The 230,686-nt window shown below is 74.3% G+C and carries 197 protein-coding genes, 4 tRNA genes and 6 pseudogenes (2 of these 207 only partly in view); 112 read left to right on the forward strand and 95 right to left on the reverse strand.

Going from position 1 to position 230,686, the window contains the following annotated elements; genetic code table 11:
• The 4 genes in view from H6H00_RS14450 to H6H00_RS14465 are tightly spaced (at most 2 nt apart) and all read left to right on the forward strand, a layout consistent with a single transcriptional unit that may run on beyond the window.
• On the forward strand, nucleotides 1-464 hold the end of the coding sequence (locus H6H00_RS14450; protein ID WP_185721762.1) for an alpha-ketoacid dehydrogenase subunit beta. The gene continues 517 nt to the left of window position 1, outside the view; only the last 464 of its 981 coding nucleotides appear in the window; its start codon lies beyond the left edge, outside the window; its stop codon occupies nucleotides 462-464.
• Nucleotides 461-1,765 carry a dihydrolipoamide acetyltransferase family protein gene (locus H6H00_RS14455; RefSeq protein ID WP_185721763.1) on the forward strand — a complete coding sequence of 435 codons (1,305 nt, stop codon included), beginning with the start codon at nucleotides 461-463 and terminating at the stop codon, nucleotides 1,763-1,765. Before H6H00_RS14450 ends, H6H00_RS14455 begins: the two co-directional genes overlap by 4 nt.
• Nucleotides 1,765-3,210: a dihydrolipoyl dehydrogenase gene (lpdA, locus tag H6H00_RS14460; RefSeq protein WP_185721764.1), complete on the forward strand. Its 1,446-nt coding sequence runs from the start codon at nucleotides 1,765-1,767 to the stop codon at nucleotides 3,208-3,210. Before H6H00_RS14455 ends, lpdA begins: the two co-directional genes overlap by 1 nt.
• A gap of 2 nt (nucleotides 3,211-3,212) precedes the next feature.
• Nucleotides 3,213-4,559 (forward strand): metal-dependent hydrolase family protein, encoded by a 1,347-nt coding sequence (locus H6H00_RS14465; protein ID WP_185721765.1) that lies wholly within the window; start codon nucleotides 3,213-3,215, stop codon nucleotides 4,557-4,559.
• A 283-nt stretch (nucleotides 4,560-4,842) separates the two neighbouring features.
• Here H6H00_RS14465 and H6H00_RS14470 read toward each other — a convergent pair whose 3' ends face one another.
• The 3 genes from H6H00_RS14470 to H6H00_RS14480 form a co-directional block, all read right to left on the reverse strand.
• Entirely contained in the window at nucleotides 4,843-5,034 is a 192-nt protein-coding gene (locus tag H6H00_RS14470) for a hypothetical protein (protein ID WP_185721766.1), read from the reverse strand.
• Between the two features lie 405 nt (nucleotides 5,035-5,439).
• A complete protein-coding gene (locus H6H00_RS14475; protein ID WP_185717264.1) occupies nucleotides 5,440-6,705 on the reverse strand; it encodes an IS256 family transposase in 1,266 nt (421 codons plus the stop codon).
• A gap of 145 nt (nucleotides 6,706-6,850) precedes the next feature.
• Nucleotides 6,851-8,569, reverse strand: coding sequence for an IS1634 family transposase (locus H6H00_RS14480; RefSeq protein ID WP_185721767.1), 1,719 nt, complete (start codon nucleotides 8,567-8,569; stop codon nucleotides 6,851-6,853).
• Nucleotides 8,570-8,839: 270 nt separating this feature from the next.
• Here H6H00_RS14480 and H6H00_RS14485 point away from each other — a divergent pair, with 270 nt between their 5' ends.
• Complete coding sequence (locus H6H00_RS14485; RefSeq protein ID WP_185721768.1) at nucleotides 8,840-9,670, forward strand: LLM class F420-dependent oxidoreductase; 831 nt, start codon at nucleotides 8,840-8,842, stop codon at nucleotides 9,668-9,670.
• Nucleotides 9,671-9,688: 18 nt separating this feature from the next.
• Here the strand turns inward: H6H00_RS14485 and H6H00_RS14490 are convergent, their stop codons facing one another.
• The 3 genes from H6H00_RS14490 to H6H00_RS14500 form a co-directional block, all read right to left on the reverse strand.
• Nucleotides 9,689-9,949, reverse strand: coding sequence for a hypothetical protein (locus tag H6H00_RS14490; RefSeq protein ID WP_185721769.1), 261 nt, complete (start codon nucleotides 9,947-9,949; stop codon nucleotides 9,689-9,691).
• A 222-nt stretch (nucleotides 9,950-10,171) separates the two neighbouring features.
• Nucleotides 10,172-10,411, reverse strand: coding sequence for a hypothetical protein (locus tag H6H00_RS14495; RefSeq protein ID WP_185721770.1), 240 nt, complete (start codon nucleotides 10,409-10,411; stop codon nucleotides 10,172-10,174).
• Between the two features lie 56 nt (nucleotides 10,412-10,467).
• Nucleotides 10,468-11,130 (reverse strand): FadR/GntR family transcriptional regulator, encoded by a 663-nt coding sequence (locus H6H00_RS14500; protein ID WP_185721771.1) that lies wholly within the window; start codon nucleotides 11,128-11,130, stop codon nucleotides 10,468-10,470.
• Between the two features lie 148 nt (nucleotides 11,131-11,278).
• Between H6H00_RS14500 and H6H00_RS14505 the strand changes: the two genes are divergently transcribed.
• Both H6H00_RS14505 and H6H00_RS14510 read left to right on the forward strand, forming a co-directional pair.
• Nucleotides 11,279-12,163, forward strand: coding sequence for a fumarylacetoacetate hydrolase family protein (locus H6H00_RS14505; RefSeq protein ID WP_185721772.1), 885 nt, complete (start codon nucleotides 11,279-11,281; stop codon nucleotides 12,161-12,163).
• Nucleotides 12,164-12,175: 12 nt separating this feature from the next.
• Complete coding sequence (locus H6H00_RS14510) at nucleotides 12,176-12,937, forward strand: alpha/beta fold hydrolase (RefSeq protein WP_185721773.1); 762 nt, start codon at nucleotides 12,176-12,178, stop codon at nucleotides 12,935-12,937.
• On the opposite strand, the gene H6H00_RS14515 is transcribed toward H6H00_RS14510, so the two are convergent.
• A protein-coding gene (locus H6H00_RS14515; protein WP_221775876.1) for an IS5 family transposase occupies nucleotides 12,934-13,823 on the reverse strand; the annotation gives its coding sequence in 2 pieces (ribosomal slippage) (nucleotides 12,934-13,451 and nucleotides 13,451-13,823; 891 coding nt in all). The two genes, H6H00_RS14510 and H6H00_RS14515, sit on opposite strands and share 4 nt — an antisense overlap.
• Nucleotides 13,824-13,873: 50 nt before the next feature.
• On the reverse strand, nucleotides 13,874-15,022 hold the full coding sequence (locus H6H00_RS14520) for a PQQ-dependent sugar dehydrogenase (protein ID WP_185721774.1): 1,149 nt from the start codon (nucleotides 15,020-15,022) through the stop codon (nucleotides 13,874-13,876).
• A gap of 53 nt (nucleotides 15,023-15,075) precedes the next feature.
• On the opposite strand from H6H00_RS14520, the gene H6H00_RS14525 reads away from it, so the two are divergent.
• A complete protein-coding gene (locus H6H00_RS14525; RefSeq protein WP_185721775.1) occupies nucleotides 15,076-15,987 on the forward strand; it encodes a 2-hydroxyacid dehydrogenase in 912 nt (303 codons plus the stop codon).
• Here the strand turns inward: H6H00_RS14525 and H6H00_RS14530 are convergent.
• A complete protein-coding gene (locus tag H6H00_RS14530; RefSeq protein ID WP_185721776.1) occupies nucleotides 15,984-16,265 on the reverse strand; it encodes a DUF4287 domain-containing protein in 282 nt (93 codons plus the stop codon). The genes H6H00_RS14525 and H6H00_RS14530 overlap by 4 nt on opposite strands.
• Before the next feature lie 91 nt (nucleotides 16,266-16,356).
• On the opposite strand from H6H00_RS14530, the gene H6H00_RS14535 reads away from it, so the two are divergent.
• Nucleotides 16,357-16,965 carry a DoxX family protein gene (locus tag H6H00_RS14535; protein ID WP_185721777.1) on the forward strand — a complete coding sequence of 203 codons (609 nt, stop codon included), beginning with the start codon at nucleotides 16,357-16,359 and terminating at the stop codon, nucleotides 16,963-16,965.
• A complete protein-coding gene (locus H6H00_RS14540; RefSeq protein ID WP_185721778.1) occupies nucleotides 16,962-17,825 on the forward strand; it encodes an aminoglycoside phosphotransferase family protein in 864 nt (287 codons plus the stop codon). The genes H6H00_RS14535 and H6H00_RS14540 overlap by 4 nt, the downstream gene beginning before the upstream one ends.
• Before the next feature lie 20 nt (nucleotides 17,826-17,845).
• Here the strand turns inward: H6H00_RS14540 and ilvD are convergent, their stop codons facing one another.
• Nucleotides 17,846-19,687, reverse strand: coding sequence for a dihydroxy-acid dehydratase (ilvD, locus tag H6H00_RS14545; RefSeq protein WP_185721779.1), 1,842 nt, complete (start codon nucleotides 19,685-19,687; stop codon nucleotides 17,846-17,848).
• The gene (locus tag H6H00_RS14550; RefSeq protein ID WP_185721780.1) at nucleotides 19,687-20,061 is read right to left on the reverse strand and encodes a PH domain-containing protein; all 375 of its coding nucleotides are present in this window, start codon (nucleotides 20,059-20,061) and stop codon (nucleotides 19,687-19,689) included. Before H6H00_RS14550 ends, ilvD begins: the two co-directional genes overlap by 1 nt.
• Nucleotides 20,062-20,312: 251 nt before the next feature.
• Between H6H00_RS14550 and H6H00_RS14555 the strand changes: the two genes are divergently transcribed.
• From H6H00_RS14555 to H6H00_RS14575, 5 genes and pseudogenes are all read left to right on the forward strand, one after another.
• Nucleotides 20,313-22,232 (forward strand): acetolactate synthase large subunit, encoded by a 1,920-nt coding sequence (locus H6H00_RS14555; protein ID WP_185722448.1) that lies wholly within the window; start codon nucleotides 20,313-20,315, stop codon nucleotides 22,230-22,232.
• Nucleotides 22,232-22,738 carry an acetolactate synthase small subunit gene (ilvN, locus tag H6H00_RS14560; RefSeq protein ID WP_185722449.1) on the forward strand — a complete coding sequence of 169 codons (507 nt, stop codon included), beginning with the start codon at nucleotides 22,232-22,234 and terminating at the stop codon, nucleotides 22,736-22,738. The genes H6H00_RS14555 and ilvN overlap by 1 nt, the downstream gene beginning before the upstream one ends.
• 23 nt (nucleotides 22,739-22,761) lie before the next feature.
• Nucleotides 22,762-23,766, forward strand: coding sequence for a ketol-acid reductoisomerase (gene ilvC, locus H6H00_RS14565; RefSeq protein WP_185721781.1), 1,005 nt, complete (start codon nucleotides 22,762-22,764; stop codon nucleotides 23,764-23,766).
• Nucleotides 23,767-23,915: 149 nt separating this feature from the next.
• Nucleotides 23,916-24,116 (forward strand): annotated as a pseudogene (locus H6H00_RS14570) (hypothetical protein); the annotation flags it as partial.
• Between the two features lie 79 nt (nucleotides 24,117-24,195).
• Entirely contained in the window at nucleotides 24,196-24,474 is a 279-nt protein-coding gene (locus H6H00_RS14575) for a hypothetical protein (RefSeq protein WP_185722935.1), read from the forward strand.
• On the opposite strand, the gene H6H00_RS32835 is transcribed toward H6H00_RS14575, so the two are convergent.
• Nucleotides 24,443-24,574, reverse strand: coding sequence for a DUF1707 SHOCT-like domain-containing protein (locus tag H6H00_RS32835; RefSeq protein ID WP_185722450.1), 132 nt, complete (start codon nucleotides 24,572-24,574; stop codon nucleotides 24,443-24,445). The two genes, H6H00_RS14575 and H6H00_RS32835, sit on opposite strands and share 32 nt — an antisense overlap.
• 39 nt (nucleotides 24,575-24,613) lie before the next feature.
• Here H6H00_RS32835 and H6H00_RS14585 point away from each other — a divergent pair, with 39 nt between their 5' ends.
• The 3 genes from H6H00_RS14585 (at nucleotide 24,614) to H6H00_RS14595 (ending at nucleotide 28,193) form a co-directional block, all read left to right on the forward strand.
• Nucleotides 24,614-25,240 carry a TMEM175 family protein gene (locus H6H00_RS14585; RefSeq protein WP_185721782.1) on the forward strand — a complete coding sequence of 209 codons (627 nt, stop codon included), beginning with the start codon at nucleotides 24,614-24,616 and terminating at the stop codon, nucleotides 25,238-25,240.
• 121 nt (nucleotides 25,241-25,361) lie between these two features.
• Nucleotides 25,362-26,966 (forward strand): phosphoglycerate dehydrogenase, encoded by a 1,605-nt coding sequence (gene serA / locus H6H00_RS14590; RefSeq protein ID WP_185721783.1) that lies wholly within the window; start codon nucleotides 25,362-25,364, stop codon nucleotides 26,964-26,966.
• A 189-nt stretch (nucleotides 26,967-27,155) separates the two neighbouring features.
• Nucleotides 27,156-28,193 carry a 3-isopropylmalate dehydrogenase gene (locus tag H6H00_RS14595; protein WP_185721784.1) on the forward strand — a complete coding sequence of 346 codons (1,038 nt, stop codon included), beginning with the start codon at nucleotides 27,156-27,158 and terminating at the stop codon, nucleotides 28,191-28,193.
• Between the two features lie 115 nt (nucleotides 28,194-28,308).
• Here the strand turns inward: H6H00_RS14595 and H6H00_RS14600 are convergent, their stop codons facing one another.
• Both H6H00_RS14600 and H6H00_RS14605 read right to left on the reverse strand, forming a co-directional pair.
• Entirely contained in the window at nucleotides 28,309-28,548 is a 240-nt protein-coding gene (locus H6H00_RS14600; RefSeq protein WP_185721785.1) for a hypothetical protein, read from the reverse strand.
• Nucleotides 28,549-29,447: 899 nt separating this feature from the next.
• On the reverse strand, nucleotides 29,448-29,756 hold the full coding sequence (locus H6H00_RS14605; RefSeq protein WP_185721786.1) for an EthD family reductase: 309 nt from the start codon (nucleotides 29,754-29,756) through the stop codon (nucleotides 29,448-29,450).
• Between the two features lie 265 nt (nucleotides 29,757-30,021).
• Between H6H00_RS14605 and cimA the strand changes: the two genes are divergently transcribed.
• Entirely contained in the window at nucleotides 30,022-31,647 is a 1,626-nt protein-coding gene (cimA, locus tag H6H00_RS14610; RefSeq protein ID WP_185721787.1) for a citramalate synthase, read from the forward strand.
• On the opposite strand, the gene H6H00_RS14615 is transcribed toward cimA, so the two are convergent.
• Nucleotides 31,634-32,074 carry an Lrp/AsnC family transcriptional regulator gene (locus H6H00_RS14615; RefSeq protein ID WP_185721788.1) on the reverse strand — a complete coding sequence of 147 codons (441 nt, stop codon included), beginning with the start codon at nucleotides 32,072-32,074 and terminating at the stop codon, nucleotides 31,634-31,636. The two genes, cimA and H6H00_RS14615, sit on opposite strands and share 14 nt — an antisense overlap.
• Nucleotides 32,075-32,164: 90 nt before the next feature.
• On the opposite strand from H6H00_RS14615, the gene H6H00_RS14620 reads away from it, so the two are divergent.
• Nucleotides 32,165-33,295, forward strand: coding sequence for an MFS transporter (locus H6H00_RS14620; protein WP_185721789.1), 1,131 nt, complete (start codon nucleotides 32,165-32,167; stop codon nucleotides 33,293-33,295).
• Between the two features lie 23 nt (nucleotides 33,296-33,318).
• On the opposite strand, the gene H6H00_RS14625 is transcribed toward H6H00_RS14620, so the two are convergent.
• Complete coding sequence (locus H6H00_RS14625; protein WP_185721790.1) at nucleotides 33,319-34,626, reverse strand: FAD-dependent oxidoreductase; 1,308 nt, start codon at nucleotides 34,624-34,626, stop codon at nucleotides 33,319-33,321.
• 39 nt (nucleotides 34,627-34,665) lie between these two features.
• Between H6H00_RS14625 and gltX the strand changes: the two genes are divergently transcribed.
• The 3 genes from gltX to H6H00_RS14640 all read left to right on the forward strand — a co-directional run bounded on the left by gltX (nucleotide 34,666) and on the right by H6H00_RS14640 (nucleotide 36,397).
• A complete protein-coding gene (gene gltX, locus H6H00_RS14630) occupies nucleotides 34,666-36,141 on the forward strand; it encodes a glutamate--tRNA ligase (RefSeq protein WP_185721791.1) in 1,476 nt (491 codons plus the stop codon).
• A gap of 65 nt (nucleotides 36,142-36,206) precedes the next feature.
• Nucleotides 36,207-36,278 (forward strand) — tRNA-Gln (locus H6H00_RS14635).
• A gap of 46 nt (nucleotides 36,279-36,324) precedes the next feature.
• Nucleotides 36,325-36,397: transfer RNA gene (locus tag H6H00_RS14640), tRNA-Glu, on the forward strand.
• Between the two features lie 221 nt (nucleotides 36,398-36,618).
• On the opposite strand, the gene H6H00_RS14645 is transcribed toward H6H00_RS14640, so the two are convergent.
• Together H6H00_RS14645 and H6H00_RS14650 are read right to left on the reverse strand one after the other, a co-directional pair.
• Complete coding sequence (locus H6H00_RS14645) at nucleotides 36,619-38,496, reverse strand: Hsp70 family protein (RefSeq protein ID WP_185721792.1); 1,878 nt, start codon at nucleotides 38,494-38,496, stop codon at nucleotides 36,619-36,621.
• An 88-nt stretch (nucleotides 38,497-38,584) separates the two neighbouring features.
• Complete coding sequence (locus tag H6H00_RS14650) at nucleotides 38,585-39,286, reverse strand: IclR family transcriptional regulator (RefSeq protein ID WP_185721793.1); 702 nt, start codon at nucleotides 39,284-39,286, stop codon at nucleotides 38,585-38,587.
• Nucleotides 39,287-39,341: 55 nt separating this feature from the next.
• On the opposite strand from H6H00_RS14650, the gene leuC reads away from it, so the two are divergent.
• From leuC to H6H00_RS14665, 3 genes are all read left to right on the forward strand, one after another.
• Entirely contained in the window at nucleotides 39,342-40,754 is a 1,413-nt protein-coding gene (gene leuC, locus H6H00_RS14655; RefSeq protein WP_185721794.1) for a 3-isopropylmalate dehydratase large subunit, read from the forward strand.
• Nucleotides 40,754-41,341 (forward strand): 3-isopropylmalate dehydratase small subunit, encoded by a 588-nt coding sequence (gene leuD / locus H6H00_RS14660; protein WP_185721795.1) that lies wholly within the window; start codon nucleotides 40,754-40,756, stop codon nucleotides 41,339-41,341. The genes leuC and leuD overlap by 1 nt, the downstream gene beginning before the upstream one ends.
• Nucleotides 41,342-41,730: 389 nt before the next feature.
• Nucleotides 41,731-42,294, forward strand: coding sequence for an HU family DNA-binding protein (locus H6H00_RS14665; protein WP_185721796.1), 564 nt, complete (start codon nucleotides 41,731-41,733; stop codon nucleotides 42,292-42,294).
• A 37-nt stretch (nucleotides 42,295-42,331) separates the two neighbouring features.
• On the opposite strand, the gene H6H00_RS14670 is transcribed toward H6H00_RS14665, so the two are convergent.
• The 3 genes from H6H00_RS14670 to H6H00_RS14680 are packed head-to-tail and all read right to left on the reverse strand — an operon-like array spanning nucleotide 42,332 to nucleotide 45,860.
• The gene (locus H6H00_RS14670; protein WP_185721797.1) at nucleotides 42,332-43,555 is read right to left on the reverse strand and encodes an FAD-dependent monooxygenase; all 1,224 of its coding nucleotides are present in this window, start codon (nucleotides 43,553-43,555) and stop codon (nucleotides 42,332-42,334) included.
• Nucleotides 43,552-44,706, reverse strand: coding sequence for a lipid II:glycine glycyltransferase FemX (locus H6H00_RS14675; RefSeq protein WP_185721798.1), 1,155 nt, complete (start codon nucleotides 44,704-44,706; stop codon nucleotides 43,552-43,554). Before H6H00_RS14675 ends, H6H00_RS14670 begins: the two co-directional genes overlap by 4 nt.
• Complete coding sequence (locus tag H6H00_RS14680) at nucleotides 44,703-45,860, reverse strand: lipid II:glycine glycyltransferase FemX (protein ID WP_185721799.1); 1,158 nt, start codon at nucleotides 45,858-45,860, stop codon at nucleotides 44,703-44,705. Before H6H00_RS14680 ends, H6H00_RS14675 begins: the two co-directional genes overlap by 4 nt.
• A 130-nt stretch (nucleotides 45,861-45,990) precedes the next feature.
• On the opposite strand from H6H00_RS14680, the gene H6H00_RS14685 reads away from it, so the two are divergent.
• The gene (locus H6H00_RS14685) at nucleotides 45,991-46,683 is read left to right on the forward strand and encodes a class I SAM-dependent methyltransferase (protein WP_185721800.1); all 693 of its coding nucleotides are present in this window, start codon (nucleotides 45,991-45,993) and stop codon (nucleotides 46,681-46,683) included.
• Nucleotides 46,684-46,696: 13 nt separating this feature from the next.
• Here H6H00_RS14685 and H6H00_RS14690 read toward each other — a convergent pair whose 3' ends face one another.
• Nucleotides 46,697-47,971, reverse strand: a complete 1,275-nt coding sequence (locus tag H6H00_RS14690) for a nucleotide sugar dehydrogenase (RefSeq protein ID WP_185721801.1) — start codon at nucleotides 47,969-47,971, stop codon at nucleotides 46,697-46,699.
• Nucleotides 47,972-48,030: 59 nt separating this feature from the next.
• On the opposite strand from H6H00_RS14690, the gene H6H00_RS14695 reads away from it, so the two are divergent.
• The gene (locus H6H00_RS14695) at nucleotides 48,031-49,056 is read left to right on the forward strand and encodes a right-handed parallel beta-helix repeat-containing protein (RefSeq protein ID WP_185721802.1); all 1,026 of its coding nucleotides are present in this window, start codon (nucleotides 48,031-48,033) and stop codon (nucleotides 49,054-49,056) included.
• A 17-nt stretch (nucleotides 49,057-49,073) separates the two neighbouring features.
• Here H6H00_RS14695 and H6H00_RS14700 read toward each other — a convergent pair whose 3' ends face one another.
• From H6H00_RS14700 to H6H00_RS14735, 8 genes are all read right to left on the reverse strand, one after another.
• Nucleotides 49,074-50,120 (reverse strand): GNAT family N-acetyltransferase, encoded by a 1,047-nt coding sequence (locus H6H00_RS14700; RefSeq protein ID WP_185721803.1) that lies wholly within the window; start codon nucleotides 50,118-50,120, stop codon nucleotides 49,074-49,076.
• Complete coding sequence (locus H6H00_RS14705; RefSeq protein WP_255425753.1) at nucleotides 50,117-51,088, reverse strand: glycosyltransferase; 972 nt, start codon at nucleotides 51,086-51,088, stop codon at nucleotides 50,117-50,119. Before H6H00_RS14705 ends, H6H00_RS14700 begins: the two co-directional genes overlap by 4 nt.
• Nucleotides 51,085-51,717 carry a sugar transferase gene (locus tag H6H00_RS14710; protein WP_255425754.1) on the reverse strand — a complete coding sequence of 211 codons (633 nt, stop codon included), beginning with the start codon at nucleotides 51,715-51,717 and terminating at the stop codon, nucleotides 51,085-51,087. The genes H6H00_RS14705 and H6H00_RS14710 overlap by 4 nt, the downstream gene beginning before the upstream one ends.
• Before the next feature lies 1 nt (nucleotide 51,718).
• A complete protein-coding gene (locus H6H00_RS14715; protein ID WP_185721805.1) occupies nucleotides 51,719-53,134 on the reverse strand; it encodes a hypothetical protein in 1,416 nt (471 codons plus the stop codon).
• Nucleotides 53,131-54,609, reverse strand: coding sequence for a lipid II flippase MurJ (locus H6H00_RS14720; RefSeq protein WP_185721806.1), 1,479 nt, complete (start codon nucleotides 54,607-54,609; stop codon nucleotides 53,131-53,133). The genes H6H00_RS14715 and H6H00_RS14720 overlap by 4 nt, the downstream gene beginning before the upstream one ends.
• Nucleotides 54,610-54,819: 210 nt before the next feature.
• Nucleotides 54,820-55,584, reverse strand: coding sequence for a GumC domain-containing protein (locus H6H00_RS14725; protein WP_185721807.1), 765 nt, complete (start codon nucleotides 55,582-55,584; stop codon nucleotides 54,820-54,822).
• A 100-nt stretch (nucleotides 55,585-55,684) separates the two neighbouring features.
• Entirely contained in the window at nucleotides 55,685-56,803 is a 1,119-nt protein-coding gene (locus H6H00_RS14730; RefSeq protein WP_255425755.1) for a DegT/DnrJ/EryC1/StrS family aminotransferase, read from the reverse strand.
• A complete protein-coding gene (locus H6H00_RS14735) occupies nucleotides 56,800-57,834 on the reverse strand; it encodes a Gfo/Idh/MocA family protein (protein WP_185721808.1) in 1,035 nt (344 codons plus the stop codon). The genes H6H00_RS14730 and H6H00_RS14735 overlap by 4 nt, the downstream gene beginning before the upstream one ends.
• 238 nt (nucleotides 57,835-58,072) lie before the next feature.
• Between H6H00_RS14735 and H6H00_RS14740 the strand changes: the two genes are divergently transcribed.
• Nucleotides 58,073-58,774, forward strand: a complete 702-nt coding sequence (locus H6H00_RS14740) for a hypothetical protein (protein ID WP_185721809.1) — start codon at nucleotides 58,073-58,075, stop codon at nucleotides 58,772-58,774.
• Here H6H00_RS14740 and H6H00_RS14745 read toward each other — a convergent pair.
• From H6H00_RS14745 to H6H00_RS14760, 4 genes and pseudogenes are all read right to left on the reverse strand, one after another.
• Nucleotides 58,771-59,616, reverse strand: coding sequence for an NUDIX hydrolase (locus tag H6H00_RS14745; protein ID WP_185721810.1), 846 nt, complete (start codon nucleotides 59,614-59,616; stop codon nucleotides 58,771-58,773). The genes H6H00_RS14740 and H6H00_RS14745 overlap by 4 nt on opposite strands.
• The gene (locus H6H00_RS14750; RefSeq protein ID WP_255425756.1) at nucleotides 59,613-61,946 is read right to left on the reverse strand and encodes an RNA degradosome polyphosphate kinase; all 2,334 of its coding nucleotides are present in this window, start codon (nucleotides 61,944-61,946) and stop codon (nucleotides 59,613-59,615) included. Before H6H00_RS14750 ends, H6H00_RS14745 begins: the two co-directional genes overlap by 4 nt.
• A gap of 87 nt (nucleotides 61,947-62,033) precedes the next feature.
• Nucleotides 62,034-62,663 (reverse strand): 2-phospho-L-lactate guanylyltransferase, encoded by a 630-nt coding sequence (gene cofC, locus H6H00_RS14755; protein ID WP_185721811.1) that lies wholly within the window; start codon nucleotides 62,661-62,663, stop codon nucleotides 62,034-62,036.
• Between the two features lie 34 nt (nucleotides 62,664-62,697).
• A pseudogene (locus tag H6H00_RS14760) lies at nucleotides 62,698-63,285 on the reverse strand (sugar transferase); the annotation flags it as partial.
• A 351-nt stretch (nucleotides 63,286-63,636) separates the two neighbouring features.
• Between H6H00_RS14760 and H6H00_RS14765 the strand changes: the two are divergent.
• Genes H6H00_RS14765 through H6H00_RS14775 form a run of 3 tightly spaced genes read left to right on the forward strand, consistent with a single transcriptional unit; the run spans nucleotide 63,637 to nucleotide 66,466 of the window.
• Complete coding sequence (locus H6H00_RS14765; RefSeq protein WP_185721813.1) at nucleotides 63,637-64,338, forward strand: lysophospholipid acyltransferase family protein; 702 nt, start codon at nucleotides 63,637-63,639, stop codon at nucleotides 64,336-64,338.
• Entirely contained in the window at nucleotides 64,335-65,345 is a 1,011-nt protein-coding gene (locus H6H00_RS14770) for an NAD(P)H-dependent glycerol-3-phosphate dehydrogenase (protein WP_255425757.1), read from the forward strand. Before H6H00_RS14765 ends, H6H00_RS14770 begins: the two co-directional genes overlap by 4 nt.
• Nucleotides 65,346-65,365: 20 nt before the next feature.
• Complete coding sequence (locus H6H00_RS14775) at nucleotides 65,366-66,466, forward strand: cystathionine gamma-lyase (protein ID WP_185721814.1); 1,101 nt, start codon at nucleotides 65,366-65,368, stop codon at nucleotides 66,464-66,466.
• Nucleotides 66,467-66,598: 132 nt separating this feature from the next.
• On the opposite strand, the gene H6H00_RS14780 is transcribed toward H6H00_RS14775, so the two are convergent.
• A complete protein-coding gene (locus tag H6H00_RS14780) occupies nucleotides 66,599-67,918 on the reverse strand; it encodes an HNH endonuclease signature motif containing protein (protein WP_185721815.1) in 1,320 nt (439 codons plus the stop codon).
• 927 nt (nucleotides 67,919-68,845) lie between these two features.
• Between H6H00_RS14780 and wecB the strand changes: the two genes are divergently transcribed.
• From wecB to H6H00_RS14820, 8 genes are all read left to right on the forward strand, one after another.
• The gene (gene wecB / locus H6H00_RS14785; RefSeq protein WP_185721816.1) at nucleotides 68,846-70,024 is read left to right on the forward strand and encodes a non-hydrolyzing UDP-N-acetylglucosamine 2-epimerase; all 1,179 of its coding nucleotides are present in this window, start codon (nucleotides 68,846-68,848) and stop codon (nucleotides 70,022-70,024) included.
• Nucleotides 70,025-70,158: 134 nt separating this feature from the next.
• The gene (locus H6H00_RS14790) at nucleotides 70,159-71,127 is read left to right on the forward strand and encodes a DUF4397 domain-containing protein (RefSeq protein ID WP_185721817.1); all 969 of its coding nucleotides are present in this window, start codon (nucleotides 70,159-70,161) and stop codon (nucleotides 71,125-71,127) included.
• Nucleotides 71,128-71,130: 3 nt separating this feature from the next.
• Nucleotides 71,131-71,796 (forward strand): class F sortase, encoded by a 666-nt coding sequence (locus tag H6H00_RS14795; RefSeq protein ID WP_255425758.1) that lies wholly within the window; start codon nucleotides 71,131-71,133, stop codon nucleotides 71,794-71,796.
• Nucleotides 71,797-71,920: 124 nt separating this feature from the next.
• Entirely contained in the window at nucleotides 71,921-72,790 is an 870-nt protein-coding gene (locus H6H00_RS14800; RefSeq protein WP_255425759.1) for a hypothetical protein, read from the forward strand.
• On the forward strand, nucleotides 72,787-73,740 hold the full coding sequence (locus tag H6H00_RS14805) for a polysaccharide deacetylase family protein (protein WP_185721818.1): 954 nt from the start codon (nucleotides 72,787-72,789) through the stop codon (nucleotides 73,738-73,740). The genes H6H00_RS14800 and H6H00_RS14805 overlap by 4 nt, the downstream gene beginning before the upstream one ends.
• Nucleotides 73,737-75,011: a glycosyltransferase 87 family protein gene (locus tag H6H00_RS14810; RefSeq protein WP_185721819.1), complete on the forward strand. Its 1,275-nt coding sequence runs from the start codon at nucleotides 73,737-73,739 to the stop codon at nucleotides 75,009-75,011. Before H6H00_RS14805 ends, H6H00_RS14810 begins: the two co-directional genes overlap by 4 nt.
• Nucleotides 75,008-76,099 (forward strand): cellulase family glycosylhydrolase, encoded by a 1,092-nt coding sequence (locus tag H6H00_RS14815; RefSeq protein WP_185721820.1) that lies wholly within the window; start codon nucleotides 75,008-75,010, stop codon nucleotides 76,097-76,099. Before H6H00_RS14810 ends, H6H00_RS14815 begins: the two co-directional genes overlap by 4 nt.
• Complete coding sequence (locus H6H00_RS14820) at nucleotides 76,096-77,226, forward strand: glycosyltransferase family 4 protein (protein WP_185721821.1); 1,131 nt, start codon at nucleotides 76,096-76,098, stop codon at nucleotides 77,224-77,226. The genes H6H00_RS14815 and H6H00_RS14820 overlap by 4 nt, the downstream gene beginning before the upstream one ends.
• Before the next feature lie 18 nt (nucleotides 77,227-77,244).
• On the opposite strand, the gene H6H00_RS14825 is transcribed toward H6H00_RS14820, so the two are convergent.
• The 8 genes from H6H00_RS14825 to H6H00_RS14860 are packed head-to-tail and all read right to left on the reverse strand — an operon-like array spanning nucleotide 77,245 to nucleotide 88,678.
• Entirely contained in the window at nucleotides 77,245-78,480 is a 1,236-nt protein-coding gene (locus H6H00_RS14825; RefSeq protein ID WP_185721822.1) for a lipopolysaccharide biosynthesis protein, read from the reverse strand.
• Nucleotides 78,477-79,955, reverse strand: a complete 1,479-nt coding sequence (locus H6H00_RS14830) for a hypothetical protein (protein ID WP_185721823.1) — start codon at nucleotides 79,953-79,955, stop codon at nucleotides 78,477-78,479. The genes H6H00_RS14825 and H6H00_RS14830 overlap by 4 nt, the downstream gene beginning before the upstream one ends.
• 10 nt (nucleotides 79,956-79,965) lie before the next feature.
• Nucleotides 79,966-81,015 carry a YveK family protein gene (locus H6H00_RS14835; RefSeq protein WP_185721824.1) on the reverse strand — a complete coding sequence of 350 codons (1,050 nt, stop codon included), beginning with the start codon at nucleotides 81,013-81,015 and terminating at the stop codon, nucleotides 79,966-79,968.
• The gene (locus tag H6H00_RS14840) at nucleotides 81,012-82,127 is read right to left on the reverse strand and encodes a glycosyltransferase family 4 protein (protein WP_185721825.1); all 1,116 of its coding nucleotides are present in this window, start codon (nucleotides 82,125-82,127) and stop codon (nucleotides 81,012-81,014) included. The genes H6H00_RS14835 and H6H00_RS14840 overlap by 4 nt, the downstream gene beginning before the upstream one ends.
• Entirely contained in the window at nucleotides 82,124-84,370 is a 2,247-nt protein-coding gene (locus H6H00_RS14845; protein WP_185721826.1) for a glycosyltransferase, read from the reverse strand. Before H6H00_RS14845 ends, H6H00_RS14840 begins: the two co-directional genes overlap by 4 nt.
• Before the next feature lie 2 nt (nucleotides 84,371-84,372).
• The gene (locus H6H00_RS14850; RefSeq protein WP_185721827.1) at nucleotides 84,373-85,845 is read right to left on the reverse strand and encodes a glycosyltransferase 87 family protein; all 1,473 of its coding nucleotides are present in this window, start codon (nucleotides 85,843-85,845) and stop codon (nucleotides 84,373-84,375) included.
• Nucleotides 85,845-87,035 carry an acyltransferase family protein gene (locus H6H00_RS14855; RefSeq protein WP_185721828.1) on the reverse strand — a complete coding sequence of 397 codons (1,191 nt, stop codon included), beginning with the start codon at nucleotides 87,033-87,035 and terminating at the stop codon, nucleotides 85,845-85,847. The genes H6H00_RS14850 and H6H00_RS14855 overlap by 1 nt, the downstream gene beginning before the upstream one ends.
• Complete coding sequence (locus H6H00_RS14860; RefSeq protein WP_185721829.1) at nucleotides 87,035-88,678, reverse strand: sugar transferase; 1,644 nt, start codon at nucleotides 88,676-88,678, stop codon at nucleotides 87,035-87,037. The genes H6H00_RS14855 and H6H00_RS14860 overlap by 1 nt, the downstream gene beginning before the upstream one ends.
• A gap of 408 nt (nucleotides 88,679-89,086) precedes the next feature.
• On the opposite strand from H6H00_RS14860, the gene H6H00_RS14865 reads away from it, so the two are divergent.
• The 8 genes from H6H00_RS14865 (at nucleotide 89,087) to H6H00_RS14900 (ending at nucleotide 99,358) form a co-directional block, all read left to right on the forward strand.
• Nucleotides 89,087-89,923 (forward strand): glycosyltransferase, encoded by an 837-nt coding sequence (locus tag H6H00_RS14865; protein ID WP_255425760.1) that lies wholly within the window; start codon nucleotides 89,087-89,089, stop codon nucleotides 89,921-89,923.
• Nucleotides 89,924-89,927: 4 nt separating this feature from the next.
• Nucleotides 89,928-91,229, forward strand: a complete 1,302-nt coding sequence (locus H6H00_RS14870) for an FAD-dependent oxidoreductase (protein WP_185721830.1) — start codon at nucleotides 89,928-89,930, stop codon at nucleotides 91,227-91,229.
• A gap of 70 nt (nucleotides 91,230-91,299) precedes the next feature.
• Nucleotides 91,300-91,893 carry an HNH endonuclease gene (locus tag H6H00_RS14875; protein ID WP_255425761.1) on the forward strand — a complete coding sequence of 198 codons (594 nt, stop codon included), beginning with the start codon at nucleotides 91,300-91,302 and terminating at the stop codon, nucleotides 91,891-91,893.
• A 148-nt stretch (nucleotides 91,894-92,041) separates the two neighbouring features.
• Nucleotides 92,042-93,811 carry a glycosyltransferase family 2 protein gene (locus H6H00_RS14880; protein WP_185721831.1) on the forward strand — a complete coding sequence of 590 codons (1,770 nt, stop codon included), beginning with the start codon at nucleotides 92,042-92,044 and terminating at the stop codon, nucleotides 93,809-93,811.
• On the forward strand, nucleotides 93,811-95,766 hold the full coding sequence (glxA, locus tag H6H00_RS14885) for a radical copper oxidase GlxA (RefSeq protein ID WP_185721832.1): 1,956 nt from the start codon (nucleotides 93,811-93,813) through the stop codon (nucleotides 95,764-95,766). Before H6H00_RS14880 ends, glxA begins: the two co-directional genes overlap by 1 nt.
• Before the next feature lie 59 nt (nucleotides 95,767-95,825).
• Entirely contained in the window at nucleotides 95,826-96,821 is a 996-nt protein-coding gene (locus H6H00_RS14890) for a glycoside hydrolase family 6 protein (protein WP_185721833.1), read from the forward strand.
• Between the two features lie 144 nt (nucleotides 96,822-96,965).
• A complete protein-coding gene (locus H6H00_RS14895; RefSeq protein WP_185721834.1) occupies nucleotides 96,966-98,264 on the forward strand; it encodes an MATE family efflux transporter in 1,299 nt (432 codons plus the stop codon).
• Nucleotides 98,261-99,358: a class I SAM-dependent methyltransferase gene (locus H6H00_RS14900; RefSeq protein ID WP_185721835.1), complete on the forward strand. Its 1,098-nt coding sequence runs from the start codon at nucleotides 98,261-98,263 to the stop codon at nucleotides 99,356-99,358. Before H6H00_RS14895 ends, H6H00_RS14900 begins: the two co-directional genes overlap by 4 nt.
• Nucleotides 99,359-99,365: 7 nt before the next feature.
• On the opposite strand, the gene H6H00_RS14905 is transcribed toward H6H00_RS14900, so the two are convergent.
• Complete coding sequence (locus H6H00_RS14905) at nucleotides 99,366-100,844, reverse strand: sugar transferase (RefSeq protein ID WP_255425762.1); 1,479 nt, start codon at nucleotides 100,842-100,844, stop codon at nucleotides 99,366-99,368.
• A gap of 284 nt (nucleotides 100,845-101,128) precedes the next feature.
• Here H6H00_RS14905 and H6H00_RS14910 point away from each other — a divergent pair, with 284 nt between their 5' ends.
• From H6H00_RS14910 to H6H00_RS14955, 10 genes are read left to right on the forward strand one after another with little or no spacing between them, the layout of a single operon-like run.
• Nucleotides 101,129-102,544: a GumC domain-containing protein gene (locus H6H00_RS14910; RefSeq protein ID WP_185721837.1), complete on the forward strand. Its 1,416-nt coding sequence runs from the start codon at nucleotides 101,129-101,131 to the stop codon at nucleotides 102,542-102,544.
• Nucleotides 102,541-104,328: a GumC domain-containing protein gene (locus H6H00_RS14915; RefSeq protein ID WP_185721838.1), complete on the forward strand. Its 1,788-nt coding sequence runs from the start codon at nucleotides 102,541-102,543 to the stop codon at nucleotides 104,326-104,328. The genes H6H00_RS14910 and H6H00_RS14915 overlap by 4 nt, the downstream gene beginning before the upstream one ends.
• Nucleotides 104,325-105,653, forward strand: coding sequence for a UDP-glucose dehydrogenase family protein (locus tag H6H00_RS14920; RefSeq protein WP_185721839.1), 1,329 nt, complete (start codon nucleotides 104,325-104,327; stop codon nucleotides 105,651-105,653). Before H6H00_RS14915 ends, H6H00_RS14920 begins: the two co-directional genes overlap by 4 nt.
• Entirely contained in the window at nucleotides 105,650-106,843 is a 1,194-nt protein-coding gene (locus H6H00_RS14925; protein WP_185721840.1) for a glycosyltransferase family 4 protein, read from the forward strand. The genes H6H00_RS14920 and H6H00_RS14925 overlap by 4 nt, the downstream gene beginning before the upstream one ends.
• Before the next feature lie 10 nt (nucleotides 106,844-106,853).
• Nucleotides 106,854-108,809, forward strand: a complete 1,956-nt coding sequence (gene asnB, locus H6H00_RS14930) for an asparagine synthase (glutamine-hydrolyzing) (protein WP_185721841.1) — start codon at nucleotides 106,854-106,856, stop codon at nucleotides 108,807-108,809.
• Between the two features lie 13 nt (nucleotides 108,810-108,822).
• Entirely contained in the window at nucleotides 108,823-111,039 is a 2,217-nt protein-coding gene (locus H6H00_RS14935) for a bi-domain-containing oxidoreductase (protein WP_185721842.1), read from the forward strand.
• A gap of 41 nt (nucleotides 111,040-111,080) precedes the next feature.
• Nucleotides 111,081-113,045 carry a heparinase II/III family protein gene (locus H6H00_RS14940; protein WP_185722459.1) on the forward strand — a complete coding sequence of 655 codons (1,965 nt, stop codon included), beginning with the start codon at nucleotides 111,081-111,083 and terminating at the stop codon, nucleotides 113,043-113,045.
• Nucleotides 113,042-113,938, forward strand: coding sequence for a class I SAM-dependent methyltransferase (locus tag H6H00_RS14945; RefSeq protein ID WP_185721843.1), 897 nt, complete (start codon nucleotides 113,042-113,044; stop codon nucleotides 113,936-113,938). The genes H6H00_RS14940 and H6H00_RS14945 overlap by 4 nt, the downstream gene beginning before the upstream one ends.
• On the forward strand, nucleotides 113,935-115,143 hold the full coding sequence (locus H6H00_RS14950; protein WP_185721844.1) for an O-antigen ligase family protein: 1,209 nt from the start codon (nucleotides 113,935-113,937) through the stop codon (nucleotides 115,141-115,143). The genes H6H00_RS14945 and H6H00_RS14950 overlap by 4 nt, the downstream gene beginning before the upstream one ends.
• A gap of 8 nt (nucleotides 115,144-115,151) precedes the next feature.
• Entirely contained in the window at nucleotides 115,152-116,351 is a 1,200-nt protein-coding gene (locus H6H00_RS14955; protein WP_185722460.1) for a glycosyltransferase, read from the forward strand.
• Nucleotides 116,352-116,355: 4 nt separating this feature from the next.
• On the opposite strand, the gene H6H00_RS14960 is transcribed toward H6H00_RS14955, so the two are convergent.
• From H6H00_RS14960 to H6H00_RS14980, 5 genes are all read right to left on the reverse strand, one after another.
• Entirely contained in the window at nucleotides 116,356-117,315 is a 960-nt protein-coding gene (locus H6H00_RS14960; RefSeq protein WP_185721845.1) for a glycosyltransferase family 2 protein, read from the reverse strand.
• A complete protein-coding gene (locus tag H6H00_RS14965; protein WP_255425763.1) occupies nucleotides 117,312-118,145 on the reverse strand; it encodes a class I SAM-dependent methyltransferase in 834 nt (277 codons plus the stop codon). Before H6H00_RS14965 ends, H6H00_RS14960 begins: the two co-directional genes overlap by 4 nt.
• A 25-nt stretch (nucleotides 118,146-118,170) precedes the next feature.
• The gene (locus tag H6H00_RS14970; protein WP_185721846.1) at nucleotides 118,171-119,415 is read right to left on the reverse strand and encodes a polysaccharide pyruvyl transferase family protein; all 1,245 of its coding nucleotides are present in this window, start codon (nucleotides 119,413-119,415) and stop codon (nucleotides 118,171-118,173) included.
• Entirely contained in the window at nucleotides 119,412-120,698 is a 1,287-nt protein-coding gene (locus H6H00_RS14975; protein ID WP_255425764.1) for an MATE family efflux transporter, read from the reverse strand. Before H6H00_RS14975 ends, H6H00_RS14970 begins: the two co-directional genes overlap by 4 nt.
• Nucleotides 120,699-120,807: 109 nt before the next feature.
• Nucleotides 120,808-122,379, reverse strand: a complete 1,572-nt coding sequence (locus tag H6H00_RS14980) for a right-handed parallel beta-helix repeat-containing protein (protein ID WP_185721848.1) — start codon at nucleotides 122,377-122,379, stop codon at nucleotides 120,808-120,810.
• Between the two features lie 129 nt (nucleotides 122,380-122,508).
• On the opposite strand from H6H00_RS14980, the gene H6H00_RS14985 reads away from it, so the two are divergent.
• A complete protein-coding gene (locus H6H00_RS14985) occupies nucleotides 122,509-123,696 on the forward strand; it encodes a nucleotidyltransferase family protein (protein ID WP_185721849.1) in 1,188 nt (395 codons plus the stop codon).
• 102 nt (nucleotides 123,697-123,798) lie between these two features.
• On the forward strand, nucleotides 123,799-125,562 hold the full coding sequence (locus H6H00_RS14990; RefSeq protein ID WP_255425765.1) for an ABC transporter ATP-binding protein: 1,764 nt from the start codon (nucleotides 123,799-123,801) through the stop codon (nucleotides 125,560-125,562).
• Nucleotides 125,563-125,567: 5 nt separating this feature from the next.
• Here the strand turns inward: H6H00_RS14990 and H6H00_RS14995 are convergent, their stop codons facing one another.
• The 4 genes from H6H00_RS14995 to H6H00_RS15010 all read right to left on the reverse strand — a co-directional run bounded on the left by H6H00_RS14995 (nucleotide 125,568) and on the right by H6H00_RS15010 (nucleotide 128,761).
• On the reverse strand, nucleotides 125,568-125,819 hold the full coding sequence (locus tag H6H00_RS14995; RefSeq protein WP_185721851.1) for a PqqD family protein: 252 nt from the start codon (nucleotides 125,817-125,819) through the stop codon (nucleotides 125,568-125,570).
• A gap of 77 nt (nucleotides 125,820-125,896) precedes the next feature.
• Nucleotides 125,897-127,240, reverse strand: coding sequence for a glutamate-1-semialdehyde 2,1-aminomutase (locus H6H00_RS15000; RefSeq protein WP_255425766.1), 1,344 nt, complete (start codon nucleotides 127,238-127,240; stop codon nucleotides 125,897-125,899).
• Nucleotides 127,237-127,932: a phosphatase PAP2 family protein gene (locus H6H00_RS15005; RefSeq protein WP_185721852.1), complete on the reverse strand. Its 696-nt coding sequence runs from the start codon at nucleotides 127,930-127,932 to the stop codon at nucleotides 127,237-127,239. Before H6H00_RS15005 ends, H6H00_RS15000 begins: the two co-directional genes overlap by 4 nt.
• 1 nt (nucleotide 127,933) lies before the next feature.
• Nucleotides 127,934-128,761: a sugar phosphate nucleotidyltransferase gene (locus H6H00_RS15010; RefSeq protein ID WP_185721853.1), complete on the reverse strand. Its 828-nt coding sequence runs from the start codon at nucleotides 128,759-128,761 to the stop codon at nucleotides 127,934-127,936.
• 168 nt (nucleotides 128,762-128,929) lie between these two features.
• Here H6H00_RS15010 and H6H00_RS15015 point away from each other — a divergent pair, with 168 nt between their 5' ends.
• Nucleotides 128,930-130,213, forward strand: a complete 1,284-nt coding sequence (locus H6H00_RS15015) for a class I SAM-dependent methyltransferase (RefSeq protein ID WP_185721854.1) — start codon at nucleotides 128,930-128,932, stop codon at nucleotides 130,211-130,213.
• Here the strand turns inward: H6H00_RS15015 and H6H00_RS15020 are convergent.
• The 4 genes from H6H00_RS15020 to H6H00_RS15035 form a co-directional block, all read right to left on the reverse strand.
• The gene (locus H6H00_RS15020) at nucleotides 130,153-131,334 is read right to left on the reverse strand and encodes an asparagine synthase C-terminal domain-containing protein (protein WP_255425767.1); all 1,182 of its coding nucleotides are present in this window, start codon (nucleotides 131,332-131,334) and stop codon (nucleotides 130,153-130,155) included. The genes H6H00_RS15015 and H6H00_RS15020 overlap by 61 nt on opposite strands.
• Before the next feature lie 62 nt (nucleotides 131,335-131,396).
• Nucleotides 131,397-131,537 (reverse strand): lasso RiPP family leader peptide-containing protein, encoded by a 141-nt coding sequence (locus tag H6H00_RS15025; protein ID WP_185721855.1) that lies wholly within the window; start codon nucleotides 131,535-131,537, stop codon nucleotides 131,397-131,399.
• A gap of 3 nt (nucleotides 131,538-131,540) precedes the next feature.
• Entirely contained in the window at nucleotides 131,541-132,611 is a 1,071-nt protein-coding gene (locus tag H6H00_RS15030) for a hypothetical protein (RefSeq protein WP_185721856.1), read from the reverse strand.
• A gap of 1 nt (nucleotide 132,612) precedes the next feature.
• Nucleotides 132,613-133,032: a lasso peptide biosynthesis B2 protein gene (locus tag H6H00_RS15035; RefSeq protein ID WP_185721857.1), complete on the reverse strand. Its 420-nt coding sequence runs from the start codon at nucleotides 133,030-133,032 to the stop codon at nucleotides 132,613-132,615.
• Nucleotides 133,033-133,901: 869 nt separating this feature from the next.
• Here H6H00_RS15035 and H6H00_RS15040 point away from each other — a divergent pair.
• A complete protein-coding gene (locus tag H6H00_RS15040) occupies nucleotides 133,902-135,413 on the forward strand; it encodes a sugar transferase (RefSeq protein WP_185721858.1) in 1,512 nt (503 codons plus the stop codon).
• 4 nt (nucleotides 135,414-135,417) lie between these two features.
• Here H6H00_RS15040 and H6H00_RS15045 read toward each other — a convergent pair whose 3' ends face one another.
• Nucleotides 135,418-136,743: a UDP-glucose dehydrogenase family protein gene (locus H6H00_RS15045; protein WP_185721859.1), complete on the reverse strand. Its 1,326-nt coding sequence runs from the start codon at nucleotides 136,741-136,743 to the stop codon at nucleotides 135,418-135,420.
• Nucleotides 136,744-136,930: 187 nt separating this feature from the next.
• Between H6H00_RS15045 and H6H00_RS15050 the strand changes: the two genes are divergently transcribed.
• Nucleotides 136,931-138,145, forward strand: coding sequence for a glycosyl hydrolase (locus tag H6H00_RS15050; protein ID WP_185721860.1), 1,215 nt, complete (start codon nucleotides 136,931-136,933; stop codon nucleotides 138,143-138,145).
• Nucleotides 138,146-138,157: 12 nt separating this feature from the next.
• On the opposite strand, the gene H6H00_RS15055 is transcribed toward H6H00_RS15050, so the two are convergent.
• The 6 genes from H6H00_RS15055 to H6H00_RS15080 all read right to left on the reverse strand — a co-directional run bounded on the left by H6H00_RS15055 (nucleotide 138,158) and on the right by H6H00_RS15080 (nucleotide 145,557).
• Complete coding sequence (locus H6H00_RS15055) at nucleotides 138,158-139,303, reverse strand: DegT/DnrJ/EryC1/StrS family aminotransferase (protein ID WP_185721861.1); 1,146 nt, start codon at nucleotides 139,301-139,303, stop codon at nucleotides 138,158-138,160.
• Nucleotides 139,300-140,274, reverse strand: coding sequence for a hypothetical protein (locus H6H00_RS15060; RefSeq protein WP_185721862.1), 975 nt, complete (start codon nucleotides 140,272-140,274; stop codon nucleotides 139,300-139,302). The genes H6H00_RS15055 and H6H00_RS15060 overlap by 4 nt, the downstream gene beginning before the upstream one ends.
• Entirely contained in the window at nucleotides 140,271-141,176 is a 906-nt protein-coding gene (gene rfbA / locus H6H00_RS15065) for a glucose-1-phosphate thymidylyltransferase RfbA (RefSeq protein ID WP_185721863.1), read from the reverse strand. The genes H6H00_RS15060 and rfbA overlap by 4 nt, the downstream gene beginning before the upstream one ends.
• Nucleotides 141,173-142,240: an NAD-dependent epimerase/dehydratase family protein gene (locus tag H6H00_RS15070; protein WP_185721864.1), complete on the reverse strand. Its 1,068-nt coding sequence runs from the start codon at nucleotides 142,238-142,240 to the stop codon at nucleotides 141,173-141,175. The genes rfbA and H6H00_RS15070 overlap by 4 nt, the downstream gene beginning before the upstream one ends.
• Before the next feature lie 97 nt (nucleotides 142,241-142,337).
• Nucleotides 142,338-144,044: a hypothetical protein gene (locus H6H00_RS15075; RefSeq protein ID WP_185721865.1), complete on the reverse strand. Its 1,707-nt coding sequence runs from the start codon at nucleotides 144,042-144,044 to the stop codon at nucleotides 142,338-142,340.
• Nucleotides 144,037-145,557, reverse strand: a complete 1,521-nt coding sequence (locus H6H00_RS15080; RefSeq protein WP_185721866.1) for a P-loop NTPase family protein — start codon at nucleotides 145,555-145,557, stop codon at nucleotides 144,037-144,039. Before H6H00_RS15080 ends, H6H00_RS15075 begins: the two co-directional genes overlap by 8 nt.
• 186 nt (nucleotides 145,558-145,743) lie before the next feature.
• Here H6H00_RS15080 and H6H00_RS15085 point away from each other — a divergent pair, with 186 nt between their 5' ends.
• Nucleotides 145,744-146,940: a glycosyltransferase family 4 protein gene (locus H6H00_RS15085; protein ID WP_185721867.1), complete on the forward strand. Its 1,197-nt coding sequence runs from the start codon at nucleotides 145,744-145,746 to the stop codon at nucleotides 146,938-146,940.
• Here the strand turns inward: H6H00_RS15085 and H6H00_RS15090 are convergent.
• Nucleotides 146,897-148,204, reverse strand: coding sequence for a glycosyltransferase (locus H6H00_RS15090; RefSeq protein ID WP_185721868.1), 1,308 nt, complete (start codon nucleotides 148,202-148,204; stop codon nucleotides 146,897-146,899). The genes H6H00_RS15085 and H6H00_RS15090 overlap by 44 nt on opposite strands.
• A 274-nt stretch (nucleotides 148,205-148,478) precedes the next feature.
• Here H6H00_RS15090 and H6H00_RS15095 point away from each other — a divergent pair, with 274 nt between their 5' ends.
• The 3 genes from H6H00_RS15095 (at nucleotide 148,479) to H6H00_RS15105 (ending at nucleotide 152,197) form a co-directional block, all read left to right on the forward strand.
• On the forward strand, nucleotides 148,479-149,369 hold the full coding sequence (locus H6H00_RS15095) for a hypothetical protein (protein ID WP_185721869.1): 891 nt from the start codon (nucleotides 148,479-148,481) through the stop codon (nucleotides 149,367-149,369).
• On the forward strand, nucleotides 149,366-151,012 hold the full coding sequence (locus H6H00_RS15100; protein ID WP_185721870.1) for a choline dehydrogenase: 1,647 nt from the start codon (nucleotides 149,366-149,368) through the stop codon (nucleotides 151,010-151,012). Before H6H00_RS15095 ends, H6H00_RS15100 begins: the two co-directional genes overlap by 4 nt.
• Nucleotides 151,013-151,078: 66 nt before the next feature.
• Complete coding sequence (locus H6H00_RS15105) at nucleotides 151,079-152,197, forward strand: cellulase family glycosylhydrolase (protein ID WP_185721871.1); 1,119 nt, start codon at nucleotides 151,079-151,081, stop codon at nucleotides 152,195-152,197.
• A 9-nt stretch (nucleotides 152,198-152,206) separates the two neighbouring features.
• On the opposite strand, the gene H6H00_RS15110 is transcribed toward H6H00_RS15105, so the two are convergent.
• From H6H00_RS15110 to H6H00_RS15165, 12 genes are all read right to left on the reverse strand, one after another.
• Nucleotides 152,207-153,223 (reverse strand): acyltransferase family protein, encoded by a 1,017-nt coding sequence (locus tag H6H00_RS15110; protein WP_185721872.1) that lies wholly within the window; start codon nucleotides 153,221-153,223, stop codon nucleotides 152,207-152,209.
• Nucleotides 153,224-153,686: 463 nt separating this feature from the next.
• Nucleotides 153,687-156,332 (reverse strand): MATE family efflux transporter, encoded by a 2,646-nt coding sequence (locus H6H00_RS15115; protein WP_185721873.1) that lies wholly within the window; start codon nucleotides 156,330-156,332, stop codon nucleotides 153,687-153,689.
• Nucleotides 156,333-156,523: 191 nt separating this feature from the next.
• Nucleotides 156,524-157,708 carry a carboxylate--amine ligase gene (locus H6H00_RS15120; protein ID WP_185721874.1) on the reverse strand — a complete coding sequence of 395 codons (1,185 nt, stop codon included), beginning with the start codon at nucleotides 157,706-157,708 and terminating at the stop codon, nucleotides 156,524-156,526.
• Nucleotides 157,709-157,859: 151 nt separating this feature from the next.
• Nucleotides 157,860-158,984, reverse strand: a complete 1,125-nt coding sequence (locus H6H00_RS15125) for an amidohydrolase family protein (RefSeq protein ID WP_221775877.1) — start codon at nucleotides 158,982-158,984, stop codon at nucleotides 157,860-157,862.
• A complete protein-coding gene (locus H6H00_RS15130; RefSeq protein WP_185721875.1) occupies nucleotides 158,981-160,003 on the reverse strand; it encodes an NAD-dependent epimerase/dehydratase family protein in 1,023 nt (340 codons plus the stop codon). The genes H6H00_RS15125 and H6H00_RS15130 overlap by 4 nt, the downstream gene beginning before the upstream one ends.
• Nucleotides 160,004-160,016: 13 nt before the next feature.
• Nucleotides 160,017-161,162: a DegT/DnrJ/EryC1/StrS family aminotransferase gene (locus H6H00_RS15135; protein ID WP_221775878.1), complete on the reverse strand. Its 1,146-nt coding sequence runs from the start codon at nucleotides 161,160-161,162 to the stop codon at nucleotides 160,017-160,019.
• Complete coding sequence (locus H6H00_RS15140; RefSeq protein ID WP_185721876.1) at nucleotides 161,143-161,862, reverse strand: nucleotidyltransferase family protein; 720 nt, start codon at nucleotides 161,860-161,862, stop codon at nucleotides 161,143-161,145. Before H6H00_RS15140 ends, H6H00_RS15135 begins: the two co-directional genes overlap by 20 nt.
• 79 nt (nucleotides 161,863-161,941) lie before the next feature.
• Nucleotides 161,942-163,147, reverse strand: coding sequence for a glycosyltransferase (locus H6H00_RS15145; protein ID WP_185721877.1), 1,206 nt, complete (start codon nucleotides 163,145-163,147; stop codon nucleotides 161,942-161,944).
• 109 nt (nucleotides 163,148-163,256) lie between these two features.
• The gene (locus tag H6H00_RS15150) at nucleotides 163,257-164,204 is read right to left on the reverse strand and encodes a glycosyltransferase family 2 protein (protein WP_185721878.1); all 948 of its coding nucleotides are present in this window, start codon (nucleotides 164,202-164,204) and stop codon (nucleotides 163,257-163,259) included.
• A 24-nt stretch (nucleotides 164,205-164,228) separates the two neighbouring features.
• Entirely contained in the window at nucleotides 164,229-165,374 is a 1,146-nt protein-coding gene (locus H6H00_RS15155; RefSeq protein WP_185721879.1) for a cellulase family glycosylhydrolase, read from the reverse strand.
• 78 nt (nucleotides 165,375-165,452) lie between these two features.
• On the reverse strand, nucleotides 165,453-167,045 hold the full coding sequence (locus H6H00_RS15160) for a cellulase family glycosylhydrolase (RefSeq protein WP_185721880.1): 1,593 nt from the start codon (nucleotides 167,043-167,045) through the stop codon (nucleotides 165,453-165,455).
• A gap of 236 nt (nucleotides 167,046-167,281) precedes the next feature.
• Complete coding sequence (locus H6H00_RS15165; protein ID WP_185721881.1) at nucleotides 167,282-167,908, reverse strand: phosphatase PAP2 family protein; 627 nt, start codon at nucleotides 167,906-167,908, stop codon at nucleotides 167,282-167,284.
• Nucleotides 167,909-167,957: 49 nt separating this feature from the next.
• Between H6H00_RS15165 and H6H00_RS15170 the strand changes: the two genes are divergently transcribed.
• From H6H00_RS15170 to H6H00_RS15205, 8 genes are all read left to right on the forward strand, one after another.
• Nucleotides 167,958-169,412 carry an amidase gene (locus H6H00_RS15170; protein ID WP_185721882.1) on the forward strand — a complete coding sequence of 485 codons (1,455 nt, stop codon included), beginning with the start codon at nucleotides 167,958-167,960 and terminating at the stop codon, nucleotides 169,410-169,412.
• A 54-nt stretch (nucleotides 169,413-169,466) separates the two neighbouring features.
• Complete coding sequence (locus tag H6H00_RS15175) at nucleotides 169,467-169,985, forward strand: MerR family transcriptional regulator (RefSeq protein WP_185721883.1); 519 nt, start codon at nucleotides 169,467-169,469, stop codon at nucleotides 169,983-169,985.
• A gap of 55 nt (nucleotides 169,986-170,040) precedes the next feature.
• Complete coding sequence (ctaJ, locus tag H6H00_RS15180; protein ID WP_185721884.1) at nucleotides 170,041-170,277, forward strand: aa3-type cytochrome oxidase subunit CtaJ; 237 nt, start codon at nucleotides 170,041-170,043, stop codon at nucleotides 170,275-170,277.
• Complete coding sequence (locus H6H00_RS15185; protein ID WP_185721885.1) at nucleotides 170,264-170,761, forward strand: DUF5130 family protein; 498 nt, start codon at nucleotides 170,264-170,266, stop codon at nucleotides 170,759-170,761. The genes ctaJ and H6H00_RS15185 overlap by 14 nt, the downstream gene beginning before the upstream one ends.
• A gap of 2 nt (nucleotides 170,762-170,763) precedes the next feature.
• A complete protein-coding gene (locus H6H00_RS15190; protein WP_255425768.1) occupies nucleotides 170,764-171,357 on the forward strand; it encodes a RibD family protein in 594 nt (197 codons plus the stop codon).
• A complete protein-coding gene (locus tag H6H00_RS15195; protein WP_185721886.1) occupies nucleotides 171,350-171,793 on the forward strand; it encodes a deaminase in 444 nt (147 codons plus the stop codon). The genes H6H00_RS15190 and H6H00_RS15195 overlap by 8 nt, the downstream gene beginning before the upstream one ends.
• 88 nt (nucleotides 171,794-171,881) lie before the next feature.
• Nucleotides 171,882-172,544, forward strand: coding sequence for a helix-turn-helix transcriptional regulator (locus H6H00_RS15200; protein ID WP_255425769.1), 663 nt, complete (start codon nucleotides 171,882-171,884; stop codon nucleotides 172,542-172,544).
• Between the two features lie 42 nt (nucleotides 172,545-172,586).
• Nucleotides 172,587-174,011: a sensor histidine kinase gene (locus H6H00_RS15205; RefSeq protein WP_185721887.1), complete on the forward strand. Its 1,425-nt coding sequence runs from the start codon at nucleotides 172,587-172,589 to the stop codon at nucleotides 174,009-174,011.
• Nucleotides 174,012-174,031: 20 nt separating this feature from the next.
• Here H6H00_RS15205 and pepN read toward each other — a convergent pair whose 3' ends face one another.
• Nucleotides 174,032-176,599: an aminopeptidase N gene (pepN, locus tag H6H00_RS15210; protein WP_185721888.1), complete on the reverse strand. Its 2,568-nt coding sequence runs from the start codon at nucleotides 176,597-176,599 to the stop codon at nucleotides 174,032-174,034.
• A 104-nt stretch (nucleotides 176,600-176,703) separates the two neighbouring features.
• Between pepN and H6H00_RS15215 the strand changes: the two genes are divergently transcribed.
• Nucleotides 176,704-177,312: a mycothiol-dependent nitroreductase Rv2466c family protein gene (locus H6H00_RS15215; protein WP_185721889.1), complete on the forward strand. Its 609-nt coding sequence runs from the start codon at nucleotides 176,704-176,706 to the stop codon at nucleotides 177,310-177,312.
• A 52-nt stretch (nucleotides 177,313-177,364) separates the two neighbouring features.
• Here H6H00_RS15215 and H6H00_RS15220 read toward each other — a convergent pair whose 3' ends face one another.
• On the reverse strand, nucleotides 177,365-177,799 hold the full coding sequence (locus H6H00_RS15220; protein ID WP_185721890.1) for a CBS domain-containing protein: 435 nt from the start codon (nucleotides 177,797-177,799) through the stop codon (nucleotides 177,365-177,367).
• A 152-nt stretch (nucleotides 177,800-177,951) separates the two neighbouring features.
• Here H6H00_RS15220 and H6H00_RS15225 point away from each other — a divergent pair, with 152 nt between their 5' ends.
• From H6H00_RS15225 to H6H00_RS15235, 4 genes and pseudogenes are all read left to right on the forward strand, one after another.
• Nucleotides 177,952-179,367: an aldehyde dehydrogenase family protein gene (locus H6H00_RS15225; RefSeq protein ID WP_185721891.1), complete on the forward strand. Its 1,416-nt coding sequence runs from the start codon at nucleotides 177,952-177,954 to the stop codon at nucleotides 179,365-179,367.
• Nucleotides 179,368-179,481: 114 nt separating this feature from the next.
• Nucleotides 179,482-180,762 (forward strand): annotated as a pseudogene (locus tag H6H00_RS32290) (apiosidase-like domain-containing protein); the annotation flags it as partial.
• 693 nt (nucleotides 180,763-181,455) lie between these two features.
• Nucleotides 181,456-181,710, forward strand: a pseudogene (locus H6H00_RS32295) (transglycosylase family protein); the annotation flags it as partial.
• 160 nt (nucleotides 181,711-181,870) lie between these two features.
• Nucleotides 181,871-183,379, forward strand: coding sequence for a serine/threonine-protein kinase (locus H6H00_RS15235; protein WP_185721893.1), 1,509 nt, complete (start codon nucleotides 181,871-181,873; stop codon nucleotides 183,377-183,379).
• A gap of 4 nt (nucleotides 183,380-183,383) precedes the next feature.
• Here H6H00_RS15235 and H6H00_RS15240 read toward each other — a convergent pair whose 3' ends face one another.
• The 8 genes from H6H00_RS15240 to H6H00_RS15275 form a co-directional block, all read right to left on the reverse strand.
• Nucleotides 183,384-185,171: a S9 family peptidase gene (locus tag H6H00_RS15240; RefSeq protein WP_185721894.1), complete on the reverse strand. Its 1,788-nt coding sequence runs from the start codon at nucleotides 185,169-185,171 to the stop codon at nucleotides 183,384-183,386.
• Nucleotides 185,147-186,925: an N-acetylglutaminylglutamine amidotransferase gene (locus H6H00_RS15245; RefSeq protein ID WP_185721895.1), complete on the reverse strand. Its 1,779-nt coding sequence runs from the start codon at nucleotides 186,923-186,925 to the stop codon at nucleotides 185,147-185,149. The genes H6H00_RS15240 and H6H00_RS15245 overlap by 25 nt, the downstream gene beginning before the upstream one ends.
• A 52-nt stretch (nucleotides 186,926-186,977) precedes the next feature.
• Entirely contained in the window at nucleotides 186,978-189,530 is a 2,553-nt protein-coding gene (locus tag H6H00_RS15250; protein ID WP_185721896.1) for a carboxylate--amine ligase/circularly permuted type 2 ATP-grasp protein, read from the reverse strand.
• 66 nt (nucleotides 189,531-189,596) lie between these two features.
• Nucleotides 189,597-191,084 carry a LuxR family transcriptional regulator gene (locus H6H00_RS15255; RefSeq protein WP_185721897.1) on the reverse strand — a complete coding sequence of 496 codons (1,488 nt, stop codon included), beginning with the start codon at nucleotides 191,082-191,084 and terminating at the stop codon, nucleotides 189,597-189,599.
• A gap of 97 nt (nucleotides 191,085-191,181) precedes the next feature.
• Complete coding sequence (locus tag H6H00_RS15260) at nucleotides 191,182-192,672, reverse strand: dynamin family protein (RefSeq protein WP_185721898.1); 1,491 nt, start codon at nucleotides 192,670-192,672, stop codon at nucleotides 191,182-191,184.
• Nucleotides 192,669-194,507: a dynamin family protein gene (locus H6H00_RS15265; RefSeq protein WP_185721899.1), complete on the reverse strand. Its 1,839-nt coding sequence runs from the start codon at nucleotides 194,505-194,507 to the stop codon at nucleotides 192,669-192,671. The genes H6H00_RS15260 and H6H00_RS15265 overlap by 4 nt, the downstream gene beginning before the upstream one ends.
• Nucleotides 194,508-194,516: 9 nt before the next feature.
• The gene (locus tag H6H00_RS15270; protein ID WP_185721900.1) at nucleotides 194,517-195,353 is read right to left on the reverse strand and encodes an IniB N-terminal domain-containing protein; all 837 of its coding nucleotides are present in this window, start codon (nucleotides 195,351-195,353) and stop codon (nucleotides 194,517-194,519) included.
• A gap of 66 nt (nucleotides 195,354-195,419) precedes the next feature.
• Nucleotides 195,420-195,965, reverse strand: a complete 546-nt coding sequence (locus tag H6H00_RS15275) for a hypothetical protein (RefSeq protein ID WP_185721901.1) — start codon at nucleotides 195,963-195,965, stop codon at nucleotides 195,420-195,422.
• Between the two features lie 243 nt (nucleotides 195,966-196,208).
• On the opposite strand from H6H00_RS15275, the gene H6H00_RS15280 reads away from it, so the two are divergent.
• The 6 genes from H6H00_RS15280 to H6H00_RS15305 all read left to right on the forward strand — a co-directional run bounded on the left by H6H00_RS15280 (nucleotide 196,209) and on the right by H6H00_RS15305 (nucleotide 202,801).
• Complete coding sequence (locus H6H00_RS15280) at nucleotides 196,209-198,188, forward strand: Hsp70 family protein (protein WP_185721902.1); 1,980 nt, start codon at nucleotides 196,209-196,211, stop codon at nucleotides 198,186-198,188.
• A 76-nt stretch (nucleotides 198,189-198,264) separates the two neighbouring features.
• Complete coding sequence (locus H6H00_RS15285; protein ID WP_221775879.1) at nucleotides 198,265-198,933, forward strand: Crp/Fnr family transcriptional regulator; 669 nt, start codon at nucleotides 198,265-198,267, stop codon at nucleotides 198,931-198,933.
• Nucleotides 198,926-200,977, forward strand: a complete 2,052-nt coding sequence (locus H6H00_RS15290; RefSeq protein ID WP_221775880.1) for an adenylate/guanylate cyclase domain-containing protein — start codon at nucleotides 198,926-198,928, stop codon at nucleotides 200,975-200,977. Before H6H00_RS15285 ends, H6H00_RS15290 begins: the two co-directional genes overlap by 8 nt.
• 130 nt (nucleotides 200,978-201,107) lie before the next feature.
• Nucleotides 201,108-201,776 carry a hypothetical protein gene (locus H6H00_RS15295; RefSeq protein WP_185721903.1) on the forward strand — a complete coding sequence of 223 codons (669 nt, stop codon included), beginning with the start codon at nucleotides 201,108-201,110 and terminating at the stop codon, nucleotides 201,774-201,776.
• Nucleotides 201,773-202,393, forward strand: coding sequence for a DUF6529 family protein (locus H6H00_RS15300; protein WP_221775881.1), 621 nt, complete (start codon nucleotides 201,773-201,775; stop codon nucleotides 202,391-202,393). The genes H6H00_RS15295 and H6H00_RS15300 overlap by 4 nt, the downstream gene beginning before the upstream one ends.
• 9 nt (nucleotides 202,394-202,402) lie before the next feature.
• On the forward strand, nucleotides 202,403-202,801 hold the full coding sequence (locus H6H00_RS15305) for a QcrA and Rieske domain-containing protein (RefSeq protein ID WP_185721904.1): 399 nt from the start codon (nucleotides 202,403-202,405) through the stop codon (nucleotides 202,799-202,801).
• Nucleotides 202,802-202,809: 8 nt separating this feature from the next.
• Here H6H00_RS15305 and H6H00_RS15310 read toward each other — a convergent pair whose 3' ends face one another.
• Entirely contained in the window at nucleotides 202,810-203,484 is a 675-nt protein-coding gene (locus H6H00_RS15310) for an MBL fold metallo-hydrolase (protein ID WP_185722471.1), read from the reverse strand.
• An 8-nt stretch (nucleotides 203,485-203,492) separates the two neighbouring features.
• The gene (locus H6H00_RS15315; RefSeq protein WP_255425838.1) at nucleotides 203,493-205,340 is read right to left on the reverse strand and encodes an ABC transporter ATP-binding protein; all 1,848 of its coding nucleotides are present in this window, start codon (nucleotides 205,338-205,340) and stop codon (nucleotides 203,493-203,495) included.
• A 111-nt stretch (nucleotides 205,341-205,451) separates the two neighbouring features.
• Between H6H00_RS15315 and H6H00_RS15320 the strand changes: the two genes are divergently transcribed.
• The gene (locus tag H6H00_RS15320; RefSeq protein ID WP_185721906.1) at nucleotides 205,452-206,723 is read left to right on the forward strand and encodes an AI-2E family transporter; all 1,272 of its coding nucleotides are present in this window, start codon (nucleotides 205,452-205,454) and stop codon (nucleotides 206,721-206,723) included.
• A 61-nt stretch (nucleotides 206,724-206,784) separates the two neighbouring features.
• Nucleotides 206,785-207,366 (forward strand): DUF937 domain-containing protein, encoded by a 582-nt coding sequence (locus tag H6H00_RS15325; RefSeq protein WP_185721907.1) that lies wholly within the window; start codon nucleotides 206,785-206,787, stop codon nucleotides 207,364-207,366.
• A gap of 76 nt (nucleotides 207,367-207,442) precedes the next feature.
• Here the strand turns inward: H6H00_RS15325 and H6H00_RS15330 are convergent, their stop codons facing one another.
• Entirely contained in the window at nucleotides 207,443-208,111 is a 669-nt protein-coding gene (locus H6H00_RS15330; RefSeq protein WP_185721908.1) for a DUF429 domain-containing protein, read from the reverse strand.
• A 17-nt stretch (nucleotides 208,112-208,128) separates the two neighbouring features.
• Here H6H00_RS15330 and H6H00_RS15335 point away from each other — a divergent pair, with 17 nt between their 5' ends.
• Together H6H00_RS15335 and H6H00_RS15340 are read left to right on the forward strand one after the other, a co-directional pair.
• Complete coding sequence (locus H6H00_RS15335; protein ID WP_185721909.1) at nucleotides 208,129-208,602, forward strand: ribose-5-phosphate isomerase; 474 nt, start codon at nucleotides 208,129-208,131, stop codon at nucleotides 208,600-208,602.
• Nucleotides 208,595-209,407, forward strand: coding sequence for an Fpg/Nei family DNA glycosylase (locus tag H6H00_RS15340; protein WP_185721910.1), 813 nt, complete (start codon nucleotides 208,595-208,597; stop codon nucleotides 209,405-209,407). Before H6H00_RS15335 ends, H6H00_RS15340 begins: the two co-directional genes overlap by 8 nt.
• A gap of 141 nt (nucleotides 209,408-209,548) precedes the next feature.
• Here the strand turns inward: H6H00_RS15340 and H6H00_RS15345 are convergent, their stop codons facing one another.
• Together H6H00_RS15345 and H6H00_RS15350 are read right to left on the reverse strand one after the other, a co-directional pair.
• Nucleotides 209,549-209,785, reverse strand: a complete 237-nt coding sequence (locus H6H00_RS15345; RefSeq protein ID WP_185721911.1) for a hypothetical protein — start codon at nucleotides 209,783-209,785, stop codon at nucleotides 209,549-209,551.
• Between the two features lie 137 nt (nucleotides 209,786-209,922).
• On the reverse strand, nucleotides 209,923-210,909 hold the full coding sequence (locus H6H00_RS15350) for a sigma-70 family RNA polymerase sigma factor (protein WP_255425770.1): 987 nt from the start codon (nucleotides 210,907-210,909) through the stop codon (nucleotides 209,923-209,925).
• A gap of 98 nt (nucleotides 210,910-211,007) precedes the next feature.
• On the opposite strand from H6H00_RS15350, the gene H6H00_RS15355 reads away from it, so the two are divergent.
• Nucleotides 211,008-211,721, forward strand: coding sequence for a DUF899 domain-containing protein (locus H6H00_RS15355; RefSeq protein ID WP_185721913.1), 714 nt, complete (start codon nucleotides 211,008-211,010; stop codon nucleotides 211,719-211,721).
• 12 nt (nucleotides 211,722-211,733) lie between these two features.
• Here H6H00_RS15355 and H6H00_RS15360 read toward each other — a convergent pair.
• Nucleotides 211,734-213,015: pseudogene (locus tag H6H00_RS15360) on the reverse strand (UvrD-helicase domain-containing protein).
• 66 nt (nucleotides 213,016-213,081) lie between these two features.
• Nucleotides 213,082-213,158 (reverse strand) — tRNA-Pro (locus H6H00_RS15365).
• A gap of 126 nt (nucleotides 213,159-213,284) precedes the next feature.
• Between H6H00_RS15365 and H6H00_RS15370 the strand changes: the two genes are divergently transcribed.
• From H6H00_RS15370 to H6H00_RS15415, 11 genes and pseudogenes are all read left to right on the forward strand, one after another.
• The gene (locus tag H6H00_RS15370; protein WP_185721914.1) at nucleotides 213,285-213,983 is read left to right on the forward strand and encodes a CHRD domain-containing protein; all 699 of its coding nucleotides are present in this window, start codon (nucleotides 213,285-213,287) and stop codon (nucleotides 213,981-213,983) included.
• Nucleotides 213,970-214,557: a class F sortase gene (locus H6H00_RS15375; protein ID WP_185721915.1), complete on the forward strand. Its 588-nt coding sequence runs from the start codon at nucleotides 213,970-213,972 to the stop codon at nucleotides 214,555-214,557. Before H6H00_RS15370 ends, H6H00_RS15375 begins: the two co-directional genes overlap by 14 nt.
• 101 nt (nucleotides 214,558-214,658) lie before the next feature.
• A complete protein-coding gene (locus tag H6H00_RS15380) occupies nucleotides 214,659-214,970 on the forward strand; it encodes a hypothetical protein (RefSeq protein ID WP_185721916.1) in 312 nt (103 codons plus the stop codon).
• Between the two features lie 65 nt (nucleotides 214,971-215,035).
• Nucleotides 215,036-215,109: transfer RNA gene (locus tag H6H00_RS15385), tRNA-Gly, on the forward strand.
• A gap of 163 nt (nucleotides 215,110-215,272) precedes the next feature.
• Entirely contained in the window at nucleotides 215,273-216,988 is a 1,716-nt protein-coding gene (locus H6H00_RS15390) for a tyrosine-type recombinase/integrase (protein ID WP_255425771.1), read from the forward strand.
• A gap of 127 nt (nucleotides 216,989-217,115) precedes the next feature.
• Nucleotides 217,116-218,171, forward strand: a complete 1,056-nt coding sequence (locus tag H6H00_RS15395; RefSeq protein ID WP_185721918.1) for a DUF262 domain-containing protein — start codon at nucleotides 217,116-217,118, stop codon at nucleotides 218,169-218,171.
• Nucleotides 218,168-218,878, forward strand: coding sequence for a hypothetical protein (locus tag H6H00_RS15400; protein WP_185721919.1), 711 nt, complete (start codon nucleotides 218,168-218,170; stop codon nucleotides 218,876-218,878). Before H6H00_RS15395 ends, H6H00_RS15400 begins: the two co-directional genes overlap by 4 nt.
• A gap of 213 nt (nucleotides 218,879-219,091) precedes the next feature.
• A pseudogene (locus tag H6H00_RS32300) lies at nucleotides 219,092-219,214 on the forward strand (DNA methyltransferase); the annotation flags it as partial.
• A gap of 462 nt (nucleotides 219,215-219,676) precedes the next feature.
• Nucleotides 219,677-220,204: a hypothetical protein gene (locus tag H6H00_RS32305; RefSeq protein ID WP_255425904.1), complete on the forward strand. Its 528-nt coding sequence runs from the start codon at nucleotides 219,677-219,679 to the stop codon at nucleotides 220,202-220,204.
• Nucleotides 220,205-220,316: 112 nt separating this feature from the next.
• Nucleotides 220,317-220,835 (forward strand): GntR family transcriptional regulator, encoded by a 519-nt coding sequence (locus tag H6H00_RS15410; protein ID WP_185721921.1) that lies wholly within the window; start codon nucleotides 220,317-220,319, stop codon nucleotides 220,833-220,835.
• Between the two features lie 114 nt (nucleotides 220,836-220,949).
• Nucleotides 220,950-221,426, forward strand: a complete 477-nt coding sequence (locus H6H00_RS15415) for an NUDIX hydrolase (protein ID WP_255425772.1) — start codon at nucleotides 220,950-220,952, stop codon at nucleotides 221,424-221,426.
• 8 nt (nucleotides 221,427-221,434) lie between these two features.
• On the opposite strand, the gene H6H00_RS15420 is transcribed toward H6H00_RS15415, so the two are convergent.
• Complete coding sequence (locus H6H00_RS15420) at nucleotides 221,435-222,553, reverse strand: NsdA family TPR-like regulatory protein (protein ID WP_221775882.1); 1,119 nt, start codon at nucleotides 222,551-222,553, stop codon at nucleotides 221,435-221,437.
• Nucleotides 222,554-222,807: 254 nt separating this feature from the next.
• Here H6H00_RS15420 and H6H00_RS15425 point away from each other — a divergent pair, with 254 nt between their 5' ends.
• The 10 genes from H6H00_RS15425 to mobF form a co-directional block, all read left to right on the forward strand.
• Entirely contained in the window at nucleotides 222,808-223,020 is a 213-nt protein-coding gene (locus H6H00_RS15425; protein ID WP_255425773.1) for a helix-turn-helix domain-containing protein, read from the forward strand.
• 2 nt (nucleotides 223,021-223,022) lie between these two features.
• Complete coding sequence (locus tag H6H00_RS15430) at nucleotides 223,023-223,244, forward strand: hypothetical protein (protein WP_185721924.1); 222 nt, start codon at nucleotides 223,023-223,025, stop codon at nucleotides 223,242-223,244.
• Nucleotides 223,241-223,834, forward strand: a complete 594-nt coding sequence (locus tag H6H00_RS33000) for a WhiB family transcriptional regulator (protein ID WP_221775883.1) — start codon at nucleotides 223,241-223,243, stop codon at nucleotides 223,832-223,834. The genes H6H00_RS15430 and H6H00_RS33000 overlap by 4 nt, the downstream gene beginning before the upstream one ends.
• The gene (locus H6H00_RS15440) at nucleotides 223,835-224,245 is read left to right on the forward strand and encodes a hypothetical protein (protein WP_185721925.1); all 411 of its coding nucleotides are present in this window, start codon (nucleotides 223,835-223,837) and stop codon (nucleotides 224,243-224,245) included. It begins immediately after the preceding gene.
• On the forward strand, nucleotides 224,242-224,625 hold the full coding sequence (locus H6H00_RS15445; RefSeq protein ID WP_255425774.1) for a hypothetical protein: 384 nt from the start codon (nucleotides 224,242-224,244) through the stop codon (nucleotides 224,623-224,625). The genes H6H00_RS15440 and H6H00_RS15445 overlap by 4 nt, the downstream gene beginning before the upstream one ends.
• Entirely contained in the window at nucleotides 224,622-226,559 is a 1,938-nt protein-coding gene (locus tag H6H00_RS15450; RefSeq protein ID WP_185721926.1) for a type IV secretory system conjugative DNA transfer family protein, read from the forward strand. Before H6H00_RS15445 ends, H6H00_RS15450 begins: the two co-directional genes overlap by 4 nt.
• Complete coding sequence (locus H6H00_RS15455) at nucleotides 226,556-227,248, forward strand: hypothetical protein (protein ID WP_185721927.1); 693 nt, start codon at nucleotides 226,556-226,558, stop codon at nucleotides 227,246-227,248. Before H6H00_RS15450 ends, H6H00_RS15455 begins: the two co-directional genes overlap by 4 nt.
• On the forward strand, nucleotides 227,245-227,949 hold the full coding sequence (locus H6H00_RS15460; protein ID WP_255425775.1) for a hypothetical protein: 705 nt from the start codon (nucleotides 227,245-227,247) through the stop codon (nucleotides 227,947-227,949). Before H6H00_RS15455 ends, H6H00_RS15460 begins: the two co-directional genes overlap by 4 nt.
• Nucleotides 227,946-228,782, forward strand: coding sequence for a hypothetical protein (locus tag H6H00_RS15465; protein ID WP_185721928.1), 837 nt, complete (start codon nucleotides 227,946-227,948; stop codon nucleotides 228,780-228,782). The genes H6H00_RS15460 and H6H00_RS15465 overlap by 4 nt, the downstream gene beginning before the upstream one ends.
• Before the next feature lie 241 nt (nucleotides 228,783-229,023).
• On the forward strand, nucleotides 229,024-230,686 hold the 5' portion of the coding sequence (gene mobF / locus H6H00_RS15470; protein WP_255425776.1) for a MobF family relaxase. Its footprint extends 2,723 nt past the window's final position; 1,663 of the gene's 4,386 nt are visible here — the first part of the coding sequence; it begins with the start codon at nucleotides 229,024-229,026; its stop codon lies beyond the right edge, outside the window.

The raw sequence follows: 230,686 nt of genomic DNA on the forward strand, positions 1-230,686 counted from the left end.
CACTACGCGGCTACCGCCTGGTCACCGGGGAGGTCGCGGACGGCGACGCTCCGGTGCCGTTCGGGAAGCTGCGAGTCGCCCGCGACGGCACCGACGTCACCCTCGTCGCGTGGAGCGCGGCGGTCCAGGTCGCCGAGAAGGCCGCCGAGGCGCTGGCCGAGGAGGGCATCTCCGCCGCCGTCGTGGACCTGCGCACCCTGGTGCCGCTCGACGAGGCCGGTCTGGCCGACGCCGTCGCGGCGACCGGCCGCTGCGTGGTCGTGCACGAGGCCCCGCTCAGCGCGGGCTTCGGCGCCGAGGTCGTGGCCACGGTCAACGACGCGGCGTTCTACTCGCTCGAGGCCCCGGTCGCGCGGGTCGCCGCGCCGGACACCCCCTACCCGCCCGGCCGGATCGAGGACCACTTCGTGCCCGGCGTGGACCGGGTCGTCGCGGCGGCGAGGGCGACGGTGAAGGCGGCATGAGCACGATCGTGTTCCGGCTCCCCGACATCGGGGAGGGCCTCGCCGAGGCCGAGATCGTCGAGTGGCTGGTGGCGGCGGGGGCCGAGGTCCGCGCCGACCAGCCCGTCGTGACGGTCGAGACGGCGAAGGCACAGGTCGAGCTGCCCGCGCCGGCCGACGGCGTGATCACCGAGCTCGCGCACGGGCCGGGGGACGTCGTCCCGGTCGGGTCGGCCCTGTTCACGTTCGAGGCGACGGGTTCGGGAGCCGGCGCCGTGGAGCCGGAGCCCGCGGGCGAACCCGCGCTCGCCACCGCTCCGGCCGTCGACGGTCGGCCCGTGCCCGTGCCCGTGCCCGTGCCCGCGTCCGCGGCCCCCGCCGGCGCCGGCCGCCGCCGGGTGCTGGCCGCCCCGAGCACCCGCCGGCTGGCGGTCGAGCACGGCATCGAGCTGGCCGAGCTCACCGGCAGTGGACCGAACGGCCGGATCGTCCTCGACGACGTCCGCGCCGCGATGGCCGGCGGCGCCCGGTCCGCCGACGGTGCCGCAGCGCGGAGCCCGGAGCCGGTCACCGCGCAGGCAGCCGTCACCCCCGCCGCCACCCCGGCGGAGCCCGTCGCGGGGGAGACCCGGGTCCGGCCGCTGCGCGGGCTGCGCCGTCAGGTCGCCCGGGCCATGACCGCGGCCTGGTCGGTCCCGCACATCACCGAGTTCCGCGAGGTCGACGCGACCGAGCTCGAACGCGCCCACCGCACCCTGCGGGCGGACGCCGAGGAGCAGGGGCTGCGGCTGACGCTGTTGCCGCTGCTCGTCCGTGCGGTGACGACGGCCCTGCGCCGGCACCCGGACTTCAACGCGACTCTCGACATGGAGCGCGAGGAGGTCACGTTGCACCGGCGTCTCGACGTCGGGATCGCGGCCGCCACCCCGGACGGCCTCATCGTGCCGGTGCTGCGCGACGCCGGCCGGCGCAGCGTGCCCGGCCTGGCCAGGGAGATCGCCCGGCTCGGCGCGGGCGCCCGTGAACGCTCGCTCCCGCTGCAGGACACGACCGGCGGCACGTTCACGATCAGCAACTTCGGCAGCTACGGCACCTGGCTCGGGACCCCGCTGATCAATGCCCCGCAGGTGGCGATCGCCGGGTTCGGCCGGGTCCGCGACGCGGTGGTCCCGGTGGACGGCGTCCCGGCGGTGCGCCGGGTGCTGCCGCTCGCGGTCGCCGCGGACCACCGTCTGATCGACGGCGAGCACCTCGGCGCCTTCGTGAACACCCTCGAGCGCCTGATCCGCACCCCGGTGCTGCTCCTGGGCGAGGAGGACTGATGGTCGTCGGAGAGATCGCCGAGGCCGTCGACCTGCTCGTCGTCGGCGGGGGCCCCGCCGGGTACGCCGCGGCACTGCGCGGCGCCCAGCGCGGCCGCGACGTCCTGGTCGTCGACCGGGACGGCGAGGAGGGCGTCGGCGGGGTCTGCCTGCGTGCGGGGTGCATCCCCTCGAAGGCGCTGATCGAGATGGCTGGCGTGGCGGAACGGGCCGCCGGCTACTCCTCGGCGGGCCTGTCGGTCGGCGAGCGTTCGGTGGATCTCGGCGCCTTCCAGGCGCACAAGGCCCGCATCGTCGGCGAGCTGACCGGGGGAGTCCGGTCGCTGCTGGCCGGCGCCGGGGTCCGGGTCCTCGCCGGCGACCTCCGGTTCACCCGCCCGGACCAGGCCGTGGTCCGCACACCCGCCGGCCGCGCGGCGTTCGTCGAGTTCCGCGACGTCGTCATCGCCACCGGGTCGCGTCCGGCCGTGCTGCCCCACCTGGTGCCCGACGGCGTGCACGTGCTGGACAGCACGGGAGCGCTCGACCTCGCCGAGCTGCCTGCCACGGTGGCGGTCGTCGGCGCCGGCTACATCGGGGTCGAGCTCGGGACGGCATTGGCAAAGCTCGGTTCGTCGGTGACCCTGGTGGAGATGGCCGACCGGATCCTGCCCGAGATCGACGTCGCGTTGACCCGTCCGGTCGCGCGGCGGCTCGACGAGTTGGGCGTCACCGTGCTCACGGCCGCCCGCGCCGGCGAGCACCGGGGCACGATCCTGCACGTGCGTTGCGGCGACCGGGACGTCGAGGTGAAGGCCGACGTCGTCATCGTCGCGGTCGGCCGCCGCCCGAACACCGACGAGCTGGGCCTCGACCGGCTCGGCGTGACGCCGGGCGACGACGGCCTCCTGCACGTCGCCCCCGACCGGACGCTGCGCCCGCATGTGGCCGCGATCGGCGACGTCACGCCGGGACCGGCGCTGGCGCACAAGGGCTACGCCGAGGCACCGGTCGCGGTGGACGCGTTGTGCGGGGACCGGGTGGCCTTCCAGCCGGCCGCGATCCCCGCGGTGGTGTTCGCCGACCCCGAGATCGCGACGGTGGGCCTGTCCGCCGCCGCGGCCCGCGCCGAGGGACTGGACCCGGTCGTCACCACGGTCCCGATGGCCGGCAACGGCCGGGCACTCACGCTGCGCGCCCCGCGCGGGACGGTGCAGCTGGTGTCGGAGACCGGTACCGGCCTCGTCCTCGGGCTGCACGTGGTCGGCCCGCACGCCTCCGAGCTGGTCGCCGAGGGCACGGTGGCCATCGAGATGGGCGCGACGGTGGAGGACCTCGCCGACACCGTGCACGTCCACCCCACCGTCGGGGAGCAGGTCCAGGAGGCGGCCCGTGCGGCCGCCGGCCGGGGCCTGCACTCCGCGAGCCCGGCACGACGCCCGCACCACCACCTCAACAAGGAGTGACCATGCTCAACGCCGAGTCCATGCTCCTCGTCCACGGCCGCATCTTCGACGGCACTGACGAGGAGGTGATCCCCGACGGTGCCATCTGGGTCGAGGGCGAGGAGATCCGCCGCGTCGGCTCGATGGACCAGTTCGACGACGTCGACGAGAGCGTCCCCCGCATCGACCTGGGCGGGCGTTTCGTGATGCCGGGTATGACGGAGGCGCACAGCCACCTGTCCTACTTCAACGCGTCCAGCCTGCAGGACCTGGACATGAACTGCACCGCCGAGGCCACCACGATCTACGCGGTGGAGAACGCGCGGACGATGCTGCGCTGCGGCTACACCTCGGCGAACAGCTTCGGCTCCCTGCACGCGGTCGACGTGGCCGTCCGCAACGCGATCAACTCCGGGGTCGCCCCCGGCCCGCGCTACGTGGCCTGCGGCCGGGACGTCCTCGGCACCGGCGGGATGGTCGACTGGAACCCGGACCACCTGCAGCTCGGCATGGACGGGCTGGCCCTGCTGGCGGACAACCCGTGGGAGGTCCGCAAGGTCATCCGCTCGGTCCGCAAGTCCGGGGCCGACACCGTCAAGGTCTACCTCGACGGCGAGGGCATGATCGAGTCCGACCTGCCCGGCGAGCTCTCCTACACCCAGGAGGAGGCCGACGCCGCGGTCGACGAGGGACACCGCCGCAGCCTGCGGATGCTCTGCCACGCCCGGTCGGCGGACGCGGTGATCCAGGCCATGAAGGCCGGGTTCGACGTGATCGGGCACGCCAACTACCTCAACGACGAGGCGCTCGAGCGCATGCGCGAGCAGCGGCACCGCATCTTCGTCAGCCCGGCCATCCACTGGCAGGTCGGGCTCTACGAGAACGGCGCCCAGTTCGGCTTCAGCCACGACGTGCTCGACTCCATGGGCTACAAGGAGGAGATGGTCGAGACCATCGCCAGCGTCGGCAAGATGAAGGCGGCGGGCATCCGGGTGCTGCCCGGCGGCGACTTCGGCCTGGCCTGGACCCCGCACGGCACCTACGCCCGGGACCTGCAGAACTTCGTCGAGATGTTCGGCTACACCCCGCGCGAGACGCTCGTGGCGGCCACCCGCGACGCGGGCGCCCTGGTCGACTTCGGGGGCAAGGTGGGCACCCTCGAGGCCGGCAAGTTCGCCGACATCGTGGTGGTCGACGGCGACCCGCTCGCCGACATCACGGTGATGCAGGACCTCGACAAGATCACCACGGTCATCAAGGGCGGCAAGATCTTCCACAACACGCTGCCGTCCGGTCCGCGGTTCGACCTCGGGGCGAAGCCCGGGATGAGCGCCGGCGAGAAGGAGAACGTGCTGGCATCGGCGCAGTGACCGGGCTCGACGTCGCTGCGCTGCGAAGGGCGGCGGCGGCGAAGCAGGACACGATCGGCCCGTGCAACCGGCGGTGCAGGGAACGGGGCGAGTGCGCGTTCGGCCGCTCCGACCCGCCGGGGAGCTACTGCCGGGAGCGGCGGCCGCCGCGACGCGGCGAGGCGGAGGCCGGGACGGCGGAAGCCACGGGGTAGCTCTCGTCCACCCCGGGACGGTCGAACAGATCCGGCCCCGGCCCGCGTCGCGCGCGGGCCGGGGCCGGGCCCGTGGTCGGCGCCGCCGGTCAGGCCGGGTGCTCCGTCCGGTTCCTCCCGAGCAGCAGGGTGACGCCGAGGATCGGGAGCAGGACGAGGACGGCGACCGCGGTGCCGATGCCGAGCGGCGCGGCGAGGCCGCCGACGACCGCGGCGCCGACCCCGGCGCCGGTGAGGAACGCGGGGTGGCGACGCCGAGCACTCCTCCCCGGCGCTCGCACCGCTCACGGCGGCGGTCATCGAGGGCCGGCCGATCCCGAAGGCGACGGTGTTGAGCACCACGGCGACGAGGAGGAGCGCGGTCACGTCGTACCAGGCCCCGACCGCGGCCAGGGTCAGCCCGATCGCCAACGGGGTCCGGCCGCGGGCGGCGAGGGCGATCGGGATGCCCAGCAGGAGGGCGAACCAGCTCGCGGGAACCGCGGCCGCGGCGAGTGCCGAGCGGACGACCACCGGGTTGGTCACCACGGACCGGGGCAGGAAGCCGTCCGGCCGGGAGCGGACGCGCAGCACCACCGCCGGCACCCCGACGACGATCAGCGCGACACCCGCGAGCGCCGCCCCGAGCCCGGCGGACGGGCTCGATGGGGGGAGTGTCAGATGAACGGTGTAACCGGTCGTGATGGCTAGCTTCCGTTGCTGGGAACGATACGTCCGGCGAAGGTGATCGCGAAGGCGTTCAGCGCCGGCTTCCAGCGCATCGCCCACCGGGCCCGGCCCTTCCCGGTCGGGTCGAGCGCTCGGGTGACCAGGTAGAGGCACTTGAGCGCGGCCTGCTCGGTCGGGAAGTGGCCGCGGGCCTTGACCGCGCGCCGGTAGCGGGCGTTGATCGACTCGATCGCGTTCGTGCTGCAGATGACCTTCCGGATCTCGACGTCGTAGTCGAGGAACGGCACGAACTCCGACCAGGCCGAGCGCCACAACGCGATGATCGCCGGGTACTGCCCGCCCCAGGTCGCGGCGAACTCGGCGAACCGGTCCTCGGCGGCCGCCTCGGTGGGCGCGGTGTAGACCGGGCGCAGATCCCGCGCCATCTGTTCCCAGTAGCGGCGGGAGGCGTAGCGGAAGGTGTTGCGGATCAGGTGCAGCACACAGGCCTGGACCAGCGCGTGGGGCCACACGGTGGTGATCGACTCCGGGAGGCCTTTCAGGCCGTCGCAGACCACGATGCAGGCGTCGACCACGCCGCGGTTCTTGATCTCGGTCAGGACGTGGAGCCAGTACTTCGCGCCCTCGCCGCCGTCGCCGGCCCAGATCCCGAGGATGTCGCGGTGCCCGTCCACGGTGACGCCGATGACGACGTAGAAGGGCCGGTTGGTGACCTGGCCGTCGCGGACCTTGATGTGGATGGCGTCGATGAACAGCACCGGGTAGACCGCGTCGAGCGGACGCTGGGCCCATTCGCCCAACTCGTCGAGGACCTTGTCGGTGATCCGCGAGATCGTGTCCTTGGAGACCTTCGCGCCGTAGACCTCGTCGAAATGCGCCGCCACCTCCCCGGTGGTCAGGCCGCGGGCGGTCAGCGACAACACGATCTCGTCGATGCCGTCCAGACGCCGTTGGCGCTTGCGCACGATGACCGGGTCGAAGCTGGCGTCCCGGTCACGGGGCACCTCGATCTGCACCGGCCCGATCTCGGTCAGCACCGTCTTGACGCGAGTCCCGTTGCGGGAGTTGGGGTTCTCCTGCCCGGCCCGGTCGTGGCGGTCATAGCCCAGGTGCTCGGTCATCTCCGCCTCCAGTGCGGTCTCGAGCACCGTCTTCGTCAACCCGGTAAGCAGACCGCCCGGGCCGACAAGCTCCACCCCCTCGGCCCGGGCTGCTTCCACCAACTGCTGGGCGAGCTGCTGCTGATCAATCCGATCCGGCACAGGCTCGATCGTCTCGGTCATTGCTGATCCCTCCCCCGAGCTGCGCTCGGCGTGTCGGACCAGTTACACCGTTCGTCGGACAGTCCTGCGATGGGGGGCTTGACCTGGAGGAATACGTTGAGACGCCCCGGACGGGCGTGTCTCTAGACGGCGGTGTCGCTGCTGGTCAGCGGCTTGCGGTGGCGAGTTCGATGATCTGCTTCGGGGCGGGGATGTCGAGGCGGGCGAGTAGGTCGCGTTGGGGCTTGGACAGCTCGGTGCGCTGGCGGAACACTCCGGTGGGGCCGGTGAAGGTGCCGGCGTGGAGCCGGTCGAGGTGGCGGCGCACGTGATGCCAGGTGTCGCCGGTGGTGGTCTCGACGACGCGGATGAGCAGCAGCGCGAGCCAGCAGAGCACGACGTGGGCGCGGATGCGTTCTTCGAGCCGGTGATAGACCGGGCGCAGGTCGATGATCTGCTTCATGTCGCGCCAGCCGCGCTCGACTTCCAGGAGTTGCTTGTAGCCGCGCGCGATGTCGGCGGCGGGCAGGTGCGGGTCCGAGCAGCGCAGCAGGTACTTCCCGTCGAGGTTGGCCTCGGTCTTGATCTTGGCCTTGTCGACGCGCAGCAGCCCGCCGGGAGTGACCCGCAGGTACCGGTTCAGGCCCGGCTTGGTCGAGATTCGTCCGCGCAGCTCGCCGCGCTTCATGACGGGCAGGCGGTCCGAGTCGGCGATCAGCTCCTCGAGCTGGGCGATCAGCTGGGCGCGGATGTGCGCGTCGCGCCCGGCGGCGTCGGGGTTGTGGCAGATGACGAACCGCTCGGACTCGGAGACCTTCACCTCCTTGATCCGCATGTTCTCCGCGATCTCGGTGTAGCGGCCCTGCCGGGACAGCGCGGCCTTGATCTCCACCGAGTCCGAGCGCAGCTTCTCCCCGATGATGTAGGCGTGCTCGCCCTGGCGCAGGTAGCGGCGGTTGGCCTCGGAGGAGAATCCGCGGTCGGCCACCCACACGATCTTCGACAGGGTCCAGTCCCGCATGTCGTCCTTGACCTGGCGGATGAGCTTGGAGTCCGCGGTGTTCCCGGGCCAGCACCACACCCGCACTGGGATCCCCTCGCGGGTGACCGCCATCCCGATCACGATCTGGGGCAGGTCGTCGCGGGAGTCCTTGGACTTGCCGTAGGTCCGGAACCCGACGTTGCCCTTCTTGCCCTCCTTGCCGTCCTGGTCGGGGACCGGGTGGCCGTGTTCGTCGCGGGTGACCGGCTCGTCGGGGTCGTCGAGTTCGAAGTAGGTGGAGGTGGTGTCGAAGAACAGCAGGTCGACCTCGAGGTTGAGCAGGTTCGCGACCTGGCGGAACACCCCGATCTCCAGCTGCTCGCGGACGTCGTGGAGCCAGTCCATCGCCCGGTAGCAGGCGTCGTCGCTGGTCTGGGGCAGCCCGTCGATGTGCACGTCGTGGTTGATCCAGTCCGCTGCCGCCAGCTTCGACGACGCCGCAAGCGCCCGGTTCGCGACCAGCCCGAACAGCACCCGCTCGGTCGCCGCGGTGTCGCGGGGCCGACCGCGACGCGGCTTGGCGTCCAGGCCGCGCAGGACGGTGTCGATGCCCAGCCGCCGCCACAGCGCGTCGAGGACGAACGTGCCGCCCAACGGGCGGGACTCGCAGAACACCAGCTCCGAGCCCGCGGTCGCAGCCAACGCGTCGGCCGGGTCCAGCAGCCGGGCCAGCGACCCCACCAGCCGCTTGACCGCGACGCGGTCGAGCTGGTCGGCCCGCCCGAACCCGTAGAGGATCTTCGGGACCGACCGGCCGGCGACCGGGTCCCACTCGTTGTGCGCCAGATGCAGGTAGCGGACAGTCCCGCTCTTGGTCTTCCGCGCCGTCGTCTTCACGTACATCGCTCTAGAACATAGACCATCACAGCACGCTCAGCAGCAACTACCCAGACAGGCGTTTCTCTAGGCGAATCTGCCCTCGGTGGCCATCCGCACTGCCCTGACCTGCATCCTCACCCGCCCAGGACCTCCAGACCGGCCGAATTACGCGGAACGCGGGTCCCGGGTGGACGTTCTCCCGCCGAGATCGTGATCATGAAGGTTCGTCGTCTGAACCGACCGAGCGCTCGACGGTCCCACGCCGCGGCTCCCGATCTGGTAGGTGTCGACGTCATGAAATTCGGGATCGCCACGTTCATCACCGACGAGGGAATCGGCCCCGAGGCGCTGGGGCGCGCACTCGAGGAACGCGACTTCACTTCGTTGTTCATCGCCGAGCACTCCCACATCCCCGTGAGCAGGGAGACCCCGTATCCGGGCGGGGGTGAGCTCCCGCAGATGTACTACCGCACGCTCGATCCGTTCGTCGCCCTGACCGCGGCCGGCGTCGTGACGTCGCGGCTCGTGCTGGGCACCGGGATCGCGCTGCTGCCCCAGCGGGACGTCATCCACACCGCGAAGCAGGTCGCGAGCCTCGACCTCGTCTCGGGCGGCCGGGTCGCCTTCGGGGTCGGGGTCGGGTGGAACCGCGAGGAGATGCGCAACCACGGCACCGAGCCTGGCACCCGCGGCGCGCAGATGGACGAGCAGCTCGCGGCGCTGAAGGAGATCTGGACGAAGGACGAGGCGGAGTTCCACGGGCAGCACGTCGACTTCGACCCCATCTACGCCTGGCCGAAACCAGTGCAGAAGCCCCATCCGCCCATCTACCTCGGCGGGGAGAGCAAGGCGGCGCTGCGCCGGCTGGCGACCTACGGCGACGCGTGGCTGCCCCGCGCGCACACCCCTCCCGAGGAGATCCGCCGCGTCCGGGAATGGCTTGCCGAGCAGGGCCGGCACGACGTGCCGTTCACGGTGTACGCCGCAGATCCGGATCCGGAGAGGGTGGACGGCTACGCCGCTGCCGGGGTCGACGAGGTCACGCTGAACCTCGAGACCCTCCCCGAGTCCGAAGCCCTCCGAGCCCTCGACGAGCTCGCCGGATTCGCGGCCGCGCGCCGCTGACGCGCCTGGGCCGGGACGCTAGCGTCGGCCGATGACCGCGAGAAGGCGCACGTCCGCTGGTACGATGCCCGGCCCGGGGTGGGTGAAGCCGTGGCTCCTGGTCGCGGAGATCGCCTGGTCGGCGCCGGTGGTGATCGCCCATCGGACGTTCCGGATGGCGTCGGGCGGTTGGCCGCCGAGCGCCCGGGACCGCCGGGAGTACACCCGCATGGTGCAGGAGAAGGTCGAGGCGTTGTTCCAGGCCGCGACGGCCGCGGTGACGACTCCGCCGAAGGACACCGCCAAGGCCGTCGGCAACGTGCTCGGCCCGGTCCACCGGCGGTCGTGGCCAACCGCCGTCGACTCTCGAGAGGCTGACGCCTGGGGCGGGACCTGTCCGTCGTGTGCCGCGAGTCCCGCCAGGCGGGCGGTGGAGACGACATGCCCGCCTGGGTCGCCGAGAAGCTCGCCTACGTCAAGGGCTGAACCCGTCTCACGCCCTCCCGGGTCGGGGCGGGCGGGTCAGGCGCCGAGGGTGTCGACGGTGGTCTCGAGGGCGACGGCGAGCTCCTCGAGCGCCTGTCCGGACGGCGCCGAGCCGCCGTGTCGTTCGAGCAGTTCGCTGCGGGACGCGACGACGAGGCCCTGGTCCTCGTCCGCTGTTCCGGGCACCACGCGGGCCTGCCCCTCGACGACGGCGAGCTGCGGGTCCGGCAGGTCGGAGTCGAACAACTCCCGGAGCCGGTCGGCTGTGATGATCACGGGTGCGGATACCCGCCGCGGGCGGGACCCACTCCTCTCGACCCCGGGCGGGCGGGTCAGTGCCGGCCGAGGAGGTTGTCCGACACGTTCTCCAGGTGGATCCGCATGGCCTCGCCGGATCCGGCGGAGTCGCGGTCGCGCAGCGCGTCGACGATCGCGGTGTGCTCGCCGTGGTAGCAGCGGCGCAGTTCCGGGGTGGACGTCCGACGCTTCAACGTGCCCCAGACGGGAAGGGCCCGGGCGGTGTTGAGGACGTCGAACATGTTCATGAGCAGCCCGTTGTGGACGGCCTGCGCGATGGCCCGGTGCAGCCGCGCGTCCCAGGACTCGAAGCCATCGAAGTCCTCGCTGCTGCCCCCGGCGTCGAGACACTCGGTGATGCGGTCGAGATCGGCCTGCGTCGCGACCCGGGCTGCGAGGGTGGCGACCTGCGGCTCGAGGAGCAGCCGCACCTGCATGATCTCCGCCGGGCTCGTGTTCGCGGGTGCACCCTCGACGGGCTGCAGTACCGCCTCGGTGAGGAACGTGCCTCGGCCGACGTGGCGGATGACCAGTCCGTCGCGTTCGAGCACCTCCAGCGCGCGCCGGATCGCGCTGCGGGGCGCGGAGAGCTGCTCGACCAGGGCCCGTTCGGTGGGCAGCTTCGAGCCGGGGCCGAAGGTCCCGGCCTGGGCGCCTTCGGTGAGGAGGCTGCGCAGCGACTGTTCCACCGCCATCATGCGCCTACAGTAGCCGCAGCAGTGTGACCAATCCAGACCAATGTAAATCGGCCGAAGTCGATGCTCACCCTCCCCTCGACAGGTCGAGATGAGGGGCGTACGTTCACGCCTGGCCACATTGGTTCTATTGGTTCAGATTGGTGCAGCGATGAAGCTGGTGACCTTCTCCACCGGGTCGGCGCAGCACGTCGGCGTGGTGGACCCCGACGCGGGCGTCGTCCACGACGTCAGTGCGCTCCTTCCGGCCGGCGCCAGCGTCCTCGACGTCATCGAGGGCTGGGCCGAGCTCGGTCCGGCCCTGGAGCGCGACGCCGCCGCGCAGCCGCGGCACGCCCTCGACTCCGTCCGCCTGCACGCGCCGATCCCGGTGCCGCGGCGCGACATCTTCTGCGTCGGCAAGAACTACCGCGACCACGTCGTGGAGTTCGGCCGCAGCGGCTACGACCAGCCCGACCGCTCGGAGGCCCTGCCGGAGTACCCGGTCGTGTTCTCCAAGGCCACGACCTCGGTCAACGGCCCCTTCGACGACATCGAGCCGCACACCGACGTCACCTCGGAGCTGGACTACGAGGCCGAGCTCGGCGTGATCATCGGGCGTGGGGGGCGCGGGATCAGCCGCGCGGACGCCTACGACCACGTGTGGGGCTACACGATCATAAACGACTTCACCGCCCGGGACCTGCAGCGCAAGCACAAGCAGTGGCTGATCGGGAAGTCCCTCGACACCCACGCGCCGATGGGTCCCTACGCGGTGTCGGCCGACGAGATCGACGACGTGACGTCGCTGCAGGTGCAGAGCGTCGTCAACGGCGAGCCGCGCCAGTCCGCCCCGGTGAAGGACCTGATCTTCGACATCCCCGAGCTGATCGCGACGCTGTCGGCCGGGATCACCCTGCGGCCCGGAGACCTGATCGCCACCGGCACCCCGGCGGGCGTCGGGATCGGGTTCGACCCGCCGCGGTTCATGGTCAGCGGCGACGTCGTCGAGGTCTCGATCACCGGCCTCGGCTCGCAGCGCAACCGCATCGCCTGAGAAAGGACGCACATGTACGTCAACGGTAAGGAACTCGCCGTCGAGATCGACGGCCAGGGTCCGGCGGTCGTGCTCGTGCACGGCCTCGGCGGCACGTCGAACTTCTACCAGGTCCAGGCCGACGCCCTCGCCGGTGGTCACACGGTGATCCGGGTCGACTCCGCCGGCGCCGGCCGCTCGGCGAACGCCGAGGGGATCAGCATCGAGTCCCACGCCGACGACCTGGCCGCGGTTCTCGACGAGCTGGGGATCGCCTCGGCCGGTGTGGTGGGCCACTCCATGGGCACCCTCGTCGTGCGCAGGTTCGCCGCGAAGTACCCGGACCGGGTGAGCGCGCTCGCCCTCCTCGGCGCGGTCCGCGAGCCCGCCGAGGCCGGCCGGCAGGCCCAGCGCGACCGGGCTGCGACGTTGCGGGACAAGGGAACCGCCGCCGTCGCGCCCGGCGTGGTCGCGAACGCGCTGTCCGAGAGCACCCGGCGGGACAAGCCGGAGGTGGCCGCGTTCGTCCGCGAGCTGGTCATGCGCCAGGACGCCGAGGGCTACGCCCGCAACTGCGAGGCGCTCGCCGCCGCCGGAGACCCGGGCCCGGTGACCCCGAGCCTGCCGCTGCTGCTGATCACCGGCGACGAGGACAAGGTGGGCCCGCCCGACGCCAGCACCGAGCTCGCCGAGGCCCACGGCTCCGCGACGGTCGAGATCGTCCCCGGGATCGGACACTGGACGGCCGTCGAGGCCGCCGGCCCGGTCACCGACCACCTGCTCAAGTTCTTCTAGGGCGTGTCCCGTAAGTCGGTGCGCAGCCACAACACGGTCGCGGCGATGATGATCTCCGATCGGTAGTAGGCCACGCGCTTCGCGTAGCGGGTGGCGAGGGCGCGGAACTGTTTGAGCCGGTTGAAGCAGCGTTCGACCACGTTGCGACTGGCGTAGAGGGCCGGGTCGAACGCCGGTGGGCGACCGCCGCGGGGGCCCTTCGCGCGTCGGCGCTGGATCTGGTCGCTGCGTTCGGGGCTGGTGAACGCGATGCGGCGCCGGCGTAGCGCCGCGCGGGTCGAGGGGTGGGAGTAGGCCTTGTCGGCCAGCACCCGGTCGGGCCGGGTGCGTGGTCGGCCGGGTCCGTCTCGGCCGACCACGATCTGATCGAGCAGCGGGAGCAGTTGTGGGTTGTCCCCGGCCTGGCCCGGGGTGAGGATCACCGACATCGGCAGTCCGCGCCCATCGACCGCGAGATGAATCTTGCTGGTCAGCCCGCCACGGGACCGTCCGAGGGCTTCTCCATCGACGGCGAGGGCTTCGACCCACCCAGTGGTGCAGCCCCCTTTTTCCGGGCACCGGCGGAGTGCTGGTGAGCCCGGACGCTGCTGGAATCGATGCTGAAGGTCCACTCCACGTTCCCGACGGCGTCATCCTTGACGATCACGTCGTCGAGGATGCGTTCCCAGGTGCCGTCCGCGGTCCAGATCCGCAGGCGTTCATGCGCGGTCTTCCAGGGTCCGTAGCGCTCGGGCAGGTCGCGCCACGGGGCGCCGGTGCGCAGCTTCCACAGGATCGCGTTGATCACCTGACGGTGATCGCGCCACCGCCGGCCTCGCCCTGCGACCGGGGGCAGCAACGGCTCGATTCGCGCCCAGGCCTTGTCCGTCAGCTCACCCCGACCCACCACCCGAGCATGATCACCGACAGCAGGTCAGAACCCTTACAGGACACGCCCTAGGCCCGGGACTGCCCGCCCGAGGCGACCGGGGGCAGCACCAGCACCCGGTCGTCGGAGGGCACCGGCACCCCGCCGTCCTTGTTGACGGTGCCGAGCCAGATCAGGCCGTCGGGGCCGGGGGCGGCGGCGGAGAGGCGGCCGTAGGTGCCCGCCAGCTGGGTCTCGGTGGCGGTGAAGGCGTTGGTCAGGGGATCGGTGCGCAGGATGAACAGCGCCGCCGCACCGGTCTGGGCGATCGCCACGACGTCGAGCTGGGCCACGCACCCCGCGACGCCGGGACGGTCCGGCCAGCTCCACGCGGGCGCGGCCAGGGGGCCGGGGACCACGAGGTGCAGCACGTCCTGCGTGGCCGCCCGGTCGGTGACCCAGGCCGCCGTCGTCGCGGTGTTGACGCACACGCCCCCGGGGGCGGTGAGGCCGGAGCTGAGCACGGGCGACGCCGGGTCGGGGTTGCCGGTGGCGGGCCGGCCGAACGCGTCGATCCGCAGCAGCTTGCCGGCCAGTGACGCGGGATCGGCGCCGCCCGCGTCGCCGGTGGCCACCAGCAGGGACCCGTCGACGTCGACGCCCAGCGCACCCCCGTTGTGGACGGCCCCGCGCGGGATCCCGGTGAGCACCGGCTCCGGCGGCTCGCCGTCGGCGATGCGCACGACGCGGTTGTCCTCGCCGGTCGTGGCGTAGGCGTAGACCAGCCGGTCCTCGGCGTAGGACGGCGAGAGCACCAGGCCGGTGAGGCCGCCGCCCCCGGTCGCGTCGACCGGCACCGTCGCCACCAGCACCGGGTCGGTGCCGCGCTCCACGCGCAGCACCCGCCCGGTGATCCGCTCGGCCACCAGCGCGCTGACCCCGTCGGGGAGCACCGCGACGGCGCCCACCGGATCGAGGCAGGTCTCGACGACGGCCGGGTCCGGGTCGTCGCAGGGCTGCGGCGCCGGGGGCGCCCCGCCCTGCGGGGACTGCTCGGCCCGGGGCGGGGGGGTGCGCGCGTCCTCGGACTCCGGGACGCGCGGGATCCCGCCCAGCTCGCCCGCGCCCTCGATCTGCTCCTGCCACTCCCGCGGCCCGTTGTCGGGGAAGGTGGCGCACCCGGCCAGCCCGACGGCCAGCAGCCCCGCGGCCAGCGCACGCCGCACCCGTCCCCTCACGCGCGACAGGTTAGGCCGGGCCGGGTGTGCGCGCCGTGAGTACCGTCCGGGGCATGGCCGACCCGATCACCGTCCTGGTCCCGCACGCCGAGGGGGCGGAGCTCCTCGAGGGCGTCACCGCCGTCGTCTACGACCCCGAGGGCGACCTGCCCGCCGAGGCGGAGCACGCGCAGGTGCTCGTGCCGCCGTTCCTCGCGACCAGCGAGGCCGTGGCGATCACGGAGAAGCTGCCCGCGCTGCAGCTCGTGCAGCTGCTCACGGCGGGCGCGGAGGCGTGGATCGGGAACCTGCCCGACGGCGTCGCGCTGTCGGACTGCCGCGGGGCGCACGGCGGGGCCACCGCGGAGTGGGTCGTCGCCGCGCTGCTCGCGGTCTACCGGCACCTGCCGCGGTTCGTGCACGCGCAGGCCGAGGCCCGCTGGGACTACCACCAGACCGAGGAGCTCGACGGCAAGCGCGTGCTGATCGTCGGGGCCGGGGACGTCGCGGAGAACACCGTGCGCCGCCTGACGCCGTTCGGGGTGCGGACCACGCTGGTCGGGCGCCGGGCCCGCGACGGCGTGCACGGCATCGACGAGGTGCTCGACCTCCTCCCCGACCACGACGCGTGCGTGGTGATCGTCCCGCTCACCGACGACACCAGGGGCCTGATCGACGCCGAGTTCCTCGCCGCCATGCCGGACGGGTCCGTGCTGGTGAACGCCGCGCGCGGCCCCGTCGCCGACACCGACGCGCTCACCGCGGAGCTGGCGTCGGGCCGGATCCGGGCCGCCGTCGACGTGACCGAGCCCGAGCCGCTGCCGTCGGACCACCCGCTCTGGTCCGCGCCCGGCCTGCTGCTCACCCCGCACGTGGGCGGCAGCGTGCCGGGCGGGATGCGCCGGGCCTACACGGTGGCCGCGGAGCAGATCGCGGCGTTCGCGCGCGGCGAGCAGCCGCCGAACCTGGTCGAGGGCGCCTACTAGCGGTTCGCGATCCCGTCGAGCCGCAGGACCGCGGACTCGTCGCGGTGCGTCCCGGTCGTCCCGACGTGCTTCTCGTCGATCCCCGGCCCGTTCCTGATGACGTGGACGAGGGCCATGGCGTGGCCGCGCCCGAGGCCGAAGTCCTCCTTCAACCACTCGATCATGACGCCGGCCTTCGTGTCGGCGCCGTAGCCGCGCTCGTGCGCGAGCGCCACGAGGTCGGCGGGGATGCGGCCGGTCCTCTGCTCGATGGTGTCGAGGTAGGCCTGGAAGGACATCGGGTGCTCCGCTCGCCGTGGGTGGGTCGTCGGGGGGAGGACGGTGCCCGAGTCCCGGACTCATCGGTGCCCGCCCACTAGGCTCGCGCCCATGAGCGAGCAGCCGACCTCGGTGTTCACGCCCGGCAGCCTCGGCGAGCCGGCGCCGCCGACGACCCGTCCGACGCGCCGGCCGCTGCAGTGGAACCCCGCCACCGACCTCGGCCTGCTGATCCTGCGCTTCGCGATCGGCGGCACGTTCGTCGCGCACGGCATGCAGAAGGTCTTCGGGCTGTGGAACGGTCCGGGCATCGGCGGGTTCGCCCAGGTCCTGGCCGGTTTCGGCTTCCGCGAGACGATCGCGCTGTCGTGGGTCACCGGCATCACCGAACTGGTCGCGGGCGGCTTCGTGGTGCTCGGCGTGGGCACGCCGCTCGCGGCGGCGGGCCTGGTGTCGATCATGCTCAACGTGGTGCTGCTCAAGCTCGGGGCGGGCGGCGGGTTCTTCGCGACGAGCCCGACCGGGGTGGAGCTGGAGGCGGTGCTCGGGCTCGGCGCCGCCGCGCTCGTGTTCACCGGGGCCGGGCACGTCGCGCTGGAGCGCGGGCGCACCTGGAACCGCCGCCCGGCGCCGTGGGGCGTGCTCGCGATGATCATCGGTGTGACGGCCGGGCTGCTCGTGTTCTTCCTGCTGCGCGGCCCGGTGCCGGTCGCCCCGTGACGGCGCCGCCCGACGCCGCCTGGCTCCCGGCGGCGGGGCGGGCGCTCGGCGGGGCACCCGTCGTCCGGTCGCGGACGCCGTTGGCCGGGGGCTACGTCGCCGCGAGCGTCGAGCGCGTCGACCTCGAGGTGGCCGGGCGGACCGTGCCCGTCGTGCTCAAGACGGCGTCGCCGGTGGAGGTGGCGGCCATGCGGGCGGTCACCGTGGTGCGGACCGACGCGGCCGTCCTCGCCGCGGGCGACGGCTGGCTGCTCGTGCCCTTCGTCGACGGCGCGCCCCCGGCCGACGGCGAGCCCGTGCCGGACGCGGTGTGGCGGACCCTCGCGCAGGTGCACGCGCACTGGTGGCGCAAGCGGCCCCGCGGGATCCCCGTGGTCGACGCCGCGCACTGGCGCGGGCTCTGCGACCGCACCCTCGTCGCGGTGCGGGGGGCCGCCGCGCGCACCGGTGACCCGGCGTTCGGCGAGGTGGCCGACGCGCTGGCCGCCTGGCGCGACGATCCCCGGATGGCCGCGGCGCTGGCCCTGCTGCCGCGCACCCTCGTGCACGGCGACGCGCACCGCGGCAACGTGCTGGGCGACTCGCTGATCGACTGGGGCAGCGCGCGCGTCGCCCCGGCCGCCGTCGACGTGCTGACGCTGGCCGGGGAGCCCGGGGCCACCGCGCCGGCGGCGTACACCGCGGTGTTCGGGCCCCCGCCCGCGCTCGCCGACGTCGAGCGCGCGTGGGCCGACGTGCACGTCCACGTCCACTACCTCGGCTTCGCCGCCGACCACCTGGGCGCGGCCCGGGTGACGGAGATGGCGGGCATCGCCGCCCGCGGGCTCGGCGCACTCGGCCCGGCCCTCGCCGCGCTCTGACGCGCGGCGAGGGGTCGGGGTCAGACGATCCGGCGGACCGCTCCGGTGTGCGCGCTGGTGGCCAGCGCCGCGTAGGCGCGCAGGGCCTTGGACACCGTCCGCTCGCGGTCACGGGGCTGCCACGGGCGCTCGGAGGCGTCCATCTTCTGCCGCCGCTCCGCGAGCACCTCGTCGGGCACGTCGACCGACAGCGTGCGGCTGCGGACGTCGATGAGGACGGTGTCGCCGTCCTCGATCAGGCCGATGACGCCGCCGTCGGCCGCCTCGGGGGAGATGTGCCCGACCGAGATGCCCGACGAGCCGCCGGAGAAGCGGCCGTCGGTGATCAGGGCGCACTTCGCGCCGAGCCCGGAGCCCTTGAGGAACGCGGTGGGGTGCAGCATCTCCTGCATCCCCGGGCCGCCTGCCGGGCCCTCGTAGCGGACCACGAGGACGTCGCCGGGCTGGATCTGCTTGGTGAGGATGACCGACACGGCCTCCTCCTGGCTCTCGACGACCCGCGCCGGGCCGGAGAAGTGCCACAGCTCCTCGGGGATGCCCGCGGTCTTGATGATCGCGCCGTGCGGGGAGATGTTGCCGCGCAGGACCGCGAGCCCGCCCTCGGTGGTGTAGGCGTGCTCGGCGTCGTGGATGCAGCCGGACACGGCGTCGGTGTCGAGCGAGGACCAGCGGTTCGACGTGGAGAACGCCTGCGTCGTGCGCACCCCGCCGGGGGCGGCGTGGAACAGCTCGACGGCCGTCTCCGACGGCGACTCCGCCCGGATGTCCCACTCCGAGAGCCAGGACTCCAGCGACGGCGAGTGCACCGTGTGCACGTCGGTGTTGAGCAGGCCCGCCCGCCACAGCTCGCCCAGGATGGCCGGGATGCCACCGGCGCGGTGGACGTCCTCCATGTGGTAGTCGGAGCTGGGGGAGACCTTCGACAGCGTCGGCACGCGCTTCGACACCGCGTCGATCGCGGCCAGGTCGAAGTCGACCTCGCCCTCCTGGGCCGCCGCCAGGATGTGCAGCACCGTGTTGGTGGAGCCGCCCATCGCGACGTCGAGGGCCATCGCGTTCTCGAAGGCCGCGCGGGTGGCGATGTTGCGGGGCAGCGCTGAGGCGTCGTCGTCGCGGTACCAGCGGGTGGCCAGCTCCATCACCGTGCGCCCGGCCTGCAGGAACAGCTCCCGGCGGGCGGTGTGCGTGGCGAGGGTCGAGCCGTTGCCGGGCAGCGCGAGCCCGAGCGCCTCGGTGAGGCAGTTCATCGAGTTGGCCGTGAACATGCCCGAGCACGAGCCGCAGGTGGGGCACGCCGAGCGCTCCACCTCGGTGAGGCCGTCGTCGTCGACCTCCGACGACGCCGACGCCGAGATCGCCGTGATCAGGTCGGTCGGCGCCTGCGCCACGCCCCCGACGACGACGGCCTTGCCCGCCTCCATCGGCCCGCCGGAGACGAACACGGTGGGGATGTTGAGGCGCATCGCGGCGTTGAGCATGCCGGGGGTGATCTTGTCGCAGTTGGAGATGCACACGAGCGCGTCGGCGGCGTGGCCGTTGACCATGTACTCGACCGCGTCGGAGATGACCTCGCGGCTGGGCAGGGAGTAGAGCATCCCGCCGTGGCCCATCGCGATGCCGTCGTCGACGGCGATGGTGTGGAACTCCCGCGGCACGCCGCCCGCCTCCGTGATCGCCCCCGCGACCAGGTCGCCCATGTCCTTGAGGTGCACGTGACCGGGCACGAACTGGGTGTAGGAGTTGGCGATGGCGACGATCGGCTTGCCGAAGTCGCCGTCGGTCATGCCGGTGGCGCGCCAGAGCGAACGTGCTCCGGCGGCGTTGCGGCCGTGGGTGGTGACGCGGGAACGCAGAGCCGGCATTACTGGTCTCCAGCCGGGTCGGCCAGCCGGCCGCCGGACGCGGCGGCGAGCTGGGGCAGGTCGCGGACGCCGACGGCGGGGAGCGGTAGCTCGGCACCGTCGCTCAGCACCGCGTGGACCCGGCCCTTGTCGGCCAGGCGCAGCGAGCTGATCTCCGACCACGGTACGCGCCTGCCCGCCAGCAGCGTGCGGACGGTGACGGCCTCCGCGTCGACGACGGTGCGCGTGCGCAGCGTCCACACGACGACGGCGACCGGGAGGAGGTAGACCAGCCACAGGAACGGGGCCCCGAAGGCCACCGGGGTCGCGCACACGGCGAAGACCAGCGCGAACAGGATCTGCAGCCGGGACGGCTGGAACGCGACGACGGACACGCCGCCATGCTGCCACCCGACGCCCGCGCGCGTGTCCCACGATGCGGTCCACGATTCCCACGGGATTGACGCTGCCGGCCCGTACCGTGCTAGCGTCGCCCCCATGTCCGTCACCGGGATCCTCGTACTCCGCAGGCGCGTCCACGCCTGAGCGGGTTCTCGGACGTCGACGCGCCACCCTCGCATCGCCCCACCCGGCGGTCGGGGGTTTTTTCATGCCCATTCCCACCATCAGCGAGGCAGAGCAGCCGATGACCACCGCCACGCCCCGATCCGGACCGAAACCGGCGCCGCCGCCCGGCCGACCGTCCCCGGCCCCGCAGGCCGTCCCCGGTCCCCGGGCCGAGACCCCGCGCTTCGACGCGGTGCCGATGACCGGCGCGCAGTCCCTCGTGCGCTCGCTCGAGGAGATCGGCTGCGAGGTGGTGTTCGGCATCCCGGGCGGCACGATCCTCCCGGCGTACGACCCGCTGCTCGACTCCACCAGGGTCCGCCACGTCCTCGTCCGCCACGAGCAGGGCGGGGGCCACGCGGCCACCGGGTACGCGCAGGCCACGGGCAAGGTCGGCGTCTGCATGGCCACCTCCGGCCCGGGCGCGACGAACCTCGTCACCCCGATCGCCGACGCCCACATGGACTCGATCCCGCTCGTCGCGATCACCGGGCAGCAGAGCCGGGCGCTGATCGGCACCGACGCGTTCCAGGAGGCCGACATCACCGGCATCACGATGCCGGTGACCAAGCACAACATGCTCGTCCACGACGCCAAGGACATCCCCCGGGCGATCACCGAGGCGTTCCACCTGGCCAGCACCGGCCGGCCGGGACCCGTCCTCGTCGACATCCCCAAGGACGTCCTGCAGGAGCAGACGACGTTCACCTGGCCCGCCGAGATGGAGCTGCCCGGCTACCGGCCGACGACCCGGCCGCACGGCAAGCAGATCCGCGAGGCCGCGAAGCTGATCTGCGCCGCGAAGCAGCCCGTGTTCTACGTCGGCGGCGGAGTCCTCAAGGCCCGGGCCTGGGACGAGCTCAAGGAGCTGGCCGAGCTCACCGGCATCCCGGTCGTCACCACGCTGATGGCCCGCGGGGCGTTCCCGGACAGCCACCCGCAGCACGTTGGCATGCCGGGCATGCACGGCACCGTCGCCGCCGTCGCCGCGATGCAGAAGTCCGACCTGCTGATCGCGCTCGGCTCGCGCTTCGACGACCGGGTCACCGGGGTGCTGTCGAGCTTCGCGCCGCACGCGCAGGTCGTGCACGCCGACATCGACCCGGCGGAGATCTCCAAGAACCGCCGCGCCGACGTCCCGATCGTGGGCGACTGCAAGGAGGTCATCACCGACCTCATCGAGGCCGTCACGGCCGAGCGCGCGGGCGGCACCGCCGACCTGACGGAGTGGTGGGCGCAGCTCGACGAGCTGCGCGGGCGCTTCCCGCTCGGCTACACCTGGCCCGCCGACGGCTCGCTCTCGCCCGAGTACGTCATCGAGCGGATCGGCCAGATCGCCGGCCCCGACGCGGTGTACGCCGCGGGCGTCGGCCAGCACCAGATGTGGGCCGCGCAGTTCATCAAGTACGAGAAGCCGCGGACCTGGCTCAACTCCGGCGGCCTCGGCACGATGGGCTTCGCCGTGCCCGCCGCGATGGGCGCGAAGATGGCCCGGCCCGAGGCCGTGGTGTGGTGCATCGACGGCGACGGCTGCTTCCAGATGACCAACCAGGAGCTCGCCACCTGCGCGATCGAGGGCATCCCGATCAAGGTCGCGATCATCAACAACGGCAACCTCGGCATGGTCCGGCAGTGGCAGAACCTGTTCTACAAGGAGCGCTACTCCAACACCGACCTCGGCACGCACAAGCACCGCATCCCCGACTTCAAGCTGCTCGCCGAGGCGATGGGCTGCGTCGGGCTGCGCGCGGAGCACAAGGACGACGTCGACCGCGTGATCAACGAGGCCATGGCGATCAACGACCGGCCGGTCGTCATCGACTTCGTGGTCGGCGCCGACGCCCAGGTCTGGCCGATGGTCGCCGCGGGCACCGGCAACGACGAGATCATGGCCGCCCGCAACATCCGCCCCCTGTTCGACGGCGACGAGCTCGTCGCCGACACCGGGACGATCGCGGCGGTCACCGCCGACGCGCTGACCGACCAGGACGAGTCATGATCGAGCGCCACACCCTGTCCGTCCTCGTCGAGGACAAGCCCGGCGTGCTCGCGCGCGTCTCCGGGCTGTTCTCGCGGCGCGGCTTCAACATCGTGTCCCTGGCCGTCGGCCCCACCGAGCAGGCCGGGGTGTCCCGGATGACGATCGTCGTGGCCGTCGACGACCTGCCGCTCGAGCAGGTCACCAAGCAGCTCAACAAGCTGGTCCACGTCATCAAGATCGTGGAGCTGGAGCCGGCCGCGTCCGTGCAGCGCGAGCTGCTGCTGGTCAAGGTCCGCGCCGATCCCGCCGTGCGGAGCCAGGTCCTGGAGATCGTCGACCTGTTCCGCGCCCACGCCGTCGACGTCACGCCGGAGGCCCTGACCGTCGAGGCCACCGGCACGGCCGAGAAGATCTCGGCGCTGCTCAAGAACCTGGAGCCGTTCGGCATCCGCGAGATGGTGCAGTCCGGGACGATCGCCGTCGGCCGCGGGCCGCGCTCGATCACCGCCACCGCTGTTCGTTAACCGAGAGGAACCCCTTCACCGTCATGAGCGTGAACATCTACTACGACGCCGACGCCGACCTGTCGATCATCCAGGGCCGCAAGGTCGCCGTGATCGGCTACGGCTCGCAGGGCCACGCCCACTCGCTGTCGCTGCGCGACTCCGGCGTCGACGTGCGCATCGGCCTGCCCGAGGGCTCCAAGAGCCGCGCGAAGGCCGCCGACGAGGGCCTGACGGTGGGCACGCCCGCCGAGGTCTCCGCCTGGGCCGACGTGATCATGATCCTGGCGCCGGACACGAAGCAGCGCTTCATCTACACCGACGACATCGCCCCGAACCTCAAGGCGGGCGACGCGATCTTCTTCGGCCACGGCTTCAACATCCGCTACGAGCTGATCAAGCCCCCGGCCGACGTCGACGTCGCGATGGTCGCCCCGAAGGGCCCCGGCCACCTCGTGCGCCGCCAGTTCGTCGACGGCAAGGGCGTGCCCGCGCTCATCGCCGTGGAGCAGGACGCCACCGGCGGAGCGAAGGCGCTGGCGCTGTCCTACGCCGCGGCCATCGGCGGCGCCCGCGCGGGCGTCATCGAGACCACGTTCACCGAGGAGACCGAGACCGACCTGTTCGGCGAGCAGGCCGTGCTCTGCGGCGGGGCCGCGGCGCTGGTCCAGACCGGGTTCGAGGTGCTCACCGAGGCCGGCTACGCCCCGGAGATCGCCTACTTCGAGTGCCTGCACGAGCTCAAGCTGATCGTCGACCTCATGTACGAGGGCGGCATCGCCAACGAGCGCTTCTCCATCTCCGACACCGCCGAGTACGGCGACCTCACCCGCGGCCCGCGCGTCGTCAACGCGCAGACCAAGGAGGAGATGAAGAAGATCCTCGGCGAGATCCAGGACGGCACCTTCGCCCGCGAGTGGGTGGCCGAGGACGAGGCCGGGCGGCCGAACTTCACCAAGCTGCAGGCCGAGGGTGCGGCGCACCCGATCGAGGAGGTCGGCGAGAAGCTGCGCGGCCTGATGAGCTGGGTGGGCAGCAAGGCGACCTGATCCGTCGTCCCCCTCGTCCCCGTCGTTGCAGCAAGGCCACCTTCCCGCCATCTCGTGGCGGGAAGGTGGCCTTGCTGCCGTTCGAGGCGGCGCCGGGATCGCCCGTTTCGTCCGGTGCTCCCGTCGGATCCGGGATACGGTCCCTCCTGGTGTGCCGGGAAGTCTGGTCGGCGTCCCTGTCGCCGACCCCGAGGACGTCCACCGCATGCCGCCACCCGCCCGACGCCGCCCGCCCGTCCCTCTTCGCCCGCGGGTCGTGGCCCGAGGCCCGTCGCATCGCCGAGATCCGGCGTGCCGAGGCCGTCGGCGGCATCCTGCTCGTCGTCGCCGCGGTCCTGGCGCTGATCTGGGCCAACTCGCCCTGGCGCGAGGCCTGCACCGCGCTGTCGGAGACCACGGTCGGCCCGGCTCGCCGACGCCGCCCGCGAGTTGGGGGAGATCCCGGGAGCGCTGCGGCTGCGGCTGCTGCAGACCGTCAGCGACGTGGCCTCGGACAAGAACAGCACGCTGGTCATGCCGTTCCGGATCGAGATGCTGCGGTTCTTCGAGAACGCCTCCGGCGGGGCGAAGCCGGCCGGCGCCGGCGCGACGCCCGCTGCCGACGAGCCCGCCACGGCGGCGGTGGACCCGGCCCCGGCCCGGACCGAGGTCAACGGCTCGACCCCGGCCGCGGCCATCACCACAGGTCCGGAGGCAGATCGGTCGTGACGTCGTCGAGGTCGCCGCGGGTGCGTGACGCGAGCGTCGCCGACGTGCGCTCCTCGAACTCCGACAGGGTCAGCCGCCCCTCGGCGACCGCCCGCTCCAGGCGCCGCCGGGCCGGGGGCGGCGGTCTAGCCTGCCCCCCGTGCCCGAGATCGAGAGCCCCGAGACCGACCGCGGGGCCGCGGAGCGGTTGACGTTCTTCTCCGACGCCGTGGTGGCCATCGCCATCACGCTGCTCGCCATCGAGCTGCCGGTGCCGGAGGGGGAGACGTCGGCCGAGTTCCTCGCCTCCGTGCAGGCGAGCGGGTTCGAGTACCTGGCCTTCGCGATCAGCTTCGTCGTCATCGCCAACCACTGGGCGGCCCACCACCGGGTCTTCCGCTGGGTCCGGCGGGCCGACAGCCCGGTGATCGGGCTGAACCTGCTCTGGCTGTTCCTCGTCGTGATCAACCCGTTCCTGACGCGGGTGCTCACCGAGGGCGACGTCGACCTCGTGCGCTTCGGGGCCTACGCGCTGGCGCAGGGGGTGCAGATGATCACCTTCGCCGTGATGGTGGCCGTGACGGCCCGGCGCGGCTGGTTCGACGCCGCCGCGCCCCGCTCGCTGACGCACCGCGGCTGGGTCCGCTCGCTGATCAACGCGAGCGGGTTCCTCCTCTCGCTGCCCGTGTTCCTGCTCGTGGGCACCTGGGCCTTCGCGGTGTGGGCGGTCGTCCCGGTGGCCGGGGGGATGGTCCGCCGGCGGCTGGACCGCCGAGCCGGCGGCTGACCGCTCGGTCCGCCCGGTCGCGTTCCCCCGGTCGGGATGCTCACGTCACCGGAGCCGGTGTCGGGCCGCGCACCTAGGATCAGGGGGTACCAGCCGCCGATCCGGGAGCCCTGCAACCGCCGTGAGCAACGCCGCCACCCGCCCTGTCGTCCTGCTCGCCGAGAAGCTCGCGCCGTCCGCGGTCTCGTTGCTGGGTGACGACGTCGAGATCCGCCACGTCGACGGCACCGACCGGCCGGCGCTGCTGGCCGCCCTCGCCGACGCCGACGCGCTGCTCGTCCGCTCGGCCACGCAGGTCGACGCCGAGGCGCTCGCCGCGGCCCCGCGGCTCAAGGTCGTCGCGCGGGCGGGGGTCGGCCTCGACAACGTCGACGTCCCCGCCGCCACCGCGCGCGGCGTGATGGTCGTGAACGCGCCGACCTCCAACATCGTCTCCGCCGCCGAGCACGCCGTCGCGCTCATGCTCGCCGCCGCCCGTCACATCCCCGCGGCCGACGCGTCCCTGCGCGCGGGCAAGTGGGCCCGCAGCGCGCTGACCGGCACCGAGATCAACGGCAAGGTCGCCGGCATCGTCGGCCTCGGCAAGATCGGGCAGCTGGTCGCGCAGCGGCTCGCGGCGTTCGGCGTCGAGCTCATCGCCTACGACCCGTACGTCGCCCCGGCCCGCGCCGCGCAGCTGGGCATCGAGCTCGTCTCACTCGACGAGCTCCTGCAGCGCGCCGAGCTGATCTCCATCCACCTGCCCAAGACCCCGGAGACGCTCGGGCTCATCGGCAAGGACCAGCTCGCGATCACCAGGCCGGGCGTGATCATCGTCAACGCCGCGCGCGGCGGCCTGGTCGACGAGGACGCGCTCGCCGAGGCCGTGCGCAGCGGGCACGTCGGCGGGGCGGGGATCGACGTCTACGTCGAGGAGCCCACCACGTCGAGCCCGCTGTTCGAGATCCCGCAGATCGTGGTCACCCCGCACCTGGGCGCGTCCACGGACGAGGCGCAGGACCGCGCGGGCACCGACGTCGCGCGGTCGGTGCAGCTCGCACTGGCCGGGGAGTTCGTGCCGGACGCGGTCAACGTGCAGATCGGGGGCGTCGTCGGCGAGGAGGTGCGCCCGTGGCTGCCGCTGACGCAGAAGCTGGGCACCGTGCTCTACGCCGTCGCCGGTCGCGTGCCGAGCACCATCACCGTCGACGTCTCGGGCGAGCTGGCCTCCGAGGACGTCTCGGTGCTGCAGCTCGCCGCGTTGCGCGGGGTGTTCACGCACGTCGTCGAGGACCAGGTCACGTTCGTCAACACCCCGGCGCTGGCGGCCGAGCGGGGCGTCGACGTGGAGCTGACGACGGCCCCGGAGAGCGAGAACTTCCGCTCGGTCGTGCAGCTGCGCGCCGCGATGCCCGACGGCGAGTCGATCACCGTCTCCGGCACGCTGACCGGCCGCTCCCAGGTGCAGAAGCTCGTCGAGGTCAACGGGCGCCACTTCGACCTGCGCGCCGAGGGCGAGGTGCTGCTGCTCGAGTACGGCGACCGGCCCGGCGTCATGGGGCGCGTCGGCTCGCTGCTGGGCGAGGCCGCGGTCAACATCGAGGCCGCACAGATCAGCCAGACCACCGACGGCTCCGACGCGATCATGCTGCTGCGCGTCGACCGGCCCGTCGACCCGGGCGTGCTGGAGCCGATCGGCGCCTCGGTCGGCGCGCGCATCACGCGGCTGATCTCCTTCGACGACTGAGGCCGCATTGGCCCGCTCGGGGGCGTGTCGCGGGCCGACCGGGTCCGCTGGGGCGCGGTTTCACCCGGCGGGGTGACCCCGTTGGGGTGAGGCGCGCCGTGGAGGCCCGATCGCGGCCGGTAACGTGCGGTCCGGCCCGTCGGCAGTGCGAGGAACGCGCGGGTCCAGTCACGAGAGGAAACCCCAGTCATGCGCCTTGCGGTCATTCCCGGCGACGGCATCGGGCCGGAGGTCATCGAGGAGGCGCTGAAGGTTCTCGAGGAGGTCGCGCCGGGCGCGGAGACGACCACCTACGACCTCGGCGCGGCGCGCTGGCACTCCACCGGCGAACTGCTGCCCGAGTCGGTGCTCACCGAGCTCCAGCAGCACGACGCGATCCTGCTCGGCGCGGTCGGCGACCCGTCGGTCCCCAGCGGGATCCTCGAGCGCGGGCTGCTGCTGCGCCTGCGTTTCGAGCTCGACCACCACGTCAACCTGCGCCCCGCCCGGCTCTACCCCGGTGTGCGCGGGCCGCTGTCCGGCAACGCCGAGATCGACATGGTCGTCGTCCGCGAGGGCACCGAGGGCCCCTACGTCGGCACCGGCGGGCTGCTCCGCAAGGACACGCCCCACGAGATCGCCACCGAGGTCAGCGTCAACACCGCGTTCGGCGTCGAGCGGGTCGTCCGCGACGCCTTCGCCCGGGCCGAGCGCCGCCCGCGCAAGCACCTCACGCTGGTGCACAAGACCAACGTGCTGACCTACTCCGGGCGCCTGTGGTCGCGGCTGGTGGAGGAGGTGTCGCTGGAGCACCCCGACGTGTCGGTGTCCTACCTGCACATCGACGCCGCCACGATCCACATGGTCACCGACCCCGGCCGCTTCGACGTGATCGTCACCGACAACCTGTTCGGCGACATCCTCACCGACCTCGCGGCCGCCGTCACCGGCGGCATCGGCCTCGCCGCCAGCGGCAACCTCGACGGCAGCCGCAACAACCCCAGCATGTTCGAGCCGGTGCACGGCAGCGCGCCCGACATCGCCGGGCAGGGCATCGCCGACCCCACCGCCGCGGTGCTCTCCGTCGCCCTGCTGCTCGACCACCTGGGCAACGTCGAGGAGGCCCGACGCATCGAGGCCGCGGTGGCCTTCGACCTCGCCACCCGCGACCACGCCGCCACGGGCCACACCCGCAGCATCGGTGACCGCCTCGCCGCGCTGGTCAGCAGCCACGCCGGTGTGAGCTGACGCCTCCCGCCCCGCCCCGCCCCGCCCCGCCGTTGCAGCATGGCCACCTTCACGCAGCCGCACTGCAGGAAGGTGGCCATGCTGCACAACGGGCGGGCGTTCAGCGGGCGGGCGTTCAGGACGGGCGTTCGGCACGGAGCGGAGGGCGTGGACGGGCCGCCGCCCGGGCGTGGACCGCGCGCAGGATCGCCACCACCTCCTGCGGATCGCTCAGGATCATCTTCGGCTTCGACGCCACGTACACGGCGCCGGCGGCGGTGAACAGGGCGGCGCGCTGCACGGTGTAGTCGTGCGCGGCCGGATCCAGGTGCCACTCGGTGGACTCGATCTCCCAGACCATCGCCACGTCGTCCACCCAGCAGTCGGCGGTGCCGATCGCCCGTCCGTCGAGGGTGCGGACGGGGGGCGTTCCACCAGGCTTCGGGCAGACCGGCCCGCCGCCAGAGCCGCATCGCGGCGGCCTCGGCCGCCGACCGCACGCCGTCCGCGACGTCGCGCAGGACGCGGTTGGGGAGCGCGGTACCCCGGCGTGAGCTCGTCGAGACCTCCCGGGCGAGGTGGGAGACGGTGCAGAGGCGGCGCTGGACGGCGTCGGACATCAGCTCGGTGATCTCCCCGTGGCGGGACAGCCGGCGGGTGGCGTCGGCGCACGCCCGGGCCACGGGCGCGAGGGGCAGACCCGCGCGCAGGACCGGCGTCGGGAGGTGGGTCGTCCGCTCGACGTGGACGAAGCCCACCGACCGGACCTGCCGCGAGTGCGGGACGAGGACGTGCACCTCCTGGCTCGTCGCGTCGCTGCGGCGGGCCGGGCCGCGCTGCAGCCCGTGCATCCGGCAGGCCTCGATCCCGGTCACCACGGCCGAGGGGCCGCCGAGCAGCAGGGCGGCCACGAGGTGCTGGCGCCTGGTCGGGGTGCCGCTGAACAGGTGGACGATCCCCGGCAGCATCCGCTGCCACGGCCCGCCCTCGAGGCACCGGTGGTAGACGGTGCGCTCGGGTACGCCCGCGGCGACGAGTTGCCGGGCGGAGGCGACGCCCTCGGGGAAGGCGACGCGCAGATCGACGAGCGAGGGGGCGGTCCTGGGCATCGCGTCATGCTGGCGGCAGGAGCACGGCTGCGTGGCGGGTTCGGCAGAACCGGTTGCAGGATGGCCACCTTCACGCAACGAGATGGCGTGAAGGTGGCCATGCTGCAAGGGCGGAGCGGGGTGGAACAGGAGCAGGAGCAGGAGCAGGGTGGAGCAGGAGCGGAGGTCAGGCCTCGTTCGCCGGGCCCGTCAGCAGCGACACGCCCGCACCGGCGAAGTTGGGGAGGTCGGCCACCGCCGCCTGCCCGTGCTCCCCGCCCATGCCGGCCCCGAAGGAGGCCTCGTCGGCGAAGTCGAGCACCGCGACCAGGTAGTACGGGGGCTTGTTGCCCTCGGGGTCGGGCCCGGGGTGGCTGATCGTGTAGCGGAGCAGGCCGGGGATCTTCTTGGCGATCTCCGCGTGCACCTCGGTGTAGTGCTTGTCGAACGCGGCCGGGTCCTCGGGGTGGTTGTAGAGGGCGGTGAGCTGGTACAAGGCGGCGCCTTTCGCTGACGAGACCACGTGCGGCGGTGCACGCAGGTCGGTGTCAACACCCTGGTGGATCGTCGGCGGGGGTGCCTACCGTCGTCCCGCGATGTGGGACAGCGGTGTGACAGGTCGGGCGCGCCCGTGCCATGCTCGCCGACGTGTTCCACACCGCGATCATTATCGGCAGGCGCGACGGCTAGCTCCACCAGGCCGCCGCGCAGACCTCTCGCATCCGCGAGGGGTCTTTTTTGTTGCCGATGAGGAGATCGAGATGTCCCGCACCGCCCCCGCCGCCACCCCGCTCGGCGACGCCTTCCACGTCTACGACACGACGCTGCGCGACGGTGCGCAGCGCGAGGGCGTCTCGTACTCGGTGGCCGACAAGCTCGCGGTGGCCCGCCACCTCGACGCGCTCGGCGTCGGCTTCGTGGAGGGCGGCTGGCCGGGGGCGATGCCGAAGGACACCGAGTTCTTCGCCCGGGCCGCGGCGGGGGAGCTCGACCTGCGCCACGCCGCGCTGGTCGCCTTCGGGGCCACCCGCCGGCCCGGCACGACGGCGGCGCAGGACCCGCAGGTCCGCGCGCTGCTCGACAGCGCGGCACCGGTCGTCACGCTGGTCGCGAAGTCCGACCGCCGCCACGTCGAGCGCGCCCTGCGCACCGACGCGGCGGAGAACTGCGCGATGGTCGCCGACACCGTGGCGTTCCTCGTCGGCGAGGGCCGGCGCGTGTTCGTCGACGCCGAGCACTTCTTCGACGGCTACGCGTTCGACCCCGACTCCGCGCTCCGCGTGCTCGACGCGGCCGCCGGAGCGGGCGCCGACGTCGCGGTCCTGTGCGACACGAACGGCGGCATGCTCCCCCTGGGCATCGCCGAGGTGGTGACCGAGGTGGCGGCCCGCACGGGCTTCCGCCTCGGGATCCACTGCCAGGACGACACCGGCTGCGCGGTCGCCAACTCGGTGGCCGCGGTGCAGGCCGGCGCCACGCACGTCCAGTGCACGGCGAACGGCTACGGGGAACGGGCCGGCAACGCCGACCTGTTCGCCGTCGTCGGGAACCTGGTGACCAAGCTGGGGATGCCCGTCCTACCGGACGGGGCCCTGGCGGAGATGACCCGCACCTCGCACGCGTTGGCGGAGATCGCCAACATCGCTCCCGACACCCACCAGGCCTACGTCGGGACGTCAGCGTTCGCCCACAAGGCGGGCCTGCACGCGAGTGCGATCAAGGTGGACCCGGAGCTGTACAACCACATGAACCCCGTGGACGTCGGCAACGGGCAGCGGATCCTCGTCACCGAGATGGCCGGCCGGGCCAGCGTCGAGCTCAAGAGCACCGAGCTCGGCGTCGACCTGGCCGGCCACCCCGACGCCGTGTCGTCGGTCGTGGCGACGGTGAAGGCGCGCGAGGCGCAGGGCTGGTCGTTCGAGGCCGCCGACGCCTCGCTCGAACTGCTCATGCGCACCGCCCGCGGCGACTCGGACCCCACACCGTTCGCGTGCGAGTCCTACCGCGTCATCACCGAGCAGCGCGCCGACGGCGAGGTCGTGGCCGAGGCGACGGTCAAGATCGTCGTCGACGGGGAGCGGATCATCGCGACCCGCGAGGGCAACGGCCCCGTCAACGCCCTCGACGCCGCCCTGCGCGGCGCGCTCGCCCCGTCCTGCCCGTGGCTCGCCGACGTCGAGCTCACCGACTACAAGGTCCGCATCCTCGGGCGCGACGGGCCTGGTCACGGCACCGGGGCGGTGACGCGGGTGCTGATCGAGTCGTCGGACAAGGCGGGGGAGTGGACGACGGTCGGCGTGCACGGCAACGTCGTCGAGGCGTCCTGGCTCGCGCTGGTCGACTCCCTGGCCTACGCCGCGCTGCGCAGCCCGCTCACGACAGGCTGACGCCGCGCTCGAAACCGCGGCGCAGCACGGTGATCGTGCGCGTCCGGACCACGCCCTGCACCTGGTAGAGCATCCGCAGCACGTCCTCCAGCCCCTCGGGGCCCGACGCGCGCACCTTGAGCAGGAAGTTGCTGTTGCCCGCGACGGAGTGCGCCTCCTCGACGCGCGGGTCGTCCCGCGCGGCGGCGAAGACGTGGTCGCGGGCCCAGCCCTCCGTGTCGAGCAGGACGAAGGCGAGGACGTCGACGCCGAGCGCGTCGGGATCGACCTCCACCGTCGTCCGGCGGATCACCCCGGACGCCCGGAGCCGGCGCACCCGCTCGTGCACCGCGGCGGGGGAGAGCGACACCTCCCTGCCGAGCTGCGCGTAGGTGCGGTCGGCGTCGTCGAGGAGGAGGCCGACGATCCTCCGGTCCATCGGGTCCATGCCCCCATCCTGACAGGGGTTCGGCCGAAGAGTCTTCACGATGAACGCCGAACGCTGGATCGGCCGCTCCGACCGAAGCATCTTCGGTGCATGACCCGCCACTTCACCGTCCTCACCGCGGGGGTCGTCGCGGTCGGGGCGCAGTCGTTCCTGCTCGCCCCGCTGCTGCCCGACCTCGCGACCGCGCTGCACGCCACCCCGGCGGAGATCGGGCGGGCGCTCGCCGCGTACGGGGTCGGCGTCGTGCTGGCGGCCCTGCTGCTCGGCCCGCGGCTGGACCGCGTGCCGCGGGCGGGCGCGCTGACGGCCGGGGCCGCCGCGCTCGCGGTGAGCGCGGCGGTCTCCGCGCTCGCCCCGAACTGGGAGGTGCTCGCCGCCGCACAGGTGCTGGCCGGGGCGGGTGCGGGGGTCGTCCTGCCCGCGACCTACGCGTTCGCGGCGGAGCTCGCCGCCCCCGGCACCGAGGCGCGCGCGACCGGACGGGTGCTGACGGGCTGGTCGGTCGCGCTCGTCGCGGGGGTCCCGGTGTCGACGCTGCTGGCCGACCTCGTCGGCTGGCGCGGGGTGCTCGGGGCGCTCGCGGTGCTGGCCGGGGCGCAGGTGGTGCTCTACCGGACCCTGCCCTCCCCGGCCGTCCCCTCGGCCCCGCGACCCCGGCTCGCCACGGCCCTGCGGCTCCCCGGTGTCGCGCGGCTGCTGCTCGGCACGCTGGCGTTCATGAGCGCGTTCTACGCCGTGTTCGGGTTCGCGGGGGCGGAGATCCGGCTGCTGCACGGCGGTGGCGCGGCCGGGGCGGGGCTGCTCGCGCTCTGCTACGGCGTCGGGTTCGGGCTCGGCGCGGCGACCGACCGGTACGCAGGCCGCGTCGGGCTCGCCCCCGTCCTCGCGGCGCTGGCCGGGGTCTACCTCCTGCTCGCGGCGACCGTCGGCCTGCTCCCGGCCCTGCTCGCCGCGGCCGTGGCGTGGGGCCTGGTCAACCACGTCGCGCTGACGCTGCTGGTCAGCCGGCTCTCCGCGGCCGCCCCCGACGCCCGCGGCGCGGTGCTGGCGCTCAACTCCGCGGCCACCTACGGCGGGGCCGCGGTGGCCGGGCTGCTCGCCGGACCCCTGTACGAGGCCGCGGGTCTGGGGTGGGTGGCCGTCGCAGGGGCGGTGGTGGTCGCGGCGGCGATCCCGGTGACGCGGAGCCGCACGGCGCGACCGGTGGCGGTCGGGAGCTGACCCCCGGCCGTGGGGCGAGCCGCCTACCGGGCCGGCTCCGGCGCCCGGCGGGCCCAGTCGGGGGCGTGCTCGGGCAGCGGGCCGATCGCCACCGCCCGCGCCGGGATCCCCTGCAGCACGGGGAACCGCTGCAGCATCCGCAGGGGGAACGGCAGGCTCGCGAGCGGGGCGGGGGCGAGGCCGCCGTCGTCGGTGATCCCGGTGGGGGCGCCCGTGGCAGCGGCGGCCGTCGCGCCGACGACCGGACCCAGGACCACCCGGTGCGCGATCCGCTGCGCCCCCTGCACCAGAGCGGTCGCCCACCAGCGCCGCCGCTGCACCTTCCGCAGCACCGACGGCGGCACGAGACCCCCGCTGCGCAGGGCCGGGGCGAGGATGCGGGCGGCGGCGACGGCGTCGGCGACGGCGAGGTTGATGCCGACCCCGCCCACCGGCGACATCGCGTGCGCCGCGTCGCCGATCAGCAGCAGCCCGTCGAGGTCCCAGCGCCGCAGCCGCTCCAGCCGGACGTCGAGCAGCTTGACGTCGTCCCACGACTCCAGCGCGCCCGTGCGGTCGGCCATCCACGGCAGCAGCCCGCCGAACCGGCGCCGCAGCTCCCCGATGCCGGCGGCGCGCAGCGCGGTGTCGCCGCCCTTGCGGATGAGGTAGCCGCACTGCCAGTACTCGCCGCGGTCGATCATCACGCACAGGTGACCGGTGGAGAACCGGCCGACGCCGCCGACCGGGTCGCCCTCGCGGCGCGGCAGCCGGAACCACCAGACGTCCATCGGCACGCCGAACGAGCGCGGCTCGAGCGCGGCGGCCGCGCGCACGGCGGACCCGCGGCCGTCGCAGGCGACGGTGAGGTCGGCGCGCACGTCGTGCTCGGTGCCGTCGGAGCGGTCGACGTACCGGACGCCCGTGACGCGGCTCCCGTCGCGCAGCAGCCCGACGACCTCGGCCTCCCGGCGCAGCGTGAACGTCGGCTCCTCGGCGGCGGCGTCGGCGAGAAGGTCGAGGAAGTCCCACTGCGGGACGAGCGCGATGTGCGGGTGGGCACCCGGGAGGCGCCGCATGTCGGCGACGTGCGCCGTGCCCTCGTCGAGCTGGACGGTGATCCGCTCCAGGCGGCGCTGCGGGACGGCGGCGAAGCGCTCGCCGAGGCCCAGCTCGTCGAGCAGGTTCAGGGTGGAGGCGTGGACGGTGTCGCCGCGGAAGTCGCGCAGGAAGTCGGCGTGCTTCTCCAGCACCGTGACCTCGACGCCGGCGCGGGCCATGAGCAGGCCGAGGACCATCCCGGCCGGGCCCCCGCCGACGACGAGGCAGGTGGTGCGCTCCGAATTCACCATGCGTTGAATAATACGCCGATCCGATAGCCTGGCAAGACCATGACTGTTCGCGTCCGCTTCTGCCCCTCCCCGACCGGTACGCCGCACGTCGGGCTCATCCGCACCGCGCTGTTCAACTGGGCGCACGCCCGGCACAGCGGCGGCAGCTTCGTGTTCCGGATCGAGGACACCGACGCCAGTCGCGACTCGGTCGAGTCCTACGAGGCCCTGCTCGACGCCCTGCGCTGGCTCGGTCTCGACTGGGACGAGGGCCCCGAGATCGGCGGCGACCACGGCCCGTACCGGCAGAGCGAGCGCGGCGAGCTCTACGCCGACGCGCTGGCGAAGCTGATCGACGCGGGCGAGGTCTACGAGTCGTTCTCGAAGGCCGAGGAGATCGAAGCGCGCCACCGTGCGGCCGGCCGCGACCCCAAGCTCGGCTACGACAACGCCGACCGCGAGCTCACCGACGAGCAGCGGGCCGCCTACCGCGCGGAGGGCCGCGCGCCCGTCTACCGGCTGCGCATGCCCGACCGCGACATCACCTTCACCGACCTCGTCCGCGGCGACGTCACGTTCCGGGCCGGCACCGTGCCCGACTTCGTGCTCGCCCGCGGCGACGGCTCGCCGCTCTACCCGCTGACCAACCCGCTCGACGACGCCCTCATGGGCATCACCGACGTCCTGCGCGGCGAGGACCTGCTCTCCTCCACGCCCCGGCAGATCGCGCTGCTCGAGGCGCTGCAGCGCGTCGGCATCGGCGACGGCCCCTTCCGCTACGGGCACCTGCCGCTCGTCACGGGGGAGGGGAACCGCAAGCTGTCCAAGCGCGACCCGGAGTCGAACCTGTTCCTCTACCGGGAACGCGGATTCGTCCCCGAGGGCCTGCTCAACTACCTCGCCCTGCTGGGCTGGTCGATCGGGGAGAACCGCGACGTCTTCACGATGGACGAGATGGTCGCCGCATTCGACGTGAGCCGCGTCTCCGGCAATTCCGCGCGGTTCGACCTGAAGAAGGCCGAGGCCATCAACGCCTCCCACCTGCGCGCGCTGCCGGTCGAGGACTTCGCCCGCCGCGTCCAGCCGTACCTCGCGGTGGAGGGTGTGGCGATCGACACCGACGCCGACCGTGCACTGCTCGCGGCCGCAGCCCCGCTGGTGCAGGAGCGCAGCGTCGTCCTGTCCGACGCGGCCCGGATGCTGCGCTTCCTCTTCGTCGACGGCGCGGACTTCGTGCTCGACGAGGACGCCGCCTCCAAGAACCTCGGCCCCGACGCCGCACCGGTGCTCGAGGCGGCCCTGACCGGCCTCGATGCGCTCCAGGACTGGTCCACCTCGGCCATCGAGGAGTCCCTCAAGGCCTCCCTGATCGACGGCCTGGGACTCAAGCCGCGCAAGGCGTTCGCGCCCGTGCGGGTGGCCGTCAGCGGCCGGACGGTGTCGCCGCCGCTCTACGAATCGATGGAGCTGCTGGGTCGCGAGCGGTCCCTCGCGCGACTGAGGGGTGGTGTGGAGCGGGCGGGAGGGCTCGGCTAGAGTACTCAGCGCAGGGCACGGACACCGGGTTCGCACCGACTGGAACTCCGGATGATCGTGAGCCTTGGGGTATGGTGTAATTGGCAACACAGCTGTTTCTGGTACAGCCATTCTAGGTTCGAGTCCTGGTACCCCAGCGGAAACACCAGAGCGGTACGTAGTACAGTTTCATGAGTTTCTTAGGGCCCCGTCGTCTAGCGGCCTAGGACGCCGCCCTCTCAAGGCGGTAGCGCGGGTTCAAATCCCGTCGGGGCTACACAGGCACACGATCCCCCACTCCGATCCGGAGTGGGGGATCGTTGCGTTCCGGGACGGTTCGCGCCCTCTCGGGGCCCCGGCGGCGCGCGAGAGCCGGGACATCGCGCGGGCAGGGCGGCGTGAGGGGCCGTGCGCGGCCCTCGGCCACGCCGGCGGACGGCGACGAGCCGCGCGCGGGGAGAGCGAGCCGACGGCCGCACCCGCCGGACGACCGGTGGGTCAGGAGGCCGGGAGCGAGCCGCTCCGCGCCGCGGCGGCGGGAAGCGCCGTTGTGGGAGGTGGAGGATCCGTGGTGGGGGGTGGCGGCGGGTCCGTCGTCGGCGGCGGGGGCTCCTCCGAGGAGGGAGGCGGAGGCGCCGCTGTCGTGGGCGCGGGTGGCACTGGGGACTGCGGGGCTCGGGTGCGGGTGGGGGCGACCGCGGGAGGCGGCTCGTCGGCTGCGGGGGCCTCCGTCGACTCCACCGGCGTCGGGGTGCCGAGCACCTCCGACGACACCGGCGGCAGGATCGGCACCGTCGAGGTGCGGTCGGTGTTGGCCGTCGGCTCCGGGGTGGGGGCGGGCATCAGCACCACCGTCGCGACGACGCCGATCGCGGCGGCCAGGCCGCCTGCCGACACCAGGAACGCCCCGCCGCGGCGCCGCCGGGGCTCCGGGCGGTCGTAGTCCTCCTCGCGGTACTCGGTGACCTCGAGGTCCATCGGCGGGCGCACCGGGTACGGCGACGCCATCTGCCGCGGCGGCGGCACGACCTGCGTCGCCATCTCGCCGCCCTGCACCGGGATGCGGCCCTGCTGGGCCCCGGCCGGGAGGAACCCGGCCGATCCCGACGCCGCAGCGGTCGCCATCCCGCCGCCGATCCCGGCACCGAGTGCTCCGGTCCCCGACGGTCCCGGGCCCATCCCGATCGCCCCGACCCCGACCCCGGCCGGCGCACCGGGCGCTCGCTGGTGGCCGGTGGCGCGCACCCCGCCGGGCACCGGCGAGCCGCCCCGCGGCTGCGGGACGTGCGGACCGGTGCCGGCGAGCGCGACCGGGTCGAGGGAGAGCGCGGCGCCCATCGCGATGGCGTTCTTCGGGTCGGCGTCGACGGCGACGGGCCGCCCCAGCTGCTCCGACACCAGCTGCGCCACCAGCGGGATCCGCGACGACCCGCCGACCAGCAGCACCGCGGTGAGCTGGTCGGGCGTGAGCCCCGCGGAGGAGACCGCACGCCGCAGCGCGGCGACCGTGTCCTCGATCTGCGGCCGGATCATCGCCTCGAACTCGCTGCGGTGCAGGCGGACCGAGCCCTGAGACCCGGGCAGCAGCACCGGGATCGAGACCTCGGTGTCGCTGCTCAGCGCCTCCTTGGCCTCCGAGCACTCGCGGCGGACGGCGGCGACGGCGGCGAGCACGGCGGGGTCGGCGTCGTCGAGGCCGTCGAAGGCCTCCGGCATCCCGGCGCGGACGTGGTCGAACACGACCTGGTCGAAGTCGATGCCGCCGAGCCGCTCGATGCCCTCCGGACGGCCGATCGTGCCGAACCCCTGCGGGCCCTTGTGCACGATCGCGGCGTCGAACGTGCCGCCGCCCAGGTCGTAGACGGCGATGGTGGACCCGGACTCCAGCCGTTCCGCCGACGCGTAGTGCAGCGCGGCGGCCTGCGGCTCGGCCAGGAACGAGACCTGCATGCCCTGCCCGGCCAGTGCGCCGCCGAGGAGCTCCTTCTTCAGCGGACCCCACGACGCGGGGTGGGTGACGGCGATCCGGGCGGCGGGACCGCCCTCGCGCTCACCCACCCGGTCGACGACCCAGCGCACGACCCGCGCGGAGAGCTCCTGCGGCGACCACGCCACCCCGGCGAGGACGAGCGGGGTCGGGTCGCCGATGCGGCGCTTGAACTCGCGCACGACCCGGGCGGGGTCGGTGAGGGCACGGCGCTCCGCGGCCTCCCCGACGAGCACGGAGCCGTCGGTCCCGGCGTAGAGGACCGACGGGACGGAGCTGGACCGGTCGCCGAGGTTGACGATCTCGATCTCGCCCGGTCGCGTGCCCGGGTGACCGACGGCGGCCGACGTCCTCGTCGTACCCAGATCGATCCCGAGCAAGTAGGTCATCGTGCCCCGTCTCCGTCGCCGGTCCTCACCCTGCGTGCAACTGCGACACGGTATCGGGTCCCCGATGACCCTTTCGGTCGGGTGTCGGCTACAGCCGGTGTTGCAGGGCCTCGGCGGCGGCGAGCAGGTCGGCCGCCCAGCGCACGCCCGGGCGTCGCCCGATCCGGTCGACGGGCCCCGACACCGACACCGCGGCGACGACGTGCCCGCTCCCGTCGCGGACGGGGGCCGACACGCTCGCGACGCCCGACTCGCGCTCGGCGACGCTCTGGGCCCAGCCGCGCCGCCGGACGTCGAGCAGGACGCGCTCGGTGAAGGTGGCCTCGCCCAGCACCGCGCGCTGCACGGCGGGCTCGGCCCACGCGGCGAGCACCTTGGCCCCGGACCCCGCGGTCATCGGCAGCCGGGAGCCGACCGGCACCGTGTCGCGCAGGCCGCTCGCGGGCTCGGCCGTGGCCACGCAGACGCGCTGCGTGCCGTCGCGGCGGTAGAGCTGCACGCTCTCGCCGGTGATGTCGCGCAGCCGCGGCAGGACGGCCGCGGCCGCCTCCAGCAGCGGGTCCGCGCCGCCCGCGGCCAGCTCGGCCAGCGCGGGGCCGGGGCGCCAGCGCCCGTCGGCCCCGCGGCTGAGCAGCCCGTGGACCTCGAGCCCGACGGCGAGGCGGTGGGCGGTGGCGCGGGGCAGCCCGGTGCGCTGGCACAGCTCGGCCAGACCGCACGGCTCGGTGGCCACGGCGCGGAGCACGCCCACGGCCTTGTCGAGCACGCCGATGCCGCTATGCTGTCTCACACCGCGATACTAGCGTCCCAACAGCTGGACGGTAACACTAGACAGGGGCTCAATCATGGCGCGCACTCTGGCCGAGAAGGTGTGGGACCTGCACCTCGTCCGCGAGGGGGAGGGAAACGAACCGGACCTCCTCTACATCGACCTGCACCTCGTGCACGAGGTCACCAGCCCGCAGGCGTTCGACGGTCTCCGCCTCGCCGGCCGCCCGGTGCGCCGCCCGGACCTCACGCTGGCCACCGAGGACCACAACGTCCCCACCAAGGACGTCGACCTCCCGATCGCCGACCCCGTCTCCCGCACCCAGGTGGAGACGCTGCGCAAGAACTGCGCGGAGTTCGGCGTGCCGCTGTACCCGATGAACCACGCCGAGCAGGGGATCGTGCACGTCGTCGGCCCGCAGCTCGGGCTGACGCAGCCGGGCACCACGGTCGTCTGCGGCGACAGCCACACCTCCACGCACGGCGCGTTCGGCGCGATGGCCTTCGGGATCGGCACCTCCGAGGTCGAGCACGTGCTGGCCACGCAGACGTTGCCGCTCAAGCGGTTCAAGACGATGTCGATCACGGTGAACAGCGCCGACGGCACGCTGCGGCCGGGCGTCACGAGCAAGGACGTCGTGCTGGCGATCATCGCGCAGATCGGCACCGGGGGCGGGCAGGGCTACGTGCTCGAGTACCGCGGCAACGTCATCGAGAACCTGTCGATGGAGTCCCGGATGACCATCTGCAACATGTCGATCGAGGCCGGCGCCCGCGCGGGGATGATCGCCCCCGACGAGACGACGTTCGCCTACCTGAAGGGCCGCGACCGCGCGCCCGCCGGCGAGGCGTGGGACGAGGCCGTCGCCGCGTGGCGCGAGCTGCGCACCGACGACGACGCGGTGTTCGACGCCGAGGTCACCATCGACGGCGACGCGCTCACCCCGTTCGTCACCTGGGGCACCAACCCGGGGCAGGGCCTGCCGCTGGGCGAGTCCGTGCCCGACCCGGCGCAGATCGTCGACGAGAACGAGCGCGTCTCCGCGGAGAAGGCGCTGACCTACATGGGGCTCACGGCCGGGCAGCCGCTGCGCGAGGTCGCCGTCGACACGGTGTTCGTGGGCTCCTGCACCAACGGCCGGATCGAGGACCTGCGCGCCGCGGCCGACGTCATCAAGGGCCGCACGGTGGCCGACGGCGTCCGGATGCTGGTGGTGCCCGGGTCGATGCGGGTGCGGTTCCAGGCCGAGGAGGAGGGCCTCGACGAGGTGTTCACCGCGGCGGGGGCCGAGTGGCGCTCCGCGGGCTGCTCGATGTGCCTGGGCATGAACCCCGACCAGCTCGCCCCCGGCGAGCGCAGCGCGTCCACGTCCAACCGCAACTTCGAGGGCCGCCAGGGCAAGGGCGGCCGCACCCACCTCGTGTCGCCGCTGGTCGCCGCCGCGACCGCCGTCCGCGGCACCCTGTCGAGCCCGGAGGACCTGGTCTGATGGACGCCTTCTCCACCCACACCGGAATCGGTGTGCCCCTGCGCCGCGCCAACGTCGACACCGACCAGATCATCCCGGCGGTCTACCTCAAGCGCGTCACGCGCACCGGGTTCGAGGACGGGCTGTTCTCGGCCTGGCGCAACGACCCGTCGTTCATCCTCAACCAGGAGCCGTTCGACCGCGGCTCGGTGCTGGTGGCCGGGGCCGACTTCGGCACCGGTTCCTCGCGCGAGCACGCCGTGTGGGCGCTGATGAACTACGGCTTCCGCGTCGTCATCTCCTCGCGGTTCGCCGACATCTTCCGCGGCAACTCCGCCAAGGCCGGCCTGCTCGCGGCGCAGGTCGCCCAGCCCGACGTCGAGCTGCTGTGGAAGCTGCTGGAGAACCAGCCCGGCACCGAGATCACGGTCGACCTCACGGAGAAGACCGTGCAGGCCGCCGACCTCACCGTGCCGTTCGAGATCGACGACTACACCCGCTGGCGGCTGCTCGAGGGCCTCGACGACATCGGTCTCACCCTGCGCCACGAGGGCGACATCACCGCGTTCGAGGAGGCCCGCCCGGCCCGGATGCCGGTCACGAGCTGACCGGTCGGCGGCTCGCACGGGCCCGGTGCGCCGGTGTCCGTCGCCGGCAGCGCCGGGGAAGGTCCGCGAGGTCCGGGACCGGCTGGGTCGTGCCGTCGACACCCCGGTCCCGGCAAGTCCGGCCGTCGGTCCGGCGGCGCCCGGCGTCGTGGGAGGGGGCTGGGTCGGCCGGTCCGCTGGCCGCAGGGCGGCGGCGCGCGGTCTTCCCGGCCAGGGCCGCGGGCCGACACCGTCCGCGAGCAGGCCGGTGGTCGTGCAGGGCACGCGCGACGTCGCCCGACGTCCGGGCGCTGTGCGGCAACGGGTTCCGGGTGAATCTGTTGCCGCACAACGGATTCCCCCGCGTGTCCCTGGCGCGAGGCCCTGACCTGCGGCTAGCGTCTCGATTCATGAACAAGACGCAGCTCGTGGACGCGCTCGCATCCCGCATCGGCGACCGGCGGACGGCGGCGACCGCGGTCGACGGCCTGCTGGCGACCATCGTCGACACCGTCAGGGGCGGCGGCTCGGTGTCGATCACCGGTTTCGGGGTGTTCGAGCCCCGCGCCCGCGCCGCGCGCGTGGCCCGCAACCCGCGCACCGGCGAGACGGTCCAGGTCGCCGCCACCACCGTGCCCGCCTTCCGGCCCGGCGCCGGGTTCCGCACGGCCGTCGGCGGGACCGCCGCGCCCGCCCCGCGCGCCACCCCCGCCCGTCGCCGCTCGGCCGCCGCCGATCCTGCCGTCGCCGCACCGGCCGCCCCGGCCCGCAAGGCGGCCAGGGCCAAGGCATCCTTCGCGGCAGCCCCGGCCGCGTCTCCCCAGTCCGCGGCCCCCAAGGCGGCTCCCAAGACCGCGGCCGGGAAGTCCAAGGCCGCGTCCAAGGCGAAGCCGGTGAAGGCAGTACCGGAGAAGCCGGCCAAGGCGGCCAAGGCCGTTGCCGAGAAGCCGAAGAAGGCCAAGGCGAAGAAGTAGGCCGACGACGCTCCGGAGCGCCTGCGGGTCGCGCCGACTACCGCCGCCGGGCCTGTCGCGCGTAGCGGCGCTTCGCGGCGCTGATCGCACTCCGGGCCGCCCGGCCCACCCGGTGTTGGGTGGCCAGGTGCAACCGATAGCCGAGCCCGGACCGCTGCAGCTCCGGGGAGCTGCCGTCGAGCGACACGGCCCGCCTGCGGCGCAGCGAGTAGCCGACGTCGACCGGCTCCAGACGGAGGTGCTGGTCGGCGTTCTCGAACCACGCCGCACTGCGCGCCGCTTCCTCCTGCAGTCGGGCGACCGAGGGTCTGCGGAACTCCTCGTAGGATCCCAGTGCCGCCTCCAGGCCGCCGGGGGCCGAGTCCAGGGCGCGCGCCAGGACCATCGCGTCCTGCAGCGCCAGCTTCGTACCGGACCCGACGGAGAAGTGCGCGGTGTGCGCGGCGTCCCCGATCAGCACGACGTTGCCGGCGTACCACCGGGAGTTGGCAACGGTGGTGAAGCTCCGCCAAGCCGCGGGGGCGCCCCCGCCCGGCGGCCTGCCCCGCAACGCGTGCCCGCCCAGGTGCCGGGTGAAGATCTCCGACAACCGTTCGACCGCGGCATCGGCGGGGGCGGTGTCGAAGCCGAGCCTGCTCCAGGTCGAACGGGAGCACTCGACGATGGCCGTGCTCGCGCCAGGCCCGTACTGGTAGCCGTGGAACCACAGCCACCCGGCCTCGGTCGGCTCGAAGGCGAACGTGAAGCTCGGGAAGGGCGCCGCCGTCCCGAGCCAGGCGTGCATGTTTGTGCCCGACACCTCGGTCGTGCCGAAGGCGGCGGCCCGATCGCGGCGGAGCCGGCTGCCGTGCCCGTCGGACAGCACCACCAGGTCCGCGTCGCCGAGTCCGTCCAGGGAAACGACCTCCCGCTGATACTCGATCACGACGCCCAGCTCGCGCGCCCGGCGCGTGAGGATGCCGAGCAGCGCGTGCCTGCTCATCCCATAGCCGTACCCGCCGAGGTGGACGGGGGGCCGGTCTCGGATGCGCACCTGCTGGCCGGCCCAGCGCACTGACGCGGCCCGGATCTCCCGCGCCGTGGGCGGGTCGTGGTCGTCGAGCCCGGCGAGGAGGTCGTCCCAGTAGCCGAAGCCCCAGCCGTAGGTCACGTCGGGCAGGTTCCGCTCGACCACGGTGACCTGGTGGCCCGGTTCGCGCAGCGTGGCCAGCACCGCGAAGTACAGCCCGGCAGGGCCCCCGCCGACACAGGTGATCCTCACGGGCGCGCCTCCGAGCGGGTCGAACCGTTGCTGCGCAGCGCGATCCGGGCGCGGGTGAGCAGCGACCGGCCGAGTGGGCTGCGGCGGGCTGCGTCGTACGCCAACCGCAGGGGCGCCGGGCGGATGAGCTCGACCGGCGGAGGGTACCGGAACGCGGCCCCGCCGAAGGCCATCTTGGCCCGGTCCGCGCTCGGCCACGACTCGTCGTCCCGGACCCCGCCGCCGATCGCGTCCCGGAGCGTCGCCTCGGCGAGGCCGCCGAAGTCGATCCACCGGAAGCCCGAGCGGCGGGCCCACCTGATGATCTCCCAGCGGGCGGCGGCCGGCACGCTGAGTCGCCGTCCGTCGCCGTCCCGGTCGAAGCCGCACAGCTTGCCCCGGACGGTATCGCCACACATCGTGACCAGGTCGGCGCTGACGGGAACCCCGTTGACCTCACCGATGAAGAGCGCGGCGTGGTCGGTCCGGGTGAGCTCGGCGAACAGGGTCGTCAGATACCCGAGGTGCGGAGGTCGCGCGTACCCGCGGGCCGTGGCCGCCCGGTACATCAGCTCGGCGAGCAGCGGGACGTCGCGTTCGTCGCCCTGCCGCACCGTCACCCCGCGGTCGGCCCATCGACCGGTCCAGTACCGCAGGCGGCGGGACAGCATCCGGCGGAGCTCCGCCTCGTCGACGGCCAGGTCGATGCGCATGGACCCCGCCGGGGCGATCCCGGCGGCGGACGGCCGGAAACCACGGGCGACGAGTGCGCGGCTGACGTCGTCGGCGCCCTCGGGTGGCTGCACGAAGAGCATGCGCATGCGGCGGAGGTCGGCGAGTGCCCGGGACAGTGCCCCGATGACCTCGGCGCGCGCCTCGGACTCGAGCGCCGTGACGGGACCGTAGGACACGTACCCCACACAACCGATCCCTCGCAGTCGACGGGTCAGGACCAGCGCCCCGCCCACGAGAACGCCCTGGTGACGGGCGAGCACGTAGAGCGGTCGGAACCGTTGTGTGCCGCGCACGCGTGACCACACCGACAGCTGGGTGACGTCCGTGCCGTGCGTGGTGGCCACCAGTGCGTCCCACTCGGCGATCGTGTCGTCGTCCGGGGCGTCGACACACTCCACCACCACGGCGGAGGTGCGCGCTCGAAGGGGCTCGATCATGCGGGGTCCCGGCTGCTCGGAGTGCGGGGGGCGGTCGCGGTGCCGCCGCGGATCCTGCGCTTCGTCCGATCCAGCATCCGTCGGCCGCGAGACGACCGACGGACCACGTCGTAGAGGCCGCGGACAGCGATCGAGGGCACCAATTCGACCGCGGGCGGGTAGCGGAACGGTGCGCCGCCGAACTTCACCTTGTACCGGTCCGGCCCGGCGAGTGCCTCGATGTCGACACCGCCCTCGGCGAACAGCACGTCGATCGAGGACGCCTGGAGCCCCCCGAAGTCGAACCAGCGGTGGCCGTTGGCCTTGGCCCATCTCATCGACTCCCACCGGATCGCCCCGGGCACGTTGAGGTGTGATGCGGTGCTCGAACGGTCCAGACCCACGAAGCGGACCTTCGCCGAATCACCGCACACCGTCACGACATCGGCGGCCACGGGTTCCCCGTCGACCTCGCCCACGAAGACGATCGCCCGACCCGTCTCGACGAGTTCGCGGTGCAGGATCTGCAGGTAGCCGGGGGAGAAGGGGGTGAAGCCCTGGTGCCGGGCGGTGTCGGCGAGCAGCTCGGCCAGCATCGGGAGATCCGCGACATCCCCCTGGCGAACGCTCACCCCGCGGGCGGACCACTGGTTGGTCCACGTCCGCAGACGCCTGCTGAGGCCCTTGCGCAGCTCGTCCTCGGTGGCCGTGAGGTCGACCCGCAAGGACGCGGCCGGCGCCACGCCGGCGTCCGACCTGCGGAAGCCGCGCCGCATCAAGGTGCGGGACACCTCGTCCCCGTCCTCCGGTGGCTGCACGAACATCATCCGCGTGCGCCGTCGCGCGACCTGCTCCAGCGCGGCACACACCGTCTCGAGCACCGCCGCGCGATCCTCGCCGTCGAGATGGCTCCCGATCAGCGGGCCGTAGGACACGTAGCCGACCCGCCCTCCCAGCGGCAGGCGCTTGCAGAGCACGAGCGCGCCGCCGACGAGCTCGCCCCGCAGGCGGCCCAGCACGTAGATCGGCTCGAAACCCGCCTCACCCCGCAGGACCGACCAGCCCGAGAGCTGCGCCACGTCGCCCGCGCGTTCGCGGACGACCAGCGCGTCCCACGAGGCGAGGACCTCGGGCCCGGGGTCGACCGACGCCGTCACGGTCGGGTCGTCATGCACGGCCGCACCCCGCAGGGTTCGTCGACGGGTCAGGGTAACGACCGGGGCTCGCCGGCGAAGCACACTGGAGAGGAGGATGGCTCCTCCACCGCCGGGCCCACCCGCCCCGTCGCCCACCGCAGGAGATCGCATGCTGGGTCAGTTCCTCGTCTCCCTGGCCAAACCGCCGTACGTCGCGGTCAGACGGGCCGTCACCGGCGTGCTGTTCGAGCGCCGCTACGGCGTCACCACGGCGGGGGCGCGCAGCCGGGAGGAGCTCGGATTCTCCGACGAGGAGTACAACCGCTACCTCCCCGCCGGGCTGACCAGCCTGCGCCGGATCCTGCGTCGCAGTGAGGTGGGGTCGGACGACGTCTTCGTCGACTTCGGTTCCGGCATGGGTCGGGTCGTACTGCAGGCCGCGCTCGCGTACCCGTTCCGGCGCGTGGTCGGCGTGGAGCTGTCGACCGAACTGCACGAGATCGCCAGCGGGAACCTCGAACGCAACCGCGACCGCCTGCGCACGCGCGACGTCACGCTCGTCCATTCCGACGTCCGCGACTTCGCGATCCCCGACGATCTGACGGTCGCGTTCCTCTACAACCCCTTCGGCGGGGAGGTGTTCGCGAACGTCGTGCACCGCCTGATCGAGTCGGCGGACCGGGCCCCCCGAACGTTGCGGGTGATCTACGGCAACCCGGTGGAGGAGGAGGCGCTGCTGGCCACCGGCCGGTTCGAGCAGGTGCGTCGGTTGTCCGGCATGCGACCGACCCGGGAGTGGGCGCGCTCCAACGCCTTCGTGATGTACCGACTCGTGCCGGCGCCCGTCCACCGGGACCACTGATCTCCCCATTCCGCTACAGCCGATCCGTGCCCGGCTCGTCGAGCCGATGCCGGGTGTCGAGCACACGACGGGCGTGCCGGCCCACCAGAGCCCAGTCGACCGCGTCGTGGTCGGTGAGGACGACGATCAGATCGGCCGCGGCCAACCGCTCGTCCGTGCACTCCACCAGCACCACACCGGTCGGGACCTGGTCGGCGTCGATCAGCGGGTCGACGGCGAGCACGGTCGCGCCGAGGTCCACCATGCGGTGCGCCACCGTGATGGCGGGGGAGTTGCGCGCGTCGCCGGAGTTGCGCTTGTAGGCCAGCCCCACGAGCAGGACGGTGCTGCCGTTGACGGCCTTGCGGTCCCGGTTGAGGTGCGCGGTCGCCCGCGTGACGACGTAGTCGGGCATGTGCTCGTTGACGTCGTTGGCGATCTCGACGAACCGGAAGTTCTGGCCGAGCGTCCGCCGCACCTGCCACGAGAGGTAGGACGGGTCGATCGGCAGGCAGTGTCCGCCGACCCCGGGTCCCGGGACGAACGGCATGAACCCGAACGGCTTGGTCCCCGCGGCGTCGATGACCGACCAGACGTCGATCCCCATACCGTGGCAGAAGATGGCCAGCTCGTTGACCAGCGCGATGTTGACGTGCCGGAACGTGTTCTCCAGCAGCTTCGCGAGCTCCGCCTCCCGGGTACCCGCGGTCGGCACGACCCGGTCCACCAGCCGCTCGTAGAAGGCAGCCACGGTCTGCGCGGACGCCGGGTCGACCCCAGAGACGATCTTGGGGGTGTTCCGGAAGTTCCAGGTGGGGTTGGACGGGTCGATGCGCTCGGGGCTGTAGCCGACGTGGAAGTCGCGGCCGGCCCGCAGCGGGCCCTCGGCCTCCAGCAGCGGGACGAACACCTCCTCCGTCGTGCCGGGGTAGGTGGTCGACTCGAGCACGACGCAGCACCCCGGCCGCACGTGCGGAGCCAGTGTCGTGGCGGCGGCGCGGATGTAGGAGAGGTCGGGTGCGCCGTCGCGCAGCGGGGTCGGCACGGTCACGACCGCGACGTCGAACCCGGTCAGGTCCCGATCCGCGGCGGTCGGATGGAACCGCTCCGTGGCGAGCGCCGCGGCGACCTCGGCGTCGCTGACGTCGTCGATGTAGGTCAGGCCGTGCCGTAGACGGTCGATGCGCGCCTTGTCGATGTCGTACGCGACCACGTCGAACCCGGCCTCGACGGCGCGGACCGTCAGCGGCAGGCCCACGTAGCCCTGCCCGATCACCGCCACCCGACGGGGCTGCTGGGGGGCTGTCATGGGTGTCTCCTGTCGGTCGTGGTGCCGGCGGCCGCGGGGGCTGCCTCTACGATCGCGGCATGCGGCGTGCACGGGTCGGGCTGGCGGTCGCCGCCGTGATCCTCTCGGCCTGCGGCGTCCCGCCCGCCCCGCCTGCCCGTCCGGACGGGTGCACCGTCGAGGCGCTGCAGCCGGAAGCGGCGCGCACGGCGCTGGACGTCGCCGCCCCCGGCACGACGGTCTGCCTCGTCGGCGACGGGTTCCGGGGCATCGAACTGGTGGTGACGCGGTCCGGTACCCCCGATCTGCCGATCGTGCTGCGAGGGGACGCGACGGTCGTGCGGTCGGTCGTCGTGGACGCCGATCACGTCGTCGTCGAGGGGCTGACGACCGTGGGAGGCGACGGTGTCGTCCTTGCGGGCTCCGGCATCGTGGTGCGGGACAACGAGGTCCGCGACTCGGCCCTCGACGGCATCTCCTGCGAACGCCGCTGCGGCGATCTCGTGGTCGAGGGCAACACGGTGACCGGCACCGACGGCAGCGGGATCATCGTCGAGGGTGACCGGATCGCGGTCCGGGACAATACGGTGAGCGGCTCGGTCCGACGGGACGCCGGGGACGCGGACGGCATCCGGTTCTTCGGCACCGGCATCGTGATCAGCGGCAACACGGTCCGGGACATCAAGGACGACGGTTACGACGACCCCCCGCACACCGACTGCTTCCAGACCTACGACAACAGCCGCCCACCCACCGTCGACGTGGTGATCAGCGGCAACGTGTGCCGCAACGTCGACCACCAGTGCCTCATCGCCACCGCCGAGGAGGCGGGGCTGGACGGCTCGGTCGGCCGGTCGCACGGCATCGTGTTCACCGACAACGTGTGCGACGTCGAGGGCTCGCAGGCGGTGCTGGTCCAGTGGTTCCCCGGTGTTGTGGTGCGCGGCAGCACCTTCTCCGGACCGGGCCTGGACCGGGCCGCGATCTTCCTGGACGGGTCGACGGGGGCCGGGTTCTACGGCAACGTGGTACCGCCCACGGTGGCCGCCTTCGAGCTGGACGAGTCGTCCCGCGTCGGGTTCGGCACGGACCGGCCGACGGAGTAGTCGAGTCGTCATCGTCGTCAGCAGAACAGGCCGTAGAGGGCGGCCCCGGCCCGCGCGGTGACCGCGTCGGGGACCGATTCGTCGGTGAACAGCGCGGTGAGCGTCCCCAACAGGCGCTCGGTGTCGGCGCGCCGCCCCAGCGGCGGACCGCCTGCGTTCAGCGTGAGGATCCGCCGCTCCTCGGTGGCCCACTTGCGCTTGTACCCGACCAGGCCGGGCTGGTCCAGATCGGACAGGCCCCAGTCGAGGTGCGCGAGCCCGCGGGCGTGGGCCCACCGGATGAGGGCCCAGTGCAGAGCGTCGTTCGGGCGCAGCGGCAGCGTCGCCGCCTCCGACGCCCCGAACTTGTAGTACACGGTGTCCTGCCACACGAGGTACATCGCGCCGGCCACGGGACGCCCGTCGACCGTCGCGAGGGCCGTGCGGATGCCGTCGAGGGGGGCGAACGCCTTCCAGATCTGCTCGAGGAACCCGCGGGGCTGGGCCAGCAACCGGTACTTGTGCTTGCGCAGCGCGACGTGCAGACCGTGGTAGACGTGCACCGCGTCTATATCGGCACCGAGGTGCACCTGCACCCCCGCCCGCTCGGCCGTGGCGATGTTGCGGCGGGTCTGCGGCCGGAACCGCCGGTGCAGGTCCTCGAGCGACCCGGCGAGCGGGGTCCGGTGCCACGCCGCCGCACCGGTCGTGGTCAGCCGCCCGTCGCCGGCCGCGGGTGACCCGTCGAGGCAACGGAGCGTGAACGGGAGGTCCCCGGCCAGTGCGTCGGCGGAGACGGCGGCCCAGGCGGCGGCGTCCGCGACGATCGGGTCGGCCCGGTCGCAGAAGGGCAGGGCGAGCCGGCGCCGTCCGCGCAGGTCGTCGACGTCGACCCAGCCGAGGCCCGCCGTCGGAACCCCCGCGCCGTCGACGGCGACCGCGGCGGTCGGCTCGAACCCGTAGGTCTCGCAGACCGCCCCGATCCACGGCGGCGAGGTGAACAGCCCGCCCCCGGGTCCCGCGGCCAGCGTCGCCCATCGGGGGTCGATGCGCGGGTCCACCCGCGCCGCCGCCGGGGGGTTCACGACGCCAGCTCGAAGGCGGGCGGGTGGGCGCTGCGCACGACGGTGTCCATGGACGCCACGAGGTCCGCGGCGGTGAGGGTCTCCGGTTCGCAGCGCGCCGCCAGACCGCGGCGGACCAGCTCGTCGGCCAGCTCGCCCTGGTGGTCGTCACCGGCCTCGCCGAGTGCGGCGCGGCGGGTGGCGAGTACCGGGAAGCGGCCCGCGGCCAGGGCGGCCAGCGCCGAACCGGTGCCGGCATGGCTCACGACGATGTCGGCGGCAGCCAGCGCGGCGCCGAGCTCGACGGCCGGGAGGAACGGCACGGCGTCGATCGGCAGGCCGTCGGTCGGGGTGCAGCCGGTCTGCCAGAGCACCTCCACGGGGAGGCCGGTCGCGGCGGTGACCGCACCGCCCGGGCCGAGCAGCGGCACGAGACGGCTGATCAGGCGGCGGAACGGGAACTCGGCCGCGGTGCCCACGGTGACCACCGCCCGGAGCACGTCGGCGCGGGCCCGCGGCGTCGCCTCGGCCCGGTAGCTGTCGAACACGCTGCCCGTGAAGCTCCACCGGGATCCCGCCCAGTGCGGGTACTGGGTGTAGCGCCGGACGCGCGGGACGCGCTGCAGGAGCCTTCCGGTGACCGACGGCGCGGCCACTCGGGCCGCGCTCTCGATGTAGTGGCACTCGACCCCGCGTGCTGCGAGGTAGGGCAGATACCCCAGTGCGATTCCCGAGCCCGTCGAGACGACCCGGGTGATGTCGTACCGCCGCCACAGGCGGTGTGCGCTGGGGAGGCAACGGACGACGTCCGGCAGGTTGCGGACCCGGACGTACGGGACGAACTCCACGTCCCGCCCGCTCAGCAGGGAACGGCTCTGCGCGTTGGCGTGGGTGACCCAGAGCTCGCCTGCCGAGGCCGGGATCCGGGCCGCCAGGTTGGCGAGCTGTTCGAGGTGGCCGCCCGTGGTGGCCACGAACATCGTCGTCATCGGGCACCGTCTCCGCGGATCATCGAGGGGATGGTCGCTGCCAGGATCCGCAGGTCGAGCGACAGCCGTCTGCGGCGCACGTAGTCGACGTCCATCCGGAGCATGTCGAGCGTCCCGACCGTGCTCCGGCCGTTCACCTGCCACAGGCCGGTGAGGCCCGGCCGCACGCTGAACCGGTCGGCGAACTCGGGAGGGAACATCTCGGCCTCCCAGTCCAGGCACGGACGGGGGCCGACCAGGGTCATGTCGCCGCGCAACACGTTCAGCATCTGCGGGAGCTCGTCGAGGCTGGTCCGGCGGAGCAGCCGCCCGACCCGGGTGATCCGCGGATCGGCGTCGATCTTCCAGCTGCCGCCCGCCGAGGTGTCCTCACCGCGGATCTCGGCCGCAATGAGCTCGCGCAGCCTCGCGTCGTCGCCACCGACGCGCATCGACCGGAACTTGTAGAAGGTGAACGGCCTGCGCCCGGCGCCGACCCGCGGCTGGCGGAACAGCGCGGGGCCGGGAGTGTCGATCCGGATCGACACGGCCAGCATCAGCAGCAGCGGGGCGAGGACCACCAGGGCCAGCCCCGAGACGGCGATGTCGACGGTTCTGCGGACCGCGCGGTCCCAATCCGCGCGCCGCACGTCACGACGGTGTTCGGGCATCGACCCTCCCGCTGATGATGGCCATGAAGAGGAAGAGCAGTTCACCCGTGCCGCGGAGTACCAGGTGGATGTCGATCACGGAGAGCAGCAGGACCATCCACCAGGCCGCCACCAGCGTCGACGCATAGGCGCCCGTGACGTCCGGCCGGCAGGACTGCTCGCCTGACTCGCGCAGGACCACGACCGAGAGCCAGCCGAACGCCGCGAGCAGTGGGAGACCACCGACCCACAGCAACTGCAGGTAGCCGTACTCGAGGTAGATCACCTCACGCCACGTCTCGGGCGCCGGCAGGACCGAGTCGGGGGAGATGCCGAGCAGCACGTTGCCGTCGAGCAGCCGGGGGAGATAGAAGCTCACGAGGTTGTCCCAGCGGCCGAGCCAGCTGCGCGGCACGCCGAACCCGTCGCCGAACTGGGACAGCCGCAACACGAACGCCGGCAGTCCGACGACGAGGGCGACGGCGGCGAGGGGGAGCAGCCGCACCACGGTCCGGCGCAGCGCCGGGTTCTCCCGTAGCAGCACGACCGCCACCACCACCGCGGACGCCCAGGTGGAGAACTGGCCCGCGGCGAGCACCCCGGCGGCGAGCAGCAGGCCCAGGACGGTCCGTTCGACACTCCCGATCAAGTCCCGGACGACCAGCGACGTCAGCAGCGCCAGGGCCAGCACGACGTAGTCTCCGGTCGCGATGGACGAGGCAAAGGTCGTGGTGCCCCGTTCGGTGAGGTACGCCGGGTCGCCGCCGCCGGTCCACAGCGTGGACAGCAGGTCGATGACCGGGGGGAAACCCGCCGTCTGCAGCACGGCGATCAGCGCGACGACCGCAGCCGGCCATGTGACCACCCGTGCCAGCCGGAGCAGGTCGCGGTCCGTCCGCACCGCGAGCCGCACGAGCAGGAACAGCCCCGCCAGCTTGCAGATCGGCAGCAGCGCGGTCAGTTCCGTCCCGGTCGGGACCAGCCCGCGCAGCAGCAAGGAGACCACGGGCCAGAGCGTCGACAGCAGCACGAAGACAAACAGCGGAACGTCCAGCGCGCTCTGCCGCACTCCGGACGACCCGCCCCGGACCAGCCGCCCGTAGCCGCCGGCCAGCGCGCCGGCCAGCACCAGCACCAGGAGGGCCTCGTTGGGCCGGACGAACGGGATGAGCTGGTCGCGCTCGATGCCGGACAGGAACGGCAGAGCCGCCATGTAGACGTACACCGCGGCGGCCGGACGGAATGCGGTGACGGCCAGGAGCACGACCGCCCCCACGGCCCCGACGGCGACGACGCCGCCGAACGCTCCGACGAGCCCGGCCAGCAGGGCCGCGAGCAGCACGGCGGCCGGAGCCCACACCGATCGGCGGCCGAGCACCGTGGACGGGCCGCGCGGGACGAGCGGCGGCGTGCTCACGACGCACCCCGCAACCGGCTGCCCACGGCCGTCGACGCCAACACGAACAGCGCCCCGGCCAGCGCGGTCAACGGCACCGCGACGGCAAGATCCAGCAGGCGTCCGCCCTCGCCGGTCCCGGTCAGCACCACGCCCGCGCAGATCACCGGAAGGATCACGACGGCGCCGGCCCCGGTCGCGGCCGCACCTGCGAGATCCACCAGGGCTGCCGGCCGGATGGCCCGGCCGATCAGCACGGTCGCGGTCGCGGCCGCGGCGGCGTCGGCCAGCAGGACAGCTCCGCACAGTGCGACCAACCTCGGCGGGCCGGCCGGGAGGAGGAGGCAGGCCGATCCGGCCAGCACCGTCGAGACGAAGCCGACGACCCCGGCCAGCCGCGGGCCGGTGACGTCCAACCGGGCGAAGAGGGCCTGCCGGCCGATCTCGTGGACCCCGGCGGCCAGCTGGGCGACCCCGAGCACCGCGATGCAGGCGGCGAGCGTCGGGATCAGCTCCGGCGTGCGGAGCTCACCGTTGGCCAGCACGTCCGCGACGAGTCCGGCGAATCCCACGAGGACGCACAGCGCGGGCACCCCGACCGTGAGGCCGTAGGACAGTGCCTGGCGCCACGCCGCGGCGTAGCCGACGTCGTCACCCGCCTTGGCCGCCCCGGACAGCCCCGGCAGGGCCGCGGTCGTGACGGCCCTGGCGCCGAGTGCGGAGGGCACGCTGTAGACGGCGTAGGCCATCTGGAGCACGAGCACACCGCCACGCACCGTCGCCGACAGGGCGAGCAGGACGTAGAAGGCGCCGGACGGGAGGGCCGCCACCGCGATCGACCGCCGCAGGCGCTGCGCCGCCTGCCCGGCCGCGGGGTCGGAACGCCATCCGCGGGCGGGGCGTATCGAGAGGCCGACGCGGGCGGTCCCGATGACCTGCGCGGCCGCGTGCGCCGCGACCGAGAGCGTGGCGCCGGTACCGAGCAGGACGACCAGCCCGGTGGGGGCCTCCCCGACGTCGAGACCGGCCCCGTGGACGGCCGCGGCGACGGCCATGGTGATCATCAGCCCGATGTTCTCCAGTGCCGGGGCCGCGGCGGCGAGCGCGAACCGCTTCCGGGCCTGCTGGGCCGCCGCGCCGAGCGCCGCGACCGTGTAGAGCACCACCTGCGGTGCGACGAACACCAGCATGATCTGCGTGAGTCGCAGCGACTCGGCGCGTTCCGGCTCCGCCGAGACCCCCAGCGTGAGGGACCAGGCCAGTACCGGCGAGGCCAGCACGAGGAGCAGGGCCAGCGCGGCGGACGTGGTGACCAGCAGCCCGCTGAGTCTGCGCAGGAGCAGCGCGCTCGCACCCACTCCCCGCTCGGCCAGCGAGCCGACGACGGCGGGCACGACCACCAGCGCCAGCACCGGCCCCGCGACGATCGAGTAGATCAGGGCCGGGACCGTGTTGGTGGCCAGGAACGTGTTGGCGAGGAAGGTGGGTCCGAGCACGGCGCCGACCACGACCACCCGCAGCAGCCCGGTGATCCGACTGATCAGGGTCCAGATCGCGACGGTCGCCGAACTTCGGGCAGTGGACGGGCCCGGTCCGACAACGGCGGTGCCGGTCCGGGCGACCCGGCGGACTGCGCGGTGGCGACCCGCCCGACCGGGGTGCGCCCGGCCGGGAGGGCGAAGCGAGGTGCTGATGACCCGGCCCCCTCAGCGGCGGATCTGTCGCCGAACCATGACGGCGAGGGCGAGCGCCGCGACCAGGAGTGCGGTGAGCCCGCCGGTGGCCGCGGTGACGAGCGGGCCGGTGCTCACCGGGTCGACCTCGGCGTACGGCGGGACCAGCACCCGTGCCCCGGGACCGGCGAGGTCGCTGAGCGCGATCTCGTCGAGCTGCGTGCGCAGCTGCTGTTCCCGGGCGACGAGCGGTGCCAGCTCGTCCTGGCGGTCGGCGTCGGTCCGGGCCTGGGCGATGCGGTCGAGCACCTCCGTGAGCTGCCCCTCGATGTACCCGCGGACGTCCGCCCGCGCGTCGTTGTTCGACACGGCGAGGTACTGCGTGACGATGGCGTCGAGTATCCGGGTGGCGACCTCCGGGTCGGTGTCCCGGAACTCGATCTGGATGACCTCGCTCTCCTCGACGACCGTGGTCGTCAACGCCTCGGCGAGGTCCTCGACGGGGACCCCGGTCTGGGACGCCACCGGACCGAGGACGGTGCGGCTGGTCAGCAGCACCAGCTGGGTGCTCAGGTTGCGGTCCTCGCGCAGGAAGCCGGTCGGCTGCTCACGGGTCAGTGCGTAGAGGACGTCCGCGTGTGCCGCGTAGCGGGTCGGGAGCAACGCACCGATGCCGTACCCGGCGCTGGTCGCCGCGACGACGAGCACCACGGTGAACAGGGCGAACGTCGTCCACACACGCCGGGTCGGCCGCGTGCGGTCCGGGGGCGTCGGTGCCCTGTCGTCGTCCGTCGACACGCGCTGACCTCCGTTGGTGGCGCGGACGGATCGCGGGTCGGGTGCGCCCGTGGGGATGTCGATGGCCGCCGTGTCCTCGACACGGCCGAACGTCGGACGGTCACCGGCAGGCATGTTCACGCTCCCCCAGTACGGCGCAGACGCGGTCGACCCGGTCGATCTCGAGCGTGGGGTACATCGGGAGCGAGAGGATGGTCCCGGCCGCATCCTCGGCCACCGGGCAGGCCGAGGTGGCGAAGTCGGCGAACGCGGGCTGCAGGTGGCACGGGACCGGGTAGTGGATGCCCCAACCGACGCCGTGGGCGTCGAGTGCGGTGGTGGCCGCCGCCCGATCGGGCACCCGCACGACCCCGAGATGGTGCACGGACTCCGCGAGCGGGTGCTGGGCGACCGGCACGCAATCGGCGGGGAGGTGCTCCCGGTAGCGCTCCATCGCCCGCCGCCTGCGGACGTTGTCGTCGTCGAGGCCGGGAAGCTTGATCCCCAGCACCGCGGCCTGGAGGGAGTCCAGCCTGCTGTTGCGCCCCGAGGCCTCGTGGACGTGTCGGTCGGTGACGCTGCGCCCGTGATTGGCGAGCAGTCGGACGCGGGCGGCCAGCGCGGCGTCATCGGAGACGACGGCTCCGCCGTCACCGAACGCGCCCAGGTTCTTGCCGGGATAGAAGCTGAACGCCGCAGCCACACCGACGCTGCCGGCCCGGCGGCCGGCGAACCGGGCCCCGTGTGCCTGCGCGGCGTCCTCGATCAACGCGACGCCGTGACGCCCGGTCACCTCGGCCAGCCGGTCGATGTCGACCATCTGCCCGTACAGGTGCACGGCGACGACCGCGGCGGTGCGGGGTCCGATCGCGTCGGCGACCGCGTCGGCGTCGACGAGCAGCGTGTCGGGCCGCACGTCGACGAACCGGGGACGGGCACCGACCGTGCACACCGCCTCCGCCGTGGCGACGAACGTGTTGGCCGGGACGATCACCTCGTCCCCCGCCCCGATCCCGAGGGCGGTGAGGATCAGCTCGAGCGCGTCGGTGCCGTTCGCGACTCCGACGCAGTGCCCGCTGCCGCAGTAGCGGGCGAAGTCGGCCTCGAACGCGGCGACCTCGGGGCCGCCGACGAAGTGGCCGTGGCCCAGCACGGACTTCCACGCGACATCGAGATCGCCGCGGAGGGGGGTGTTGACGCCGTCGAGGTCCAGGAAGGGGATCGGTCCGCGGCCGGTCACGACGCCACCCGCTCGCCGATGCGGACGGTTCCGCCGCTGTCCCGCGCCACGTCGGTGGCGCTGAGCACCCGCACGATGTCGAGGCCGCGTCGTCCCGGCGTGTTCGGCGTCGATCCGTTCCGCACGCAGTCGACGAAGTGCTGGTCCTGCACCCTCAGTGGTTCGTCGAACGGGATGTAGGGCGAGGTGATGTCGCCGAAGCGGTAGGTCATCGGCATCGCATGGGCCGAGGCGGGGTCGTCGATCTCGGCCGGGTCGACACCGATGTCGTAGATCCGGATGCGTTCGTTGTCCGACATGTCGTCGTAGACGGCCATCTTCCGTTCCCCGACGATGGTGACGCGACGGACCTTGTTCGGGTTGAGCCAGCTCACGTGGACGACCGCGTGGGTGTTCGCGCGCTCGAACTGGAGGCGCACGTGGGCGACGTCGGCGTGGCGGGAGCCGATGTTGCACTGCGCCCACACGCTGGTCGCGCTCGGCATCTCGTCGAACAGGTACGACACGATCGAGATGTCGTGCGGCGCGAGATCCCAGATCACGTTGACGTCGCTCTGGTAGCGCCCCAGGCTCAGTCGCGCCGTGTCGATGTGCAGGATCCGGCCCAGGGTGCCGGACCGCACGATGCCCTTCAGCGTGCGGACGGCGGCGTTGTACTCGAAGGTGTGCCCGACCATGAGGGTCGCCTGCCGCGACGCGGACGTCTCCACGAGGAGTTCGGCATCGGCGACGGAGGTGGCGAGCGGCTTCTCGACGAGGGTGTGCCGGCCGGCCTCGAGTGCCGCCACCGCGACGTGCGTGTGCGCGGAAGGGGGCGTGGCGACGACCACCGCGTCGACGTCGTCCAGCACCGCGTCGAGGGAGGTGGCGAGCCGGGCGGCGGGGTAGTGGCCGGCCGCCTCGGCGAGGCGGTGGTCGTTCTCGTCGACCACGGTGACGGCGACGTCGGGGAGGCTGCTCAGCACGCGAACGTGCTTGGACCCCCAGTACCCGTAACCGACGACGGCGACGTAGGTCGTACCGGCTGCCATCGGGCTCCCATCGTGGAGATCGTCGTACGTGAGGTCCAGGTGAGTCCTGCGTTCATCGGACGTTCGGCAGAGGTCGTTACGTTCTGCGCCCGTCACCACGAACGGGTCAACCCGCACCACGGACGGACGAGATCACCCGGCATCCGGAGCCGCGCTGGCACGATTCCGGGCACAGGGAGGCATCACCCCGCCGGACGGCGGGCGAATGCCGTGCCGGGATCCGACGTGGAGGTCATCCGTGCTGGCCCGTTGTGCGCTCGGACTGGTGATCGGCCTGATGCTGGCGTGCCAGCCGGGCGGGGTGGTGCGTGAGCCGGTTCCCGCCGTCGCTGCCGTGGCGCGGGCGGTCGACGAGCCACCGGGCGCCGCGCTGCCGGCGGGGGACGACTGTGCGCGCGCGATCGGCCGAGATCCCTGGGAGCCCCGGCCGGACAACCGGGTCCCGAACCACCACGTCCCGCCCGGGCCCGTCGATTCCCGGAGCTGGGCCGAGCCACGTGCGGAGGTCCTGCGCAGCCGGGTCACCGGCCGGTTCACCGGGACGACCGACGAGATCATCCGGTGGGCGTCGTGCAAGTGGGGCTTCGATCCCGACGTCACCCGGGCCCAGGCGGTCCAGGAGAGCGCGTGGCACCAGTCGGCACGGGGGGACGGCGGGGCGAGCCACGGGCTGCTGCAGATCAAGTCGACGGTCTGGACCGGCACCTTTCCCTGGTCCGCGGCCAGCACCGCGTTCAACGTGGACTGGTCCCTCGGCCTGCGCCGTGCCTGCTTCGAGGGGTATCTCTTCGGTGAGCACGGCAGCCGCGGAGACCTGTGGGGCTGTGTGGGCGCGCACTACTCGGGACAATGGCGCGACCCGTCCGCACTGGCCTACATCGCCGAGGTGCGTGGGCACCTCGCGCGCCGCGAGTGGCGAGAGTGGCCCGGTGGGGTCTAGCCGGTGGGGCGGGCGTAGTGGTCCGACGACGTCAGCTCGCCCTTCGTGAAGCCCAGCACCCAGGTGCTGGCCTTGCGGGACGGCACGTCGTCGGCGCCGGTCAGGGTGCCGACGACGTCGGGGATCACGCCGCCCTGGCTGCAGATCACCGTGACGCCGGGCCGGGCGGCGAGCTCGTGGAAGCGGGCGAGGCCGGCGGCGGGGTCGGCCCAGTAGCCCTCCTCGCCGAGCAGCGGCTCGTCGTCGACCGGCATCCCCAGCGGCGCCACCGTCGCGCGGCAGCGGACGGGCGGGGCGGAGGCGACGCGGTCGGGGCCGTAGAGGGGGAGCAGGTCGGCGAGGTGGCGGGCCTGCTCGTGGCCGGTGCCCGACAGCGGGCGGTCGTCGTCGTGGCCGTCCCACTGGGCGCGGTTGCCGGCCTTGGCGTGGCGGACGAGGAGCACCAGCGAGTCGGGGACGCCGATGTCGACGAAGCGGGCCAGTACGTCGAGGTCGCGGCGGTAGGACAGCAGGCGCGCGGCCTGCTCCGGGGAGCACCAGCGCAGCTCGTCGGTCTCCTCGTTCGCCTCGAACGCCCCCGCGCACGCCTCGGCCGCCCAGAACCGCACGGTCTTGGGGCCCTCCGGCACCTCGTAGTGGATGTCGCACAGCCGGGGGCCGAGCCGGGCGCGGAAGCCGGTCTCCTCGGCCACCTCGCGGACGGCGGCGGCGGGCATCGACTCGCCGCGGTCGAGCTTGCCCTTGGGCAGCGACCAGTCGTCGTAGCGGGGACGGTGGACCACCGCCAGCTCCACGCCGGAGGCGGTCCGCCGCCAGAGCACGGCACCTGCGGCGAGGATCATTCCGCTTCGGCGATCACGGCGTGGCGCAGCATCATCTCCGCCTGGTGGTCGCGCACCGGCGAGACCCCGGAGTCGAGCGGCGGCGAGGGCTCCCAGCGCCCGTCGTCCTGCAGCGTCCAGCAGCGGGTGGCCGGGTCCATGCAGCCGTCGAGCATGTCGCCGAGCTGCGCGGCCAGCTTCGGGTCGGCCACACGGAGCAGCACCTCGACGCGGCGGTCGAGGTTGCGGTGCATCATGTCGGCGCTGCCGATCCAGTACTCCTGCGCCGAGCCGAAGTGGAAGACCCGGCTGTGCTCCAGGAACCGCCCCAGGATCGAGCGGACGGAGATGTTCTCGCTCAGGCCCGCGCGGCCGGGGCGCAGCGCGCAGATGCCGCGCACGACCACGTCGACGGGCACGCCCGCCTGCGACGCCCGGTACAGCGCGTCGATGACCTGCTCGTCGACCAGCGAGTTGACCTTGATCCGGACCCGCGCCGTCGTGTCGCCGGAGCGGTGCGCGTCGATCTCGTCCTCGATGCGCCGCACGATGCCGCGCCGCACGCCGTAGGGCGCGACGAGCAGCGACCGGTAGGAGGTCTGGCGCGAGTAGCCGGTGAGGGAGTTGAACAGGTCGGTGAGGTCGGCGCCGATCGTCGGGTCGGCGGTGAGCACGCCGACGTCCTCGTACAGGCGCGCCGTCTTGGGGTGGTAGTTGCCGGTGCCGATGTGGCAGTAGCGGCGGATCGACTCGCCCTCCTGCCGCACCACCAGCGAGGTCTTGCAGTGCGTCTTGAGCCCGACGAGCCCGTAGACGACGTGCACGCCCGCCTTCTCCAGCTCGCGTGCCCAGCGGATGTTGGCCTGCTCGTCGAACCGCGCCTTGATCTCCACCAGCGCGACGACCTGCTTGCCGGCCGCGGCGGCGTCGACCAGCGCGTCGACGATCGGGGAGTCGCCGGAGGTCCGGTAGAGCGTCTGCTTGATCGCCAGCACGTGCGGGTCGGCCGCGGCCTGCTCGATGAACCGCTGCACCGACGTGGAGAACGAGTCGTAGGGGTGGTGCACCAGCACGTCGCCCTCGCGCAGGGTGGCGAAGATGCTGCGCGGCGTCTCGCGCTCGGCGAACGCGGGGTGCGTCGCGGGGACGAACGGGTCGTCCTTGAGGTCGGGCCGGTCGACGGCGTGCACGGCCCACAGCGCGGTGAGGTCGAGCAGGCCCGGCACCGTGACGACGTCGCCGGGGTGCACGTCGAGCTCGCGCAGCAGCAGCTCCAGGACGTGCTCGCTCATGGTGTCGGTGACCTCGAGGCGCACCGGCGGCCCGAAGCGGCGCCGCGCGAGCTCGCGCTCGAGGCTCTGCAGCAGGTCCTCGTCGCGGTCCTCCTCGACCTCGACGTCGGCGTTGCGGGTGACGCGGAACGGGTGGACCTCGGCGACCTCCATCCCCATGAACAGGTCGCCCAGGTGCGCGGAGATGAGGTCCTCGATGGGCAGGAACGTGATCGTGTCGTCCTCGGTGGCCACCTGCACCAGCCGCGGCACGTTGTTGGGCACCTTGACGCGCGCGAACCGCTCGGTGCGGCCCTCCGGGTCGCGGACGGTGACCGCGAGGTTGAGCGAGAGCCCGGAGATGTAGGGGAACGGGTGCGCCGGGTCGACGGCCAGCGGCGTCAGCACCGGGAAGACCTGCGCGGAGAAGTACGCGCTGAGCCGGACGCGCTGGTCGTCGGACAGGTCGCTCCAGCGCAGGATGTTGACGCCCTCCGCGGCCAGCTCGGGGCGGACGTGGTCGAGGAACACCCGCGCGTGCGCCTCGGAGATCGCCTGGCTGCGGGTGGCGATGCGGGACAGCTGCGTGGTGGGGGACAGGCCGTCGGCGCTGCGGACGGCGAGGCCGGTGTCGTCGCGGCGCTTCAGCCCGGCGACGCGGACCATGTAGAACTCGTCGAGGTTGCTCGCGAAGATCGCCAGGAACTTGGCGCGCTCGAGCAGCGGCTGGCTGGTGTCCTCGGCGAGCGCGAGCACGCGGGCGTTGAAGTCGAGCCAGGACAGCTCGCGGTTGAGGTACCGGTCGTCGGGCAGGCCCGAGTGCGGGGCCGGGGTGCGGGCCGGCGGGCTGACGGGCACGGCCGCGGCGCCCGCGGAGTCGGTGCGGGCCCCGGTGGCGGCGGCCGTCGGGCCGGGCTGGGTCGGGATCTCGGGCCGGGCGTCGGCGGTGGTCGTGGTGCCGTTCACCGGCCGGGCGGCGGCGTGCACCCGCCGCGTCGACGGCCGTGGGGATCGGCGCGCACCCTTCCCGGCCTTGCGGCGGCCGCCCGACGCCGGTTCCGGGACCGCTGAGCCGTTCACGTCTTCACCCACACCGGCATTGTTCCCCACCGGGACGGGTGTGACGCCAGTGCTGCACCGTCATCCGGGTGAACTCGACCACCGGGGTCAGTGGGGCGAGCACGGCACCAGGACGGCGCGGGTGTGCGCGCCGAGCCCGACGTCGGCGGCCGCGCCGAGGTCCTCGGGGGTGTCGACGTCGCGCCGCAGGCCGGGCCAGTCGCCGTCGAGCGCGACCGCGCCCGACAGCGCGTGCCCGGCCGCGGAGCCCACGCCGAAGCGGGGATCGAGGTCGGTGCCGGGGGCGGCGAGCAGCAGCGTGGTGCCGGTGCCGTCGGCGTCGGCGCAGAACGCCCGCGCGTGCCCGGCCGCGGCGGTGATCGCGGCGTCGAGCTCGGCGGGGCGCAGGGCGGGCAGATCGGCCTGCAGGGCGCCCACCGCGCCGTCGGGCCGCCGGGCGCGCAGCAGCGCGGCGCCGTGGGCGTAGGCGGCGTTGAGGCCGGGGACGGGGCCGTCGGGGACGACCTCGATCCCGAGCGCGGCCAGCGCGGCGGCCACCACCGGGTCGGAGCTGACGACGAGCAGCCGGTCGACGAGCCGGGCGTCGCGGGCGGCGGCCACGGTGTCGTGGGCCAGCGCGAGGGTCAGCCGGGCGTGGGCGGCGGGATCGTCACCGGCGGCACCCCGGAGCCGGGTCTTCGCCTCGGTCAGCCGCTTGACCGGCACCACCAGATCCACGGGCCCATCGTCGCACCGCGGCGGGCGGGGTGGGTCAGTAGGCGCCGCGGCCACCGAGGACGGCGCGGGCGGTGCCGGCGACGATCTGCAGCTCCAGGCGGAGGTTCCACTCGTCGACGTAGCGCAGGTCGAGGGCGATCGACTCGTCCCACGACAGGTCGCTGCGGCCGCTGACCTGCCACAGGCCGGTCATGCCCGGGCGCACCGACAGGCGGCGGCGCTCCTCGGCGGTGTAGGTCTCGGCCTCCTGCGGGAGCGGGGGGCGCGGGCCGATGAGCGACATCGAGCCGTTGAGGACGTTGAACAGCTGGGGGAGCTCGTCGATCGAGTAGCGGCGCAGCAGGCCGCCGACGCGGGTGATCCGCGGGTCGCGGCGCATCTTGAACAGCGGGCCGGCGCCCTCGTCGTCGGCGGCGAGCAGGGCGCGGTGCGTCTCCGCGTCGACGATCATCGAGCGGAACTTGACCATGCGGAACGCGCGGCCGTCGCGGCCGATGCGGGTCTGGAGGAAGAACACGGGGCCGCCGTCGAGCTTCACGGCGAGGGCCACGACGAGCAGCACGGGCGCGACGAGGAGCAGCAGCAGCGCGGTGGCGGTGACGTCCACCACGATCTTCGCGATCCCGACGAACCCGCGGGCGGCACGGCCGGGGACCAGCGGGGCGTCGACGGGGGCGGGCGCGGGGTTCTCCACGAGCCGCAGCGTCGGGACCATCGGCACGGATCCGTGCAGGTCGGAATGCCCGTTCAGGTGGTGCACCGTGGCGGTCTGCATAGCGGCCGTCATCACTGTCCTTCGTCCTAGCCGGGTACTGCCGTACAACGTCCTCACCTCTCATGACGCCTCGTCCCGGGGGAGGTTGCGTGGCCCCGCGAAAAAGATCGCCACGATCGGGGCCAGGTGGACCGCCGGGCCGGTCAACGGGGACACTTCGGCCAGGATCGACCGAGTGCGTCGTGAGGAGGACCCCGGGTGAGGCGTGAGAAGCGCGGCTTCTGGATCGCGTTCTGCGCGGTCTTCTTCTACCCGATCGGCTGGCTGACCGGCCGGGGCCGGTACGAGGGCCGGGAGCACATCCCCGCCACCGGCGGCGCCCTGATCGTGGCCAACCACATCTCGCACCTCGACCCGATCTTCTCCGGGTTGATCGTCGAGCGCTCCGGGCGGGTGCCGCGGTTCCTGGCCAAGCACAGCCTGTGGAGCACGCCGGTGCTCGGCCGGGCGCTGGCCGGCAGCGGCCAGATCCCGGTCTACCGCGAGTCGGCCGACGCCCAGCAGAGCCTGCGCGACGGCACCGCAGCACTGCGCGAGGGCAAGATCGTGATCATCTACCCGGAGGGCACCATCACCAGGGACCCGGACACCTGGCCGATGCACGCCCGCACCGGCGTGGCCCGCCTCGCGCTGACGTCGGACGTGCCGGTGGTGCCGATGGTCCACTGGGGCACCCATCGCGTGCTCGACGGTTACAACAAGAAGTTCCGGCCGCTGCCCCGCGGGCCGATCACGGTGCGCTGCGGCGAGCCCGTGGACCTCACCGCGTACCGCGGGCGGCCGGTCGACGCCGCCCTGCTCCGCGAGGTCACCGACCTGCTGATGGTGCGGGTCCGCGACCTGCTCGCCGAGGTGCGCGGGGAGCCCGCACCGACCACCTTCTTCAAGCGGGCCTCGTGAGCCCCGAGGTGCGCCGGGTCGCCGTGCTCGGGGCCGGGTCGTGGGGCACCGCGTTCGCGAAGGTCCTGGCCGACGCCGGGCGCGAGGTGTCGCTGTGGGCCCGCCGCCCGGAGGTGGCCGCCGCCGTCAACGAGCGGCACGTCAACCCCGACTACCTGCCCGGCGTCGAGCTGCCGGGGCTGCTCACGGCCACCACGAACGCCGCCACCGCCCTGGACGGCGTCGACGCGGTGGTGCTCGCGGTGCCGTCGCAGACGCTGCGCGCCAACCTCGGCGGCTGGCGGGAGCTGCTCCCGAGGGGGGTCACGCTCGTCAGCCTGGCGAAGGGCGTCGAGCTGGGCACGCTCAAGCGCATGAGCGAGGTGGTGGTGGAGGTCGCGGGCGTCACGCCCGACCAGGTCGCCGTGGTGTCCGGGCCGAACCTGGCCCGCGAGATCGCCGCGGAGGAGCCCACCGCCACGGTGATCGCCTGCTCCGACCACGACCGCGCCGTCGCCCTGCAGCACGCCTGCACCACCGGGTACTTCCGCTCCTACACCAACACCGACGTCGTGGGGTGTGAGCTGGGCGGGGCGGGCAAGAACGTGATCGCGCTGGCCACCGGCATGGCCGCGGGCATGGGGTTCGGCGACAACACGCGCGCGTCGCTGATCACCCGCGGGCTGGCCGAGATCGCCCGGCTCGGCGGCGCCCTCGGGGCCGACCCGATGACGTTCGCGGGGCTCGCCGGGCTGGGTGACCTGGTCGCGACCTGCTCCTCCCCGCTCTCGCGCAACCGCACGTTCGGGGAAAGGCTGGGGCGCGGGGAGTCGCTCGCGCAGGCCGAGGAAGCCAACCACGGGCAGGTCGCGGAGGGCGTGAAGTCGTGCTCCTCGATCTGCGAGCTGGGGGCGCGGCACGGGGTGGAGCTGCCGATCGCCGACGCCGTGCGCCGCGTGTGCCACGAGGGCCTGTCGGCCGCGGAGATGGGCAAGGAGCTGATCAGCCGGGCGCCGCGGCCGGAGTAGCCGCGCCGTAGGGTGCGGTGGTGAACGGGGACGGGACGCGGTGCGTGCACGGCGGCCACCCGCCCGTCGGGGAGGGGGAGCCGCTGCACCCCGGGCCGGTCCTGTCGTCGACGTTCGACCTCGGCACCGGCGACGTCCTGCCCCCCGACTTCTACGGCCGCGCGGGCAACCCGACGTGGCGGGCGCTGGAGTCGGCGATCGGCGACCTCGACGGCGGCGAGTGCGTGCTCTTCGCGTCCGGGATGGCGGCGGTCGGGGCGGTGCTGCGGCTGCGCGCCGCCGACGGCGCGCTCGTCCTGCCGTCGGACGGCTACTACCTCGCCCGCTCGCTCGCCCGCGCCGAGCTGGCCCCGCTCGGCGTCGAGGTTCGGGAGGTGCCCACCGCCGGTCCGTGGCCGACCCTCGACGGGGCGGCGCTGGTCCTCGTCGAGACGCCGTCGAACCCGGGGCTCGACGTCGCCGACGTCGTCGCCGCGGCGGAGGTCGCCCACGCCGCGGGCGCGCTGCTCGCCGTCGACAACACGACGGCGACGCCGCTCGGGCAGCGCCCGCTCGACCTCGGTGCCGACCTGGTGGTCGCCAGCGACACGAAGGCGCTCGCCGGGCACGGCGACGTCGTGCTCGGCCACGTCAGCACCCGCGACCCCGCCCTCGCCGCCGCCCTGCGCGAGGCGCGCTCGCGCGGCGGCGCCGTCCCGGGACCGATGGAGACCTGGCTGGCCCACCGCGGGCTCGGCACCCTCGACCTGCGGCTGGAGCGCCAGGCCGGCAACGCGCGGGCCGTCGTCGACGCCCTGCTCGCCCACCCCGCCGTCACCGACGTCCGGTGGCCGGGGCACCCGGGCGACCCCGCGCACGCCGTCGCGGCCCGGCAGATGCGCCGGTGGAACGGGGTGCTGCGGTTCACCCTGGCCTCCGAGCGTGCGGTGGCGGAGTTCCTCGGGGCGTCGCGGCTGGTCGGCTCGGCCACCAGCTTCGGCGGACTGCGCAGCACCGCCGACCGTCGCGCCCGCTGGGGCGACGCGGTGGCACCGGGCCTGCTGCGCTTCTCCGCAGGGTGCGAGGACTCGGACGACCTCGTGGCGGACGTGCGCGCGGCGCTGGGCGCGATCACCCTCTGACCCGGGGTCGTGCGCGTCGCGGTCGGGCGTTCGTCCGTGCCGGTCCGCCGGGACGCAGACTCGCCGGTCGGTGGCTCGTCCACAGGTCCGGGCGCGGACCGCGGTGCCCCGACGTTCCGCCGGCGATGCGGCTCACCTCCGTGGGAGCGTGTCGCGTGCCGATCCGCTCGGCTGTCGAGGTGCCGGCCAGCTGATCTTCCGTCTGGGGGTCTGGGTGGGGTCGATCCATCGGGGTGGGACGAACTCCGGTAGCCCGTCGCGGATCCGGACGGTCCAGTCCGAGTGGTGGATCTGGCGGTGGTGCGCTTTGCACAGCATGACCAGGTTGTTGAGCTCCGTGGGTCCTTCGTGCCCCCAGTGGTCGACGTGGTGGACGTCGCACCAGGAGGGTGGTCGGTCGCATCCGGGGTGGGCGCATCCGCGGTCGCGGGCGGTGATGGCTTTGCGGAGTCCGTCGGGGAGGGTGCGCTTCTCGCGGCCGACGTCGAGGGGTTGGCTGTCGCCGTTCATGACGATGGGGATGACGCCGGCGTCGCAGGCCAGGGTGCGGAGGGTGGCGGGGGTGATGGTGCCGCCGAACTCGAGCATCGCCCTGCGTGCTCGGTCCTCGAGGTCTTCGAGTCGGATGGTCACGGTGAGGTGGGGTCGTCGGCCGCCGGTCTCGGGGAGGTCGTCGCTGTGGTCGAGGACGTACCCGCAGACGTCGGCGAGTGCTTCGGCCTGTCGCTGGGCCGCGGTTCGGTCGTCGTCGGCGGTGAGCGGTTTGGCCTTGGCGTCGATGACCGCGGCGATGGCGTCGTAGAGCATGGGGTCTTCGTACCGGCCCTTGATCGACCCACCGGCGCCGCGGCGGTGCCGGGTCAGTCGGAGCTCGTTGACCGGGGGCGGGGTGTCGTCGGGTTCGGGCCCGTCCTGGTCCAGTCGGTCGATCAGCAGGGTGCCGAAGCTGAGCAGTTGTCCGGGCTTGGCCTGCTGGGCGTACTCGGCGAGCTGCGCCTCTGCGCCGGTCCACTCCGCAGTGCTGAGCCGTTCCGCAGCCCGGGTGCCCAGCACACGGTGGATGACCTCCACATGCCGCCACCCGATCACTCCCTCGTCGAGGGCGGCGGCGGTGGCGGGCATCCGGGCCGGGAGCTGTTCCCCGCTGAGGGTGGTGCGGGCGTGGACGTCGGTGGCGGCGGCGGTGAAGGACCGGGCGTGGCGGTGGTCCCAGGACAGCAGGTCTGACACCGCGGCGGCGGTGGAGGGGTAGCCGCGGGACAGGAACGTGCCCCGGTCGTCGAGGACGGCGACGGCTGCGCTGGAGATCGCCTCGACCCGCCGGTGCACGCCTTTGCAGAGGGTCAGTAGGGAGATGAGGTCGTTCTCGGAGGCGTGGGTGGTGGCGGCGGCGAGGTCGTCGAGTGCGGCAGCGAGGTGCTGGTGCGCGTCGCGGAGGGTGTCGCCGGCCATGACCTGATTGTACTAGAACATGCGTTCGATCGTGGGTGGATTGTCGCAGCTCAGGGACCGTTCGGCGCATGGCTGGCCGCTTCGAACGGCGGTCTGTCCGCCATTCTTCAGCGTGGTGCACTGCTGCCGGTCAGATGTGGGTCGTCTGGGGTGAAGTACCGGATGACGTGGTGGGGTGGGCGGCCGTCCCCGACCGACGTGCCCGACCCGGGCTCGGGGGCTCGGCCGGGTCGGGCGAGACGTCCGGTGGTCCCGAACCGCGACCCCCACCGCCCGGATCGACCCCGTGCCCGACCGGTTGGCGTCCTGGCCTGCAGTAGACCGCACCACCTCCAGGACCGGCTGCCGGCCGACTCAGCCTGCCCGGCGCACCTCATCCGCCCGTACTCCGCAGGCGGCACCCGTCGAGGCCTGAGCGGGAACGCCTCGAACCGGGGCAGTGCGTTCCACCCGCCCTTCCCGGCCGAGCAGCGCCACTCGCCGGGCGCCCCCGGCCAACTCGCCGGGCGCCCCCGCAAACTCGCCGGGTAGAGCGGCAGACTCGGCGGGCTGTCGCAGTCGACTCACGGAGCTCCTGCGGCAAACACTGAACTCCTGGAGCCGATCCGCAAGGTGTTCGCGAAGGTCAACGGCGTGAAGCCCGTGCTGTTCAGCTCGCTGCGCGCCTACAGCCAACTTACCGGGCGCCTACAGCCAACTCGCTGGGCTTGCGGCCAACTCGCCGGGCGCCCCCGGCAAACTCGCCGGGCGCCCCCGGCAAACTCGCCGGGCAGAGCGGCAAACTCGCCGGGTGGTTGCGGCAAACTCGCCGGGGGGCGGCGGGGGGTGCGGCTGGACGGGGTAGTGGTCGTCACCCCGGTCGGCGGAAACGTTCGGGGCGGTCGCGGCGACCTGACCAGTGATCGTCCCCGCCACCGGAGGTCCGCCATGCCCGACGCTCCCCGCGTCCACCTCGTGATCGGTACGCGTCCGGAGGCGGTGAAGATGGCGCCGCTGGCCCTCGCCCTGCGGCGGGCCGGGGTGCTGGAGCCGGTGCTCGTCGCCACCGGGCAGCACCCGACGATGGTGGCGCAGGCCCTCGCCGCGTTCGGGCTCGAGCCCGACGTCGTCTGCGCGCTGCACCGGACCACGGGGGAGCAGGCCGAGCTGGTGGCCCAGCTGACCCCCGCACTCGACGCCGTGCTCGCCGCGGGGTCGGCGGCCGTCGTCGTGCAGGGCGACACGACGTCCGCGCTGGTCGGCGGGCTGGTGGCGATGTGGCGACGGGTGCCGGTCGTCCACCTGGAGGCCGGGCTGCGCTCCGGGGACCTGGCGGCGCCGTTCCCCGAGGAGGCCAACCGGCGGCTGCTCGGCGTGTTCGCCGACCTGCACCTCGCCCCGACCGCCCGGGCCGCCGACGCGCTGCGCGCCGAGGCCGCGGCCGTCGGGGCGGGCACCGAGCGGGTGCTGCTGGTGGGCAACACCGTCGTCGACGCCGTGCTGGCGGTGGCCGCGGCCGTGGACGGCACGCCCGTGCCCGCCGAGCTCGCGGCGGTGCACGAGGCCGTCGCCTCGGGGCGGTCGCGCCTGCTGCTGGTCACCGCGCACCGCCGCGAGTCCTGGGGTGCGCCGCTGGACCGCGTGCTCGCCGCCACCCGCCAGGTCGTCGATGACCATCCCGACCTCGTCTGCGTGCTCCCGGCCCACGCCAACCCGGCGGTCCGCGCGCAGGTCGACGCGGCACTCGGCGACCACCCGCGGGTCGTCGTCACCGACCCGCTGCCCTACCCGGAGCTGTGCCGCCTGCTCGCCCGGTCCGCGCTGGTGCTCAGCGACTCCGGCGGCATCCAGGAGGAGGCGCCGTCGTTCGGGGTGCCGGTCGTGGTGCTGCGGGAGGTCACCGAGCGGATGGAGGCCGTCGACGCGGGCTGGGCCCAGCTCGTCGGCACCGACACCGCCCGGATCGTCGCCGCGGCCAAGGGCGTCCTCGCCGGAGACCACGTCCGGCCGGTCACCGGCAACCCCTTCGGCGACGGGCTCGCAGCGCAGCGCAGCGCCGCGGCGATCGCGTGGCTGCTCGGCCTCGGCGACCGGCCGGCCGACTTCGCCGTCCACATCGCACAGTGAGCAATCGGCCCACTACGCTGCGCCGAAAGTCGTAACAGGCCACCGATCCGTGACGATGTCGTGATCGACAAGGGCAAACCGTCACGGTGGGTACGTGCGAACGTCCCGGCAAACCTCGAACGATGGAGAACCACATGGGTCAGCACAGGAGCGCCCTCCGCCGTGCGCGCCGGGCCAGTGGGCTCGCCGGGCTGGTGCTGCTCGGGCTCGCCGCACTCCTCCTCGGCTCGCCCGCCTGGGCGCAGGCCCCGGAGACCGGGCAGGTCCGCCTCGGACACCTCTCGCCGACGACCCCGGCCGTCGACGTCTACCTCACGCCCCCCGGTGAGGCGCCCTCCCGCACGCCGCTGGTGAAGGGTGCGGGCTACGGCGCCGTCACCGGCTACCAGCAGCTCGCGGCCGGGCGCTGGACCGTCGAGATGCGCCCCGCGGGCGCGTCGGCCGACACCGCGGCACCGCTGAGCGCCGCCCTCGAGGTCACGCCGGGCTCGGCGCAGTCGCTGCTGTTCTTCGACACCGGCGCCGGCGGCACCGTGCAGGGCCAGCTGCTCACCGACGACCTCGCCGTCGCCCCGAGCGGCTCCGGCAAGGTGCGGATCATCCAGGGCGCGGAGGGCTCGGCCCCGGTCGAGATGCAGGCCGCGGGCGGTCCCCGGCTGGCCACCGACCTCGCCTACGGCTCGGTCACCGACTACGCCACCGTCGGCGCGCGCGCGTGGGACGTCGCCATCGCCTCCGGTGCGGAGACCCTCCAGGCCACCCTGGACGTCACCGACGGCTCGGTGAGCACCGTCGTCCTCACCCGGGACGAGGCGGGCGCGCTGACCGTCACCCCGCTCGTCGACGTCGCGGGCGGGCTCGCCCCGGCGCTGCCCGGCCTGCCCGAGCTCAGCGGCCCCCCGGTCGCCGCGCCCGGCGAGGAGCAGGCCCCGGCCGAGGCCGAGCCGCAGACCGGCCCGGCGCTGCCGCAGGGCGGCGTGCCCGCGGGCGGCGGGGCCACGGCGGGCGGGCCCGACCCGGCCCCGGTGCTGCTCGGCCTGGCCGGCGCGCTGCTGCTGGTCTTCGGCGTCTCCGGTTCCCCCCTGCGCCTGCGCCGGAACTGACCCGTGAGCGCGCCGACGACCGAGCGGCCCGTCCCGGCGCACCGGGACCCGGGCGAGCAGCAGCCGTCCCGGGCCCCGCTGCGGGCCACGGCGGCTGCCGTGCTGATCTGCGTGCCGCTGCTCGGGCCGTTCGACCTCTTCGGCGCGGCCGAGGAGGAGGCGACGGCGCCCGCGGTGCCGCTGGCGTCGGCGGCCCGGGTCGTGCGGGTCGACCAGCCCGCCCCGGCCGCGCGCCCGACGGGGCTGACGGTCCCGGCCATCGGGCTCGCGGTGCCGGCGCTCGACGACCTCGGCATCGCCGGCGACGGGCGGCTGCAGGCCCCGGAGGACTTTGCGAACGTCGGCTGGTACACCGGCGGCGCCGCTCCCGGTGACCCCGGGCCCGCCGTGCTCGTCGGCCACGTCGACTCCTGGCGCGGCCCCGCGGTGTTCTTCCGCATCCGCGAGCTGACGCCCGGAGCGGAGATCCTCGTCCCGCGGGCCGACGGCAGCACCGTGCGGTTCGTCGTCGACGCCGTCGAGCAGTACCCCAAGGACGGGTTCCCGACCGAGCGCGTCTACGGCCCGACCGCCGACCCCCAGCTCCGGCTCATCACCTGCGGGGGCAGCTTCGACCGGGCCGCGAAGTCCTACCGCGACAACATCGTCGTGTACGCCTCGATGCGCTGAGTAACCGCAGGTCGTAGGGGTGTATGGCCTGCGTCACGCGCGTTAACGGCCGACGCGCGGAACGCGACTGAACGGACGAACGGGTCTGCTCCGACCCGCCCCGCACTGCAGGAGGGACCAGCCCGTGCCGGACGTCTTCGGGGAGGCCGGGGGCTACGTGCTCCTCGTGCTCTCGGCGCTCGCGGCGGCGGTGGGGATCGTCGCCCAGACCGTCGCCGCGCGGCGCACCGAGCAGCGGGACGCGGTCGATCCCGGCATCCTCGTGCGGCTGGCGACCGACCGCGTCTACCTGTTCGGGTTCGGCTCGCAGGTGCTCGCGTTCGGCTGCGCCTTCCTGGCCCGCGCCACGCTGCCGCTCTACATCGTGCAGGCCGGGTCGTCCTCGGCCGTCGGGCTGGCGGCGGTGATCGGGCTGGTGGTGCTCGGCTGGAGGGTCAGCGGGCGCGAGATCGCGGCGCTCGGGGTGCTCGCCGTCGGCCTGCTGCTGCTCGTCGGCGCCGCGGAGTCGTCCGTGGCCGCGCCGATGCCGCCCGAGCTCGGGTTCGGGCTGCTCGGTGCGCTGCTCGCCGTCGTCGCGCTGGCCTTCCCCGCCGCCCGGATCGCCGGAGCACCCGGGGCCGTGGCGATGGGGGCGCTGGCCGGCGTCGCGTTCGCGGTGCTCGCGCTGTGCGGGCGCCCGCTGGCCGCCGGGCCGCTGCTGGAGCTGCCGCTGCAGCCGCTGGCCTGGCTGATGGTCGCGTCCGCGCTGGTCGGGCAGGCGCTGCTCGCCGCCGCGCTGCAGCGCGCGTCCACCACCGTCGCGGCCGCGTCGATGGACGCCACCACCGTCGTCCTCGCCTCGGTGCTGGGCGTCACCGTGCTCGGTGACCAGATCGCCGCGGGCGGCGGCTGGTGGGTCGCCGCGGGGCTGACGCTCGTCGTCGCCGCGGTGGTCGCGATGGCCGTGGTGGGCCGGTCGACCCGGGAGCCGGTCGCGGTGGGGGTGCCGGCATGAGCCGCCCCACGGCCAGCGTCTCCCTGGACCTGGACAACCTCTGGGCCTACCTCAAGACCCACGGCGACCCCGCCTGGGAGGCCCGCCCCAGCTTCCTGCCGACGGCCGTGCCGCGGCTGCTGGAGCTGCTCGGCGAGCACCGGCTGACCACCACGGTCTTCGTCGTCGGTGCCGACGCCGAGCGCGAGGACGGGGCCAAGGCCGTCGCGGAGATCGCCGCGGCCGGACACGAGGTCGCCAACCACAGCTTCGGCCACGAGCCGTGGCTGCACCGCTACACCGCCGAGGCGCTGGAGGCCGAGCTCGCCCGCACCGAGGACGCGATCGTCGCCGCGGGCGCCCCGCGGCCCGTCGGTTTCCGCGGCCCCGGCTACAGCATCACCCCGGAACTGCTCGCCCTGCTGCACCGCCGGGGCTACGTCTACGACGCCACGACGCTGCCCACCTGGATCGGCCCGCTGGCCCGCGCCTACCACTACCGCGGCACGCCGAAGGAGGACCGCGGCGAGCTCTTCGGCCCGTTCTCCGACGTCCGGGCGCCGGTGCACCCCTACCGCTGGGCCGACGCCGGCGACCTCGTCGAGCTGCCGGTCACCACGATGCCGCTGACCCGGCTCCCGATCCACGGCTCCTACCTGCTGCAGCTGCACCAAGCCTCGCCGCGGCTCGCCCGCACCTACCTCGCCACGGCGCTGCGGCTGTGCCGGGTGCGCGGCGTGCAGCCGTCGCTGCTGCTGCACCCCACCGACGTCCTCGACGCCGCGGAGGCCCCCGGCATGGAGTTCTTCCCCGGCATGGCGGTGCCCGGCCGGGAGAAGGCCGAGCTGCTCGGGCACGTGCTCGCGTCGCTGCGGGCCCGGTTCGACGTCGTCGGCACGGGGGAGCACGTGGCCCGGCTGCGGGCGGCCGGGATCGGGCGCACGCGGGCGACCGCGGCGGTGGCCCGGTGACCCGGTCCCGGGTCCTCGCCACCGTCCTGGTGGTCGCCGCCGCCCTGCTCACCGCCCGCTACGTCGCCGTCACCTGGCTGGGCCGGATGGACGTCGACGCGGTCCTGCCGTACCCGACCCTGCTGCTCAGCGACTTCCGCGACGCGGTGTGGCTGCCCACCGGCGACCTGCTCGCCGGTCACGACCCCTACATCGACGCCGACTTCCTCGCCCGGCACCCCGGGACGCAGGGCTACAGCCCCTACACCCCGTCGCACCTGCTGCTCGCGCTCGGCTTCGGGGCCCTGAGCTGGGAGACCGGCACGCTCGCCTGGTCGGTCCTCGGCGGGCTCGCGCTCGCCGCGATGGGCGCCTGGACCGGGTTCGCCGTGCTGCGCCACGCGCGTCCCTCCGCCTCGCGGACGGCCGGGGTCGCCGCTGCGGCCGCGGGCGTGCTCGCGGTGTGGGTCTGGCGGCCCACCTCGATCGCGCTGGGGCTCGGCCAGCCGAGCGCCGTCTGGGGCCCGGCCGCCGCCGTCGCCGCGGCCGCCACCGTCACCGCCGTCGGGATCTCACCGGCCGGTCGGGCGGTGCTGTCGGCGCTCGCGTTCGCGAAGCCGCAGACCGGGATCCAGCTGGCCGTCGCGGCGATCGCCGCGCGGCAGTACCGAGCGCTGCTGTGGGGCGTCGGGATCACCGCCGTCCTCAGCCTCGGCGTCGCCACCTGGATCGCCGGGGGCTCCGTCGTCGCGTGGGTGCTGGCGCTGCCCGCCGCCGTCGCGGGCCGGCACTCGCGCTACGACCAGCGCTACACCACCGGGAACCCGTGGATCGACGTCATGTCCACCGCGCACCGGCTCGGCCTGCCCGACGTCGCCGGGCCGCTGCTGGCGGTGCTCGTGCTCGGCGCCGGGCTGGCCGCGGCGCTGGCGCTGCGGGCCCGCGGCCGCGCCGGGCTGGGGGCCACCACCGCGATGGTCACCGGCCTGCTGGTCGTGCCGCACTGCGGCTACGACGTGCTGCTCCTGTTCCCCGTGCTGATGCTCACCGTCGTCGAGGTGCTCCGGGAGCGGCGCGGCCCGGTCCGCACCGCCGCGCTGGCCGCGCTCGTCCCGCTGGTGCTGAGCGGCCTGCTGCCCGGGTTCCGGCTGCCGCTGGTCCCCGGTGGGCTCGAGCCCGCGCTCGGGCAGGCCGTCCTGCTGCTGGTCGCGCTGGCCGTGCTGCTCGGGACGGCGGTGCTGGCCCGCCGTCCCGCCCCCGCCGAGCCGGTGCTGGTCGGCTCCGCCACGTGAGCACGCGGACCCGGTGGGGCGTCGGGGCGACGGCTCTCGTGGCGGTCGTCGCCCTGTTCGCGATCACCGCCGCCCGGGTGCAGGACCCCAACCCGGAGCCGGCGGTCATGGCGCTCGAACGCGGTGAGCGGCAGGAGTCGCTGCAGCTCGGCGTCACCGTGTTCAGCATGTGGCGGGACTGGGAGTTCCTCGACGAGCTGCTCGACCGCGCCCGCGACTCCGGCTCGCCGTGGCTGCGCGTCGACATGGGGTGGTGCACGCTCGAGGAGCGCGGACGCGGGGTGGTCTCCGAGTGGTACCAGAGCCGCCTCGACGCGACCGTCGCCGGCGCCGCGGCGCGCGGGCTGCAGCTGCTGGTCGCCGTCGGCTGCACCCCGACGTGGGCGGGCGGCACCAGCTACGACAGCCTCCCCCCGGACCCGTCGGAGTACGAGCGCGTCACCCGCTACCTGGCCGAGCGCTACCGCGGGCAGGTCGCCGCCTGGGAGATCTGGAACGAGCCGGACTGCATCGGCGGCTGCCCGGACGGGTCGCCGGAGGAGTTCGTGCCGACGCTGCAGGCCGGGTACCGCGGGATCAAGGCGGGCGACCCGGACGCCACGGTGGTCAGCGGCGGGATCAGCGGCACCAACGCCGACTGGATCGCCCGCATGTACGCGGCCGGGGCCCGGGGCTACTTCGACGCCCTCGCCGTGCACCCGTACCAGAACCCGGCCGACGCGCCTCCCGACGCGCCCCCGACCGAGCGGATCTACCGGCTGACCTCGCTGCCGTCGGTGCGGCACGTCATGGTCGAGAACGGCGACGCCGACGTGCCGATCTGGTTCACCGAGTTCGGCTGGACCACCGCCGACTCCGGCGACCGCCCCGGGGTCGACGAGCCCACGCAGGCCGCCTACCTGCGCCAGGCCGTGGAGCAGGTGCAGCGCGACAACCCCTACGTCACCCACGCGTTCTGGTTCACGATGCGCGACCGCGACGACTGGACGCCGTACGAGAACGAGTTCGGGCTGCTGCACGTCGACGGCAGCGAGAAGCCCGCCTACGGCGCCCTGGGCGAGGCCAACGCCTGGCTGGAGGAGCAGTGAGGCCGGTCCGCGCCCTGCTGGTCAACGAGAACATCGGCGGGCACGCCACCGTGCACCACCACCTGCGGGAGGTCGCCGCGCAGCGCGCGGACGTCGCGGTGCAGGTGGTCGACGTGCCGCCGCCCGGCTTCTGGCGCAAGGTCGCGGCGGCCCCGGTGCCCGGCCTGTCCCGCGTCGACGCCGACCTGCGCGCCCCGCGCTACCAGCTCGCGCAGTCGGCCTGGGTGGCCCGCCGGATGCCGGCCTGGCTCGACGCCGGGTTCGACGTCGTGCACTTCTACACCCACAACACCGCCCTGGTCGGGTCGGCCCGCGCGCACCTGCCCTACGTCGTCACGATCGACTCGACGAACGCGCAGAGCAACCTCATGCACCCGGCCCGCGAGCCCACGCGCTTCTCCCCGCTCTCGACGCGCGCGGTGCGGCCCTTCGAGCGCGCCGTCTACGCCGGCGCGCACCGGGTGGTGGCCAACAGCGACTGGTGCGCGCGGTCGGTCGTCGACGACTACGGGATCGACCCGGCGCGGGTCGAGACGCTGCCGATGGGCGTCCCGGTGCCCCCGGCGGTCACCGCGACCCGCCGTGGCGGCCTGCCGCGCCTGCTGTTCGTCGGGCGGTCCCTGGAGCGCAAGGGCGGCAACGACCTCCTCGACGTGCACCGCCGGTGGCTGGCCGACCGCTGCGAGCTCGTCCTCGTCACCACCGACGCGGTGGCCCCCGCCCGCAACGTCACCGTCGTCGACGACATCCGTCCCGGCGACGGGCGGATCGGCCCGCTGATCGCGGGCTGCGACCTGTTCGCCCTGCCCAGCCGGCTCGACCAGTGGCCCAACGCGGTGATGGAGGCCATGTCCTACGGGGTGCCGCCGGTGGTCAGCCGGGTCGGCGGGATGCCGGAGATGGTGCAGCACGGCCGCGCCGGGGTGGTGCTGCCCGACGGGTCGCCCGAGGCGCTGCGCGACGCGCTGCTCGCCCTGCTCGACGACCCGGTGCGCCGCCGCGCGATGGGGGCCCGCGCGCGCCGGCACGTCGAGACCGAGCTGGACGTGCGGCGCACCGCCAACCGCCTGCTCGACATCGTCCGCGACGCCGCCCGCCCGCGCCCCGCGCTGCGCCGGGTGGCCTGACCCGGCGCTGCCGACCCGTCAGGGGCGGGCGGGGCCGAGGACGTCGCGCACGCCGGTCAGCAGGACCACGGCCAGCACCACCGCGCCGGCCGCCGTGCCGAGCACGGCGGACAGGGCGTCGGGCCGCCAGGCCACGAGCGCCGCGCTCACCGCGGTGCCGGTGACGGCGGCGGAGCCGGACGCCACGGCGAGCCGCCGCACCCGGCGGCGGGCCAGCAGCAGCGTCCAGCACACGTAGGAGACGAGGATGGGCACGGCGCACGCCGCGATCACCTGGACCGCGGGCACCACGCCCGCCCAGCGCTCGCCGAAGGGCACGACGGTGATCGGCCGCGCCGCCAGCACCCCGGCGACGGCGACGACGAGCCCGACCGCGGCCGCGAGGCCGAGGTAGCGGCGCCCCTCGCGGCGGAACGCGTCCGGGTCGCCCGCCAGCGCCGACATGCCGGGCACCAGCCCGAACCCGACCGTGTGCGCGATGGTGATGCCCGCGTCGAGGAACCGGGAGGCGACGACGTACGCGGCGAGCGCGCCGATCGTGCCGACCGCACCGACGACGATCGTGCCCTGCCGCCACAGCAGCACCAGCCCGATCCCGCCCAGTGCGAGCCACAGGCTCTGCCCGAGCAGCGCGCGGCTGCGCACCGCGCCGCGGCTCGGGCGCAGCAGCGCCACCATGACCAGCAGCAGCGCCAGCTCCTTGAGGGCGACGACCACCAGCAGCAGGGTCGCGTCGCCCCCGGTGGTGACGACGAGGACGCCGCCGCCGACCAGCAGGAACGCCGACCCCACCTGCAGCGCGCCCTCGAGCAGCACCCGGCCCGTGGCCCGCAGCATCTCCGCCCACAGGTTGACGTAGCCGCCCGCGACGACGAACGCGACGGTCAGGGCCAGCGCCGACGGCGGTACGGCGTCGGGGCCGAGGAAGACCGTGAGCCCGACCGTGACCAGGCACGCGGCCGCGACGGACACCGTCTGTGGCCCCAGCGCCGCCCACAGCGCGGGCGCGGCGGGCAGCCGGCCCGCGGCCACCTCCCGTCCGGCGACGGCGGCGACGCCGAGGTCGGTGAGCGTGGCGACGAGGGTGGCGGTGCCGAGCAGGTAGCCGTAGACGGCGACGGTGTCGGGCGCCGCCTGCCGGGCCAGCAGCACGACGAGCACGATCCCGACCAGCCGGCCGATGATCCGCGAGCCGATGGCGGCGGCCAGCCCGAGGCGGGCGAGGCGGCCCCCGTCGTGGGCGACGGCGGTCACGACGCGTCCGCCGCGGTCCGCGGGGTGGACGCGGCGAGCAGCAGCCCGAGCAGGTAGAGCGTCAGGAAGCCGGTGGTGTAGCTGGCCACCGACGACCGGCCGATCCAGTCGACCATCGACACCGCGAGCACGCCGAGCCCGGCCCAGGCCGCGCCGGACGAGCCGTCGCGGCAGCGCCGGACGAGCACCGCGCCGAGCCCGAGGAACGCGCCGACGAACGCGACGCTCCCGGTGATCCCGACGTCGGACTGGACCTGCGCGTACGCCGAGTCCAGGAACGCGGAGTCGCCCGCGAACGAGGCGGGGGGCGCGGACGTCGGGTCGTAGGCGGGGGCGGCGGAGACCAGCTCCGCCTCCCGGGTGGACCCGATGCCGCGGGCCCCCACCCCGTTGCCGACCAGGAACGACTCCGGCCCCTGCACGGCCTGCGCCCAGGCCGTCGACCGGCCGTTGAGGGTGAGCAGCAGCGGCTCCTCCGGGGCACCCGGCCGCACCGCGGTGCTGGTGCCCGACAGCAGGACGATGCCCGCGACGGCGGCGAGCACGCCGAGCACGGTGGCCTGCTTCCACCACCCCCGGCGCACGGCCCAGATCACCAGCAGCACCCCGACCTGGATCATCGCGGTGCGCACCGAGGTGGCCCCGAGCACCGCCACCGACGCGACGACCAGCACGACGGCCTGCCGCCGCGAGGCCACGAACAGAGCCAGCGCCAGGCCGAGCACCGCCAGAGCGGCGAGCTGGAACGGGTCCTCGAACGTGCCGGAGGTGCGCAGGCCGCCGTCGGTGGTCATCCGGACCTGCGCGCCGTAGCGGTAGCCCCAGCCGAACACGAGCGCGTCGGCACCCGCCCACTGCTGCACCCAGGCGAACGCGGCCTGCAGGGGCAGCAGCACCGTCATGGCCGTCACCAGGTGGGCCGTCGTGCGCTCGGGTGCCGCGCAGAGCAGCCCGATCGCCAGCAGCGCCAGCACCTCCAGGAGCAGGCGGGTCCCGAACAGCCAGCCGGTGCCGTGCCCGCCCGCGGGGTTGAGCAGGTAGAGGCCGACGACGATCCCGAGCGCGGCGAGGGGTCCGGCCAGCGGCCGCAGGCGCGCCAGCACCGGCCGGTGCGCCACGACGTGGGCGACCACCAGCGCCAGCAGCAGCGCGACGTAGGCGTCCTTGGCGACGCCGAGGGTGTCGGACAGGCGCAGCCGCAGCTCGGCCGAGGTCGCGAACAGGAACAGCGCGCCCCACGGGGCCAGCCACGGCCTGCGCAGCAGCAGCACCGCCGACCCGGCCGCCAGGGCCAGCACGACGGCGAACAGCGCCGCCAGCAGCGGGCCGTCGGCGGGCACCGCGACGATCAGCAGCCCGGCCACGGCCGCGACCGGCAGCCCGATCGCGGCCGTCAGGACCGCGGGGGTGGCCCAGCGCGCGGAGCCCGACGGCCGGCGCACCGGGGCCCCGCCGCGCGGGGCCGTCGTGGTCATCCCCGGCCGTTCATGCCGTGACGACGACGGCGTCGACGGCCCGCCACGGCGACAGCAGCGCCACGGCGTCGGAGACGTCCTGGCGCAGGGTCCCCTCCGGCACGACGAGGACGAGCGCGGCGACGTCGGCCCGGCGCGGTTTCGCGGCGAGCACGGCGCCGGTGGGCTCGGCGACGAGCTGGACCCGGTCGGTGTCGTCGCTGCGCTGCCGGATCCACTCCACGAGCTGCAGCCCGGCCTTCTCGGCGTCGGCGGTGACCGGGGCGACCATCAGCGCGCCCTTGGGGTTGACCTCCAGCAGCCGGGCGATCAGCCGCGCGGTCTCCGGCTCCCCGCCGGGGCCGAAGCCGACCGCGGGGAGGGCGAGCAGGCGCTGCGCGTCGCGGGCCCCGGTGACGCTCGGGCGCAGCAGCGTCATCGCGAGGATGACCAGCGCGCCGATCGCGAGGCCGACGACGCCGAGCGCCACCGGCGTCTGGGTGCTGGGCACGAGCTGCTCGGGCTGGCTGGTCCGGTACACCTGGATCGGCTGCAGCGTCCACGTCAGCAGCTGGGTGCGGAGCCGGATGTCCGGGTCGCCCTCGCCGGTCTGGGTGGAGACGAGCCCGTCCGCCGCCGCCGTGAGGTTCTCGCGCATGACCTGGGCGAACGCCGTCGCGACCGCCTCGGAGGTGCGCACCGCGGTCTGCTCGTCGCGGCCGGTCGCGGTGATCGTGACGAAGTGCGAGGTGGGCACCGGCACCGCGGTGACGCGCTCCGCCAGCTCGGTCCAGCCGCCCGGCTCGTCGAGCGCCTCGGCGGCGCGGGACAGCACTGTCTGCGACACCGCGACGACCGCGGCGTCGGCCTGGTCCTCGGTCTCCACCGGCGTCGGCTGGCCGGTGAGCAGCAGCGACTCCACCGACCACGTCCGGATCAGGGCGTCGGTGCTCGCCTGCCACTGCGGGGTGCGCACCAGCTCGACGACGATGCCGGCGCCGACCCCCAGCACGAGGAGCACCGCCAGCAGGATCGCGGCGGTGCGGGACGTGGCGCCGTGCAGGCGCCGCAGAACGGTCACGACGACGAGCTCCTCAGATCGGTCGGGGCGGGGACGGGCAGCGGCCCGGCGACCTCGTCGAGCAGGTCGGCGACCCGCTCGGCCCACGCGTCGAGCGGGAAGACCCGCCGGACGCGCTCGAAGCCCGCGGCACCCCACGGCGCGGGCTCGTCGAGGCCGTCGGCCAGCGCGGCGGCCAGTGCGCGCGGGTCGTGCGGCGGGACCAGGCGTCCGGTGACGCCGTCGTCCACCAGCTCGGGGAGGCCGCCGACGTCGGTGGAGACCACGCCCCGACCTGCCGCCATCGCCTCGAGCACGGCGTAAGGAAAGCACTCGACCGCGTAGGAGGCGAGCACCAGGAGGTGCGAGCGGCGCAGCAGGGCGTCGACGTCGGAGCGCACGCCCAGGAACTCGACGCCCGGGAGCCCCGACGCCCGGGCCTGCAGCGCCGCGCGGCACGGCCCGTCACCGGCCAGCAGCAGCCGGGCGCCGGGGTGCCGGGCGAGCACGGCGGGCCAGGCGTCGAGGACGAGGGCGTGGTCCTTGTCGGCGCGCATCGCGGCGGCCATCAGCACCGTCGGCGGCCCGCCGGGCAGCGGTGCGGGCCCGGTCGGCACCGGGACGGCGTTGGGCACGACGGAGATGCGGTCGGCCGGCAGGTGCAGCTCGTCGGTGAGGTAGCGGACCTGGGTGTGGCAGACCGCGCCGTAGCGGGTGACCGCGCCGCCGGTGGCGCGCTCGAACAGGCGCTCCCGCAGGCCGCGGTGGCCGATGTGGCCGTAGGTGTGCTTCCAGGCGAGGTAGGGCAGCGGCCGGCCGCGCAGCGCGAGCCGGACCGCCACCTCGACGAGGATCTGGTGCCCGGTGACCAGCGCGGGACGGACCCGGCCGACCGTCGCGCGGACGGCGGCCGCCGCGGCGGGCAGCTTCGCGCGCCCGCCGGGCAGGGCCACGACCTCGACGGCGATGCCCGCCGCGTCGAGCTCGGCGCGCAGCGGGCCGTCGCCGAACGCGAGCACGTGCGGCGTCCACCGGGCCGGGTCCACGGCCGAGGCGATCCAGACCCCGTGCCGCTCGGCGCCGCCGCTGGACAGCGACGGCATGACGATGAGCACGGTGCGCGGCGCGCTCACCGGCGCCACCGCCGCGCGAGGCCCTGCAGCGCCCCCGCGACCTTGCCGAGGTCCTTGGTGGCCAGCGCGACCGGCAGCAGCGCGACCGCGGCGGGCCCGGCCCCGGCGCGCACGGCGCGCACCACGGGCAGCGACAGGTACGCGGCGCCGCCTGCGGCCACCAGCCTGCGCCCCGCGGGGGAGGCCAGCAGCGCGGGGGCGACGAGGTAGGCGAGCCCGCGTGCGCCGTCGCGGACCAGCAGGCGGCGGTCACCGCCGTCGGTGCTGGCCCGGCCGTAGCCGCGGTACATCCGCCAGGTCGCGGCCAGCCCGTCGCGCTGGGTCCAGCCGACGACCGCGTCGGTCGTGGTCAGGCACTCGCCGTCGCGCGCCACCGCCAGCCCGAAGCCGACGTCCTCGCCGGTCGCGAGGTGCTCGGGGAACCCGCCCGCCCGTTCCCAGGCGGCCCGGGTGAAGGCGACGCAGCGGCCCACGGCGAAGCGGGGGTCGAAACCGGTGCCGAAGACGCGGGTGTAGAGCCGCACCAGCAGGTCGGGCCGGCGGACCTCGCCCGGCTGCGGGTAGCAGGCCAGCGACTGCGCCCGCTCCAGCGGGGTGCGGGCGAGCACCTCGTAGACCCCGGACACCAGCGCGGGCGGGCGCGGGCCGGCGAACGCGCGGCGGAAGCCGTCGACGAAGCCGGGTGCGGGCGTGCAGCCTGCGTCGGTGCAGACCAGCACGTCGTGCCGGGCGGAGCGGATGCCGTGGTTGCGCCCGGCCGAGATGCCCGCGCCGGGCACCGTCTCCACCCGCAGCGCGGGGTGGCGGGGCAGCGCGTCGAGGCTCCCGTCGGTGGACCCGCCGTCGACGACCACGATCTCGTCGCCGTCGGAGAGCTGCCCGAGCAGGGTGTCGACCAGGACGGCGAGCGCGGGCCCCTCGTCCAGGATGGTCATGACGACGCTGACCGGCGGGCCGCCGGTGGTGCCCGCGCCGGGGCGGCGGGCGAGGACGTCGGGGGAGACGCCGGGGCGCTGCACGGGGACCCCGAGGACGGACAGCGCCGCGGCCCGCGGGCCGTCGGCCTGCGCCAGGTCGGTGTCGCGCAGCGCGCCTGCGGCGAGCAGGCGCAGCAGGCCACGCTCGACCGGTCGGACGCGCAACGGCGGGGCCGGGCGGCGGTCGGGGCCTGCCGCGCCCGTGATGATCCCGTCCCAGGTCTTGAGGGTGGTGCGCAGGTCGCCCACGGCGACGATCTGCTCGCGCGCGGCCCGGCCGGACGCCGCGGCACCCTCCGGGTCCCGCAGCAGGCCGACGAGCGCGTCGGCCATGCCGGTGACGTCGCCGACGGGCAGGACCGTGCCGGTCGCGCCGAAGGTCGCGCGCACGCCGTCGACGTCGAACGCGACGACGGGACGGCCCGCGGCCATCGCCTCGAGCGACGCGAGCGGGGTGGAGTCCCAGCGCGAGGGCATCGCGACGGCGTCGGCGGCGGCGAGCCAGGTGTCGACGTCGGACCGGTCCCCGGCGAACTGCACGCCCGGCGTGGCCGCCGCCTCCAGGGCGGGGCGCTCCGGGCCGTCGCCGACGAGGACGAGCCGCGCGGCCGGCACCGCGGCGCGCACGGCCGGCCAGGCGGCGAGCAGCAGGTCCTGGCCCTTCTGCTCGGCGAGGCGGCCCACGCACACCACGGTCGGGGCGTCGGGCAGCCCGAGCTCGGCCCGCGCGGGCCCGCTGGGCCGGGGGACCCGCTTCTCGGTGTCGACCCCGTTCGGCACGACCTCCATCGCGCAGCCGACGCCGACGGCGGCACCGCGGTCGGCCTCGTCGCGGCTCACGCACACCGCGACGTCGGTCCAGCGCCCGGCCAGCACCTCCCAGGCCGTCGACAGGGTCCGCACCGCGCCGCGCACGGCCTCGAACGACCAGGCGTGCGGCACGTAGACGGTCGGGCGCGCACCGCGCAGCGCCAGCCGCCCGGCCAGCCCGGCCTTGGCCGAGTGGAGCACGACCACGTCGGGGTCGACGTCGGCGATGATCCGGGCGATCCGGCGGGTCTCGTCGGCCACCGCGGGGCCCGGCGAGCGCACCGCGGCCCAGGCGTGGTGCACGGCCCCGGCCGCCCGGACCCGCTCCGCGAGGCCGGCGCCCCCCGGGCACGCCACGTGGACGTCGTGGCCGCGTTCGTGCTGGTCGGCGGCCAGCGCCGCCACCACGTTCGCGACTCCGGCCACCACCGGCTGGCTCACATGCAGAACCCGCACGTTCAGTCCCCTTCGTTCTGGTCGGTGAGGCGGTACCAGACGCCGGCGTCCGAGGTGCGTACCTGTTCGTACTGGGAATCGAGCATCCGGAGCAGCGTGTTACCCCGGGTGGTGGCCATCTCGGCGTAGATGTTCTCCAGGAACACGTACGTCGGGCGCGCGGTCGCGAGGTCGACGCCGAGCTCGTCCCACTGGGCGTCGGTGAAGAGCTCGGGGGTCCAGCCGTTGAGCCGGACCGGCACGGGCGCGTCCGCCACGAGCTGGTAGGTCGGGTCCCCCAGCACGTAGAGGCCGTCCCCGGGGGCGAACCCGGCCGCGGCCAGCTCGGAGCGGGCGGTGGGCGCGCTCCCCAGCCGGTCGGCGATCGCCGCCCGGCTCTCCGCGGTCCAGCCGTTGCCCAGGGCCATCGGCCGTTCCGGAGACGCGACGCCGACGGCGAGCAGCGGCACGGCCGCGAGCGCGAGCGCGGTGAGAGCCGGCCGCCGGGGGCGGTGCTCGGACAGCTGCCGTGCGGCCAGCGCGAGCAGGGCGGGCGTCAGCAGCACCCAGTGGTAGGACCACCACAGCTGCCCGCCGACCACGAGCAGGCCGGTGCCGGCCCAGGCGAGCAGCGCCAGGTCGAGCGGGTCCCGGTCGCGGCGCACGGCGGGCAGCCGCAGCGCGACCAGCACCAGGACGGGGGCGGTGACCAGCACGTACCGCCCCAGCCCGCTGACCAGCCGTCCGACCGGGCGGGCGCCCTCCTGGGCCAGCGCCTGGCCGGGGCCGACGAACCACGTGTGCAGCGCCTCGCCGAGCGCCCCGTCCACGGCGAGCCAGCCGGTGACGGCCAGCACCGGCACCGCCGCCCCGGCCGCGACGGCGGGGAGGGCGGCCGCCCGGCGGGTGGCCAGCAGCCAGACGACGACGGCGACCAGCGGGACGGCGGCCACCCACAGCTTCAGCACCGCCACGACCCCGATGCAGAGCCCGGCCGCGACCGCCCGGGCCGTCGACGGCCCGCGCACGACGAGCACCACGGCGGCCAGCGCGGGCGCGACGGCGAGCTGCTCGACCTGGCCGAGGTCCAGCGCCCGCACCGGGAGCAGCAGCACGGCGGCGCCCGCGACCGGGATGCACCGGCCCACCGCGGGCCGGACCCGCCCGCGCAGCAGGCGGCCGACCAGCACGGCGGTGAGGACGGCGACACCGACGTCGAGGACCCGGGTCACGACGGTCGACGGCCCGAACGCCGCGTCGACGGCGCCGTACCAGAGGAAGATGCCGGGCTGCTTGATGTCCCAGATGCCGGTGTAGGGCACCCGCCCGGCGACGACGTCGCGCCCGATCACCGCGTAGAGGGCCTGGTCGCCGTAGTAGGGCAGCAGGACCAGCCCGGACGCGACGACGGCGAGCGCGGTCCAGGCCAGCGCGACCGGGGCGAGGCGGACCGGCGCCGCCGGCGCGACCGGGTCGTTCCGCAGGCGGATCGCCATCAGGCGGCCGCCGTACGGGTACGGCCCTTCATCCGCAGGAACGGCAGCTCGATCCAGCGGAACGTGACCACCGACAGGGCGACGGCGAGCGTGCCGCACCCGAGGAAGATCCCGAGCTGGGCCGGGACCGAGGGGTCGTAGCCGGCGAGGCGGTGCCCGATCAGGAAGATCGGCATGTGCAGCAGGTAGATGCTGTAGGAGCGCTCGCCCAGCCAGATCAGCACCCGGTTCTCCAGCAGCCGCGGCAGCGGGCCGGCGCCGCGGGTGACCACCACGAGCATCAGCACGGACAGCAGGCCGAGCAGCGAGTAGCCCCAGAGCCAGCCGTGGTCGATCGGGAACGCGATCGCCCAGGAGCGCCACAGCGGGAACGGGGCACCGGTGACCGCGGCGACGACGACCTGCACCGCGCTGATCGACCCGACCAGCACCACCGCCCCGACGACGAGCGTGCGGGTCGACGGCAGCCGCCGGAAGATCTCCGGGTAGGCGAGCAGGCCGCCCATGGCGAACGCGTCGACGTAGCCGAACGGCAGGCCCTGCATGACCTCGATCATGTAGTCGAAGTCGAGCCCGCCCGCGTGGACGAGCAGCATCCCGACGCCCAGCCGCAGCAGCGGGCCGCCCAGCACCAGCACGACCAGGAAGGTGCGGAGCCCGCGGCGGGTCAGCACCAGCGCGGCGACCGCGGCGAGCGCGCAGAGCTGGATCTCCACGGCCACCGACCACACGTGCTTGTACATGTCGGCGTTCCAGCCCGCGCTGATCAGCCGGAAGTCGTAGGTGGCGGTCCACAGCCACGGCAGGTCGCCGCGGATGGACTCCGGCCGGTCGAACACCAGGCCCAGGAAGGTCAGGAACAGGCACAGGGCCACGTAGAGCGGCAGCAGCCGCAGCGCCCGGTTGCGCACGAACGCGCGGATCCCGGCGACCTTCCCCTCCGGCGGGCGCCCGAGCAGGATCTTGACGATGAAGAAGCCGCTCATCACGAAGAACACGGGGATGGCGAGCCACAGCACGTTGCCCGGGAAGCCCGCGTGCACCCACATCACGGTCACCGCGAGCACGCCGCGCAGGCCGTCGAAGGCGGGGACGTACCAGCGGGAGGACCGGCGCGCCGCCCCGGTGGCCGGGGGAGCCTGACCGACCACGACGTCCGGGGTGTCGGAGGGTCGTTCCTGCGTCGTCATTAGTGCTGCCCCGACCGGAAGACCTCGCGCACGGTCAGCAGCAGGATCTTCAGGTCCAGCCACAGGGACCAGTTGGCGATGTAGTAGTTGTCATAACGACTCCGGTCCGCGATCGAGGTGTCACCGCGCAGCCCGTTCACCTGGGCCAGCCCGGTGAGGCCGGCCGGCACCCGGTGCCGCGCCCAGTACCGGTCGTGGACCTGGGAGAACTCGGCGACGAAGCCGGGCCGCTCCGGGCGCGGACCGACCAGGCTCATGTCGCCGCGCAGGATGTTCCACAGCTGGGGGAGCTCGTCGATCGAGGTGCGCCGCAGCACCCGGCCCACCGGGCCGATCCGCGGGTCGCCCGCGATGTTCCACCGGGTCTGCGACTCGGTCTCGTCGGCCGGGCGCATGCTGCGCAGCTTGAGCAGCGGGAACGTGCGGCCGTCGAGTCCGACGCGCTCCTGCCGGAACAGGATCGGGCGCCCGCTCTCGACGACGACCGCGATCGCGGCCGCGGCCAGCAGCGGCGAGCACAGCACGAGCGCGACGGCGGCGAGCAGCGAGTCGAGGCCGCGCTTGACCCACCAGCTCGGCCGCTCGGTGGGGGCGGAGGCCACGCGGACCAGTGGGTACCCGCGCAGCCGCTCGATGTCGGCCGAGTCGGAGTAGAGCTCCCACATCCGCGGGACCATGAGGATCGTCGCGCCCTGGCTGTGGGCGGTGATCGCGGCGTCGACGATCTGGGCGTCGGTGGCGTTGGTGTAGGCCAGCACGATCACGCCGACGCGCTCCGCGACGATCGCGTCGTGCAGGCTGCCGGACAGCAGCGGCACCGGCAGGCTCGCGGAGTCGGCGGGCGGGGACGGGTCGATGAACCCGACGGGCAGCAGGCCGAACTCCGGCTGGTCGAGCATCGACCGGACGAGGTCGACGCCGAGGGTGCCCGTGCCGAGCACGATCGCGCGCTCGCCACGACCGAACCGGCGACGGGCCCAGCGGGCCACCTGCAGCACCCCGGCCCGCGGCACCGCGCCGATGACGAAGAACAGCAGCACGGTCACGCCGACCGTGCGGATGGTGCTGTCGTGCTCGCCGAGCACGACGGCCAGGGCCGCGACCAGGCCGAAGGACGCGGCGTCTGCGGCGATGCAGCGGGGGAGGTCGTGGTAGTAGGACAGCCACAGGCGGCGGCGGTAGAGGCGGGCGCCGGTCCGGACCGCGAAGAGCGTGCCGCCCACGGCCAGCGCCCAGCCCCGGCCGGGACCGGCGAGCAGCAGCGCGGCCGCGATCGCGGCGAGGTCGGTGACCACGAGGAGGACGGCGACGCCGCTGACGCGCTCGTCGAGCGGGCGGCCGGGGCGGGCGGGCGCGGCGGGTGCGAGCGGTGTCGTGCGGACGGCCGGTGTCGCCGGGACGGCCGGCACCGCGGGGGCGGCCGGCACCGCGGGGGTGGCCGGTACCGCGGGCCGGACGTCGGCGGTCGGGAGGTCCGCGGGCGGGAGGTCCGCGGGCGGGGCGTCGGCGGGCGGGGCGTCGGCGGGTGGGGCGTCGGCGGGTGGGGCGGCGGCCGCGGGAGCGGCGGGTGCGGGCGCGGCGGTGGCGGGCGCGGACGCGGCGCGCGCGGGGGTGGCGGGTGCGGACGCGGCGCGCGCGGACACGTGGAGGGAGGCGCGCCCGGGAGCGACCGGGACACCACGGGGCCCGATCGTCCGCTCGGTGGTCGTCAACTCGTCGCTCTCCCTCGTCGCGGGCCACGTGCTGATCACGTGCAGTCATGTCGTGCATGACTTGCGTGTTCATTCGGGTGAACACTCGCCGCCGATGGCGAGCGATCTGTCGTGGGAATGCTCGTCCGCGCGCAGGTAGGTGTTAGCCCGGTGTGACTCTGGTCTCGGGAGCATAAAGGTTCCTTTGCCAATGTCTGCGACTGACCTGCGGAAAGTCGCCCAGTTGACGTCAGCTCTACTGATGATCAGCACCGGTGTGTAACGCGGGCAGACGGGGGGACGAGGCCTCCCATGACATCACTGATGGTGACCATCCTCGTCCCGAACGGGTGACACGCTTTGACCGAACAGCTGTTCGTGCCCGCGCCGATCGTTCCCGCGCAGGCCCCCGCGCCCGAGGCGCCCGCGCCCACCCCGCCGGCGGGCGGGGTGGCCCACGTCGTGCTCCCCGCTTACAACGAGGAGGGCTCGCTCCCCGCGCTGCTCACCCGGCTGGCGCAGACCGCCCGCACCGAACGGCTCGTCGCGTGGGTCATCGACGACGGCTCGGCCGACCGCACCGCCGAGATCGCCACCGCCGGGGAGCCCGGGCTCGACGTGCGGCTGGTCTCGCACCCGCAGAACCTCGGGCTGGGCCAGGCCGTGCAGTCCGGGATCCGCGCGGTGCTCGCCGCGGCCGACCCCGACGACTTCGTGGTCGTCATGGACGCCGACGACACCCACGACCCCGGGATGATCCGCGTCCTGCACGACGGCCTCGACGCCGGCGCCGACGTCGTCATCTGCTCGCGGTTCGTCGAGGGCGGCGACGACTCCACCGCCCCGCCGTTCCGGCGCCTGCTCTCCCGCGGTGCCGCGGTCACCTTCCGCAGCGCGCTGCGCGTGGAGGGCGTCAACGACTTCACCAGCGGCTTCCGGGCCTACCGCGTGAGCGTCCTGGCCCGCGCGGCCAAGCACTGGGGCGAGCGCCTCGTCGAGGAGCAGGGGTTCGCCTGCATGGTCGAGCTGCTGCTCAAGCTGCGACACTGCAACCCCGTCATCGCGGAGGTGCCGCTCGTGCTCCAGTACGACCGCAAGCAGGGCGCGAGCAAGCTGCGCCTCAAGCGGACCATCGGCCAGTACGTGAAGCTGCTGGTGCGCGACCGCCTCGCGCCCGCGCCGTACCGGGCGCTCTGACGTCGTGGCGCACGTCGTCGTCGTGGGCGGCGGGATCTCGGGTCTCGCCGCCGCGCACCGTCTCACCCGCGCCGGCGTCGGCGTCACGCTGCTGGAGGCGTCCGACCAGCTCGGCGGGCTCGGCACGTTCTTCGAGCGCGAGGGCCGCACGATCGAGCGGTTCTACCACTGCGTCATGCCCAGTGACGAGCACCTGCTCCCGCTGCTCGACGAGCTCGGCCTGGCCGACTCGCTGACGTGGGCGCCCACCTACATGGGTATGGTCGTGGAGGGGGAGCGCCACCCGTTCAACACCGCCCTGGACCTGCTGCGCTTCACCCCGCTCACGTTCCTGCAGCGCATCCGGTTCGGGCTGGTGTCGGTCCTGCTGCGGTTCCTCGGCAGGGGCCGGGACCTCGACAACCTGCGCATCGAGGACTGGCTGCGCCGCCTCTACGGCGAGGTCATCTGGGAGCGGATCTTCTCGCCGATGATGGGGTCGAAGTTCGGCGCGAAGTTCGGCGACGTCCCCGCGCTCTACATCTGGCAGCGGCTGGGCCGGGAGAAGAACGTGGCCGTCCGCGGCTACCCGTCCGGCGGCTACGAGTCGATCATCGACGCCCTGCGCGCCGCGATCGAGGCCGGCGGCGGCACCGTGCGCACGGGTGCCCCGGTCGCGGCCCTGGCCGCGGGTGCCGACGGCGTCACCGTCGATCTGGCGTCGGGGGAGCGGATCACGGCCGACTGGGCGATCTCCACGCTGCCCCTGCCCACGCTGCGCGCCGTCGCCGACGCGGCGCTGGCCCCGGCGCTGCCGACGGTGCAGCTCGCCTACCAGGGCGTCGTCAACGTGCTGTTCTTCCTGCGGCGCGGGCTCGACGGGCACTACTGGGCCCCCGTCCTGCACTCCGGCACCGACTTCGACGGCGTGATCGAGATGTCGGCGCTCACCGGCACGGTCGACGGCCTGCACCTGGCGTACGCGATGCACTACTGCGACCGCACCGGCGAGCTGTACCGCACCGACCCCGAGGAGATCGCCCGCCGCTGGACCGCGCAGCTGCTCGCGACCTACCCCGACGTGCTCACCGCCGACGACGTCGTCGACGTGCGGGTGTTCACCGCGCCCTTCGTGGAGCCGGTGTACCCGCTGGGCTACGCGGCCACCAAGCCCGCGGCCGAGGTGCCCGGCACCCGCCTGCTGCTGGCCACCACCGCGCAGATCTACCCGGAGGTCACGAGCTGGAACTCCAGCACCGGCCTGTCCCACCGGGTGGTCGACGGCCTGCTCACCCGCCTGGCCGCCGACACCCCGGCGCGCGTCTGAGGCGCCGCGCCGATATCACACTTACGTAACCCACCCCCGCTATGGTCTGATTCGCCAGGGAGGTGGTCGCGTGAAGCATCGACAACCGGACCCCACCGGTACCGACCCCGAGCCAGGGGAGGTGCCGGGGATCGCGCCGATGCCGGGCGTGATCCCGACGGGGTCCCGGGTACTGCTCCTCAACGCCACCTTCGAACCGCTGGCGGTCGTCACCGCCAAGCGCGCCGTCGTGCTGATGCTCACCGGCAAGGCCGAGTGCGTGGAAGCCGCCGTCGGCAGCGCGTTCCACTCCGAGAACCTCACGCTCCCCGCCCCGTCGGTGATGCGCCTGTCCCGGTACGTGCGCGTCCCCTACCGCCGGGCCGTCCCGATGACCCGCGCCGGCGTCCTGCGCCGCGACGGCCGCCGCTGCGCCTACTGCGACCGGCGCGCCGACACCATCGACCACGTGGTCCCGCGCAGCCGCGGCGGGGTCCACTCGTGGGACAACTGCGTCGCCGCCTGCAAGGCGTGCAACTCCAAGAAGGCCGACCGCATGCTCGACGAGCTGGGCTGGACGCTGCCGTTCGTGCCGCGCCCGCCGAACCGGGCGGCGGGCGGGATCCTGGTGCTCGCGGTCGAGCCCCTGCCGTCCTGGGAGCCGTGGCTGACGACCGCCGCGTGACCCCCCCGGACGGACGCAGGGTGAACGGTTTCACGTGTACGGGTGTCGCCCATGTGGGTAACGAACGCCGCTGAGCGGCCGATGGGCCGGATGTCGGATACGCCGTGCAGCCGCACGGACGCCGCGTCCACCACACGAGTGATGCCTGATGACAGAGATCGCCGACGCCGTCGGCTCGCGCGCCCGCGACTTCTCCGCCCTCACGGGACCGCTGACGCGGCTGAAGCCCGGCCACCCGTACCGGGTGACCTACCGCAGCCTCGACCGCGAGGCCGGACTGCGGCGCCGCAGCGGGACGGTACTCCTCGGTGTCCTCGTCGTCGCGTTCGACATGCTGTTCGTGGCGTGGCTGCTGACCCCGGCCCACTTCCCGTGGGTCGCGGACCTGGAGACGCCGTCCCCCGTCGACGTGGTGCTGATCGCCTCGATCGCCGTCGTCGAGGTCTTCCGGCTGCTCAACCTGATCTCGCTGGCGCTCGCGTCGGTGATCGTGCGCGACCCGGTGCCGATCGAGCCGGCCGGTGACCTGCGCGTCGCGTTCCTGACCACGATCGTCCCGGGCAAGGAGCCCGTCGACATGGTGCGGACCACGCTGGAGGCGGCGCTGCGGATCCGCTACACCGGCACCCTCGACGTCTGGCTGCTCGACGAGGGCGACGACCCGTTCGTCGCGCAGATGTGCCGCGAGATCGGCGTGCGCCACTTCAGCCGCAACGGCGTGGCGGCGTACAACACCGAGGCGGGCGAGTTCCGGGCGCGGACCAAGCACGGCAACTACAACGCCTGGATCGACCGCCACGGCCACGACTACGACGTGTTCCTCTCCGTCGACCCCGACCACGTGCCGCTCCCGAGCTACGCCGAGCGGATGCTGGGCTACTTCCGCGACCCCGACGTCGCGTTCGTCGCCGGGCCGCAGGCCTACGCCAACAGCGAGAGCTTCATCGCGCGCTCCGCGGAGTCGCAGCAGTTCCCCTTCCACAGCCTGATCCAGCGGGCGGCGAACACCCACCGCGCCGCGATGCTGGTCGGCACGAACAACGCGGTGCGCATCGACGCCCTGCGCAGCATCGGCGGCATCCAGGACTCGATCACCGAGGACATGGCCACCGGCCTCGCGCTGCACGCCCGGCGCAACCCGGCCACCGGACGCCGGTGGGACTCGGTCTACACGCCCGACGTCGTCGCGCTCGGGGAGGGCCCGACGAGCTGGGGCGACTACTTCGGCCAGCAGCTGCGCTGGTCGCGCGGCACGCTGGAGATCTTCGGCGGCGTGTTCTGGCGCCGGGCGCGGCGGCTGCCCCCGCGGCGCGGGCTGCACTACCTGCTGCTGATGACCTTCTACCCGTCGATGGCGTTGTCCTGGGTGCTCGGCTCGATCAACGCGATCATGTGCCTGGTGGTCGGGGCGACCGGGCTGGTCGTCTCGCCGACGATCTGGCTCGCGCTCTACGTCGACGTCCTGCTCGCCCAGTTGTGGATCTTCGTCCGGAACCGGCGCTACAACGTCAGCCCGGTGGAGACCGAGGGCTCGCCCGGCCTGGTCGGGATCTTCATGTCCCTGCTGTCCGCCCCGCTGTTCGCGGCGTCGCTGGTGCAGACCGTGCTGGGCAGGCGGACCCGCTTCGTCGTGACGCCCAAGGGCGCCGCCGCGGGCGTCGACGGCCTGTGGACCTTTCGCCTGCACCTGTGCTGGGCCGCGCTGATGGGCGGGGCGCTGTGCGTCGCGGCCCTGCGCGGCAGCCTGCGGATCGAGGTCCTGCTCTGGCCGATGATGGTCCTGCTGATCTGCCTGGCCCCCGTCGTGCACTGGCTCGGCCGCCGCCGGATCCGCCCCGACCTCGAGGAGGTCGTCCCCGTCCCGATCGTCGTGCCGGCGCAGACCCGCCGCACCGTCTCCGAGGAGGCCGCGTCGTGATGCGCGCCCTGCGCCGCACCGTGGCGCTGCTCCTGCGCTTCCGCAGGCCGATCCTGGTCCTCACCGTGCCGACGCTGCTCGTCGCGGTCAACTTCGCCCCCGCCGTCGCGCTGGTGGCCGACTACCGGCACTACGCCTTGGTCAACAGCCCGGAGTACCAGCGCCAGTACGGCCGCTGGGACGTCGTCGAGCTGCCGTCGGACATGCGCGTCAACGCGATCCACGCGGCGCTGCTGCCCAGCGGCAAGCTGCTGGTCATCGCCGGTTCCGGCAACGACCAGGAGCACTTCGACGCGGGCACGTTCAGCACGCTGCTCTACGACCCGGCGACCGGGGCCACCAGCCTGGTCCCCACCCCGTCGGACCTGTTCTGCGGCGGCCACGCGTTCCTCGCGAACGGCAACCTGCTCGTCGCGGGCGGCACCCAGCGCTACGAGGTGCTCGCCGAGGACGTCACGAAGGCGGCGGGCGGGATGCTCGTCAAGAACGAGAACCCCGACTACCCCCGCGAGCTGCCGCGCGGCACGGTGTTCGTGTCCGAGGCGGGGCTGCGCTACGTCAGCACCGCCGACCTGACGCTGCCGCCCGCCGACAAGGTCACCACCGGCCAGGGCCGCCGCACGACCACCACGGTCACCGCGAGCGAGGGACGGGTGTGGGTCGAGGCCGAGCAGGAGGGCCCGGAGTACGCCACGGACGCGCAGGTCCACTACACCGTCGACGGCGTCGTCGGGCAGGAGGCGACCGAGGTCTACGGGCTGACGCAGTCGACGACGTTCGACAAGCAGGAGTTCCAGGGCATTGTCGACACCTACGAGTTCGACCCGGTCGCGGAGGAGTACGTCCGCGTCGGCGACCTGGTCCACCCGCGCTGGTACCCGACGCTCGCCGGGCTGCCCGGCGGCGGCGTCATCGCGGTGTCGGGGCTGGACGGCACCGGGGAGGTGCTCGACGGGCAGAACGAGACCTACGACCCGGCGACGCGGACCTGGACCGAGCGCCCGGACCTGCGGCAGTACTTCCCGACCTATCCCGCGCTGTTCGGGACCTCGGGCGGCGACCTGTTCTACTCCGGCTCCAACGCCGGGTACGGCCCCGACGACCGCGGCCGCGACCCCGCCTTCTGGGACCTCGACGAGAACGTGCTCACCCCCGTGCCCGGCCTGCGCGACACCGACCAGCTCGAGACCAGCGCCTCGTCGTGGCTCGGGCCGGTGCAGGACCAGCGGATCATGGTCGTCGGCGGTGGGGGCGTCGGGGACTCCGAGCGCTCCACCGGGCGCATCGACGTCATCGACCTCGACGCGCCGGAGCCGGCGTTCGCCCCGGCCACCGACCTGCCGCAGGGCACCCGCTACCCGAACCTGGTGCAGCTGCCCGACGACACCACCCTGATCACCGGCGGCTCGGTGGGCTACCGCGGCAACGGGCAGAGCGACATCCTGGAGGCCTACACCCTCGACACCGACGGTGCGCTGACCGACGTCGCCGACCCGACGGTCGGGCGCGACTACCACTCCGAGGCGCTCCTGCTGCCCGACGGCCGCGTCATGACGCTCGGCTCGAACCCGCTGTTCCGGGACGCGGAGAACACCACGCCCGGCCGGTTCGAGCGGCGACTGGAGATCTTCACCCCGCCGTACCTGTTCCGCGGCGACGGGCGGCCGGAGATCACCGACGCCCCCGCCGGGGTCGGCCGCGGCACCACGATGACGGTGTCCTCGCCCCAGGCCGCGGCCGTCACCGGGGCCCGGCTGATCCGGCCGAGCGCGGTCACCCACGGCACCGACACCGAGCAGCGCTCCGTGGCGCTCGACATCACCGCCCGCACCGACGGCGGGCTCGACCTGGCCGTCCCCGCGGCCGAGACGCTGGTGCCGTCGGGCTACTACATGCTGTTCCTGCTCGACGCCGACGGCACGCCGTCGACGGCGCGGTGGGTGCAGGTGTCGTGACGGGCCCACGAACGGTGGACCGTGCGGTGGGGGCCGGGTAGCCGGTGCCAGAATCACCCGTGCCCCGCCGACGACGCGCCGCGCCCGCACTGCTGCTCGCCTCCGCCGCCCTGTTCTTCGGGGCCTGCGCGAGCTCCGTGCCCGCGCCGGTCGCGCTGCCCTCGCCCACCGGCTTCTACGTCGACCCGGAGTCCGCGGCCGCCGTGCAGGCGCGGGAGCTCGCGGCGCAGGGCCGCACGGACGACGCCGCCCTGCTCGACCGGATCGCCGCCCAGCCGGTCCCGCAGTGGCTGACCGCCCCCACCGGGCAGGTCGCGGCGCAGGTCGCCGGGTACGTGGCGCGGGTCAGGGAGGTGGGGCAGACCCCCCTGCTGGTGCCCTACCACGTGCCCGACCGCGACTGCGGCAGCTTCTCCGGCGGCGGGGCGGCCGACGCGGAGGACTACCGGGCGTGGATCCGGGAGGTCGCCGCGGAGCTGCGCGACGGCCCGGCCACGGTGGTCCTCGAGCCCGACGCCGTGCCGCACGAGCTCGCCGGCTGCGCCGGGTCGGGGGCCGGGCGCGCGGAGCTGCTCGCCGACGCGGTCACCGTCCTCAAGGCCGCGGGCGAGGTCACCGTCTACCTCGACGCCGGCAACCCCGGCTTCATCAGCGACGTCGACGCCCTGGCGGGCGCCCTGCGCGCCAGCGGGGTCGGCGCGGCCGACGGGTTCGCCCTCAACGTCGCCAACTTCTGGCCCGACGCCGACGTCGTCGCGTTCGGCAAGGAGATCTCCGCCCGGCTCGACGGCGCCCACTTCGTCGTCGACTCGGGCCGCAACGGCAACGGCCGGGTCCCCGAGGAGTTCGTCGACGGCGGCCCGAGCTTCTGCAACCCGCCCGGCCGCGCGCTGGGCCGCGCCCCGACCCTGGAGACGGGCGACCCGGTCGTCGACGGGTACCTGTGGATCAAGCGGGTGGGGGAGTCGGACGGGGCGTGCCGGCCGGGGGAGCCGGTGGCGGGGCAGTGGTGGCCGGAGTACGCCCTGGGTCTCGCGGAGCGCGCGCCGGGCTGACGCCGCGTCCCCGTTCCGGGTAACGCCGGGTGCCCCGGGGACGACCCCACCCCTGATCGCGAGGGTGGGAGGCCGCCGGGCCCGGGCTCAGGGAGTGGCGCATGAGGCACTGCCGGGCCGGGTGCCGCGCCGCTGGTCGCGGGCATGGCTAGGCACGTGGCACCGGCCGACCGCCGGGACCTCGTCGGCCGGTTCCGGCACCGCGCGGCGGAGCGCGCGGTGGTGACCCTGGTGGACCAGGTCGTCTCCTCCGCGTCCAACTTCCTGCTCGGCATGCTCATCGCCCGGGCCAGCGGGGCGGACGGGCTCGGCACCTTCGGCATCGCGTTCCTGGTGTGGCTGGCGGTCGTCGGCCTCAACCGCGCGCTGGTCACCGAGCCGATGACGGTCGGCGACGCCACCGGCCGCGCCGGGGCGAACCTGCCGGAGGGACTGCTCTCCGCGCTCGTGGTCGGGCTGGTCGCCGCGACGGGGATCGCGGCCGTCGGGGTGGTCATGCACCTGGCCGGGGTGGGCACCGCGGCCCTGCTGGCCGTGGCGGTGTGGATCCCGAGCCTGCTGGCCCAGGACTACTGCCGGTCGATGGCGTTCCGGCTGCGCCGGCCCGACCAGGCACTGCTCAGCGACGCCGCGTTCGCCGTCGTCCAGGTCGCCTCGTCGCTGGCGCTCTACCTGGGCGGGGTGCGCAGCACGACGGCGTTCATCTCCGCGTGGGGGCTGGGGGCCACCGTCGGGGCGATCGTCGGGGTCCGGCTGCTGAGGATCCGGCCGACGGTGCGCGGGGCCGTCCCCCACCTGCGGGCGCTCTGGCCGCGCAGCCGGTGGTTCGTCGCCGAGTTCGGCACGTCCTTCCCGGCCGACCAGGGCTACCTCCTGCTGCTCCCGGTGCTGCTGGGCACCGCGCAGTTCGGGTACTTCCGCGCCGGGATGGGCCTGATCGGGCCCGTGGTGGTCGTCTTCATCGCGGGGGGCAACATCGGGCTGCCCGAGTCGGTCCGCCGGTTGCGCGAGGGCGGCGCCGCGGGCCTGCGGTCCTACGCCCGCTCGCTGACGGCGGTCGTCCTGGCGGTCACGGTCGTCTACTGCGGGCTCGTCGCCGCGCTGGCCGAGCCGGTGCTGCGGGTGGTCTACGGGGCCGAGTTCGCCCCGGCGGCCACCGTCACCCGCCTGATCGCGCTGCAGTACGTCCTGATGGCGGTGAGCTTCGGCTTCGGCCAGGCGGTCAAGGCGGCGGGGCGGATGCGGCAGCTGTGGCTGGGCCGGGCCGTGAGCGCCGCGCTCTCGATCCTGGCGGTGGTGGTGCTGACGGCGGAGTTCGGGCTGGTGGGGGCCGGTGTGGCGAGCGTGACGGCCGGGCTCGCGTACAGCACGGGGGTCCTGGTGGTGCACCACCGGATGCACCGGTCGGGCGCCCTCGCGCCCCGGGAGCAGGTGTGCCGGTGAGCCCCTGCCGCTCGTGCGCCGCGACCTCCGGCGACCTCGTCCTGGACCTCGGCGACCAGCCCGCCTGCGAGTACTTCCCCCGGCTCGACGACCCGGGGCCGGAGCCGGTCTTCCCGCTGCGCCTGTGGCTGTGCCGCGCGTGCGGTCTCGCCCAGCTGGCCGACGACGCCGTGCTGCCCGACGAGCCGGTCGGCACCGAGCCCGCGGCACTGGCCCGCCAGCGCGCCGACGCGATCGCCGCCGTGCGGGCGATGGGGCTGCTGCCCGCGGGTGCCACCGTCGTGGAGGGGGCCACCCCGCACGGCGGGTCCTGGCTGCCCGAGCTCACGGAGCTGGGACTGCGTCCCGCCCCCGGGGGCGCGGCGGCCGACGTCGTCGTCGACGCGACGTTCGGGCTGATGCACGAACCCCGCCAGCGGGAGGCGCTCGACCGGCTCGTCGCCGCCGTCGCCCCGGACGGGGTGCTGCTGTTCGGCTTCCACTCGCTCGCGGCGATCGTCGGGGACGGGCAGTGGAACGCCGTCCGGCTGGGTCACTACGCCTACTACTCGACGCCCGCGGTCGTCGGGATGCTCGCCCGCGCGGGCCTGGTGGTCACCGACGCGCTGTGGTTCCCGCTCTACGGGGGCACCGTCCTGGTCGTGGCGCGCCGCGGCGGGGTGCCGGCGGCGTCCGTCGCCGACCTGGTGGCGGCGGAGACCGCGGCGGGGGTGCTGGACCCCGGGGTCGTGGGCGCGCTGCAGACGGCCGTGCTGCGGTCGACCGCGGGGCTGCGCGACCTCGTCCACGGCTGCCGCGCCACCGGCGCGCCCGCGTTCGGCTACAGCGCGGCCTCCCGCGCGGTGGCGCTGGTGCACCTGGCCGGGCTGGACGCGGGCGACCTGCCCGCGGTGGCCGACGCCTCCCCGGCCAAGCACGGCTGCCGGATGCCCGGCACCGACATCCCGATCGTCCCGCCCGCCGAGCTGCTCGCCGCCGGACCGCGGACGGTGCTGCTGTTCGTCTCCGACCTGCTGCCGGAGGTCCGGCGCTCGCTCCCGGAGGTCGAGGGGGCCGGGGGCCGGTGGGTCGACTGCGGCGCCGGGCCCCGGTAGCGCCTGCTCAGTACGCGCCGTCGGAGCGCAGCACCGCGCCCACCGTCTTCCACAGGATCAGGGCGTCGAGCGCGAGGGACCAGTTCTCGACGTAGCGCAGGTCGAGGCGCACCGACTCCTCCCACGAGAGGTCGCTGCGGCCGCTGACCTGCCACAACCCGGTCAGGCCGGGGCGGACGCGGAGCTTGCGCTTGGCGGTCCGGTCGTAGGTGGCGACCTCCTCCGGCAGCGGCGGGCGGGGCCCGATCAGCGACATCGAGCCGCCGAGGACGTTGAACAGCTGGGGGAGCTCGTCGAGGGAGTAGCGGCGCAGCAGCGCGCCGACGCGGGTCACCCGGGGGTCGGCGCGGAGCTTGAACAGCGGACCGTCGCCGTCGTTGGCGGGCACGAGCGCGCGGCGCCGCGCCTCCGCGTCGGGGACCATCGACCGGAACTTGATCATCGTGAAGGTGCGGCCGTGCCGGCCCACCCGCGTCTGCCGGAAGAACACCGGACCGCCGTCGGCGCGCACCGCGACCGCGATGGCGAGCAGGAGCGGGGTGACCAGCGCCAGCACCACCGCCGCGCCGATGCGGTCGATCACGGCCTTGACGACCCGCGGCAGCCCGGTGAGCGACGGCTGGGTCAACCGGAGCAGCGGCAGCCCGTCGACCGGTGCGACGTGCAGCCGCGGCCCGGCGACCTCCATCAACCCGGGATCGACGACGAGATCGGCGCCCAGGCCCTCCAGGTCCCAGGCCAGCTGGTGCAGCCGCCGGGGGGTCCAGCCGGGGGCGCGCCCGATGGCGACGACGCGGTAGCCGCCGGTGCGGACGACCTCCGCGACGGCGTCCAGGTCGCCGATGACGGGCACCCCGAGGACGTCCTGCACGCCGTCCGCGCCCCCACCGGGCGTGCACGCACCGTGCACGACCCAGCCGTTGGAGCGCTCGCGCCGGGTGCGGTCCACGAGGTCGGAGATGGACTCGACGGACCCGACGGCCAGCGCCGGGTGCACGCACCGGCCCTCGAAGCGGTGGGCGTGCAGCCTGCGGCGCAGGGCGTAGCGCCCGACCAGGCTGAGCACGCCCATGGCCGGGATCAACCCGAACGCCCACGGCCGGACCGACGGGATCTGCAGGGCCAGCCCGCCCATGCCCAGCACGACCGAGCTGGCGGCGACGGCGCGGACGAGCCGGCTGAGCTCCTCGGACCCCTGGCCCAGCACCGGCGGGTCCCACGCCCGGCCCAGCAGCAGGCACACGATCGTCAGCAGGCCGCTGACCAGCGGCAGCCACGGCGACACGGCGTCGCCGAAGTTGAGGTCGTTGGTGCCGAGCTCCAGCCAGATGCCGGTCGGGACCACGACGGCGACGGCGACGACGTCGCTGACGACGACGGCGGCGGCGTAGCGGCGCAGCCAGGGGGCCGGGGGGAACGGCGGCGGGGACCCGGCCGGCGCGCGCCGGCGGGCGGCTCGTCCCTGTGCCGCGACATCCGAAGTCATCGACATCCTCAGCTCTGCCGTCGTCGGCATGCTCCGGGCACCGGCCCCGACCCCGGCGTCCTCCTCCACGTCGTGCGTGCAGGTCGGGGGTCGCGTGCGGGCCGCCGACCGTTACCTGCCACCCGGGCGTCGGGCGTTCACTCGATCGAGTAACACCGGTGACCGCCCTGACGAGCATGTCGCCGAACGTGAGCACCACGACGTCCGAGGTGGGCCGATCGAAGGACCGGACACCCGGGACGAGGGGGACACATGGGTTGGCTGCCGATGCTGGGCCGGAGGGCGTGAGCGTGGACGACATCGTGCGGCTCTCCGTGGTCACCCGGGTGGCCCGACGGCACCTGCGGGGTCTCGCGGCCCTCGCCGTCGTCGGCGCGCTGCTGGGCTCGGCGGTCTGGCTGGTGCTCGCCCCCGGGTGGACGGCGGCGAGCGAGGTCCTGCTGATCGGGGCCGTCGAGCAGGAGGAGATCTCCGCCGAGGAGCAGATCGCCTCCAGCCTGACGGTCCTCGACCGCACCGCCGACGCCGTCGGCGGCGGGACCGGCGCCGACCTGCGCGACCGCGTGCAGGTCTCGGTGGTGGAGGGCAGCGTCCTGCGGATCGCGGGCACGGCCGGCAGCCCCGAGGCCGCCGCGCGGCTCACCGAGGCGGCGACGGACGCGTACATGGGGTTCTCCGCCGAGCTCGTCGGGCAGGCCGCGAACGCCGCGACCGCCGTGCTCGACCGCAGGCGCGCGGACCTGGAGCAGCGCGTCGAGGAGATCCGCAACGACATCGCGGCCCTCCAGGGGACGGCGGTCGTGACCGACCCGACCCCGGACGGCACCCGGGCCAGGGCCGAGCTCGACCGCCTCGGCGACACGCTCACCAGCACCACGAGCGAGCTGAGCGACGTGGAGGGCCGCGTCCAGGAGGCGGCCGCGGAGGCGGCCGCGGGCAAGGGGCGCTTCGCCGTGCTCGAGTCGGCGGTGTCCGAGGGGCCGGCCGCCCCGACGGTCGTGACCGCCGCCGTCGCGGGGTTCGTCGGGCTGCCCGCGCTCGGCCTGCTCGCGCTGCTCGTGGCGCGGCACACGGACCGCCGCCTGCGTGACCCGCTGCGCATCGGGGAGGCCCTCGGGGTCCCCGTGCTGGCCGACCCGGCCCTCGCGGTCCTCGTCGCCGACACCGAGGGCACCCGCCCGCTCGGCCTGCGGGCGCTGCTCGCGGTCCGCAGGCCCGCACAGCTGGTCGCGCTGCTGCGCCACGACGGGGCCCACCCGGCCCCGGCCGACCGGCCCGAGGACCCCGCCCGCCTGCGTCGCGTGCTCGACCGGGTGCCCGCGCCCGCCGACGCCGCGGCGTCCACGGTCCTGCTGGTGCCCGCGGGCGACGCGCTCGCCCGGAGCGCCGCCGAGGGGATGGTCGCCGGACGCGACCCGGCGCCCGCGATCGTCGAGGTCGACCTGGACCACCCCCGTCCGGAGCCCGCGGACGGTCCGGCCGAGGCCGTCGTGGTGGTCCCGGTGGGTGCGGCGACGGCGTGGCAGCTGCTCGGCCTGGCCGCCGCGGCCGCCGAGTCGGGGCCGGCGCTGCGCGGTGCGGTCGTGGTGACCGCGGCGGCCGCGACCGACCCGCCCGCCGCCTCCGCGCCGCCTCCCGACGGGGAGCCTCCCGCGGACGGTGCCGAACCGAGCGACGCGGCGATGGCGGGGTCGGCATGAGCACCGCGCCCGAACCCCTCCTCGACCTGAGCGGACTGGCCGCCGGGCTGCGCTGGCGCCGCCGCACGTGGGTGGGCCTCGCGCTCGCCGGCCTGCTCCTCGGTGTGCTGAGCACCGTGGTCCTCCCGTCGGGGAGCACCGCCGTCACGCGGGTGCACGTGACCCACGAGGAGGAGTCGTTCACGAACGCTACGACGATCGGCGAGACGGACGTCGCCCTGTTCGAGACCACCCAGGTGGCGGCGGCCGCGCTGCAGCGGATGGGTGACCCCGCCGTGACGCCGGCGCAGCTGCTCGCCGCGTACCAGGTCAAGGCGGTCGCCGCGAACGTCCTCGAGCTCACGGTGACCGGCCGGGACGGGGCCGGCGCCCTCGCCAGGGCCCAGGCGCTCGCCGACGCCTACATCGCCACCCACGTCGGCCGGATCCAGGACGCCGCCGACGCGGAGGCGGCGGCGCTCACCGACCGCCGGGACGCCGCGCAGGCGCAGCTCGACGACCTCGCCGACCAGATCTCGGACGTCGCCGCCCAACCGGTGACCCCCGCGACGGCCGCCCAGCTGGAGGCGCTCTACGCCGCCCGGGCCGGGCTGGACGGGCAGATCCAGGACCTCGGGCAGCGCGCCGAGGAGGCCAGCATCGGGGCCCCGCGCGTCGCCGCGGGGACCACGATCGTCGACGCTCCGCGCATCGCCGGCCGTTCCCCGCTCGTCGCGGCGGGGATCGCGGGGGCCATCGGGCTGGTGCTGGGGCTCGGCGTCGGGCTCGGCGTCGCGCTGGTCGGCGCCGTCGTCGCCGACCGGCCCGTGCTGCGCCGGGACGTCGCCGCCCACCTCGGGGCCTCGGTGATCGCCCAGCTGCCCGCGCCGCGCCGCGGCCCGTCCCGGCTGGTGAACCGGTCCGGCCCGGCCGCCGAGCGCAGGCGGGCGGCCGCCGTCCTCGCCCGGCTCGTCGGCCCGGAGCCGGGGGCGGTGTCGCTGCTGGAGGTGGGCTGTCCCCGGCTCGCGGCGGCGCTCGCCGTCGACATCGCGGCCGAGCTCGTCGTCGATCGGGACGTGGTGCTGGTCGACGACCTGCCCGGCCGCGACGTGCAGGCGGCCGGTCCCGCGGCACCGGTGGAGGTGGTCGACGGCGCGTCCCACCCGGCCGGTCCGCCGGCCGCGGGCACGTGCTACCTCGGGGTGGGGTCGGCCGGGCCGGACACCGCCTGGTCGGACCTCGCGCGCCTCGGGACCGAGACGCTGCTGGTCGTGCGGGCGGGCGCGGCGTCCACGGCGAGGCTGCACGAGGTGGCCCGCCAGCTCGCCGACGTCGGCATCCACGTCATCGGCGTCGTCCTCGTGCACCCGGACCCCCGGGACCGCACCGACGGCACCCTCTGGGACGGCCTGCACCACGCCCTGCGCGGACGCGCCGCCGCCCTGGCCGCCGGCCGGCACCCGGACGAGCTCGTGCTCGTGCCGGCGTCCGGGGCCGACCCGGCCGGCGCGTCCGGCCACGGCCCGGGCACGAACGGGAACGGGCGCGCGACGGCCGCGGCGACACCGACCGGGGACGACGGCCCGTCCGGCGCGGACGTCGAGGGCCCGGACGTCGAGGGCGCCGACGTCGGGATCGAGGTCGGCGTCGGCTCGGCGCCGGGCGGTACGGCGTCGAACGGGACCGGGAAGAAGGGGAACGGCACGGCGAAGAACCGCACGGCGGGGGCGGGGGCCCGGAGCTCGAGGAACGGAACGGGTCCCTCCGTGGACGTCACGGCGGGCGACGACGTGGAGGTCACGTGAACGTCACACTGTTCGGGCTCGGCTACGTCGGGTCCGTCACCGCGACGTGCCTGGCGAGCCGAGGACATCGCGTCGTCGGGGTCGACACCGACGCGGTGAAGGTCGCCGCGCTCAACGCGGGTGTCCCGCCGGTGCTCGAGGCGGGCCTGGACGACCTGCTCCTGCGGGTCGTCGCGAGCGGCGCGCTGCGGGCCACCGAGTCGGTCCGGGACGCCCTCGTCGACTCCGACGTCTCGCTGATCTGCGTGGGCACGCCGTCCGCCCCGAACGGCAGCACCGACCTGCGGCAGGTGCGGCGGGTGGTCCGGGAGATCGGACGGGTGCTGGCCGGGTCGGCGCGGCCGCACACGCTGGTCGTCCGGTCGACGGTGCCGCCCGGCACCGTCGAGGACGTCGTCGTCCCGCTGCTGGAGGAGGCGTCCGGCCGCCGCGTCGGCGAGGGCCTGCAGGTGGCGATGTGCCCGGAGTTCCTGCGCGAGGGTACGAGCGTGGCCGACTTCTTCGACCCGCCGTTCCTGGTGGTCGGCGGGTCCCCGGAGGCGGCGGCCGCGGTGCGCGAGCTGTTCGGGTTCGTCGAGGGCCCCACGCACGAGGTGGAGCTGCGCTCGGCGGAGAGCCTGAAGTACGCCTGCAACGCCTTCCACGCGCTCAAGGTGTCGTTCACCAACGAGCTGTCGCGGCTCTACCGGCTGCTCGACGTCGACAGCCGGGAGGTCATGGAGGTCTTCGTCGGCGACCGGCAGCTGAACATCTCGCCCGCCTACCTGCGGCCCGGGTTCGCGTTCGGCGGGTCGTGCCTGCCCAAGGACCTGCGCAGCCTGCTGCACCTGGCCCGGATGAACTGCGTGGACCTGCCGGTGCTGCAGGGCGCGCTGGTGTCGAACGAGATGGTGGTCCGCGACGTCGCGGAGCGGGTGCTGGACGCCGTCGAGTCCGGCGGCGAGCACAACCGGCGGGTGGCCCTGCTCGGCCTGTCGTTCAAGCACAACACCGACGACCTGCGGGAGAGCCCCAACGTGGCGCTCGCGGAGATGATGCTCGGCAAGGGCCTCGACGTGCGGATCCACGATCCGCACGTCAACGCGAGCCTGCTGACGGGGGCGAACCTGCGCTACGTCCAGGAGCGCCTGCCGCACCTGCAGAAGGTGCTGCACGAGGACGCGGCGGACGCGCTGCGCGGAGCCCACGTGGCGGTGGTCTCCACCGCCGACCCGACGGTCATCGCCACGGTGCTGGCCGCCGCGCCCCCGGTGGTCATCGACCTCGACGGGCGGCTGGGCCGGCCGGTCGAGTCGCTCGCCGGGTACCAGGGGGTGGGGTGGTGAGCGCGCGCGGCGACCACGTCTGCATCGTCGTGCAGAACCTGCCGGTGCCGTTCGACCGGCGGGTCTGGCTGGAGTGTCAGGCGCTGCGCGACGCGGGGTACACCGTGTCGGTCGTCTGCCCGAAGGGCCCGGGCGACCCGGCCTTCCAGGAGCTCGACGGGGTGGCGCTGCACAAGTACCGCGCGTTCCCGCCGATCACCCGCAAGATCATGTTCGTCGCCGAGTACCTGTGGTCGGTCCTGGCGACGTTCGTCGTGCTCACACGGGTCTGGCGGCGCGCGCCGTTCTCCGTGGTGCAGGTGTGCAACCCGCCGGACGTGCTGTGGATCGCGGTGCTGCCGTTCCGGCTGCGCGGCGTGCGGATGGTCTACGACCAGCACGACCTGTGCCCGGAGCTGTACCTGTCCCGGTTCGGGGGGTCCACCGGCCTGCCCTACCGGGCGCTGCAGGTCGCGGAGCGGATCACCTACGCGCTGGCCGCGCAGGTGATCTCGACGAACGAGTCCTACCGGCGCGTGGCCATGACGCGCGGCCGCAAGCGGCCCGCCGACGTGACCGTGGTGCGCACCGGGCCGGACCCGGACCGGATGCGCCGGGTCGACGAGGACGAGGAGCTGCGGCGCGGCCACCCGTTCCTGCTGGTCTACCTCGGGGTGATGGGGCCGCAGGACGGCGTGGACCACGCGCTGCGGGCGATGCACGAGATCGTCCACGTCCACGGCCGCACGGACGTCGCGCTCACCCTGATCGGGGACGGCGACGCCGGCGCCGACCTGCGCCGGCTCGCCGAGGACCTCGCGCTCGGCGACCACGTCCACTTCACCGGCCGCGCTCCCGACGCGCTCGTCGCCACGCTGCTCTCCACGGCCGACGTCGGTCTCTCGCCCGACCCGCGCAACCCGCTCAACGACGTGTCGACGATGAACAAGACCATGGAGTACATGGCGTTCGAGCTGCCGGTCGTCGCCTACGACCTGGTGGAGACGCGGGTCTCGGCCGCCGACGCCGCGATCTACGCCGAGCCCAACCGGGTCGACTCCTACGCGCTCGCGATCCTCGACCTGCTCGCCGACGAGGTGCGCCGCAAGGAGATGGGCGTGGCCGGCCGGCGCCGGGTCGAGGACGTCCTGGCCTGGCGCAACCAGATCCCTCCGTACGTCCACGTCTACGACCGCCTGTCCGGTCGCTGAGGAGACCGCAGTGTGCGGAGTCGCCGGTACCTACCTCTGGCCCGACGGGGGCCCGCTGACGGAGCGGCTCACCGCCGCGGTCGCGCACCGCGGCCCCGACGGGTCCGGGCGCTACGCCCACCGGGCCGGTCCGGGGGAGGTGCACCTCGGGCACCGCCGCCTCTCGATCGTCGACCTGTCGCCGACCGGGGCGCAGCCGATGGTGTCCGACGGGCTCGCGCTGACCTACAACGGCGAGCTCTACAACGCCGCCGAGCTGCGCGCGGACCTGCGCTCGGCCGGGGTCCGGTTCCGCGGGACCTCCGACACCGAGGTGCTGCTGGAGGCCTGGCGGCAGTGGGGGGTCGACTGCCTGCCGCGGCTGCGCGGGATGTTCGCGTTCGGCATCTTCGACGAGCGCACCGGCGAGCTCGTGCTGGTCCGCGACCAGCTCGGCATCAAGCCGCTGTTCCTGGTCCGGCGCGACGGCGGGGTGGCGTTCGCCTCGGAGCTCAAGGCGCTGGCCGGGGCGCTCGGGTCGGGCCTGACCGTCGACGACACGGCGCTGGTGGCCTCGTTGCTCTACTACTGGGTGCCCGACAGCCGGTGCGCGTTCCGCGAGGCGGAGAAGCTCCCGCCCGGCAGCTGGCTGCGGCTGTGCCCCGACGGGCGGTCGACGGCCGGCCGGTACTTCTCGCTGCGCGACACCGCCGAGGAGGCGGCGGCCGACCCGCACGGCGGGCCGGACCTGCACGACGTCGTCGCCGACTCCACCCGGCGGCACCTCATCGCCGACGTCCCGGTGGCCACGTTCCTCTCCGGGGGCCTGGACTCCAGCTACCTCACGGCGCTCGCGGCGCGGCACACGCCGGGGATCGCGGCGTACACGGTCGGCTTCCGGGCGCAGGACGCGCGCTTCGAGGCGATGCCCGACGACCTGCGCTACGCCCGGATCGTCGCCGAGCGCTTCAGGGTCGACCTGCGCGAGATCGAGATCGCGCCGGACGTCACCGAGCTGCTGCCGCTGATCGTCGACCACCTCGACGAGCCGATCGGCGACCCGGCGGCGATCAACACCTACCTGATCTGCCGGGCCGCGCGCGAGGCCGGCGTGCGGGTGATGCTGTCCGGGATGGGCGCCGACGAGCTGTTCGGCGGCTACCGCAAGCACCTCGCCAACACCCTCGCGGTCCGGTACCGGGGCCTGCCCGCCGGGTTGCGGGGCGCGGTGCGCGGCGGCGTCGACCGGCTGCCGGTGGCGGGCGCGCGCCGGGGCTACCGCTCGGTGCGCTTCGCCAAGCGCTTCCTCAGCTTCGCCGACCTCCCGGAGGAGACGGCGTTCCGGCGCAGCTACACGATGTACGACCGGGCCGAGCTGATCGACCTCGTGCACCCGGACCTGGCCGGCTCGGTCGACGAGGTGCTGGCCGAGCACGCCGCGGTCTACGCCGACACGTCGCTGACCGACCACGTCAACCGCATGTGCCTGGCCGACGCGCGGATGTTCCTCCCCGGGCTCAACCTCACCTACACCGACCGCGCCAGCATGGCGGCCTCCACCGAGGTGCGGGTGCCGTTCGTCGACGTCGAGGTGGTCCGGGCGGCGTTCCGGGTGCCGGGGCGGCGCAAGATCGTCGGCCGGCAGGGCAAGGCGGTGCTCAAGCGGGCCGCGCTGGGCACGCTGCCCCGGGAGATCGTGCACCGGCCCAAGGGCCTGTTCAGCGCGCCGCTGCGGGCGTGGATGAGCCGTGACCTGGCCGCCGAAGTCCGCGAGGTCGTCAACGAGGGGTTGCTCGTCTCGTCGGGGTTCCTGTCCCGCGAGGCGCTCGCCCGGCTCGTCGCCGAGGACGCGGCGGGGCGGCAGGACCACTCCAAGCACCTGTGGCACGTCGTCACGCTCGAGCACTGGTACCGCGGGGCGGTCGCCAACGGCGCGGGCGGCGGCGTCACGGCCCCGTCCGGCGGCAGCACCGTCTCCGTGGCCTGAGAGGAACGGACCCATGAAGCAGGTCGTCCAGAACTACCGGTCCGGCGAGCTCGCGCTGCTCGACGTGCCCGAGCCGCGGTGCCGCCCGGGCGGCGTGCTCGTCCGCACCGTCCACTCGCTGATCTCCACCGGCACCGAGCTGATGAAGGTCGGCGAGGCGAGCATGTCGTTGCTGGCCAAGGCCAGGGCGCGGCCCGACCAGGTGGCGAAGGTGCTGCAGAGCGCGTCGACGGTCGGGGTGGCCGCCACCTACCGCAAGGTCACCACGAAGCTGGACTCCTGGACGCCGCTGGGCTACTCGCTCGCCGGTGTCGTCGTCGAGGTCGGCGAGGGCGTCACGGACGTGGCGGTGGGCGACCTCGTCGCCTGCGCGGGCAACGAGCACGCGCTGCACGGCGAGCTGAACTGGGTGCCGCGCAACCTCTACTGCCCGGTGCCCGCCGGGGTGGCCCCCGAGCACGCGGCGTTCGGCACGGTCGGCGCGATCGCGATGCAGGGCGTGCGCCGCGGCGAGCCGCAGCTCGGCGACGCGGCGCTGGTGATCGGGCTCGGGCTGATCGGCCAGCTCGTCGTGCAGCTGCTGGTGGCGTCGGGCGTGCGGGTGGTCGGCGTCGACCCGGACCCGTCGCGCTGCGCCCTCGCCGAGTCGCTCGGGGCCCTCGTCTGCGCCGACCCCGGCTCGGGCGTCGTGGACGCGGCGGTCGCCGACCTCACCGGCGGCCACGGCGTCGACCAGGTCTACCTGGCCGCCGGCGGCAGCAGCAACGAGCCCGTCGAGCTCGCCGCCACGCTCTCGCGCGACCGCGGACGGGTCGTCGACATCGGCAAGTGCCGCCTGGACCTGCCCTGGAACGCCTACTACGAGAAGGAGCTCGACGTCCGGTTCTCCCGGTCCTACGGGCCCGGTCGCTACGACCCGTCCTACGAGCTGGAGGGCCGCGACTACCCCATCGGCTACGTCCGGTGGACCGAGCGCCGCAACCTCGCGTGCGTCCTGGACCTCATCGACCGCGGCCGGATCGACGTCGCCCCGCTGATCACGCGCATCGCCCCGTTCGCCGAGGCCGTGGAGACCTACCGGGCGCTGGAGTCCGGGGACCTGAAGGCCGTCGCCGTGCTGTTCGGCTACGGCCCGGCCGCACCCGGGGAGCCCGCACCCGTCGTCGCGGCGCCGGTCGCGGTGCCGGTGGACCGCCGTCGTCCGTCGGCGGTGCCAGGCGGGCGACCGCTGCGGCTGGCGGTCGTCGGGGCGGGCAACTACGCCTCCTCGATGCTGCTGCCGCACCTGACCGGACGCGACGACGTCGAGCTGAGCCGGGTCGTCACCACGACCGCGCTGTCGGCGGCCAACGCGCAGCGCCGGTTCGGCTTCGCGGCGAGCGGCACCGACGTCGACGCCGCGATCGAGGACCCGGCCGTCGACGCCGTGCTGGTGGCGACCCGGCACGCCACGCACGCCGCCCTCACCCGGCGCGCCCTGCTCGCCGGCAAGGCCGTGTTCGTGGAGAAGCCGCTCGCCCTGTCTCCGACCGAGCTCGGCTCGGTGCTCGACGCCGTGGCGGAGTCCGGCAACGACCGCCTGCAGGTCGGCTTCAACCGCCGCTTCGCGCCGCTGCTGGTGGAGGCCAGGCGGCGGTTCGGCCGCCGGACGGGTCCGGCCACCGTGCGCTACCTCGTCAACGCCGGGCGCCTGGAGCCCGGGAGCTGGTACCTCGACGCCGCGGGGGAGGGGTCGCGCTTCGCCGGGGAGGGCGGGCACTTCGTCGACACGGTGGGCTGGCTGCTCGACGCCGCGCCGGACTCGGTCTTCGCCACGGGCACGCCGGGCGGGGCCGACCTGCAGGTGGTCCTCGGCTACCCGGACGGGTCGACCGCGGTCATCACCTACGCCACGGCCGGGCACAGCGCCTTCCCGAAGGAGACCCTCGACCTGCTCGCCGACGGGCGGGTGCTGCGGCTGGACGACTTCGCCCGCGCCGCCGTGCACGGCCGTGAGCGCTGGGCGTCCCCCCGCATCCCGCGGGGCCGGGACAAGGGCCAGTCCGGGCAGCTCGACGCGTTCGTGGCGGCCGTGCGCTCCGGCGGGCCGATGCCGGTGGCCCTGGAGGACGTGGTGGCCACCACGCGCGCCACGCTCGCGGTCGCCACCAGCCTCGCGACCGGGGTGCCGGTGCGCCTGGACGCGCGGGCCGCGGAGCCCGTCCCGGAACCCGTCGGGGCGCTGCCGTGAGCGGGAACGGCGTCGGCTGGTACCTGCGGCGCCTGTCCCGGATGTCCCCCGCCGAGGTCGCGGGCCGCGTGGTCACCGCGCGGCGCGCCCGGCGGTGGCGGCGCGAGGTCGACCGCACCGACGCGGTGCTGCCCGGGCGCCGGTTCACCGCGACCCTGCCCGCGGGCCTGACCGACCTGCTGCCCCTGGAGCCCGCCGCCGGGCTGGTCGGCACCGCCGACCGGCTGATGGACGGCACCGCCGAGTACTTCGGCGTGGTGCGCGACGACATGGTCGCCCCGGACTGGTCGCGGGACCCGAAGACCGGGCGGCGCTGCCCGACCGACGTCTACGCCTTCGACGTCCCCTACCGCGACGAGGAGGCCGTCGGCGACGTCAAGCAGCTGTGGGAGCCCTCGCGCCACCAGCACCTCACCGTGCTGGCCGCCGCCTACGCGCTGACCGGCGACGACCGCTACGCGCACCGGGTCGCCGACCACCTCAAGTCGTGGTGGGCGGCGAACCCGCCGATGCGCGGCGTGCACTGGGTCAGCGGCATCGAGCTGGGCATCCGGCTGATCTCCTGGGTGTGGACCCGCAGGCTGCTCGACGGCTGGCGGGGTGCCCCGGGGCTGTTCGAGGACAACCCCGAGGCGCTGCTGCAGATCCGCTTCCACCAGCGGTGGCTGGAGGCGTTCCCCAGCCGCGGCAGCTCGGCGAACAACCACGTCGTCGCCGAGCTGGCCGGCCAGGTCGCCGCCTCCTGCGCGTTCAACTGGTTCCCCGAGTCGCACCGGTGGGGTCGCGAGGCGATGGCGGCGCTGACGGTGCACCTCGCGCGCAACACGTTCCCGTCGGGGCTGAACCGGGAGCAGGCGACCGAGTACCACGGGCTGGTCCTGGAGCTCGGCGTCGCCGCGGTCGTGGAGGCCGACGCCGCCGGCCTCGCCGTGCCGGGAGCCCTGTGGGACACCCTCGTGCGGATGTCCGACGCGCTCGCCGCCGTCGTCGACACCACGGGGCGGCCGCCCCGGCAGGGCGACGCCGACGACGGAAGGGGGCTGGTGCTCGACGGGCACGGCACCGACCGCTGGGCCTCCCTGATCGCCACCGGGGCCGCCCTGTTCGGGGCGGCGTCCTGGTGGCCGGCCCCGGACGCGGACGACCTCGCGACGCCCCTGCTCGCGGCGCTCGCCCGGCCCCGGCCGACGGTGTCCGGGCGGCCCCGGGAGCGCCCGTCGCACTTCCCCGACGCGGGCCTGACCCTGCTGCGGGCCCCCGCCTCGGCGGGCGCGGCCGAGATCTGGTGCCGCTGCGACGCCGGGCCGCACGGCTTCGGCGCGATCGCCGCCCACGCCCACGCCGACGCGCTGTCGGTGGAGGTGCGCCACGGCGGGGTCGACGTGCTCGCCGACCCCGGGACCTACTGCTACCACGGGGAGCCGCAGTGGCGCTCCTGGTTCCGCTCGACCCTCGCGCACAACACGCTGGAGCTCGACGGCACCGACCAGAGCCGGTCCGGCGGCCCCTTCCTGTGGATGCGCCACGCGCGGAGCCGCACCCTGCAGGTCGGCGCCGGGGTGGGCGGCGTCCAGCGCTGGCGGGGCGAGCACGACGGGTACGCCGTACCCGGACGCCCGCTGACCCACCGCCGCACCGTGGAGCTCGACCCGGACGCACGGGAGCTGCGCCTCCACGACGCGATCACCGGACCCGGCCCCCGCCCGTGCCGCCTCGCCTTCCACCTGGGGCCGACGGTGGCGGTGGAGCTGACCGGCTCCACCGCGCTGCTCCGCTGGTCCACCGGCCCGGACGCCCCCCACGACGCGCTCCTGGACCTGCCCGACGGGCTCGTCTGGACGCTGCACCGCGGCGAGACCGACCCGCCGCGCGGCTGGTACTCGCCGGGGTTCGGGCGCCGCGAACCCGCCGCGACCCTGATCGGCACCGGCGAGATCGGGCCGCCGGGGCTCGCGACGGTCCTGTGCTTCGCCGATGTCCCCCGTCCGGAGAGGAACCGCCCGTGAACGAGAGCGACGTCCGCGACTTCTGGAACGCGCATCCGTGCGGCGACCACATCGTCGGCGGACTGCACGGCGGCTTCGGCGACGACCACGAGCGCTTCTTCGCCGCCTACGACGCCTGGCGCTACGACCAGGAGGGCCACATCCCGGCGTGCCTGGACCGGTTCGACTTCCGGGACAAGCGGGTGCTGGAGATCGGGCTGGGGCAGGGTGCGGAGTCCGAGCAGCTGATCCGGCGGGGCGCCCGGTGGTCCGGGCTGGACCTCACCGCCGAGTCGGTCGACCGCGTCCGCACCCGGCTGGCGCTGCGCGACCTGCCGCACGTCGACCTGCGCCAGGGGAGCGCGACGGCGATCCCGTGGCCCGACGCCTCCTTCGACGTGGTCTTCAGCCACGGCGTGCTGCACCACGTGCCCGACATCCGCACCGCGCAGGCCGAGATCCACCGCGTCCTGCGGCCCGGCGGCACGCTGGTCGCGATGCTCTACGCCCGCCGCTCGCTGAACTACCAGGTCAGCATCCGCGTCCTGCGCCGTGCGGTGCTGGCGGCGGCCTACCCGCTGCGCCGCACCCGGCTGCTGGGATCGGCCCCGCCCCTGCTGCGCGCGCACCTGGCCAACGCCGAGGAGGCCGGGCTGCGCCGCTACCTGCGGCTCGACGAGTTCACCCACCGCAGCACCGACGGCCCGCACAATCCGTACGCCCGGGTCTACTCCCCGCGCGAGGTGATCGCGGACTTCCCGGGCTTCACGCTGGTCGAGTCGTTCCGCCGGTACCTGCACGCCCCGCCGCTGCCCGTCGGCGGGCTCCCGGGCGCAGCGAGGCTGGAACGGCACCTCGGCTGGCACCTGTGGGTGCGGCTGCAGGCGGACGAGCACCGCGGCCGGTCCGCATGACGGCGACGACCACCGACGACGTCGCGCCGCCGCGGCTGCTCGGCGTCGTCTGGATGCTGCTGGTGGTCAACGTCCTGGGCTTCCTGCCGTCGTCGGGCACCGTCATCCCGCTGCCGAAGGCGGCCGGCCAGGTGATCACGATGGGCGCGCTGGCCGTCGCGTTCGGCCTGGCCCTGCTGGTCAACCCGCGGATCCGGGTCCGCCCGTCGGCGTACCTCCTGCTGCTGGCGGCGCTGGCGCTGGTCGCGGTGGCCTCGAGCCTGCTGCTGGAGTCCGGGGCGGGGTCGCTGCTGCGCACGGCCCGGCTCGTCGTGTTCGTGGCCACCCTGTGGCTGCTGTGCCGGTGGTGGCGCTCGGACCTCGCGCTCGTGCGCATCCACCTCCGCGCGCTCTGCGCGGTGCTGCTGGTCGTCGCGCTCGGCATCCTCGTGACGCCCGGTCCGGCCTTCTCCGGGCCGGGCGGGCGCCTGGTGGGCGCGCTGTGGCCGATCCCGGCACCGCAGGTCGGGCAGTACTGCGCGGTGGCCACCGGCCTCGCGCTCCTGATGGGCATCGCGGGCCGGCTCTCCCGGCGCGACGTGCTGCTGGTCGCGGTGCCGGCGGTCGCCATGCTGCTGCTCAGCCACACCCGCACCGCGCTCGCCGGGCTGGTCGTGGGGCTCCTCGTCGCGGTGCTGAGCATGGTGCGCACCGACGGGCGGGCCCGCCGCGCCCTCCTCGGCGCGACGGCGGTCGGCGGGGTCGGCGCCGTCCTGCTCGGCGACACCGTCCTGACGTGGCTGCAACGCGGCCAGGACGCGAGCGAGCTCACCAGCCTCACCGGCCGGCAGAAGGTGTGGGACGCCCTGCTGGCGGCGGACCGCACCCCGTGGGAGCACCTGTTCGGGATCGGCCTGACCGACAAGTCCTTCAACGGGCTCGCGATCGACAGCAGCTGGCTGTCGACCTACCAGGAGCTCGGCGTCGTCGGGGTGACGATCACGGCCGCCGTGCTGCTCGTGCTGCTGGGCGTCGCGCTGCTGCGGCCGCCGGGGCCGGCGCGGGCGTGCGCGCTGTTCCTCGTCGTCTACTGCGCGGTGGCGTCCTACACCGAGGTCGGGCTGGGCGACGCCTCGGCGTACCTGCTGCACCTCGCGGTGGCGGCGTCGTTGCTGGTCGCGCCCGCGCCCGTGCGGGCCCCCGTCGGCCGGGAGGTCGCGGCGTGACCCGGCCGCTGCGCGTGCTCGTCGTGCACAACCGGTACCGCTCCGGCCAGCCGAGCGGCGAGGACCGGGTGGTCGACCGGGAGGTCGCGCTGCTCGCCGGCGCCGGGCACGTCGTCGACCGCTTCGAGCGGCGCAGCGACGACATCGCCGCGATGCCGCTGCCGCGCCGCGCCGCGGTGCCGCTGCTGGTCCCGTGGAACCCGGCGGTCCGCACCGAGCTGCGGGACCACCTGCTGGCCACCGTCCCGGACGTGGTGCACGTGCACAACACGTTCCCGCTGCTGTCGCCGTCGGTGGTGGCCGCCTGCGCCGACGCCGGGGTGCCGCTGGTCGCGACGCTGCACAACTACCTGCAGGTCTGCCCGTCGGGCACGCTCTACCGGGACGGTGCGGCCTGCACGGCCTGCGTCGGCGGGTCCCCGGTCCCGGCCGTCCGGCACGGCTGCTACCGCGGGTCGCGGGTCGCGTCGGTGCCGATGGCCCTCAACCACGCGGTCAACCGGCGCCGCTGGTGGTCGGGCGTCACCACGTTCTTCTGCATCTCCGACGCCCAGCGCCGCGTGCTCCTCGACGCGGGGATGCCCGGCGGGAAGCTGGTCGTCAAGCACAACGTCGTGGACGAGCCCGCGTCCCGCCGCGCCGGACCGGGGGAGCACGTGCTGTTCCTGGGCCGGCTGACGGTCGAGAAGGGCGTGCGGCTGCTCATGACGGCCTGGGACGAGCTCGCGGCGGCGGGCGGGACCGGGCTGCCGCTGGTGATCGCCGGCAGCGGGCCCCTGGAGGACGAGGTCCGGGGCTGGGCGGCGGGGCGCGCGGACGTGCGCGTCGCCGGCCTGCAGGACCCGGCGGGCTGCGCCGACCTCACCGCCCGGGCGACGGCGGTCGTCGTGCCCTCGACGTGGCTGGAGGCGTTCGGCCTCGTGGTGGTCGAGGCGATGGCCGCCGGGGTGCCGATCGTGGCGGCCGGGCACGGGGCCCCCGCCGAGCTCGTCGTCGACGGCGTCACCGGTCTGCTGCACGAGCCCGGTCACGCCGGGTCGCTGGCCGCGGCCCTGCGCGCCGCGGTGGCCGACCCGGACCGCAACGCGCGCATGGGCGCGGCCGCCCGGCTCCGCTACGAGGAGGCGTTCACCCCGGCGGCCGGTCTCGACGCGCTCGTCGCCGGCTACCGCTCCGCGATCTCGCCGGCTCCCGGGGTCCCCGTCTGAGCGCTCAGTCCGCGACGGACCCGACCGGGTGGGCCCCGATGCCGCGGGTGACGGACGTGGCGGCCCGGCCCAGCAGCCACGCCAGGAGGTGGCCGTAGCAGGCGAGCCGTTCCCCGGGGCGCAGCGGCGAGCGGTGGATCGCCGTGACGTAGGCCCACGCGTACTCGGCGAGCAGGCGCACGACCGGGTGGCGCAGCCGGTCGGCCCGGCGCCGGTCGTAGCTGGCGCACCAGGCCCGGATGTCGCGGCGGCCCCGGCTGGACCGGGCCGCGTGCTCCCGCCGCACGTAGAGCCACTCCGGGACCTGGACGAACGGGCCGTGCAGCGCCAGCTCCGCCACGAGGGTGCGGTCGGCGTTGTAGAAGCTGTCGTAGGGCCGGACCCGCCGCAGGACCTCCGACCGGATCACCCCGTAGTCGTCGTCGCCTCCGCTGTCCCACAGCAGGCTGCGGAAGCGGTCGGCCACCCGCGGGGCGGCGCTGGTCAGCGGGTAGGTCAGCCGGGTCGTCTCGCCCGTCTCCTCGTCGAGCACCGCGGTCCAGCAGTGGGCGAGCACGGCGCCGGGCGCGGCGTCCAGCGCCGCGACGCAGCGCGCCAGCAGGTCGGGGTCGTAGACGTCGTCGTCGGCGGCCCACTTGAACAGCTCGCCCCTGGCGAGGGTGAACACGGCGTTGTGGTTGCCCGCCAGCCCGATGTTGCGGGGCTGGCGGACGTAGCGGACGCGGGGGTCGCGCTCGGCGGCGGCGCGGCAGATCGCCTCGGTGGCGTCGGTGGAGGCGTTGTCGGAGACGACGAGCTCGAAGTCGCCGAAGGTCTGGCCGAGCAGGCCCCGCAGCGCCTCGGGGAGGTAGCGCTCGCCGTTGTAGACGGGCAGGCCGATGCTCAGCCGCGGCGTGCGGGGTGCGGGGGCCTCGTCGGGCGGGGTGCGCTGGACGGGGACCTCGCTCGTGCGCTGCTCGGTCACGCCGGTCCTCCGGGGTGCCCGCCCGCGGGCTTCGACAGCAGGAAGTAGGCGTAGCGCTCGTCGAGCTCGTTGCGGGGGACGAGGTGCACGGCCTCCGGGACCAGCCCGCACTCCACCGCGAGCGACCAGAACTCGTCGATGCGGTACGTCGTCATGCTGGCCAGGCGGGACCGGTAGTTGCGCCGTCGCGGCCGGGTGCCGAACGAGCCGGTGTCGTACTTGATCTGCACCATGGCCAGCCCGTCGTCGGCGAGGAGCTCGGCCGCGATCCGCAGCAGCCGGGCGCCGTAGTCCTGCGACACGATCAGCTCGAACACGTAGAAGCAGGTGAGGACGTCGACGGAGCCGCGCAGCCCGAAGACGGCGGCCTCCGGATCGGCCGGGTCGACCAGCACGGGGCGGAACGGCGTCGCGGTGACGGCCGCGACCTGGCGCCCGCACTCGTCCAGGGTGGCCCGCGCGATGTCGACGCCGACGAACTCCGCGGCCCCCGGCGCGAAGTGGACGGCGTTCGCGCCGCCACCGCACCCCCACTCCAGCACCGTGCCGAGCGGGCCCGTCCGCTCCACCACGCGGGCGAGGCGGTGGAACAGGTCCAGGTGCCGGCGCCCGGTCTCCGACCACAGGTCGTTGCCGGCGAAGACGCTCGCGTCGCGCCAGTGGGAGTCGCCGCGCCACCGGTCGCCGTCGCCCTGCTGCCAGTAGCTGCGGGCGTCGGCCGTGAGCTTCTCGGCCGACTCGCCCAGACCGGCCGCGGTGAGCGTCCGCTCCACCACGTCCAGCGCGGCGCCCCCCATCCGGCGGGCCCGGCCGATCACCGTGCCGACCATGTCGTCCTCCTGCTCCTCGGTCCGTTCACGCGGCGCTGTCGATCCGGGGCACGGCGGCCGGGCGCTCGCCGAGCAGGTCCCGGCACAGGCCGGAGAGCTGGCGGTGCAGCCGGTCCGCCGCCGCGGCGGCCCGGGCCGCCACGACCCGGCCCAGCTGCTCGCGCCGGGCCTCCAGCTCGGCGAACTGCGCGGCGAGGCGGTCCGGGTCGGGGAAGTGGGCGGGATGGCAGAACTCGGCGAGCCCCATCTCGGCCATCACCGCGTCGCTCTTGGGCGAGTAGCTCAGCGCCAGCGTGGGCTTGCCGAGGCGCAGCGCGGCGACGATGTTGTGGTACCGCGTGGCGACCACGGTGTCGACGTCGCTCATCTGCCGCACCAGGTCGTCGAGGGAGCGGATCGACCCGGCCTCCACGGACAGCTCCCGGCCCGGCCGGTCGGCGCGCAGGTCCGCCAGCACCCGGGCCACGACCGCGTCGTCGAGCGCGTCGCCGACGAACAGCCGCACGCGGCGCCCGTCGTCGACCAGCCGGCCGACGAAGTCGGTCATCGTCGCGAGGTAGGAGTCGTGGATCTCCTGCGCCCGCCGGCGGTCGCCGCTGCCGCCGCTCCAGGCCATCAGCCCGACGCCCACGATGCCGGTGGGCCCCGCGGGCGCGACCGCCAGCGGCAGGGCGAAGGTCAGGTCGGCGCCGACCTCGTCGCCGCGGACGTCGACGCCCATGTCGCGCACCACCCGCCGCGAGTGCTCGTCGCGGAAGGAGCGGTGGTGGGCCAGCCGGGCCGCCCACCGCACCATCGCCCGGGTGGTGGCGCTGTCGATCACCTCGGCGCCGACGTCGAGCAGCGCGACGCGGGTCCCGGTCAGCCGCCCGGACAGGCACAGCAGGAACAGCGCGTACGGGAAGCCCCACGGGCGCACCGGGAGCGTCGCCTCCAGCACGCCGGTGCCGGGGACGACCACGGCGTCGTGGCGCCGCACCCAGGCGAGCGTCCGGCCGGCGTCGACGACCTTGCCGAGCGCCTTGAGCGCGGCCGCGGCCGGCCCCCGCCGCTCCAGCCGGTAGGACGCCCACTGGTGCATCGGGGTGGCCGGCACGCCGTAGTGCTCCGTGACGTGCTCCGGCCCGCTGCAGAAGCAGTCGAGCACGGCGTCGGGCCGCTCCGCGCGCAGGTGGGCGAGCACGGCCTCCATCGACCCGTCGTTGCCGATGTTGCCCCCGCCCAGCAGCCCGAACAGGCCGACGCGCGGAGGGGTGCTGCGCGGTGTCATGGGGTCCTCTCGGTGACGGGGAGGGGGAGTGCGCCCGGGTCGCGCACGCCGGCGCGCAGCTGGGCCCACCACACGGCCGCGGCCAGCGAGGTGGCCGCGACCAGGCCCCACGCGGAGCCGGGTGCCCCGCCGACCCAGGCCCCGGCGATGCCGAACAGCGCGTAGGCGGCCGCGGCGACGAGCTGGGCGCGCAGGCTGCGCCGGGCCGCCCCCAGCGACCGCAGACCCGTCATGGCGCCGGTGGACATGCTCGACCCCATCACGGTGATCGTCATGGGGACGACGAGCGCCGCGGCGCCGGGCCAGACGTCGCCGAGCAGCGCGCGGCCCCAGGCGTCGGGGAGCATCAGCAGGAGCACCCCCCACACTGCGGCGGCGAGCGCCTGGACCGTGCCGAGCAGCAGGCAGAACTGCAGCAGGCGGTGCGGCGCGGCCCGGCGCACCCGGGCGGCCTCCGGCACGGAGATGACCGAGATCCCCATGAGCAGGGCGAGGAAAGGCCCGATCAGCAGCTCGCCGCCGCGGATCGCGCCGACCGCCGCGAGGCCCGCGAGCGCGCCGAGACCGAACAGGCGCAGCTGCGCGGCCCCGCTGAGGCTGACGTTCTCGATCAGGTAGCGGGGTCCGAGGTCGCGCTGCTCGCGCAGCCAGCCCGCGGCGACGGTGGGCCGGGGACGGATCCCGGCCTGCACGCAGCCGAGCACCCCGGCCAGCCCGCCGGAGACGCCCCAGGCCAGCACGAACGCCGGGACCGACGGCGCAGCCGAGGCGAGCGCCAGCGCCGGGACCAGCAGCACGGCCCAGGTCAGGTCGTTGACGAACGAGCGCCGCCCGGCGCCCGCGGCGAAGAACGCGAAGCGCCAGGCGTCCTGCAGCAGCACACCGGGCAGCACGATCCCCAGCGCGACGAAGGCCGCCCCGAGCGGCCCGCCCAGCACCGCGCCGATCCCCGCCGTCACGGCCCCCGCCGTGCCGCCGACGAGCAGCGTGCAGCCCGTCATCCGGGCGACGGCGCGGGCCCGCTCGGCCGGGTCGGCGGCGCTGAAGCGCACCGTGAACGGGTCGCTGCACAGGCCGCGCGAGACGTTGAGGACGACGCCGTAGGTGACCCACGCCAGCCCGAACACCCCGAACCCTGCCGCGTCGAGCGCGCGGGCCACCACGATGCCGAGGGCGAAGTTCGTGAGGCTGGAGACGCCCTGGTCGGCGATGCCCCACCCGATCCGGGTGGCGGCGCGCAGGACCCGGGACCGGTGGGCCGCGGGCACTCGACGGGCGGGCACGTCCACCTCCCGGTACCCCCGATCCCCCCGTGACGGCGTTGCGGACGCGGGTGATGTCGATCCCGCCTCCGCGGCCGTTACCCCGCGTCGCACCGGGTGCTCCGCACGGTCAGCAGCCGCCGTCCGACGGCCCCGGCTCGAACGTGCTGCCGCTGTCCTGGGGGTGCGGCCCGCCCTGCCACTCGGCCACCGGGACCACGCGGCCGGTGCTGGCCACGAGGAAGGTCCAGGCCCCGACGTAGGTGTTGTCGCGCCAGGTCAGGTCCTGGTCGGCGACGATCGCCCGCTGCACCACGTCGCCCATGTAGGGCGACCAGTCGGGGTAGGTGCCGACGTTCGACAGCACCGCCATGCGGTCGGCGTAGCCGGGAGCGCAGCCGGTGACGGCCGGGTCGGCGGTGAACGTGTTGCCGTGGATGTCCACCCGCTGGGTCTTCCACCGGCAGTCGGAGTAGAGGGGCTCGCTCGCGATGGCCGGCTGGGAGCACTCGGCCACGTCCGGCACGAGCAGCGTGCAGTTGCCGGTGGAGGTGTTCGCGGCGCTGTTGCAGAACCGGTCGGCGTTCTCCCACAGGGTGATGCCCGACCAGTTGTCCTCGAACAGGTTGCCGGTGATCTCGATGCGGTCGGTCCGGGCCGGGACGCGCGGCTCGCCCCCCGACTCGCTGAGGTACACCGCCCCGACCGGGAAGTCGTCGGTGTCCTGCGCGAAGGTCCGCCCGCTGACGATCGCGTTGCGCCGGATCACGTTGTCCCGCAGCACCATGTTGTAGCTGGTCTCGTAGAACAGGGCCTCGCCGTCGTTGTCCTCGATGACGTTGCCCTCGACGAGGAAGTCGTTGTTGTTGGTGTCGCCCCACAGCCCGGGGCCGCGGTTGTCGTGCACCCAGTTGCCGCGGACGTCGGCGCCGTCGACCGCCCAGAACTTGACCCCGCCGGTGCAGCCGCACCCCTCGACCCGGGCCTCCCAGTCGTCGGTGTTGTTGCCGACGATCTCGTTGCCCTCCACGACGAGGTCGGTGATGCCGTTGCCGGGCTGGTAGGCGTTCATGCCGTACTGGCCGTTGTCGCGCAGGCAGTTGCCGCGCACCACCTGCCGCGCCCCGGCCATCAGCCCGGCGCCCCGGTTCTTCTCGATCGTGTTGTGCTCGACGACCCAGCCGTCCCCGGAGTCGTGGTTGACCACGCCCTGGTCGGCAGGCGCCACGAACCCCGTGACGACGAGGTGCCGGACCGTCACGTCGGCGGCGGTCGAGACGAACGCGTACTGGTTGACGCCGCGGCCGTCGAGCACCGCTCCCGGCGCCCCGACGAACGTGTCACCGTCCTTGGGCTCGACCGACGCGTACTGGTCGGGGGTCATCGTGTGGGTGCCCGGCTCGAGCCAGAACACGGTGCCCGGCGGGTTGGCGTCGACCTGCTCGGGGAGGTCGCCGACCACGCCCGCCCGCACCACGACCGCCCCGGCCGGTGGCTCGGCGGGCCCGGGGACGGTGTTGTCGCAGACCGCGGCGACCGGGCCGGTGGGGGCGCCCGCGGACGGGCCGACGCCGCCGCTGCCGCTGCCGTCGTCGGCCACGGGGACCACCCCGACCTGGCACGCGGCGACGAGCGCGAGGCCGACCGCGGTCGCGACGACCGCGCCGCGCCGTCGCCGGGCCGCGGACCTGGTGTGGCTCATCGGCTGCTCCGTCCCCCGGCCCGCTCCCGCGACGGGCCGCACCCGGGGGACTCGTCGGCGTGCCGTGCGCCGTTACCGCCCGACCACGGGGCGTGGCCCCTCCTAGACTCGTCGGCCGGAGGTCCGGTGATGGCGCGCAGGCTCTGCGGTGCGGAGGAGTACCCGCGCGGGCTGACGGCGGTCGCGGGGCACCTGCTCCCGGGGTCGTCCGGGCCGTGGCCGGCCGGGCCGCTCGGCGACGGCGAGTGGGCCGCGCTGCTGGCCGCCGCCGCGGCCCACCGGGTGACGGGCCTGCTGGCGGCCGCGGTCCGCGACGGCGCGCTCCCGGCCACGCCCGCGCAGGCCGCGCGCGCGGTGTCGCTGCACCGCGCCGGCCAGCTGCGGGTCCTCGGGCTGGAACAGCAGCTCGTCGCCGTCACCGACCTGCTGGACCGGCACGGTCTCGGGGCGCGCGTGCTCAAGGGCCCCGCGGTGGCGCACCTCGACTACGCCGACCCGGCCCTGCGCTCCTACGTCGACCTCGACGTGCTGGTCCGGTCCGCCGAGATCGACGCCGTCGTCGCGGTGCTGACCGGGGCCGGTTTCCGCCGCACGCTGCAAGAGCCCCGGCCCGGCTTCGACCGCCGCTTCGACAAGGGACTGACCATGGTCCCCCCGGCGGGCTACGAGCTCGACCTGCACCGGACGTTCGTGCTCGGGCCGTGGGGGCGGCTCGTCGACCTCGACGCGCTGTGGCGCTCGGGCCAGGAGGTCGTGGTCGCCGGCACGTCGCTGCGCGCGCTGGACCGGCCCCACCGGTTCCTGCACGCCTGCTACCACGCCGCCCTCGGCGACTGGCCGCTGCGGCTGGGCTCGCTGCGCGACGTGGCGGAGCTGCTCCGCGCGCTGGAGGGCCCCGACGGGGCGGGCGACGCCGCCCGGGTGCGGGACGCCGCGGCCCGCTGGGGCGTCGAGGCCGTCGTGGCGGCGGCGGTCGCCGACACCCACCGGCTGCTCGGCGGCACCACCGGTGCCCTCACCGCGTGGGCCGAGGGGTACGTGCCGGGCAGGCGCGAGGAGTCCTGGCTGGCGCTGCACACCCGCCGGGACAAGACGTTCGCGGCGCAGGCGCTGGCCACCGTGGCGGTCCTGCCCGGGTGGCGCGACCGCGCGGCCTACCTCTACGCGCTCGCGCTGCCCGACCGCCGCTACACCACGGGTCGGCACCGCTCGCCCCTGGCGCGGCTCGTCTACGCGGTCGGGCAGGTGCGCCGGGGGCGCGGTCGGCGCCCGCCGCGGCCGGGGACCGTGAGAGACGGGGACCGTGAGGGACCGTGAGGGAGCGGGGCCGGGCGAACGGCCCGGACCGGCCGGTACCGGCGGCTACGATCCCGCGGTGGACGTGACGCGGGCGGTGCCGACGCGGTGGGCGTGAGCCGGATGGCGCGGTCGGCCCTCGCCACGCCGCGCCTCGTCGCCGCGGCCGCGCGGGAGGTCCACCGGGCCGACCCGCGCGGCACCGCGTACGCCTGCGTGCTGCAGCTGGTCGGGGCCGTCGCGGCGCTGGGCGTGGTCGCGGCCGGCAAGCTCACCCTCGACGCGCTGCTGCAGCCCGAGCGCGCCGCGGTCGGCATCGGACCGGCACTGCTCGGGCTCGCATTGGCCACCGCCCTGTCCGGCTCGGCGGGCTCGCTGCAGCGCCAGCAGCAGCGGCTGCTCGGCGAACGGGTGTCGCTGCGCGTCTGGGACCGGCTGCTCGACACCACCACCCGCGTCGACCTCGGCACCTACGAGTCGGCCGGCTTCGCCACCGCGCTGGAGCGGGTGCAGCAGAACGCGCTGACCCGCCCGTTCCAGGTCACCACGTCGCTGCTCGGCCTCGGCGGCAGCGTCCTGGGCGTCGTCACGATGTCGGCGGTGCTGGTCGGGGTCGAACCGCTGCTGGTCCCGGTGCTGCTGGCGGCGGGGCTGCCCGCCGTGCTGCTGGCGCGGTGGGCCGGGGCCACCGAGTTCGCGTTCGCCCGGCGGATCACCGCGGCGCACCGCCGCCAGACCTACCTGCGCGAGCTGCTCAGCACCCGCCCCTACGCGGCCGAGCTGCGGGCGTTCGGCTCGGCCGAGGTGCTGCGCAGCCGGTACGACGCCCTGGGCGCCACCGTCGTCGGGGCCCTGCGCGCGCAGGTCCGGCGCCGGCAGTGGATCGGCCTGCTCACCACGCTCGGCGTCGGCCTCTCCCTGGCCGGTGCGCTGGTCGCGATCGTCGAGCTGGTCCGGGTCGGGCGCATCGACCTCGCCGAGGCGGGTGCGGCGGCCATCGCGGTGCGGCTGCTGAGCGGGCAGCTGGCCGTCGTGTTCGGCTCGGTCGGGGAGCTGCTGGAGTCCGTGCCGTTCCTCGACGACCTCGAGGAGTTCGTGGCGCGGGCGCCGCAGGCCCCCGCGCCGGGGCGGCCGCGGCCGCTGGCGGACCGGATCGCCCTGCGCGGCGTCGGCTTCCGCTACCCCGACCAGACCCGGCCCGCCCTGGACGGGGTCGACCTGGAGATCCGGGCCGGTGAGGTCGTCGCGCTGGTGGGGGAGAACGGATCGGGCAAGACGACGGTCGCGAAGATCGTCGCCGGCCTGCTCGAGCCGGGCACGGGCCACCGCGAGTGGGACGGCGAACGGGTACCCGCCGCCGACGTGCGCGCGTCGGTCGGGGTGGTCCTGCAGGACTTCGTGCGCTACCAGATGACGCTGCGCCACAACATCGAGCTCGGCGCCCCGGACCGGCCCGCCGACGCCGACGCGGTGCACCGCGCGGCGGAACGGTCCCGGCTGCTCGCGGCGGCCGACGAGCTGCCCGACGGCCTCGACACGATGCTCGGCCGCGACCTCGACGAGGGCACCGACCTGTCCGGCGGGCAGTGGCAGCGGGTCGCGCTGGCCAGGGCGCTGTACCGCGACGCCCCGGTGGTCGTCCTCGACGAGCCCGCCGCGGCGCTGGACCCGCGGGCGGAGCACGCGCTGTTCGCCGACGTCCGGGCCGTGCTCGACGGGCGGGCCGCGCTGCTGGTGTCGCACCGCTTCTCCAGCACGCGCCTGGCCGACCGGATCTACGTCCTGGAGGCGGGCCGCGTCGTCGAGTGCGGCACCCACGAGGAGCTGATGGCCCGCGCCGGGAGCTACGCCGAGCTCTACACGCTGCAGTCCTCGGCCTACGGCTGAGCCGGTCAGGCCAGCAGCTGCGCGTCCCGCAGCCGGGCGACGAAGCCCTCGACGTCGCGACGGGCCGTGGCGGTGTCCACCTCGTACTCCGCGACGATCGTCGTGACCATCTCCTCGACGGTGGTCTCCCGGCCGAGCAGCTCGAACAGGCGGGTCCCGACACCGGTGATCGTGAAGTAGCGCGACGTCGGGAGGCTGAGCACGATCGTCTCGTCCCCGATGGTGCGGGCCGAGAGGTCCGCCGTCCGTACCTGCATGTCCGTACCTCCGTCGACGGGACCGCGCGTGTGCAGCGGGTGACTCGGACGGTCGGGGGGCCGCGTTACCCGCCGCGTCAGGCGTAGGGCCGGAACACCGGCCGGACCGCGCGGCCGCCGCACCACGGGACGGGGGTCCCCGCGTCGAGCGCCTGCCGGTACACCGCGCAGGCCCGGCCGACGACCTCGACGGTGCGGTCCACGTCCGCCTCGGTCAGGGCGTGGCTGACCACGAACGACGGGCCGAGCACGCCACCGGCCAGCAGCTGGCGCAGGAACAGCGTCCGGTGGGCCTGGGAGGGGACCAGGTCGGCGTCGAGCGTGCCGAACACGAGGTTGCTGGCGCGTCCGCGGACCACCACGTGGTCGGCGACCCCCGCCGCCGCGGCGGCGGCCCGGACCCCGCGGGCGAGCCGGTCGCCGAGCGCGTGCAGGCGCTCGACGACCCCCTCCTCGCGGTAGGTGCGCATGACGGCGATCGCGGCGGCGAGCGCGTGCGTCTCCGCGCCGTGGGTGGTGGACAGCAGGAAGACCCGCTCGTCCCGGTGGCGCAGCCCGCCGAGCTCCATCAGCTCGCGCCGCCCGGCCAGCGCGGCCACCGCGAACCCGTTGCCCAGGGCCTTGCCGAACGTCGACAGGTCCGGGACCACGCCGTAGAGCCCCTGCGCACCGGCCTCCGACCAGCGGAAGCCGGTGATCATCTCGTCGAACACGAGCACGCAGCCGTGCGCGTCGGCGAGCCGGCGCAGCCCCTGCAGGTAGCCCGGCGGGGGCTCGACGACGCCGGCCGCCTCGAGGATCAGGCAGGCCACCCGCCCGTCGTGGCGCTCCAGGAGCTCGGCGGTCGCGGCGAGGTCGCCGTAGGGGAAGGAGACCGTCAGCTCCCTGGTGGCCGCCGGGATCCCGGCGGGCATCGCGGTGGTGCCGATGAACCAGTCGTCGGTGGAGAAGAACGGCTGGTCCCGGCACACGGCCACGAGCGGTCGCCCGGTCGCGGCGCGCGCCAGGCGGACCGCGGCCGTGGTGGCGTCGGACCCGTTCTTGGCGAACTTGACCATGTCGGCGGTCGGCACCGTCTCGAGGAACTCCTGCGCGGCGTCGGCCTCGATCGCGCTGGGCCGCACGAAGTTGGTGCCCCGCCCGACCTCCCGGCGGACGGCCTCGACGACGCGCGGGTGGGCGTGGCCGAGCCCGACCGAGCGCAGCCCCGACCCGTACTCGACGTACTCGTTGCCGTCGACGTCCCAGACGTGCGCACCGAGCCCGCGGGCGATCACCGGGGCCATGTCCTCGGGGTACTGGTCGTCGCCCTTGGCGTAGGTGTGCGCCCCTCCGGGCACCATCCGGTGCAGGCGGGCGGACAGCTCGGCCGAGCGGGGGAGCGGTGCGGTCGCGGGCGGGGCGGTGGGGGCGGCGGTCACGGGGCGCTCCTCGGGTGCGGTGCGGGGGACGGGGCGGCGCGGGCCGGCGGCCGGGTCCCGGCCACGGCGTCGACGAGCCGCACCGCGACGGTGACGACGACGACGGCCAGGCACAGGCCGCCGACGGTGTCGGTGGCGTAGTGGGCGGAGATCGCGACCTGGACGACGGCCATCACCCCGGCCCCGATGACGGTCCCCGCGACCACCACCAGGGCGGCCGTGCGCCGCCCCGGCCGGACGACGTCGACGACCAGGAGCAGCAGGACCAGCGTCAGCACGGCGGCGGTCGCGGTGTGGCCGCTGGGGTAGGCGAGGTTCTCCGGTCCGTGGATCGTGCGGCCGAACAGCGGTTTCAGGCCGCCGACGGCCACCGCGGTCAGCCCGAGGGAGAGGGGGGCGACGGCGGCGAGCCGGGGACGGCCGGCGACGAGGCAGGTGACGGCGAGCAGGGTGACGAGGGTGGCCGCCCCGACCGGCTCCCCGACCAGGTCGACCGCCACCAGCGCGTCGTGGAGGGGCGCGAGGCCCGCGACCGCGGCCGTGGCGGCGCGGTCGACGCCCCACGGGGTCGTGCCGCCGGACACGGCCAGGCCGAGGCCGAGCAGCACCACCGCGCAGAGCGCCGCGGCCGCGGGCAGGACGGCGCCCGCCCCGCCGTCCGCGCGCCGTCCGTGGGCCCGGGTGGCCCGCACCTCAGCGGTACACCGGCACGGGGAGCGCGGTGGGCACGGCGTCGACCGGCGCACCGGACTCCTGCTCCCACAGCATCCACGGCCGGTCGCCGCTGCGGTACGCGACCTCCAGGGCGTTGCGCTCCTTGACGGTGTCGGCGGGCTGCCAGAAGCCCCGGTGCCGGTAGGCCAGCATCCGGCCCTCCGCCGCGAGCACCGCGCAGCCGTCCGCGACGAGGTCGCCACCCGGCGGGAGGTAGTCGAAGATCTCCGGGCGCAGCACGAAGTAGCCGCCGTTCTCCCACAGCGGCAGCTGCTGCAGGGTGCTGATCGCGGTGATGTGGTCGTCGGGCGAGAGGTCGACGCAGTGGAACGCCGACTGCGGCGGCACGGCCAGCAGGGCGCCCACCGCCTCGCTCGCCTTGAACCGGTCGACCATGTCGCCCAGTGGCAGGTCGGTGAGGACGTCGGCGTAGTTGGCCAGGAACATCTCCTCGCCCGCGACGTGCTCGCGGACGCGGCGCAGCCGCTCGCCGATCGGGGAGTCCAGGCCGGTGTGGGCGAAGGTGATCGTCCAGTCCTGGATGTCGGACCCCAGCATCTCGACCCGGCCGCCGTGCAGCCGGAAGTCGTTCGACGCCGTCTCGGAGTAGTGCAGGAAGTAGTCCTTGATGTGCTCCGCGCCGTAGCCGAGGCACAGCACGAAGTCGGTGTGCCCGAAGTGGGCGTAGTAGCGCATGACGTGCCAGATCAGGGGCCGCGGGCCGACGGTGTGCATCGGCTTCGGCAGGTCGGAGGACCCGTCGCGCATCCGCATCCCGTATCCCCCGCAGAAGAGGACGACCTTCATGGCGCACACCTCGTCTCGTCCGACCCGGACTCTGCGACAGGACTCGGCGGGCCGGGGTGGCGCGTTACCCGGCCGGAGGAGGTAACGCCACGTCACCGTCCTCCGAGTTCGTCGGCACCTGTTCGCACGCACTCCCCGCGCGTGCGGCGTCGACCTCCAGGAGGAGCCGTGACGGCGACTCTCAGCGAGCCCGGTCAGGACGTCTCGTCGGTCGCCCCGGCCGCCCGGTCCTGCCGGTTGTGCGGTTCCCCCGAGCTGCGCAGCTTCCTCGACCTCGGCGCCACGCCGCCGTGCGAGCTCTTCCTCACCGCCGAGGCGGCGGGCGGGGCCGAGGTGACCTACCCCCTGCACGTCATGGTCTGCGGCAGCTGCCTGCTCGTGCAGCTGCCGCCGCTGATCACCCCCGAGGAGACGTTCACCGAGTACGCGTACTTCTCCTCCTTCTCGACGTCGTGGGTCCGGCACGCGGCGGAGTTCGTCGACGGGGCGGTCGAGCGGCTCGGCCTGGACGGCGACTCGTTCGTCGTCGAGGTCGCGAGCAACGACGGGTACCTGCTGCAGCACCTGGTGCCGCGGGGCGTCCGCTGCCTGGGCATCGAGCCGTCCGCCAACGTCGGCGACGCGGCCCGCGAGCGCGGGGTCCCGACGCTGACCGCGTTCCTGACCCCGGTGACGGGGGAGCGGGTCCGGGCCCAGCACGGCCCGGCCGACCTGGTCGTGGCCAACAACGTCTACGCGCACATCCCCGACGTGCTGGGCTTCACCCACGGCCTGCGGGCGCTCGTCGCCGACGACGGGTGGGTCTCGATCGAGGTGCAGCACCTGCTGACGCTGGTGCAGCGCACGCAGTTCGACACCGTCTACCACGAGCACTTCCAGTACTACACGCTGCTCACCGGGCAGCGGGCGCTGGCCGCGGGCGGTCTCACCCTCGTCGACGTCGAGCTGCTCGACACCCACGGCGGGTCGATCCGCATGTGGGCCCGGCCGGCCGCGGCCGTGGGGCCGGGCGCGGAGTCCGAGCGCGTCCGCGAGGTGCTCGCCGCGGAGGCCGCGGCGGGCCTGCACGGGGTCACGGGCTACGACGGGTTCGCCACGGCCGTGTCCCGGGTGCGCGACGACCTCGTCGAGTTCCTCATCGACGCGCGCCGGCAGGGCCGGACCGTCGTGGGGTACGGGGCGCCGGGCAAGGGCAACACGCTGCTCAACTTCTGCGGCATCCGCCCCGACCTGCTGCCCTACACCGTCGACCGCAACCCCTACAAGCACGGGCGGCTGACGCCGGGCACCCGGATCCCGGTCTGCCCGCCGGAGCGCATCGCCGAGGACCGCCCCGACTACGTCCTCGTGCTGCCCTGGAACCTCCGCGAGGAGATCGTCGAGCAGCTGTCCTACGTGCGGGAGTGGGGCGGCAGGCTGGTCTTCCCGATCCCCTCGCTGGAGATCGTCTGAGCGGCCAGCCAGGCCTGGTGCAGCAGCGCCATCGACGGCGCGTGCGGCAGGGGTGAGAGCCAGTTCTCCCGCAGCGCCCCGGGGTCGACGAGATCGGTGTCGACCCCGGCGCCGTCCCAGCCCGTCGCGAACTCCCGCGTGTGACCGGCGAAGACGGCGCGGTTGAAGGTGGCCTTCGTCCGGCGCTCGAGCACGGCGCGCGGGAGCAGGTCGTCGAACAGGTGGCGCATCGTCGTGGTGCGACCGGTCCAGCCCCAGAACCCGGCCTCCTCGGCCGTCGCGGCGACGAACGCGGGGTCCAGGAACGGCTGGCCGTAGGCGACGCCGATCTCGTCGCCCAGCGCGCACAGCGTCTCCTGGCCGATCCGGGAGCCGCGGTGGGTGGCGAGCTGCCAGGTCTGGCGCCCGGCGTGCAGCGCCATCGCGGCGTCGCCCTCGGCGCACCGGAGGCGGACCTCCCGCCAGGCGGGCTCGCGCAGCCACGGGGGCCGATAGCACTCGCGCAGCGCCGTCCGGCGCCGGAGCGGGCGGGGGGCCAGCGACCGTGCGACGAGCGGGACGAGCCTGGGGTCGGCGCGGGTGCGCGTGTGCAGCAGCTTGGTCAGCGCCGTGACCCGCTTGACGCCGAACACCTCGTCGCCACCCTCGCCGGTGAGCAGCGACCCGCCGCGCGCGTGGTCCATCATCCGCCAGGTGGGGGCGACGTTCGGCGGCCAGATCCGGCCGTGCCGGCGCAGCAGCGGGGCCGCGACCGGGCCCACGGCGTCGTGCTCGTCGTGCACGACGACGCGCACGCGCTCGGTGACCGCGAGGTGGTCGAGCACCTGCCGCTGCCAGTCCGCCTCGTCGGCGTCGGGGGAGTCGGGGTAGGTCAGGGTGATCGCGACGGGCTGCGGCAGCCCCTCGCGCCGGGCGGCGGTGACGGCGGCGGCGAGCAGCGCCGAGGAGTCGCGCCCCCCGGAGAAGGCGACGAGGCAGGGCGGGCGGGACAGGTGGTCGAGCAGGAGCGCGTCGAGCACCTCCCGGGGCCGTGCTCCCGGCGGGTCGGGCAGGGGCACCGGGTCGCCGGCCGCGAGCCAGCCGCAGGCGATCTCCAGCGGGGTCATCCGGTAGAAGGTCACGGCGTGTCCTCACGGCCGAGCGGGGCCGGCGGACGGGCCGCCGGCCCCGCGATCCGGGTGCATCAGGAGTGGACGGGGCTGCCGCCGAACGGGACGTCGATCCCGAAGATCGAGTCCTGCTGGGCCGTGAAGCGGAAACCCTGGGTCTCCTCCCGGACGGATCCGAGCAGCTCGATCGCCGGGGGTTCGTAGGGCTGGCGCATGTGTCACCTCCTCCGGCGCGTCGTCGGGACGGGGAGTGGGACGCGGTCCCCGCGAGGGGGACTCGGATCCGCGGCCGGGCCCGTTACGTCCGGTTCCGGCCCCCCGTTCTCGGTCCTGTGTGCGCCACGGACGGTCCCGGCCAGCCCGGCCAGCCCGGCCAGCACGTCCGGGCGGAACGGCGGCCCCCACGGGATCGACGCCTCGTGGACGGGGACGCGCTCGGCGAGGTCGGCCAGCGCCTGGAACTCCGCGGCGGCGGTCCCGGGCTCCCGCCAGCCGACGACGCGCGGGAACCGCACGAGCCGCAGGAGGGCCTCGGCCGTCGACAGCCGCCGCACGGTGACCCGCTCGACCGTGCGGCTGGGCAGCGGCACGACGCACGCGGCCAGGGCCAGCGGGCGGGTCCCCGGGGTCGGGGCGGTCACCGCGAGCCGGCCGTCCGCGGTCTCCCGGCCGGTCCCGGCGGCGAGCTCGCGGGCGGCGGGGCGCAGCCGGACCTCGCTGCTGCCCGGATGGACCAGCACGGTGCCGTCCCGCACCGGCTCGGCGCGCAGCACGTCGTCGGAGACCAGGCCGTGCCCGGCCCGGCACAGCGCCGCGGTGAGCGTCGACTTGCCCATCCCCGACGCCCCGACGAACGCCAGCGCCCGGCCGTCCACCTCGACGGCCCCGGCGTGCAGCACGAGCGCGCGGCGGAGCTTGAGGTGCACCGCGACCAGTGCCCCCGCGGCCAGCACCGGGACCAGGCCGGGATCGGCGCCGGGGTGCATGCGGACGGTGACGTCCGCGAGCCCCGCGTCCCCGACGAACTCGCAGAGACCGGGGTAGCGCAGAACGACGGCGTCGGCGCTGCGCGTGAAGCAGTAGAACCGCCCGCCGTCGGGCCGCCCCAGCGCCGCGAGCACCTGCCCGGGCGGGTCGGTGTCCGGCACCGGGCGCTCGGCGCCGACCCGCAGCACGAGGTCGGGCCCGGGGCCGGGTCCGGGGCCGGGCCCGGGACCGGCGGGCGGCAGCGGGAGCACGGCCGCGCTGCGGATGTCCAGGCCGTGCGCCCGGTAGCGGTGGGTGCCCACGTCAGCCCCCCACCGGACCGAGCACGGCGAACGCCGGGGCGGCCGGGTCGAGGGCCCGCCCGTCGACCTCCAGCCAGGAGTGGGCCGAGAACCGCCCGTCGACGCGGCGCACGCCGATCCGCAGCACCGGGCGCAGCGCGCGCAGGCGGTGGCCGGTGAGCAGGCACCGCCGCAGGCAGGTGTCCCCGGCCGGCCAGTGCCCGACGACGAGCCCGCAGGCGAGGACGACGCGGCGGGTCCGGCGCGGCAGCACGGCGGGCCCGGAGGCGGCCGGGTCCGCGCCCGAGAGGTCGAGGGCGACCCCGAGCCGTCGGCAGGTGGTCGGGAGGTCGCTGGTCCGCAGCAGCACCTCGATCGCGACCATCGGACCCACCGCGAGGAGGACCTCCAGGGCCCCCAGCGCCCACCTGCGGGCCGTCATCGGCGCGTCCACCCGTCCACCGGCACCTCCGGCCGTCCGCCCGGCGGGCCGGACGGCCCCCGTGGCCGAGTGGACTCGCCCACCGGCGCGGCCGCGTTACCCCGGCTGCCACCGGGCGTGTGCACCCGACCGCGCAGCGGCAGCGAGGCCCGGTCCCCGCCGCACGTCCCCCGCGGGCGTCCGGTCGGCGCGTCGGGCGCGCCGGTCGGCGAGAGCGGGGCAACCTCCCGCGTTCCCGACGGCATGCTGACGCCCGGTCACGGACGGGACACACGACGGCGTCGGGAGCGGACATGGCGGTGCTCGGCTGGGTGATGGGCCTGGGGACGTTGTGGATCGTGTGCGCGTGCACGGTCGGTCTCGTCCTCGGAGGGGTGATCCTGCGCTCCGGGGTGGTGCGGGTCGTGCCCGTCTCCCGGCGGCCCGTCCCCCCGGCCGCGGCCGACCTCGTTCCGTCACCGCGCACCCCCTCCCTCCCGCGGCGCGAGCCGCGCCTCGGCTCGCCCGCATCGACCGTCCGGCGGGCCGCTGACGCGCCTGGGCGTCGGAAGTCGCACAGCGGGTGAACCGAAGTACTGCCTCCGTGCGTACTAATGCGGTGACGAAGCGTCGAGAAGATCCGTAGGGTCACGGAAGGTGCGACCCGATCGGGTGATCATCGTCGCCAACGGGTGGACACACCCTTCCGTGTCGGCGTGTCGTCTCGACCTGGGGATCCGTACTCACGGGGCCCGGATCGGGCTATCGATGTGAGCCAGGTCACGTAACAGTGCGCCACCTCCTGCGTTGAGTAGGTGGGGGACTTTTCAGGGGCCGTGTCAGGCGCGCCGGAGTTCGTACGCGACGACGCGGATCACTGCAAGGAGGATGTGTTGAGCAGCGAGGTCGGGACCGGTCCACTTCCGGTCGTCGGGGAACCGCGGGTCGTCCGGGGTGACCTCGGGAGCGGGCACGGCCAGCCGGCCGTCGAGGCTCCGCGCACGTCGTGGGAGGGGCGCTACACCGCCCTCGTGGTACTGGCGGACGTGCTGGTCGTCGGCGTGCTGACGCTGCTGGGCGGCTGGATCAGCTCGGCGCACCTGGGCGTGCCCGCCATGCCGAACGCCTGGGGCCTCGCCGGCATCGCCGGCCTGCTCACGCTGGTCAGCCTGTGGGTCTGGCGGGCCTGGGAGCCCCGGACCCTCGGCCAGGGCTCGGAGGAGTTCAGCTCCGTCCTGCGCGGCACCATCACCAGCCTGGTCCTGCTCGGCCTGTTCGGCCTCGCGTTCGAGCTTAGCTCCGTGCGTCCGTGGGCGTTCGCCTTCATCCCGGTGATCGGCCTGGCCGTCGCCGCCACCCGCTACCTCATGCGCCGCGCGCTGCACCGCCGCCGGTTCACCGGTCAGTGCATGCACCGCGTGCTCGCCGTCGGCACCCCGCAGTCGATCGCGGAGCTCGTCGTCCGCACCCGGGACAACCCCCACTTCGGCTGGGAGGTCGCGGGGGCGTGCACCGCGAGCGGCCGCGGCCTCGGCGGTGACACCACGATCGCCGGCGTCCCCGTCGTGGGCGACCTCGAGGCGCTGCACCGCGTAGTCGAGGCCGGGCACTACCGGGTCGTCGCCGTCACGCCGACGCCCGACTGGTCGCCGCGGCGCCTGCAGCGCCTGTCCTGGGAGTTCGAGAACTCGCCGGCCGAGATCGTCGTCGACCCGGGCCTGCTCGAGGTCGCCGGGCCGCGCCTGCACGTCAAGCCGGTCGACGGCCTGCCGCTGCTGCGCCTCACCGAGCCGCGCTTCAGCGGCATCGCCAAGGTCATGAAGGGCTGCTTCGACCGCTTCTGCGCGGTCCTGCTGCTGGTCATGCTGCTGCCGCTGCTGCTCGGGGTGGCCGTCGCGGTCAAGCTCGACGGCGGGCCGGTGTTCTTCCGCCAGATTCGCGTCGGGCGCCACGGCGAGACGTTCCGGATGGTCAAGTTCCGGTCGATGGTCGTGGACGCGGAGAAGCTGCGCGCCGACCTGGTCACCATGAACGAGGGCGCGGGGCCGCTGTTCAAGATGCGCCGCGACCCGCGGGTGACCGCGGTCGGGCAGTGGCTGCGCCGCTACTCCCTCGACGAGCTCCCGCAGCTGTTCAACGTGCTCGGCGGGTCGATGTCGCTGGTCGGGCCGCGCCCGCCGCTGCCGGCGGAGGTCGAGGGCTACTCCACCGAGACCCACCGGCGCCTGCACGTGCGCCCCGGTCTGACCGGGCTGTGGCAGGTCAGCGGGCGCAGTGACCTGTCGTGGGACGAGTCGATCCGGCTCGACCTGCGCTACGTGGAGAACTGGTCCCTGGCGCTGGACGCGCTGATCCTGTGGAAGACCGTCGGGGCCGTGCTCCGCGGCGACGGCGCCTACTGACCCGTCAGCGCCGGGCCGGCCGCCCCAGCGGGTGGCAGGTGAACCCGGCGCGGCGCAGCACGTCCGGGTCGAGCAGGTTGCGGGTGTCCACGACGATCGGGCGCGCGGTGAGCCCGGCGAGCGCGGCCCAGTCCAGCGTGCGGAACTGCGGCCACTCGGTGAGCAGCACCAGCGCCTCGACGTCCTTCGCCGCCTCCGCAGCCGACCCCACCAGCTCGATGCCGTCGAGCCCGGGGTCGGTGCGGCCCGGCGGCACGGCCGGGTCGTAGGCCACCAGCTCCGCGCCCGCCTGGCGCAGCAGCGCGGCCACGGCGAGCGCGGGGGACTCGCGCACGTCGTCGGTTCCCGCCTTGAAGGTGAGCCCGAGCAGGCCGATCCGGCAGTGCGACAGCGATCCCCGGCGGGTGCCGGTCACCGCCAGCCGCACCTTGTCGACCATGCGCCTGCGCTGGCGGACGTTCGTGTCGATGGCCGCGCGGACGATCCGGAACTCGAAGTCGGCCGCATCGGCCGACTCCAGCAGGGCGTGGGTGTCCTTGGGCAGCGTGGCGCCGCCCCAGCCCGGGCCGGGGGACAGGAAGGCCTGCCCGATGCGGCGGTCGTGCCCGATGCCCTCGGTGACGTCGCGGACGTCGGCGCCGACGCGCTCGCACAGCTCGGCCAGCGCGTTGACGTAGCTCACCTTCAGCGCCAGGAACGCGTTCGCCGCGTACTTGACCAGTTCCGCGCTCGCCGCGTCCGTCAGCACCGTCGGGGCGCCCAGGCGCGCGTACAGCGCGGCCACCCGCTCCGCGGCGTCCTGCTCGTCGCACCCGACCACGATCCGGTCCGGGTGCCGGAAGTCGTGCACCGCGCTGCCCTCGCGCAGGAACTCCGGGTTGCTGACGACCGGCACGTCCGAGCGGCCCAGCAGCTCCCGCACCCGCACCGACGTGCCCACCGGCACCGTCGACTTGGTGACGAGCACGCAGCCGGGGGCCAGGTGCGGGGCCATCTCCCCGACCGCCGTGGCCACCGCGTCCAGGTCGGCGACCCCGCCGACGCCGACCGGCGTCGGGACGCAGAGGATCACGACCTCGGCGGCGCCGCGCGGGGACGCCAGCGCGGCCGTGGTGCTCGTGGCGAACGCGAGGCGGCCCGCGGCGAGCCCCTCGTCGACGAGCTCCGGCAGGTCGGGCTCGGGCAGGTCGACCTCGCCCGCCCGCAGGCGCGCGACCCGCTGCGGGTCGGGGTCGACGCACGTCACGTGGTGGCCGAGCGCGGCGAGGCAGGCGCCGGTGGTGAGGCCGACGTACCCGGCCCCGACGACGGTGATGCGGCGGGCGAACACGCGACGACGGTACTGCGTACGGCCCATCCTTTCGTCGACGCTCCCCGCACGCTCGGCGCAGATCGCGATGTGCCGCCGAGTGACCCGGGCCGTCACGCTTTCGGGTGATAGGTTCGCCCCCGGTCATGCCCCCGCCGGGTACGCTCCCCCGCTCCGCCCGGCGCGAACCGTCACGAGGACTCCCCACATGCGCGCTCCCGAGGCACCCCCGATCGAGCCGAGGCACCGCCGCGCCGCCGCACCGGCGCCGCGGCGCGGCATCGGCGGGCGCTGGCTGCCCGTGGGGGTGGTGCTGGCGGTCGCGATGGTCTGCGCCGGCGTGTACGTCGTCGACCAGCTGACGGTCCCCGAGCAGGTCGCCGAGCCCGACCTGCTCTCGCTCATCCCCCCGACGCCCGACGTGCCGCCGGTGCTGGCCGCGCCCGCCGCCGTAGACAGCGCGCCGAGCTCGGAGCCCGCGGCCACCGGTGCGGCGGAGCCCACCGAGGAGGCCGGGGAGGCCGAGGAGCCCGCCGCGACGAGCCCCACCCGTCGCCGCTCCACCGGCACCGCGCCCGGCGGCCTGCCGTGGCGCTCCGGCCTGGTGATCGGCACGCAGTCCGAGGTCGACCGGTGGGAGAGCTACCGCGGCCGCAGCATCGACGTCGTGCACGGGTTCACCGAGCGCGGCTCGTGGGAGGGCATCGAGTCGGCGAGCTGGATCCTCTCGGCGTGGGCCGATTCGCCGCACGCGATCGTCATCTCCCAGCCGTTCTGGCCGGAGGGCTCCGGGGGCAGCCTGTCCGAGTGCGCGGGCGGCGCCTACAACGCCAACTGGGCCCGCTACGGCGAGGCGCTCAGCGCGGCCGGGCGCACCGACGCCTACACCCGCCTGGCCTGGGAGTTCAACGGCGACTGGTTCGAGTGGAGCGCCACCGACGTCGGCGCCTGGAAGCAGTGCTACCGCCAGGTCGTGCAGTCGGTCCGGTCCACCGCCCCCGGCGCGCGGTTCGAGTGGAACATGAACGCCCACGGCTCCCAGACCTCCGACGGCGACGCCTGGAAGTCCTACCCGGGCGACGACGTCGTCGACGTGGTCGGCATCGACCCCTACGACCACTACCCGGCGTCCCCGACCGCGGCCGCGTTCGACGAGCAGTGCGGGGCCAACGAAGGGCTCTGCACCGTCATCGACTTCGCGCGGGCCCACGGCAAGGGCGTCGGCGTCACCGAGTGGGGCATCATCAACTCCGGGATCGGCGACAACCCGGTCTACATGGAGAAGATGTACGAGACGTTCCTGGCCGGCGCCGACGTCATGGAGTACGAGACGTACTTCAACGAGGACAACTTCTCCACCACGCTCGACCAGGGCTCGAACCCGCAGTCGTCCGAGGTCTACCGCCGCCTCTGGGGCGGCTGACCCCTCCGGGGGTCAGGAGGCGGTCTTGACCGTCTCCAGGACCACGTCGACGACCCGGCTGCGCTCGGCGTCGCTGAGGTCGTTGGCCATCGGGAGGGCCAGCGCGCCCGCGGCGAGGGCGTCGGAGACCGGGAGGTCGTTCTCCAGCAGCGCGCCCGCGTAGGCGGGGTGGCGGTGCAGCGGGCGCTCGTAGTACGCCGTGATGCCCACCTTCGCCGCCCGCCCCGCGGCCAGCAGGGCCTCGCGGGTCGCCGGGTCGGGGGCCTGCAGGTAGCCGGCCTGCCAGGTGCCGCCGGCCGCCCCGGTCTGGAACCGGAAGCCCGCGGGCTCCAGGTGCAGCCGGTAGTACTCGGCGGTGGCGCGGCGGGAGGCGAGGACGCCCGCGTAGGTGTCGAGGACCGTCAGCGCGGTGGCCGCGTGCAGCTCGTCCATCTTCGCGTTGATGCCGGGCAGCGACGCGACCCGGCCCTCGGCGAAGCCGAACTGGCGGATGCCGTCGAACAGCCGGGCCAGCTCGGGGTCGCGCGTGGTGACCATCCCGGCCTCGCCGACGCCGAACGGCTTGGTGGCGTGGAAGGAGAAGACGTGGGTGTGCGCGCCCGTGCCGGTGCGCGCACCCGTGGAGTCGACGGCGCCGAACGCCGCCGCCGTGTCGACGACCAGCGGGACGCCCGCCGCGGCGCACGCGGCCGCCCAGCGGTCCTGCAGGCCGGCCGGGGGAGGGGTGCCGAAGGTGTGGGTGGCGAGCACCGCGGCGACGTCGTCGCCGTGCTCGGCGAGCGCGCGCTCCAGCGCGGCGGGGTCGATCTGCCAGCTCTCCGGGTCGACGTCGACGAACAGCGGCCGGTACCCCAGCGCCTCGACGGACCCGGCGGTGGCGACGAACGTGTAGGACGGTGTGATCACCAGGCCGCGTCCGCGGGTGCCCGCGTGGTGCGTGGCCCCGAGCACCGCGACGATGATCCCGCTGGTGGCGTTGTTGACCGGGATGCAGGTGACGCCGTCGAGGTAGTCGGACAGCCGCTCGCGCAGCAGTCGCTCGCAGGGCCCGCCGTTGGAGTAGAAGCGGGCCTGCTCGGCGAGCGTGAAGTACCGCTGCACCTCGGTGAGCGGGGGCAGCTGCGGGCGCAGGAACGGGACCGCGGGTGCCTCGGTCACGAGGTCCCCCCCGCGGCCGACGGGATCACCACGGGGATGCCGTGGTCGTTGCCCCACTCCGCGGTCTCGGTCGCGACGGCCGCCCAGTCGATCTTCTGGGTGCGGGCGCTCAGCGCCCGCGGGGGGTCGTCGGGGGCCTCCATGTGGATGATCAGCTCCGGGTCGCTGCCGAGCAGCGCGCGCCGGCGCTGCGGGCTGCGCACCGACAGCGGGATCGACGCCACGCGCAGCGCGCCGCGCACGTACGACTTGGGCCACAGGGCGGGCGGGACCTCGCGGAAGGGCAGGAAGTCGCGGCGCAGGTGCTTCGCGGAGAACGGGGCGAGACCCTGGATCGCCTTGCAGGTCGCGCTGTCCCAGGCCCCGCCGGTGAGCGAGAAGTGGCGCAGCAGCCGGACGTCCTCGTTGAGGGCCCGGCGGGTGATGCCGAAGGTGCTGGTGGTGGACGCGGCGCGGTACCAGGCCACCTCGCCGACCTCGACGACCTGACCCGTGCCCTCGGCGGCGGGCTCCGGCCGGATGACGGCCTTGCGCCGGCTGCGCGCGACGTCGATGGCCCGCGCGCCATAGAGGGTGAAGTAGTCGGCGTCCGGCAGCGCGGCCGAGCCGGCGACGAGCTGGCGCAGGGCGTCGGGGACGTAGAGGTAGTCGTCCTCGGCGAGCCAGATGAGGTCGTTCGGGTCACCGGAGCGCGCGTTCTCGTCGGCCAGCATCTCGCGGTAGGAGTTGGTGTCGCTGCCGCCCTTGCGGACCGACACCACCTCGCCGAAGCGCTCCATCACGCTCAGGCGCTCCTGGGGCATGTGCCCGTCGTTGATGAAGACCAGCTCCGGTGCGACGTCGAGCGCGTCGGCGGCCCGCAGCAGCGCGGCGAGGGCCAGCAGCTTGCTGTAGTAGGGCGGGCGCGGCTTGGTGTTGTCGCCGCCGTAGGAGCGGTGCAGGACCCGCAGCGGGCGGGGGGTGGTCGTCATCGTCCTCCGTTCGGGACGGCGCCCAGCGAGGTCGCGACGTCCATCACGTACTTGCCGTAAGCCGACTTCGCGAGCTGTGCGCCGAGTGCGTAGCAGGCGTCCGCGTCGATGTAGCCCATGCGCAGGGCGACCTCCTCCAGGCAGGCCACGCGGATGCCCTGCCGGTGCTCGAGGACCTGCATGTACTGCCCCGCGCCGAGGAGCGCGTCGTGCGTGCCGGTGTCGAGCCAGGCGAAGCCGCGGCCCAGGTCGACCAGGCGGGCGCGGCCCTGCTCCAGGTAGACGCGGTTGACGTCGGTGATCTCGAGCTCGCCGCGGTCGGACGGCTTGAGGTCCTTCGCGATCTCGCAGACCCGGTCGTCGTAGAAGTACAGCCCGGTGATCGCGCGGTTGGAGCGCGGCTGCGCCGGCTTCTCCTCCAGCGAGATCAGCCGGCCGTGCTCGTCGGCCTCGCCGACGCCGTAGTTCTCCGGGTCGCGCACGGGGTAGCCGAACAGCACGCACCCGTCGGCGTCGGGGCCGATGCCGCCGATGCACTCGTGCAGCAGGTCGGAGAAGTTCGAGCCGTGGAACAGGTTGTCGCCGAGCACGAGCGCCGAGGTGTCGTCGCCGACGTGGTCGGCGCCGATCACGAACGCCTCGGCGAGCCCGTTGGGCTCGGCCTGCTCGGCGTAGGTGATGTTCATGCCGTACCGGGTGCCGTCGCCGAGGAGGCGCTGGAAACCGGGCAGGTCGTGCGGGGTGCTGATCAGCAGCACGTCGCGGATGCCGGCCAGCATCAGCACCGACAGGGGGTGGTAGACCATCGGCGTGTCGTAGACGGGCAGGAGCTGCTTGGACACCGCGAGCGTCAGCGGGTGCAGCCGGGTGCCGCTGCCCCCGGCGAGGATGATGCCCTTCACGAGTCGCCGAGCACCTTCTCGCCCAGCATCTTCTCGACGCCCTCGATGTCGAGGATCCCGCCGCCGAGCTCCACGTCCTTGATGATCCGGTGCCAGCGGACGAGGTCCTTGTACCAGGACAGGGTGATCGTCTTCTCGGTCTGCTCGAGCGTGCCGTTCTCCAGCTTCTCGGCGATCTCGCGGGCCCCGTCGCGGGCCGTCAGCTCGGCCTTCCAGCCCAGGCTCTCGATCTTGTCGAACGCGACCTGGTACGAGCGGTGGTCGGCGTCGCCGTACCACTCGATGGTGGGCCGGTTCGCCATGCTGTCGGCGACCTCCTCGGCCAGCGGGCCGAGCTGGTAGTTGTTGGCCTCGGAGCCGACGTTGAAGATCTCGCCGTTGACGCGCTCGACGGGCGCGGTGAGCATGAAGATCTGGGCGCGTGCGGCGTCGCGCACGTGCACCATCGGCCGCCACTGGCTGCCGTCGCGCATCAGCGGCAGCACGCCGTTCTTCCAGGCGCCGTAGGTCATGCCGTTGATCGCGAGGTCGAAGCGCATCCGCGGGCTGTAGCCGTAGACGGTGGCCTGGCGGAGCACGACGACGCAGAACTCGTCGGACGCGAGCGCCAGCACGCCGTGCTCGGCCCGCTCGTTGGCCTTGGCGTACGTCGTGAGCGGGTTGGTGGGCTGCGTCTCGCTGCAGATCACCCCGGGCTCCTGGAAGCCGTAGATGCTGCACGAGGACGGCAGCACGTACCGCTGAACCCCCGCCTCGCGCGCCAGGCGGGCGCAGCGCACGCGGGCCTGCTCGTTGATCTGGTAGGTGGCGTCCTGGAAGAGCTCGCCGCTCGGGTCGTTGGAGATCGCCACCAGGTCGATCACCATGTCGACCCCGTCGAGGTGACCGGGCTCCAGCAGCCGGGCGTCGGTCTTGACGACCTCGAGGTTCTCGTGCGGGGCGAGCACGTCGTCGCCGAAGAACAGGCGGTCGACGGCCCGTACCGCGTATCCGTGCTCGAGCAGCATCGGGACCAGCGTGGTGCCGATGTACCCCGCCGCTCCGGTGACGAGGACGCGTTGCATGCGGCTCTGCCTTCCTTCAGGACTGTCCGGTTCGGGCCCCGACACTCTCTCATCGGGCCCGATCGGGCCCGCACCCGGCACTCGGCCGGGTACGCACCTAACGCCGCGGAGTCGAACGGTGCCCGTCGGTGACGGGCGGTGCGCCGGCGGGGGGAGCGGGACGCCGCACCACCGGCACGGCCATCGTCCGGTCGGGTGCGTTGTCGAAGGCGGCGAGTCGCGGCCCCGGGACGCCCGCGACGGGCCCCGGTGGCAGCAGTCGCCGCTCGACGGGGGCCACGGCGGAGCTCAGCCGCACGCGCCTGCCCGCGATCTCGCCCGCGCGGGCGGCGGCGAACAGTCCGGTGAGCAGCCAGCACAGGTACACCGTCTGGGGTTGCAGCAGGCTCCCGGACAGCACGAAGTACACCGTGGCGGCCATCAACCCCAGCGTGGGCGACGGGACGTTGCGCAGCAGCACCGTCAGGATGAACGTGAGGAACACCAGCGCGGTGGGGACGCCGTACTCGCCGATGAACTTCGGCAGGGCCGGGTAGTTGACCAGCAGCCCGGTGGGGTTGAAGAACTGCACGTCGCTGTCGACGGTGCCGGCCCCGCGCCCGACCAGGAACACGCTCTCGTCGCGGCCGATCGCGTCGGCGATGACGACGTAGGGCGCGACGAACCGCGCGTTGCCGCTGGACCCGCTCGTGGAGCTCTCGCCGGTGCGCTCGGCGAGCAGCGCCCCGACCGGGGTGAGGCTGACCGCCAGCCCGACGAGGAACGCGGCGGTGAGCGCGCGGGCGGTCCACCGGCCGCCGCGCCGGATGGCGAGCACGACCAGGCCGACGCCGAGCAGCGCGATGCCGGTGCCGGACACGGTGGCGAGCAGCGCACCGCCGAACAGGGCGAGCCTGCCCCAGCGCTTCCCGTCGACCATCAGCTGGATGATGATCGCGATCGCCAGGAACTGGGACGCGAAGCTCGGCTCCAGGAAGACGAAGCCGTTGGCCTTGAGGATCGGCGACCCGTAGTAGATCGGGTACGTGGTGTTGTACTCGGTGAAGATCAGCTGCGGGGGCAGGTAGGTGTCGAACAGGTCGGTGTAGCTGATCCCCGCCAGCTGCACCGCCGTCTGAAGCAGGCAGAAGACCGCCCCGACGATCATGATCCGTTGGAAGAACTCGAGCACCCGGGGGAACTGGTCGCGCAGCCGGTCGGACACCCGGAAGCACAGCGGGATGTAGAGGACCAGCAGCAGCAGCAGCGAGGTGAACGACGGCGCCGGGCCGGACCCCGCGGACACGATCACCGTGCACAGCAGCGACGCGGCCACCGCGGCCAGGTAGAGCGCGACGCGCGTGACGTCGGCGACCAGCTGGCCGCGCGCGGCGAGGCCGACCAGCACGACGAACGCGATCGGCAGGGCGATCGAGACGACGGTGCCGGGCACGACGAACCGCTGGAACAGCGTGATCGTGACGATCAGCAGGTAGACCGACGCCAGGGGGACCCGCTCGGCGATGCGGCTGATCCGCCGGGGGACGGCGGGCGGGGACCCGGGGCGCCGGTGCGGGGTGCGCAGGGACTGGGTGCGCTGGGACCCGGCGCGCAGCGCCTGGGTGCGCAGGGACTGTGTGCCCTGGTTCTGTGTGCCCTGGTTCTGGGTGCCCTGGGTCGGGGTGTGCAGCGCCTGCGCGTGCGGTGACCGGGTGCGCGCCGGCTGGGCGCGCGGCCCGGCCGCGCGCGGGTTGACGACGGGCAGCAGCTGGGTGCGCCCGTCGTCGACCGGCCCGTCCGGGTCGCCGAACCGCCCGTCAGGCACGCGCGCGGTCCTCCTCGACGACCATGTCGCTCTCGTACGCGGTCTCCCGCCCGCTGGAGCGGGTGTCGTCGCGCAGGCGGCGGCGCGGGGCGCGGACCAGCACGTAGCCGATCGCGGAGATCCCGGCGATGCCGATGCGGCGGCCCATCTCCTGGGCGTCGTCGACGGAGGTGTCCTCGTCGAGGACCAGCACGACGCCGTCGACGCCGCGGCCGAGCGCGAGGCCCAGCGAGCGCTCGGTGAGCGGCGGGCCGTCGACGAGGTTGAGCACGGAGCTCTCGCGCAGCCGCTCCATCGCCGCGCGCAGCACCTGCGGCCGGGCCGCGGCGCTCGTCGGGGTGGGCGACCAGTCGCTCAGCGGGACGACGCCGAGCTCGGCCTTCGCGACGCGCCAGGTGCGCAGCGACGCGCTGATCGGGGTGGCCAGGTTGGCCAGGCCCTCCAGGCCGCGGCCGGGGCTGACGTCGGTGAGCGAGGAGATGCCGCGCTCCTTGCCGCCGCCGTCGACCAGCACGACCGGGCGGCCCTCGCGGGCGGCGGCCAGCGACACCGAGACCGTGAGCGCGGTGGTGGAGAGGTGGTTCTGCCAGCTCAGGAACAGCACGCTGGGGCGCCGGATGCCCTCCAGGCGCACGTCGATCGCGGTGAGCACGTCGTTGGCCGCGCGGAACCGGTCGGATGAGGAGTCGGCGTTGACCAGGTCGGAGATGGCGCGCGACCCCGGCGCCGGGTACCGCGACAGCAGCGGGGCGCCGAGCATGAGGTCGAGGTCGGCGACCGACGCGGTGCCCGCCTTGCGCTGGTCGCGCAGCAGGTTGACGCCGGTGACGAGGAACAGCCCGATCAGGCCGCCGATCAGCGCGTTCTGCAGCGGCAGCGGCGCCGAGGCGGTCTCGGGGAGGATCGCGGGCTCGATCGCGGAGACGCCGTCGCCGTAGGCCGCGGCGCGCAGCCGGATGGCCTGCTCGGTGGCCCCGTCGGCGGCCGCGGCGGCCGCCCCGGCCCCGGTGGGGGCGTTCGCCGAGATCGCGGCGACGGCCTCGTCGGCCTCGGTGGTGACCCGCTGCCCCGCGACGGTGCGGTAGGAGTTGGCGACGGCGTCGGCGATGGCCTGGGCCTGCTCGGCGGCGGGCGCGACCGCGGTGATCGTGACGTCGCTGGTCTCGCTGCCGGCCACCGCGGTGACGCTCTCGCGGACGTCCTCGATCGGGACGGCCACGGCGTCGGCCGCGGGCTGCAGCACATCGGTGGTGAGGACGAGCGCGGCCTGGTTGGCGACGAACCGGACGGCGTCGTCACCGCCGCCCGCCGCGTCCGGGCTGAACGGCCCGGTGGCCTCGAAGAAGATCATCGACCGGGCGGTGTACTCGGTGGGCAGGAACTGCGAGCCGACGTAGCCGACCACGGCACCCACGACGAGCCCCGCGGCGATCGCGACGGCGTGGGTGCGGACCGTCGCCAGTACCCCCGATCTCGTGCGCTCGGAGGTGGAGTCGAGCGGGACGTCGGGCACAGGTGGCTCCTTCGGGCGTGACGGACCCGGCGCCGGGGATCGACCGGGCGGTTCCCGTGACGACGGGGTGACCGTCGATCCGCGTGATCAGGCGTCGGTCGGCCGCCATACTAACCAATCGTGCTCACCGGCCCGTCGGTCGTCACCCGAAGGCGGCTCCCGGACGGTGGGCGACAGGATGGCGTCGTGGAAACGGGAACCGGACAGCGCTGGCTCGCGATCGCCGAGGAGGCCTTCGTCCCGGCCGACTCCGGAGGGCGGGTGGAGTCGCTCAACCAGCTGCGCGCGGCGCACGCGGCGGGCGTCGGGCTGCACGTGCTGGTGCCCGGCGTCGACCCGGGCGACGGCTCGCCGGAGCTGGCCGCGCACCGCGCCGCCCTGCCCGGGGTGACGGTGACGGCGATCCCGCGGCGCACCGGGCCGGTGTCGCACCTGTCCACGGCGCCGTACCTGTTCGCCTCCCGGCCGCTGCCCGCCGGGCTGGCCGCGTCGCTGCGGGGGGAGGGGTTCACCGCCGTGCTCGCCGTCAGCTTCCGGGTGGCGCACCTGGCCGTCGCGCTCGCCGGGGACCTCGGGGTGCCGGCGATCGTGCGCCCGCACAACGTGGAGTCCGCCTACTTCGCGCAGCTCGCGCGCAGCTCCCGCTTCCCGCGCAACCTGCCCTACGCCGCGGAGGCGTGGAAGCTGCGGCGCGCCGAGGCCGCGGTGCACGCCGACCCGCGGATCGCGGTGTTCGCCGAGATCGCCGAGGAGGAGGCAGCGACCCGGGCGGGGCTCACGGCCACCCCCGTGATCCACGTGCCGCCGTTCCTGCCGCCGCAGGACGGGGCGGACCGGGTGCACCGCACCGGGCCCGGCGGCACCGTGCTGTTCCTGGGGGCGCTGGACAACGCGAACAACTCCGGCGGCATCGGCTGGTTCGTCGAGCACTGCTGGCCGCGGCTGCGCGGCCCCGGCGTCGACCTGCACGTCGTCGGCCGCCGGGCGCCCGCGGCGCTGGTCGCCGAGCTGGAGGCGGCGGGGGCCCGCGTCACCGTCGACGCCCCGGAGGTGGCCTCGCACCTCGCCGCGGCCGACGTGTTCGTCAACCCGGTCCGGCACGGGGCCGGCATCAACATCAAGATGATCGAGGCGATGGCGGCCGGGCTGCCCGTCGTCTCCACGCCGGTCGGCGCGCGCGGCCTGCACTGGCGCGACGGCGAGCACCTGCTGGTGGCCGACGGGCCCGCCGCGTTCACCGCGGCCGTGCGCTCCCTGCTCGACGACCCCGCGCGGCGCGCGGGCGTCGCCGACGCGGGGCGCGAGTTCGTCACCGCCGAGCTGGACGGGGTGGCGCAGATCAGGCGCCTGGTCGGGGCGCTCCCGCCGCGACCGGCGCGCTGAGCCCGAAGATGTCGTCGTACTGCGCGGTGACGACCTCGCGGCCGTAGACGGACTGGAAGAACTCCACCGCGGCCTTGGACAGCAGGGAGTTGTGGGCGCCGTCGACCATCTCGTCGATCAGGTCGGGCCAGCGGGTGAGGTCGTCCTCGACGTAGCAGCCGCTGCCGCCGTCGTGCCCCACCGGGACGCCCTCGACGGAGACGGTGGTGGCCAGCGTGGGCACGCCCCGGGCCAGCGCGTCCAGCATCTTGATCTTGACGCCGCTGCCGAACCGGAGCGGGGCCAGCGACACCGTGGCGGTGGCGAACACGTCGTCGAGGTCGGCGACGAACCCCTCCAGCACGATGTTCGGGGAGTACTGCCCGACGAGCGCGAGCAGCGCGTCGCTCGGGTCCTTGCCGATGATCCGCAGCCGGATGTCGGGGTGGCGGCGCACCAGCTCGCCCATCGCGGCGCGGATGAACGAGCAGATCGCGTCGTCGTTGTGCGGGATGTTGAGGCGGCCGAGGAACACCAGCTCCGGCGGGTCGGCCGGCGCGCGCTCCGGCGGGGTGACCGCGGGCAGCATGCCGTGCACGACGCGCACCCGGTCGGTGCCGGCCAGGCGGCGCAGGCGGTGCACCTCGTCGACGTTGACCAGCAGGCTCTCGTCGAACCCGTGCACGACCCGGGCCTCGGCGCGGCGGATGCGGTCGCGCTCCATGCGCAGCACCGGCCGGTACACCGCGCGGTGGCGGATCAGGGACCGCAGCGGGGCGGGCACGTTGGCCGCGAACTCGCCGAGCGGGTTGATGTCGACGTCGCCGCGCTCGTCGACCGCGAGGATCCGGTCGTAGCGCACCGAGAACAGGTCGTCGAGGTAGAGGATCCGGCGACGCCCGCGCGGGGACTCGGGGGCGTGCTGGCCCAGGCGCAGCGTGTCGTAGACCTCGATGTCGGGCTGCAGCCACGTGACGAGGTGGTGGATCTGGTCGCGCAGGCTCGCCGCGCCGAACATCGCCTCCTGGACCGTGTAGGACCGGTCGGTCGGCACGCGGCGGGCGAGCGTGGCGAGCTGGCTGACCGCGCCGGGGCGGTCGAGCCGGTGGGCCACGCCGGGGAAGTCGGGGCGGGCACCGCCCGGGCTGTCGACGATCGCGTAGTGCACGTTCTCCGGGCCCAGCCGCTCGACGAGGTACTCCAGCAGGCCGTGCAGCACGACGCGCTTGCCGTTGTCGACCGGCACCGGCGCCGTCGCACTGATGATGAGCGCGGTCTCGGGCATTCCGCTCCAGGTGCGTCCGGTTCGGTCAGGTCCGTGAACTTCCACCGTAACAGCGGCTCGACTTCCGCCACCGCGCGACGTAGGCGTTCACGTTCGGGCCATCATCCGTCATCCGTTCGGGACCGTTCCCGGACCCTCCTCTGACGTGACGTACGTGTTGCGTGCTCTCCTTGCGTGACGACATCCTGGCCGCGCGTCACCCCCGACGGTCCGTTCGACGGACTATCGCGGAGGCGCAGCGCTCGTTACAGGTCCATCGGGGAAGGAGGTCCGCGTGACCCTGCGGATCGTCTACCGCTCCTACGGCGGCGACAACCAGAAGGACCGGCCCTCCTACTACGGCAAGCCGCTGGCGCTGAGATCGCTGCTGCGCGCCGCCGAGGCCGTCGACTGCGAGATCGTCTTCCTCAACGACGGCCCGGTGTCCGACGCGGTGCTGGACCTGATGCGCGGCCGCGGCGAGATCGTCGAGCTGCCCGGGCTGGGCCTGTTCGGCTCGCTGACGGCGGCCCTGCGGCTGCCCGGCGAGCGCGGCTGGCCCGACGACGACGTCGTCTACTTCTGCGAGGACGACTACCTGCACACCGCCGACGCGCTGGTGCGCCTGCAGGAGGCCGCCGCGCAGCTCCCCGCCGACTACTTCGCGCTCTACGGGACGCTGCCCGCCGAGCGCGCCGCCGGGCAGGTGAGCGACCCGTCGCACGTGCAGCCGCGGGGCTGGCGGCCGGCCGAGCGGCTCGTCGGCGACCAGGAGTGGGTGCGCGTGCTCGGGACCACCAGCACGTTCGGGGTCCGGGTGGCCGCGCTGCGCGCCGACATGTCGATCGTGCGGCAGGCGAGGATCCCGCACAAGAACATGTACCGCGACTGGGACGTCAGCCTCGCCTACCAGGGCTTCGAGCCCTACCGGTGGCGCGGGCTGCTGCGCGACCTGGTGCTCCTCACCCCGGCCGGCTCGCTCAAGGACCGCGTCCGCGCGGCCGTGCTGGCGCCGTTCAAGATGGGGATGAACCTGCGGTCGCACCGCAGGGCGTCGAACCGGCACGTGCTGATGGCGGCGTCGCCGAACCTCGCCACGCACCTGGAGACGGAGTACCTGGCGACCGGCCGGGACTGGGCCGCGGTCGCCCGGGAGACCGAGCAGTGGGCGGGGTCGCCGCGGTGACCCGCTCCACCTTCGACGTCGTCATCGTGGGCGGCGGGTCGGCCGGCTGCGTGCTGGCCAACCGGCTCAGCGCCGACCCCGCCACCCGGGTGCTCCTGCTCGAGGCCGGGCGGCCCGACCACTGGTGGGACCTGCTCGTCGAGATGCCGGCGGCGATGGCCTACGCGGTGGGCAGCCGGACGCACGACTGGCGGTTCGAGTCCGAGCCGGAGCCCCACCTCGACGGCCGCAGGCTGGTGCACCCCCGCGGCCGCGTGCTCGGCGGGTCCAGCAGCATCAACGGCGTCGTCTACCAGCGCGGACACGCCGCCGACTACGACCGCTGGGCGGCCGAGCCCGGCATGGAGCACTGGGACTGGGCGCACTGCCTGCCCTACTTCGCGCGCCTGGAGAACAGCCGCAACCCCGCGGCCGGCCCGAGCCGCGGTCGCTGCGGCCCCCAGGACCTCGTGCCCGCCCCGCTGGCGAACCCGCTGTTCGACGCGTTCCTCGGGGCCGCGCGCGAGGCCGGCTACGCCGTGACCGGCGACGTCAACGAGGAGCAGGAGGCGTTCGGCGCGTTCGACCGGGCCGTGCGCCGCGGCCGCCGGGTCTCCGCGGCGAAGGCGTACCTGAACCCGGTGCGCAGGCGCCCCAACCTGTTCGTGCGCTGCGAGTCGCACGTCACCAAGGTCGTCTTCGAGGGGCGGCGCGCGGTCGGCGTGCGGTTCCGCGAGGCCGGCGGGCCCGAGATCGACGTGCACGCCGGCGAGGTGATCCTCTCCGCGGGCGCGATCCAGACCCCGCAGATCCTGCAGCTGTCCGGCGTCGGCGAGGCCGGGCACCTGTCCGGCCTGGGCATCGACCCGGTCCTCGACCTGCCCGCCGTCGGCCGCGGCATGCAGGACCACCTCGGCATCCACCTGCAGAACCGCTGCACGCAGCCGGTGTCGATGATGACGATGCGCCACCGGCACCGCTGGCCCGTGATCGGCCTGCAGTGGCTGGTCGCCGGGCGCGGGCCGGGGGCGTCGTCGCAGATCGAGGCGGGGGGCTTCGTCCGCACGGACCCCTCGCTGGAGCACCCGGACCTGATGCTCGCGTTCGCCCCGATCGCGACGCGGACCGATCCCGCGTCGGTCGTCGACGAGCACGGCTACCAGCTCTACCTCATGGCGGCCCGCCCGGAGTCGCGCGGCACCGTCACCCTGCGCACGGGCGACCCGACCGACGCGCCGTCGATCCGCTTCAACTACCTGTCCACGCAGGCCGAGCGCGACTGGTGGCCCCGGGCGATCCGGGTGGCCCGCGACCTGCTCGACCGGCCCGCCTTCGCCCCGTACGACGGCGGCGAGACCGTGCCGGGCCGGGGGCTGTCCACCGACGAGGAGCTGCTCGGCTGGGTGCAGGCCAGCGGCCGCACCGGGCTGCACCCGACGTCGTCGTGCCGGATGGGCACCGGCGACGACGCGGTGGTCGACCCGTCCACGATGGGGGTGCACGGCCTCGACGGGCTGCGGGTCGTCGACGCGTCGGTGATGCCGTCGATCGTCAACGCCAACACCTACGCCCCCGTCATGATGATCGCGGAGAAGGCCGCGGACATGATCCTCGGCGCCACGCCCCCCGCTCCCGCGCCCACCGGGTCCGACGCTCGGGGTTGACACTGACGTTACGGAAGACCGTGCTAGCTTTCGCGCCGTGATCCAGAGAGCTCGGCACACCTGAACATGTCCGACGCACCTGGCCCCGACCCCACCACGAACCCGATACCGGCCGTCCGGCTGCCCGGTGGTCGCCGCCGTCTGGTGGTCGCCGCCGCGCTGGCCCTCGTCGTCACGATCGGCGTCGTCACGGCGGTCGTGGTGAGCCGCGGCCCGGCGACGTCGCCGGGCGGCGGCTCCCCGGGATCGCCCCCGGCCGCCGACGGTCTGGGCACCGACGTGCCGATCACCGTCGACGGCGACCGCATCCTGCGCAACGGCGAGCCGTGGTGGTTCCTCGGCTACAACTCGTTCGTCTGGTCGGGCAACTGCGGTGACTCCGACGAGCGCATGACGGCCGAGGACGTCGACGCCTGGTTCGCCTCGATGCGCCACGACGGGCACGGCGCGGTGCGGCTGTTCTTCTTCGAGAACTGGGACCTCGAGCGGCTCGACGCCGCCGTGGAGTCCGCGAAGCGCAACGACATCTACCTCACGATCACCCTCGACGACGCCATCGCCGGCTGCGGCGAGTCCGAGAAGGACGAGGACTGGTTCGACGACCAGGGCGAGCGCGACGCGTTCCGCAGCCACATGACGTCGCTGCTGGAGCGCTACCGCGGCGAGACCACGATCGCCTGGTTCGAGTACTTCAACGAGCCCGACTTCGCCGACGGCCGGCTGCGCGAGTTCTACGACGAGATGGGCGCGGCGGCCGACGAGGTCGACCCGGACCGGCTGTTCGCCAGCGGCACCATCGCCCCGTACTCGGTGGGCGAGGACGCCGACTTCCAGAACGTCCACGAGTCGCCGGGCGTCGACATCGCCTCGCTGCACGAGTACGACGAGAACGAGGTCGAGTCCAACCACGGCCCGGACACGCGGGGCAACTCGGCGGGCAAGCCGGTGATCGTCGGCGAGTTCGGGCTCTACGCCTCGGAGTCCGGCGAGGACTGCGAGCGCGACTTCGCCGAGCGCGCCGAGCAGGCCAGGGCGAAGGCCGGGGCGTACACCACGATCGAGGGTTACGCCGGGGCCCTGATGTGGGCCTGGCAGCCGGGTCCGGACAACGCGTCGGAGTGCGAGTACGGCAACCTCGACGTGGATCCGACGGTCCAGGACATGCTCCGCACGTTCACCCCCTGAGCGCCGGCGTCACCCGAGCGCGGCCGGCGTCCAGGACTTGTACCGCAGCGCGGGCGACTCGACCCAGGTCCAGCTGGCCAGGGCCAGCGCGAGCCCGCCCGCGAGCGAGGCCGCCGCGTAGACCGGCAGCGGCCACGTCGCGGCCCCGACGAGCAGCAGCAGGGCCTGCACCGGCCACGCGTAGACGTAGAGGCCGTAGGACAGGTCGCGGCGGGACCCGACGCGGTGCAGCAGCGGGCTCGCACCGGCCAGCAGCACCAGGTAGGCGACGGCGGCCGGGGCGATCACGACGTAGACCAGCGTCGACGCCTCGGGGGTGGCCGCCATCGAGGCCAGCACGACGCCCTGGACCAGCACGAGCACCGCGAGCGCGCCCCCGGCCGGCCCCATCGGCAGCCGCGGGGCCACGCGCGCCGCGACGGCGCCCGCGAGGAACATCGACCCGAAGCGCAGCGCGATCTCCAGGGTGCTGCTCCGGCTCGTCAGCTGCGCGCCGTCGAGCAGCTCGGACAGGGCGAACAGCCACACGGCCGCGGTGACGCCCAGCAGCGGCCACACGCGGTCGCGCAGCAGTCCCAGCGCGCCGAGCACGGCGACCGCGAGGTAGCAGGCGAACTCGTAGAACAGCGTGTAGAGCGACCCGTTGACGGCCTCGCCGCCGAGCAGGCCGGGCACCTCGAACTGGCGGACGAACAGGGCCGCGTTGCCGACGACGTAGGACAGCGCCGACTCCCGGCCCGTCCACGGGAAGCCGGCGAGGGTCCCGAACTCGAGCAGCGCGGCCAGCGGCAGCAGGACGAACGCGGTGACCAGGAGACAGGCCCAGAACCCGGGGAGGATGCGCAGGCAGCGGCGCCACAGGTAGCGGCCGGTCGACGGGGAGCCGAGCCAGCTGCCGACGATGAGGAACCCGCTCAGCGCGAAGAACCCGTCCACGGCCATCGTGCCCATGTCGACGTCGCCGCCCGTGAGGCGCCCGACCGGGTCCTCGTAGCCCTGGAACTTCAGCGAGTGGGAGACCAGCACGATCCCGGCCAGGCCCAGGCGCAGGGCGTTGACGCTGTTGCGGCGGGGATCGAAGGTCCGGGCGAGCGGGTCGTCGCGCAGGGCCGTCGCACCGCGCAGGGCGGTCGGGGCGTCGATGATCGTCTCCTTCCGAGAAAGCTACTCTCACGTGAGAGTAGACTTGCTCGAAACGGACGTGTCGCTCGCGGGTACCCCTCACGCCGGGTGAGTGATCCTCGGCCCGACGGGTGACGGGAGCGGTCGGCCGACGGCCCGGGGTTGATCTCGCAGCGGTGGGTGACGAGAGCGCGCGGCGGACGTGCGCGCGACGAGATCCACGGGAGCGGGGTCCGGTGGGGCGCGGAGCCCGCTGAGGTCCACCGCGGGGCGGGTGGGCCGGACGGCCGGATGCCCGGGGTGGGTCGGACGGCCGGGTGCCGCGGACACGCCGGGTGGCGCGCGGGTGGTCAGGCGCGCGGGGTGGTCAGGGGCGCGGGTGGCCGTTGCGCCGGGGTTCCTCGGGCTGGTCGCCGTCGTCGGGGGAGGGCACGCGGTCGCGGCCGCTGTGCGGGGCCGAGGGCTCGACCGGTCCCGGCCGGGCGTCGCCGTGGTGGCCGTTCCCGTTCGCCGGTCCGTTCCCGGACCCGTTGCCGGCCCGGGACCCGTTGCCGGAGTGCCCGTTGCCGTTCCCGGTGCCCGTGGCACCGCGGCCCGGGTGCCCGTTGCCGGTCCGGTCCTCGTCCCGGTGCCCGGTGGAGGGTGCGGGGCCGGTGGGGCGGGGCTGGTCGTCGCGGGGTGCGGGGGCGGGCTCGGCGCCCTGCCGGGCGGTCGGGCCCGGGTACGGACGCGGACCGGCGGGGCGGTCACCGTTCGGCCACGGCGCCGGTTCCTGCTGGTGCGGGCCCTGCGGGCGAGGGCCGTGCTGTCCCGGTCCCGGTTGTCCCGGTCCCGGCCGGTCGGAGCCCTGGGGGGCGGGACCGCGGGGGACGGGACGCGGGGGCATCGGGGCACCGCCCGGGCCGGGCCGTCCCTGGGGAACGGGACCCTGTTGCCCGAGACCCTGCCGACCGGGGGCGCCGGGACGGCCGGGGCCGGGACCACCGCGGTGACCGGGAACCGGTCCGCGGGGACCGGCGCCGTCGGGTCCGGCGCCGGGCGGGCCGGGGTTCGGGGGGAGGGGGTGCTGGGGGCCGCGGCCGTTCGGGCCGGGTCCCTGCGGGGCGAACGGGCGAGGGCCGCCCGGGCGCGGCGCGGGGGGCCGGGGCCCACCGGGGCCCTGCTGCCAGGGCCCGGTGCCGGGCGCACCCGGCGGTCGGCCGTAGGGCGCACCCGGGCCGCCGGGGGGCGGCCCGCCGGGGGTCAGGGGGCCGTAGGGACCGGGCCGGGCCGGAGCCGGGCCGGACCGCATCGGCTGGGGCTGGGGCGGGGCCGTCGACGGGGGCTGCGGCGCGCCGGTCGGCCGGGGTGCGGGCCGGCGCCGGTCGGCCGGGAGGGGCGGCGCCGTCGGCGACGGGACCGGGCCCTGCTCGCCGGCGACCGGGCCGCCGACGGGCCGCGGCGACGGCGGCCGGGCCGCGGTGGCCTGCGTGGCCTCCGCGTCGGACGGGGTGCGGGCGTGGGTGACCTCGGTGGCCTCGACGCCCGACCCGGTCCGGGCGACGGTGGCCTGCGTGGCCTCCGCGTCCACCGCAGCGTCACCGGCCGCGGCGGTCACCGGCGGCCGCGGACGCGGCGACGGCGAGGGCGCGCGCGGCTCGATCCGCGGCATGATCATCGTGGCCATCTGCGCCGAGGACAGGTCGTCCATGAAGTGCGCGGCGGACGGGGTGCGCGAGGCGGCCCCCGCCGAGTCGTCGACGGTGGGGTCCGGGTCGAGACCGGCCTCCTTGTCGAGGGTGTCGCGGCGCTTCTTCAGCTCGCGCCACAACCGGAAGAACCAGAACGGGATGACGACGAGGTTGGCGAGCGCGAAGCCCCACTGCGCACCCTGGGCACCGGCGAGCGTGACGCCGCCGACGCCGCCGAGGAACGTGAGCGAGCCCAGGACGATCTGGATCGGCAGCGTCGACGACGCGCGGTCGATGGCGTAGAGCATCACGACCGGGCCGATCGTGCCGCACGCGAACACCTGCGCGACGACGGCCGCGAACAGGATCTCCGAGGTGCCCTGCCACGTCTCGTCGAGCAGAAACAGGCCGACCTGGTCGGGCACGAGGAGGAAGAAGGCGCCCCAGCACAGGCCGAGGAAGGCGACGGCGCCGGACACCCCGGCGGCGGCGATCAGCCACTGCCGGTCGGTCATGGTCTTGCGCCGGCGGGAGAACTCCGGGATGGCGAAGCTCAGTGCGGCCGACGACAGGATCGAGGTCGGCCCGAGGATCAGCGCGGCGCCGCGCAGCGAACCCAGCGCCTGCACGGTGCCCACGCCGGCGATGACGAGCATCGCGCCCTGGTTGGCGCCGTGCGCGGTGGCGGCGGAGGCGAACAGGTAGCCGGTGAGGTCGCGGTGCTCGCGGAACCAGGCGGGCGCCTTGCGGGGGTCGGGCCAGGTGCCGGACTGCTTGATGCCGACGCCGACGGCGGCCAGCGCGGACAGGCCCCAGACCAGCAGCAGCAGGCCGACCGACTCCATGCCGAGCACGAGCAGCGCGGCCACCGAGGACAGCTGCGCGATCGTCCACATGCCGTCGCTCAGCGCGGCGGCGGACGGCTTGCCGCGGGAGAAGAACACGTACCGGTAGGAGTCCTGCACCACGACGATCGGCATGACCAGGGCCAGCGCGAGCAGCGCCGCCGACGCGGGGCCGCTGAGGAGCAGCCCGGCGATGCCGCAGCCGATGCCGGTGGCGAAGCCGATCACGAGCGCCGTGCCGGTGGCGTGTCCGGCCGAGCGGTGGCTCTCCGCCGCGTCGACGTCGGAGAAGCGGATGTTCAGCGGTGACGTCGCCAGGGCGCGGCTGCCGCTGATGACCAGCGCGAACACGGTGAACGCGACCGAGAACCCACCGAAGGACGGGGCGTCGACCGAGTTGGCGACCATGAACGACAGGATCGAGTTGGTCAGGCTGACCAGCATCTGGTCGCCGAGGTTCCAACCGGCCCGCCGGGCGACCGCGGGGATCTTCACCATGCGCGCACGACACGGCGACATCGCAGGCCGTGAGGTCGTGCCGGCATGGTCATCTCCTCCGTCGCCCGGGTCGGCCCCGGGGCGCACTCTCCGCCGCCGTCAGGGTACCGGCCGTCGGAGCGGACCGGACGGCGTGGGGAGGTGCCGTGCTCACCCGTTCGGTGGAACGGGGGCGACGGTCGGACCGGAGATCAGGCGCTACGGCGCCGGGTGTCGCGTTCGGGGGTGATGCGTGCCACGGGGGTGGTCTCGACGGTCGTCGCGGCGGGCCGGCCCCGCAGGCGCATCCACTGCTCACGCGCGATCCGCGAGACACGGCGCCGCACCATGGTGCCCAGCATCGAGAGCGCAGGACGCGGGTCGCGGAGCGACACGATCCCGAAGTCGCGAGTACCCCGCCAACTCCGGAGCACCTCCCCCCAGGTCTGGTCGTGCGACGACGTCCGGGCGCGCACCGCCAGCCACTCGATGTCGGGGAGCATCGAATGGCGGCCGTCGACCTGCGCGGGCTGCGGACCGAGGGGGATACCCGCGGCGGTGGCGTAGAGGCGCCAGGACCCGTCGACGCCACACGCCTCCGCCACGCCGAAGGAGCCCGGAACGCGAACGTTGATCTCGATGAGGTAGAGCTCGCCCGTGCCCGCGTGGCGTTTGGTCTCGCACGAGGAGACCCCGAAGTAGCCGACGTGATCCAGGATCCTGCGGTTCATCGCCAGGGTGCCGGGAACCGACTTCGACGAGGTGAGCGAACCGACGCCGTAGTCAGGCGGCCACTGCCGGAGCTTGTGCCGGCCGTACTCGAGCGGATAGTCGCCGCCGCGCCCCCGAACGGTGACGGCACCTTCGAGAGCGGTCTCGTCTCCCGGGACCAACTCGGTGAGCAGGAACGCGACCTGGTTCTCGAGCAGGGCGTCCGCCATCGTCATGAGCTCGTCACGGGAGTCGACCTGCACCGTCCCGTGTCCGAGGATCGCCCGGGCCCGGTGGCCGAGGGCACCCTTCAGGACGCAGGGGTAGGTGACGGCGCTGTCGATGGCCCGCAGTTCGGTGTGGGTCGAGATCCGGTGCATCCACGGTGCGCGCACGCCGATCTCCGCCGCGAGCTTGTAGAGCTCGTACTTGTCCATCAGCGCGGTGTGCACGCCGTCTGCGGATTCGAACGTGCGGATGGAGTCGGGCAGGGCCGAGCGGTTCGCACTGACCCATTCGCTCGCCGCGTCCGAGCCGCAGATCACCACCCCGCCACCGGAGTCGGCGAGGCACCGCATCGCGTCCAGCCACGCCTGCGAGTCGCCTCGGGGGTCCGGCATGACCTTGCCGTGCACTCCGCGGCTGGTGAGCATGTGGGAGTTGGCGGCGGCGGCCAGGAGGTGCACGTCGCACCCCCGGCGAACGAGGACCCGAGCCATGGTGAGGCAACCGTCGTTGGGATCCAGGAAAATGGCCCGCGGGTGGGTACTCGAATCTTCTGTCATGTGTTGTCCGGATCGTCCGTGTTCTGGTAGAGGGCGTTTCGGGGCAACCAAGCTACACGCGCAGTCCGGGCACGACGCGGCGGGCGTTGCCGGCGTAGATCCCCTGCAAGAGGCCCTCGTCGAGCCCCAGTCCGTACACCGACCAGCGACCCTGCTGGGGCGGGTTCGCGCCGTAGTCGAAGTACTCGTCGGTGCTCTCCAGGAGTCGGAACCAGGTGCGGTACTGGTCGTCGCGGAACGGGAACGAGTCGGTGCCCCACAGCACGCGGTCGGGGTGCCGTGCGAGGAACGCGGCGGCGGCGCGCGGCTGGCGGCCCAGCTCCGCCTCGCGGGCGGACAGGTCGACCGTGAGGTTGGGGAGCCGGTCGAGCATCCGCGAGGCGCGGTCGAGGTCCTCCGCCGAGCTGGCGACGTGCGCGCCGACGAACGTGGTGCGCGGGTGCGCGGCCACCACCCGCTCGAACGCCGTGACGAGCTCGTCGTGACCGGGGACGTCGCGGGAGCCGTGGTGCCAGTCGGGGTGGCGGGTCAGCTCCTCGAACCGCTCGTTGGTGCGGTCCACCGGCAGCCAGAACGCCTTGGGGTCGGCGGTGTGCATGAGGACCGGGAGGTCGAGGTCGGCCGCGGTCTCCCAGACGTCGTGCAGGCGGGGGTCGTCGGGCTGCACGAGCAGGCCGTCGTGGTCGCGGACGTCGAGACCGAGGTCCTTCCAGACCTTGATCCCGCCCGCGCCCGCCGCCTTCGCCCGGTGCAGCATCGCCGGCAGCAGCTCCGGGAAGCGGCGGTCGGTGAGCAGCGACCAGTCCAGGTGGCAGAAGGTGAGGAAGCGGCCGGGGTGCGCGCGGTCGTAGCGGTCGAGGTTGGCCTCGAGCTCGGCGTCCCAGCGGCCGTCGAGGTTGACGATCGTGGTGACGTTCAGCTCGTCCATCGACGCCAGCAGCGCGCCGACGTCCGGGGCCATCCAGGCGTGGCCCTGGTTGAGCCACAGGCCCAGGTGGTTGTGGACGTCGACGGCCGCGACGCGCGCCCGCCCCACCCGCGTCTCGTCGGTGACGAGAGCGGAGCGCGGGGCGTAGCTGTGCAGGAGCTGGCGGCGCACCGCCACCTCGTTGCGGGCGAGGCCCAGGCGGCGTCCGACCGCGTGGACCACGCGCGAGGGCGTGATCCGGCGGCTCACGCGCGCGGCTCGAGGTGGTGCACCTCGTAGTTGCCGTACCGGACGTTGCCCGCGACGTCGGGGAACACGCCCGCCTGCACGGCCGCGGTGAGCGAGGCCAGGTAGTCCTGCACCGTGTGGTCGACGGTGAAGCCGAGCTTCTCGGTGATCTTCGCGAACGAGACGCGGTAGTTGCGGGGGTCGGTGTCGCCCTCGCGGTAGGCCACCTCGGCGTCCGGGACGTGCTTCTGCACCTCCTCGACGATCATCCGCTTGGTGAAGCACTGGGAGGTGTCGCCGACGTTGAACACCTCGCCGCGGACCTTCTCCGGCGCGGAGGTCAGCACCGTCAGCACGGCCTTGGAGATGTCGCGGATGTGGCAGTACGGGCGCCAGGTGTCGGCGTCGAAGACGAGCAGGTCGGCGCCGGAGGCGATCTCCCAGGCGAACTGCGAGACCGTCAGGTCGAAGCGCATGCGCGGCGACAGGCCGTACGCGGTGGCGATCCGCAGGACCGTCATCGAGGCGTCGGTGTGCGCCGACTGCTTGAGCAGGTGCTCCTCGACCTCGATCTTCGTGCGCGCGTAGAGCGACTGCGGGTTGAGCTCGCTCTCCTCGTCGGCCAGCGACGCGGAGTCGTGGATGCCGTAGTTGCTGCAGGTGGAGGTGAACACGAAGCGCCCGACGCCCAGGCCGTCGAGCGAGTCGATGATCGCCTTGGTGGCGTCGGCGTTCACCTCCTGCGCCAGGTCCGGGTACTTCTTGCACACCGGGTCGCCGACCAGCGAGGCCAGCATGACGACGTCGGTGGCGCCGCGGGCGGCCGCGGCGAAGACCTCGGCGTCGCGCAGGTCGCCGCGGTGCAGCGTGACGCGCGGGTCGTCGAGCACCGGGGCGAGGGAGAAGCCGTTGTCGTAGACGAACTGGTCGAGCACGCGCACGGAGGCGCCTGCGTCGAGCAGCAGCGGCACCATGACGGAGCCGACGTAGCCGGCACCGCCGACGACGAGGACGGTGCGGTCAGTGAGATCGAAGGCCACGTTCGTGATCCTTTCAGAGTGCCTCGCGGAGCGAGGTCACCACCCGCTCGACGTCGGCGGGGGAGAGGCGGGGGTGCAGGGGCAGGGTGAGTTCGCGGTCGGCGAAGGCGTCGGTGTGCGGCAGCTCGGTCGCGCCGAAGGCGTCGACGTAGCGGCTGAAGCGGTGCACCGGCGGGTAGTGCATCGAGCTCTGCACGCGGACCGCCCGCAGCGCGGCCATCACGGCCGTGCGGTCGGAGCCTGCGGGCAGCAGGACCGGGAGGATGTGCGCGGTGCTGGTGTGCCCGGCGTCGAACGGCACCGTCACCGTCGGCAGTGCGTCGGCCAGTGTGGCGCGGTAGGTGTCGGTGAGCTCGCGGCGGGTGGCGTTCCAGCCGGGCAGCCGCTCCAGCTGGACGATCCCGACGGCCGCGCGCAGCTCGTCCATCCGGAAGTTGTGCCCGAACTCGACGACGTCGTAGCCGACGGCCCGGCCCCGGTCGCGGTCCAGGGTGCTCGCGGTCATGCCGTGCGCGCGCAGCAGCCGGATCCGGGCGAGCCGCTCGGGGTCGCGGGCGATCACCATGCCGCCCTCGGCGGTGGTCATGTTCTTGTTGGCGAAGAAGCTGAACGCGGCGGCGTCGGAGAGCCCGCCGATCTCCCCGGCCATCCCCGCGACGTGCGCGGCGTCCTCGAGCAGCAGCAGGCCGTGCTCGTCGGCCAGCGCGCGCCAGGCGGGCAGGTCCATCAGGTAGCCGCCGTAGTGCATGACGACGATCGCGCGCGTGCTCGGCGTGATCTTCGCCCGGGCGTCGTCGAGCGACATGTGCGGGCGGTCCGGGCCCTCCAGGTCGACGAACACGGGGGTGGCCCCGGCGTGCACGACCGTGGCGGCGGTGGCGACGAACGTCATCGACGGGACGAGCACCTCGTCGCCCGCGCCGACGTCGAACGCGGCGAGCATCAGCGAGAGCGCCGCGGTGGCCGAGTTGACGGCCACCGCGTCCTCGACCTGCTGGACGCGCGCGAAGTCCTCCTCGAACCGGCGCACCCGCGGACCCATCGCGAGCCAGCCGCTGTCGATCACCTCGGCCAGCGCGCGCTTCTCCGGCTCGCCGAGGATCGGCGCCCCCAGCTCGATCAGCGGGAGCGTGTCGGTCTCAGAGGTCAGCGACGTCATCGCCCATCCCGTCCATCATCGTCGTGAGCTGGGTCTGAGCCCGGCGGAGGTCCTCGATGCGCCCGATGTCGACCCACCGGCCGTCGTGCTCGTAGGCGTTGATCGGCCGCCCCTTCTCCAGCATGACGGCCATCAGCTGGTCGAACCCGAACGCGCCGGTCGCCGGGATGTGGTCGAACACCTCGGGGCTCATGCAGTAGATCCCGGTGCTGACGTGGAAGACCTCGGTCGGCTTCTCCTGGAAGCCGACGACGCGGCCGCCGTCGTGGGTGATCACGCCGTAGGGGATGTTCACCGTCTGCGGCGTCAGCACCACCGTGAGGGGCCCCGGGCTCGCGTCGTGGAACTCCAGGACGCGCGTGAGGTCGAGGTCGGTGTAGACGTCGGAGTTGGAGACGAAGAACGGTCCGTCGAGCCGGTCGCGCAGGGCGCTCAGCGGTCCTATGGTGCCCAGCGGCTCGTCCTCGCCGACGTAGTCGATCGTGACGCCCCACCGGCTGCCGTCACCGCAGTAGCTGCGGATCAGCGGGCCGAACGAGCTGACGGTGATGACGACCTCGCGCACTCCGGCGGCGGCGAACTGGTCGAGCAGGTTGTCGACGACGGTGCCCTTGCCGATCGGCATGAGCGCCTTCGGCAGCACCGTCGAGTACGGCGCCAGCCGCGTCCCTCGGCCCCCGGCCTGGATGACGGCCTTCACGTCCCCCACAACTTCTCCGATTCCTCGTTGGTGCGGTCCGGCGCGGGCCCCCGCCCGCACGCCGGTTGGTGCAGCGCCGTCAGGCGACGGACGCGGGTGCCCGGCGGCGGGCCGAGCGGGAGCGGGTCAGGTCGGCGAGCAGGTCGTGGATCGTGCGGGCCGACCGGGCGACGTCGAACGACAGGGCGTGCTCCGGGCCCCGCCGGGCGCGCTCCCCGAGCACGGACGGCTCGCGCAGGTGCCGCTCGATGGCCGCGCTCAGCTCGTCGAGCGCCCCGACCGCGACGAGGTCGCCGTAGCGGCCGTCCTCCAGCAGCAGGTCGACGCCCGTGCCGCACCGGGTGGCGACGATCGGGACCCCGACCGCGAGCGCCTCCAGGATCGTCAGCGGCATGCCCTCGGAGTTCGAGGAGAGCACGAACAGGTCGGCCGTGGAGGTGATCGGGTACGGGTTGTCGACGTAGCCCGCGAGCTGCACCGTCCCCCCGACGCCCTCCTCGGTGACGACGGCGGCGATCTCGTCGCGGACCGGGCCGTCCCCGATGATGACCAGCCGGTGGTCGACGCCCGCCGCGAGCACCCGGGCGTGGGCCCGGACGAGCAGCGGGAAGTCCTTCTGCACGCTGAGCCGGCCCTGACCCACCACGACGGGCGGGGTGCCGGCCGGGCGCGGGTCGGCGGGCGCGCCCACGGCGGGGAGCCCGGCGGCCTCGCGGACCCTCCCGACGTCGATGCCGTTGACGACGACCGTCACCCGCTCGGCGGGCAGGCCGTTGGCGACGACCCCGGGCACGATGCTGTCGGCGACGCTGACCGCGGCGTCGACGTGGGCGTGCACGAACCGGGTGAGCGGCTGCACGGGGCGCTTCACCCAGGTGGCGATCGAGTCGTCGAGGTCGGCCTGCACCAGCACCGCCATCGGGCGACGGGCGATCCGGGCCGCGACGTAGGCCAGCAGCAGCCCGATCCCGGTCTCCGATCCGGCGAGCACCACGTCGGCCCGCCGTGCGCGGCGGACCAGGCGGGCCAGCGCGGCCGGCCAGGTGTTGCGGAACCTGCTGCCGCGGGCGGACAGGAAGGAGACCGGCACGATCGGGTCGACCGGGGCCAGTGCCACGTCGTCGACGTCCTGCACCGCGACGACCTGGGCGGGGGAGCCCGCCAGCCGCCACTGCCGCGCGTACTCCAGGGCCACGCGGACCCCACCGTTGTCGCGCAGGGAGTCGGCGACGACGAGGATCGTGCGGCCTTCGGGCGGGTGGCCGTCGGCCATCTGATCCGCCAACACATCCTCCTGCTGATCGGGCGAACGACTGCTCCCGACGAGCCGCTCGGCTCGCGTCGACGCGCGTCCAGTCTGTCAGCCGAAGGTGTGAGGCTCAGATGAGGGCGGCCTAAGTCGTGACACCCGCGGGCGCGCCGCGCCAGAGCCCGGTGACGTAGGCGGCGTGCTCGGCCGCGAGCCCGGTGCGCCCGCGGGCCCGGGCCAGCAGGTAGCGCGGGGCGTAGCCCAGGCTCAGGGCGAGCCGGATCCCCAGGACGGTGGATGCGGGATGGTGCAACCGGACGTATCGGACCAGTGACGCACCGCGCAACCGGAGCATGTGGGTCTTGCCGTCGCCCGAGCCGCCGCCCAGGTGCGGCACCAGCAGATCGGTGCGGACGCGCTGGCGCAGCCCGGCCTCGCGCAGGCTGCGGCCGAACGCGACGTCCTCGTTGTAGACGAAGAACTGCTCGTCGAAGCCGCCGAGCCGGTCGAAGGTCGACCGGCGCACCGCCATGCAGGCCCCGCTGAGCCAGTCCAGCTCGATCGGCTGCCCCGGCACCGGGCGCGCCCACAGCCCCGCGGTCGGGAAGACCTTGTGCGCGCCGACGGCGTGCACGAGCGCCCGGCCCGCGGTCGGCTCCCAGCCGCCGACGCCGATCTCGACGCTGCCGTCGGGCAGCACCGTCGTGGCGCTCACGGCGCCGAGCCCCGGGTCGGCGGCGACGTCGGCGGCCAGCGCGTCGAGGATCTCCGGGCTCGGCGAGCTGTCCGGGTTGACGAAGATCACGATGTCGTGGGTCGAGGTGCGCGCACCCAGGTTGGCGCCGGAGGCGAAACCGCGGCCGGGGCCGTCGAGGTAGCGGACGCCGGGCCGCCCGGCCACGACCTCGGCCAGGCCGTCGACGCCGCGACCGTTGTCGACCACGGCCACCGGACGCCCGGGCAGCGCGTCGAGCAGCGCCCGGACCAGGCCCGCGCTCTTGTAGGCCACGAGCACGATCTCGTAGTCGAGGCCCCGGGTGCGGGGGTCGGCGTCGGTCGCTGCGGGGTCGGAGGCTGCGGGGTCGGCTGACACGACGGGCAGGCTACCCGCGGCCCGTCACCCGAAGGTGCGCAGCGCCTCCTGGCTCGGCTCGTCCTGGTCGAGGTTGCTGATGTCGCAGCCCCCGGTGCCGGGCTGCCACGCCCAGGCGAGCGCCCCGGCGTAGCCCGCGGAGGTGTCGGTGTAGACCTGCGCCTTCTCGGTGATGAGCGCGGCCCGGCCCGCGTAGTCGACGTCGCAGCCCGAGCCCGCGGTGATGCCGTACTCACCGACGATCACCGGCTTGCCCCCGGAGTTGGCGCGGACGCCGGGGCCGTGGTTGGACTCGACCTCGTTCTCGTCGTACTCGTGCAGGGAGGCGATGTCGACGCCGGGGCTCTCGTGGACGTCGCGGAAGTTGTCCTCGCCGTCGAGCCAGTAGGGGGCGACGGTGCCGGAGGAGAAGAGGCGGTCGGGGTCGACGGCGTCGGCGGCGGCGCCCATCTCGTCGTAGAACTCGCGCAGGGCGCCACCTTCGTAGGAGGGCTCGTTGAAGAACTCGAACCAGGCGAACGCGGTCTCGCCGCGGTAGCGCTCGAGCAGCATCTCCATGTGCGCCCGGAACGTGCTGCGCTCCCCGCCGTCGGCGAACCAGGACTCGTCCTTGTCGTTCTCGCCGCAGCCGCCGATGGCGTCGTCGAGGGTGAGGGCCAGGTACACCTGGTGCTCCCGCGCCGCGGCCACCGCGGCGTCGAGGCGGTCGAGGTTCCAGCCGTCGTAGAAGAAGAGGCGCACGGCGCCGTGGCCGTCGTGGCGCATCCCGGCGAACCACTCGTCGACGTCCTGCGCGGACATCTTCTCGTCGTCGTTGCCGCAGTCGCCGGACCAGACGAAGGAGTTGTAGCCCAGGAACCACCACGGCTCGCCGTCGCGGACGATCCGGTCGCCCTCGACGGTGATCGCGGGCATCGCACCGCCGGGCGCGGAGCGGGGGGCGGGGCGGTCGGCCGTGGCGGCGGGGGAGTCGGGGGCGCTCGTCCCGGACCGCGCCCGGGTGGAGGACGCCGGCGGGGCGTCGCCGGGGGCGCCCGGCCGGACCACCGCCCAGAGCTGCGAGGGCAGGACCACGGCGAGGACCAGTGCGACGGCGAGCGCCACCCGTCGCCCGCGCGGGGGCGGGGCGGCGGGTGGCGCCGGTCGTTCCAGGTGCTGGCTGGTGGGCATGGGGGTCCTCGCGGTGCTCGTCGGCGGCGAGGACCACCTTGCGCGTCGCGCGCCGTCCGCGTGGGCGAACGCCGAGGATCACCCGATCGGCGCAGGCCGTCCCTCGGACTCGCCGTCGGCCGGCTCCTCGGAGGAGGAGTCGTCCCCGGCCGGCTCCCCGGAGGAGGAGTCGTCGCCGCCTGCGTTGTCCCCGCCTGCGTTGTCCCCGCCTGCGCTGTCCCCGCCGGAGCGGCCCTGGTCGGCGCTGTCCTGGTCGGAACGGTCCTCGTCGGTGCCGTCCTCGGCGGGGGCGTCGGTCGTCGTGCCGCCCGAGCCGGTGGCGTCGCCGACCACGTCGCCGACGGTGTCGCCGACCTGGCCGATCACCTCGTCGAGGCGGAAGGCGCGCAGGACGTCCTGGCTCGAGGTGTCGCTGTCGAGGTTGCCGAGCTCGCAGCCGCCGCCGCCGGGCTGCCAGGCCCAGGCCAGCGCACCGGCGTAGCCGTCGTCCGTGTTGGTGTAGGCCTCGGCCTTCTCGGCGAAGCGCTCGGCGCGCGACTCGAAGCTGCTGTCGCACCCGTCGCCCGCGGTGATGCCGTACTCACCGACGATGGTGGGCTTGCCGCCGGAGTTGGCGCGGACGCCGGGGCCGTGGTTGGACTCGACCTCGTTCTCGTCGTACTCGTGCAGGGAGGCGATGTCGACGCCGGGGCTCTCGTGGACGTCGCGGAAGTTGTCCTCGCCGTCGAGCCAGTAGGGGGCGACGGTGCCGGAGGAGAAGAGGCGGTCGGGGTCGACGGCGTCGGCGGCGGCGCCCATCTCGTCGTAGAACTCGCGCAGGGCGCCACCTTCGTAGGAGGGCTCGTTGAAGAACTCGAACCAGGCGAACGCGGTCTCGCCCTTGTAGCGCTCGAGCAGCATCTCCATGTGGGCCTGGAAGGTGTCGCGCTCGGACTGGTCGGCGAACCAGCCGGCCTCCTTGTCGTTCTCCCCGCAGCCGCCGATGGCGTCGTCGAGGGTGATCGTCAGGTAGACGTTGTGCCGCTTGGCCGACTCGACGGCGGCGTCGAGGCGGTCGAGGTTCCAGCCGTCGTAGAAGAAGAGGCGCACGGCGCCGTGGCCGTCGTGGCGCATCCCGGCGAACCACTCGTCGACGTCCTGCGCGGACATCTTCTCGTCGTCGTTGCCGCAGTCGCCGGACCAGACGAAGGAGTTGTAGCCCAGGAACCACCACGGCTCGCCGTTGCGCATGATGTTGTCGCCCTCGACCGTGATCGCCGGCATGGCGTCGGTCGCGGGCTCGTCGGCGGGCTCGTCGGCCGGGGCGTCCGTCGGCTCGTCGGAGGCGGTGGGTTCGTCGCCGGCCGGCTCGTCCGAGACCGGCTCGTCCGTCGGCTCGTCCGCAGCAGGCTCGTCCGCGGCCGGCTCGTCGGAGGCGGTGGGCTCGTCGGAGGCGGCGGGCTCGTCGGAGGGGGAGTCGTCGGCGGGTGCGTCCCCGGTGTCGTCGGGCGGGGGCTGCGTGTCCCCCTGCTGCACCGCGACCGGCACCGGCGCGTCGAGGACGCCGGACGCGGCACCGGCGAGGGCGGGTGCCGCGGGGAGCAGGGCGAGCGACAGTGCGGCCACCGCCGCGCCGAGCAGGCGCCGCGACGGGCCGGAGTGCCGGCGGGAGTGGGTGCCGTTGCGGTTCATGAGCCGTACCTGCCTCTGCTGTGCCCGGTGTCCGGGAACGATCGACGGGGGAGCACGACCGACCATGCAGGGGCTGTTACCGCTTCCCTAGCGTTCTCCGTCGAACGGGGGACTCACGAAGGGGGGACACGGAGGGCTACTTCAGCGCACGGTGAGCAACCACCCGTGGACGGTGACTCTCGGTGCTGCAGTGACGGATGTGACGACAGGGACGGCGAATCGTCCGGTTCGGGCCGTCAGCGGGCGATCGCGTCGACGATCCGGGCCGTCGTGAGGACCACCGCGACGGCCGTGGCGGCCCCGCCGACGGTGTCGGTCGGGTAGTGCACCTCGATCGCGGTGAGGGCCGTCCCGGTGCCCGCGCCGACGGCGAGCGTGCCCGCGGCGAGCGCCACCGCGTCCCACGGCCGCCGGGGCGCCACGACGTCGACGAGGAGGAGCATCCCGGCGGCGGCGAGCGCCGTGGCGAGGCCGGTGTGCCCGCTGGGGAAGGCGTGCTCGCCGCGGCGGCCGAACCGGCGGCCGACGACCGGCTTGAGCACGGAGGTCGCGACGCCGGTCAGCACCGGCCCCGCGACGGCCACGACGGCGAGCCGCGGGCGGCCCAGCAGCAGTCCGGCGGCGGCCAGACCGGCGGTGAGGGCCACCGCACGGGCCGGGTCGCCGACGGAGAAGACCCGCCACGCCAGCCCGCCCCGCCCGGCCGGGACCCGCTCGACGACCGTGCTCAGCCCGTCGTCGAGGCGGCCCGGCCCGGTGCCGCCCGCGTACCGCGTCCCGAGCACGGCCACGACCGCGGTGCAGGCCGCGGTCGCGAGGCGGGCGGCCGGGCGGAGCGAGGGGCGCAGGGCGGGACGGGGCACCGCGGAATGGTCCCAGGGCGCGCCGGCCCCACCGTGGTAGACCTCGGAGGTGACCGAACCGCACGAGATGACCGCGCGCGACCAGGCCGCCGCCCTGCGTCGCGGGGACCTGGGTGCCGTCGAGCTGGTGGAGCACGCGCTGCGCCGCGTCGAGGCGCTCGACGCGCGCCTGGGCGCGTTCGTCACCGTCACCGCCGATCGCGCGCTGGACCAGGCGCGGGAGGCCGAGAAGGCCCTGGCGACGCGGGCCGGGGACCTGCCGCCGTTCCTCGGCGTGCCCACCGCGATCAAGGACCTCGCGATGACGGCCGGCGTGGCCACGTCGTTCGGGTCGCCGGTGTACGCGGGCTGGGTCCCCGACGTCGACGACGACTCCGCGCGGCTGCTGCGCGCCGCCGGCACGATCAGCATCGGCAAGACCTCGACCCCGGAGTTCGGGCTGCCGCCCTACACCGAGCCCGCGGGCCGCCCGCCCGCCGTGACGCCGTGGGACCCGACCCGGCTGGCCGGCGGCTCCAGCGGGGGTGCGGGAGCGGCGACCGCGGCCGGCCTGGTCGCGTTCGCCCACGGCACCGACGGCGGCGGCTCGATCCGGATCCCCGCAGCGGCGTGCGGGCTCGTCGGGCTCAAGACCAGCCGCGGGCTGGTCTCGCGCGGGCCGGGCGGCGGCGACCCGCTGGGCATGTCGGTGGCGGGCCCGCTGGCGCGCACCGTCGACGACGCCGCCGCGATGCTCGACGCGCTGGCCGTCGCGGTGCCGGGGGAGCCGTACCCGCTGCTGGCGCCGCGCCCCGAGACCTACCTCGCCGCGGCCCTGCGCGCCGCCCCGCGCCGGCTGCGGATCGGCCGCTACGCGACGCCGCCGGTGCCCGACGCGGTACTCGACCCCGCGAGCGTGGCCGCGTACGAGCAGGTCACGGAGCTGCTGACCGGGCTGGGGCACGAGGTCGTCGAGTTCGAGCCCGGCATCGACGCGTCGTTCCTGCCGGTCTTCGAGGTGCTCTGGGCGGTGCTCGCGCACAGCCACCCCGTGCCGCCGGACGCCGAGCCGCTGCTGGCCCCGCTGACGCGCTGGTGGCGCGACCGGGGATCGGCGGTGTCCGGGCCGGAGTACCTCGCCGCCACCGCGTCGGCGCTGACGGTGACGCGGCGGGTCGTCGGCGCGCAGGCGGCCGCGGGCGTCGACGTCGTCCTCACCCCGATGCTCGCCCAGCTGCCCCGGCCGGTCGGCTGGTTCACCGCGGGCGGTGACCCGGCGGAGGACTTCGCGCGGCAGAAGCGGTTCACCCCGTTCACCGCCACCTACAACATCACCGGCCAGCCCGCGCTGAGCCTCCCGGTCGCGTTCGCCCGCCCCGTCGACGGGCCGGCGGACGGGCCGGAGCTGCCGGTGTCCGTGCAGCTCGTCGGGCGGGCGGGGGACGACGCGCTGCTGCTCGAGCTGGGCGCCCAGCTCGATGACGCGACCGGCCGCGACCCCGTCCGGCGTCCCCCGGTGTGGTGACATCGTGGACACGGTCGGGTAGGGCGACCTTCCTCGATGAGGCATGATGCGTCGATGCCTGCCCCCGGCCCCACGGCGGACCCCGCCCGGACCTCGGCCCGATCCCCGTCGGCGGCGACGCTCCAGATCGGCGAGGTCGCCCGGCGTGTCGACCTCTCGATCCGGACGATCCGGCACTGGGAGGAAGTGGGTCTGGTCACGCCGTCGGCCCGCAGCTCGGGCGGGTTCCGGCTCTACAGCGAGGAGGACGTCTCCCTCATCCGGCTGCTGCGTTTCATGAAGCCGCTGGACCTCTCCCTCGACCAGATGCGCGAGCTGCTGCAGATCCGCGAGCTGCTGACCGCCGGCACCGCGAACCCGACCGACCGCGCCGACGCGCTGGTCTGGCCGCGGACCAGCGAGACCGGCGACGACCGGGCGCTGCTCGCCGCCCAGCTCGCGGAGTTCGCCGACCTGGCCGACAAGCGCCTGGAGAAGCTGCGCGGCTACGTGGCGGAGGTGGAGGAGTTCGTCGGGCGGCTGCGCGACGAGGTCCGCGAGGGGATGTCGTCGCCGGCCGAGGGTGACCTCTGACCGACCGCGGCCCCTGGACCCGCGCACGGCGCCTGCGTCGGCTAGGTTCTCGCCCGTGGACGTGCTGGTGTCGATCCTCTGGTACGCGATCCCGTCGATCGCGTTGTACCTGCTCGTGGCCGCGCTCGTCGTCGGCCCGCGCCTCGCTCGACGGCCCCGGTACCGGGTCGGTCAGCCGTGGGCGCACGAGCCGCTGTGGTGGACGGCGAACCCGCAGGGCGCGCAGCTCGCCCCCGCGCAGGACGGTCACGCCGTGACCGGTGAACGAGGAGGCGCACGTGGCAGCTGGTAGCGGACACGGCGGGCACGGCACCGTCGCGGTGCCGGAGGACCTGCCGGCCGGCACCGTCGTGACGTCCTCGGGGCGGATCTCCGCCGCCGAGGTGTTCGTCGAGCCCTCCGTCGAGGACCACCCCTTCACCCCGGTGCAGCTGACCCGCCTCGACGAGGCGCTCACCCTCGCCAGCCGCGAGACCGGGCTGCGCTTCTCGGTCTACCTCGGCGACCTCGGCGATGACCCCACCGCCCGGACCGCCGAGCTGCACGGCGACCTGGAGGGCTCCGCCGAGGCGGTGCTGGTGGCGGTCAGCCCCGGCCAGCGCGTCGTCGAGGTGCTCACCGGCGCCGGGGCCCGCGTGCGCCTGCCCGACCGCGGCGCCAAGCTCGCCGTCATGAGCATGGTCGCCTCCTTCCGCGAGGGCGACCTCGTCGGCGGGCTGCTCAGCGGCCTGCGCATGCTGGCCGACCAGGCCGGGGGACGGCGGCGCACGCACTGAGCGTGCGCCCGTACGTCGTCGCCTCGGTGGCCGTCTCCCTCGACGGCCGCATCGACGACGCCGGTCCGGACCGGCTCGTGCTCTCCGGGCCCGAGGACCTCGACCGCGTCGACGAGGTGCGCGCGGGCGTCGACGCGATCCTCGTCGGCGCCGGGACCGTGCGCGCCGACGACCCGCGCCTGCTCGTGCGCTCGGCCGCGCGCCGGGCCGCCCGGGCCGCCCGCGGGGTCCCGGAGACGCCGCTGCGGGTCGTGCTGTCGACCGGCGGTCCGCTCGACCCCGGAGCGCGGGTGTTCTCCGGCCCGCCGACGCTGGTCCTGACGCTCGGGGACGGGGGCGTCCCCGCCGCGCTCGACGAGCTCGGCGCGCGCGGTGTCGGGCGGCTGCTGGTCGAGGGCGGGTCCACCGTGCACACCGCGTTCCTGGCCGCCGACCTGGTCGACGAGCTGCACGTCGCCGTCGCGCCGATCCTCGTCGGCGGCGGCCCGCCGTTCGTGCACGGCGGGGCCTTCCCGCCCGCCCGCTGGCGGCTCGCGGGCGTCGACACCGTCGGCGACGTCGCCGTGCTGCGGCTCCTGCGGGGTCCCCGTGGATGACCGCAAGCTGCTGCGCCGCGCCGTCGCGCTGGCCGGGCGCTGCCCGCCGTCGGCGACGTTCCGGGTGGGCGCGCTCGTCGTCGCCGCCGACGGGACGACGCTCGCGCAGGGCTGGTCGGGCCGCCGCGACCCGCATGACCACGCCGAGGAGAGCGCGCTCGCCGACGTCGCGGGCGACCCGCGGCTGGCCGGGGCCACGATCTACACCTCGCTGGAGCCCTGCAGCACCCGGGCGTCCCGTCCGAGGTCGTGCACCCGGCTGATCCTCGACGCCGGGATCCCGCGGATCGTCTACGCCTGGCGCGAGCCCGCGCTGTTCGTCGACTGCGAGGGCGACGAGCTGCTGCGGGCGGCCGGTCGCGAGGTCGTGGAGATCCCGGACCTGGCCCGGCTGGTCCGCGCAGCGAACACCCACCTGCCCGGTGTGGCGCCCTGACGGTCCGGATCGCGCATGATCGGACCGAACCGCGTGCCGGTCCGGCCCGGACGTCGTTGTGAGGTCACCCGTCCGCGATCCCCGGGATGTGATCCCCATCGGCCCGACCGTCCTCGTCGTCGACGACCACGAGCTCGTCGCGACGACCCTCGTCCTGGGCCTGCGCGCGGAGGGCCTCGACGCCCGCACCTGCGCACCGGTCACCGCGACCGCCCAGGAGGGCCCCGGCCTGGTGCTGCTCGACCTCGACCTCGGCCGCGACGCGCGGGGCCGGCGGCTCGACGGCGTCACGCTCGTGGAACCGCTGCGGGCCAGGGGATGGACGGTGCTGGTGCTCTCCGGCACGGCCGACCGCGCGCGCGTCGGCGCGGCGCTGGCGGAGGGGGCGGTCGCGGCGGTGCCCAAGGCGGCCCCGTTCCCGCGGCTGCTGGCCGCGGTCCGCGCCGCGCTCGCCGGCGGGGAGGCGATGTCGGACGCCCGGCGCAGGGAGCTGGTGGAGCTGCACGCGCAGCGGTCGGTCGAGCGCCGGGCCCTCGCCGCGCGGCTGGGGTCGCTCACCCCCCGGGAGCGGGAGGTGCTCGCCCACCTCGCCGCCGGTCACCGCGCCCAGGCGGTGGCCGACACGTTCGTGGTGTCCCTGGCGACGGTGCGCTCCCAGATCCGCGCGATCCTGACCAAGCTCGGGGTGTCCTCCCAGCTCGAGGCCGTCGCGCTGTACCGGAAGGCGGCTCCGCCCGACGGCGTGCTGTGACCGGCCCTACACTCCGTTCACACATTCGGGCCGGGAGGTGTGATGCGCACAGCGCTCGCCGACGTGTGCGTCACCGTCGCGGCCGTCGCCGTGGTGGTCGGGCTGGCCGGCTCGCCGCTGGTCGGCGGCGCGCTCGACCCGGTGGTCGCCGTCGACGTGCTGACGCTGGCCGCGGCCGCCGCCGCGGCGGGGGCGGCGTTCCTCGGCGCGTTCGCCGCCCGGCTCACCGAGGACCCCCGGCCCCGCTGGATCGCCGCCGCCCTGTCGGTCTACGCGGTGCTCGTCCTGCCGTCCAACGTCCTGGTGGCCGACCAGCCGGTCCGGGCGATGCGGCTCGTCGCCTACCTCGTCGTCGTCGCGCTGCTCCTCGCCGCCGTCCGCCCGCCGCGGCTGGGTGCGGCGGGCACCTGGCTGGTCACCGCGGCCGGCGCCCTCGTCGCGCTGGCCGCCCTGCGGGTCCCCGCGGTGGCCCCCGGGCTGGTGGCGCTGCTCGTCGAGGGTCCGCTGGTCACGGTCGCGGTCGTCGTCGGGTGGACGGCGGTCGCCGCCGCGGTGCTGCTGGAGGGGCTGGGCCGGCGCAGCGTGCCGCGCCGGCGCGTCGGGCTCGGGCTGGTGGTGCTGGCCTGCGCCCAGCTCTACCGGGTGCTCGGCACGGCGAGCGGGGACGTCGTGTTCTCCGGCCTGCGGCTGCTGGCGCTCGGGATCGTCGTCGCCGGGATGGCCCACCTCGTCGTGCGGAGCCTCGCCGACCTGCACGACACGCAGTTCGCCCAGCAGGAGGAGCTGTCGGTCGCGGCGCTGCACATGGAGCGGGCGGGGGAGCTGGCCGCCGAGCGCGACCACGAGATGCGCAACGGCCTCGCCGGGCTGGCCGGGATCACGCACCTGCTCAGCTCGCAGGTCGACGACGCCGACCACGAACGCCTCCGGCACGCCGTCCTCGCCGAGCTGGGGCGCCTGCACGAGCTCATCGACGGCGCCGAGCCCGGGACCGACACCTACCTGGTGGCCCCGGTCCTCGACGGCCTGGTCGCGCTGCGGCGCTCGGCGGGGGCCACCGTCGAGCTCGCGGTCGACGCGGGCCTGCGGGCCCGCGGTGACTCCGCGGTGCTCGCCCAGGTCGTCACCAACCTGCTGGCCAACTGCGACCGGCACGCCCCCGGAACCCCCGTCGCGGTCCGGGCCACGACCGACGGCGACCGGGTCGTCGTGCGGGTGCGCGACGCCGGTCCCGGTCTGCCGCCCGGCGGCGAGGACGACGTGCTGCGCGCCGGCGTGCACGACCCCGGTGCGGGCGGCTCGGGACTGGGGCTGTCGATCACCCGGCGGCTGGTGGAGCGCGAGGGCGGGACGCTCACCGTGGCGACCGTCGACGACCCGCGCGGCTGCCTGGCCACGGTGGCGGTCCCCGGCCCCGTGGCCGCCGACGCGGCCCTCCCGGTGCGGGAGGGCGCGCGGGCGGTCTGAGCACCGCCCGCGCGCCGGCTTCAGGACCGGTCGAACTCCCGCGCCCCGAGCGCCCGGACGATCCCGGCCCGGCCCTCGGTGACCAGCCGGCGCAGCGCGGGCGGGTGCGACTCGTCGGCCAGCCAGGCGTCGGCGGCGTCGACGGTGGACTTCTCCACGGCCCACGAGGGGAACAGCCCGATCACCACGGCCTGCGCGTGCTCGCTGGTGCGCCGCTGCCACACGTCGGCGACCTCCGCGAAGTAGCGCTCGACGTAGGGGGCCAGCAGGCCGCGCTGCGCCGGGTGCGCGAACCCGCCGATGATCGCCTCGGTGACGGCGTTGGGCAGCGTGTCGTCGTGCACGGCGCGCTGCCAGGCCGTCTCCTTGGCCTCCGCCGTGGGCACCAGCGAGCGGGCCCGCTCGGCCTGCCGCCGCCCGGTGGACGTGGCGTCGTTCGCCAGCTCCTCGTCGATCCGCTCCGGCGCGGCCGCGCCGTGCGCGACGAGCGCGTGCAGCAGCCGCCAGCGCAGGTCGGTGTCGACGACCAGCTTCTCCGGCACCTCGACGTCGGAGAGCCACCCGTTCATCCGGTCCAGGGTGGGCCGCGGCAGCACGGCGCCGGTCAGCGAGTTGACGACGGCGAGCTGCACGTCGGAGCCGGGGGTGGCGGTGTCGAGCCGGAACCGCAGCGCGTCGGTGAGCAGCGGCCAGCCGCGCTCGGCCGCCCACTGCTCGTCGGCGTAGGAGGCGACCGCGGTCTGGGCCTGCAGCAGCAGCCGCTGCAGCACCCCGACCTCGGACTCGCCGCCGAACCCGCCGGCGGCCAGCGCCACGAAGTCGCGGGCCTTGAGCTCGGCCTCGCGGGTCATCTCCCAGGCGGCCGACCAGCACAGCGTGCGCGGCAGCGGCTCGACGATGTCGCCGATGCGGTCGATCAGGGTGACGAGCGAGTCGGGGTCCAGGCGCAGCGCGCAGTAGGTGAGGTCGTCGTCGTTGACGAGGACGAGCTTGCCCCGCGGCACGCCGACCAGCTCGGGCACCGCGGTGCGCTCACCCTCCACGTCGACCTCGACGCGGTGGGTCCGCACGAGCCGACCCGACCCGTCGTCGTCGTAGACGCCGACCGCGATCCGGTGCGTGCGCAGCTCCCCGGCGCCGGGCCGGGCGCCGCCCTGCACCACCTCGAAGCGGGTGATCGCCCCGTCGGTGTCGACGTCGAACGAGGGGCGCAGCATGTTCAGCCCGGTGGTGCGCAGCCACTGCGCGCCCCAGTCGGACAGGTCGCGGCCGCTGGACTCCTCCAGCGCGCCCAGCAGGTCGTCGAACGTGGCGTTGCCCCACGCGTGCGCGGTGAAGTAGGCGCGCAGCCCGGCCAGGAACTCCTCCAGCCCCACGTAGGCGACGAGCTGCTTGAGCACGCTCGCGCCCTTGGCGTAGGTGATGCCGTCGAAGTTGACCTCGACGGCCTGCAGGTCGGGGATGTCGGCGGCGATCGGGTGCGTCGAGGGGAGCTGGTCCTGGCGGTAGGCCCAGCTCTTCTCGACGTTGGCGAACGTCGTCCAGGCCTCGGTGTACTCGGTGGCGTCGGCCTGGCACAGCACGCTGGCCCAGGTGGCGAACGACTCGTTGAGCCACAGGTCGTCCCACCACGTCATCGTGACGAGGTCGCCGAACCACATGTGCGCCATCTCGTGCAGCACGGTCTCCGCACGCCGCTCGTAGACCGGGCGCGTGACGCGGGACCGGAAGACGTAGTCCTCCAGGAACGTGACCGCGCCGGCGTTCTCCATCGCCCCCGCGTTGAACTCGGGGACGAACAGCTGGTCGTACTTGCCGAACGGGTACCGCACCCCGAAGTGGCGGTGGTAGAAGTCGAAGCCCTGCTTGGTCTCGGTGAACAGCCGCTCGTGGTCCATGTGCGGGGCCAGGCTCGCGCGGCAGAAGATGCCCAGCGGGATGACCCCGTCGTCGTCGCGGTGCTCGTCGCGCCACACCGCGTACGGGCCGGCGATCAGCGCGACCAGGTACGTCGACATGATCTCGCTCATCGGGAACCGGTGGACGGTCGAGCCGCCCGGGCCCTCCGTGGTCTCCTCCACCGCCGCGTTCACCACGACCTGCCAGTCGGCGGGCGCGGTGATCGTCAGCCGGTAGCGGGCCTTGAGGTCGGGCTGGTCGAAGCAGGCGAACATGCGCTTGGCGTCGGCCGTCTCGAACTGGGAGTAGAGGTAGACGCTGCCGTCGACCGGGTCGACGAAGCGGTGCAGGCCCTCCCCGGTGTGCATGTAGCGGCCCAGCGCCTCGACCCGCAGCTCGTTCTCCGCGGCGAGGCCGGGCAGCGCGATGCCGTCCTCCTCGCGGTAGCCGGAGACGTCGAGCGGCTCCCCGTTCAGCGTGGCGGAGCGCACCTCGGCCGCGACCAGGTCGATCCAGCTGTCGGCTCCCGGCTCGGCGCAGGCGAAGCGGACCGTCGTCGTGGTCGGGAACGTGTGCTCTCCCGGCTTGCCGCCCCCGTCGGTGAGGTCGATGTCGACGGTGTAGTCGGCGACCTCCAGCAGCGCGGCGCGGCGCTCGGCGTCGGAGCGGGTCAGGTTCGGCGGGGCCATGCGTGGGGTCGACCTTCTCTCGGCAGCAGTGGCCGTCACCCAACCACACGGGTCGGGCACGCGCCGTGGGAATCGGTGCGGTCCCGGCGATGTTGAGCACTCACATGACGACTCCCAGCACGGTCGACTTCTACTTCGACCCGCTCTGCCCCTTCGCCTGGATCACCTCCCGCTGGATGCTCGAGGTCGAGAAGGTCCGCGACGTGCAGGTCAACTGGCAGGTGATGAGCCTCGCCGTCCTCAACGAGGGCCGTGACCTGCCCGAGGAGTACCAGGAGATGATGAAGAAGGCGTGGGGCCCGGTGCGCGTCGCCATCGCCGCCGCGCAGCAGAAGGGCCCCGACGTCCTGCTGCCGCTCTACACCGCCATGGGCACCCGGATCCACAACCAGGGCAACAAGGACTTCGACGCCGTCATCGCCGAGTCGCTCGCCGAGGTCGGCCTGCCCGAGTCCCTCGCCGACGCCGCCACCAGCACCGAGTACGACGAGGAGCTCAAGGCCAGCCACCACCGCGGCATGGACCCGGTGGGCATGGACGTCGGCACGCCGACCATCCACGTCAACGGCGTGGCGTTCTTCGGCCCGGTGCTCAGCAGCATCCCGAAGGGCGAGGACGCCGGGAAGGTGTTCGACGGCGCCGTGCTGCTCGCCGCCTACCCGGACTTCTTCGAGCTCAAGCGCACCCGGACCGGGGACCTCGACTTCTCGTGACGCGGCCGCCGGCGGGGGCCGCGGCCCCCGCCGGGATCCGGTGCCGTGTCGTTCAGGAACGGGCGATCGCGACGTCGCGCAGGACGCCGGTCTCCAGTTCCATCTCCCGCACCCGGTGCTTCACCAGGTCGCCGATGCTGACCATGCCGACGAGCCTCCCGTCGTCGACGACGGGGAGGTGGCGGTAGCGCCCGGCGGTCATCTGCGACATCGCCCTGGCGACGGTCTCGCCCGAGGTGCAGGAGCGGACCTTCGTCGTCATGACCTCGCTGATCGGCCGTTCGAGCAGCGCCGCCCCGTCGCGGCCCAGCGCCCGGACGATGTCGCGCTCGGAGACGATGCCCGTGATGACGCGGTCCGCGTCGCACACGAGCACGGCCCCCACGTCGAGGTCACCCAGCCGCGTCACGACCTCCGCCACCGTGAGCCACGGCAGCACGGAGTGCACGGTTCGGCCCTTCGTCCGGAGGATGTCCGCAATCTTCATCGGGGGTCCCCTTTCGTCGTCCAGGAACTCCGATGATCCTCCGGATCCCCGCGCCGCGCGGTGGTCGATCCGGCGGATCACGGCGTTCGTGCGGGAATGTCGGGGTCGGTGCGCCGAGCGGTCAGCGGCCGTGCGCGTGTGAGGATGGCGGCATGGCTGCACCCACGAAGGACGTGTCCGGACACTGGATCGGCGGCGAGCGGGTCGCCGGCGGGAACGGACGGATCGACGTCGTCGACCCCGCCACCGGGGAGGTCGTGGCGGCCGTGCCCGCCGGGACACCCGCCGACGTCGACCGGGCGGTGACGGCGGCGCAGGCCGCGTTCCGCGACTGGAGCCACGTCGACGTGACCGAGCGCGCCGCGGTCGTCATGCGCATCTCCGAGGGGCTGAAGGCGCGCGGCGCGGAGATCGCGGCCGCGGTGACGTCGGAGATGGGCTCGCCGATCGGGTTCTCGACGGCCGTGCAGGCCGGGCTGCCCGTGCACACCTCGGCCGGGGTGGCGTCGCTCGCCGCGTCGTTCCCGTGGAGCGAGGAGATCGGCAACTCGCTGGTCGTGCGCGAGCCGGTGGGGGTCGTCGGCGCGATCACGCCGTGGAACTACCCGCTGCACCAGGTCGTCGCGAAGGTCGCGCCCGCGCTGCTCGCCGGGTGCACCGTCGTGCTCAAGCCGAGCGAGATCGCGCCGCTGTCGGCGCAGATCCTCGCCGAGGTCGCCGCCGAGGCCGGGCTGCCCGCGGGCGCGTTCAACATCGTCCACGGCGAGGGCCCGGTGGTCGGCGAGGCCATCGCCGGCCACCCGGGCGTCGACATGGTGTCGTTCACCGGTTCGACGCGCGCGGGCAAGCGCGTCTCCGTCGTGGCCGCCGACACGGTCAAGCGGGTCGCGCTGGAGCTGGGGGGCAAGTCGGCGAACGTGATCCTCGCCGACGCCGACCTGGCCAGGGCGGTCAAGGTCGGACTGGCCAACGCCTGGATCAACGGCGGGCAGACCTGCACGGCGTGGACGCGGATGCTGGTGCCGCGGGAGCGCCACGACGAGATCGTCGAGATGGCCGTCGCGGCGGCCGCGAAGTACACCGTCGGCGACCCGACGCAGGAGACCACGCGGATCGGGCCGATGTCGTCGGCGGCGCAGCAGGAGCGCGTCAACGGCTTCATCGAGCGCGGCGGGTCCGACGGGGCCACGGTCGCGTTCAGCGGTGCGGCGGTGGACGGGCCGGGCGCCTACGTCCGCCCGACGATCTTCTCCGGCGTCGCCCCCGACGCCGTCATCGCGCAGGAGGAGATCTTCGGCCCGGTGCTGTCGGTGATCCCGTACGCCGACGAGGAGCAGGCCGTCGAGATCGCGAACAGCACCGTCTACGGCCTCGCGGGTGCCGTGTTCGGCGAGGCCGACCACGCGCTCGCGGTCGCGAAGCGGATGCGCACCGGGCAGGTCGACGTCAACGGGGGCGCGTTCAACCCGATGGCCCCGTTCGGCGGCTACAAGCAGAGCGGTAACGGGCGTGAACTCGGCCGGTTCGGGATCGAGGAGTTCCTGGAGATCAAGTCGATCCAGCGCTGACCTGCGGCGACGGCCCCCGACCCGCCGGTCGGGGGCCGTCGCCGTTCCCGCGGGTTTCCCCGTTCCGCCCCGCGGGGGCCGCCGGCGTGCCTAGCGTCCGCCGCCATGCCCCGGATGCGTCTCCCGCTGCCGCTGGTCGCCGTGCTCGCGGTGGCCGCGGTCCTCTCCGCCGCCCTGCTCGCGCTCGACCTGCGCCGCCCGCCGCGGGACTGCCTGTTCGGCACCACCGGGTGCGCCGGGTCGGGGACGCTCGCGGTGGCGGGCCGGTCGCTGACGCGCGGGGGCGAGCCGTTCTTCTGGCTCGCCGACTCCGCGACCGACCTGCTGGAGGACCTCAACCGGTCCGAGGTCACCCGCTACCTCGACGCCCGTGCGGCGCAGGGGTTCACCGTCGTGCGGGCGTCGCTGGAGGTGGGGGCCGACCAGTACGGCGACGTCCCCCTCGCCGACGGCCGACCGCTCGTCACCGACGGCGACGACCCGGGCGACGACGCGGCGTACGACTTCTGGGACCACGTCGAGTTCGTGGTCGCCGAGGCCTCCGCGCGGGGCATGGTGCTCGCCCTGAGCGGCGGCGCGGCCGACGCCGACTTCCTCAGCGACCGCCTCGCCGGTGCCGGGGACGTCGTGCTCGTGCCCGGTGACCCCCGTTTCTCCGTGCTCGACGGCGACCGGTGCGCCGACCGCGACGACGCGCGCGACCGCGCGTACGCGGCCGGGACCCCGTTCGTCGACGGGACGGGGGTGGACGAGGACCGCCCCCGCTGCCCGGGCGGCCCGGACGGTTCCGCCGACGGCGGCGACGGACCCGACGCCGAGGACGGGGTCGACGGGCCGGACGCCGCCGTCGACGACGACGGTGCTCAGGACGCCGCCGACGACGGTGCTCAGGACGCCGCCGACGGCGGGGCGGTGGAGGCCGCCGCGGCGACGGCGGGGGAGCGGGCCACGGCCCGGGACGTGCGGCGGGACGCGTGGTCGGCGGTGCTGGGGGGTGCGGCCGGGGCCACCTACGGGCACCACTCGGTGTGGCAGTTCCTCGACGACGGCCGGGAGGCGGTCGACGGGGCCCGCGACGGCTGGGAGGAGGCGCTGGACGCCCCGGGTGCGGAGCAGATGCGCCACGTGCGGGCGCTGGTGGAGTCCCGGCCGCGGCTGGAGCCGCGGGACGGGCTGGTCGACGGCGACGCCCCGGCCGCGCTGGCCGACGACGGCACGTCGGTCGTGGCCTACACCGAGGGCGCGACGCTCGAGGTCGACCTCACCGCGCTCGGCGGCGACACCGCGCAGCCGTGGTGGTTCGACCCCCGCACCGGGGAGGCGACCGAGCTCGACCCGGTCGCCGCCGACGGGTCCACCGCCTTCACCCCGCCCGACGCCGACCGGGACTGGGTGCTCGTCGTCGACGACGCCGACCGCGGCGCACCGGGGGAGCCCGCCGGAGGCGACGACCCCGGCCCGCGGGACGGCTCCCCGGGCTCCAGCGACGACGACCCGCTCGACGAGATGACCGGTGCCGGTGGTGGGGACCCGGCGTCCGAGGACGGCGCGGGGGCGGACGGGGACGAGGACGGGGACGGGGACACCGACGCCTCGGACGACGGCACCCCGGACGGCGGCACCGATGCCCGCGACGGCGCGGACGACGGCACCGATGCCCGCGACGGCGCGGACGACGGCACCGATGACCGCGACGGCGCGGACGACGGCACCGCGGACGGTGGGGCCGCGGACGGCGGGGACGCGGACGGCGGGGACGGCGGCGCGCCGGGCGGGGACGGGCCCGGCGGGGACGACGATCCGCTGCAGGGGACGATCGGTGCGGGCGGCCGGGACCCGGGGTCCGAGGACGGGACGGACGACGCGGGCGGCACCGGGGTGGACGAGACGAACCGCGACGCCGACGCCGAACGCGCCGGGGACGAGGGCGGCGGGACCGGGGACGAGGGCGGGGGCGACGGCGCGGAGCCCGCCGACCCCGCATCCGACCCGGAACCGGCACCCGACCCGGAACCGGCATCCGACCCGGAACCGGCGCCCGACCCGGAACCCGCGCCCGAGCCGGCCCCGGAACCCGGACCGGGCCCCGACGGCGACGTGTGGGACCGCCTCGCGCAGTGCGAGTCCAGCGGCGACTGGGGGATCGACACCGGCAACGGCTACTACGGCGGGCTGCAGTTCGACGAGGCCACCTGGGGCGACTACGGGGGGTCCGAGTTCGCCCCGCGCGCCGACCAGGCCACCCGCGACCAGCAGATCGCGGTGGCCACGCGGGTCCGCGACGACCGGGGCGGCTACGGCTCCTGGCCCGCCTGCGCGAACAAGCTGGGCCTGCCCCGGTGACGACGGGGCCCCGCGCGGGGCCCCGTCGCCCGGCTTTGCGCCGGTCGCACGTGCTGCGGGGCCGCGCGGTGGGCGCGGAACGGCGGGGTCGGGTGACCGCGGTCGCGTCGGGGGTACGCGCGGTCGGCCCGCCCGGGCCAGCTCGCTACCCTAGCGGGTGATGACTGCGCCCGAGGACCCGCCGACCCGTATCGGTAACCGCTACCGGCTCGAGGAGCGCATCGGGGCCGGGGCCATGGGCGCGGTCTGGCTGGGCACCGACGAGCTGCTCAACCGTCCCGTCGCGCTCAAGGAGCTGCTGGCCGCCGCCTCCCGCGGCAACGGCGCGGAGGGGGCCGCGGAGGCCCGCCAGCGCCTGATGCGCGAGGGCCGCATCGGGGCGCGGTTGCAGCACCCGCACGTCATCAGCATGTTCGACGTCGTCATCCACGACGAGCGGCCCTGGCTGGTCATGGAGTACCTGCCGTCGCAGTCGCTGGCCGGGGTGCTCTCCACGAAGGGCCCGATGGAGCCCCGGGAGGCCGCCGACATGGGCCGGCAGGTGGCCGACGGGCTCGCCGCCGCGCACGTCGCCGGGGTCGTGCACCGCGACGTCAAGCCCGGCAACGTCCTGATCGGCGAGGACGGGCGGGTCAAGCTCACCGACTTCGGCGTCTCCCGCGCAGTCGACGACGTGCAGCTCACCCGCACCGGCCTCATCGCGGGCACGCCGGCGTTCCTCGCCCCCGAGATCGCGCGCGGCCACGAGCCCGCGGCGCCGTCGGACGTGTTCGCACTCGGCGCCACGCTCTACGCGGCCGTCGAGGGCATCCCGCCGTTCGGCCTCGACGAGAACGCCTACGCGCTGCTGCACAAGGTGGCCACCGGCGAGGTCGACCCGCCGCAGCAGGCCGGGCCGCTGGCCCCGGTGCTGATGCGCCTGCTCGCGAAGGAGCCCGAGGACCGTCCCACCGCCGCACAGGCCCGCGACCTGCTCGCGCTCGTCGCCGCGGGCAAGGACGAGCCGGTCACGGCGGCCACCGCGGTCGCCCCGCGCCCGACGGTCCGCGCCGCCTCCGCGGCCCCCCGCGGGCCGGAGGCCGGTCCGGCCACGGTGGTCGGCGCCGCCGCGGCCGGGGCGTCGGCGCCGCGCCCGCGCCGCCGCGGCCGGCGCGTCGTCGTCGCCGTGCTGGTCGCGCTGCTCGTGGCCGGTGGCGTGATCACCGCCGTCGTGCTCGCCAACGCCGCGAACAGCGGTGACCCGGTGGCCGCCCCGGTCCCGCCGACCTCGGAGCCCGCCCCGACCACCGCGGCCCCGACCCCCACGACGGCGGCGCCCACCACCGCTCCCACGACCACGCCCGCCCCCACCACGGAACCGGCGGCGCCCGCCGTCGACGCGGTGAGCTTCGTGCAGGGCTACTACTCCCTCCTCCCCGGTGACACCGACTCCGCGTGGGCGCTGCTCGGACCGGCGGCGCAGGCGGCGTCCGGGGGCCGGTCGGGGTTCGACGGCTTCTACGCGGAGATGGACTCGGTGAGCCTGCAGAACGCCCGGTCCGCCGGGGACGGGATCGTCGAGGGCACCGTGGTCTTCGACCGCCGCGACGGCCCCACGACCAACGAGTCCTACCGGTTCGTCGTCTCCTCCGACAACGGGTCGACGGTTATCGAGTCGTTCAGCCGGTAGGCCGTCAGCCGGCCCGGGTCTCGGTGGCGGCGTCGAGCAGCGGCCCCGACACCCACCGCACGACCTCGTCGACGAACCGCTCCCGGTTCTCGACGCCCCGCACCTCGTGCCCCTCGCCGTCGAACAGCAGGAACCCGGGGGCCCGGCCGCGTTCCCGCAGCGCCTCGACGATCTGGGTCGCCTCCCCGAGCGGGACGTTCGTGTCGTGCTCGCCGTGCACCACCAGCACCGGCGCGGTGATCGCGTCGGCCCGGTGCAGCGGGGACAGCTCGCGCAGCAGGGCCGCGTCGGCCGCCGGGTCGCCGTACTCGGTGGTGGCCGCGGTCGCGATCCACGGCTCGGTGTCGCGGTAGAAGGTGTGCAGGTCGGACATGCCGCACACGTCGACGCCGACGGCGAACAGCTCCGGGTACCAGGCCAGCGCGACGAGCGTGAGGTAGCCGCCGTAGGACCGGCCCGCGACGCCGATCCGGTCGGGGTCGGCGTGCCCGGAGTCGACGAGGAACCGGACGGCCGCGCGGACGTCGGTGATCGCGGCGTGCCGCCGGGGCCCGTCGTCGGCCGCGACGAACGCCCGCCCGTACCCGGTGGACCCGCGCACGTTCGGCGCGAACACCGCGATCCCGGCCGCGAGCAGGGCCTGGAACAGCGGCGCGAACACCGGCCGCTCCTGCCACTCCGGCCCGCCGTGCAGCCAGAGCAGCACCGGTACCGGGCCGGGCGTGGTCCGCGGGCGGAACAGCCAGCCCGTCAGCGCCAGCCCGTCCTCGGCGGTGAAGTGCTCCAGGTCGGGCTCGACCAGCCCGTCGGGGGCCTCGTCGGCCAGCAGCGGCGCCGCGGCGCCGCCGGGCCACAGCGGGACGTGCGAGACCCGCGGCGGCACCGCCGGCCCCTCGCTCCCGACGAGCAGCGCGCGGCCGTCGCGGGTGAACGCGACGGACGTGACGACGTCACCGGGCGGGGGAGTCAGGGTCTCGGCGCGCCCGGAGCGCAGGTCGAGCAGCTCCAGCTCGCTGCGCCCGTCGACGTTCCAGACGAGCGTGACGCGGGCGGCCTCGGGGTCCAGCGCGACGCCGTCGAGGTCGGCGTCGTCGCGGGCGGCGACCAGCCGGGGGGCCGAGCGGCCGCGCAGGTCCAGCGCCATCAGCACGGGGCGGTCGTGCCCGGCGTCGGTGTGGACGTAGAGGCGGGTGCGGTCGAACCGCGCGTCGGCGACGACCGCGCCCCCGCCGGGCAGCAGCGGCGTGTGCAGGCCCGAGCGCAGGTCGACGAGCTCCAGCTCGCGGGCGCCGCGGCGGCCGAGCCGGACCACCGCGCGCCGCCCGTCGCCGCTGACCGCGCAGACCCGGGCCGCCGGGCCGGAGGCGAGCACGGTGGACGTGCCGTCGCGGACGTCGACCAGGCACGCCTGCCCGTCGCCGTCGTCGCCGAAGATCGTGACGCCGAGCCGCCAGCCGCCGGGGGACCAGGCGCCCAGCGCGACCGCACGGGCGGCGGGGGCGATGTCGACGGGCCCGTCGGGGCCGATCAGCCGCACCCGCGTGCGCTCCCCGCCGCCGGGGGCGAGCTGCGCGGCGAGCCACCGCCCGTCGGGCGACCAGCTCAGCGCCTGGACGTCCTCGTCGAACGCGGGCACCGGCCGCGGCGGGCCGACGGTGGTCCCGTCGAAGGCGGCCGTCCAGGCGCGCGGGCGGCCCGAGGCGTCGGAGACCCAGGCCAGTGACGTGCCGTCCGGGGCCGGGACGGCGTCGAGGTAGCTGTACGGGATCAGATCCCCCTCTCCTGCAACCACATCTCCAGCAGCGCTACCTGCCACAACGCGTTGGAGCCCAGGTTGGTGCGGGTGGTGTTCGGGTCGGCGAGCATGGCGGCGACCCAGTCGGGGCGCACGAGGCCGCGGCGGACGGCCACCGGGTCGGTGACGGCGTCGCGGACGCGGTCGAGGAACGGCCCCGCGAGGTGCCGGATCGCCGGTACGGGGAAGTATCCCTTGGGCCGGTCGATGACGCCGTCGGGCACGACCCCGCGGGCCGCGGCCTTCAGCACGCCCTTGCCTCCGGAGGCCAGCTTGTGCTCGGGCGGGCAGGCCGCGGCGAGCTCGACGAACTCGTGGTCGAGGAACGGGACGCGCGCCTCCAGGCCCCAGGCCATCGTCATGTTGTCGACGCGCTTCACCGGGTCGTCCACCAGCATGATGGTGGAGTCGATGCGCAGGGCGGCGTCGAGCGTGTCGTCGGCGCCGGGTTCGGCGAAGTGGGCGGCGACGAACGCGCGGCTCGGGTCGTGGTCGAGCAGCCAGTCGCGCTGCAGCACCGAGGACATGTCGCCGTGCGGGCGGTCGGCGAACCCGGCCAGGTAGGCGTCGACGGCGCGGTCGCGCGGTACCCCGGCCAGCGGCGGGTACCAGCTGTAGCCGGCCAGCACCTCGTCGGCGCCCTGCCCGGACTGCACCACGGTGACGTCGCGCGCCACCTCCTCGGACAGCAGGTGGAACGCCACGCAGTCGTGGCTGACCATCGGCTCGGCCATCGCCGCGATCGCCGCGTCGACGGCGGGCAGCATCCGCGCGGGGTCGACGAGGATCTGCCGGTGGTCGGTGGCGAAGTGCTCCGCGACGAGGTCGGAGTAGACGAACTCGTCGCCCGACTCCCCGCCCGCGGCGTGGAACCCGACGCTGAACGTCTTGAGCCCGGTCTGCCCCTCCCCGGCCAGCAGGGCCACGACCAGCGACGAGTCCAGCCCGCCGGAGAGCAGGACACCGACCGGCACGTCGGCCACCATCCGGCGGCGCACCGCGACCCGCAGGGACTCGAGCACGGCGTCGGCCCAGTCGCGGGCGTCCATCCCGGCGTGCTCGGCGCGGCGGGTGTGGACCGGCCGCCAGTACACGTGCTCGGTCGAGGACCCGTCGGGCTTCACCGTCCGCACGGTGGCGGGCGGCAGCTTGCGCACCCCGGCGAGGATCGTGCGCGGGGCGGGCACGATCGCGTGGAAGCTCATGTAGTGGTGCAGCGCGACCGGGTCGATCGACGTGTCGACCCCGCCGCCCGCGAGCAGCGCCGGGAGCGTCGAGGCGAACCGCAGCCGGCCCGGCGCCTCCGCCAGGTAGAGCGGCTTGATGCCCAGGCGGTCGCGGCCCAGGGTCAGCACGCCGGTGTCGCGCTCGGCGACGGCGAACGCGAACATCCCCAGGAAGCGCTCGACGCACCCCGCTCCCCACCGGTGGAACGCCTTGAGCAGCACCTCGGTGTCGGAGTCGGAGAAGAAGCGGTAGCCGTGGCCCTCCAGCTCCGTGCGCAGCTCGCGGTAGTTGTAGATGCAGCCGTTGAACACCGCGGTCAGCCCGAGCCCGGGGTCGACCATCGGCTGCGCGCCGCGCTCGGACAGGTCGATGATCTTCAGTCGCCGGTGGCCCAGCGCGATCGCCCCGGCGGCGTGCACCCCGGACCCGTCGGGCCCGCGCGGGGCGAGCGCCGCGGTGATCCGGGCGACCGCCTCCACGTCCGCGGGCCCCGTCCAGCTGATCTCCCCCGCGATGCCGCACATGCCCCACAGCGTCTCCGCCGGTTGTTACGGCCGTGTGACGCGGGGTGGTCGCTCACCGGAGCACCCAGGTGTCCTTCGCCCCGCCGCCCCGCGACGAGTTGACGATCATGCTGCCGGCCGGGGCGACCCGGCTCAGCGCGGCCGGGAGCACCTCGGTCGTCGGGGTGCCGCCGGTGTGCGACTGCAGCACGAACGCCCGCAGGTCGACGGCCCGCGGTTCGAGCTTGTCGCCCGCGAACGTGGGGTGGCTCGACAGGGCGACGAGGTCCTGCGCCACCCACCCCGCGGGGTTGGCGCGGATCGCGGCGGAGACCTCGGTCAGCTCGCCCACCCCGGCGTGCGGGCCGATCACGATGCCCTGCCCGCCGTAGCCGTCGACGGGCTTGAGCACGAGCTCGTCGAGCCGGTCGAGCACCTCCGCGCGGCGCTCGGGATCGACGCACGGGTAGGTGGGGACGTTGTCGAGCAGCACCGGCTCGCCGAGGTAGTAGCGGACCATGTCGGGGACGTAGGCGTAGACGAGCTTGTCGTCGGCCACGCCGTTGCCCAGTGCGTTGAGCAGCGCGACCTGCCCGCGGGCCACCGCGTTGCCCACGGCGCGGCCGATCAGGCGCCGGTCGGGGCCGCGCGCGGTCATCAGGGTGCGCTCGTCGAGGCGGCGGTACAGCGCCGCGATCCGCCGGGGGGTGCCCGCGCCGACGAGGAGCACCCCGTCCTCGGTGACCTGCAGGTCGCGCGGGGTCACCAGCGCCACGCCCATCTGCTCGGCCAGCAGCCGGTGCTCGTAGTACGCCGAGTCGGCCGGCCCGGAGGTCAGCACGGCCACCCCGTCCGGGTCGGTCGAGTCGGTGGCGGAGAACAGGGCGGAGCGCAGGCTCCCCGGCACCGACTCCAGCCCGACGACGCCCGCGGGCGGCTCCAGGTCGGGCATCACGCTGCGGATCAGGCGCCGGGACGTGATCGAGTACCCGATCCCGGACGGGACCCGGAGGTTGTCCTCCAGCACCACCCAGTGGTCGGCGCGGTCGCGCACGAGGTCGATCCCCGCCACCGCGATCCGCACGGCGTCGTCCGGGGCCAGCGTGCCCAGCCAGGTCCAGCCCGGGGCGTGGTCGATCACCGACGCCGGGACGATCCCGTCGGTGACGATCCGCCGCTCCCCGTAGACGTCGCGGACGAACGCCTCCAGCGCCCGGACCCGCTGCACGAGCCCCGAGCTGAGCCCGGCCCAGTCCTCCGCGGTGACGATGCGGGGCACCAGGTCGAGCGGGAAGAGCCGGTCCGGCTCGCCGTCGCCGAGCCGGAAGGTGACGCCGCGGGCCTTCTGCTCGGCCCGCAGCGCGCCCTCGGCCGCGGCCATCCCGCGCGGGCCCATCCGGTCCAGCGCGCGGAACAGGAAGCCGTAGTGCGGCAGCACGGTGCCGCCCGCGCCGACGGCCTCGTCGAAGGCCTCGGGGTGGTAGGCGTCGAGCAGCTCCGGGCTGGCCGGGACGGTCGAGGGCGGGGCGACCGCGGGCTCGCGGCCCTGCGTGTGGGCGAGCAGGGCGTCGACGACGTCGGTGAACTCGCCGCGGCGGCCGAAGGCCCGGCGCTGCCGGGCGGCGGCGCTGCCGCGGGCCAGGGTGGCCCGCGAGAGCTCGCGGACCTGCTCCCAGTCGCCGAGCTCCTCCAGCTGGGGGCGCAGGTGGTCGACGAGCTGCCCGATCAGGATGGGCGGCGACACCAGCGCCGGCCCGGAGAGGTCGACGAGATCGCCCTCCAGCCCCGACCGCGCGGCCCGCCAGCTCGCCGCGCGCAGCAGCTCGTGGCGCGACGCGGGCAGGGGGAGCCCGGCGTCGAGGTCGGCGCGGGCCATGCCGACCAGCGCCCGGAACAGGCCCGCGATCAGCACGACGTCGTCGACCTGGGGACAGGCGTCGCACACCCGCAGCTCGACGGTCGGCAGGTGCGCGCTGGGCCGGATGTCGAAGTAGACCATCCCCGGGTCGCTGATCGTGCCGGACGCGATCAGCTCGGCGACCATGGCGTCGTAGTCGGCCGCGGTCTCGACGTCGCCGGGCGGCCCGGCGGTGGGCCAGCGCGACCACACCATCGACCGGAAGCTCGCGTACCCCGAGTCGCGGCCGCGCCAGTACGGCGAGCTGGCCGACACCGCGAGCAGGATCGGCAGGTACGGGGCGACGCGACGGACGACCTGCACGGCCACGTCGCGGTCGGGGACGTCGACGTGCACCTGGGCCCCGCAGATGTGCTGCTCGCTGACCAGCAGCTGGTACTCGTGCTGCATCCGCTCGTAGCGCGCGCCGGCGGAGATCAGGTCGCCCTGGTCGGCGAGCGGGACCGTGCCCGCCGCGACCACCCCCAGACCCAGCGGCTCGGCCACCGACTCCAGCGTGGAGCGCAGCCGCCGCAGGTGGTGGCGCAGGTCGTCGAGGGTGGCGCAGACCGGGGTGTTCGTCTCGACCAGCGACCGCTGCAGCTCGGGGGCGAACTCGGCCCCGTCGAGGCGGGACAGCAGGGAGTCGACCTCGGGAGCGGCACGACGGGTCTCCAGGTCGACGACGTGGAACTCCTCCTCCGCGCCGAGCAGGGGCAGCGCGGTCATGGGCCCGACGCTAGGTGCCGGTTGTTACGGCCGTGCTTCGGCGAGGTCACCCCCACTGCGTACCCGTCAGCCGGTGCGGGCACGCAGCGCGGCGACGAGATCGGCCCGGGTGGCCACCGCCAGCTTCTGGCGCAGGCGGGCGACGTGCTGCTCGACGGTCTTGGGGGAGATGTAGAGGCGCGCCCCGATCTCCTTGTGGGTCAGCCCGTCGACGACGAGGGCGCCGACCTCGCGCTCCCGGTCCGACAGCTCGTCGGCGCCCGCGACCCGGCGCGGCCCGCGGGTGGGCCGCAGCCGGCGGCCGGTCTCCAGCAGGGCCCGCGCGACGGCAGGGGTCCCGGCCCGCGCGGACGCGGCGCGGCACAGCTGCCCGGCCTCCCACGGCCGCCCGCCCGCGTCGAGTGCGGTGGCGACCCCGTCGACGGCGCCGGGGTCGACCCGCCCGGAGAGCACCGCGGCCCACTCCGCTGCGGCCTCGGCGCGCACCCGCAGCACCGGGTGGTCGACGGCGAGGTCGGCGAGCGGGCCCGCCGCCGCGGCGGCCGCGGCCGCGTCGTCGGCGACGACCGCCCGCTCCAGCGCCCACCACAGCCGCGCCGCGACGGCCCACCACGGCGACCCCGCCGAGGTCACGGCGTCGGCGATCGCGCCGGGGAGGTCGGCGGAGTCGTCGCCGACCAGCGCGCCCCCGACCGACAGCTCGCCCCACGCGTCGACCAGGAACAGCTCGACGTCGGCCCCGGCCATCACCGGCACCACGCGGTGCCAGGTGGCGGCGAGTGCGGCCGCGTCGCCGCCGCGCCGGGCCAGCCCGACCCCGACGGCCGCGGCCAGCACGGCGTTGCGGCGCAGCACGGGCCGGTCCCCGACGTCGGCGAGCGCCTCCCGCGCGGCGGACAGGCGCCCGGCGCGCAGGTCCAGCCAGGCCGCGAGCAGGCGCTGCCGGGTGCCCGGGCGGGTGCCGGGCACCGGGTCGAGCATCGCGCGGGCGGCCCGCTCGTGCCCGCCCGCCGCGGCGACGGTGGCCGCCAGCTCGCCCCACTGCTCGGGCGCCAGCGGGTCGGCCGGGACGGTGGTGGCGGCCAGCCCGGCCAGCCGGCGCGCCGCGGGCTCGACGGCGCCGCGCAGCGCGTCCAGGCCCGCCGCCGCGCCGTCGACGAGCACGGTGAGCCCGCGCGGCGCGGGGTCGGGGAGCCGGGCGTGGGCCGCGGCGAGGTCGTCGGACCCCGTGTCGACGTCGCCGACGAGCGCGGCGAGCAGCGCCGCCCGGGCGGCGGCCCACGCCGCGGCCGCGGACGGGGCGGAGTCGGCCTCGGCGTCGAGGACGCCGGAGATGCCGCGCCAGCGGCCCGCGGCGTCGAGCAGGGCGCCGTCGGCCGCGGCGGCGGCCGCGGCCACCCCGGCGGCCCGCGCCCCGGGGTCCGACCCGGAGGCCAGCGCCCGGTCGGCCGCGTCGATGGCGGCGACGGCGTCCCCGCGGGCCCAGGCCTCCTCGGCGAGTGCGGCGTCGTCGGCGGTCTCGGTGCGGGTCTCCTCGACGGCGGTGCTCGGCATGGCTGCTACCCCCTGAAGTGGTGTCCGGCCCATGCTGGTCCGGCGGCGACCACCCGTTCGTGTGCCGGGACACACACGGAGGTGTCCGCAGGACCCGTCACAGAGGAGGACGCCCCGGGGCGGGTGATACGCGCCGGGGGGAGGGGGCGGGCCGTGCGGCGAGGATGCCCTCGCAGGTGCGGATGACGGTGTGGCAGGCGCCGGTCGCGGTGCGCGGGAGCATCGGGTTGGCCGCGTGCCGCCGCCAGCGCTCCAGGGCGGCGAAGGCGGCGTGGCGCACCTCCGGTGCCGGGGCGTCGGCGGGCAGGCCCAGGCGTGCGGTAGGGGCCGCCCCGGCGTCGCCCAGGAGCCGCTCGGCCTCCTCCGCCGCCGGCCGGGGGAGCCCGACGACGCCCGAGCGCAGCGCCCCGAGCAGCCGGAGCTCGGCGAACTCGTGCGCCCCCGCGAGCACCCGCTCCACCTCGCGCGCCAGCGGGCCGTCGCGCCGCGTCCCCGGCAGCAGCCGGTCGACGGCGAGCAGCGCGGACCGGGCCTTGAGCAGGTCGCGGCGGCCGGTGAACCGGGTGTGCAGGACCCCCTGCAGCTCGGTCAGCCCGCTGCGCGCGACGAGCTCGGCCGCGAGCGCGTCCGGCGTCGCCGTGCCCTGGCGGATGAGCATCGCCGAGAGCCGGATGCCGAACAGCCCGAAGCGGCGCACGAGGCGGTCGCGCAGCGCGGCGTCGTCGCCCCTGCGGAACCGCGCGACCGACAGCAGCGCGGAGTCCAGCTCCTCCCGCGGCAGCGCGGCGAGCCCGGCGAGCGCGGTGAACTCGGCGTGGCGCAGCGTCCGCCCGGTCTGGGCGAGCAGCCCCGCCACCGCGACGACGTCCTGGCACAGCCCGCGCACCGTCGGGTCGGCGCGGTAGCGGCTCGCGATGCCGCGGGCGGAGAACATCGCGTCGACGCGCCCGCCGCCGATCTCGTCGGCCCGCGAGATCACCGCGACGGTGTTGACGGCGGTCGCCCGCGCGACGCCGCGGTCGCGGAAGGACTCCAGGAACTCGGCGTCCGCGGCGTGCAGGTGCCGCATCAGGTAGACGACGGCGTCGGCCTCGGTGGGGGTGTCGTCGTCGGGGTCGAGGAACGCGACGGTCCGCTGCGAGGTCGCCGCCGACGTCGACGCGATGCCGGGGGTGTCGATCAGCGTCGCGGTCCGCAGGCTCTCCGCGGGCCAGTCGACGACGAGCCGGTCGACGTCGTCGGCCGGGGTGCCGTCCAGGTCGATGACCAGAGCGCCGTCGGTGCGGCGGACGGTCAGCGGCTCCGGGTGGCCGGTGCGCGGGTGCAGCACGATCCGCGGTACGGACCCGTCGCGGTACCAGGTGACGACCCGTGTGCACTCCCCGGCGTCGGTGGGCGCGATGTTCTCGCCGACCAGGGCGTTGAGCAGCGTCGACTTGCCCGCCTTGACCTTGCCGGCGATCGCGACGCGCAGCGGTTCGTCGAGCCGGGCCAGCTGGGCCCGCAGGTGCGCGACCGTCGCCGGGTCGTCCCGGTGGGTCTCGATCGCGAGCAGCAGGACGCGGCGGGTGGCGGCGAGGAGGCTCACGACGCGACCGCCTGCTTCGCCGGCCGGGGCAGCAGCGCCCGGGCCAGGCGGCGCACCGCCTCCAGCTCCTCGAGCTGGGCCTCGATCTCGGCCTGGCGCGCCGCGCGCTCGCTCTGCGACTGCTTGACGGCGCGCTCGGCGGCCTGCTGCGACTCCGCGAGCGAGCGCTTGAGCTGCTCGGCCTGCTCGGTGAAGTGGTCGCGCAGGTCGCGCTGCACCGTGCGGAGGCGGTCGCGGGAGTCCTTGCCGACCTGGAACGTCACGTCGTCGACGTAGCGGCGGGCGGCGGCCTTGGCCTCGTTCTGCCGCTTGGTGACGATCCGCTTGCGCTCGTCGCCGACGGACTTGCCCGCCATGACCAGCCCCGCCCCGATCCCGAGCGGGTTGATCAGGGTGGCGAAGCCGAGGAACGTGCCCATCATCCCGAACATGAGCATGCCCATGTACCCGCCGCGCAGGCCGGTGAGCGCCTTGTTCCCGATGCTCCAGGACTCCGCGCTCGGCATCGCCATCCGGCGCACCGACCGCAGCGCGTCCGACGGGTCGTTGCGCAGCGCGGGGAGCAGCTGGTCGCGGTCGGTGGAGAAGTGCTCGGCGACCCGGTGGGCGAGGTGCCGCGCCCGCTGGGTGGCCCAGACGAAGTTCGCCGCCGCCGCGTTCGCGACCTCCTGCTGCACCCACCCGGAGAACTGCTCCCACACCTTCGTCGGGTCGCCGACGGCGGCCAGCTCGTCCTCGGCGAGCCGGCTGATCTCGCGCATCCGGTCCCGCAGGTCGTAGTCGATGTCGGCGTTGAGGTCCGCGACGCCGTCGTTGAGCGTCTGCTGCCAGCGCGCGGAGCGCTCCTTGAGCGCGGTCGCCCGCTCCTGGGCGGCGGTGAGCCCGGCCAGCAGCGCGGCCGCGGCCGCCGGGTCCTGCGCGGTCAGCTCGGCGCGCAGGCTGCCGGCGATCTGGTCGGTCACCGCCAGCACGTCGTGCACCACGCCGCGCCGGGCGATGCGGTCCGCCTGCCCGAGCACGCGCTTGCGGACGTAGCCGACGAGCGCGGGGAAGCCGGACTCGGCGTTGGCCTCGGTGTCGCTGTGCAGCACCGCGTGCCAGCGCAGGGTCGACGACACCTCGAACAGCTCGGCGGAGATGCCGGTGGCCGCGAGGTGGCCGCGGTCGAGCTCGGCGATCCGGGCCGACTCCGGGTACAGGTCGGTCTTGGTGAGCACGCACGCCACCGTCGGGCACACCGACGCGGCGTGGCGCAGGAACGCCATCTCCGGGGCCGTGTACTCCTGCGAGGCGTCCGAGACGAGCAGCACGGCGTCGGCCGAGGGCAGGGCCGACATCGTCGCCGCGCCGTGCACGGAGGTGAGCCCCCCGACGCCGGGGGTGTCGACGAGCTCCAGCCCGCCGGCCAGCACCGGCCGCGGCACCGCGACCTCGACGTGGCTCCAGCCCTCCCGGTTGCCCGGGTTGCCCTGTTCGCAGACGTGGGCGGCGAGGTCGGCGGCCGGCACGTCGACGCGCTCGGGCTCGGTGCCCGGCCCCCCGCGGCGCACGAGCGTCACCGCCACGGCGTCCCCGTGCCGCACGACGGTCGGCACCGCGGTGGCGACGTCGTCGAACGTCGGGCACACCGGGGCGCCCACCAGCCCGTTGACGAGCATCGACTTGCCCTGCTTGAACTCGCCGACCACCAGCACCCGGACCCGCCCGTCGAGCACGCGGGCGCGCGAGGTGCGTAACCGCTCGTCGAGGTCGGGCCGGTCGTAGCGGGCGATGGCGGCGAGGGCCCGGTCGACGACCTCGGCGGGGCTCGGCGGGCCCGGATCGGGGCTGGTCATCACGGGCTCCTAGACGACCGCGGCGTCGACGTCGAGGTCGGCGTCCGCCTCGGGTTCGGGCTCGGGGTCCGGCTCGACCACCGGCTCGGGCTCCGCGACGGGCTCCGGATCCGCCTCGTCGACGCCCCCGGTCCCGGTGTCCGCGGTGTCCCCGGTCCCGGTGTCCGGCGGCGGGTCCTGCGTCCCCACGAGGTCCTCGGTCGCGATCCCGAGCGGCGGGTTCTCCGGGCCGGCGGCCGGTTCCGGCCCGGCGGTGCCGTCGTCCTCGACGACGACGGTGTCGTCGTCGTCGTCGTCGCCGACGATCCTGTCGTCGTCGCTGACGATCGTGTCGTTGTCGTTGATGATCGTGTCGTTGTCCTGGACGGCCGTGACGTCGTTGACGACCGACGAGCTGTCGTTGAACGAGTCGTCGATGATCGTCACGTCGTCGTCGGAGTTGAACGAGTCGGAGAAGGTCACGTCCCGGTCGTCGATGGTGATGACGTTCGTCTCGGTCACCTCGGTGACGTGGAAGGTCGCCGTCGTGTGCTGGATGGCCTGGACGGGGTCGTCCCCGCCGCCGTGCCGCCCGCCGCCACCGTGGCCGCCGCCGCTGTGCCCGCCCCCGCCGCCCCCGCCACTGCCGTGTCCGCCACTGCCGTGTCCGCCCCCGCCGTCCCCCCCGTGGCGGAGCACGCCGGTGTCGCACATCTGCAGCTGCGCGTCGCGCACGTCCTGGCCGGTCAGCCCGTCGAGGCCGGCGTCGGCCAGCGCCTGCCGCGGCTGCGCCTCGAACGCCATGCGCTTGCTCTCGTCGCCCATCAGGTCGAGGAGGAAGTCGATCACTTGGGACAGCGCGATCACGGCTGTTCACCTCCGGGTCGGCCACCGGCCCCGCCCGTTCGTCGCGGGCGGGGCCGGTGGGATGGGTCAGTTGATGAAGGTGGACAGGTCCAGGTCGGCGTCGGCGTCCGCGTCGAGGTCGGCGTCGTTGTCCTGGTCGGAGTCCTGGTCGTTGTCCTGGTCGGAGTCGAAGTCCTGGGAGGCGTCCGCGTCGACGTCCACGTCGGAGTCGGCGTCGCCGCCGCGCCCGCCGGAGGCGTCGGCGTCGCCGCCGAAGCCGCCGTCGCCGCCCGTCCCGGTGCCGTTGGCGTCACCGGTGTCCCCGAAGTTGATGTTGACGCCGTCGGCGTTGTTGCCGCCCTGGGCGATGCCCCCGGACTGACCGCCGATGCCCAGGCCGTTGCCGCCGTCCGCGCTGCCGCCGACGGCCAGTCCGCCGTCGCCGCCGTCGCCGCCCTCGGTGTTGGTCGCCGTCGTGACGTCCTGGTCCTGGTCGCCGACCTGCGTGGTCTCCTGGTCGGAGACCTGCGCGCTCTCGTTCTGCTGGTCGGAGTCCTGCAGGAGGTTCTGGTCGAGGTCGAGCTCCTCGTTGAGGTCGGCGATGAAGCTCTCGACGTTGAACGAGCCGGTCATGGTGTGCTCCTCGGTTGTGGGTTCCACGTTCTGGTGCCGAGAACGATGGGCCCCGGGGCCACCCCCGCGGATCCGGGCGGCCCCCGGTTCCCTCGCCGCCCGACACCGGGATCCCGGTGCGGCGGCGGCCCGTACTAGGGGATCCACCCGGTACTTCCGGTCGGGGCGTCTCCGGCGCGGCGATGCTGGCCTCTGTCCCCACGGCGTCGGTGATCCGACGGGACGGCCACGGAGGAGAGACCGATGTACCAGCTGGGTGTGGACCTGGGCACGACCTGGTCGGCGGCCGCGGTGTGCCGCGCCGGTGCCGGTGCGGCCGAGCCGGTCCCGCTCGGCGAGCACGGCCACGCCGTCGCGTCGGCGGTGTACGCGGGCCCCGACGGGTCCTTCCTGCTGGGCGAGGCCGCCGAGCGGCGCGCGCTGTCGGATCCGGACCGGGTGGTGCGGGAGTTCAAGCGCCGCATCGGCGACCCGACGCCCGTGCTCGTCGGCCGCGAGCCGGTGCCGGCCGAGGTGCTGGCTGCACGGTTCGTCGCCGCGCTCGTGCGGCAGGTGGCGCAGCGCGAGGGCGGCCCGCCGTCGCGGATCGCGGTGACCCACCCCGCGGGCTGGGGCCCGCACAAGGTCTCCGCGCTGCGCTCGGCCCTCGACGGGCAGGGCGTCGGGCCGGTGCTGCTGCTCACCGAGCCGCAGGCCGCCGCGGTCGGCTACGCGAGCGCCGAGCGGGTCGAGCCCGGCTCCGTCGTCGCCGTCTACGACCTGGGCGGCGGCACGTTCGACGCGGCCGTCGTGCGCAAGGACCCGCGCGGCGGGTTCGCGCTGCTCGGCACGCCGGAGGGGCTCGAGCGCCTGGGCGGCGTCGACTTCGACGAGGCCGTGTTCGGCCACGTCCGCGACGCGCTCGGCCCCGCGTGGGCGGAGCTCGACGGCACCGACCCCGCCGTGCTGGAGGCGGTCGCGCGGCTGCGCCGGGAGTGCACCGCGGCGAAGGAGGCGCTCTCGGTCGACACCGTCGTGCACGTGCCGGTGATGCTCCCCGGACTGCACACCCGCGTGCGGCTGGGCCGCGCCGAGTTCGAGGACATGATCCGGCCCGCCGTCGCCGAGACCGTCGACGCGCTGGTGCGGGCCCTGGACTCCGCCGGTGTCGCCCCCGCCGATCTCGGGGCGCTGCTGCTCGTCGGCGGGTCGTCGCGGATGCCGCTGGTCACCGAGCTGGTCTCGGCCGGGGTCGGGCGGCCCGCGTCGGTCGACGCCGACCCGAAGGGTGTCATCGCGGCCGGGGCGGCGCTCGTCGCCCGCGGCCCGCAGGCCCCGGCGGCCGCGGCGCTGGCCGCGCACGGGGCGGGGGCGGTGTCGGCGGACGACCGGTCGCCGGACCGCGGGGTGCGCGACGGGTCGGTCCGCGACGCGGCCTTCCGCGCGGCGACGGTGCGCGAGGAGGTCGCGCGTCGGGCCGGGGAGGCCGGCGTCCCGGCAGGCGGACGGCCCGCCCCGCCCGACCGGTCGCTCCCCGCTGCCGGTCCGGGCGACGCCACCCCGCCCACCACCGCGATCCGGCCGCCGCGCCCGGTCCGGCCGATCTCCGAGGGGGCGGCCCGTCGCGAGTTCCCCCGCAGGCTGGTCGCCGTGGTCGCGGCCGCGGTACTGGGCACGGCGGTGCTCGGCGGCGCGATCGCCTGGGCGGGCCGCCCCGCGGCGGGTGCGGCGGCGTCGACGCCGCAGCCGACCTCGGTCGGCAACGTCGGTCCGGTGCTCCCGACGACGGCGCAGGCCACCACGGAGGCGGCGCCCGCGCCCGCTCCCGAGCCGCCGGATCCCGAACCGGCCCCGCGGACGGCGCCGCGGTCCGTCGCACCCCCCGCCCCGACCGCCGCCCCGCCGCCGCCGCCCCCGACGACGACACCGGCCCATCCCACGACCACCGCAGAGCCGCCGGTGACCGGGCAGCCGGCCCCGCCCGCCGGGACGGGGAGTCCGGACGGGGCGGCGAGTCCGGGCGGGGCGGGGACCCCGGAGGGGGCGGGGAGTCCGGGCGGGGCGGCGAGCCCGGGCGGGACCGGGACCCCGGACGGGGCGGGGAGCCCCGGCGGGGAGCCGAACCCGGGTGGGGCCCCGGCCGCGGGCGGCGCGGAGAGCGTGGGCGCGACCGGTCCACCGGCGGGGGAGCTGCCCGCCCCGGTCCCCGGCGCGGCGGCGGCCGAGACCGCACCGGCGACGTGAGGCCTCGATCGGACCTGGTCACCGCGGCGGCGCCGGTGGGACACTGCGCCCGCCCGTCGCCCCCGGGGAGGTCGTTGTGTCCGAGCCCGAGGAGTTCCTGTCGAGCCTCGACGACGCCGGGCGCGCCGCCCTGACCGCGCGCGGCCGGCACCGGCGCTGGCCCGCGGGATCCTCGCTGTTCCTGGAGGGCGACCGGTCGAGCACCGTGGTCGTCGTCGTGAGCGGCCGCGTGAAGGTCTTCTCGATCACCGAGCAGGGTGAGGAGGTGCTCCTCGCGGTGCGCGGGCCCGGTGCCCTGCTCGGTGAGCTCTCGGCCGTCGACGGCGCGCCGCGGGGTGCGTCGGTGGCCGCGCTGGAACCGGTGGTGGCCCTCGTCGTGCCGGGGCCGGACTTCGTCGGCTTCCTCTCCGACCGGCCCGGTGCGGCGATGGCCCTGCTGCGGCTGGTCACCTCCCGGCTGCGCGACGCCGACCGCAAGCGCGTCGAGTTCGGGGCGTTCGACATCGCCGCCAGGGTCGCGGGGCGGCTCGTCGAGCTGGCCGACCGGTTCGGCGAACCCGTCGCCGACGGCGTCCGGATCCCCGTGCCGCTCTCGCAGGACGAGCTCGCCGGGTGGGTGGGTGCCTCGCGCGAGGCCGTCGCGAAGGCGCTGCGGGCGCTGCGGGAGCGGGGGCTCGTCACCACCGGGCGGCGGACCATGACCGTCCGCGACCTCGACGGGCTGCGCAGGAGGGCCGGTGGCTGAGCACGCCGGGGGCGTCCCCGCCCGGGTCGCCGTGTGGACCTTCCACCTCGCCCTGCCCCTGGCCGGGCTGGGGCTGCTGCTCGCGGTGCCCGCCGCCGACGTCCGCCTGGAGCACCATCCGACGCACTTCTGGCTGGTCGCGCTCGCCGCCGCGCTCAACGTCGGGCTGGCGGTGCTCGTCGCGCGGGCCGCCCGCCGCCACGACGACGCCCGGTTGCTGCTGGTCGGTCTCGCGTTCCTGGCCGCCGCCCTGTTCCTCGGGCTGCACGCACTGGCCACGCCCGGGGTGCTCGTGGGCAGCCGCAACGGCGGGTTCGCCCTGGCGACCCCGGTCGGCCTGGCGCTGGCCGCGCTGTTCACCGCGGCGTCGGCGCTGGACCTCCCGTCCGCCGCGGTCCTGCGCCTCGCGCCGTGGCTGCGCCGCGGGCTGCTGGCCGCCGCGACGCTGTGGGGCGCCGTCTCGCTGGCCGGTCTGCCGCCGCTGGCGGACCCGGCGATCGCCGAACAGCTGTCCGGGCCGCTCGTCGCCGTCGCGGCCACCGCGGTGCTGCTCTACGCCGTCGTCACCGTCCGCTACCTCCAGCTCTACCGGCGCCGGCGCTCGGTGATGCTGCTGTCGATCCTCACCGCCAACGTGCTGCTCGCCGAGTCCATGATCGCCGTCGTGCTCGGGCCGAGCTGGCACCTCACCTGGTGGCTGTGGCACGTGCTGATGGCGGTGGCGTTCGGCTACATCGCCTACAGCGCGTACGCGGGCTACCAGGCCGAGGGCGCGACCACCGGGCTGTTCGACGGCGTGCGCACCGAGGAGACGGTGCAGGCCGTGCGCGCGGAGTACGGGGCCGCGCTGGAGGCGCTGGTGTCCGCCGTGCGGCGGCAGGAGGCGGGGGAGATCTCCGCTGACGAGATGGGGCTGATCACCGCGGGGATGGCGGCGCGGTTCGGGCTCACCGAGGGGCAGACCGCCGTGCTGGGCCGCGCCGCGTCCGCGCTGCGCGGGGAGCGCGAGCAGATCGGCCGGCTCGGGGTGCTCGTCGCGATCGGTCACGAGTCGCGCGTGCGGCTCGCCGAGGACGACCTGCTGCGCCGCGCCGTCACCCGCGTCGCCGACGGCTTCGACGGCCACTCCGTGCGGATCGGGCTGCTCACCGACGGTGTCCTGCGCTACCCCGACGTCCTGTCCACCGACCCGACCTGGACCGACGAGCCCGCCGTGCCCGACGGGCTCGACCCCGTCGTGGCGGGCGACGACGTCCTCGCCTGCCCGCTCACCGTCAAGGACCTCCCGGCCGGCGTCCTGCTTGTGCGGCGGGCCGGCGGGTTCACCGACCGCGACCGCTCCCTGCTCGCGTCGCTGGCCAGCCAGCTGTCGATGGGCATGGAGAACGCCCGGCTCTACCACCAGCTCGACGGGCTGTTCCGGCAGTACATGTCGCCCGACGTCGCCACCGCGCTGCTCGCCGACCCCACGCAGGCCGCGCTCGGCGGGGCCGTCGTCGAGGTCACGGCGGTGTTCGCCGACCTGCGCGGGTTCACGACCTTCTCCGAGACGGCGAGCCCCGAGGAGGTCGTGGTCCTGCTCAACCGCTACTTCGAGATCGCCACCGCGGCCGTGCTGGCCGAGGGCGGCACCGTCGTGCAGTTCGTCGGCGACGCGATGCTGGCCCTGTTCAACGCCCCCGCCCGGCAGCCCGACCACGCGCTGCGCGCCGCCCGCGCCGCCCTCGCCGTGCAGGAGGGCATCGCCGGCGTCGCCGACGACGGCGGCCCGACGTTCCGGATCGGGATCAACACCGGCCCCGCGCTGGTCGGCAACATCGGCAGCACCGCGCTGCGCAACTTCAACGCGATGGGCGACGCCGTGAACGTCGCCGCCCGGCTGGAGTCGGTTGCCGAGCCGGGGCAGGTCGTGATCGGCGGGGCGACGCGGGCGCTGCTGCCCGACGGGGTGGTCGTCGAGCCGTTGGGGGACCTGACGGTCAAGGGCCGGACCGGGCCCGTCCCGGCGTTCCGGCTGCGGGCGCTGTCCGCGGTCGACGCCTAGCGCGTATCCCCCGGACCGGCCGGCTGCTCTGTGTCGGAGTACCGGTTCGCACCGGTCGTCGGACCTCCTGCGCCGCGTCCCGCGGCGGGACCGTGTGCGGGCACCCGCCGACACGTCAGGGGACGGACCGATGAACAGAAGCGCACCACTGCTCACGCTGGGGGCCGTCGCCGTACTCGGCGGCGCGCTGCTGGCGGTCGACGTGCTCACCGACCCCGGGGCCGCCGCCCCGGTGCCCGCTGCGGCCGCCGCACCCGCTGCGGTCCCGGAGCCGGCCGTCCCGGAACCCGCCGTGGCGGAGCCGGAACCGCCCGCCGTCGTCGAGTCGGTCTGGGCGGGCCGGTCCGCGGGGAACGAGGTCACGGTCGCCGTCGCGGTGAAGGACGGGCGCGCCGTCGCCTACGTCTGCGACGGCGACCGGGTCGAGGCGTGGTTGGAGGGCACGCTGACCGGTGCGGACCTCGCGCTCACCGGGGCCGACGGGGCCGTGCTCACCGGGAGCGCCGACGCGGCCGCGGTGCTCGGCTCGGTGTCGGCGGGCGGGGGGACCTGGCCGTTCGCGGCGACGGTCGTCCAGGCCCCCGACGGCCTCTACGACGGCCGCGCGAACGTCGACGGCGTCGCGGTGCGGATCGGCTGGATCTCCGTCGACGGCACCGTGACCGGAGGAGCGCGGGCCGCCGGTGAGGTCGTCGCGGCCCCGCCGCTGGATCCGGCCGCGCCCGACGCCGTCGTCCTCGACGGGGCGCCCGTCACCGTCACCGCGGTCGACGGTGCCTCCGAGGGGGTGTCCCGATGAGCACGCCCTACGACGACCCGGCGACGCAGCCGCACCTCCCGCTGCGCCCCGCCGCTCCCGCTCCCGCTCCTGCTCCCGCCCCCGTCGCCCCGCGCACCGGGTGGCTGCTCGCCGCCGGGATCGGGGCCGCGGTGGCCGTCGGGATCGGGGTGTACGGCCGCCTCCACGAGCCGACGTTCTTCGCCGTCAACGTCGGCGGCTTCTCCAGCGGCACGGCGGCGAAGGCGTGGCTGGCGACGGCGGCGTTCGTGCTCGCACTGGTCCAGCTCGGGTCGTCGCTCGTGATGTACGGGCGGTTCCCGCGGATCACCGCACCGGGGTGGACCGGCACGCTGCACCGCTGGTCGGGCCGGGCCGCGGTGCTGCTCACGGTGCCGGTGGCGACCCACTGCCTCTACGCGCTCGGCTTCCAGTCCGGGGACCCGCGGGTGCTGGTGCACTCGCTGTTCGGCTGCTTCCTCTACGGCGCGTTCGTCACGAAGATGCTGCTGCTCCGGCGGTCGGGCTCACCGAAGTGGAGCCTGCCGGTCCTCGGTGGCGCCGTGTTCACCGCGCTCGTCGCCCTGTGGCTGACGTCCTCGGTCTGGTTCTTCACCACCTCCGGCCTGACCTTCTAGGAGACGACGATGCCCACCGAACTCGGCCGCCGCACCGTCCTGTGCGGGCTGGCCTGCGCCGCGCTCACCGGCTGCGCCGGGTACGGCTCCGGCCGCGCCGCCGCGCCTCCCGCCGCCCCCGGAGGCACCCCGCTCGCCGCCGTCGCCGACGTCCCGGTCGGCGGCGGGCTGATCCTCGCCGCGCAGGACGTCGTCCTCACCCAGCCCGTCGCCGGCACCGTCCGCGCGTTCACCGCCACCTGCACCCACCAGGGCTGCGTGGTCGCCGACGTCACCGGCGGCACGATCAACTGCACCTGCCACGGCAGCAGCTTCGCCCTCGACGGCTCGGTGGTCGCCGGACCGGCCCCGGCCCCGTTGGCGGAGAAGGCGATCACGGTCACCGACGGCGCGATCACGCTCGCCTGACGCCCGGCTCAGGCGAGGCCGTCGCGCTGCTCCGCCACGAACGCCGCGTCCACCGGGTCGCCGTGGCCGGGGACGACCACCCGCGGCGCCAGTGCGAGGAGGGCGTCGAGGGTGCCGGGCCACTCCGCCGCCACCGAGTCCGGGCCGACCGACGGCGGGGCCCCCTGCTCCACGAGGTCGCCGGCGAACACCACGTCGTCGACGTGCACGACCAGGTCGTGGTCGGTGTGGCCGCGGCCGGGGTGGCGCAGCGCGACGGTGCGGCCGCCGAGGTCGAGCGCGGTCGGCGCGGTCCGGTCGGGCGGCGGGGGGTCGGTGCCGACGAGGGCGGCGGCCGTGGCGTCGTCGCCCCGGTCGCGGTAGTACGACGCCCACTCGGCCCGCTGCGCCGCGGCCGTCGCGACGATCGCCGCGCGGCAGGCGGGATGGGCGTAGACCGGGCACGGCAGGAACGCCGCGGTGCCGAAGCAGTGGTCGAAGTGCGCGTGGGTGATGGCGACGACCAGCGGCAGGGCCGTGAGCGCGCGCACCGCGGCGGCCCACTCGGCGCCCTGCCGGACGTCGCCGCGCGTGTCGACGACGAGCGCCCGCTCGCCGCCGAGCACGAGCCCGACCGTCAGGTCCAGCTCGGTGTGGCGCCGGGCCAGCACCCCGTCGCCGACCTCCACCCACCGCCCGTCCACGGTCCCGCTCACGCCGTGAGGACCGGCGGCTCGTCGAACTGCGTGTGGTGCAGCTCGGCGTAGCGCCTGCCTGCGGCCATCAGCTCCGCGTGCGTCCCGCGCTCCACGACCCGCCCCGCCTCGAGCACCAGGATCAGGTCGGCCGCGCGGATCGTGGACAGCCGGTGCGCGATGACGAGCGCGGTGCGGCCCTCCAGCGCCGCGGCCAGCGCCTCCTGCACCGCGGCCTCGGAGGTGGAGTCGAGGTGCGCCGTGGCCTCGTCGAGCACCACCACCCGGGGCGAGACGAGCAGCAGCCGCGCGATCGTCAGCCGCTGGCGCTCCCCGCCGGAGAGGCGGTAGCCGCGCTCGCCGACGATGGTGTCGAGCCCGTCGGGCAGCGACGCGACGAGGTCGGCGAGGCGGGCCCGGCGCAGCGCCGACCAGATCTCGTCCTCCCCGGCCTCCGGGCGGGCGAGCAGCAGGTTGGCCCGGATCGACTCGTGAAACAGGTGCCCGTCCTGGGTGACCAGCCCGATCGCCCCGCGCAGGTCGTCGAAGGCCAGGTCGCGCACGTCGACCCCGCCGATGCGCACCGCGCCGGAGTCGACGTCGTAGAGCCGGGGGAGCAGCTGCGCGATCGTGGACTTCCCCGCCCCCGACGACCCGACCAGCGCGATCATCTGCCCGGCCAGGGCCGTGAACGAGACGTCGTGCAGCACCTCCTCGCCGCCGCGCGCGTCGAGCTGGGCCACCTCCTCCAGCGACGCCAGCGACACCTTGTCGGCCGAGGGGTAGCCGAAGCGCACCGCGTCGAACTCGACCGACAGCGGCCCGTCGGGCAGCGGGGCCGGGTCGGCCGGCTCGGCGATCAGCGGCGTGAGGTCGAGGATCTCGAAGACCCGCTCGAAGCTGACCAGCGCGGTCATCACGTCGAGGCGGGCGTTCGCGAGCGCCGTGAGCGGCGCGTACAGGCCGGTGATCAGCAGCGACAGTGCCACGACGTCACCGGTGGCCATGCCGCCGGTCAGCGCGAGCCAGCCGCCCAGGCCGTAGACCAGGGCCAGCGCCAGCGCCGACACGAGCGTCAGCGCCGTCACGAACACCCACTGCACCATCGCGGTGCGCACGCCGATGTCGCGCACCCGCGCCGCGCGCGCCACGAACTCCGCTGTCTCCTCGGCGGGGCGCCCGAACAGCTTGACGAGCGTGGCGCCCGGTGCGGAGAACCGCTCGGTCATCTGCGTGCCCATCCGGGCGTCGTGCTCGGCCGACTCCCGCTGCAGCGCCGCGAGCCGCCTGCCGACCCGGCGCGCGGGCAGGACGAACAGCGGCAGCAGCACCAGGGCGAGCACCGTGACCTGCCAGGACAGCGTGAGCATCACCCCGAGCGTCAGCGCGAGGGTGACGAGGTTGCCCGCCACCCCGGACAGCGTGTCGCTGAACGCGCGCTGCGCGCCGATGACGTCGTTGTTGAGCCGGCTGACCAGCGCCCCGGTGCGGGTGCGGGTGAAGAACGCCACCGGCTGGCGCTGGACGTGGTCGAACACCGCGGCCCGCAGGTCGAGGATCAGCCCCTCGCCGAGCGTCGAGGACAGCCAGCGCTGCGCCACCCCGAACCCGGCGACGGCGACGGCGATGACCGCGATCAGCGCGGCCAGTCCGAGCACGGTGCTCGCCGGACCGCCGTTGACGATCGCGTCGACGACCCGCCCCGCGAGGACCGGGGTGGCCACCCCGAGCGCCGCGCCGACCACGCTGAGCACCAGGAACAGACCGAGCCGGCGGCGGTGCGGGCGGGCGAAACCGGCGATCCGGCGCAGCGTCGCCCGGGAGAACGACCGGCGCTCGTCGTGCGCGTGCGCTGCCTGGTACATCGAGTGCCAGGCCACCATCTCCATGCTCATGGGGCGACCGTAGGAGTTGAACCTCGGTGCAGGTCAAGGTCCCGACCGCCGGGATCGTGCGATCTCTGACAACCTTGCGCCGTGACCACGGGCCAGGGGACGACGAGCGAGGGCGCCAACAGGGGCCGGGGCACCGCCATCGGTGACGGTGTGAGCTGGACGGCCCGGTGGAGCCTGCGGCTCGTCCTGGTCTCGGCCGGGGCGGTGCTGCTGTGGGTCCTGATCGGCGCGCTGTGGTCGGTGGTGCTGCCGACGCTGCTCGCCGTGATCCTCGCGACGGTGCTGTGGCCGCCCACGGCGTGGCTGCGCGCGCACCGCTTCCCGCCCGCGCTCGCCGCCGGCACGGTGCTGCTCGGCGGCATCGTCGTGCTGGCCGGGCTGCTCACGCTGATCAGCACGTCGGTGGCGGGCAGCATCGGCCAGATCGCCGCGAGCGCCACGTCCGGCATCCAGGCCATCCGCGACTGGCTCTCCGGGCCCCCGCTCAACCTCGGGCAGAGCCAGCTCGACGACTACATCCAGCAGGCCACCGCGCAGCTCCAGCAGAGCGTGTCGACGATCGCGACCAGCGTCGTCACCGGGGTCGGCGGTGTCGCGTCGGGCGTCGTCACCGCCCTGCTGACGCTGGTGCTGGCGTTCCTGTTCGTCAAGGACGGCCCGCGGTTCCTGCCGTGGGTCCGGACCGTCGCCGGGGACGGCGCGGGCGGGCACCTCGCGGAGGTCTTCCGGCGGATCTGGAAGACCCTCGGCGACTTCATCCGCACCCAGGCGATCGTCAGCCTCGTCGACTCGGTCCTGATCGGTGCGGGGCTGCTCATCCTCGGCGTCCCGCTCGCACTGCCGCTGGCCGTGCTCACGTTCCTGGCCGGGTTCGTCCCGATCGTCGGGGCGATCGTCGCCGGGGCGCTCGGTGTGCTGGTGGCGCTGGTCAGCAACGGGTTCACCACCGCCGTCATCGTCCTGGTGATCATCGTCGCGGTGCAGCAGATCGAGGGCAACGTGCTGCAGCCGATCCTGCAGTCGCGCAGCCTCGGCCTGCACTCGGCCGTCGTGCTGCTCGCGGTCACCGGTGGCAGCACGCTCTACGGGATCGCGGGCGCGTTCCTCGCGGTGCCGGTCGTCGCCGCGGCGGCGGTGGTGGTGCGGTACCTGGGGGAGCGGATCGACGAGCGCACGGGCGTCACCGGCACCCCGGACGCCGCGGTGCCCGAACCGGGTCCCGCGACCTACCTCGACGGCCCGACCCCTCCCGAGGACGCGGCCGACGGCGACCCGGACCCCGACCCCGACCCCGATACCGGCCGCCGGCCCGGCCCCGACGACCCGGACGAGGTCGTCGAGAAGCCGGTTTGATCACCGCTAGGCTGCCCGCGTCGCCGCCCAGGGGGGCGGCCCCGTCGCGAAGGCGCATGTCATGAGTCCTGTGGACGAGATCCTGTCGCAGATCCCGATGAGCCAGCTCGCCGGCCGGCTCGGGGTGGACGAGCGGACCGCGGAGGCGGCGACGCGGCAGGCGCTGCCCGCGCTGCTGGGCGGCATCCAGGCCAACACCGACGACCCCGGCGGCGCGTCGTCGTTCGCGAACGCCGTGCAGCAGCACGACGCCGGGCTCGCGGCGGGCGGGGTCGATCTCGCGCAGGTCGACACCGCCGACGGCGACAAGATCGTCGGGCACGTGTTCGGCGCGAACCGCGGCCAGGTCGTGCAGCAGCTCGGCAGCACCGGCGCGCTCGGCGGGAAGGTGGGCCAGGACCTCATCGCCCAGCTGCTCCCGATCCTCGCCCCGATCGTCATGTCGTGGCTGGCCTCGAAGCTGACCGGCGGCGCGGCCCCGGCCCCCACGCCCGCCCCGGCCCCGCAGGCCCCCGCGGGCGGCGGCGGGATCGGCGACCTCCTGGGCGGCATCCTCGGCGGCGTGCTCGCCGGCGGCGGCTCCGGCGGGGCCCCGAACATCGGCGACCTGCTCGGCGGCCTGCTCGGCGGCGGCCGCAAGTAGGCCCGCCGCGCCCCCGCTCTGCTCTGCTCACCTCTACGCACCACCCCGGTGCGTAGGGGTAAGCAGAGCAAAGCGGTCAGACCACGACACCCATCGGCCGGCCGCGGTCGTCGATCTCCGGACCCAGCACCTCGTGCACCCCGTCCGCGAACCGCCGCGCCGACCACGCCGCCGCCAGCGCGTCGAGCACGTCGTCGAGGCGGGCGCCCGCGGGCAGGTCGGCGAGGGCGGCGGGCACGTCGAGCCAGCGGCTCAGGGCGGCGATCCGCTGCCCCGAACCGCGCGCGGTCTTCTTCGACGCGAACACCACGTCCGGGGCGAGCCGGCGCAGCGCGAGCTCCGGGTGCACCTCGACGACGTGCGCGGGCCGCGTCGGCAGCGCGTCCCAGTCGAGGATCTTCGGCCCGATGTGGAAGCTCTGCAGGCTGATCCCGCGCCCGGTCAGCTCGCGGGCGACCGCGCACGCCTCGGCGTGATCGGGGGCCTGCAGCACCGCCCGCGGCGGCGCCGGGAACACCGACGACCGGGCCCGGCCCAGTGCCCGCGCCGTCTCGACGTCGCAGGCCCGGGGCGCCGGCCCGGCGGAGAGCCCGAGCGGGATGTCGACGCCCACGGCCGCGCAGCCGACGGTGTCGGCGAGCACCGCGGCGGCGTCGGCGCACACCGACCAGGCGACGCCCCCGGCCCCGACGCGGGCCACCACCCACCCGCCGGGAACCCCGTCCACCCCGGCCACCGCACCCATGGGGCACGATTGTGCCCGTGCGCGTCTACCTCGGCTCCGACCACGCCGGCTTCGAGCTCAAGGCCAAGCTGGTGGAGCACCTGACCACCCTGGGCCTCGAGCCGATCGACGTCGGCCCGGCCACCTACGACCCCGACGACGACTACCCGCCGTACTGCGTCGAGGCGGCGCTGCGGACGGTCGAGGACGACGAGAGCCTCGGCGTCGTCATCGGCGGGTCGGGCAACGGTGAGCAGATCGCGGCCAACAAGGTGCCCGGGTGCCGCGCCGCGCTGGCCTACAACGACGACACCGCCCGGCTCGCGCGCGAGCACAACGACGCGCAGGTCGTCGCGATCGGGGCGCGGATGCACATCCTCGAGGAGTCGCTCGCGATCGTGGAGACGTTCCTGACCACGCCGTTCTCCGGGAACCCTCGCCACCAACGGCGCATCGACATGCTCGCCGAGTACGAGCGCACGGGCGAGGCCCCCGCCGTCCCGAATGCCTGAGGGACACACGCTCCACCGCCTGGCCCGGACCCACCGGCGCCGGTTCGTCGGGAAGCCGGTCGAGGCGTCCAGCCCGCAGGGCCGGTTCGCCACGAGCGCCGAGATCGTCGACGGGCGGGTGCTGGAGCGCGCCGAGGCGCACGGCAAGCACCTGTTCCACCACTACGGCCCGGACCTCGTCGTGCACGTCCACCTCGGGCTGTACGGGAAGTTCAGCGACGTGAAGGTGCCCGTCGACCCGCCGCGCGGGCTGGTGCGGCTGCGCCTGGTCGGGCCGACGCACTACGCCGACCTGCGCGGGCCCACCACCTGCGAGCTGATCACCGACCACGAGGCCGACGCCGTCCACGCCCGCCTCGGCGTCGACCCGCTGCGCGAGGACGCCGACCCGGACCGTGCGTGGGCCCGGATCTCCCGTTCCCGTGCGCCGCTGGCCACCCTGCTCATGGACCAGACCGTGATCGCGGGCGTCGGGAACGTCTACCGCGCCGAGGCGCTGTTCCGGCTGGGTCTCGACCCGCTGCTGCCGGGCAGGGCGCTCGACCGCCCCACCTGGGACGCGCTGTGGGCCGACCTGGTCGACATGCTCCGGGACGGGGTCAAGCGCGGGAAGATCGAGACGCTGCGCCCCGAGGACGACCCCCGGATGCTCGACGCCCCCGACCGGGGAGCCCTGTGTGCCCGTCGCGTCTACACCTACCGGCGCACCGGACGGCCCTGCCTGGTGTGCGGCACGCCGATCGCGCACGAGAAGCACCTGGCCCGCAACCTGTTCTGGTGCCCCACCTGCCAGCCCGCGAGCTGAGCGGGACGAACCCGTGCCGTCCGGGCACGGACGGCACGGGCCCGGGCCGGTGACGAGAGGGGGGCCGCCACCGGCCGGGGGTCGGACGCGGATGTACGGTCCGCGACCCCGTGCGTGGATTCGGTACCGGTGATCGTTTCGTTACCCCGACCGGTGGGCGGTCCCGACGACGGCGGAGCGCGCCGCACCGGCACCCCGCGGCCCGCCGGCCGCCAGCTCGGCCAGCCGCCGGATCGAGCAGGGGAACCGCTCGCGGTGCGCGCTGTGGCCGCGGCACCAGCCGTCGGCGCCGGGGGAGTGCTCGGCGAGCAGCTGGGTGACCAGGTCCGGGGAGGCGGCGAGCTGCTCCGCGCACTCGGTGAACAGATCCTTCGCCATGACGACTCCCTGAGCTGTACCCGACTCCAGTTCATCGTCTCCGTGCGCGCAGGGGTGTTCGGTTCGGCCTCCGCCCCAGGATCAGCCGATGGTCGCAGTGTGGTCCGTCCGTGTTCGCCCGTTGGGGGAGCGGCCTGTCATTCCGGCGGCCACACCTGGCCCGGGTCGAGGTGGGTCGGCAGGCCGAACTCCGGGAACAGCGCCGGGTCGATGAAGCTGTGCTGGGCGGCGATGAGGTCGCCCCGGAACTCCAGCAGCTGGATGCCCCAGGGGTCGTGCCCGCCGTGCCCGTCGGGCCGGTAGGAACCGAACCCGTGCAGCCCGTTGCCCGTGATCGGCAGCAGCCGCGAGCCCTCGCAGCCCGACCCCGGTCCGACGAACCACTTCGCCATCTCGTCGCGCCCCTGGATCCACAGCTCGTACGGCGGCATGGACAGCACCGCGTCCTCGTGCAGCAGCGCCACGAGGCCCTGCACGTCGTAGCTCTCGAACGCCGTGAGGTAGCGCGCGAGGAGCGCCTGCTGGTCGGCGGTGACGGGGGCCGTCTGCTCGACGTCGCGCGCGGCCAGGGTGGCCCGGGCCCGCTGCAGCGCGCTGTTGACCGACGCCACCGACGTCTCCAGCAGCTCCGCGACCTCGCTGGCCTGCCAGGCGAGCACCTCGCGCAGGATCAGCACCGACCGCTGCTTCGCGGGCAGGTGCTGCAGCGCGGCGACGAACGCCAGCCGGACGCTCTCCTTCGCCGCGGTGAGCTCGGCCGGATCGGCCGTGGCGGGCAGCACCCGCTCGTCGGGCATCGGGCCCACCCACTCGTAGTCGGGCCGCTTCGCGTCGGTGAACGCCTCCACCCGCGACGCCGGCCCCAGGTCGACGGGGCGGGCGCGCCGCTTCTGGCTGCGCAGCATGTCGAGGCAGACGTTGTGGGCGATCCGGTAGAGCCACGACCGCACCGCCGAGCGGCCCTCGAACCCGTCGGCCTTCCGCCAGGCCCGGACCATCGTCTCCTGGACGGCGTCGTCGGCCTCGAAGGAGGAGCCGAGCATGCGGTAGCAGTAGCCGGTGAGCTCCCGGCGGTACTGCTCCAACTCCTCGGGCCGGACATCGACGGGCGTGGTGGTCGTCACGGCGGCGACCCTACCGCCGACCCCCGACAGGACGCGCCGATGATTTTTCCGGCCCCGGCCGGTCCTACCCATGAAGGACCACGACGAGAGGACCGACGATGGCACTGCCCGAGATCGCCACCCGCGAGGAGTGGGTCGCCGCCCGCACCGCCCTGCTGGAGCGCGAGAAGGAGCTGACCCGCGCCCGCGACGCCGTCAACGCCGACCGCCGCAGGCTCCCGATGGTGGAGATCACCGCCGACTACCGCTTCGCCGGCCCGGACGGCGAGATCGGCCTGCTCGACCTGTTCGAGGGCCGCCGCCAGCTGATGGTCGGCCACTTCATGTTCCCGCCCGAGTGGGACGAGGGCTGCCCGAGCTGCTCGGCGGGCGCCGACGAGATGTCCGACGGCCTGTTCGACCACCTGCACACCCGCGACACCACGCTCGTACAGGTGTCCCGGGCGCCGCTGGAGAAGATCGAGGCGTACAAGGCGAAGAAGGGGTGGACGTTCCCCTGGTACTCCTCGTACGGCACCACGTTCAACCACGACTTCGGCGTCACGCTCGACCCCGCCGTCGCCCCGCCCGTCTACAACTACCGCGAGCTGGAGTCGGCGGAGTGGCCCGTCGAGCTCCCGGGCCTGAGCTGCTTCCTGCGCGACGGCGAGCGCGTCTTCCACACCTACTCCCAGTACGCGCGCGGAGCGGAGTCGACGGGCGGGTCGTACTACTTCCTCGACCTCACCGCGCTCGGCCGCCAGGAGGACTGGGAGGAGCCGAAGGACCGCTCGGCCGACGTGCGCGGCAACCGGCCCGACTTCGCGTCCTGACCGGCCCGCCGGTCACCGCTCGGCGAGCCCGGCCAGCACGGGCGGCAGCGGGTCCCGGTGCAGGACGCCGAGGCGCTGGGTGGCGCGCGTCAGCGCGACGTAGAGGTCCGCCGGGCCGTGGCGGCCGTCGGCGTGGATCCGGTCGGGATCCACGACCAGCACGGCGTCGAACTCGAGGCCCTTCGTCGCCGACGCGGGCACGCCACCCGTCCCGATCACGACGCTGGTGCCCGCGCGCCCGGCCTCATCGCGCACGAACTCCTCGACGGCGGCGGGCAGCTCGTCGTCGGTGACCCGTCGCGACCACGGCCGCACCCCGCACGCCCGCACGGACTCCGGCGGCCGGGCGTCGGGGGCGAACTCGGCGAGCACCGCACCGGCGACGGCCATGATCTCCGCGGGGGTGCGGTAGTTGACCGTCAGCGACCGGTGGACCCAGCGGCCGGGCACGTACGCGTCCAGCACCGCTGCCCACGAGGTGGCCCCGGCCGCCGACGGTGACGTGCCGGCCCGGAACGAGGTCGCCCGTGGTCAGGAACACCACGTCGGACTCGCCCAGCGACGGCAGCACGCGGCTGATGTGGGTCAGGAACGCCGGGTTCGGGCCGACGACGAGCACGCCGTTGCGCTCGATCCGCTCCCGCTGCGTGTAGAGCAGGTAGGCGACGCGGTGCAGCGCCACCACCGTCTTGCCGGTGCCGGGGCCGCCCTCGATCACGAGCACGCCCGGGTGGTCGAGCCGGATGATCTCGTCCTGCTCGGCCTGGATCGTCGCGACGATGTCGCGCATCCCCTCACCCCGCGGTGCGTCCACGGCCGCCAGCAGCGCGGCGTCGCCCCGCGTGTCGCCGTCGGGCCGTCCCAGCACCTCGTCGGTGAACTCGACGACCCGGCGCCCCCGGGAGTGGAACTGCCGCCGCCGCCGCATTCCCTCCGGGTGCGCACCCGCGGCGGTGTAGAAGGCGCGCGCCGCCGGGGCCCGCCAGTCCAGCAGCAGCGGCGCGTAGTCGTCGTCGGCGTCGAACAGGCCGATCCGGCCGATGTAGGAACGGTCGCCGGACAGCGCGTCCATCCGGCCGAAGCACAACCCCTCGTCCGCGACGTGCAACCGCTTCACCTGCTTCGCCGCGGCCCGGACCTCGACGTCCCGCTCGACGGCGGTCCCGTCGTGGCTCCTCAGCGCCGCGTCGTGCTCCGCCTGCACCCGCGCGCGCTCGGCGTCGAGCCGCACGTGGAGCCCGGCCACGTAGGCCCGCTCGGACGCCAGTCCCTCGTCGTACCCGGGAGTTGACACAGGTCCTCAACGGTGTTTCCCGGGTCGATCCACCGGTGGATGCGCACCGGCCACCGTCGGTGCTGATGGTCGGGGTGGCGGGATTTGAACCCACGGCCCCTCGCTCCCAAAGCGAGTGCGCTACCAAGCTGCGCCACACCCCGTCGGGCCGAGTGTAGGCGCGTGGGTCGAGAAAGTTCTCCGCTGGTCTGAACGGTGGGCGACTGCGGCGCGTAGCTACGGACGAACCGGTACGAACCAGTCGCCGGGCCTGTCTCCGGGAGGAACCCATGCGCCCCACAGTCCGCCGGATCGCCGTCCTCAGCGCGATCACCACCGCCTCCGTCGCCCTGTCCGCGGGGGTGGCCTCCGCCCAGGACACCGAGGTGCCGGAGCCCAGCACCTTCACGAGCATGTTCACCGCGATGGCCACGCCCGACATGGTCATCAACAACGACGGCGTCGCCACCCCGGGCGAGGAGGGGGCCACCGGCACCTTCAACTACCGGATCAACAGCGACGACGAGATCATCTGCTACGACATCACCCTGAACGGCGTCACGCCGCCGTACATGAGCCCGGCGCGCACCGCGACGCACATCCACGAGGCCGAGGCCGGTGCCGCCGGCCCGCCGCGGATCGCGTTCCCGAACCCCGAGGACGACGGCAGCGGCACCCTGCGCAGCGAGGGCTGCCTGCAGGGCCCGTTCACCACCGGCGTGGCGCCCGAGGGCACCGACACCGGTGAGGGCTTCACGCTCGACCAGATCGAGGCCGACCCGTCGGCGTTCTTCACCGACACCCACACCGCGAACTTCACCGCCGGTGCGGTGCGCGGGCAGCTGACCAGCGTGCCGATGGGCGGCGTCGCCACCGGCGCCGGTGGCGCGGCAGGCGACGACTGGGCGCCGGTCGCGCTCGGTGCCGCCGCGCTCGTCGGCGTCGCGGGCGTCGGCACCGTCGTGGCCCGGCGGCGTGCGCAGGACTGACCTGCTCGTCGGTCTCGCCGTCGCCGCACTCGTGCTCGTCGCCGGGTGCGGGGCGGCGCCGGTCGCGGCCCCCGCTGCTCCCGCCCCGGCTGCTCCCGCCACGACGGCCGTCGTCCCGCCGGCCGTCGTGGCCCCGGCCGAGCCCGCGAGCGTCGCGATCCCGTCGATCGGCGTGCGTTCGGACCTGCTCCACCTGGGTCTGGCCGCCGACGGCTCCGCGGAGGTTCCGGAGGACTACGCACTGGCGGGCTGGTTCCGCGAGGGCGGGCGGCCCGGCGGCCGGGGGCCGACGGTGCTGCTCGGGCACGTCGACTCGCGCGACGGTCCCGCCGTCTTCTACCGGCTGCGCGACCTCGGGCCCGGCGACGTCGTCGAGGTGGCGACGGGGGACGGCACGGTGGCCCGCTACGCCGTCGACCGCACCGAGCAGGTGCCGAAGGACGAGTTCCCGACCTTCGCCGTGTTCGGCGCGACGGCCGACGACGTCCTGCGGCTCGTCACCTGCGCAGGCGACTTCGACCGCGGCGAGCGCAGCTACACCGACAACCTGGTGGTGCACGCCACCCGGGTGTGACGGGTGGTGGCACCACCGCGGGTCCGCATGATGACGCCCTCCGTTCCCCGCCGTCGCGCCGCCAGGCTGGTCCCACCGACGACGGACCACAGGAGAGCACCATGAGCACCGAGATCATCAGCAGCGTCGACCTGGTCGACACCGACGGCGACGGCTACGCCGAGACCGCCGTCATCGACTCCGACGGTGACGGCTGGGTCGACGTCGTCACCACCGACGTCGACGGGGACGGCTACGCCGACGTCGCCGAGTACGACACGGACGGCGACGGCTGGGTCGACGTGACCGCCGTGGACGTCGACGGCGACGTGGTGGCCGACGAGGTCTCCCTCGACGCCGACGGCGACGGGTACCAGGAGACGGTCGTGACCGGCCCGGACGCGGCGGTGTTCCCGGTGGACCCGCTCGCCTGACGCCACCTCGGGACCCCGGCCGAGTGCGTCCGCTAGAGTGGCGGACGCCCGGCCTGCCGGGCACTGCGGGCGTAGCTCAATGGTAGAGCCCTAGTCTTCCAAACTAGCTACGCGGGTTCGATTCCCGTCGCCCGCTCCACGTCTGACCAGCACGTTTAGCTCCACCGGCCGATCATGGTCGGCCCTCATGGGATCAAATGTGGTGCGAACCGCGCTACGCTACCGAGATGGCGCGAGGTTCCGCGGCCGGTCAGAGCCGCGCACGGGGGAGCATCGAGCCGCTGCCGAGCGGCGCTCTCCGCGTGTCCGTCTACGCGGGCATCGACCCCGTGACGGGCAAGCGGCACTACCTCAAGGAGATCGTCAAGGCGGGCCCGAAGGCCCAACGCGAGGCCGAAGCGGCCCGCAATCGATTGCTCAGCCAGGTCGCCGAGAAGCGCAACCCCCGCACGAGCGCGACCGTCGACCAGCTCCTCGAGCGTTACCTCGACCAGTTCGCCGGCTCCCCGAACACGTTGGAGCTCTACCGCACGCACGTCCGCAACCACATCTCGCCGTGCCTCGGGCACGTGCGAATCGGCCAGCTCGACGCCGAGACCCTGGATTCGTTCTACGGCGAGCTCCGGCGATGCCGTCGTCGCTGCTCGCGGAGGCGGGAGATCGACCACCGGGTCGCCGAGCCGCACGAGTGCGACGACCGCTGCGTCCGGCACCAGTGCAAGCCGTTGGCGCCGACGACCATCCGGCACATTCACTTCATCCTGTCCGGCGCCTACAAGCGCGCGGTCCGGTGGCGGTGGTTGAGCGTGAACCCGATGGCGCAGGCCGAGCCGCCGCCGGCTCCGAAGCCAAACCCGCAGCCGCCGACGGCCGCGCAGGCGGCCCGGATCGTCAAGGAGTCATGGCGAGATCCGGACTGGGGGGCGCTGGTTTGGACCGCGATGACGACCGGGGTCCGACGAGGCGAGATGTGCGCGATCCGGGTCTCGTCGGTCGACCTGGACGAGGGTCGCGAGACGATCTGGCTGCGATGGGCCATCCGCCGCGAGCCGGGCGCGGGGTGGCTCGAGGCGGACCTCAAGACGCACCAGCAACGGCGGATCGCGCTGGACGCGGAGACCGTCCTGGTGCTGCGTCAGCAGATCGAGCGGTGCCGGGTCCGCGCGGAGGCGCTCGGGTTCGAGTTCCCGGCCGATGGCTTCCTGTTCTCCGGGTCGGCCGACGGGTCGACGTTCCTGACGCCGGACAGCGTGACCCAGCGCTACGACCGGATGGTGACGCGGCTCGGCGTCGAGACGACCATTCACAAGCTGCGGCACTACTCGGCAACCGAGCTGATCGCCGGAGGAGTCGACCCGCGGACTGTCGCCGGCCGTCTCGGACATGGCGGCGGTGGGACGACCACGCTCAAGGCGTACTCCGCGTGGGTGTCGGAGGCGGACCAGCGCGCGGCGAAGGGACTCGGCGCGGGGATGCCGGAGCGGCCGGCCGAGCAGGACGAGGCCGACCTGATCAAGGCGGAGCCGAGGTACCCGTATCAGGCCATCGCGGCCACGGTCGCGCGTCAGGTCGCGGACGGAACGCTCCCGCCGGGTGCGCCGGCACCGACGGCGGCCGAACTGGCGACCCGACACGGGGTGTCGCTGGCGACCGCCAAGCGATCTCTTGTGTTGCTGACCGAGTGGGGCACGCTCGCGCGGCACGGCCGCAACGAGCTTCGCGTCGTCGGGCCGGTGCTCGTTGCTTCGGTTCCACTCGAGCCGGTCGCACCGCCGACCGAGGACGGCCAGACCGGCATGCTGCTCGCGCTCACGGTCCGGCGCCGCGGGACCGAGGTCGCACGGTTCTCGACTTTCGCCGACCCGGCCAGCTCATCCGAGCTGCACGAGGTGCTCGCCGCCGCGGTCGCCCGAGCGGGAGGCGAGCCGGAGGAGATCACAGACTACGAGATGGACGTGCGTCTGCCCGCCGTGCCAGCACCAATCCTCACGTTCGTGGCTTCCTCCCGGACAGGGTGAGCCAGCGAGGTGCTTGCGGCCACGGCCCGACGGGCCATGGTGGCTGTGTGAACTCTGTCCTGCTAGCTGCCTGTGGGATGCTGGCGCTTGGCGGTGTGAGCTGGTACGGCGAAAGGGCGCGTACAAGGTGGCTGAAGCGACGATAGATCTGCAGGACGAGTTGGAGACGCACCGCAGAGCTGTCGATACTGAGTATTTCGATCTTTCTATTCGTGAGATCGTAAGAATGGTCGAGTCGGCAGAGGTTGTAGTTGCGCCCGCGTATCAACGCCAGTTTCAGTGGAAGCCAGATGTGCAGTCTGCACTAATTGAGTCACTCCTCCTGGGGCTGCCTATTCCAGCAATATTCGTGGCGACTAATCGAGACGGCACGTGGGATGTGGTTGACGGTCTTCAGCGAATCGCTACCATCATGAGATTCCACGGCATTGACGTCCCCGATGCGCCTCAGTTGCAGTTTGCTGAAGATTCGTTAGAGCTGACGGGTCTGACTCAGCTAACGAGCTTCAACTCGCTAAAGTATGACGATCTGCCGATGCCAATCAGGCTCATGTTGGGAAAGCGTTACCTCCGGGTGCAGGTGCTTAGTGACAAGTCTGACACCGACGTACGCTTCGAGCTCTTTCGCCGTCTGAATGCGGGAGCGATCGCCCTCTCATCGCAAGAGATTCGGGCCTGCGTGTTCGGAGGTCCGTTCAATAGGATGCTCGAGGAACTGGCTTCGACTGATGAGTTTCAGTCTCTCCTCAAGTTGAGGCCAAAGAACCAGCACAATGCGACTGCTGCCGAACAGGTATTGAAGTTCTTTGCATATCGCGACTCCATGGACACCTTCGACGGAAAAGTCACGAGATTCTTGAATGACTACATGAAAAGCCGGGTCAACGACTCTGATCTGGAGTCGGATCGAGCACTATTCATGAAGGCTGTCGCCATCTTGCGAGAGTCTGTCGATGGGCCGTTCAAGCGAGATCGGGTATCCACAACGCCGCTGAATCAGCTCGAGGCGGTTCTAATTGGAATATCTCTGGTCATTGGCTCGGGGGAAGAGCCCGTTAGGCCGCCGGCCGGATGGCAGGACGATGCGACACTTGTCGAGGCGAGCACTAAAGGAACGAACAGCCGCGCGATGCTTACTCGTCGTGTGAATCGCGCCAGGGAACTTTTCACCGGGGCAGCATGACCGGAACTGTTTCTGCGACGTTCGATCGCGCGCGCGAGGCGCTTGAGCGAGAGGGTCGCCGCCTGGACTCGATAACGGCGGCTGCCGTCGGTGTGACGTCGTTCGATCACGATGGATTTAACGCGATTAGCAGAGCACTCTCCTTTGTTGTGATGGGAGGGGTCCTGGAGGATTGGTCCAGGGAGATCTCGTCGGCAATATCAGCCGATGTGGACAATCTTGGACTGCAGCGTCGCCATCTTCCAATCACGGTGATCGCGGCGATGGAGGCATCAACATTCCGACAATGTGGGAATGACAATGTTTCGGGGCTGATGGCGCGTGCTAGAGTGATTAGCTCAGCAACTCTGCATGCCAGCGACGCTCGCCCTGTACTCCAATTCGGAGATCTGTTTAGCCTTGCTGATGGAAGCACGATCAGCGACAAGCATTTCGAGGCCCTCTGGATGGTTTTAGGTCTTGAGGGCGAATGGCGCAACCACCCGAACGACTCCCTACTGCTGAGGGAGATCCGAGACAAGCGGAATGATGTCGCACACTGGAAAGAGGATCCTGTTGAGATTGGCAGGAAGAAGCGTGCTTCTGATCTTCGGGCGATGGTCGATCGGCTCATAAGGCTGCTCGACCATATCGAGCTTAGTCTCTTGTATTGGCTAGACGGAGCGCGAATGACGGCAGGACCAGCGGCGACATCGGCGAGTCCGTGATGTGTCGCCTCGACCGAACCGCCTGCACGCGGAGGGAGTGTAGTGACCGCCAGCGGCTGGGCTGATTCACCGACTGGCGAAGGGATGCTGCCACTGCTCCTCGATAGCGGTAGGGCGTTCTCGCGAACCTTATCTCCCAAGAGGCCATCTACGGAAACGGCAGGCTTGGCGGACGTCTTCCCTTACTATGCCGGCTTCTCATTCCGGTGGGCAATGGCTGAGCTTGAGCATGGGCTGAGTGGACCTGACGGTGGCTGGGTTCTCGATCCTTGGAACGGAAGTGGGACCACAACCCGAGCGGCTCAACAGCTTGGGCTTCGGTCTGTCGGGATCGATCTGAATCCTGCTGCCAGTGTGGTCGCGGCATTGCGTAGTCAGACCCAGGACGCAATGGCGGAGGTAGGGAAGTTGGAGCTTCCTGAGCAGTCCACGGATCTGCCTCCTGGCCCACTGCGGTACTGGTTCAAGGATGAGGTAAGTAGACGCCTCGTGCAGTGGCTCAGTCAAGGAAACCAGAAGCTTGACGCGTTGGATCGGCAGCTGAAGATCGTCGCACTATTCCGTACAGTGCGCCGCTTGACCAGTTCATTCCAGGGGTCCAATCCCACCTGGGTTAGACGGTCAAGGAAAGAATCGGATCGTATTGGCCTCCCGCTGGAGTCTCTCGATGAGTTGATCGTGAGCGAGCACAAGTGGCTTCTCGATAGACTCCGTTCGGACGAAGCTGAGCGTACTGGCAGCGTGCGCTTAGCGACTGCGTCTGCAGCTCGACTTCCAATCCCCGATGATTCAATAAGTATGATCCTGACCTCCCCTCCATACCTGACTCGCATTGATTACGGGGTTGCCTACGCACGAGAGCTTGCAGTGCTGGGTATTGATATCTGGGGCGAAAGTACGATCCGGCTAGACCTGATGGGGACGACGCTGACTCGCGTGAAAAAATCGCAGCCTGCCGCGATGAGCACGGCAGCGCGTGACCTGTTGGTAAATGTCTCTGCCCACAGCAGTAAGGCGTCCCATAGCTATTACAGTCAGCAGGCCCATCAATACGTGGCGGACTTGGGTCTTGGGTTGGGCGAGATCTCTCGAGTGTCTCGTCCGGGGGCTTTCCTTACGCTGGTTGTGCAGGATTCATACTACAAGGATGTTCATGTTCGGCTGGCTGATATATGTATCGGCGAGGCTGAACTGCGGGGGTGGAAAATGATAGAACGAATTCCATTCTCGGTCAGGCGCTCGCTGGTTTCACTAAACAGTGCTGCGCAGAGCTATAAGAAGCAGGCAGTAGTCGAGAGTGTGATCCGATTGCAGTTCGACGGTTGAGTCGTGTGTATCGGCGCCGGCTACTGCGCTCCGCGTGCGGATCTGTCGGAGGCCGCATGGCAGGCTTGAGCTGAGAGGTACCCAGCCTGAAACTACGACGCCGGATACGCTTGTGGCCAGCAGGGAGCAGATCTCCTGTTCGGGCATAGTTCAGTGCATCGACCGGACCGCTAGGGAGGGATGCAGTGTGGCGCCGCGAGGCACCTACCGCCAGATCGCCGCGGAGCTCCGCGGACGCATCGGCTCCGGTGAGCTGTTGCCCGGCGCACTCGTTGCGTCGGAGATGGCTCTCGTTCAGGAGTACGGAGTGTCGCGGGGGACAGTCCGGTCGGCGCTGGCTCTGCTCGTCGATGAGGGCTTGGTTGAGGTGATTCCCGGTCAAGGTCGGCGCGTCGTCGGCCAGGCGGTCGGCGCCGAACCGACTACAGCCTACGAACGCATCGCACGCGAGCTGCAGCAGCGGCTTAACGACGGTGAGTTCGGGGCCGACGAGCCGCTCCCCAGCGAGGCCGAGCTGGTCGCCGCGTACGGCGTCTCTCGCAACACGGCCCGCCGGGCGTACCAGCGCCTTGCCGAGGCGGGTGCAGTCGTCATCCGGCACGGGGCCGGGGCGTTCCCCGCGCCACGCTGACGGACGGTTCGCAGGCGACTGGGCGGCGACTACGGTCGGATCATGACGTCGCCGCGGCCCGAGGACGACCGCTGGATCGTGCACAGCGAGCGGCCGATCTACGAGAACGAGTGGGTGACGGTCGGGCTCGCCGACATCTCGCAGCCGTCCGGGGACAGGTTCGAGCACCACACCGTGACGCTCCCGCCGGCCGCGATGACGGTCGTGCTCGACGACGCTGGCGAGCACGTGCTCATGTCCTGGCGACACCGGTTCGTTCCTGACATCTGGAACTGGGAGCTACCTGGTGGTCTTCTCGATGAGGGAGAGGAGCCGGCGACAACGGCCGCCCGCGAGGTCGAGGAGGAGACCGGCTATCGGCCGCGGTCGATCGAGCACCTCGTCACCTTCGAGCCCATGGTCGGTACGGTTCGCAGCGCTCACCATGTCTACCTCGCGCGAGGCGCCGAGCTGGTCGCGGAGCCGAGCGAGGTCAACGAGGGTGCCTTTCAGTGGATCGCGCTGACCGATGTGCCGGAGCTGATCGCGAAGGGCCGGATCTCGAACTCCGGTTCGCTGGTCGGGCTGCTGCACGTTCTCGCGTTCCGGTAGAGCGTCGCTCAGGCGCTGAGGAGACCTGCGATCCGGCGTCGCTGCCGTTCTGATCCGGTCCTGCCCGCGAGGTCGGCGGCCCGCTGCGCGTGCAGCCGCGATTCGGTGCTGTCGCCCCGCGCACGGAACGCGATGGCCAGGTCGACGCGCAGGCTCGCCTCGGCCCGGCCGTATCGCCCTTCACCCATGACGGCCAAGGCGTCCGACAGGTCGTCGATCGCCTGTTCGTCGCCGAGCCGGGCGAGGCAGTGGCCGCGCCAACGGGCGAGGTGGCCGGCGCCCAGCATCACGAACGGCAGCGAGTCGTCGGAGGCGCCGGCAGCGAGGTTGTCGGCTGCCAGATCCAGTGCGCGCAACGCGTTGTTCCGCTGACCATCCGCGGCCAGGGCTTCGCCTTCGGCGGCGTGCAGCCATGAGAGCAGTACAGCCGGCACACCCGATCCGGCGTCCTCGCGCGCCCGGCGGATCATCTCGCAGGCCTCGGCGGCTCGGTCCACGTCGAGGAGGATGAACGCCTGCTGCGCACGCGCGTACGCCAGGCCCGCCGGACGTCCGCTCTCGCGGGACGCAGCGGTGGCCACCTCGTGCAGCCGCCACGCTTCGTCGAGCCGCCCCATATCCAGCGCCTGCCAGCCCCCGAGCGCCGCGGCCTGGCCCAGCTCGTCGGCCGCCGCCTCCCGGTGCGGGCCCGGCAGGGCGTAGCGAACGAGCTTGACGATCTGCTCGACGTGGGCCGCGGTCTGCTGGTAGATCGTGGCCCCACCGAGCCGGCGGTCCATCATGCGGATGCTCTGCGTGTGCCCGCGCAGCAGCTCGACGAGGCCGCCGTCGAGACGCGACAGCGTGAGTCGTTCCGCCAGTTCGACGCTCTCGGGAGTGGGGGTGGCCGGCAGCTCGACGAGGCCCAGCTCGAGCGGGGTCTTGCCGTACGCGTCGCAGATCAGGTCCCGGTAGTAGCCGCTGACGGCGCCATCCTCGTTCTCCCACACGGCGATGCGCCGGTTGAGGCTCTTGTCAGCGACGAGCGGCTTCAACTTCCGCCGATGCGCCGCAACGCGGAGCTCGCGGATCAGCTGGGACTTCGTCCAACCGCGCTCCGCGCGTGCCTGCGCAAGCCGGTTGCCCACCTGATCCCCCTCCGCCTCAGCACCTCCACGATGCCGCCCTGACCAGCAGGAATCAACCCTAACGTCAGGGCGCCGCGTCACCCCACGTCATCCCGCGTCATCTGTTGGCGTCCCTGGCCCCGGCGGCAACCTCGGTCCTACGCGAGGCGGCGCCGATTGACTCAGGCATCACTCGTACCTAACATGTTCAGTACACGCACCGCACATGTACACAAGGAGCAGTGATGCGAGGTCAGAGCGGTTCCCAGGGGTCGGTGACGAATCCCCGCAAGTTCTACAGCGTGGCCGAGGTCGCGGACATGTTCGGCATGTCGCCGATGACCGTGTACCGGGCCATCTCGGCCGGAGAGTTCCCCGCCGTCCGCATCCGCGGCCGGCTGATCGTCCCGGCGAAGGCCATCGACGCCATGGCGGAGATCGCCACCGTCGAGCAGACCGTCGTCGACGTCGCCGGGTGGGTGAGCTAGCGATGGGGACCGTCGGACTTCTGATCTTCTTCGCCATCGTCGGCGCGGCGATCTGCGCGAAGGCGCGCGTCGCGGGCGGGGCGGTTGTGTTCGCACTGCTGGCCCTGGTGCTGTTCATCGGCACCCCGGCCGGCGCGGGTCTGCCCGGCATGGTCGCGGACTTCCTGTCCACGGTCGGCGCCGCATCCGAGCCGCTGACCGAGGGTTCGGGAGCAGTGGGATGAGCGCCCCGGCGACGAGGACGACCCGGCGCGAGCCAGTCGGCGGCCACGTGCGGCCGGAGGACTTCCGGCACCGAGCGGCCTGCAGGTCGGTCAATCCAGAAATTTTCTTTCCCGCAGCGGTAGCCGGCCCGGAGTTCGAGGCGCAGGTGTCGGTCGCGAAGGCCGTGTGCGCTGGCTGCCCGGTGCGGGAGCAGTGCCTGACCTGGGCGCTGAGACACCAGCCGGACGGGATCGCGGGCCAGATGACCGAGCACGAACGCCGCCAGGAGTTGGCCCGGCGCCGCGAGCGGCGGCGGGGCCGGCTCCCGCGGCCACGAACCCCGCAGCGCCCGGTGAATGCGTCACGCGCGGAGGTCGCCGAGGCCGGACGGGCCGCGATCGCGGCCGGGATGTCGGTGCGGGACGCGGCGGGGGAGTTCCTGGTCTCCGCCCGCACCGCGGGTCGCTGGGCCCGCTCCATCCACAGCACGACGTCGAGCGAGTGTCCGACCCACGTGGGGGAGGGGAGCACCGGCGGCCACCGGGCTCCCCTCCAGATCTCCCACACAGCAACCCAGGCAGGGACACGAGCGGAAGGGACCCGATCCTAGATGAACACCCCCGATGAGCACGATGACCGCCCGCGGGCGGTCCAGCTGGCCGAGGCCGGCGCTGAGGCCTGGGTGACGGTCGTCCGCCGCCAGCTCGATGCTTCGGCGGACCACAGCGACTTCTACGCCTTAGGCGGGGACATGGTCGCCACGCTGCGCGCGCTGCAGGACCTGGCCCGTCTGCTGGACCGGCAGGTGCAGCGCTACGGCGAGCAACGCGGGGTCTACGACGACTCCGACGAGGTCGACCCGCACCAGCGGCTCACCGCGGCCGCTGTCGAGCTGGAGGCCGTCGCCGAGGGGTTGGGTGCGGTGATCTGGTCGGCGGATCGCTACTGGAACGCCATCAGCCACATCGGCGTGGACGACACCCCGATGACCGGGCCGGCCGACGGCGAGGTGTCCCGGTGAGCCCGCGGACGGGTCGGGTGCGCCCGATCGGCGGCCCCGCCGCCGTAGTGGCTGGGCTGCACCGGTGGATCGACGACCACGACCCCCATGTGCAGGCCGCGATCTGGCTGCTGCTCGCCCACGAGGTGTGGCCACGACGCGCGGACTTCCGGCAGGCGTGCGTGCACCACAGCCCGGACGGCGGGTGGTGGATCGACTTCCGCGCCGCTCGCATCGCGTTCGACAACGGCGCATTCGACACCGCGGCGTCGACTGAGCTCGCGGTGCTCGACCTGGCGATCACCCTCGGGACTGACCGGTTCCGGTTCCGGGCAATGGGCCCGGGCAACGCTCGTGCGGTCGCTACGGCGGTCGCCCACGCGGTGGGAACGGACCGATGAACCTGTTCCTGGTGCTCGTGGTCTTGGTGGTCGCGGCCGGGGTGCTGTGGCGGCGCGGCTCGGCCGCCTACGCCCTGCTGTGCGTCCTGCTGGCAGGGTTCCCGGCGTGGGCCCTGCTGCGTCAACTCCCGTGGTGGGCCTACCTGATCGCCGCCGTGGTCGGCGCGGCGGTGGGGTGGCATCACCTGTCCCGCTCGGCCGCGCTGGTGACCCGCTGGTCCGGCCAGTCCCGACGTAAGGCCGGCGTCGCCTCCACCCTCGACGTCCTGCGCCACGCCTCCGCCCGCGCCATGCGCCGACGGGCCGCAACCGTGCGGCCGTCGCTGGCCGAGCTGGGCCGGTGGGCGCGGTGGCGGCTCCCGGTGGTCGAGGTCGCGATCGAGCTGTGCCGGACGGGTTGGTTGACGGTGTGGTCGCCGATCGAGGACGTCGTCATGATCTTCGGTGGGCCCCGGACCGGGAAGACCGGGTGGCTGGCCGGGCGGATCCTCGACGCCCCCGGCGCCGTCCTGGTCACTTCCACCCGCACCGATCTGTACGAGCTGTGCGCACCGCTGCGCGCCCGGCGCGGACCGGTGTACGTGTTCAACCCGGTCGGGCTCGGCGGGAAGGCGTTCGCTTCCACGATCACCTTCGACCCGCTGACCGGCTGCACGGATCCGGTGGCCGCGTCGGAACGGGCCACGGACATGATCGCCGCGGTCTCCCGGGCCGGCGGGGGTGGGGACCGGGAATTCTGGAACGGCCAGGCCCGCCGCGTGCTGACCGCGCTGCTGCACGCCGCGGCCCTAGGCGGGAAGTCCATCCACGAGGTGGGCCGCTGGGTCGCCAACGCCGACGAGGCGGCCCGGGAGGTGCCGGGGTTCCTGCGCCGGTCGGGGACGCAGGCGTTCGAGCAGGACCTGGCCCAATTCCTGGGCACGAACACGAACACGCGGACGTCGATCACCTCGACCGTGGCGCCGGCGTTGGGGTGGCTCAATCATCCCGACGCCGCACGCTCGGCGAAGACTGGCGCCGGCGGCGGGTTCGACGTCGAGCGGCTGCTGGCCGAGCGGGCGACGGTGTTCCTGCTCGGCGGGGAGGAGACCCAGACCGGTCCGTTGGTGTGTGCGCTGACCGGGCACATCGCCCGCGAGGCCCGCCGCCTCGCCGCCGGCAGCGCGAAGGGCCGGCTCGACCCGAACTTGACGTTGGCACTCGACGAGGCGGCGCTGATCTCCCCGGTCCCGCTGGAGAGCTGGACCGCGGACATGGGCGGGCGGGGCGTCACCATCATCGCCGCCTTCCAGTCCCGCGCGCAGCTTCTCGCGCGGTGGGGGGAGCACAACACCGCCACGATCCTGAACAACTGCGGCGCGGTGCTGGTGTTCGGCGGCACCCGCGACCGCGACGACCTCCAGTTCTGGTCCACCCTGGCCGGGGAGCGCGACGAACCGACCCTGACCACCGACATGCACGGCCGGGTCGCGTCGCGGACGACCCGACGGGTGCCGGTGCTCCCGGCGGCGCAGCTCGCGAACCTGCCCGCGGGCCGGGTGATGTTGATTCGCCGTGGCCTGGCCCCCGTGATCGGGCGGGTGCAGATGGCGTGGCAGCGCCGCGACGTCCGGCTGCTCGCCTTCCAGATCGCGCACCCCGCGCTGGCCGACCGCCTCGGCCGCTGGTCCGCGTCGACGCGCCGCGGATGGGCGTACCTGACCGGGCCCCTGGTCGCGGGGCTGCAGTGGACCCATTCCGCTGCCCGGCGGAGGTGGCGCGCCGTCGGTGCCGGGTTCGCGCGGGCCTTGCGCTGGGTGCTGGGCAGCACCGGCCAGACCGGAGCGCGCCACGTCCCGGTCGATCTCGACCCGCCCACGGTCGAACTGCCCGCCCCGGCCGCGCACACCAGCAACGGCCACTCCCACGCCCACACCACCGGAGGTGCCCCGTGAACGACCACCCGCACAACCGCCCGGGCGGTGCCCGGCCGTCGGTCGCCGAGATTGCCGCGCTGACCCGCCGGCCGCGGGAGCTGTCCGCGCCCGGCCGGACGGTCGACCCGCGCGAGCGGGCGGCGTTCCTGGCCGACAAGGACGCGCTGATCGCTCGCATCACCGACACCACGGACGCCGACTCCGACGCCGCGGACACGGACGCGGGCGGAGAGGGGCACGAGCACCTCGCCCGAACCGGACGTACCGACCAGGCGTCCGAGGAGGGGTGGTGGGCGCGGGCGGAGAGCACCGACCCGACGGTCGAGGCTGTCACGTTCGATGCGGCCGGCTACTACAGCGACGCCCGACTGGCCGCTATCGCGCAGGCCCGCGCCGCGGGTGACACCGAGCGGGCCGAGCGACTGCAGAACGCGCCGTGGTCGACCCCGGCGGATGACGAGCGGGCGCCGGAGATGCCGGAGTGGATGCGGGAGCAGGCCCGACGCACCGAGGCCGAGATCGCCGACGGCACCTACGTAGCCGGCCCGCCCGACGACATGGCCCGGTTCGCTGACCGGCTTGCCGAGCTACGTGAGCAGACCGATCCCGACGCGGCGGGCCGCCGCGATCAGCTCGCCCGCTGGCACCGCGACGACGCCATTGACGTGGCCGCGACCGACGGGGACACGCCGGGGTGGTACCGGTGACCTCGCCGACCACCCCCGACCCCACCCCAGGCGGCAGGGACGAGACGGGAACGGAGTTCGCCAGCGTGGACGCGCTGGCCGGGCTGGCCCGGGAGGTCGACGGCTTGCGTCGCGCGGTCGACCCGCTGCGCGCGGTCGGGGGCCGGGTCGATGACCTGGCCCGGCTGGTCGCCCAGCTCGCCGACACCGTGACCGCGCTCTCGCAACGGCCCGGCCCGGCGCCGGCCCCGTCATGGCTGATGGTCCCCGCCGACCCCGCCGTGGTGGAGCGGGTGCTGGTCGAGCTGTGCGCGTGGCTGCATGCGATCTTCCTGCGCTACCCCGACGCCGCCGGAGCGCTGCCGCCGTGCTGGCTATGGCACGCGGACGTCGTCGAGGAACTGCTGTGGCTGATGCACGCCTGGTGCGCCGCCTACCAGGGCAAGGGCGCGTCGGTGCAGCTCGCCGGGGACTGGCACGACCGGCAGCGTCCCGGCGTGGTGCGGCGGATCAAGCAGAACGCCGGGTCGTGCTCGATCGAGCGCCACCAGACCCGCCCGGGCTGGGACCACCGCCCCACCGGCGCCACCCCCGTGCCCGGCAACGACGCCGTCGGGGTGATCGCCGGGTGGTGGGCCGTCCGCCGCGACGACCCCGCACCCGAACCCGCCACCGCGCCGTCCCCGGCCGGGGCAGCACCGCACGGAGGGCATCACCGATGAACACCACCATCAGCACGGAGCAGGGGCCGCGGGTGGTGCGGACGGTGATCTGGCTGCCGGGGCTCGCCGTCGCGCTCGGCGCCGCGGTCGCGACCGCGCACGGCCTCTACGAGGTCGCCGTGGCCGCCCGGGTCCCGGCCGGGATCGCCTGGCTCTACCCGCTGATCACCGACGGGCTCGCGCTGGTCGCCTACGCCGCCACCGCCCGCCTGCACGGCAGTGCGGCCCGCTACGCGTGGAGCGTGGTCGTGCTTGCCGCCGGCCTGTCCGGTCTCGCGCAGGCCGCGTTCCTCGCGTCCGGCTCCGCCGTGGACGCCTCACCCGCGCTGCGGTTCGGCGTCGGTGCCTGGCCCGCGGTCGCCGCCGCGATTGTCGCCCACCTGCTCTACCTTCTCGCCACGGACGCCGAAGACGACGGGACCGGGACAGCCGAGTCGCCACAGCGTGTCCAGTCCGAGGTGTTCAGTCCGGTCGGCGTTCAGTCTGTACAGCCGTTGAACGGCACGCCGGTCACCCGGCCCGGGTCACAGCGTCCAACCGCTGTCCAGCCCAGCGCACCGCGGACCGAGCTTCCGGCCGGGCCGGTTGAACACCCCGGCGGCCGGTCGGGCCCGACACCGGCACAGGACCGGGCGCGGGCGGCCGCGACGCGGCACGCCCACCGCCATGGCGCCCTGCCAACCGTCACCGATCTCGCCGGAATCGCGGAGGTCTCCCGGGGCACCGCCGCTGCTGCCCTCCGAACCCTCCGAGCCCAGCCGACACCCCTGCACCTGATCAACACCACCGAGCAGACCGACCCCGACAGCCCCGAGACGAGGACCCAGCCATGAGGACCCCGACCCGAACGACCAGTCCCAGCAACACGAGCCAGCCCATCGAGACCACGACCTACACGACGACAGAGCACTACTCCATCCAGACGAACACGAGCCAAGAACAAGAGCGAAGAACCAGAAGATCAATTGCAGCACACCTAGGCATCACGATCCGATGGTGCGAGCCGGCCTCCGGCCGGCCGCGAACCGCCACTACTCCTGTTGATCTCCACAAGATCGTTTCGAGGTGGTTCGGATGTTGAGGATCTCGCCCGGCTACAGCCCCGAGTACCTGCTGCGTGAGGTCGCGACCGGCCGGGAGAACTACTACACCGGCGCCGTAGCCGAGGGCGAGCCTCCGGGCCGCTGGTGGGGCGCCGGAGCCGAGAAGCTCGGCCTCACCGGGCTCGTCGACGCCCAGGACATGCGCGCGGTCTACGAGCGGTTCCTCGACCCGCGGGCCGAGGGGTTCAAGGACAAGGAGCAGTGGGACAGCGTGCCAACGCTCGGCCATACCGGCCGCGCGTACCAGTCCGAGGACGACTTGTACGCCCTGGCGATTGAACGCGAGCCGGACGCCAGCGCTGAACGCCGCGTTGAACTCCGTACGGAGGCGGGCAAGGCGGCCCGGCACAACGTCGCCTTCTTGGACCTGACGGTCAGCGTCCAGAAGTCCATCACACTCATCCACACGGCGTTCGAGGCCGAGGAGGTAAAGGCCCGCAACGCCGGTGACGAGGACGCCGCGGCGGCGTGGGGTGAGTTCCGGCAGGCCGTCGAGGACGCGGTGTGGGCGGGCAACTACGCCGCGCTGGAGTACATGGCAGAGAAGGCCGGCTACTCTCGCGTCGGGCACCACGGCGGCGCCGCGGGCCGGTTCGTCGACGCGCACGACCTGGTCGTCGCGTCGTTCCTCCAGCACGACTCGCGCGACCGAGACCCGCAGCTGCACATCCACAACACGGTCCTCAACCGCGTCGAAGGCCCGGACGGGACGTGGCGCACCCTCGACTCCCGCGCGCTGCACAAGTGGCGCCCGGCCGCCGCCGCGGTCGCCGAGCGCACCACCGAGGAGCGGCTCACACACACGCTCGGGATGCTGCTCGCGACCCGCCCGGACGGAAAGGCGCGCGAGGTGATCGGGGTGTCGGCCGAGGCGATGAGCCTGATCAGCTCGCGCCGGCACGCGGTGACGGCGAAAGCCGCCGAGCTGATCGAGGCCTTCGAGACGAAACACGGGCGCGCCCCCAACGGGTTGGAGCGCGACCGGTTGTCCCAGCAGGCGACGCTGATGACCCGCGCGGCGAAGTCGCACGACGGTGAGACCCGCGAGCAGCTGCTCGACCGGATCGACGCCCGGTTGCGCGCCGACATCGACGGCGGCCTGTCCGGCGTCGCGCTGGCCGCGCTCGCAGCGCGGGAGAACGTGCCGACGCCGCAGGCATGGTCCCCGCAGGCGGTGATGGAGACCGCCCTCGCCGACGTGCAGCAGCGCAAGGCCGGCTGGAGCGAGCCGGATCTCATCCGTGCCGTCAACGCCGCCCTGCCCGACTACCTCGGCACCCCGGACGGCGCGGACGTCAAGACGCTGCTCGACCAGCTCGCCGCCGAGGCGTTGACGTACGCCGCCCCACTCGACGCGCCGCGCCCCGGTGACGATCAACTCCCCGACGGGCTGCGGCTGGCGAACGGGCGGTCCGCCTACGAGGCGCCCGGCGCGCGGCTCTACGCCACCCCGGACCACGTCCGTACCGAACGGGCACTGGTGAACGCGCGCACGAGCGAAGACGCAGCCGCGCTGCCGCGGCCGGTCGCTCAGCGCTTCCTCGATGGGCTGCGCGAGTCCGGGCTCGAGCTCGGCGTCGACCAGGCCGCCGCCGTCCGCGGCGTGCTCACCAGCGGCGCGCGAGTCGAGTCGC

The organism is Pseudonocardia petroleophila (genome assembly GCF_014235185.1).
GTDB classification, from domain to species: Bacteria; Actinomycetota; Actinomycetes; order Mycobacteriales; family Pseudonocardiaceae; genus Pseudonocardia; species Pseudonocardia petroleophila.

Excerpts from the sequence above, each read along its gene's own strand:
- H6H00_RS15070 (WP_185721864.1), bottom strand. The coding sequence starts at position 142,240 with ATGCAACGCGTCCTCGTCACCGGAGCGGCGGGGTACATCGGCACCACG.
- H6H00_RS15325 (WP_185721907.1), top strand. The coding sequence starts at position 206,785 with ATGAGTCCTGTGGACGAGATCCTGTCGCAGATCCCGATGAGCCAGCTC.
- H6H00_RS15205 (WP_185721887.1), top strand. The coding sequence starts at position 172,587 with ATGCGCACAGCGCTCGCCGACGTGTGCGTCACCGTCGCGGCCGTCGCC.
- H6H00_RS14455 (WP_185721763.1), top strand. The coding sequence starts at position 461 with ATGAGCACGATCGTGTTCCGGCTCCCCGACATCGGGGAGGGCCTCGCC.
- H6H00_RS15280 (WP_185721902.1), top strand. The coding sequence starts at position 196,209 with ATGTACCAGCTGGGTGTGGACCTGGGCACGACCTGGTCGGCGGCCGCG.
- H6H00_RS15305 (WP_185721904.1), top strand. The coding sequence starts at position 202,403 with ATGCCCACCGAACTCGGCCGCCGCACCGTCCTGTGCGGGCTGGCCTGC.
- H6H00_RS14480 (WP_185721767.1), bottom strand. The coding sequence starts at position 8,569 with ATGTACGTGAAGACGACGGCGCGGAAGACCAAGAGCGGGACTGTCCGC.
- H6H00_RS15215 (WP_185721889.1), top strand. The coding sequence starts at position 176,704 with ATGACGACTCCCAGCACGGTCGACTTCTACTTCGACCCGCTCTGCCCC.
- H6H00_RS15300 (WP_221775881.1), top strand. The coding sequence starts at position 201,773 with ATGAGCACGCCCTACGACGACCCGGCGACGCAGCCGCACCTCCCGCTG.
- H6H00_RS15295 (WP_185721903.1), top strand. The coding sequence starts at position 201,108 with ATGAACAGAAGCGCACCACTGCTCACGCTGGGGGCCGTCGCCGTACTC.
- H6H00_RS15330 (WP_185721908.1), bottom strand. The coding sequence starts at position 208,111 with ATGGGTGCGGTGGCCGGGGTGGACGGGGTTCCCGGCGGGTGGGTGGTG.
- gltX (WP_185721791.1), top strand. The coding sequence starts at position 34,666 with ATGACTGTTCGCGTCCGCTTCTGCCCCTCCCCGACCGGTACGCCGCAC.
- H6H00_RS14685 (WP_185721800.1), top strand. The coding sequence starts at position 45,991 with ATGCTGGGTCAGTTCCTCGTCTCCCTGGCCAAACCGCCGTACGTCGCG.
- H6H00_RS15465 (WP_185721928.1), top strand. The coding sequence starts at position 227,946 with ATGAACACCACCATCAGCACGGAGCAGGGGCCGCGGGTGGTGCGGACG.
- H6H00_RS15250 (WP_185721896.1), bottom strand. The coding sequence starts at position 189,530 with ATGACCGCGCTGCCCCTGCTCGGCGCGGAGGAGGAGTTCCACGTCGTC.
- H6H00_RS15105 (WP_185721871.1), top strand. The coding sequence starts at position 151,079 with ATGTCCGACGCACCTGGCCCCGACCCCACCACGAACCCGATACCGGCC.
- H6H00_RS14970 (WP_185721846.1), bottom strand. The coding sequence starts at position 119,415 with ATGACACCGCGCAGCACCCCTCCGCGCGTCGGCCTGTTCGGGCTGCTG.
- H6H00_RS14880 (WP_185721831.1), top strand. The coding sequence starts at position 92,042 with ATGACAGAGATCGCCGACGCCGTCGGCTCGCGCGCCCGCGACTTCTCC.
- H6H00_RS14985 (WP_185721849.1), top strand. The coding sequence starts at position 122,509 with ATGGCGCGCAGGCTCTGCGGTGCGGAGGAGTACCCGCGCGGGCTGACG.
- leuC (WP_185721794.1), top strand. The coding sequence starts at position 39,342 with ATGGCGCGCACTCTGGCCGAGAAGGTGTGGGACCTGCACCTCGTCCGC.
- H6H00_RS15160 (WP_185721880.1), bottom strand. The coding sequence starts at position 167,045 with ATGAACCGCAACGGCACCCACTCCCGCCGGCACTCCGGCCCGTCGCGG.
- wecB (WP_185721816.1), top strand. The coding sequence starts at position 68,846 with ATGCCCGACGCTCCCCGCGTCCACCTCGTGATCGGTACGCGTCCGGAG.
- H6H00_RS32305 (WP_255425904.1), top strand. The coding sequence starts at position 219,677 with ATGATCCTGACCTCCCCTCCATACCTGACTCGCATTGATTACGGGGTT.
- H6H00_RS14855 (WP_185721828.1), bottom strand. The coding sequence starts at position 87,035 with ATGACGACGCAGGAACGACCCTCCGACACCCCGGACGTCGTGGTCGGT.
- H6H00_RS15235 (WP_185721893.1), top strand. The coding sequence starts at position 181,871 with ATGACTGCGCCCGAGGACCCGCCGACCCGTATCGGTAACCGCTACCGG.
- H6H00_RS14790 (WP_185721817.1), top strand. The coding sequence starts at position 70,159 with ATGGGTCAGCACAGGAGCGCCCTCCGCCGTGCGCGCCGGGCCAGTGGG.
- H6H00_RS15245 (WP_185721895.1), bottom strand. The coding sequence starts at position 186,925 with ATGTGCGGCATCGCGGGGGAGATCAGCTGGACGGGGCCCGCGGACGTG.
- cimA (WP_185721787.1), top strand. The coding sequence starts at position 30,022 with ATGTCCCGCACCGCCCCCGCCGCCACCCCGCTCGGCGACGCCTTCCAC.
- H6H00_RS14615 (WP_185721788.1), bottom strand. The coding sequence starts at position 32,074 with ATGGACCCGATGGACCGGAGGATCGTCGGCCTCCTCCTCGACGACGCC.
- H6H00_RS14850 (WP_185721827.1), bottom strand. The coding sequence starts at position 85,845 with ATGGCGATCCGCCTGCGGAACGACCCGGTCGCGCCGGCGGCGCCGGTC.
- H6H00_RS15450 (WP_185721926.1), top strand. The coding sequence starts at position 224,622 with ATGAACCTGTTCCTGGTGCTCGTGGTCTTGGTGGTCGCGGCCGGGGTG.
- H6H00_RS14915 (WP_185721838.1), top strand. The coding sequence starts at position 102,541 with ATGAGCACCGCGCCCGAACCCCTCCTCGACCTGAGCGGACTGGCCGCC.
- H6H00_RS15265 (WP_185721899.1), bottom strand. The coding sequence starts at position 194,507 with ATGACCAGCCCCGATCCGGGCCCGCCGAGCCCCGCCGAGGTCGTCGAC.
- H6H00_RS14805 (WP_185721818.1), top strand. The coding sequence starts at position 72,787 with ATGAGCCGCCCCACGGCCAGCGTCTCCCTGGACCTGGACAACCTCTGG.
- ilvC (WP_185721781.1), top strand. The coding sequence starts at position 22,762 with ATGAGCGTGAACATCTACTACGACGCCGACGCCGACCTGTCGATCATC.
- H6H00_RS15380 (WP_185721916.1), top strand. The coding sequence starts at position 214,659 with ATGAGCACCGAGATCATCAGCAGCGTCGACCTGGTCGACACCGACGGC.
- glxA (WP_185721832.1), top strand. The coding sequence starts at position 93,811 with ATGCGCGCCCTGCGCCGCACCGTGGCGCTGCTCCTGCGCTTCCGCAGG.
- H6H00_RS14465 (WP_185721765.1), top strand. The coding sequence starts at position 3,213 with ATGCTCAACGCCGAGTCCATGCTCCTCGTCCACGGCCGCATCTTCGAC.
- H6H00_RS15090 (WP_185721868.1), bottom strand. The coding sequence starts at position 148,204 with ATGCCCGAGACCGCGCTCATCATCAGTGCGACGGCGCCGGTGCCGGTC.
- H6H00_RS15060 (WP_185721862.1), bottom strand. The coding sequence starts at position 140,274 with ATGACGACCACCCCCCGCCCGCTGCGGGTCCTGCACCGCTCCTACGGC.
- H6H00_RS14780 (WP_185721815.1), bottom strand. The coding sequence starts at position 67,918 with ATGGCCGGCGACACCCTCCGCGACGCGCACCAGCACCTCGCTGCCGCA.
- H6H00_RS14695 (WP_185721802.1), top strand. The coding sequence starts at position 48,031 with ATGCGGCGTGCACGGGTCGGGCTGGCGGTCGCCGCCGTGATCCTCTCG.
- lpdA (WP_185721764.1), top strand. The coding sequence starts at position 1,765 with ATGGTCGTCGGAGAGATCGCCGAGGCCGTCGACCTGCTCGTCGTCGGC.
- H6H00_RS15370 (WP_185721914.1), top strand. The coding sequence starts at position 213,285 with ATGCGCCCCACAGTCCGCCGGATCGCCGTCCTCAGCGCGATCACCACC.
- H6H00_RS14500 (WP_185721771.1), bottom strand. The coding sequence starts at position 11,130 with ATGATGGCGGTGGAACAGTCGCTGCGCAGCCTCCTCACCGAAGGCGCC.
- H6H00_RS14990 (WP_255425765.1), top strand. The coding sequence starts at position 123,799 with ATGGCGCGGTCGGCCCTCGCCACGCCGCGCCTCGTCGCCGCGGCCGCG.
- H6H00_RS15050 (WP_185721860.1), top strand. The coding sequence starts at position 136,931 with ATGCGCGCTCCCGAGGCACCCCCGATCGAGCCGAGGCACCGCCGCGCC.
- H6H00_RS14595 (WP_185721784.1), top strand. The coding sequence starts at position 27,156 with ATGCGCCTTGCGGTCATTCCCGGCGACGGCATCGGGCCGGAGGTCATC.
- H6H00_RS33000 (WP_221775883.1), top strand. The coding sequence starts at position 223,241 with ATGAGCGCCCCGGCGACGAGGACGACCCGGCGCGAGCCAGTCGGCGGC.
- H6H00_RS14525 (WP_185721775.1), top strand. The coding sequence starts at position 15,076 with ATGGCCGACCCGATCACCGTCCTGGTCCCGCACGCCGAGGGGGCGGAG.
- H6H00_RS14675 (WP_185721798.1), bottom strand. The coding sequence starts at position 44,706 with ATGATCGAGCCCCTTCGAGCGCGCACCTCCGCCGTGGTGGTGGAGTGT.
- H6H00_RS15035 (WP_185721857.1), bottom strand. The coding sequence starts at position 133,032 with ATGACGGCCCGCAGGTGGGCGCTGGGGGCCCTGGAGGTCCTCCTCGCG.
- H6H00_RS15225 (WP_185721891.1), top strand. The coding sequence starts at position 177,952 with ATGGCTGCACCCACGAAGGACGTGTCCGGACACTGGATCGGCGGCGAG.
- H6H00_RS14665 (WP_185721796.1), top strand. The coding sequence starts at position 41,731 with ATGAACAAGACGCAGCTCGTGGACGCGCTCGCATCCCGCATCGGCGAC.
- H6H00_RS15025 (WP_185721855.1), bottom strand. The coding sequence starts at position 131,537 with ATGCGCCAGCCCTACGAACCCCCGGCGATCGAGCTGCTCGGATCCGTC.
- H6H00_RS15355 (WP_185721913.1), top strand. The coding sequence starts at position 211,008 with ATGGCACTGCCCGAGATCGCCACCCGCGAGGAGTGGGTCGCCGCCCGC.
- H6H00_RS15220 (WP_185721890.1), bottom strand. The coding sequence starts at position 177,799 with ATGAAGATTGCGGACATCCTCCGGACGAAGGGCCGAACCGTGCACTCC.
- pepN (WP_185721888.1), bottom strand. The coding sequence starts at position 176,599 with ATGGCCCCGCCGAACCTGACCCGCTCCGACGCCGAGCGCCGCGCCGCG.
- H6H00_RS14935 (WP_185721842.1), top strand. The coding sequence starts at position 108,823 with ATGAAGCAGGTCGTCCAGAACTACCGGTCCGGCGAGCTCGCGCTGCTC.
- H6H00_RS14965 (WP_255425763.1), bottom strand. The coding sequence starts at position 118,145 with ATGGTCGGCACGGTGATCGGCCGGGCCCGCCGGATGGGGGGCGCCGCG.
- H6H00_RS14705 (WP_255425753.1), bottom strand. The coding sequence starts at position 51,088 with ATGACGACGATGTTCGTGGCCACCACGGGCGGCCACCTCGAACAGCTC.
- H6H00_RS15135 (WP_221775878.1), bottom strand. The coding sequence starts at position 161,162 with ATGACGTCGCTGACCTCTGAGACCGACACGCTCCCGCTGATCGAGCTG.
- H6H00_RS15115 (WP_185721873.1), bottom strand. The coding sequence starts at position 156,332 with ATGGTGAAGATCCCCGCGGTCGCCCGGCGGGCCGGTTGGAACCTCGGC.
- H6H00_RS14620 (WP_185721789.1), top strand. The coding sequence starts at position 32,165 with ATGACCCGCCACTTCACCGTCCTCACCGCGGGGGTCGTCGCGGTCGGG.
- H6H00_RS14645 (WP_185721792.1), bottom strand. The coding sequence starts at position 38,496 with ATGACCTACTTGCTCGGGATCGATCTGGGTACGACGAGGACGTCGGCC.
- H6H00_RS14690 (WP_185721801.1), bottom strand. The coding sequence starts at position 47,971 with ATGACAGCCCCCCAGCAGCCCCGTCGGGTGGCGGTGATCGGGCAGGGC.
- H6H00_RS14555 (WP_185722448.1), top strand. The coding sequence starts at position 20,313 with ATGACCACCGCCACGCCCCGATCCGGACCGAAACCGGCGCCGCCGCCC.
- H6H00_RS14625 (WP_185721790.1), bottom strand. The coding sequence starts at position 34,626 with ATGGTGAATTCGGAGCGCACCACCTGCCTCGTCGTCGGCGGGGGCCCG.
- H6H00_RS14535 (WP_185721777.1), top strand. The coding sequence starts at position 16,357 with ATGAGCGAGCAGCCGACCTCGGTGTTCACGCCCGGCAGCCTCGGCGAG.
- H6H00_RS14505 (WP_185721772.1), top strand. The coding sequence starts at position 11,279 with ATGAAGCTGGTGACCTTCTCCACCGGGTCGGCGCAGCACGTCGGCGTG.
- H6H00_RS14905 (WP_255425762.1), bottom strand. The coding sequence starts at position 100,844 with ATGACTTCGGATGTCGCGGCACAGGGACGAGCCGCCCGCCGGCGCGCG.
- H6H00_RS14510 (WP_185721773.1), top strand. The coding sequence starts at position 12,176 with ATGTACGTCAACGGTAAGGAACTCGCCGTCGAGATCGACGGCCAGGGT.
- H6H00_RS14485 (WP_185721768.1), top strand. The coding sequence starts at position 8,840 with ATGAAATTCGGGATCGCCACGTTCATCACCGACGAGGGAATCGGCCCC.
- H6H00_RS15255 (WP_185721897.1), bottom strand. The coding sequence starts at position 191,084 with ATGCCGAGCACCGCCGTCGAGGAGACCCGCACCGAGACCGCCGACGAC.
- H6H00_RS15430 (WP_185721924.1), top strand. The coding sequence starts at position 223,023 with ATGGGGACCGTCGGACTTCTGATCTTCTTCGCCATCGTCGGCGCGGCG.
- H6H00_RS15155 (WP_185721879.1), bottom strand. The coding sequence starts at position 165,374 with ATGCCCACCAGCCAGCACCTGGAACGACCGGCGCCACCCGCCGCCCCG.
- H6H00_RS14475 (WP_185717264.1), bottom strand. The coding sequence starts at position 6,705 with ATGACCGAGACGATCGAGCCTGTGCCGGATCGGATTGATCAGCAGCAG.
- ilvD (WP_185721779.1), bottom strand. The coding sequence starts at position 19,687 with ATGCCGGCTCTGCGTTCCCGCGTCACCACCCACGGCCGCAACGCCGCC.
- H6H00_RS15315 (WP_255425838.1), bottom strand. The coding sequence starts at position 205,340 with ATGTACCAGGCAGCGCACGCGCACGACGAGCGCCGGTCGTTCTCCCGG.
- H6H00_RS14950 (WP_185721844.1), top strand. The coding sequence starts at position 113,935 with ATGACGGCGACGACCACCGACGACGTCGCGCCGCCGCGGCTGCTCGGC.
- H6H00_RS15345 (WP_185721911.1), bottom strand. The coding sequence starts at position 209,785 with ATGGCGAAGGATCTGTTCACCGAGTGCGCGGAGCAGCTCGCCGCCTCC.
- H6H00_RS14940 (WP_185722459.1), top strand. The coding sequence starts at position 111,081 with ATGTCCCCCGCCGAGGTCGCGGGCCGCGTGGTCACCGCGCGGCGCGCC.
- H6H00_RS15400 (WP_185721919.1), top strand. The coding sequence starts at position 218,168 with ATGACCGGAACTGTTTCTGCGACGTTCGATCGCGCGCGCGAGGCGCTT.
- H6H00_RS15440 (WP_185721925.1), top strand. The coding sequence starts at position 223,835 with ATGAACACCCCCGATGAGCACGATGACCGCCCGCGGGCGGTCCAGCTG.
- H6H00_RS14830 (WP_185721823.1), bottom strand. The coding sequence starts at position 79,955 with ATGACCACGACGGCCCCGCGCGGCGGGGCCCCGGTGCGCCGGCCGTCG.
- H6H00_RS15275 (WP_185721901.1), bottom strand. The coding sequence starts at position 195,965 with ATGACCGGCTCGTTCAACGTCGAGAGCTTCATCGCCGACCTCAACGAG.
- H6H00_RS15010 (WP_185721853.1), bottom strand. The coding sequence starts at position 128,761 with ATGAAGGTCGTCCTCTTCTGCGGGGGATACGGGATGCGGATGCGCGAC.
- leuD (WP_185721795.1), top strand. The coding sequence starts at position 40,754 with ATGGACGCCTTCTCCACCCACACCGGAATCGGTGTGCCCCTGCGCCGC.
- H6H00_RS14530 (WP_185721776.1), bottom strand. The coding sequence starts at position 16,265 with ATGTCCTTCCAGGCCTACCTCGACACCATCGAGCAGAGGACCGGCCGC.
- H6H00_RS14735 (WP_185721808.1), bottom strand. The coding sequence starts at position 57,834 with ATGGCAGCCGGTACGACCTACGTCGCCGTCGTCGGTTACGGGTACTGG.
- H6H00_RS15340 (WP_185721910.1), top strand. The coding sequence starts at position 208,595 with ATGCCTGAGGGACACACGCTCCACCGCCTGGCCCGGACCCACCGGCGC.
- H6H00_RS14995 (WP_185721851.1), bottom strand. The coding sequence starts at position 125,819 with ATGCAGGTACGGACGGCGGACCTCTCGGCCCGCACCATCGGGGACGAG.
- H6H00_RS14745 (WP_185721810.1), bottom strand. The coding sequence starts at position 59,616 with ATGATCCTCGCCGCAGGTGCCGTGCTCTGGCGGCGGACCGCCTCCGGC.
- H6H00_RS14980 (WP_185721848.1), bottom strand. The coding sequence starts at position 122,379 with ATGAGCCACACCAGGTCCGCGGCCCGGCGACGGCGCGGCGCGGTCGTC.
- H6H00_RS15175 (WP_185721883.1), top strand. The coding sequence starts at position 169,467 with ATGCCTGCCCCCGGCCCCACGGCGGACCCCGCCCGGACCTCGGCCCGA.
- H6H00_RS14895 (WP_185721834.1), top strand. The coding sequence starts at position 96,966 with ATGGCTAGGCACGTGGCACCGGCCGACCGCCGGGACCTCGTCGGCCGG.